Here is a 224513-nt window from a genome sequence, read left to right as displayed (position 1 = left end):
GACCCTCGACCGGGTCCTCGACGCCGTCGACCGCTCGCTCGCGCACTGACAGGAGTCCCCGTGGCCGTCAAGAAGTTCAACCTGCCCGACCCCGGCGAGGGCCTCACCGAGGCCGAGGTGACGACCTGGAAGGTCAAGGTCGGCGACACCGTCGCCGTCAACGACATCGTCATCGAGGTCGAGACCGCCAAGTCGCTCGTCGAGCTGCCCATCCCCTTCGCCGGCACCGTCGTCGAGCTGCTCGTCGCCGAGGGCGACACCGTCGACGTCGGCGCCCCGATCATCACCGTGGAGGTCGCCGGCTCCGACCCGGAGCCGGCGGCTCCCGAGGCCGGTGAGGCGGAGGAGGCCTCCGGCCCCAACCTCGTCGGCTACGGCGCCAAGGCCGGCAGCACCCGACGTCGTGCCCGCAAGGGCGGCGCCGACGCGGCACCCGCCGCGCCTGCTCCCGCTCCGGCCGCGACCCCGCCCGCCCCCGCGGCTGCGCTCACGGGCGCGCAGACCCGCGCCCTGGCCAAGCCGCCGGTGCGCAAGCTCGCCAAGGACCTCGGCGTCGACCTGCAGTCGGTGGCCCCCACGGGCGAAGGCGGCATCGTCACCCGCGCGGACGTCGAGGGTGCGTCGACGGCGTCGGCCGCCCCGGTCGCCGAGGCCCACGTCCAGCGGCCGCAGCATCTCGCGGGGACGCCCGTCGACGAGGTGCGCATCCCGATCAAGGGCGTGCGCAAGGCGACGGCGGAGGCGATGGTCGCCTCGGCCTTCACCGCCCCGCACGTCACCGAGTTCGTCGCCGTCGACGTCACCGCGATGATGGAGATGGTCGACCGACTCAAGCGCGACCGGGCATTCGCCGACGTCAAGGTCACGCCGCTGATGCTCGTCGCCAAGGCCTTCTGCCTGGCGCTGCGGCGGCACGGCGAGGCCAATGCGAGCTGGGACCAGTCCGCCCAGGAGATCGTCCTGCACCCGCAGGTCAACCTCGGCATCGCCGCGGCGACCCCGCGCGGGCTGCTCGTGCCCAACATCAAGGGGGCCGACGGACTCTCGCTGCACGACCTGGCCGCCGCGCTCGGCGACCTTGTCGCGACGGCCCGAGAGGGCCGCACGCAGCCAGCCGACCTGTCCGGCGGCACCGCGACGATCACCAATGTCGGCGTCTTCGGCGTCGACACCGGCACCCCGATCCTCAACCCCGGCGAGGCCGCGATCCTCGCCTTCGGGGCCGTGCGGCGCATGCCGTGGGTCGTCACCGCCGCCGACGGCAGCGAATCGATCGAGCCGCGCTGGGTCACCCAGCTCGCGCTCTCCTTCGACCACCGGCTGATCGACGGCGAGCTCGGCTCCAAGCTGCTCGCCGACGTCGGTGCCCTGCTCCACGACCCGGGCACGGCCTTCCTCTGGGCCTGACCTGCGTGGACTCTGCATTGCCCTACGGCAATGCAATCTCTCGACGTCAAGACTCTGCATTGCCGTAGGGCAGTGCAGTCCTGCTCGGGCGAAGGGAGGGCCCAGCCGGCGACAACCGGCGGGGCCCTCCCTTCGTCATGGGCGGTGCCAAGACAGGCAGGCGGACTCGAGGTGGCCCGAGAGCCCGCCCCGCAGGCTCCTCACCCGTGGACTCTGCATTGCCCTACGGCAATGCAATCTCTCGACGTCAAGACTCTGCATTGCCGTAGGGCAATGCAGTCGCGGGGCGGGTCACCAGACGTACGTCAGGCTGCCCAGCCCCTCGCTGATGTTGCGGTAGCTCGTGCCCTGGCCGCCGCCCTTGGTGCCGTAGTGCATCCGGCCGCGCCCGGAGGGCCACACCGCGACGATGTCGTCCTGCTTCGACGAGGAGACGTTGATGTCGCCGGGGGAGAGGACCGTGCGGTAGGCGCTCCAGCCGGTGCTCGTCGCGCTCGCCTGCTTCCACGCGGAGCCCGTGGAGGTCCAGGTGCGCATGCGGCCGCCGGCGGCGACGCCACGCAGGTCGTCGCGGCCGTCGCCGTTGACGTCGGCCACGAGCATGATGTTCTGGTAGTAGACGGCGGGCTTGCCCATCGTGCGGATCCGCTTGAGGCTGCCGGAGTCGGACATCTCGTAGTGGTCGACGGCGCCGCCGACCTTGCGGTTGAGGACGTCGAGCTTGCCGTTGCGGTCGACGTCGCCACCCGCGGCGATGTCGGTGTAGGAGCCCCAGCCGGTCGCGATCGTCTTGGGGGTGCCCAGGGCGCCGCTGCTCGTCGTGAGCATCAGCTGCAGCCGGCCGTCGCCACGGCGCACGAGGACGTCGGAGCGCTTGTCCTTGTTGACGTCGCCGGCGGTGCCCAGCCAGGTGGCGTCCGAGAAGCCGGACTTGACGACCTTCTTCGCGCCGAAGTCGGTACCCGACCCCTTCATCCGGTAGATCCGGCCGGTCGCCGACATGCCCATGAGGTCGGCCTTGCCGTCGGCGTCGACGTCACCGCGCTTGCCGCGGGTCGTCGGCGTGGGGGTGGTCGACCCGCCGAGCTTCGCGCGGTTCTTCCACACGATGCGCGAGACGCCCTCGATGGTCGCGACCTCGGTGCTCATCGCGCCGGGGTTGTCGTGGGTGAGCACGGCGATCGTGTAGTCGGGGTAGCCGGCGTTGACCCAGCCGATGGAGTTGACGTGCCAGCCGTCGGTGCGCGGCAGCCAGCCGTTCTTCAGCGCCACCTTGCCGGCGGGCGGGCCGGCCGTGACGCCCCAGTCCTGGCTGGAGTTGATCTGGCGCATCAGGCTCAGGCCGTACATGCGGTTGGTCGCGCTGAGCACGCTGGACGGGCGGGCGTAGTGCTCCATGAGCCGGGCCTGGTCGGCCGCGGTCGTGCTCGTCAGGCCCCAGTGGTTGTAGGGGTCGGCGACGGTACTCGTCATGCCGAGCCGGTCGGCGGTGCTGTCGATCGCGCGCCGGCCGCCGATGTGGTTGAAGAGTGCCGTCGTCGCGTCGTTGTCGCTGTTGCGGATCATCGGGGAGATCTTCGACTTCTCCCAGGAGGACAGGGCGCGCCCCTCGCTCTGGGCCTTCATCATCACGGCCGACATGATCTGGACCTTGACGATGCTCGCGGTGACGTTGCGGGAGGAGACCTTGGTGTAGGTCCAGGACTTGCCGGTGCCGGGTCGGCGGACGGCGACCCCGACGGCACCCGGGCGGGAGTTGAGATAGCTGCGCAGCTCCGACTCGAAGGGGAGTGCGGCGGCGGTCGACATCGTGTCGCCCTGGGCGGCGGCCTGCGGCGCCACCGCGGCGCTGGTGTCGACCTCGACGGTGAAGGTCAGCTGCCCGGTCACCGTGCCGGAGGAGGGGGCCTTGGCGGCCTGGGTGGCCGGCAGCACCTTGGCGATCGCGCTGGCCGTCGTCTCCTCGTCGGCGGTGCACAGGGCGCCGTCGCCGGTCGGCGCGACGTCGACCTGGTGGCCGGAGGCGTCCTCGCCGGTGAAGCCGGGGCGGCCGACGACGGTCAACGGGCCCCGCTCGATCTCGGCGGTGCCGCCGCGTGCGAGGTCGCCGGTGACGGTCACGGTGTCGGCGCCGATGCCCTCGCAGTTGACGTCGATGCCGGTGCTCGTCGGTGCGGCGGGGGCGGCACCGGCGGACGAGCCGATGAGCGCGCTCGACGTCGCGAGGACGAGTGCGGTGAGTGCAGCACTGCGGTAACGCATGGTGGGTTCCCCCGGTCTGTGGCAGATGACGTCGTCATCTTGGCAGACGCCCGGCCCGCCTGCCGGGTTGCCCCGGTGTCAGCAGCGGTGTCAGGGGCGGTGGCGCTGGTCCGTGGAGACGGCGTCGCAGAAGCGGTCGACGTAGCCGATGAAGGCCGCGATGTCGTTCTCGCTCCAGTCGTCGAGCAGCTCGGCGAACCAGGCCTCGCGGCGCTCCACGAGCTCGTCGAGCAGAGCAGCGCCCTCGTCGGTCAGCGCGACGAGCTGGGCGCGGCCGTCCTGCGGGTCGGGCACCTTGTGCAGCAGTCCGAGGGAGGTCAGGTGGCTCACCTGGCGGCTGACCGTCGACGCGTCGGAGAGGTTGCGCGCGGCGATGTCGCCGACCCGGCTCGGGGCGTCACGGACGGCGACGAGCACCGAGTGGTGGCTCGCCTCGACGGCGGGGTGCACGCGAGGGGCGCGCACGCGCGTGGCCTGGAGCATGCGCAGCATCCGGATGACGCTGGTGCTCAGCTCTGCGGACGACGACGTGGTCACGGGCACTCCCTTCGATCGGTCCATGACAGCACACGATGCGGTGGTCCCCGGACTCGTTGCCTAGATTAGAGGGCATGTCAGCCAGCCCGGGCGCCCCCCGCACCACCTCCGTCCCGCTCGGGATCCTCGGCCTCGTCAGCGTCCTCGCGGTCGTCGCGGCCACGGCCTTCGGCGGCGGTGCGGCGCCGCTCGAGCTCGGCGACCCCGGCGGCTTCGTCCGCTGGTCGCTGCCCGTGCTCCGCGTGGTCCACGACGCCGCGGCCGCCGTGACCGTCGGCGCCCTCGTCCTCGGCGCCTTCCTCGTGCCCGAGACCACCCGCACGGCCCGACGCGAGAGCCTGGCCCAGCTGGCGGGCGGTGCGGCGATCGTCTGGTTCCTCGCCGGCATCGGCCGGATGCTCACCGACTTCGCCTCCCTCGCGGGTCTGCGCCTCACCGACTCCACCTACTTCTCCCAGCTCGTCGCCTTCGTCTGGGAGCTGGACAGCACCCGTACGGCGGTCATCTCCTCGGCGATCGTCGGCGTCATCGCGATCGCCGCTCCGCTGGCCCGGACGAAGGGAGCGCTGGCCTGGGCCGCCGCCGGCTCGGTCCTCGCGCTGCTCCCGCTCGCCCTGTCCGGACACTCCGCCGCCAGCCTCGACCACATGAGCGGGGTCAACGCCCTCGCCTTCCACCTCGTCTCGGCGACGGTGTGGATCGGTGGGCTCGTTGCCCTCCTCGTCGTGCGGCCCTCGCTCGGCACCCACCTGGCCGTGACCGTGCGGCGCTACTCGAGCATCGCCGCGTGGTGCTTCGCGTTCCTCGTCCTCTCCGGCCTGCTCGCGACGTGGATCAACATCGGTGGCCTCGACGGTCTCGACTCGCGCTACGGGGTCTTGCTCATCCTCAAGGCCGTCGCGGCGATCGTCCTCGGGGTCATCGGCTGGTGGCACCGCAGCCGGATCATCGCAGGGCTGGAGGCAGGCGCCCAGGGGGCGACCCCCCTTCGAGGCTCGGGCCTGAAGGCCCTCGCACCGCAGGACAGCGCCTTCGTCCGGCTGGCGCTCGGCGAGGTCGCCGTCATGGCCACCGCCATGGGGCTCGGCGTGGCCGTCGGTCGCACGCCGACCCCCGAGACCGCGCAGACCGCGCCGGAGAACGCCGTCGTCTACGACCTCTCCGGCTACCCCGACCCCGGGCCGCCGAGCGCGACGAGCTGGATCAGCGACTGGCAGATCGACTGGCTGTGGCTGACCGTCGCGGTCGTCGCGGTCGTCGTCTACGTCCGGTGGGCCCTGCGGCTGCGGGCCCGCGGCGACCACTGGCCGCTGCTGCGCACGCTCAGCTGGGTCCTCGGCTGGGTCGTCTTCGTCTACTTCACCTCGGGCGGCCCGGCCGTCTACGGCAAGATCCTCTTCTCCTGGCACATGGTCGAGCACATGGGCGTGGCGATGATCGCCCCGCTGCTGCTCGTGCCGGGCGCCCCGGTCACCCTGGCGCTGCGGGCCCTGCCGGCGCGCAAGGACAAGACCCTCGGGCCCCGCGAGCTCATCCTCGCGACGGTCCACTCGAGCTACCTGCGGGTGCTGGCCAACCCCGCGGTCGCGGCGTCGCTCTTCTTCTTCAGCCTGGCGATCTTCTACTACAGCCCGCTCTTCGAGCTGGCGATGCGCACGCACACCGGCCACGTGCTGATGATGGTGCACTTCCTGCTCACCGGGTACATGTTCACGTGGGTGCTCATCGGCATCGACCCGGGCCCCAAGCGGTGGTCGCCGCTCGCCCTGCTCGTCGTGCTCTTCGCGACGATCAGCTTCCACGCCTTCTTCGGCGTCATCCTCACCCAGTCGACGCAGCTGCTCGCCGAGGACTTCTTCGGTCGGCTCGACCTGTCGTGGATGCGCGACCCGATCGCCGACCAGCAGCGCGGCGGCGCGATCGCCTGGGGTGTCGGCGAGGCGCCGACCCTCGTGCTGGCCATCGCCGTGGCCTGGCAGTGGATGCGCTCGGACGACCGCGAGACCGCACGCCGCGACCGGGCGGCCGACCGCAACGGTGACGCCGAGCTCGAGGCCTACAACAGGCACCTGGCCGGCCTCTCCCGCGAGGACTGACGCACGGCGCGAGCCCGGCCTTCAAGCGCGGGCCGGACGACCACGGAGCCGGGCCCCGTCGGGGCCCGGCTCCGGGTGTGTGCGGGCGGCGGTCAGCCGCAGTTGCTCCACTCGGCGGTCGTGCTCTTGGCGGCCCAGCCGTTGGAGTTGCCCTTGTAGATCGCGCGGTAGCGGTAGCAGGCGCTCGGCTTGACCGAGGTGTTCCACCCGAAGTAGCCGTGACCGTTGGTCTTCGTCGAGCCGGCGTCGAACCAGTAGGTGCCGTAGGCCTGACGGGCCTGGATGTGGACGTTGACATAGCGCAGCGGGCGGGTCGGGCTCGCGACCAGCTGGGTGATCCGGCCGGTGACCTTGGTGCCGCCGTTGCTCGTCGCGACCGGCTTGGCGGTCGTGCGCACCCACTTGCCCGGCTTGGCCGTCTGGCGCTCCCAGTTGCTGTGCCGGCCGGTGTACCAGGCATTGCCCGAGTAGACCGCACGGTAGGTCTTCGAGCGGTCGGCCGTCAGCGAGACGGAGAAGGCGCCGTTGGAGTTGGTCTCCGGGCGGGCGACCGTGCGCCACGTCGTGGAGCCGACATTGCGTGCCTGCAGCGAGATCGAGCGACCGGTCAGCGGGCGGTAGGTCTTCGAGTCGTAGAGCTCGCCGATGACGGTCAGCCGCTCGTTGACCCCGCTCCACAGCGGCTCGACCGTGAGGTTGAAGCCGGGGCTGCTCTTGGCGGTGGTCGCTGCCGGGGCGGCCGGCGCGGCGGGTGCCGCGCTGGTGCTGGCGGCGGGGACGAGGGAGGCGGCGAGGGCGGTCGTGGCGGTGAGGACCATCGCGCGGCGGGTGCTCGGGCGCATCTGAGGCTCCAGGGACGAGAGAGGCAGGGGTGTGGCGGGTGTGACTCATGTGACTGGCGTGGTCACAATCGCAGTGTGCCCCGTCCGCGGGTCTAGGGTGGGGCGAAACGCCGAAGAGAGGGGTACTCCATGGGCGGCGAAGCCCTGTTCTGGATCTTCATCGTTGTCTTCAGCTTGCTGATGATCGCCGGATTCTTCCTCCTCGATCGGCCGCGCCGTTCGCGCGAGGTGCCCACGCGGCTGTCCGTCCACACCGACCCCAAGGACCCCCGCGGTCGGCACCAGCCGGCCGAGCGGGTCGACCCCACCGAGACCACCAACCGGCTCTGAGCCGGAGTCAGGAGCACGACATGTACATCGGCGCCGGGATCTTCCTGCTGCTCGTCGGACTCGTCATCGTCTTCGCCTACAACGGCGACATGTCGATCGCCGGCCTCGACCTCGCGGCCCTGGGGTGGATCGCCATCGGTCTGGGCGTCCTCGCGATCGTCCTGAGCTTCCTGCTCACGAGCCGCCGTCGCGAGACCGTGGTCCGCGACGACCGTCGCTACTGACGCTCCCGAGCACGACGAAGGGGAGGTCCCGCCGGCTGGCAGGACCTCCCCTTCGTCATGTCGTGCGGGTCAGAAGGCCGACTCGGGCACGTCCATGAGGGTGTTGTCCGTGGCCTCGGCGATGGCGCGCTCGCCGGCCAGGAGCGGGAGGACGTTCTTGGCGAAGAAGCTCGCCGCGGCGATCTTGCCCGTGTAGAAGTCCTTGTCCTTGCCCTCCGCGCCGGCCTCGAGGGCCTCGGTGGCGACGGCGGCCTGGCGCAGCAGCAGCCAGCCGACGACGAGGTCACCGGCGCCGAGCAGCAGACGCGAGGTGTTCTGGCCCACCTTGTAGATGTTGGTGATGTCCGAGCCCTCCTGCTTTGGGTCGGAGGCCATGAGCGCCTGGAACATCGCGCCGAGGATGCCCTGGACGTTTTCCAGGCCCTGGCCGAGCAGCTCGCGCTCGTGCTTGAGCGCACCGCCCTGCGCCTCGACGTCCTGGGCGAACTCCTGGATCTGCATCGCGATGTGACCCAGCGCCTGGCCGTTGTCACGCACGATCTTGCGGAAGAAGAAGTCCTGACCCTGGATGGCCGTGGTGCCCTCGTAGAGGGTGTCGATCTTCGCGTCGCGGACGTACTGCTCGATCGGGTACTCCTGCAGGAAGCCGGAGCCACCGAAGGTCTGCAGCGACTCGGTGCCGAGGAGGGTCCAGGCCCGCTCGGAGCCCAGGCCCTTGACGATCGGCAGCAGCAGGTCGTTGACCCGGTTGGCCATCGCGGCGGGGGAGTCGTCGGCGATCTCCTCGACGCCCGTCGCGAGCTGCTCGACGTCGACGGTGTCCTGCTGGCTCGAGGTGAGCGTGACGAGCGCCCGCAGGCCCTCGGCGTAGGCCTTCTGCAGCATGAGGCTGCGGCGCACGTCCGGGTGGTGGGTGATCGTCACACGCGGCGCGTCCTTGGCGGGCGTCGTCAGGTCGGCGCCCTGGACGCGCTCCTTGGCGTACTCGAGCGCGTTGAGGTAGCCGGTGGAGAGGGTGGCGATGGCCTTGGTGCCGACCATCATCCGGGCGTTCTCGATGACGCGGAACATCTGGGCGATGCCGTCGTGGACGTCGCCGAAGAGGGTGCCGACGGCGGCGTGCTTCTCGCCGAAGGTCACCTCGCAGGTCGTCGAGACCTTCAGGCCCATCTTCTTCTCGACGTTGGTGACGTAGACGCCGTTGCGCTCGCCCAGCTCGCCGGTCTCGAGGTCGACGGCGTACTTGGTGAGGATGAAGAGGCTCAGGCCCTTGGTGCCCGGGCCGGCGCCCTCGGGGCGGGCGAGGACGAAGTGGACGATGTTGTCGGTCATGTCCGACTCGGCCGAGGTGATGAAGCGCTTGACGCCCTCGATGTTCCACGTGCCGTCGCCGTTGTCGGTGGCCTTGGTGCGGCCGGCGCCGACGTCCGAGCCGGCGTCGGGCTCGGTGAGCACCATGGTGCAGTGCCAGCCCTTCTCGGCGATCCACTTGGCGAGCTTCTTCTGCTCGTCGGTGCCGAGCAGGTAGAGCAGCTTGGCGAAGGAGTAGCTCGCGCCGAACATGCCGATGGCCGGGTTGGCGCCGAGGACGAGCTCGTTCATCGCCCAGCGCAGCGACGGGGGAGCGACGGTGCCGTCGAGCTCCTCGGGTAGGTCGAGCGACCAGAAGCCGGCGTCCTGGAAGGCCTTGTACGACTTCTTGAAGGACTCGGGCATCGCCACGGACGAGGTTTCGGGGTCGAAGACCGGGGGGTTGCGGTCGGCGTCGGCGAAGGACTCGGCGAGCTCGTTCTCGGCCAGACGCGCGTACTCCTTGAGCATCTCGCGCGCGGTGTCGGCGTCGACGGCCTCGTAGGGGCCCTGGCCCAGGATCTCGTCGCGACCGAAGACCTCGAAGAGGTTGAACTCGATGTCGCGCAGGTTGCTCTTGTAGTGACCCATGCAGGCGTCTCCTGGTCGTGTCGTGCGCCGGGCCTGCCCGACGCTGGGGACAAGACAGTAAGCAAGCGCTTACTGTCCATTCGATTCATCTTCACCCCGCCGCGCTTGCCGGGGCAAGCGAATGTCAGGTGACCTGAGGCACAACGCAACTCGTCCCCCTTCGCCATGGACGAAGGGGGACGAGGTCACCTGCTCGAGTGGGCGGCTCAGCGCACCTCGTCGTGCCAGACCAGGGCTGCGTCGAGCTGGTCGCGCATCTGCGCCGGCCGGGGCGGGGAGTGGCCGTCGGCGAAGTCGTCGAAGACGAGCGAGAAGCGGGGGTGTCCCTCGAGGTGGTCGGGGTCGACGCCGGCGGCGGTGAGGAAGGGGCGGACGTGGTCCTCGAGGTGACCGGGGTCGCCGCTGTTGTGGACGAGGCGCACGCAGGCATCGGGCTGGTCGGGGCCGGCCGCCCAGCGGTGGGTCAGGTCGACGCGGTCGCGGTGGGCCGCCTCGACGGAGTCCATGCCGGGGTGCTCGGGGAAGAGGCGGGTGCGGAAGATCTTCACCGGCATGCGCTCGTAGCGCGAGACGCGCGTCTGCGGGGAGAAGGGCACGGCGAGCGAGCCGGGTGTGTGCGCCGCGAGGGCGATCGACGCGTAGCCGCCACCGCTGCTGCCGGTGAAGACCGTGCGCTGCGCGCCGAGGCGGCCGGCCAGGGTCGTCACCTCGTCGGCGAGGCGGGCGGTGACGTCGTGCTCCTGCGGACCGATGTACCACGCGAGCGGGATCGCCTCGTCGACCTGCAGCGACGGGTCCGAGACGAAGAGCAGGCTCTCGGGGCGCTCGCGCAGGGTCCGCAGCCACTCGAAGCGCGGCAGCGTCACGTCCTTGCGCACCAGCGCGCCGTGGAGCACGACGACGAGGTCGGGATGGTCACGACGCAGCAGGAGGGTGTCGATCGTCAGCCGCGGGTCGTCCGGGTGGGTCAGGCGAGTCAGCTGGCGGGTGCCGACCTCTGGCAGTGCCGCCTGCGCAAATCCTGTGGCCTCCACGACCGGCGCTTCGGTGCGCTCGTCCCATGTGCTGCTCGGCATTGGGCAACGGTACGACGGGCGCCGGTGTCGTTGGTAGCGTGCCCCCAGCAGCGTCGGCCACGAGGGCCGGGGAGGGGGCGCGATGGACAGCTGGCTCGTCCTCGGCCCCACCGCGCTCGCCGGCGCCGGCCTCCTCGTCCTCGCGGGAGTCCCCAAGGTCGCCGACCCCGGCGATCTGGTGCGAGCCCTGCGCGCGACCGGTCTGCGGATCCATCCCCTGCTCGTCCGTGGCTTCGCGCTCGTCGAGGTCGTCGCTGGCGTCGCGGCCGTCGCGCTCCCTTCGCGCCCGTCGCTGGCCGTCGTGGCCCTGCTCCACGCCGGGTTCACCGGCTTCGTCATCCTCGCCCTGCGGCGCGGTGGTGTCGTCGCCTCGTGCGGGTGCCTCGGGCGGGCGGACACCCCGCCGACGCGGGCGCACGCGGCTACCACCGGGCTGCTGGCGCTCGCCGCCGGGGGGCTGGCCGTCCCGGCGCCGGTCGACCCGTGGTGGTCGGCCGGGACCGCCTCGGTGGTCGTCACGGTGCTGCTCGCCGGGTTCATCGGCTTCCTCGCGTGGCAGGTCATCGCCGTCCTGCCGTCCACGACCCCCCCCGCCGTCCGCTCCACAGGAAGGGCCTGACGTGACCGCACTGCTCACGACTCTCGTCGTCGCCGAGCTCGTCGTCCTCGTGCTCCTGTCGTTCCTCGTCCTCGGCCTGCTGCGCAGCCATGCGCTGATCCTCAAGTCCCTGCACGACCTCGGCGCCGGCCTCGAGCTCGACCGTCAGGTCGAGCAGGAGCGGGCGGGCGAAGGGGGCAGCCCCGGTCCGGTCCCCGTCGAGCTCGAGCGGGGAGTCGTCACGCCCGGTCGCACCGGTGACGCGACCGCGCCGCAGATCATCGGCGCCGACCTCGACGGTGCAGAGCGGTCGGTGGACCTCGGGGGTCGCACCCTGCTCGCCTTCCTCACCACCGGCTGCAGCGTGTGCGCCGGCTTCTGGAGCGAGTTCCGCTCGGCCGTGGACGTGCCCGGTGGCGGTCGCCTGCTCGTCGTGACGAAGGGGGACGATGAGGAGTCCCTGTCGGCGCTGGCCAAGGTCGCCGGTCCAGGGCTGGACGTCGTGCGCAGCGGCCCGGCCTGGGGCGACTACGACATCCCCGGCAGCCCGTACTTCGTCTACGTCGACGCGGGGCGGGTCATCGGTGAGGGCTCGGCGACGACCTGGGCCCAGGTGAGCGACCTCATGGCCCAGGCGCTCGGCGACGACGAGCACCGTGTTGCTGTTGCCGACGGCTACGTCGACCGTGGCGACCGCGATGATCCGACGTCCGTCGACGCCGAGCTGCTCGCGGCCGGCATCGGCCCCGACCACCCGAGCCTGCGTCCGCCGCCCCGGCCTGGCGTCGACGCGCCGGGGCACGAGCACGGATGAGTACCGCACTCGTCCTCGGCCTCGTGCTGGGAGTGCCCCTCGCCGTCGTCGCGGCCGTGCGCGCCACGTGGTCGCCTTGAGGCGAGTCGATGCTCTCGAGCATCTCTCCGCTCGGTGAGCGGAGCCGCGGATCATCCTTCACCCGCACGGCCCTGGGCTACGTCGTCGGCTCGGTGCTCGCCGCCGTCCTCGTGGGTGCGGTGCTCGGCGGCCTCGGGTCCCTCGTCGGGAACGACGTGCGGGCCTCGACGCCCGTCCTCGCCGTGCTGGCACTCCTGCTCGTCATCGGACTGGTCCTCGACGTCCGGTCCGGCGGCGACGGGGTGCCCTCGTGGCAGCGCCAGGTCGACCGGGAGTGGATCGGTCGCTACCGGGGGTGGGTCACCGGGCTCGGCTTCGGCCTCCAGCTCGGGCTGGGCTTCGTCACGATCATCACGAGCACGACGACCTACGCCGTCTACCTGGCCGAGCTGCTCACCGGTCGGTGGTGGGCGGGCGCGCTCATCGGTCTCGTCTTCGGTCTGGTGCGCGCGTTGCCGCTCGTGCTCGTCTGCCGCGTCGAGACACCCCAGCGGTTGCACGAGGTCTTCGCGAGACTCGACTCCTGGGCCGTTCCGGCCGATATGGTGGCGAGGGCGAGTTTGGGGATCAGCGCCGTCGTCATCATCGTCGGGGCGCTCGGCTAGGTGAGGGGGACTTCTCCATGGCGGTGACGATCGCGGCGCAGGCGCCAGCGGGGTGGCACGTGCGGGTGAGTCGACGTCCGCAGGTGGCCGCCGGAGCGAGGCAGCCGTCGACCGGCAGGCTGCTCGACGGCGCCGGTGACGTCACCCGGCCGATCCTCCACGCAGCTTCGCGGCCACTGCCGCGCGGGCTGGCCGACTTCGGCGGTGAGCTCATCGACGTGCTCGGCCCCGACGACGCCTTCGTCGCCCTCATCGACCACGGGCCCGAGGTGGCCGGTGTCGGGCTCTTCGCACGGCAGGGGCGTCCGACGGTCGCCCCCTCCCAGTTCGCGGCCAACCGACTGGCGCGCTACGTCCCCGGTCGCAGCGCCGGCCAGTGGTTCTTCACCGAGCGCGGCCACGGCTTCTGCCTCTACGCCGTCGCCGGTGCGCACTCCCGACGGATGGCCACGGTGCCCGCCATCGCCCGGGTCGTCGCGTCGATCCGCGTGTCGGCCGGCGGCGGCATCGGAGGTGTCGGGTGACCTCGTCGGACGGCTCGTGGAGCGCTCGTCTCGTCGACGCACTGGCGCGTCGGCTCCCTTCGGTCTCGCGGCGTGACGTGCTCATCGGCTCGGCGGTCGCCGGGTCGGCCCTCGTCACCGCCCCCAGGACCTACGCGTTGCGGCCGGTCTCGGCCTACGCGACCATCTGCGGTCCGGGCAACACCGCCGCCTCGGGGTGGACCGTGTTCTGCGCGACGATCAACAAGGGCGAAAATTCCTGCCCGCCGGGCAGCTTCGCCGCGGGGTGGTGGAAGGCCGCGGGCTCATCGTGGTGCGGCGGACGCTACCGCTACATCGTCGACTGCAATGCGACCTGCTCCAAGTGCTCCACCGGGTGCACCGACGGCATCTGCGACAACAAGTGCTGGAGCTGCTCGTGCGGCACCGGCTCCTCGGGCACGTGCGACCAGCGCCGCGTCTGCTGCAATGCCTTCCGCTACGGGCAGTGCAACACGCAGGTGGCGTGCAGCGGTGGTGTGCACTGCCGCGTCGTCAGCTGCACCCCGCCCTACCGGTGGGAAAACTGCACGACGACCTCGCTGGTCGACAACCGCACCTCCGAGCACTCGAGCCCGCTGCTGCCGTCGTGGGGCGTGATCGCCTCGCGCTACTACGCGATGGGTGAGCAGACCTCGCACCTCGGCCATTCCATGGGGCCGGTGCGCTCCGTGGGCGACGGCAAGGGCACCTATGTGCGCTTCTCCTCCGGCGGTCGGATCTACACCACGAAGGGCACCTCCACCGCCTATGCCGTCCGCAGCCAGGTCGTCACCAAGCTGGTCGCGCACGGCTCGGTCAAGGGCACGCTCGGTTATCCGGCGGGGCACGAGTTCCTCGCCTCCGCAGGCGGGCTCACCCAGCGCTTCGACAAGGGAGCGGTGTCCGGCGTCTCGCTCAGTCAGCTCAAGGCGGTCTACGGCCCGGCCTGGACGATCTGGGAGCGGCTCGGCCGCAAGAGCGGCGAGCTCGGCTACCCCACGTCGGAGCGCACCACGGTGGCGACCGGGTGGATCCAGCACTTCGAGAAGGGCGCGATCAGCAAGCGCGGCTCCGCGGCGTCGGTGCACGTGTCGGGGGCCTTCGCGGCGGCGTGGCGCGCTGCCGACGCCGAGCACGGGGTGCTGGGCCTGCCGACCAAGGTCGCGTGGTCGCTCTCCCGCGGCAGTTACCAGCGGTTCGAAGGGGGCGAGCTGTGGCGCATCGGCACCCAGACCCCGCGACGCGTCACCGGCACGATCCTCACCGCGTGGAAGGCGGCAGGTGGTCACGTCGGCAGGTACGGGTACCCGATCGGCGACACCACCCAGCGCTCCGACGGGCAGTGGCAGTGCGCCTTCGAGGGCGGGACGATCGTCGCCTGATCCATGGGTTAGCATGGCCGCTGCGCCTCGCGCGCCGGTGTAGCTCAATGGTAGAGCGCCAGCTTCCCAAGCTGGACACGCGGGTTCGATTCCCGTCACCGGCTCAGCAGTTCCTCGGCCCCGTCACCGCTCGGTGACGGGGCCGAGGTCATTTCCGGGCCGAGTCGATGTATCCGGGTGCGCTGGAGGCCATGTCCTGTGAAGGGACCTATCGGACAGTGTGTGAAGACACTTGTCTGACAGTCAGGGGCGTGCTGAACCGCCCCGGTGTGTCCGGAGACCTTCTAGTTTGAGACTCCAGCGGTTGCTGGGGCCTGGTGGTGAGCGTAGTGAGCCTGCTCGGCCTGCACTGGGGTGAGGTCGTCGCAGTACTCGTGGGGTCGGCGGTGGTTGTACCAGTCGACCCACTCGGCGGTGGCGATCTCGAGGTCGTCGAAGCCCTTCCACGGCCGCTGTCGCTTGACCAGCTCGGTCTTGTAGAGCCCGATGATCGACTCGGCCAGCGCGTTGTCGTGCGACGAGCCGACGAGGCCGGTCGAGGGCTTGATTCCCGCGGTGTCGAGCCGTTCGGAGTAGGCCACGGACATGTACTGGGCGCCGTGGTCGTGGTGGGCGATCAGGCCGGTCAGGTCACCGCCACGATCTTCGCGGCCGCGGGTCCAGATGGCCTGCTCGACTGCGTCCAGGACGAGCTGGCTGGTCATCGTGGTCGACACCGACCAGCCCAGGATCCGCCGGGCGTAGGCGTCGATGACAAAGGCGGTGTAACACCAGCCCGACCACGTCGGGCAGTACGTGAAGTCGGCCACCCACAGCCGGTCCGGCGCCAACGGCTCGAAGTTGCGATCGACCAAGTCAAGCGGTTTCGGGGCCTTCGGGTCGCTGATCGTGGTGCGCTTGACCTTCCCGCGCACCGCGCCTGCCAGCCCAAGCTCGCCCATGAGCCGCTCGACGGTGCAGCGCGCGATCGGCGATGCGTCGGCTGCCCGCTGTCGGTTGAGCGTCAGCCACACTTTCCGTGCGCCGTAGACGCCGTAATTGGCCGCGTGGACCTGCTCGATCATCGGCTTCAGCTCCTCGTCGCGCACCTGCTGGGCGCTCGGCTGGCGGCCTCGGTGCTCGTAGTAGGTCGCGGGGGCGATCTTGCAGCCGAGCTCGGTGAGCGCGGCGCAGATCGACTCGACACCCCATCGCAGACCCTGCCCGTCGGCGTCCTCGTGCTGCTGACCGACGTGCTCGTCGATGTAGCGCACGATCAGCGCTGTGGCCGGTCGAGTTCGGCCGCGAAAAAAGCCGACGCGCTCTTGAGGATCGCGTTCGCGCGTTTGAGCTCGGCGTTCTCCCGCTTCAGCCGCTTCAGCTCTGCCGACTCCTCGGACGTGACCCCCGGGCGCTGGCCGGCGTCCACCTCAGCCTGACGACACCACTTGCGCACCGTTTCCGGTGTGCCCACCCCCAGCAGCTCGGCGACCCGGCTCATCGCGGCCCACTCCGACTCGTGCTCGGCCCGGACCTCGGCGACCATCCGTACCGCCCGCTCACGCAGCTCGGCCGGGTACCTCTTCGATGTACTCCCTGACATGACTCCATCCTTCCCAAGGAACGGAGCCTCCGGACACGCCGGGGCGGTTCATGCTGTGACTCGAACGTAGTGGCGTTCGCCCTTGGGTGTCTCGATCTTTGCGGGATCGAGTCTGATGTGGGCCAGGAGCCGGTTGTCGTGGAAGAGGACCGCGTGGTCCTGGTCGACGAGGTACTGCAGTTTGGCTCGAGCCCAAGCGACTCCCAGGGCCACGCGTGCTCCGGGCAGGTCGAAGTAGCCGGCCGGGCTCAGGGTGACCTCGCGGATGAACTGACGCTGCGTGAGCTCGCTGGCGTCGGCAACGGCCTTGTCGCTGCTCGCGTAGCGGCTGGCCGGGGTGACCCCACCGATGCCTTGGTGAGGGCGCTGGGTGTTGAACAGCACGTCGTAGGCGTCCAACAGCTGCTGCAACTGGGGCAAGTCAGCCGCGGTGGGCCGAGCAGCGAGCCACTGGTCCAGGGTGCGCCACTCACGTTCCTTCTTGCCGTTGGTCTGGGGATGCCCCGGGCTGGAGTTGATCATGCCGACCCCGATGCGGTGCAGCTTGGACTCGAATGTGGAGTACCCGCCACCACGGGTCAGGCGAGCGGTGAACGCGGAGCCGTTGTCGCACTGGATGAACGCCGGCTTGCCGTGACGGTCCATGGCCTGCAGCAAGCACGTCCACGTGTCCTGACCGTTTTCGCTGGGCGCGGCCAGCGAGCCCATCAGCATCCTGGAGTGGTCGTCCTGGAACCGCAGCACGACTGCCGAGCCCTCGACGAGCTCGACCCCGTGCCCGTCGAGCTGCCAGACCCCGTTGGGGTGCATCGCTTCGAACCGTCGATAGCTGGACTTGGGCCGTTTCGACGGTGTGGGCGTGGTGCGGCCGTGATCGCGCAGGATCTTGTGACAGGTGCGCGCCGAGGGCGCCTGCACGCCCTGACTCGTCAGCCAGTCGTGCACGGACTGCGCGCCGCCGTCCCAACCCTGCTCGACCAACTCGTCGTGCTTGGCCACCACCACGGCCACCACGTCAGCAGGGGTTGCCCTGGGAGAGTTGCGCGGGCGCGTGGAACGGGGAACAAGCCCTTCCACCCCTTCCTGCAGCATCCGCCGTCGATACCGGTAGTACGTATCCCGAGAGATCCCGTACTCCCGACAGATCTGCGTCACCGAAGCCCCAGAGACCTCCTCCAAGACCACCTGGGCGCCAATGGCCAACCGTGCCTCCACCGAGACCGCCTTCGTGCTCATGCAGCCGATCATCCGGCCACCGACCGAGCCCCAAGGACTGTCAGCGATGTCCCTTCACATGTCTGTCAGAAAGGTCCCTTCAAAACACATGCGCTGGAGGCCACCCACACACATCGACCGGGAAGGAGGGGGTGGGCGTGAACCCCCCCTTCGCCCTGCGGGCAAGTACAGGTGTGAGCACACTGGGGACGGACACGGGGAGGCCGCCGATGGGGCAGGTCAAGGCGCTGCGGCGGTCGCCGAGCATCGGCGGGGTACCGATCGACGAGGTCTTCGACCGGCACCACGCCGACGTCTACCGCTACCTCGCCCGGCGCGTGCCGGCCGACGTCGCGGAGGACCTCGCGAGCGAGACCTTTGTCCAGGCGGTGACCCGAGGGCACACCTTCGACCCGGAGCGGGGGGTGCTGCGGGGGTGGATCTTCGGCATCGCGAGCAACCTGCTCTCCCGCCACCGCCGCGAAGAGGTCCGTGCCTACCGGGCCTGGGCCCGCACCGGCGTCGACCCGCTGGTGACCGCGGGCGACGAGATCGATCGAGCTATCGACCGGGTCGACTCGCAGTCACGCGGGCCGGCTCTCGTCACCGCCCTTGCCGACCTCTCCGACGGCGACCGGGACGTGCTGCTGCTCGTCGCCCACGCAGGACTCACCTACGCCGAGGTCGCCCAGGCCCTCGACCTGCCGGTCGGGACCGTGCGCTCCCGGCTCAACCGCGCCCGCCGCATCGTGCGGGCCGCGCTCGACGACACCAAGGGGAGCCACGATGACCACTGACGAGATCGGCCTGCTCGACGGGCCGGAGATGGACGCGCTGCGCGAGCTGCGGGCCGACGTGCCCGGGCCGACCCAGGCGCAGCGACGGGTCGCGTGGGAGCGCGTGCAGGGGGCCCGCTCCCACGCCGAGCCGCGGAGCAGGGAAGGGCGGCCGCTCCTGGCTGCTGGCCGGCGCGGCCGCCGTGGCCGCCGCCGTCGTCGTCGTCGGGGGAGTCGTGGTCGCCACGGGCGGCCCCGAGTCGGCACCCCCGGCCACCAGCTCGGACCAGAGCACCTCGGCCGCCCCGACCAACCCCAACCCCACTCCCTTCGTCACCGGCAGCGTGTGGGAGCCCGTGGACGCGAGCGAGCGCAAGATCATCGAGAGGTACCGCAAGGACATCGCCCTCACGCCCGAGGGGGGCGTACGCATCGAGATCCCCGAGACGATGAACTGGGAGGCGATGACCAAGGCGACCAATGCCGAGGGCATCCCGGTGCGTTTCTGGGCGGTCTCCGGGACGACGAATGCCTGGGAGATCGGCGGGACCATGACCATCGACCCCGAGGACGGCGTCGACATGGCGGCGGAGCCGGGGGAGCCCTATCCGTCGGATGGCGTCACCTTCGAGCGCTCGGGGGGCAAGGACTCCCCGGTGGCCGCGGTCGTCTTCGACCACGTCCCGACCGTGCCGGTCGACATCAACTTCACCCTGTGAGGCCCCTCCCGCTCTAGGTGTACTCGGCCGTCAGGTTGTTGACAGTCGGCTGGTCGGGGCGAGGCCGCCGAGTGCGGTGTGGCGGCGTTCAGTGTTGTAGTGCTCGAGCCAGGGCGCAAGGGCGGCTGCTCGTTGCTGGTTGCTGGTGAAGACCTGCCGGTAGGCCCACTCGGTTTGCAGGGTGCGGTTGAAGCGTTCGACCTTGCCGTTCTGCCAGGGGCAGTGGGGTTTGATGAACTTGTGCTTGGCGCCCAGCTCGTCGAGGACGGCGCGCACGTCGTGGGAGTTCTTGTAGGAGAAGTGGTTGTCGGTCATCACCCGCTCGATGCGGGTGATGCCGTGGCCGGCGAAGTAGGCCGCAGCGCGGCGGATGAACCCGGCGCAGGAGGTGCCCTTCTCGTCGGGCAGGATCTCGCTGTAGGCCAGCCGTGAGTGGTCATCGACCATGGAGTGCACGTAGTCGTAGCCGATCCTGGCCTTCTTCTTCGCCGAGGTCGATCCCATCGCTCGACCGTGAGCCTTCCACCCGCCGCCATCAGGGATCTTGCCGACCTTCTTGACGTCGACGTGGACCAGCTCGCCAGCACGGCCGCGTTCGTAGCGCACCGCGGTGGTCTTCGACGCGCGGATCACTTCGCCGGTCAGCGGGTCGCACTCGCGCAGGTAGGGCACGCCGTGGCGGCGCAGGACCCGACTGACAGTGCGCGCGGGCACGCCCAGCTCGGGGCCGATCCAGTCCTGACCGCGACGCTGCTCGCGGCGGATGGCCACGATGCGTTCCTCGACCTCGACCGGGGTCTGTCGCGGGCTGTGGTGCGGACGGCTGGAACGATCGACCAGCCCATCGTCACCGTGTTCGCGGAAGCGGTTGATCCACCGGTGCGCGCACTGACGCGAGATGCCCTGGGCCTTGGCCGCGTGCGCCACCGCCCACCCTTGACCGATGACCCGCTCGACGAGCAGTTCACGACCGTGCTGGTTCAGGCGGGCATTACCGTGGGACATGAGGACCTCCGGTCGGTAGGCGACTTAGACATCACCCACCGCACCCGGGGGTCCTCCCTTACGTCAACCCCGACACGGAGTGTCACCAACCTCTTGGCTGAGTACATCTAGGGTCGGAGCATGCTGCTCTCCGACAGGGACATCCGGGCCGAGATCGACGGTGGGCGGGTCGTGCTCGACCCGTGGGACCCGACGATGGTCCAGCCGAGCAGCGTGGACGTGCGGCTGGACAAGTTCTTCCGGCTCTTCGACAACCACAAGTACCCGGTCATCGACCCGGCCCAGGACCAGCCCGAGCTGACCCGGCTCATCGAGGTCGAGCCCGAGGAGGGCTTCGTCCTCCACCCGGGTGAGTTCGTCCTCGGTTCCACCCTCGAGACGGTCACCCTGCCCGACGACCTCGCCGCCCGCGTCGAGGGCAAGTCCTCGCTCGGCCGCCTCGGGCTGCTGACCCACGCGACGGCAGGCTTCGTCGACCCGGGCTTCTCGGGGCACGTGACACTCGAGCTGAGCAATGTCGCCACCCTGCCGATCCGTCTCTGGCCGGGCATGAAGGTCGGACAGCTGTGCTTCTTCCGCCTCTCCTCACCGGCCGAGCACCCCTACGGGTCGGCGACCTACGGGTCGCACTACCAGGGTCAGCGGGGGCCGACGGCGAGCAGGTCCTTCGCGAACTTCCACCGCACGGACGTGTGATCGGGGGTCTCGAGGCTCGGCCGCGGGCGGCCTCGCACCCTGGAGTGACCCACGTGTAACATCGGGGGATGAGCACCGACACGTCCCGCCCCGCGCCCTACGACGAGGTCCGTGAGGACCACGAGTCGACGCGCGTCTCCGCCTTCGCCGACGACGCGCTCGGTGACCTCGACGCCACCGGGGTGGCCGAGGAGATCCGGGCGGGGCGGATCAGCGCGAGCGAAGCGGTCGAGGCCGCGATCGCGCGTGTCGCGGCCGTCGACCCGGCCCTCGGCGCGACGACCGTCGACGACGTCGACCGGGCGCGCCGCCGTGCCGCCCACCTGCCGAAGGGGACGGACGCCCCCTTCGCCGGTGTGCCGTCGGCGATCAAGGACAACGTGAGCGTCGCGGGGATGCCGATGACCCAGGGGTCGGACGCGCTGCCGGCCACGCCGGGGACGGCGGACGGGGCCTTCGTCCGCCAGTTCCTCTCCTCCGGGGTCATCCCGGTCGCGACGACGACCTGCCCGCCCTTCGGCTGGACCGCGACGACCGAGCGCCCCGGCGGCCGCGTCACCCGCAACCCGTGGGCGACCGGCTACTCCTCGGGCGGGTCCTCCGGGGGCTCCGCCGCCCTCGTCGCGTCGGGCGCGTTGCCCATCGCCCACGGCAACGACGGCGGCGGGTCGATCCGCATCCCCGCGGCCGCCTGCGGCCTCGTCGGGCTGAAGACGAGCCGCGGCCGCTTCCTCGGCGACCCGACCACCGACCAGCTGCCCGTCGGGATCGTCGTCAACGGAGTGCTCACCCGCACCGTCCGCGACACCGCGGCATTCCTCGCCTCGGCCGAGCGCTACCAGCCCTCGCGCAAGCTGCCCCCGGTCGGCCTCGTCGAGGGACCCGGCGCCCGTCGCCTGCGCGTCGGCATGATGGTCGACTCGCCGCTGGCGCCCGCGACCGACCCGCAGACCCGCGACGCCGTCGAAGCCGTCGGCCGGCTCCTCGACGGCCTCGGCCACGACGTCGACCCCGACACGACGGTGCCCGTCCCGGAGTTCTTCAAGACCGACTTCCAGGACTACTGGTCGCTGCTCGCCCTCGCCTCCTCGGCGCAGGGCAGCAAGCTCTACGGCGACGGCTTCGACGCCGCCCGGCTCGACAAGTTCACCCTAGGCCTGGCGGCCCGGGCCAAGCGCCGCCTCCACCGCGCGCCGCTCTACCTCGCCCGCCTCGGCCTCTCCGGCGTCGCCTCGGAGCGGCTCTTCCCCGCCGAGGCCGACGTCGTGCTCACCCCGACGCTCGTGCACACGACCCCGCGCATCGGCTACCTCTCCGGTGACCTCGACTTCGACACGCACCTCGCGCGCCTGCTCGACTACGTCGGATTCACCCCGGTGCACAACGCCAACGGCCAGCCGTCGATCTCGCTCCCGCTCGGTCGCACCGACGACGGTCGCCCGATCGGCGTCATGCTCTCCGCGCGAAGGGGGCAGGAGCGGCTGCTCCTCGAGCTCGCCTTCGAGCTGGAGGCGGCGGCCCCCCTTCGAGGCTCGGGCCCGGGGGCCCTCGCACCTCAGGACGGCGCCTTCGCCCGGCTCGGCTGATCAGGGCAGCGCGACCGTCGCGGTCAGCGCGCGGTGGTCGCTGCCGCGCTCGCGGGTGACCTCGAGCGCGGTGCACGCGGCCCCGCGGGTCGTCACGTGGTCGATCGGCACCGGCCCGTAGGCGGCTCCGCGCGTCCGCCCCCACGTGCCGGGGAACCCGGACCCGAGCTGAGCGGTGCAGTCCCGCAAGCCTGTTCGCTTCACCCACCGCCGGTAGGCGACCGCGCTGGGCGGTGCGTTGAGGTCGCCGAGGACGATGACCGGACCGTCACTCCCTTCGGCCGCCAGACGAAGGGAGTCCAGCCCCTCGCCCCAGCGGTCGGCCGCGAGGAAGGCGGGGTTCTGCAGGCGCGTGCCGACGACGGTGACTTCCGTGCCACCCCGGCGCAGCCGCAGTGCACTTCCGGGCTGCCGACCGGCGAGCGGGGTGGACGAGGCGACCGTCCACGGGCTGCGCACCCAGACGTCGACGTCGGTCCCGATGTAGTCGTCGTGGTCGCTGGCGGCGAGCCGCCACTGCGGGCCGAGGGCGCGACCCAGGCCATCGGTGCGTCCGGGGTCCCACTCCTGCAGGGCGAGCACGTCGGCGCCGTCGGCGAGGTCGACGAGCTCCGCGTCGGTTGGGCCCGCCCACGCCGTGTTGAGCGTCGCGACCGTGATCGTCGGCCCGTCCTCGGCCGCGGGCCGCGGGTCGGCGACGACGTGGTCGAGCAGCGGTGCCTGGCTGAGCAGCAGGGCGGCGACGAGGGCGAGCCGCCACCAGCGCAGGTGGCGCCACGACACGAGCGCGGCCACCAGGGCGACCCCGACGACGACGGGCAGGGCGGCGGCGATGACGACCCCGATGCTCGTGCGGCCACCGCGCAGGTACATGGCGGCGACGGCGAGCACGCACAGGACGAGGACGCCGAAGCCGGCCCACGCCAGGAGCGTCCTCCAGCGTCTCCCCGCCCGGTGCTCCGTCATCGCGAGCCCAGTGTGCCAGCCGGTCGCGGCCCGTCGAGCGGGGGCGGGAACCGATCCGCGACGTGCGGGGAAGAACAGGTGTGAGCGCGACGGAGAGCACCATGGCGACATGGGCGACGAAGGGAGCAGTGATGACCGGGCATGAGGCCGCGCAGGGGCGACCTCGCGCCCGGTCACGCTGCTCGACGTCTTCGACCAGCACTACCGGGACGTCCACGGGTACCTCGCGCGACGGGTGGACGCCCACACGGCCGAGGACCTCGCGAGCGAGACCTTCGTCCGCGCGCTGGAGCACGGCGACCGCTTCGACCCGACGAAGGGAGGTCATCGCGCCTGGCTCTTCGGCATCGCGACCAACCTCCTCGCCAAGCACCGGCGCAGCGAGGTTCGCGGCTACCGGGCCCACGCGCGACTCGGTGCGGACCCGCTCGTCGAGGGGTACACCGGCCTCGGCGACATCGACGCCCGGGTCGATGCGCAGGCCCGCGGGCGGGCCCTCGCCGGCGCGCTGGCCGACCTGCGCGACGACGAGCGTGACGTGCTGCTGCTCGTCGCCCACGCCCAGATGAGCTACGCGGAGGTGGCGGAGGCGCTCAACCTGCCCATCGGCACCGTGCGCTCACGGCTGCACCGGGCACGCGCCCGGGTCCGCGCGGCGCTCACCGACCACGACGGCACCGACCACGACACCGAGGGGGGTCACCCATGAGCAGGGATGTGCTCGAGCACGACGAGATCAACCACGACGACCACGACCTCGTGGCGGTGCAGGGCCACCGCGCCGACCTGACCGGCGTCGACGACACGCAGGTGGCCGCGGCCCGCGAGCGGCTCGCCGCGCTGGACGGTGCCGACCGACCGCTGGGGTCCGCGACCGGATCCGGCCGCGGCAGGACGGGGCGACCCCTGCGGCTGATCGCCGGACTGGCGGCGGCCGGGGTCGCGGCCTCCCTCGTCGGGGTCGCCCTGTGGGCCGCGTCCGACGGCGGGCCCAGCGGGCCCGCGACGGTGCCGGCCGCGCCTGCCTCGACGTCCACGTCGACGACAACCCGGTCGACGTCCAAGGCCACGCCGGTGGTCCCCGCGCCCGAGGGGCTCTTCGCCGAGGGGCAGCCGCTGCACTGCATGGCCCTGCACGACGAGCCGCTCGGCGAGGTCGCCCGCAAGCTCGCGACGACCGACCTCAAGGTCGTCTACACGCTCCCGGAGACCGACTCCGCGTCCGGCAAGCGGGAGCGGTGGACCCAGGCGCGGGCCGCGGCCGACACGACGATGAAGGTCTCGGAGGTCATGGAGCGGGACTCCTCCACCATCGAGGTCTACTTCTGGTCCAAGGACAACCCGGACTTCCAGCCGCAGCTGCTGAAGGACGACTTCGACCGACGCTGTTCCGCCCCGCGCTGACCTCCGAGCCGGTCCGGGCCGCTCGATCGGGTCAGGAGGGCAGCGCCTCGCCCGTGCTCGCGGAGAAGAGGTGCAGCCGGTCCTGCTGGATCCGCAGGTGGACCAGGCTGCCCTTCTCCGGGACGCTGCGCGGCGGGACCTTGGCGACGAGATGCGGCGCGTGGAGCTCGCCGCCCACGAGGTTGCCGTAGAGGAAGGCCTCGGAGCCCAGCTCCTCGGCGACGAGCACCTCGATGGCCAGCGCGCCCTCGGTGCCCTGGCTCACCACCTCGACGGCCTCGGGGCGGAAGCCGAGCACGACCTCGTCCTCGGTGAGGGCCGCGATGGTCGCGCGGGACAGCGGGACCCTGGCGCCTCCCACGACCGCCGCGCCGTCGGTGACGCGGAAGGTCCCGAGGTTCATCGCCGGGGACCCGATGAAGCCGGCGACGAAGGCATTGGTCGGACGGTCGTAGAGCTCGAGCGGCGAGGCCGCCTGCTGCAGGACGCCGTCCTTGAGCACCGCGACGCGGTCGCCCATCGTCATCGCCTCGACCTGGTCGTGCGTGACGTAGACGGTCGTGACGCCGAGGCGCTGCTGGAGCGCCGCGATCTGCGTGCGGGTCTGGACGCGAAGCTTGGCGTCGAGGTTCGACAGCGGCTCGTCCATGAGGAAGACCTGCGGCTCGCGGACGATCGCCCGGCCCATCGCGACGCGCTGGCGCTGACCGCCGGAGAGGGCGGCCGGCTTGCGGTCGAGCAGGGGCTCGAGGTCGAGCGCCTTTGCGGCCTCGGCGACGCGCGAGCGGATCTCGGACTTCGACACGCGAGCGATCTTCAGGGCGAAGCCCATGTTCTCCCCGACGGTGAGGTGCGGGTAGAGCGCATAGCTCTGGAAGACCATGGCGATGTCGCGGTCCTTCGGCGGCAGGTGCGTCACGTCCCGACCACCGACGTGGATCGAGCCGGAGGTCACGTCCTCGAGCCCGGCGAGCATGCGCAGGCTCGTGGACTTGCCGCACCCGGAGGGGCCGACGAGGACGAGGAACTCACCGGGGTCGATGTCGAGGTGGAGAGCGTCGACGGCGGGCGTGGTCGAGCCGGGGTAGACCCGGCTGGCGGAGTCGAAGAGGACGGGGGTGGACATCGGGGCTCCTATCCCTTGGTCCCACCAGCGGTGAGGCCGGCGACAAGGTGTTTCTGGGCGAAGTAGAAGACGAGCGACGCGGGGACCATGATGAGCACCGCTCCAGCGGTGAGCAGGTCCCACTGCGGGTTGTACTGCGGCACGAACTGCTGGAGCCCCGCACCGAGGGTCAGCTTCGAGTCGCTCAGCGTGAAGGCGATGGCGTAGGCCACCTCGCCCCACGCGGTGAGGAAGGTGTAGAAGGCGGTCACGGCCAGCCCCGGCCTGGCGAGCGGCAGGACGACGTGCCAGAAGGTCGCGAAGGGGCCCAGGCCGTCGAGAGCCGCTGCCTCGTCGAGGTCGCGGGGGATCGTGTCGAAGTACCCCCGGAGCATCCAGGTGCAGAAGGGGACGGCGACCGAGCAGTAGGCGATGACGAGCGACAGCTTGGTGTCGATGAGCCCGAGGTTGGCCATGATCGTGTAGATCGGCACGATGAGAATCGCGACGGGGAACATCTGCGTCACGAGGAAGAGCCACATGAGCCCGCGCTTGCCGGGGAAGTTGAAGCGGCTCAACGCGTACCCGGCGGTGGCGGACATCGCCAAGCCGAAGACCATCGTCAGCCCGGCCACGACGATCGAGTTGAGGAACCACGTCGGGAAGCTCGTCTCGAGGAGCACGCGGCGGTAGTTGTCGAGGCTCGGCTGGTCGAAGAGGGTGATCCGGCTCGACTGGATGGCGCTCCTCGGCTTGAGCGAGGACAGGAAGACCCAGACGACGGGGAAGAGCGCGATGACGGTGGCGGTGATGAGGGTGGCGTGCAGCGCGATCGATGCACCGACGCTCCGCTGCCCGCGACCGCGGGGACGACGACTCACCAGACCTCTCCCTTCTTGCTGAGGATGCGGCGGTAGATGCCGGCGTAGACGATGAGCATCGAGAGGATGAGCACGCCATAGGTCGCCGCGAGCGAGTAGTTGCGCAGGCCCTCGAAGGCCGCGCGGAAGGCCCCGGTCACGAGGATCTCGGTCTCGCCGGCGGGCTCTCCACCGGTGACGAAGAAGATGATCGGGAACATGTTGAAGGTCCAGATGGTGCCGAGCAGGACGACCGTCGAGCTGACGGGTCGCAGGCCGGGCAGGGTCACTTGGCGGAAGCGCTGCCACGGCGTGGCTCCGTCCATCTCGGCCGCCTCGTAGAGGTCGGCGGGGATGGACTGCAGCCCGCCGAGCAGGGCGACCATCATGAAGGGGACACCGAGCCAGACATTGGTGACGATGGCGGCGAACATCGCGGTCCAGCGGTGGTTGAACCAGTCCACGGGGTCGAGCCCGACGCCGCTCAGCGTGGAGTTGATGATCCCGAAGCGCGGGTTGAAGAGGAACTTCCACGCGAAGGCGCTGACGAAGGCGGGCACGGCCCACGGGACGATGAGCAGCACGCGGTAGAGCGAGCGCCCGCGGAAGTTGCGGTTGAGCAGGACGGCGAGACCGAGTCCGACGAGGTAGTGCAGGGCGACGCACGAGGCGGTCCACACGACGGTGTTGACGAAGAGCATCCAGAAGTTGCCCTGGCCGCCGGTGAGGAGCTCGACGTAGTTGTGCAGACCGACCCAGTGCGCCCCGTCAGGGTTGTCGACGCACTCCTGGCCGCCGCCGAGCGTCTTCGTGCAGACGACGTCGCGGTTGTTGGACTCGTTGAGGTTCGTGAAGGACTGGTAGATGCCTTGCAGCAGCGGGGCGATGACGAGCACCCCGAGAACGAGGACGGTGGGCAGGACCATCGCCCACGCGTACCAGTGCTTGTCGAGGAGCTGACGGACCCGGCCCCGAGGGGCGGAGCCCGACTCGAGGTCGGGCTCCGCGGTGATCGACGAGGTCACGGCAGCTCGTACTCCGGGACGACGTCGGACTTGTACGTCTTCGCCGTCGCGTCGAGCGTGCTCGAGACGTCGTCGCCCTTGACGAGGGTCTTCGTCGCCATCGCGTCGAGCGGCGTGAAGAAGAGGCCGCCCTCGGGGATCCACGGGCGGGGCTTGGAGACCTTGAGCGGCTCCTCCCATGCCGTCACCTGCGCGTTGTCCTTGACGAGCTCGTAGGCCTTCTCGCTCGTCGGCAGCAGGCCGAGCTCGTCGGCGATGTAGGCCTGCGACTCCGGCGAGCTCATGTACTCGATGAAGGCAGTGGCCGCGTCGGCCTTCTTCTCGTCCAGGCCCGAGTAGACGACGTAGTTGTGACCGCCCACGGGGGAGCCGGCCCCCTTCGAGCCAGCCGGGACCGGGGCGACGCCGAGGTTCTTCGTGCCTCCGAAGCCCGGGTCCTTGGTGATGTTCGCGACCTCCCACGGACCGTTCATGATCATCCCGACCTTGCCCTCCTTGAAGAGGGTCATCATCGTCCCGTAGGCGTCGTTGGCGTCCGGCTTCGGCGCCGCGCCGGAGTCGATGAGGTCGACGGCGGTCTTGATGCCCGCCTTGTTCTCGTCCGACCCCACGAGGATCTGCTTCTTCTCCTCGTCGACGAGGTCACCCCCTTCGCCGTACATGAAGGGGAGCACGAAGTACCCGGCGCTGTTGAGGTAGATGCCGTCGACACCGGCCTTGTCCTTGAGCTTCTTCGAGGCCTCCTCGACCTCCTGCCAGGTGGTCGGGGGCTTGTTGATGCCCGCCTCCTTGAAGAGCTTCTTGTTGTACATGAGGCCGAGCGTGTCGGTGACCTGCGGGACGCCGTAGGTCTTGCCCTTGTAGACGTTCGAGGACAGCGGCGTCTCGAGGAAGTCCTTGTCCTCGAGCAGGGAGGTGCCGTCGAGGGCGTAGAGGTGGCCGGCGGCGGCGAACTCCGGGACCCAGGCGACCTCGGCCCGCATGACGTCCGGTGCGCCCTCCCCGGCCTCGGCCGCGGTCTTGAACTTGTTCTGCGCGTCGGCGAAGGGGACGGACTGGTACTTGATCTTGACGTTCGGGTACTTCTTGTTGAAGCGCTTGATGAGGTCCTTGAAGACCGGCGCCTCGTTGGTGGGGTCTGAGGTGTCCCACCACGTCAGCTCGGCCTTGAGCGTGGCCGGGTCGACCTCGGCCTGGCTCTTCGACGACGAGTCGCTCCCGCTGGTGCCGCTCCCACCGCAGGCGGTGAGGGCGAGGGCGAGAGCGCCGGCAGCAGCGGTGATGCCGGGCAACGAACGACGCATGGCGTGCTCTTTGTAGAGGGGGCGAAGGGTGAACCCGTGAAGGGCGTATCGGAACCTAGCAATGTTTTGCATGATTTGGAAGACCTTGCGCAAGTCGTGAAAGAGATGTTCGATGCACCCATGGGCACCCTGTCGAACATCGCCGCTCAGGCCGGCGTCAGCGAGGCAACCGTCAGTCGCGTGCTCAACGACAAGTCGGGGGTGAGCGAGTCGTCGCGGCAGTCGGTGCTCACCGCGCTCGACATCCTCGGCTTCGAGCGGCCGGCCAAGCTGCGTCGCAGGAGCGGTGGCCTCGTCGGGCTCGTCGTCCCGGAGCTCGACAACCCGGTCTTCCCCGCCTTCGCCCAGGTCATCGAGGACGGCCTCGCCCGGCGCCGGTACACGCCCGTGCTCTGCACCCAGTCGCCCGGCGGCATCTCGGAGGACGAGTACGTCGAGTCGCTCCTCGACCACGGCGTCGCCGGCATCATCTTCGTCTCGGGGCGGCACGCGGACACGACGGCCGACCACGAGCGCTACCGCAGCCTCGTCGCGCGCGGTATGCCCGTCGCCTTCATCAACGGCTTCGTCGACGACATCGACGTCCCCTTCTTCTCGACCGACGACGAGGACGCGATGGCGCTCGCGGTCGCGCACCTCGCGCAGCTCGGGCACCGTCGCATCGGGCTCGCTACGGGGCCGCGGCGCTACGTGCCCTCGATCCGCAAGCTCGCCGGCTTCACCAGCGCTCTGCAGCGGCACCTCGGACTGTCCGCGGAGGAGGCCTCCGAGTGGGTCGACGAGGGACTCTTCACCGTCGAGGGCGGCGCCGCCGCCGCCCGGAGCCTCGTCGAGCGCGGCGCCACCGGGCTCGTGTGCGCCTCCGACCTCATGGCGATCGGCGCCATCCGCGAGGTGCACGACATGGGCCTCTCGGTCCCCGAGGACGTCTCGGTCGTCGGCTTCGACGACTCGACGATGGTCGGCTTCCTCGACCCTCCGCTCACGACGGTCCGGCAACCGGTCCAGGGGCTCGGCGCGGCGGCGGTCGCCGCCCTCTCCGACGCGATCGGTGGCGAGCCGATCCCGGCCAAGGAGTACATGTTCAAGCCCGAGCTCGTCGTCCGGGCGTCCACCGCGGCCGCGCCGGCCAGGAGCTGACCCGGTCGAGATCGACCGGGCGGGCCTGTGCCAAGGTTTCGCCCATGTCTGACTTCGCTCCCGGTCCCACCGGCACCGACGAGGTGCTCTTCGCCCGAGACGGTGCCCTCGGGCGGGTCCTGCTCAACCGCCCTCGCGCGATCAACTCGCTGACCCGCGACATGGTGGCGGCGCTGCGCGCCCAGCTCGACGTGTGGGCCGACGAGGCCGAGATCACCGCCGTGTCGCTCGAGGGAGCGGGTGAGCGTGGCCTGTGCGCCGGCGGCGACGTTCGCGCCGTGCGCGAGGCGCACCTGTCGGGAACCGCTGGGGGAGTGGACTTCTGGGCCGAGGAGTACGTCCTCGACGCGCAGATCGCCGAGTACCCCAAGCCCTTCGTCGCGGTCATGGACGGCATCGTCATGGGCGGCGGCCTCGGGCTGTCGATGTTCGGCGCGGCGCGGTGGACGACCGAGCGCTCGCAGATCGCCATGCCCGAGACGATCATCGGCTTCTTCCCCGACGTCGCCGCGACCTACCTGCTCTCCCGGGCGCCCGGCGAGGCCGGCACGCACGTCGCGCTCACCGGGGCGACCGTCACCGGCGCCGATGCCGTGCACCTCGGGCTCGCGGATGCGGTCGTCGAGTCGGCGCGGGTCCCCGAGCTGCTCGAGGCGATCGCCGCCGGCGGGCCCGTCGAGCCGGTACCGACGGGCGCGGCGCGGAGCGAGGGCTCCGAGCTCGCCGTGGCGCAGTCCTGGATCGACGAGTGCTACGCCGGCGACGACCCCGTCGTGATCCACGCCCGGCTGCAGGAGCACTCGGACCCGGCGGCCCGTGCGGCAGCCGAGACGATCTCCCTTCGCTCGCCGATGTCGGTGGCGGTCACCCTGGAGGCGCTGCGCCGGGCGAAGGGGGTCGGCTCCGTCCGCGAGGTCCTCGCGACCGACACGGTCGTCGGGCGTGGTCTGCTCGCCGGCTCCGACTTCAGCGAAGGGGTGCGCGCCCAGCTCGTCGACAAGGACCGCCAGCCGCGGTGGGAGCACGCGTCCCTCGCCGAGGTTCCCCGTGACCGGGTGCTCGAGGTCTTCTCGGGCTAGGTTGGTGCTGCCCTGGAGTGATCTCCTATATGAACGACAGGACTATTGGATGATTCGGCTCGACGGCGTGACCAAGCAGTACCCCGACGGCACGGTCGCCGTCGACGACCTGAGCCTCACCGCGCCGGACCGGGCGATCACCGTCCTCGTCGGCCCCTCCGGGTGCGGCAAGACCACCACCCTGCGGATGATCAACCGAATGATCGAGCCGACCGCGGGGTCGGTGACGATCGACGGCCAGGACGTCCTGGCGATGGACGCCGCGCAGCTGCGCCGGGGCATCGGCTACGTCATCCAGCACGGTGGCCTCTTCCCGCACCACACGGTCGAGCGCAACGTCGCGGCCGTCCCGCTCCTGCTCGGCACCGCGAAGAAGACCGCGATCTCCCGGGCCCGTGAGCTGCTCGAGCTCGTCGGTCTCGACCCGGCCCTCGGCCGGCGCTACCCCAGCCAGTTGTCGGGCGGCCAGCAGCAGCGCGTCGGGGTCGCCCGCGCGCTCGCCGCCGACCCGCCGGTCATGCTCATGGACGAACCCTTCAGCGCCGTCGACCCCGTGGTCCGCGAGCAGCTGCAGGACGAGTTCCTGCGGCTGCAGGGCGAGCTCGGCAAGACGATCGTCATGGTCACCCACGACATCGACGAGGCGATCAAGCTCGGCGACCACGTCGCCGTGCTGCGTGTCGGTGGGCGGATCGCCCAGCTGGCCCGACCGCACGAGCTGCTCGCCCACCCGGCCGACGGCTTCGTCGCCGACTTCCTGGGACGCGACCGCGGGTACCGCGCGCTGGGCTTCGAGCGGGCGAGCATCCCGCTGCACGACGAGCCGACCGTGGCGCTGGGCTCGGGTGTCGGCGACGCGGCCGCCCGCGCCGGCAGCGACGGGTGGGTGCTCGTCGTCGACGACCGACGCCACCCCCAGGGCTGGGCGCGACCGGCCGACCTCGGTGACGGGGTGGTCGACGAGACCTCGCTCGCCCTGGGTGGCACGCTCGCCCGGGTCGACGGGCCACTGCGCGCCGCCCTCGACGCGGCGTTGTCCTCGCCGAGCCGCCGCGGGGTCGTCGTCGACGGCGACGGTGCCCTCGCCGGCACCTGCCGGGCCACCGAGGTCCTCTCCGTCATCGAGGCCCAGGAGCGGCCCCACGACCCGGGCGGCGCGACACCATGAGCTGGATCCTCGACCACCTCGACGACGTCCTCGCGCTGACCCTGCGGCACACGTGGCTCGCCGGTCTGCCCCTGCTGCTCGGCCTGCTCGTCGCGCTGCCTCTCGGCTGGCTGGCGCACCGCAGCCCACGCCTGCGTGGTGGCGTCATCGTCGCGGCGGGGCTGCTCTACACCGTGCCGTCGTTGGCGCTCTTCGTCCTCATGCCGCTCGTGCTGGGCACCGGCATCCTCGACCCGATCAATGTCGTCGTCGCCATGACGATCTACACCGTCGCGCTGCTCGTGCGCTCGGTCGTCGACGGTCTGGGCTCGGTGCCCGAGGAGGTCGAGCGGTCGGCGACGGCGATGGGCTACACGCCGGTGCGCCGGTTCTTCGGCGTCGAGCTGCCCCTCGCCGTGCCGGTCATCGCGGCCGGCCTGCGGGTCGCCGCGGTCAGCAATGTCTCGATCGTCTCGATCGCCTCGCTCATCGGCGTCAGCCAGCTCGGTGACCTGCTCGTCGACGGCTACAACCGGGCGATCGGCGGCGAGCTGCTCGCCGGCATCGCCGGGTGCATCCTGCTCGCCCTCGTCCTCGACATCGCGATCCGGCTCCTCGAGCGTGCCCTCACCCCGTGGCGGCGGGCGCGGGAGGGGAGCGCGGCATGATCGGGTCCATCCTCGAGTGGCTGACGAGTGCCGACGCGTGGTCGGGAGCCGACGGGATCCTCGCGCGGCTGCTCGAGCACGTGGGCTACACCCTGCTCGTGCTCGTCATCGCCGCGGCCATCGCCATCCCCGTCGGCCTGTGGATCGGGCACTCCGGCCGTGGCCGGTGGCTCGTCACCGCGGCCAACGCCCTGCGCGCCGTGCCGACCCTCGGCCTGCTCTTCGCCCTCACCCTCGTCCTGCTGCCCCGACTGCCGGGCGACGCCGCCTTCCTCGTCCCGAGCGTCATCGTCCTCGTGCTCCTGGCGATCCCCGCGATCCTCTCCGGCACCTACGCCGGGGTCGAGGCCGTCGACCCCGCCGCCCGCGACGCCGCCCGCGGCATCGGCATGACCGGCAGCCAGGTGCTGTGGAAGGTCGAGCTGCCGATCGCCCTGCCCCTGCTCCTGTCCGGCCTGCGCGCCGCGGTGCTCCAGGTCGTCGCCACGGCGACCGTGGCCGCCTACGTCGGCCTGGGTGGGCTCGGCCGCTTCCTCATCGACGGGCTGGCCACGCAGGACTACGCGATGACCGCTGGTGGCGCGATCCTCGTGGCGCTTCTCGCACTGGCGCTGGACGCCCCCTTCGCGCTGCTGGCCCGCATCATCGTCTCGCCGGGACTCACCGGCCGCACCCGCTCCCTTCGTCCCCCGTCCGACCCCGTCCCCGCTGGAGGAACCCCATGAGCCCCACCATCCGCGTGCCCCGTCGTGCCCGCGTCGCCGCGCTGTCCCTGACCATGGTCGGAGCCCTCGGCCTCACCGCCTGCGGTGGGGGCGGCGACCCGCTCGCCAGCTCCTCCTCGTCGGGCGAAGGGGGTGACGCCGGCGGTTCCGTGGTCGTCGGGTCCGCGGACTTCTCCGAGTCGATCCTGCTCGCCCACATCTACGCCGGTGCGCTCAAGGCCGACGGCGTCGACGCCACGACCAAGACGGGCATCGGCTCCCGCGAGGTCTACCTCAAGGCGCTCGAGGAGGGCTCCGTCGACGTCGTGCCGGAGTACACCGGCAACCTCGCGCTCTACTACGACAAGGAGTTCGCCGAGACCGACCCGGACAAGACCTACGACGGGCTCACCGAGGTGCTGCCCGACGGGCTGGCGGTCCTCGACAAGTCCGAGGCCGAGGACAACGACTCGATCGTCGTCACCCAGGAGACCGCGGACTCGCAGGACCTGAAGACCCTCGAGGACCTCACCGACACGGCCGGGGAGATGACGCTCGGTGCGCCGTCGGAGTTCAAGACCCGCGCCCAGGGCATCCCGGGTCTGAAGAAGACCTACGACATCGAGTTCCAGAGCTTCCGCCCGCTCAAGCCGGGGCAGGCGACCAACGGCGCGCTCAAGAACGGTCAGATCGATGCGGCCAACATCTTCAGCACCGACCCGGCGATCGTCGAGAACGACTTCGTCGTCCTCGAGGACACCAAGAAGCTCTTCGGCAGCCAGAACGTCGTGCCGCTGGTGCGCGAGGACTCGCAGGAGCAGGTGGCCGAGACGCTCGACGAGGTCTCCGCGAAGCTGACGACCGAAAAGCTGCAGGAGCTGCTCAAGCGCACCGACATCGACAAGGAGGACCCGGACAAGGTGGCCGCGGACTTCCTCAAGGAGGAGGGCCTCGACTGAGCACGCCAGTCTGTTCGGCCACGGGGGCGGGCCACCGGCGCGGGTGTGGCTGACGGCGGTGATGCCACCTGGCGTCGTTGGTGTCACCTGGTTGTCCCTCTGCGGGTGACCAAGCGGCACCAACGACGCCGGGTCAGGGCGGCGCCTGGCCCGCCGACATGACGAAGGGGGCTGCGCACCGTGGTGCGCAGCCCCTTCGTCGCGTGAGCGTCCTGAGGTCACTCCCAGGAGGGGTTGGCGTTCTTCTTCGCCAGCTCCGAGAGGTCACTGTCGCCAGCCGGTGCCTCGGGGGCCTGCGCTGCGACCTCGTCGGCCTGCTCGGCCTCCTGCGCCGGCTCCTCGGCGACCGGCTCGGCCGGCGCCTCGGTCTCGGCGACCGGTGCCTCGGTCTCGGCCGGGGTCTCGGCAGCCGTCGCCTCCGCGGCGGGCTCTGCAGCGGCAGGTGCCTCGACTGCGGGGGCGGCCGCGCTGCCCGTCTCCCACGAGGGAGCGGCGTTCTTGGCCGCGAGGTCGCTGTCACCGGTCGCCGCCGGGGCGGCGGGAGCGGTGTCCTCGGCGACCGGGGTCGCCTCGGCGGCGGGTGCCTCCGACTCCTCGGCAGCAGGCGTGGCCTCGACCGCGGCGGGTGCCTCGGTGGTGGTGGTGGGTGCCGCGGCCTCGGCAGGTGCCTCGGTGGTGACCGGAGCCTCCGCCGCGGGGGTGGCAGCAGCAGCCGGGGCGGCAGCTGCGGCGCCGGTCTCCCACGAGGGAGCGGAGTTCTTGGCAGCCAGGTCGCTGTCACCGGTCGCCGCCGGAGCCGCGGCGGGAGCAGCGGCCTCGGCAGCCGGTGCGGAGTCCGCAGCGGTCTCCTGCGTGACCTCGGCGGTCTCGGCAGCCGGTGCCTCCTCGGAGGCAGACTCCGTGGCCGACTCGGCGGGCGCCGCAGCCGGGGCTGCAGCAGCGCCGGTCTCCCAGGAGGGAGCGGCGTTCTTCGCGGCGACCGAGTCGTTGGCAGCCGCAGCCGCGGGCGCCTCGGCCTTCGGCTCCTCGGCGGCCGGCGCGGAGGCACCGGTCTCCCAGGACGGGGCGGCGTTCTTGTCGGCGACCGACCCGGTCTCCCACGAGGGAGCGGCGTTCTTCTCGGCGACCGAGCCGGTCTCCCAGGACGGGGCGGCGTTCTTCTCTGCGGCAGTGGCCTCGGCTGCGGGGGCCTCGGTCTTCGCCTCCTCGGCCGGGGTCTCCGTGGCGGCAGCGGCCGAACCCGTCTCCCACGAGGGGGCAGCGTTCTTCTCCGCAGCCGAGCCGGTCTCCCACGAGGGAGCGGCGTTCTTCTCCGCGGGGGTGGCGTCGGCGGCAGGGGCCTCAGCCTTCGGCTCCTCGGCGGCCGGTGCCGCAGCACCGGTCTCCCACGACGGAGCGGCGTTCTTCTCGGCAGCCGAGCCGGTCTCCCACGAGGGAGCAGCGTTCTTGTCCGCAGCCGACGCGGCCGCAGCCGTGCCGGCCGCAGCAGCACCACCGGCCGCAGCAGCACCACCGGCAGCAGCACCGGTCTCCCAGGAGGGAGCGGCGTTCTTGTCGGCAGCGGTCGCCGGCTCGTCGGCCGGGGCCTCAGCCGGCTTGTCGGCCTGCTTCGCCTCGGCCGGCGTCGAGGTCTCCTCGGTGGCCTCCGCGGGCGCGGCGGCGGGGGCGCCCTTCGCCTCGACCGGGGCGGCCTCCTTGACCGACGCGAGCAGCATCTGCGCGACGTCGACGACCTCGATGTCCTCGGAGGCGCCCTCGGACTGCTTGGCCGTCAGGCCGTCGGTGAGCATGACGCGGCAGAAGGGGCAGCCGACGGCGATCCGGTCGGCGCCGGTCGCGATGGCCTCCTCGGTGCGGTTGAGGTTGATCCGCGAGCCGAGCTGCTCCTCCATCCACATGCGGGCACCACCGGCGCCGCAGCAGAAGGACTTCTCCTTGGACCGCTCCATCTCCTTGAGCTCGACACCCGGCAGGGCCGAGATGAGCTCACGCGGCGGGGCGTAGACGTTGTTGTGCCGACCCAGGTAGCAGGGGTCGTGGTAGGTCACCGACGGGCCGGTGGACGCGACGTCCTTGTTGCTGGACTTGCGGCTGCCCTCGGGGCGGTTGACCGGGACGATCTTCTTCTCGCGGACGAGGCGGTTGAGCAGCTGCGTGTGGTGCAGCACCTCGTACTTGCCGCCGAGCTGCGGGTACTCGTTCTTGATCGTGTTGAAGCAGTGCGCGCAGGTGACGACGATCTTGGTCGCGCCGAGCTCGTTGAGCGTCTCGACGTTCTGCTCCGCGAGCATCTGGAAGAGCACCTCGTTGCCCGCGCGGCGAGCGGAGTCACCGGTGCAGGTCTCGCCGTTGCCGAGGACCGCGAAGTCCACGCCAGCGTGGTCGAAGAGCTCGGCCACCGCGCGCGTCGTCTTCTTGGCGCGGTCCTCGTAGGCGCCGGCGCAGCCGACCCAGAAGAGGTAGTCGACGTCGTCGGCCGACTCGACGTCCTCGCCGAGGACCTTGACGGAGAAGGGGAGGTCCTTCGCCCAGTCCATGCGCGCCTTGGCGCCCATGCCCCAGGGGTTGCCCTTGGACTCCAGCTTCTTGAACAGGCCCCCGAGCTCGCTCGGGAAGGCCGACTCGATGAGGTTCTGGTAGCGACGCATGTCGACGATGTGGTCGACGTGCTCGATGTCGACGGGGCACTGCTCGACGCAGGCGCCGCAGGTGGTGCACGACCACAGGACGTCCTCGTCGATGACCGCGTCGGGGCCGTGCGGGTTGTAGGCCGACAGCGGGTGGTCGATGTCGTAGCCGGTCTGGCCGACGAGCGACATCTCACCCCAGTTGATCGCGTCCGGCTCGGCCGTCGCGACGGCGCCCTCGGCCTGGGCGGCCTCGGCGCCACCGAAGGCGACGGCACCGTCGGCGGTCTGACCCTTGGCGGCGCTCGCCGGGGTGTAGACGCCCGAGACGCCCTGTGCCGCAGCGAGGTAGGGCGCCTTGGCGTGCGCGTGGTCGCGCAGCGTCATCATGAGCAGCTTGGGGGAGAGGGGCTTCTCGGTGTTCCAGGCGGGGCACTGGCTCTGGCAGCGGCCGCACTCGGTGCAGGTGGAGAAGTCGAGCAGGCCCTTCCACGTGAAGTCCTCGACCTTGCCGACGCCGAGGGTGGAGTCCTCCTCCATCTCCTCCATGACCTCCATGGAGAAGGGCTTGCCGTCGACGAGCATCGGCTGCAGCTCACCCAGGGAGGTGCGGCCGTCGGCGTGACGCTTGAAGTAGATGTTGAAGAAGGCGAGGAAGCGGTGCCACGCGACACCCATCGTCGGGTTGATCGAGATGGTGATCATCCAGGCGTACGAGATGAGCAGCTTGATCAGCGCGACGACGACGATGCCCGCCTCGAGCGCGTCGACCGACATGCCCTCGAAGAGCGAGCCCAGCCAGCCCGTCAGCGGGAAGTGCAGGAGCGAGGCGTGGTCGGCCTCGCCGGTGTTGAGCAGGAGCGCCCGCTCCAGGCCGCGCAGCAGGGCGATGCAGATGCCCACGCCGAGGATCGTCAGCTCGACGTAGTAGGCCTGCCAGAAGGTCGAGCCGAAGAAACGAGACTTGCGGCCCTCGTCACCCGCAGCCGAGCGCGGGTGGTTCTTCTGACGGATGACCATCAGCATGACGATCGTGATGATGCCCGTCATCGCGAAGAGCTCGGTGATCCACTCGTAGAGGAAGAAGTGGCCGATGAGCGGCAGCACGAAGTGCGGGTCGAAGAGCTGGACCGTCGCCTGCACCAGCGTCAGGAAGAGGACGCCGAAGGAGACCATCGTGACCCAGTGCGCGATCGCCACGATGGGCAGCCGCGACATGCGGGTGTGTCCGAGGAACTCCCGCAGCAGCGTCGCCGTGCGGGCGCCGGGCTGGCCCGTGCGCTCCTTGGCCGGCGTCGACGCTCCGAGCTTGAAGACGGTGACGAAGTGCTTGACGGCTCGAGCGAGCAGGCCCCATCCGACGATGGTGATCCCGACCCCGAGGATGATCGCGACGATCTGGAGGGCAGACATGGGGCCGAGTCTAGGACTCGGGCCCTGTGTCGACAGCACCGCAGAGGTGCGTCACTCGTCACCTGAGGGTACCCTCACCGCCCCCGTCGCGGCCTCGGACGAAGGGGGGAGCCGCCCCCTTCGTCTCGTGGCGGTGAGACCCGCTTGCACCAATAGATAACGCGGTGTTGGAATATCCATAACATCGCGTTCGTTGTAGCGGACGTGCCCGCCGCAGTGACCGCGGCATCTCGACTCCCGAAGGGAAGGACCCGCGTTGCCCATCTACGAAGACGCCACCAAGCTCGTCGGCCGGACTCCGCTCGTGCGGATCAACCGCATCATCGACTCCGAGGCCACCGTCGCCGCGAAGCTCGAGTTCTACAACCCGGCCAGCTCGGTCAAGGACCGCATCGGTGCCGCGATCATCGACGCGGCGGAGGCCTCCGGTGACCTCAAGCCCGGCGGCACGATCGTCGAGGCGACCTCGGGCAACACGGGCATCGCCCTGGCCATGGTCGGCGCGGCCCGCGGCTACAAGGTCGTTCTCGCCATGCCGGAGACCATGTCCAAGGAGCGCCGGGCGCTCCTGCGCGCCTACGGTGCTGAGCTCGTCCTCACCGAGGGCGCCAAGGGGATGAAGGGCGCGGTCGAGAAGGCCGAGGAGATCGCCGCCGAGCGCGGCGCCGTCCAGGCGAAGCAGTTCGCCAACGCCGCCAACCCGGCCATCCACGAGAAGACCACTGGTCCGGAGATCTGGGAGGACACCGACGGTGAGGTCGACATCCTCATCTCCGGCATCGGCACCGGCGGCACCATCACCGGCGCCGGCCGCTACCTGCGCTCGCAGAAGTCGGACATCCAGATCATCGCGGTCGAGCCGGCCGAGTCCCCGATCCTCAACGGTGGCGCCCCCGGCCCGCACAAGATCCAGGGCCTGGGTGCCAACTTCGTGCCCGAGATCCTCGACACCGAGATCTACGACGAGGTCATCGACATCGACGCCCCGACGGCTATGGACTGGGCGCGTCGGTCGGCCACCGACGAGGGTCTGCTCGTCGGCATCTCCTCCGGCGCCGCCTTTGCGGCGGCGGACCAGGTGGCCCGCAGGCCGGAGAATGCCGGCAAGACGATCGTCGTCATCATCCCGAGCTTCGGCGAGCGTTACCTCTCCACCCCGCTCTTCGAGGGGCTCCTCGACTGACCGTGGCCACCCACCTGCCGATCCGCGCCACGATCCGTGAGGATCTCGCCGCGGCCATGGAGCGCGACCCCGCCGCGACCTCGCGGTGGGTCGTGCTCCTGACCTCTGCCGGGCTGCACGCCATCTGGCTGCACCGCATCGCCCACCGCTGGTGGGTGCGCCCCGGCGGGAAGTGGCCCGCGCGCCTGCTCGCCTACGTCTCGCGTTCCCTCACCGGCATCGAGATCCACCCGGGCGCCCACATCGGGCGCCGCTTCTTCATCGACCACGGGATGGGTGTCGTCATCGGCGAGACGGCGGTCGTCGGCGACGACGTCATGCTCTTCCACGGCGTCACTCTCGGCGGCACCTCGGGTCGGCGGGTCAAGCGCCACCCGACGCTCGGCGACAAGGTCATGGTCGGCGCGGGCGCCAAGATCCTCGGCGACGTCCACGTCGGCAGCAACGTCAAGGTCGGCGCCAACTCCGTCGTCGTCAAGGACGTGCCGACCGGCGCCGTCGCGACAGGCATCCCGGCGCGCTACCGCTTCCCGGCGCTCGAGGGCACCCCGGAGCTGTCGCCGCAGGAGCTGCTCTACGCGGACCCGGCGCTCTTCATCTGAGGCCGCTCGCCGGTCCCTGAGGTGCGAGCGCCAGCGAGCCTCGAAGGGCGCCGTCCTGAGGTGCGAGCGTCAGCGAGCCTCGAAGGGCGCCGTCCTGAGGTGTGAGCGCCAGCGAGCCTCGAAGGGAGGGGACCCACCGATCACCGGTGGATCCCCTCCCTTCGTCGTGTCGCGGGTCAGGCGGGGGTCGGGCCCTCGCCGAGCGGGTAGGTCGACGGGCCCTGGGGGTCCGCGGCGACGCCGCTCGGGACGTCGCGGGAGGGGTCGCCCTTGATCTTGCTGGCGCCCTCACGCATCTTGTCGCCGGCGACGGAGGCGGCGGTGCTCACCGCGTCGAGCGCCGCGGGGGCGGCCTTGGTCTTGGCGGCGTGCTTGGCGGTGGCCACCTGCTGCTGCACCGGCTGCGACTGCCAGGCCTTGGCGGCGCCGGAGCGGATCTGCTCGTAGCGCTGACGACCGGCCCGGGCGCCGAGCACGTACCCGGCGGCGGCACCGAGGAGGAAGGAGATCTTCGACATGGGAGTCCTTTCGATCTGGTGGTCGCTTCACCGCCGACACTACCCACCCGGGCATGGCCTACCGTGGACTCGCCCGCGGTGCCGTGGGCGAGGAGGGCTCGCATAGTGGCCTAGTGCGGCGGTCTTGAAAACCGCTATGGCGGCAACGTCATCGTGGGTTCGAATCCCACGCCCTCCGCCAGCTGCCTCAGCGCAGGGCACGGACCCGGCGGGAGACGACGAAGGTCAGCCCGCACGTCGCCGCCGTACCAACGGTGCCCCACGCCAGGTCGTAGAGGACGGAGCCCGAGGGGTAGCCGTCGAGGACGGCGAGGTTGGTGAGGTTCCACGTCGCGTAGGCGACCAGCCCCAGGACGGCACCGTTGAGCACGGCCGTGACCCAGGACCCCTGCGCCAGGGCCGGGGTGATCGCCAGCCACACCATGCCGAAGACGTAGATCGCGTAGAAGGCGAGGGCCGCCACCATGTTCGGCGAGTCCGCGAGCCAGTCGCCCAGGTGCTCTTCGTAGACGGGTCGGGCGATGACGCCGAGCCAGAGGTAGTCCAGGACCCCGAAGATCACCGCGGCCACGACGTACCGCCCAAACCACGCCATGGCGCCCAGCGTAGACGCGGCGACCGCTCCCGGGGTGCGGTTGTCGGGGCCGAGGAGTTCACTGGGTGGATGACCCGGTGCAGCATTGTCCCCCCGCACGTCCTCGCCGCGCTCGCCCGCTCCGACCGGCCCGGCCCGGCGCTCGTCGCCGCCCGCACGCTGGCCATCGACGCCTCGTTGCGTCACGAGCGGCTCCCGGCCGGGTCGCGCCCCACCATCGCTCCGCAGGTCCGGCACGACGTGGCCGGGCCACACCGCACCATCCACGACGCGCGTGGGGGAGAGGAACTGCCCGGTGAGGTCGTGCGCGTCGAGGGTGGCCCGGCGACCGGCGACCCGGCGGCCGACGAGGCCCACGACGGACTCGGCCTCACCTGGCAGCTGTGGGCGCAGGAGTACGGCCGCGACTCCCTCGACGGCGCGGGGATGCCCCTCGTCGCGACCGTGCACTACGCCGAGCAGTACGACAACGCCTTCTGGAACGGCGAGCAGATGGTCTTCGGCGACGGAGACGGTGAGACCTTCGGTCGCTTCACCGCCAGTCTCGACGTCATCGGGCACGAGCTCGCGCACGGAGTCACCGAGCACACGGCGGGACTGGTCTACCGCGGCCAGCCGGGGGCGCTCAACGAGCACGTCTCCGACGTCTTCGGGGTCCTCGTCAAGCAGCGCCACCTCGACCAGTCCGCCGACGAGGCCGACTGGCTCATCGGGGCGGAGCTGCTGCTGCCGGCCGTGCAGGGCAGCGCGCTGCGGTCGATGGCGGCGCCCGGCACCGCCTACGACGACCCACGCCTGGGTCGGGACCCGCAGCCGGCGCACATGGACGACTTCGTGCGCACGAGCGACGACAACGGCGGGTCCACATCAACTCGGGCATCCCAACAAGGCCTTCCACCTCGTCGCGACGACGATCGGCGGCCCGGCGTGGCAGGCGCCCGGCCTCATCTGGCGCGACGTCCTCCTCGGCGAGATCAGCGCAGACTGCGACTTCGCGACCTTCGCCGATCTCACCCTCGCGGCCGCCACGGACCGCTATGGGCGTGACTCCGCCGAGGCAGCGGCCGTCGCCGACGCCTGGCGGCAGGTGGGCGTCACCCCGGCGGGCGAAGGGGGTGCGCCTGCCCCGTCCCGGGAGCAGCCGGAGCCGGTCGACGGCGCCGCCGACGACGCCGCCCTGCGACTCACCCGCACGGGTGGGGTGGCCGGCCTGACCCGCACCCGGGAGCTGACCCTCCGGGAGCTCCCCGAGCCCGACGCGCGCGCCTTCCGCTCGCTCATCGAGGGGCCGCAGCTGCCACGTCTTGCCGACGAGGCGCCGCCACGACCGGACGCCTTCTGCTACGGCCTGAGCTGCGAGCGGCCTGAGCTCGACGTGCAGGTCGCCGAGGCGGCGCTGCCGCAGGCGACCCGGCGGCTCTTCGAGCGGACCCTGCGCCGGGAGGGGTGATCCCCCTTCGCACTAGGCTGCCGGGGTGAGCGATCGACCCGTCCTCGTGGTCCTCAACGGCCCCAACCTCAACCTGCTCGGCGAGCGCGAGCCCGACGTCTACGGGCACGAGACCCTCGCTGACGTCGAGACGTTGTGCCGCAAGCGCGCTGATGAGCTCGAGTGGGACCTCGACTTCCGCCAGACCAACCACGAGGGCGTCATGATCGACGCGATCCACGAGGTGCGCGCGAGCGCCGTCGGGGTCGTCGTCAACGCCGGGGGCTGGACCCACACGTCGGTGGCGATCCGGGACGCACTGGCCGCGGTGCAGGGGCCGGTCGTCGAGGTGCACATCTCCGACGTGCACGCCCGCGAGGAGTTCCGCCACCACTCCTACATCTCCGACCTCGCGGCCGAGGTGATCGTCGGACGCGGTGTCCGTGGCTACGTCGACGCGATCGACGCCGTCCACCGTCACACCTGACCGGGTCCACCCCTAGCGGAACGCAATCGCGCCATGCACCCCTTTTGCTGGTAGCGTCCATCACGTAGTTGCAGTACAAGACTTCTCGCATGATGCGAAGCGGGTACGGCGCACGCCGTGCCCGCAGTGTTTTCAGGGGCGTGTACCCCCTGCCGAGGGGAGCTTTGCAGCTGGCAAGGGACCGTGACCTGCGGACCCGGATTGTTCAACAGGAAAGAAGATTCACCCCATGGCACAGGGCACCGTTAAGTGGTTCAACGCTGAGAAGGGCTTTGGCTTCATCGCCCAGGACGGCGGCGGCCCCGACGTGTTCGTTCACTACTCCGCGATCGACACGACCGGCTACCGGTCGCTCGACGAGGCGCAGCGCGTCGAGTTCGAGATCACCCAGGGCCCCAAGGGCCCTCAGGCTGAGCGCGTTCGTCCCGTCTGAGACGACGCACACCTGATGCGGTGACCACACCGCTTCTGCGCGAGGCCCCCACCGGTCACCGGTGGGGGCCTCGTCGTCTCCCGCCCCTTCGTCGGCCGCGGTCGCGCCGGTCAGGGCAACCTCACCCGGAGTGCCTGTAGGGTGACCCCCCGATGAGCACCGAGGGCGATGGCCGGCACGAGACCCGCGCCGAACGACGAGAGCGCGAGCGGCGTTCCTCTCGACGCGACCCCGTGAAGCCCGAGCGCCCCCAGCCGAGCTTTTCCTCGCGGTCCGACCGTCGCACGCACGAGGCGGGTCGCGGGGAGCGCCACACGCGCGGCTCGCTGCGTCGCCAGCGCAACGAGCGCCGCGCAAGCTTCCGACGCAAGGCGACGATCGCCGGCGGAGTCGTCGTCGCGCTCACCGCGTCGATCGGTATCGGCATCGCCCTCCACCTCGACGACAACATCTCGCGCGTCGACATCGCGGCCGGGTCGACGCAGCGCCCCGACGACGTCGACGGCGCCCTCAACATCCTCGTCATCGGCTCCGACACCCGAGAGGGTCTGGGGACCAAGGAGTACGGCGTCGGCACGGCCGAGGGTGGACCTCGCTCCGACACCAACCTGCTCGTGCACATCTCGGCCGACCGCAAGTCGACCTATGTCGTGTCGATCCCGCGCGACTCGATGACCAAGGCGCCGACCGACTGCGCCGACCCGACGTCGACGGTGGCCAACGGCGAGGTCCGGCGGTGGAACGACAACTTCAACCAGGGTGGCCCTGCCTGCACGGTCAAGACCCTCGAGGGCCTCACCGGCATCTACGTCGACCACGTTGCGGTCATCGACTTCAGCGGCTTCCAGTCGATGGTCGACGGACTCGGTGGCGTCGAGGTCTGCCTGCCCGAGGCGGTCGAGGACGAGGACGCCCAGATCAGCCTCGAGGCCGGGCGTCAGCGCCTCAAGGGCAAGGAGGCGCTCGGCTACGTCCGCATGCGCAAGACGCTCGGCGACGGCTCCGACCTCCAGCGGATCAAGCGCCAGCAGGCCTTCATGGCGTCGATGGCGCAGGAGGCGACCAAGACCTCGCTGCTGCTCCGCCCCGACCGGCTGTACAAGTTCCTCGACGCGGCGACGAAGTCGATGACCGCCGACGACGACCTCAGCCTGACGAAGATGATGTCGATCGCCTCGAGCCTCAAGGGTCTGGGCACCGACGAGATCGTCTTCGTCACCGTCCCCACGGAGCCCTACGCGGCAGACGTCAACCGCGTCCAGTGGCGCGAGGAGGCGGCCGACGAGCTGTGGGCCGCGGTGCGCGACGACTCGGACCTGCCGGGGGCCGAGCCGAAGAAGGTCAAGGAGCGGGCGCTCACGGTGGCGCCCTCGGACATCACCGTGAGCGTGGTCAACGGCACCGCCGCGACCGGTCTCGGCACGCAGGAGGCCGAGGCCCTGCAGGTGCAGGGGTTCACCGCGTCGGTGGCGGACCTGGCCCCGACGTCGGACGCCAGGGGTGTCGTCGTGCGCCATGCGAAGGGGGACACCGAGTCCGCTCGCACCGTCGCCGCCGCGTACCCCGGAGCCAAGCTCGTCGTCGACAACACGCTCACGACGGGCAACGTCCAGGTCGTCCTCGGGATGGGTGCCGAGACGGCGTCCGAGGTGCCCAACCGCGAGGGTGACGAGCCGCTCCCTTCGGCCACCGTGACCGCACCGCCGGCGCCCACCGCGGTCGAGAGTCGCACGGCCGACGAGGACATCTGCGGCTGATCGGCTACCCGAGTTGGTTGCCCGCCCACCCGGCAGATACTCTGTCCGGGTTGTCTGGAGGCGTCGCCTAGTCCGGTCTATGGCGCCGCACTGCTAATGCGGTTTGGGCTAACCGCCCATCGAGGGTTCAAATCCCTCCGCCTCCGCCAGCAGACGAGACCCCGGTCGCACGATGCGGCCGGGGTCTCGTCATGTCCTCACCGGTGTCAGCCGCGGGTGGGCCGGTGCTCGTCGACGAGCGCGAGGACCGCGAGCGAGAGCAGCCCCAGCAGGGCGGTGAGCGACCACGCGAGCAGCGTGATCGGGGACGGTGGCTGCTCGAAGGCGGCGATGGCGCGCCACGAGCCCAGCCCGATGACGGCGAGGAAGGTCGGTAGGGCGAGGACGAGCCGAAGGGGGGTGAGGCGCACGAAGCCGACGACGCACGCGGCGCTCCAGGCGTGGGTCGTGACGATGATGGCCCCGACGGTGAGCAGCGCGACGGGATCGGAGGTCATCTTCAGCAGGGTGGAGGCGGTCGGTGCCCGGCCGTCCATGAGCAGCGACCACACACCGATCGTCACCAGGTCGATGGCGCCCACGACGAGGACGGCGAGGGCGAGGAGGGCAGCCAGACCGCGCACGCGGAAGCCCTGGTCCGGGCGTGACGTGGACACGAGCAGGACGGGCCACATGACCCCGAGCGTGACGGCGAGGATGGCCACGAGGGTCGGGTCGGCCTCGATGGGGTGGTCCGAGGATGGCCGGTGACGCAGCCACCCCGCACGAGCGAGCAGGAAGAGCCCGGTGAAGAGGAGGGCCGCGCCGGCCCCGGCACCGACCGCGCGGCGCTGGTCGGCCCACCACGGTGGGCCGACCAGCTCGGCGCGACGGAGGTCCTCGGCGGTGCGGGGCGCGATCCGCCCGTGCGGGTCGTGGGCCATGCCTCCATCATGGCCACGGGCACCGATGGCTCAGCGGGCGGCCTCCAGCTCCCGGCCCGCGGACTCGTCCTCGGCCGTGGGGTGCTCGGCAGGCGAGGGTCCGGTGAGCTCGCCCCGGTCGGCGAAGATCCACGAGCGCATCGCGACGAACTTGACCACCGTCGCGACGACATTGGCCACGCCGATGACGACGGTCTCGACCACGACCGGTGTCGCCGGCCATGCCGCGTGCAGCGCTCCGAGCGCGCCCGAGGTCATCGCCCAGGTCCCGCCGAAGACGAGGAGGGCCTGCGCGTGGTGACGCAGACTCCCTTCGCCGCCGCGGATGCCGAAGGTCCACCGCCGGTTGGCCCAGGTGTTGGCGATCGTCGCGAGGAGCAGCGCGGTGACATTGGCCGTCTGCGAGCCGACGCCGACGACCGAGGCGAGTGCCGCGAAGAGCCCGAGGTGGAGCAGGGTCGACCCCACGCCCACGACGCCGAAGCGCACCACGTGGGCTCCGACTCCGGACGTCGGAGGGATCCGCCCCATCTCCTGACGGATCTGCTCGGTCGGCAGCCGCCCGGTGGCCAGGGCCCGGTGCATCCGCCAGACGCCGCGCAGGTCGTCGGTCGCCGTCCCGACGACGTCGACCCGGCTGTCGGGGTCGTCGTACCAGTCGACGGGCACCTCGTGGATGCGCAGACCGCAGCGTTCGGCGAGGACGAGCAGCTCGGTGTCGAAGAACCACGTCGGGTCCTCCACGAGGGGCAGGAGCACCTGCGCGACGTCCCCGCGGACCGCCTTGAAGCCGCACTGCGCGTCGGAGAATCCGGCACCGAGGGCCGCGTGCAGCACGAGGTTGTAGGCCCGGGAGATCAGCTCGCGCTTCGCGCCGCGCACGACCCTGCTGTCCGGGTGCAGGCGGGTGGCGATCGCCAGGTCCGAGTGTCCGGACATCAGGGGCGCGACGAGCGGCCACAGGGCGTCGAGGTCGGTCGACAGGTCGACGTCCATGTAGGCGAGCACCGGTGCGCGGGAGGCGAGCCAGACCTGCTTGAGGGCGCGACCTCGCCCCTTGGCCTCCATCCGGACCACCGCAACCTCGGGCATCTCCTGCGTCAGCGCCGCGGCGACGAGCGGGGTGGTGTCGGTGCTCGCGTTGTCGGCCACCGTGATCCGGAAAGGGTAGGGGAAGGTCGTCACCAGGTGCTCGTGCAACCGACGGACGCATGGCCCGAGGGTGTGCTCCTCGTTGTAGACCGGCACGACGACGTCGAGGACGGGGGTCGGGGTCGCCTCAGACATCGGTGCCCGACCCGGTGGTGGTCGAGCCGGACGAGGAGGTCGCCGGCTGGGTGAGGTCGTAGAAGGTGCTGCCACCGATCGTCACCTCGGTGAAGTTCTCCTGCACCCAGGTCGAGATCTGCGAGGCGCTGCCCGAGCCACCCATGCCGCCACCCATGCCCCCGCCGGCGGCGAAGTAGTGGATGCGGCCCTGCGCGACGTACTCCTGGAACTGCTCCAGGGTGGGGGAGGGGTCGGAGCCGTTGAACCCGCCGATCGCCATGACCGGCAGCTCGTTGCCGAGCTGCAGGCCCGCGGCGTTCTGCGAGCCGATTGCGGCGGCGACCCAGGTGTAGGAGTCGGCGTCGGCGGACAGCGCGGCGACGACCTCGGTGCTCGGGGTGCTCGCGTCGAGCAGACCGCCCATGCCGCCGCCGCCCCGTGGGGTGCCTCCAGTGCCAGTGCCAGTGCCGGTGCCAGTGCCGGTGCCAGTGCCAGTGCCGGTGCCGGTGCCGCCCGCGGCCTGCGGCCTGCCACCGTCCGGGGCGCCCCCGCCGCCACCGGGGCCCCCACCGCGAGCGCCCCCACCACCGGGGCCGCCGGTCGACGGTCCGGCGGTGACGATCGAGCCGGAGTGCCCCTCGGCGAGGGTCGTGGCCGAGTAGGCTGCCGGACCGGCGAGGCCCGCGGCGATCGCCGCAGCCGCGATGATCGGCACTGCCCTGACATGGACGCGGGCGATGACGAGCAGGAGGAAGGCCGCGGCGAGTCCGACGGCGAGGACGGCGACGCGCAGCCAGCCGTACTCGGTGGTGCGGCTGAGGAGGACGAAGCCCCACACGCCCGCGGCGGCCGTCGCCACGGCGAGGGGCACGGAGCCGACGGACTCCTCCCTTCGCTCCCAGGCCTCGGCCGCACCGGCGCCGGCGAGGACGGCGACGGCCGGCGCCAGGGCCACGGTGTAGTAGTCGTGGAAGATGCCGGCCATGAAGGAGAAGACGAGCATCGTCACCACGAGCCAGCCGCCCCACACGAGGTAGGCGGCACGGCGCACGTCGGTCCGCGGCGAGCGCCCCCGCAGCCACAGCCCCGCGGCCAGCAGGACCAGCGCGCTCGGGATGAGCCACGAGATCTGGCCGCCGGAGCCGGACTCGAACATCCGGAACAGGCCCGTCTGGCCCCAGCCGTTGCCGCCGCCGACGGAGCCGGTCTCCTCACCGTTGATCCGGCCCAGGCCGTTGTAGCCGAAGGTCAGCTCGAGGAAGGAGTTGGTCTGGCTGCCGCCGATGTAGGGCCGCATGCTCTCGGGGACGAGCTCGACGATCGCGACCCACCACCCGGCGGCGAGCAGCATCGTGCCGACGCCGGCCAGCGAGCCGATGACGCGTCGACGCAGCGTGGTGTCCGCCGCCACGAGGAAGGCGATGCCGAGGAAGGGCACGACGAGCAGCACCTGGAGGGTCTTGGTGAGGAAGCCCAGACCGATGAGCGCCCCCACGAGGGCGAACCAGCGGATCGAGCCGCGCTCGATGGCGTGCACCGTCGCCCAGGCGGCGGCCGTCATGAGCAGCACGAGCAGCGCGTCGGGGTTGTTGAAGCGGAACATCAGGACGGCGACGGGCGTGAGGGCGAGGACCGTACCGGCGAGCAGCCCGGCCCCGGCGCCCCAGTGCCGCTTGACGCTGGCATGGACGAGGGCGACGCTCGCGACGCCCATGAGCACCTGCGGGACGAGGATCGACCACGAGCTCAGCCCGAAGATCCGCACCGACAGCGCCATGACCCACAGGGACGCCGGCGGCTTGTCGACGGTGATCGACCCGGCAGCGTCCGAGGCGCCGTAGAAGAGGGCGCTCCAGCTCTGCGAACCGGCCTGCACCGCAGCGGAGTAGAAGGAGTTGGCCCACCCGCTGGCGCTGAGATTCCACAGGTAGGCCGCGGCGGTGAGCGCGAGGAGACCGAGCAGCGCCGGCCGGGCCCATCGGGGGTCGGCCTCGGGGCCGCGCCACAGCCGGGTGAGGCGCGAAGGGGGTGACGGGGCGCGGCGTGGCGTCGCCGCCGCAGGGGGCGGGGTGAGGGGCATCGTGTCCATGACCACCACGCTCCGGCCGCGCCCTGTGGCCCCGCTGTGGCCCGTCGGTGGTCGAGGTGTGAGCCCCGCCCCGCTGGTCGAGGTGTGAGCCCCGCCCCGCTGGTCGAGGTGCGAGGAGCTCTGCGACGAGCCTCGAGACCTCCGGCGTCCCTCACCCCACCGGCAGCGTCACGGTGAAGACCGTCCGTCCGGGTGCCGAGTTCACGCCGACCTCGCCACCGTGGGCACGGGCGACGGCGGTGACGATCGACAGCCCGAGACCGGTGCTGCCGGAGGCGCGCTGGCGCGACCCGTCGCCCCGGGTGAAGCGCTCGAAGACGTGGGGCCGCAGGTCGTCGGGGATGCCGGGCCCGTCGTCGGCCACCTCGAGGACGGCTCGTCGGCCCCCTTCGTCGAGGCGAAGGGAGGTCCGCACCGTCGTCCCGGCAGGGGTGTGGGTGCGGGCATTGGCGAGGAGGTTGGCGAGGACCTGGTGCAGGCGCGCGCGGTCGCCGACGACCTCGATCGGCTCCGGGGGAAGGTCGAGCTCCCACCGGTGGTCGGGGGAGATCGTGCGGGCGTCGCCGGAGACGTCGATGGCGAGCATCGTCAGGTCGACCGCTTCGCGCTCGAGCGGGCGCCCGGTGTCGAGCCGGGCGAGCAGGAGCAGGTCCTCGACGAGGTCCTGCATGCGCAGCGCCTCGGACTCGACCCGGGACAGCGCGTGGGTGACGCCGGCGGGGACCGGCTCGGTCTCGCGTCGGGTCAGCTCGGCGTAGCCGCGGATGGACGCGAGCGGCGTGCGCAGCTCGTGGCTGGCGTCGGCGACGAACTGCCGCACGCGCGTCTCCGACTCCTGTCGCGCACGCAGGGCGCCATCGACGTTGTCGAGCATGCTGTTGAGCGCCAGTCCCACCTGCCCGACCTCGGTGCCGGGGTCGACGTCGGGGACGCGTTCGGCGAGCGCCACGTCGCCGGAGTCGAGCTCGAGCTCGGAGACGCGGCGGGCGGTCCCGGCGACGCGGTCGAGCGGCTGGAGGTTGCGACGCACGAGATAGGTGCCGCCGACCCAGACGCCGACGAGCCCGACGACGCTCGATCCGACGATGATCATGACGATGGCGCTGACGGTGCGCCCGATCGGGTCGACGGGGACGCCGGTGATCGCGGTCCACCCGTCGGCGGTGCGCACCGACACGAGCCGGTAGGTGCCGATGTCGTCGCCGAGGTCGACGGTGCGCGGGCGGCTGCCCAGGCCCGACTCGTCGAGCTGGGCGACCTGGTCGGCGTCGAGGCTGTCGTTGTGCCCGGAGGTGTTGACGGCGTAGTTGACCTCGTTGCCGCGGTCGTCGACGGCGACCTCGCCGTCGCGCAGGACGAGGTGGAGCACGGCATTGCCGCTGCCAGCGGGTGGCCCGCCGCGCGGTCCGCTGACGATCGGGGGCTGGGTGCCGTCGAGAGCGCCGACGAAGCGGTCGGACGCGCTCATCAGATCGTCGTCGACCTGCTGGGTGAGGTACTCACGCGCGGCCAGGCTCGTCAGGGTTCCCGTGACCGCGGTGAGGGCGAGGAAGAGCAGCAGGACCGAGGCGACGAGCTTGGCCCGCAGCGTCCACGTCGACGGGTGGCGAAGGGAGGTCATCTCGCCGGCTTGAGGACGTAGCCGGCGCCGCGCATCGTGTGGATCATCGGCTCGCGCCCGGCGTCGACCTTCTTGCGCAGGTAGGAGATGTACAGCTCGACGACATTGGCCTGGCCGCCGAAGTCGTAGTTCCACACCCGGTCGAGGATCTGCGCCTTGGACAGCACCCGGCGGGGGTTGCGCATGAGATAGCGCAGCAGCTCGAACTCCGTTGCGGTCAAGCTGATCTCGTCGCCGCCGCGGGTGACCTCGTGGCTGTCCTCGTCGAGGGTGAGGTCACCGACGACGATGAGCGAGGAGGACTCCTCGGCGACGACGGCCGTGCGGCGCAGCAGTGCGCGAACCCGGGCGACGACCTCCTCGAGGCTGAAGGGCTTGGTGACGTAGTCGTCGCCGCCGGCGGTGAGCCCCGCTACGCGGTCCTCGACGGCGTCGCGGGCGGTGAGGAAGAGGACGGGCACGTCGGGGGCGTCGGCGCGCATCCGGCGCAGCACCTCCATCCCGTCGATGTCGGGCAGCATCATGTCGAGCACGACGGCGTCGGGCGAGATCTCGCGGGCGGCACGCACCGCGTCGGTCCCGGTGCCCGCAGTGCGCACCTCCCAGCCCTCGTAGCGCAGCGCCATGGAGACCAGCTCGGTGAGGTTGGGCTCGTCGTCGACGACGAGCACGCGCACGGGCGAGCCGTCGGGGCGGGTGAGTGCGGGGGGTGCGGAGCGCTGGGCCATGGTGACAGTCAACTCCCTTCGCCCTGCTCCTGACCACGTGTCGGCTGTGCGTCACCTGTGAAGCCCTCCGTAGGTGCGTGACGGGTCCACCACAGGTGCGCCACAGGCAGCGGCTCGAGCGTTGCGGACATGACGACACCTCCGCAGGACCCCACGACCCAGCCCACCCCGCAGTACGCGACGCAGACCTTCGCCGCGCAGCCGACACCGCCGAAGACCGCCCCGGCCATCAACCCGCCGCGCTGGCGTGGCCGCAAGACGGCCGTCGCCGCCGCCCTGGCCATCGGGCTCAGCTCGGCCGGTGCGGTCGCCGCTGCGGCCACGGTCGAGCAGGGCAGCACCGGAGGCGAAGGGGGTGGCCCCGGCGGGCAGGGCATGCCGGGCGGAGCCGGCCAGGGGCAGGGGCAGCCCGGTCAGCAGGGGCAGCAGGTGCCCGGCCAAGGACAGCAGCCGGGACAGCAGCAGACGCCCCAGCAGGGTCAGCAGGGGACGCCTCCCGGCGACCCGAGCGGGGGTGGATCCGGCGGTTCGACGGGCTCGTCGACGCACTGACCGGGCTCGATTTCGCCGCGCAGCCACAAGCAGGTACTCTCTTCACTTGTCGCCGAGCAGCGCTGGGCGGCGAGCGCCCGTAGCTCAACGGATAGAGCATCTGACTACGGATCAGAAGGTTTGGGGTTCGAATCCCTACGGGCGCGCTCTGTGTTGAGACAGACGGACAAGGCCCTGCCAGCGGCAACGCGGCAGGGCCTGACTCGTTCCACAGGGTCCTGCGGAGCACGACGGCCACGGCCACTGACAGCAGCCGTGACAGCAACCCGGGCATCCAAACCAGCCGGACCATCACCCGAACACCCCGTCGAGAGCATCTGCAGCCGACCGCAGTGACGACGGCATGACGTGACCGTAGAGGTCGGTGGTCATGCTCATCTGGGAGTGACCGAGAACCTCCATTACCACGCGAGGCGAGACGCCCTGCGCCAGCAGCAGGGACGCGCACGTGTGCCGCAGATCGTGGAAGCGGATCCGCCTCAGCCCGGCTCGCTCGATGGCCTCGTCGAGGAAGCGGTTGAGGTTGCGTGGCTCGATCATCGTCCCCTTCGACGTCGTGAAGACCAGACCGGAGTCGTGCCACGACGATGCCTCCTGACGCTCCAGCTCCTGGGATGCCCGGTGCTCGCGAAGGGTGTCGATCAGCACCTGGGGCAGGGGCAGGGTGCGTCGACTTCGGGACGTCTTGGGTGATCCCGTCACCAGCCCCACGCCCTTGCCGAGGCGCTGGACCGTCGCCCGCACGCGCAGCACACCCACGTCGAGGTCGACGTCCTGCCATCTCAGGGCGAGCAGCTCGCCCTTGCGAAGGCCGAGGGCCACTCCCACGGCGAACAGCGGGCGCAGTCGGTGCCCCTCCAGCGAGTCGAGGAACGTGCCCGCCTCGTCCGCGGTCCATGGAACGACCTCCTCCCTCTCGACGCGCGGTCCCTTGACCAGCGCCGCGACGTTGCGGTGGATCAGTTGATCGCGCTCGGCATCCGCGAGCATTGAGCGCAGCACGGCTCGGCTCAGCTGCACCGTGCGGGGCGAGACACCCGACTCCGAAACGGCGAGCAGCAGGCTGCGCACGTGCTGAGGAGACAGCGCGACCAGCCGCTGTCGCCCGATGTGCGGCAGGACATGCCGATCGAGGACCCAGCGATAGTTACTGACCGTTGCGGGCTTGAGTCCCGACGCCCCGAGCCGCTCGAGCCAGGACTGCGCGTACTGCTGCACGGTCACCTCCACCGGAGCGGCCGGGATGTGCTTCCGGTTCAGGCTGAGCAGGTCAGCCACCTTGCCGGCAACCTCGGCGCGGGTCTTGCCGTAGACCTGCCGCCGCTGCCGACCGCCGTCTCGGTTCAGCACGTAGACGGCGCCGGTCCAGCGCCCGTCCTTGCGCTGGTAGATGGACCCCTCGCCGTTGGCCCGGCGACTCATGCTGGCGACCATTCATCGCTGACCGCAGCCACGTACTCGCGCACAGCGGAGACCGGGATGCGACGCAGTCGACCGATCTTCACGCTGGGCAGGCGGTTCATCCGGATGAGGTCGTAGACCGCGGACTTCCCGACGTTCAACGCCTCAGCAGCCTCGGCCACCGTCATCAGCAACTTCTCTGCCATCGTCATGTCCTTCTCTCTAGTCCACTTCGGGTGGTGCGTCGTTGGGCTTTCCACAGGTCGTATTCGCGGGAGCGGGCGGCGGTGGCCAGAGCGAGGGCTTCTTCGGTGTCGTCGCGCCAGCCGGTGCCGGCGTAGGTCCAGGACCCGATGACTTGGGTGGTGGTGTCGGCGTCGTCGGCCAGGAGCCGGGCTTCGAGGTCGCGGGTGTCGATGGGGGTACCGGTGCGTCGGGACTGGGTGGCGAGTTCTTGCCAGCGTGATCGGGCGCGGCGTAGTGCTCCGAGGGTGATGGAGTAGCGGCGGGACTTGGTGCCGAAGTGTCCGCGGAAGCCGAGGCAGCGCACCCATTTGTGCATGCGGCGGTAGTCGTGCTCGGGGGCGTGGAAGGCTGCGGCGCGCTGGGCCATCTGACGGCACTGGTGTTGCAGCGCGATGATGTGGGGCCGGCTTTGTCCGTGGCCGTGCAGGCTGCCGGAGTCCTTGGTGGAGTACTTGGCGAGGTATCCGGCGACTTGGTCGGGAGTCAGTGGGCCGGTGGGGTCGTCGGTGCGGGTCCCGGCGCGCACGGTGCGCACGTCGACCTGGGCCCCGAACGCGAGGACGCGCGGGGTGTCGTCGTGGTCGACGGGTTCGGCCAGGACGGTCACGGTCGGCACGACGTCGCGGACGAGGTCGGCGAGGTCGTGGCCGGTGAGCGCGGCCGGGGCGGGGGAGCCGGTGCCGGCGGCGGCGGGTCCGTCGAGCCGGATGAGGGCGTGGAAGTGGATCAGTCCGCGGGTCTGGTACTCGGCGACCTTGGCGTACTGCACGGATGCGTGCTCGCTCAGGCGGACCTCGGGGACGTGCAGGTGGTGGGCGATGCTGCGGCGTAGCGCGATGGTGAAGCGTCGCCACAGCTCGGGGGCGTGCCATTGCCACATCACGGCGGAGGCGGTGTCGTGGCAGTCGGAGCACAGCGGGGACCCGTTGGCGGGGTCGTCTTCGTCGTGGATCTGGCCGCACCAGGTGGGCCGGCCGTGGGGGCAGCGTGTTTGGTCGTCGCGGCGGCGTGGGCGGCAGGCGCGACCGTGGCGGTGTCCGTGGACGGGCCCGAAGGATGGGGCGGTGAGGGTGACGAAGAGCAGGGGGTTGTCCCGCACGTGTGCGGGGACGGTCTTGCCGCCGTTGATGCCGGCGTGGATCAGGGCGTAGGTGTCTCTGGCGTAGACGCGGGAGCAGGCGGGGCAGGCCGAGGCGCGGCGGTTGCCGCAGGGGCGGTGCAGGACGCCGAAGGGCAGGTCGCGGGTGTCGAAGGTGGAGAGGATCTGCCCGGTGGTGGTCTCGACCGTGGTCGTGGAGCCGGCCAGGCGGATGGGGTGGGCGCAGTTGCCGGTGCTGGCCAGGGCGTCGAAGAAGGCGTCCATGGTGCCGTCGGCGATGCGGGAGGAGAGCAGCTCGGGGGTGCCGGTGCGGATGAGGGCTGGCACGTGGAGCGGGGCGTCTTCGCTGAAGCCGGGGAAGTGGTCCGGGCCGGCAGGGACGGGTGTGGTGTCGGTGTGCACGGTCCCTCCCAACCAGAAGGGTGTGCCGCGTGAACGGTGTTGCTGGCCTTGGGTTCACGCGGCACCCCCGGACTGTGGGGAGTGCGGCAAGGGAAGAAGTCGAATCTTCCGGCGCCGCAAGGCCGCTCAACGCCGGACGCACCGGCCGCATGGGGGCGGGTGCACGCGCGGATCGGTCGAGTGTGTGTAGCGGCCATCTGTCATGCGAGCGCACTGGGCCCGAGGTTGGGGAGCCGACCCCCAAGGGGAAATATCCCGTTCGTGTGTGAATGTCGATCCGCGCTATCAACGTTGCCGCCCGCAAATGGCTGACGCATCTTTCGCGGCAATCCTTGACCGAACCCTGACTCTTCGGTGACGATCTGGCCATCCACGTGACCCGCGCAGCCGTCTCTGTGCTGCCCTGAGTTCGCCACGTGCCGAACGCTTGTGTTGAGGAGGGGACCGTGCCGTCAGTCAATGATCGCGCCCTAGCTGCGGGGGACCCGAGTGCCAGCATGGATGCGCTGGTCGACGCAGCCCATGACCGATCTCCGAAGGTGCGGACCGCGGCGGCGGAGAACCCTTCAACGCCGCCGGACGTCCTAGCGCGGCTCGTCGAAGATGACCGATGGCAAGTCCGGTTTGCGGTGGCGGAGAACCCGAGCCTAGAAGCGTGCCGAATTGCCTTGTCGTGCACGGACCCCGATGTTCGAGGTCTCGCGGCACAACGTGACGGCGTGAGCACGGCACAGGTTGAGCAGATCCTGGAGGACCCCGTCCACTCGGTCAGAGAGCGGCTAGCGGAGGCGGCTACCGATGAAGGAGTTCTCCGGCGTCTGGCGAATGACCCCCATCCCCTGGTCAGGGCCAGCGTCGCGCTGAACGATGCGGTGCCCGTTGACGTCCTTCAGGCCCTCGCGCAGGACGGGCGTGCCCGCGTCAGGTCCGCCGCTGCTGCCTCCCGTCGCCTGCCGTACGAGGCACTGACGCCGATGGCGAATGACCGCTCTGTTGAGGTTCAGTGGCGTGTCTTGGTCAGCAGCCCTGAGCGGCTCGACCTCGCGGCCGAGATCGCCGAACACCCGGACACCATGAACGCCGACCAGGCGCGAACCCAGCTTCAACACCCTGAAGACTTCGTCTGGCCCCAAGTTGACCATCGAGGGATCGACCGGGGCTCGCGCGACCACTAGGAGATTGCCCGTGGCTATCGCAAGGTGAGTGACTTCAACGCACTGATCCTGATGTGCGCGTGGTTGGCGAACTGGAGAGGCGCTGTAGGCGACGCACGCTGGGGACGAGCAGGGTTGCCAGGGCGGTGGTGGCGTAGACGATGGCGGAGATGATGAGCACTGTCGCCACGTCGGCCCGGGTGGCGAGCCAGCCGTAGAGCAGGGTGCCGGCCGGGATGGCGATGAATGACCCGAGCATGTCGAAGCTCGCGACGCGTGACAGGGCATCCGGGGGGACCTGTTCCATCAGAGCGGTCCGCCAACCGGTCCCGAAGATCTCTATGCCTGCTCCCCCGAGCACTGCTGCGGTCGCGAGGAACCACGCCTCGGGCCTGAAGCCGAGCAGGCCAAGCGGGATCGCCATGACAGATACGCCCACCATGCCCTGCCGGAGTGGCCGGTTCAGAGGTAGCCGCATCAGGAGCAGCGTCATCCCAATGGCACCGACGGCTTGGGCGCTGACGGCCAGTCCCCAGCCGCGTGCCCCCAGGTGTGGGCTGGCGTTGGCGATCACTGGCCCGAGAACACCCCACGCGCCGGCTTGGATCGCGTTGATGACACCGAAGGCCGCGATGACCGCCCACAACCAGGTCCGGCTGTGCACGTGGGTCCAGCCCTCACGCAACTGTCCGAAGAACGAGACCGACTCACTCGAGCCCGTCGCGACCGTGCGAGGCGGCAGGTTGACGCGGGCCAACGCGAGGGTCGCGAGCAGAAAGGTGGCGGCGTCGGCGATGATCGCCCAGCCTGGCCCTGCCGTTGCGACCAGCAAGCCGGCGATCGCCGGCCCAAGGACCATCGAGCCGCGGCGTCCGAAGGCCATGATCGCGTTGGCCTGTTGCAGGTGCTCTCGGGTAACGAGCTGGGGGACGACCCCCTCAGTGGCGGGCATGCCGAATGCCGATGCGGCGCCACCAATGGCCACGAGGACCACGAGCGCCGTGATGGTGGCCCGGTCGGTGATCACCAGTGCCCCGACGGTGCCCTGGGCCAGGCAACTGACCACGTTAGAACCTTGAAGGACCAGGGTGCGCGGGAACCTGTCAGCGGCGAGACCACCGACGAGCACGAATGCCACCTGCGCACCGATGTAGGCCGCGAGCACCTGACTCAGCGCTTGGGCGGAGCCGGCGACATGCAACACGGCGAATGCCAACGCGACCGGTGCCATGCTGGTGCCCAAAAGATCCACTGCGTCTGACGTGCAGAACCAGCGGAAGTTGCGATCTCGTAGGACGGTTAGGGGATGGCCTGCCCGACTCACGCGTCCTCCAGCCCGTCGCGCATCTCGAACAGCGTCGAGGTGAACGAGGTCCGCAGCGCGCCTGGGGAGTGTGTCGGCAGTGCGCTGGTGTGGGCCAGCAGCGATGCTTGGTGCACCAGTTCCACGACCTGTTCCCACACCTGCGGCTCGAGCCACAGCTCGGCGTCCGTGCCGGTCACGTTGCCACCCGGCTGCCGCAGGGCAAATCGACGCCGCAGCTCGGTGGCGTACGCCTCCACCACAAGTGCCTGGTCGTCCGTAGGTGGTGAGCTCGAGCTCCCGCCCGCCCCCGTCGGCTCGTCCCGGCCCGGCAGGTAGCGGTACTTCTTCGCGCGGCCTCCCCGCACCTTTTCCACGCCCGTCTCGACGACCTGACCCGCCCTCGCCAAGACGCGCACGTGGTAGCTCGCGTTCGCCTGCGTGATGTCCAGAGCGCGGGCGATGTCCGCAGCACTCATGTCCTCACCCGTCAGCAGCGACAGAATCTGCAGCCGAACCGGGTGGGCCACCGCACGAAGACGCTGAACCCCTTCATCCTCCAAAGACATGTTGGGCAGTTTGCCGACATCCCGTTCCACCGTCAAACAGATCTTTGGTGGTCCGATGGTCACTGCTGGCAACATTGGCAGCGGACCTGCAGTCAGAACGCATATCGTGAGGACTTTCTCTACTGACTCAAGGCGGGCCTTCGGCCCGCGCCCGGCCGGCCGACTTCGGCCGCTCCGGTGGGGACCCCCGCGCTTCGGGCTCGTGCCTCGCCCTGCGCGCACCCCCACCTGCGCGCCCTTCGCCGCCGGCCGAACACGAGCAAGGGCACCCGGTTCTCCCCACACCGAGTGCCCTCACCTTGTGAACCGCCGACCCGCCGCTACACCCTCCGACCTCCACGGCCACGGCTCAAGCGGCCCGCGCTCACCGCAACAGGGACGCGCTCCGCGCCTGCGCACCACACGTGATCGAGCCTCCTGGCCGCTTGCCCCGCACCCGCTCCGGTCGGCTCTGCTCCGCTATCGGGTCGCCGGCTCCCTCCGCCCGACCTGACAGCAGCGATGACAGCAACCGGGGCGCCCGCCATCGCATCAGGTCGTGACAATCGGTGCTGCCACGCCGGAGTTCTCGGTGCCTGGCGTGCGCTGACCCACCCGTGAACGAGCCTACGGATCAGAAGGTTTGGGGTTCGAATCCCTACGGGCGCGCTCTGTGTTGAGACAGACGGACAGGCCCCGATCGCCACTGGCGACCGGGGCCTGACTCGTGCTCGGGGGCACGTAGCTCGGCGCCCAGCTACTTTCTTCGGGGAAGTTTGACTGGGGGTGCAGCCCACGACCCCGGAGGCTTCGCATGCCGCTTCGATCCGACTGGTCCGACGACCTGTGCCCTGTCCGGCGTTCGCTCGACGTCCTCGGTGACGGCTGGGTCCTGCTCATCATCCGCGACGTCCTCCACGGGCGAGGGCGCTTCGACACGCTGCGCGACAACCTCGGCATCTCCGACGCCGTCCTCAGCCGACGGCTGCGCTCGATGGTCGAGGCCGGCCTGCTCGAGCGCGTCGACTACTCCGACGGTGGCCGGACCCGGCAGGGATACGCGGCCTCGGTGGCGGGCGCCGAGCTGCTCCCGGTGCTGCAGCAGCTGGCGATCTGGGGCGAGCGGCACACGGTGACTCCCCCCCGACGGCGGGCACATGGCGCTCATCCACGAGGCCTGCGGGTCGGAGACGACGCGCGGCGAGATCTGCAGCGCCTGCGGCGAGCCGCTCGTCCCTGAGGAGATGTCGTGGGACAAGCCCTGGCGCGGCCGCCGCGACCGGCTCGTCGCTGCCGGTGAGCTGCATTCCCCGCGGTGACCTCCCTTCGTCCTTGCGGACGGCGTGCACAGGTGGGCGTGCTGGTGCACCAGGTGGGCGGAGAACGCCACGAGATGCACCAGCACGACCTTCTGTGCACGGTCAGCGGCGCATCACCTGGAACTCGGTCGTCGCGATGACGCTGCTGCCCGAGTAGGCGCTCGCGCAGTCGGTCGCGTTGGCCGGGTCGTCGTCCTGCTCGCCGGCGAACTGCTCGCCGCCCTGGCACTGGTTGGCGACGACCTCGAGCCGCACGTGCGTCGCTGCCGTCTGCGGGATGTCGAAGGACCGCATCTTCAGCTCCGGGGCGACCGGCCGCGGCACGTCCCCGGGGAAGGCGTCCTGCGGCGAGGTGTAGGTGACCCGGTAGTCGGCGTCGTCGGCGCAGGTCACCTTGCCCTTGGCGTTGCAGGTGAGGACCTTGAACTGGCGCAGGTTCTGGAAGCGGTTGCGGGCGAGCCCGCCGCTCGGGGCGCCGAGCGCGCTCACCTGGATCCGACGGATGGTCTGACGGCCACCGGCGAGGTCCACGGTGTACTGCTTCTGCGCCGCGCTCGGGTTGGCGGGCGTGGCGCCGGTCGTGCCCTCGTCGCCGTCGACGATGTTGCCGATGCCATCACCGTCGCCGTCGATCGTCGCGCCCGCAGCGGTGCTGGCGAGGTTGTCGCGCATCCTCACCCGCAGGTCGCGCGTCTGGTTGTTCTTCGCCGTCAGGGTGACGACCGTCTGCGCCTTGCCCGGGGCCGTGACGGTGTAGGTGCGCTCGCCAGGCACCACCTCGAAGCTGTCAGCGAGGTCGGTCGTTGCGTCGGTGTCGGCGACGGCTCGCGAGCGGGCGGTGTACTCACCGACGTAGACCTTGGCGCCCGAGATCGGGCGACCGTCCTCGTCGGTGGGGGAGAACCGCAGGGTCGCGTTCTTGGCGTAGGCCGAGGCGAAGGAGGGGGTCGGAGTCGTCGTCGACGAGCTGGCCGAGGCCGCGTCACGACCCAGGCCCCGATCGGCGAACCCGTTCCACAGGAGGTCCTGGTTGGCGCCGCCGAAGCGCAGCAGGTCGGCGGCGAGCATGGCATTGCGGGCGTCGACCATGCTCACGGTGCCCTGGGGCATGAGCAGCCAGGCGTCGAAGACGAGCTGTATCCACCGGCGGTTGCCGGGGCAGCTCGCCACCGCTGTCGTGCCCTGCGCGCAGGCGCGCTGGGCGGCGGCGTCGCCCGCGCCGTAGCGGTCGATGAAGGCCGACCGGATGTCGCCCTGGGTGGCCGACCAGATCTCGCCGTCCGCGTGCACCTGCGGGCCGGTGAGGTCGTAGCCGACGTTGGAGTAGTTGAGCGGGCTCTTGCTGAAGTTGTAGTTGCGGATGCCGCGCTCAGGGTTGCCAGTGACGTAGGAGCCCATCGGGGTCGCGGTCCCGCTCACCGGTGCGTAGCCCCACTCCTGCAGGTACTCGGTCGCCATCAGGTCCGACCAGGACTCGCCCATCGCTCCGGCCTGCAGGCCGGAGAGGCCGGCGTCGGGGCCACCGGCCATGCGGTTGCTGATCGCGTGGCCGTACTCGTGGCCGATGACCGACATGTCGTAGTCGCCGTCGACGCAGGGCGCGTAGAAGCTGCCCGCCAGCGGCTGCCACAGGTACATGTTGCTGTAGCCGCTCACCCCGTCGGGGGGAGTGCCCTGGTTGGCGTTGTTGCGCGACCCGGACTGCGCGCCCGACTGGGCGTAGCCGAGCTCGGGGTCGCCGCCCTTGCCGCCCCGGGTGCCGTTGTCCCGCTGCATGTTCCACGCCGTCTCGGTGAAGCCGAGCTGGTAGGACCAGTCGTGCATCCGGTTGTGCATCGCGAAGAGGTTGGTCGTCGCGGCATCGATGTCGTTGCGCTGGGGGCTGGCGTAGTTCGCCGGGTTGCAGCGCTCCTTGGTCCACTGGGCGGTGAAGGGGAAGACGTAGTTGCGATCGGGCTTCGAGGTCGCCGGCGTCACCGGACCTCCCGAGCGCCAGCGCTCACCCGTGTAGGCGTTGTTGCCGTTCGTCGTGCCGGTCGCGAGCTTCGTCGTCGGGTCGACGTCCCAGGCGAAGGGGGACGCGGCGCTCTTCACCGTCTCGGAGCAGCCGCTCGCTGCCGTGAGGCACCAGATCGAGCGGGTGTCGTTGGTCTCGGTGTCGGGCGTGCCGGTGAAGACCGACCACGTGGGGTTGTCGTCGTCGAAGTCGACGAGGCTCTCCCTGGCGAGGATCGACCCGTCCGCGGCGTCGACGTAGACCGAGTAGCCCTCTGCGGCACCGGCCCTCGTGACGACGTGATAGGCGGTGCGAGAGGTGCCCCCGGGGACGGGCACGGCGACCCGCTTGACCTGCTGCTGGCCCTGCAGGCCGGTGGCGGTGAGCGAGGTCCACGACGACGCGGCCTTCGCCGAGCGGGCGGAGACCCGGCTGATCCCGGTCGCCGGGTGGCCGATGTCCTTCGCGGCGCGCTCCAGGGCCTTCTCGGGGGTGATGCCCGCACTCGCCGGGGCCCGCTTCGCCGTGGTCGACGAGGGAGCGAGCGAGGAGCTCACGTACCGGGCGCTGCCCTTGTCGACCGCGACGACGACGAGCCCGTCGAGGCCGGCGGCCAGCCCGTCGATCTTCTGCCGGAGCATGACGACGTCGGCCGACCCGACCTTGTTGGTGGCCACGTGCTCCATGTCCGCGATGTCGGCGCTCGTCAGGCCGAAGGTGGTGCGCTCCCGGTCGAGGAAGGCGCGGGCGGCGGCCTCCGGGTCCGAGCCGAGGCCCGTGGCCAGGTCCCCCTTCGTCGTCGGGGTCATCGTCGCGACCGACCCGAAGCGGTTCCAGCTGATGCTCCCGGTGCCGGTGGCACCGCGTGCGGTGGTGGAGCGGTTGTCGGAGGCGGCCGCGCTGCGCTGCGCTTTCGACGGGGCGGCACTGCCCGAGCTGCGGTTGTCCACGTCGGGCAGGTGGTCGTGCGGGTCGCCCGCGGCGGGGGAGGCCTGGTCGGCTGCGGAGTCGCTGGACCCCGGGGCCGCGCTGGCGGTCACTGCGCTCTGCCCGACGAGGGCGATGGTCAGGCTGGCCGCAGCTGCGGCGGCAAGGGTGGTGGAGTGGCGTGGACGTGATCTGGACATGCGAGGTCCTTTCGAAGACGCACCCGGGTGAGGGGGTTCCGCGACGTGACGATCGTCACAGGGGGTGGCGGTGCCCGGACCATAGCGGCGCTAGCGGACCCTCGCATGTCGACAACGACGAAGGGCGTCACCCCCGTTGGGGGGCAACGCCCTTCGTCGTTCTTCCGGTCGGCCCGGCGCGTCAGCGCCGAGTCAAGGAAGGGTCAGGCTCGGGCCTGCTTGTCGAGGTCGGCGGCTACGCGGCGGTGGGCCTCCCAGATCTCCTCGGGCAGCCGGTCGAAGGCCTTGAGGTGCTCCTCGCGGAAGCCCATCTCCTGCTGCCAGCGGGCCACGTCGATGTCGAGGATGCGGTCGAGGTCCTCCTGCGGCAGGTCGAGCCCGGTGAGCTCGAGCTCCTCCTGCGTCGGGATGATGCCGACCGGGGTCTGGCGACCGGTGACCTCGCCCGCCTTGAGCTGCATGAGCCACAGCAGGGGGCGGAGGTTCTCGCGGTAGCCGGGCCACAGGTAGTGACCGTCCTCCGGGTCCTTCTGGAACCAGTTGACGTGCGCGAAGAGCGGCTTGTCCTTGGCGGCCCCGACGATGTCGAGGTAGTGGCGCGCGTAGTCGCCCTCGCCGTAGGCCATGAAGGGGCGGTTGGACATCGGGTCGTAGCGCAGCTGGCCCTCGACACCCTCGGCCGCGGCGGTCGCCTCGGCGCCCAGGGTCAGACCGTCGTAGACGCCCTCGGGCAGGTCGGTGATCGCGCGGATCAGCGGCTCGCGGTCACGCGTGCGGCCACCGAAGATGATCGCGTCGATCTCGACACCCGCGGCATCGTCGAAGTCGGGGGCGGCGTTGGGCACGTTGGCCAGCGTCGTCGTGAAGCGGCTGTTGGGATGCGCCCACGGCGAGGTGTCGCCGGGCTCGCGGTCGGCGATCGCGTCACCCTTCCAGTCGAGCCACCCGTCGACGTCGGCCGGCGGCTCGGGCGTGCGGCCCTCCCACCAGACCTCCTCGGTCTTGGGGTTGTAGGCGATGTTGGTGAAGATGACCTTGGTGCCCGGGTCGACCGAGTGCAGGGCCGTCGGGTTGGTCGATTCGTTGGTGTCCTTGGCGACACCGAAGACGCCGTACTCGGGGTTCATGCCCATGAGCTTGCCGGTGGACTCGTCGACCCACAGCCACGCGATGTCGTCGCCGTAGAAGTCGACCTGGTAGCGGTCGCCGAGCGCGTCCGGCGGCAGCATCATCGCGAGGTTGGTCTTGCCCGAGGCGCTCGGGAAGCCACCGGTGATGTGGTAGCGCTTGCCGGTCTCCTTGTCGGTGATGCCGATGAGCATGTACTGCTCGGCGAGGAACTTCTTCGTCGCCCAGCCGTCGTAGGCGCCCTGGCGCAGGCCGTGGGCGATCTTGCCGAGCAGCGCGTTGCCGCCGTAGGACGAGCCGAAGTGCAGGATGGTCCGCTCGTCGGCGACGGTCACGAAGTAGCGCTTGTCGTCGGGCGTGCCCTGACCGAGGTTCTCGAGGTCACCGGTGACGTGGACGGCGCGGACGAAGTCGTCCTGGACCGGCAGGTCGTTGACGTGCTCGACGCCGACGCGCGACATGCGGATCATGTGCAGCACGACGGGGCGGGAGTCGGTCAGCTCGACGCCGGTGGCCCACTGGGCGAGCTCGTTGCCCTTGGGGGACATGAGGTACGGCAGGACGTACATCGTCTTGCCCTTGGACTGACCGCGCATGAGCTCGGTCAGCTTCTCCTTCATCTCCGCGGCGGGGCGCCAGTTGTTGTAGACGCCCTTGTCCTTCTCGTCGTTGGTCGCGACGATCGTGCGCTCCTCGGAGCGCGCGGTGTCCTTGGAGTAGGAGCGGGAGTAGTAGCGGCCCTCGCCCGCGGGCAGCAGCTCACCGGCCTCCAGTGCCTCTGCGATGAGACGGTCGTCGTCCTGAGCGCCCACCACCTCGATCCGATCGGGCTGGGTGATCTCGGCCCAGTGCTTCACGTACTCGCGGACGGCCTCGTTGGTGAGACCTGACGCGTCAAGTGCGGCGTCGACGTCGACCATGCTGTGTTTCCCTCTCACGTGCTGGGTGTGCGGGCGGTCCCTCGCGGGTTCTCCCGGTTGCGGGCAGGCTACCGTCCGGCGGCTGGTCACGGCGGGGAGGTCCGGCGCGGCGAGGCGTGATGTGACCCACCTGCGGGGCGAAGGGGGGGCGTGAGCCTCTCCCTTCGACCGTCCCGTCCAGGGGGCTGCCGAAACTCGTAGTGACTCGCCGGTTTACCGATACGAGGTGTAGCAGGTACTGTCGGTATCGCACACTTTCCGTTCCACTCAGCACTGTCGCGAAGGGTTCTCCCACATGGCTTCCACCGAAACGATGTCCTTGGCCGACAAGGGCCAGCGACTCGGTCTGCGGCTCATCGCCAAGGCCGGCGGGCTGCCCGGCCTGAAGGACAAGGAGGTGCGCGCCAAGGTCGAGCGGTACCTCTACAAGGGCGCCGTCACCGGCTTCAAGGCGCAGACCGCTGCTGGGCGCGCCTTCACCAAGAAGCAGGGCTCCGGCGACCCGGCCCGCGCAGCGACGGCGAAGCCGAAGCCGCTCTTCGACCTCACGCCCACCGAGGACCAGCAGATGATCCAGGGCGTGGCGCGTGAGCTCGCCGACGAGATCATCCGCCCCGCCGCCGCGACCGCCGACGCCGAGCGCGCCGTGCCGGCCGAGGTCCGCACCGCCGCGGCCGAGGTCGGGCTCCACCTCGTCGGGGTCCCGGCCGAGCTCGACGGCATCGCCGAGGAGCGCTCCGCCGTCACCGGCGCGATCGTGCTCGAGGAGCTGGCCCGTGGCGACATGGGGATCGCCACGGCGATCATGGCGCCGGCTGCCGTCGCCACCGCCATCGCCGCCTACGGCGACGCCGACCAGCAGGCGACCTACCTGCCGGAGTTCACCGGCGAGACGCCGCCGACGGCGACCCTCGCCCTGCACGAGCCCCAGCCGCTGTTCGACCCCTTCGCCCTGCGCACCACGGGCCGGGTCGAGGGGGACGAGATCGTCCTCGACGGCGTCAAGGCCATCGTCCCGGGCGCCGAGGCGGCCGACCTCTTCATCGTCTCGGCCGCGATCGACGGCGCATCGCGACTGGTCATCGTCAAGCCCGGCACCGAGGGCGTGAAGACCGAGGACGACCCGGCCATGGGTGTCCGTGCCGCCAAGACCGCCCGACTCCACCTGGAGGGTGCCCGCGTCGCCAAGAGCGACCTGCTCGGCACCGCCGAGGACCACGCCGACGCCGTGCGCCGTGCTCGTCTGGCCTGGGCGGCTGCCGCCGTGGGCACCTCGCAGGCGGTGCTCGACCACGTGAGCGAGTACGTCAAGGAGCGCAAGGCCTTCGGCGAGCCGATCGGCTACCGCCAGGCCGTCGCCTTCACCGTCTCCGACATCGCCATCGAGCTGGCCGGACTGCGCCTCGTCGTGTGGAAGGCCGCCGCCCGCCTCGACCGGGGCGAGGACGCCAGCGCCGAGATCGCCCAGGTCCGCAGCCTCGTCAGCCGCCACGCGACGTGGATCGGCTCGAGCGGCGTGCAGCTGCTGGGTGGCCACGGCTTCGTCAAGGAGTTCGACAACGAGCGCTGGTACCGCGACCTGCGGGGCGCCGGAGTCCTCGAGGGCACGCTGCTCGTCTGAGCGCGGCCCCTTCACCCCACAGACCTGACACGAAGGACACGATCATGATCGACCTCGAGGTTCCCAAGAAGTTCCGACCCCTCGTCGCCCAGGCGCGCGGCATGGCCGAGGAGGTCTTCTGGCCCATCTCGCGCAAGTACGACCGCGCCGAGCACGAGTACCCCGCCGAGCTCGACCTCGTCTCGGCCGTCATCGACGGCATGTCCGACGGTGGCGCCGGCCAGGGCGCGGGTGCCTCCTCCTCGACCCGCGCCAAGGACGACGGCGCGGAGGAGGGCGACGTCGCGGCCGTCGGCTCCGGCCGCAGCTCGAAGAAGGGCCCCAAGGACAACAAGAACGGCTCCAACCTCTCCTCGGTCCTCTCCATCCTCGAAACCTGCCGCGGCGACGTGGGGCTGACCCTGTCCATCCCGCGCCAGGGCCTGGGCAATGCGGCGATCGCCGCCGTCGCCAACGACGAGCAGAAGGCGCGCTACGCCGGCAAGTGGGCCGCCATGGCCATCACCGAGCCCGACGTCGGCTCGGACTCCGGCGCCATCCGCACGACCGCGGTCAAGGACGGCGACGAGTACGTCCTCAACGGCGAGAAGATCTTCGTCACCTCCGGTGAGCGCGCTGAGCTCGTCGTCGTCTGGGCGACCCTCGACCGCAGCCTGGGCAAGACGGCGATCAAGTCCTTCGTCGTCCGGCGCGACAACCCCGGCCTGCAGCTGGTTCGTCTGGAGCACAAGCTCGGCATCCGCGCGTCCGACACCGCGGCCTTCGTCCTCGACGACTGCCGCGTGCCGGCGGAGGACCTCCTGGGTGACCCGGAGATCAAGATCGAGGGCGGCTTCGGCGGCGCCATGCAGACCTTCGACAACACGCGTCCGCTCGTCGCGTCGATGGCGCTGGGGCTGACCCGTGCGTCGCTCGACAAGACCACGGAGCTGCTCCAGGAGGCCGGCATCGAGGTCGACTGGGACCGGCCGGCCAATGTGCAGTCCGCCGCTGCCGCCAAGCTCATCGAGCTCGAGGCCGACTACCAGAGCGCCTACCTGCTCACCCTGCGCGCGGCGTGGATGGCCGACAACGGCAAGCCCAACTCGATGGAGGCCTCGATGGCCAAGGCGAAGGCCGGGCGCACCTGCGTCAACGTCTCCCTCGCCTGCGTGGAGCTGGCCGGCGCCACCGGTTACGCCGAGACGCACCTGCTCGAGAAGTGGGCCCGCGACTCCAAGATCCTCGACATCTTCGAGGGCACGCAGCAGATCCAGCTGCTCGTCGTGGCCCGCCGGATCCTCGGCTACTCCAGCAAGGAGCTCAAGTAGTCACATTGCCGTAGGGCAATGCGGTCTCGGGTGTGCATTGCCGTAGGGCAATGCGGCCTCGGGGGCTCACGACCTTCAGGAGACTGCGGCCGCCGCGGCGCCCCTTCGTCCCACCCCGGACGAAGGGGGCGCCGCGCCTTATCATCGGGGCGTGATCGTCCTCGCGGTGTGCAGCCTCAAGGGTGGTGTGGGCAAGACGTCCGTCACCCTCGGGCTCGTCGCGGCCGCGCGGGCCGCCGGGCTGCGCACGCTCGTCGTCGACCTCGACCCGCAGGGCGACTCGACCGCCGGTCTCGACGTCGACGGGGAGGTCAGCGCCTCGAGCGCCCTCGTCATCGACGAGCCGCGCCGCCGTCACCTGCGCGCCGCGACCCTGCGCAGCCACTGGAGCGACGGTGACCACCCGCCCGTCGACGTCGTCGTCGGCGGCGATGACCTGGCCGCGATGGACCGCACCGACCTCTCCTCCCGGCGGCTGACCTCCCTTCGCACCGTGCTCGACAAGGTGTCCGGCGACCACGACCTCGTGCTCGTCGACTGCCCGCCCTCGCTCGGGGGCCTCACCCGCATCGGTCTGGCCGCGGCCGACCGGGCGATCATCGTCACCGAGCCGGGGGTCTTCGCCATCGCCGCGGCCGACCGGGCGCTGCGGGCGGTGCACGACGTGCGCACCCAGCTCAACCCCCGCCTCCAGCCGCTCGGCATCGTCATCAACCGCGTGCGCCCCAACATCGGCGAGCACCGCTACCGCGTCGAGGAGCTCACCTCGCTCTTCGGGCCGCTCGTGCTGACCCAGCAGATCCCGGAGCGCACCGCCGTCCAGCGGGCACAGGGTGCCTACGTCCCGATCCACGCCCTGCGCAACCCGGGCGCCCGCGAGGTCGCGGCGCTCTTCGACGGGATCCTCGCGCACGCCCTGCGGGTGGCTCGACGGCAGCGTTCCTGACCATTTCCCGACTCGTCGATCGCCCCGGATGCGTGACCTGAGTCATACAGTTCCCGATGGCGGCGTACCGCCGCCGATCACCATCGGGAGGAACCACATGCGACACCAGCGCATGGCCGCGGTCCTGGGCGCCCTCGCGCTCGGGGCGACCGGGCTGACCGCCACTGCAACCGCCACCGCAGCACCCACCGCCGAGACCGGCTCGACCGTCTCCGCCACCGGGGCCGAGACGAGCTACGTCGTGCTCGCCGACCGTGGCGGCAGCGCCACCGCCCTCGCCAAGCGCCTCGAGGCGAAGGGGGCGAAGGTCGTCTCGGTCAACGACAAGGTCGGGATGGTCGCCGTCACGTCCACCGACACCGCCTTCGCCGCGAAGACGCGGGCGATGAAGGGCGTCTTCGGCGCCGCCGAGGAGGGCATCGTCGGTCGCTCCCCGCAGGAGCGCGCCAAGAAGCAGCAGCTCGAGCGTCCGCGCGCCCAGGCCAAGGGCAAGGCCGCCGCCGCGGGCCAGGGCCAAGGCAAGGGCAAGGGCAAGAGCAAGGGGGCCGACCCCCTCGACGACAAGCTCTGGGGCCTGGACATGATCAACGCGTCTGCCGCGCACCAGGTCGAGTCCGGCGACAAGCGGGTCAAGGTCGGTGTCATCGACACCGGCGTCGACGCGAGCCACCCGGACATCGCGCCCAACTTCGACCACAAGCTCTCGCGCAACTTCACCACCGACATCCCCGACATCGACGGGCCCTGCGAGGTCGAGTCCTGCGTCGACCCGGCCGACGTCGACAACGGCGGGCACGGCACCCACGTGGCGGGCACGATCGCCGCGGCCAGGAACGGCATCGGTGTCTCCGGTGTCGCGCCGGACGTCTCGATCGTCAACGTGCGCGCTGGTCAGGACGCGGGCTACTTCTTCGTCGGCCCCACCGTCAACGCCCTGACCTACTCCGCCGACGCCGGCCTCGACGTGGTCAACATGAGCTTCTACGTCGACCCGTGGGCCTACTACTGCGAGGGCGGTGCGCCCGAGGACAGCCCGGAGGAGGCCGCCGAGCAGGACATGATCATCGAGTCGATGTCGCGTGCGCTCAACTACGCGCACTCCAAGGACGTCACCATGGTCGGTGCGCTCGGCAACGCCGCGACGGACCTGGCCAACCCCGGGACCGACTCGGAGAGCCCCAACTACCCCGAGGGCAATGCCCACGACCGCACCATCGACAACTCGAGCTGCAAGGACCTGCCGGTCGAGGGACCGCACGTCATCGGGGTCTCGGCCGTCGGCCCGACAGAGCGCAAGTCCTACTTCTCCAACTACACGACCGACCTGACCTCCGACGAGATCGAGATCAGCGCCCCCGGTGGTGACTCCCGCGACAACTACGGCACCCCCGACTACCGCAGCCCGAGCAACCTGATCCTGTCGTCCGTCCCGGAAAACGTCGTCAAGGCCGAGGGCTCGGTCGACGAGGACGGCAACATCACCGAGGCCGGTGAGGGCTACGTCTTCAAGGACTGCGGCAGGGTCAAGGGCAAGGAGCAGTGCGGCTACTACGAGTACTACCAGGGGACCTCGATGGCCTCGCCGCACGCGGCGGGTGTCGCCTCCCTGATCGTCTCGCGCTACGGCAAGACCGCGGGCAAGGCCGGCTTCGGCCTCGCCGCGGACACCACCCGCGAGGTGCTGCTCGGCACGGCCCGCAACAAGGCCTGCCCCGAGCCGCGCACCGTCGTCTACCCGGAGCTCCCGGCGGCCTACACCGCCACCTGCGTCGGTGACGAGGACTTCAACGGCTTCTACGGCGAGGGCATCATCGACGCCCAGGCCGCGGTGGCGAAGAAGAAGCTCTGACGCACCACCACGAAGCGTCGTCCTGTGGTGCGACGCACGAGCCTCGAAGGGGGCCGGTCACCGCGAGGTGACCGGCCCCCTTCGTCACGTCGCGAGCGTCTCGTGGGCCTCGACCATCGCCGGGCCGTACCAGGTGAGCAGGCGGCCGCTCACGAGCCGGGTCGGCGCGTGGGTGAAGGCCTCCGGTCCGTCCTCGGCCGTGAAGACATAGGGCTCGTCGGGCAGGAGGACTTGGTCGACGCCGGGATGGTCGAGATCGGCCAGGTCGACGTGCGGGTAGCGGTCGCCCGGGTCGGCGTCGGGGCCGGCGAGGGCATTGGTCCAGCCGAGCCGCGTCAGCAGGTCGGTCGTGTAGGTGCGGGGGCCGACGGCCATCCACGGGTCGCGCCAGATGGGGACGGCGACGGTCCCTCGGGTGGCGGGCGCCGCTGTGCCCCAGAGCTGCTCGGCCTGCACCAACCACTCGGGCACCGGCTGGCGCAGCGCCTCGACCCACAGCCGGCGCATCGAGGTCAGCGCCGACGGCACGTCCTCGATGTCGGTGACCCAGACGGTGACACCTCGTTCACGCAGGCGGCGCACGTCGAGCTCGCGATTTTCTTCCTTGTTGGCGACGACGAGGTCGGGGGAGAGGTCGGCGATCGCGCGCAGGTCGGGGTTCTTGGTGCCGCGGACCCGGGCCACGTCGAGGTCGGCAGGGTGGGTGCACCAGTCGGTCGCGCCGACGAGGGTCTTGGGGCAGCTCGTGGCGATCGCCTCGGTGAGGCTGGGCACGAGCGAGACGACCCGCCGCGGGGGAGCGGTCAGGTCGACGGGCGCACCCAGGTCGTCGCGCAGCATCAGTGCACCGCCAGGGTGAGCAGCTCGGTCGCCGCCATGCCGGCGATGGCCACGGCGAGGACGAAGGGGGCCCGGCCGTCCCGTCGCCGGGTGGACTCGGGCTCGGCCGCATAGCGGCGGCGGCCCATGGCGAAGGCGGCACCGGCCAGACCGAGGGTGGCGACCATGATGAGCAAGGCCGGCGGTCCGATCTCGCCGGTCGTGTGCCGGGCGATGATCGCGGCTCCGGCAGCGGTCGTCAGCGAGGTGCGCTGCCACGACAGGGCGGTGCGCTCCGGCTGGGCGCCCCGCGGCGCCGACCTCGCGAGCTCGGTCATCGTCAGCCGCCCGCCACGACGACGGCGAGGGCGGCCGCGGCGACGAGCACGACACCGGTGATCACCGCAGCGGACACCCCGAGCGAAGGGAGTGGCTCCTCCCTTCGCATCGCCCGCTCGGCCATCGCCCACCGGAGGAAGGCGAGGAGCGGGCACAGCGCTCCGAGGGCGAGCAGCATCGCGGCCAGCCCGGTGGTCATCGCGGCGGGGGCACCGATGTCGATGACGTCCACGGCGACACCGGCGGCGAGCAGCGCGAGGGTCGTGCGCAGCCAGGCGAGGAAGGTGCGCTCGTTGGCGAGGGAGAAGCGGTAGTCCGGTTCTTCTCCCTCGCCGTAGACGTACCCGGGCCAGCGGTCTGAGGTCACGGTCGCAGGCTACCGAGGTCCGCATTGCCCTACGGCAATGCGGCCGGGAGTGCGCATTGCCGTAGGGCAATGCGCGAGAGGGGCGTCAGACATTGCGGCGATACTGGCCGCCCACCTCGAAGAAGGCGTCGGTCACCTGCTGCAGGCTGCACACCCGGGCCGCGTCCATGAGCACGGCGAAGACGTTGGCGTCGGTCGTCGCCGCCTCCTTGAGGCGCGCGATCGCCTCCTCGGCGTGTTCGCGGTGCGTCTCCTGGTAGGTCTGCACCCGCTCGAGCTGGGAGCGCTTCTCCGACTCGGTGGCGCGGGCGAGCTCGATCTCGTCGGGCTCTCCCTTCGCGCCGTCCTCACGCAGGAAGGTGTTGACGCCGATGATCGGCAGGGACCCGTCGTGCTTGCGGTGCTCGTAGAGCAGCGACTCGTCCTGGATGCGGCCACGCTGGTAGCCGGTCTCCATGGCGCCGAGGACACCGCCGCGGTCGTTGATCCGGTCGAACTCGGTGAGCACGGCCTCCTCGACGAGGTCGGTGAGCTCGTCGATGATGAAGGACCCCTGGAGCGGGTTCTCGTTCATCGACAGGCCCCACTCGCGGCTGATGATCAGCTGGATCGCCAGGGCTCGGCGCACCGACTCGGTGGACGGCGTCGTCACGGCCTCGTCGTAGGCGTTGGTGTGCAGGCTGTTGGCGTTGTCGTAGAGCGCGTTGAGCGCCTGCAGCGTCGTGCGGATGTCGTTGAAGTCCATCTCCTGCGCGTGCAGCGACCGGCCGCTCGTCTGGATGTGGTACTTCAGCTTCTGGCTGCGGTCGTTGGCGCCGTACTTCTCCTTCATGGCGACCGCCCAGATGCGGCGGGCGACGCGGCCGAGGACCGAGTACTCGGGGTCCATGCCGGAGGAGAAGAAGAAGGACAGGTTGGGCGCGAAGTCGTTGATGTCCATGCCCCGCGCGAGGTAGGCCTCGACGTAGGTGAAGCCGTTGGCCAGGGTGAAGGCCAACTGGCTGATGGGGTTGGCCCCGGCCTCGGCGATGTGGTAGCCGGAGATGCTCACCGAGTAGAAGTTGCGCACCCCCTGCTCGATGAACCACTCCTGGATGTCGGCCATCAGCCGCAGGCTGAACTCCGTGGAGAACAGGCAGGTGTTCTGCCCCTGGTCCTCCTTGAGGATGTCGGCCTGCACCGTGCCGCGGACGTTCTGCAGGGCGTGGGCGCGCAGCTCCTCGGCCTCGGCACCGGAGGGCTCGCGGCCCTCGCGCTCGCGGAAGGCGTCGACCTGCTGGTCGATCGCCGTGTTGAGGAAGAAGGCGAGGACTGTCGGCGCGGGGCCGTTGATCGTCATCGACACGCTTGTCGTGGGGGAGACGAGGTCGAAGCCCGAGTAGAGGGCCTTCATGTCGTCGAGGGTGGCGACGGAGACGCCCGAGGTGCCGACCTTGCCGTAGATGTCGGGGCGCTCACCCGGGTCGCGCCCGTAGAGGGTCACCGAGTCGAAGGCCGTCGACAGACGGGTCGCCGGCTGGCCCTGCGAGAGCAGCTTGAAGCGGCGGTTGGTGCGGAAGGGATCGCCCTCGCCGGCGAACATGCGCGCCGGGTCCTCGTTGTCGCGCTTGAAGGGGAAGACTCCGGCGGTGTACGGGAAGAAGCCCGGCAGGTTCTCCGACCGCCAGAAGGTGACGAGGTCGCCGTGGTCGGTGTGCTTGGGCAGGGCGACGCGCGGGATCTTGTTGCCCGACAGCGACTCCTTGGTCAGCGTGGTGTGCAGCTCCTTGCCGCGGATCGTCACGACCTGCTCGTCCCCGGAGTAGGACTCGACGACCGAGGGCCAGCGCTCGATCTGGTCGGCGACCTCGGTGGGCAGCGCCTTGCGGGCCGCGTCGAGCAGCTCGTCGACGCCGTGGCCGTCCTTGCCCGCGGCGGTCAGCTCGTCGTCGACGGCCGCGAGCCGCTGCACGCGGCGGGCGCTGTCGGCGAGCTCGGTCGTGCGTGCGTGGTAGCCGCGGACGGCCTCGCTGATCTCGGCGAGGTAGCGCACCCGGGTGGCCGGGACGACCTGGCCGAAGCGGGTGGAGTGCTTGGTGTCGACGGGTGCCAGCTGGCTCTCCTCGACCGGCAGCCCCTTGGCCGCCAGCAGGTCGCGCAGGTGCTGGTAGAGGCCGGTGACGCCGTCGTCGTTGAAGGTTGCGGCCGAGGTGCCGAAGACCGGCATGTCCTCGGGGCGTTGGCCGAAGGCCTCACGGTTGCGGACGAGCTGGCGGCCGACGTCGCGCAGGGCGTCGGCGGCGCCGCGGCGCTCGAACTTGTTGATCGCCACGACCTCGGCGAAGTCGAGCATGTCGATCTTCTCCAGCTGGCTGGCCGCGCCGAACTCCGGCGTCATGACGTACATCGGCACGTCGACGAAGGGGACGATCGCGGCGTCGCCCTGACCGATGCCGGGCGTCTCGACGACGACGAGGTCGAAGCCCGCGGCCTTGGTGATGTCGATGACCGTCGACAGGGCCTCGGGCACCTCACGGTCGCCACGGGTAGCGAGGGATCGGAAGAAGACGGGGGAGGCCCCGGAGGTGCTCTCGCCGAGGGAGTTCATCCGGATGCGGTCGCCGAGCAGGGCGCCACCGCCCTTGCGCCTCGTCGGGTCGACGGCGATGACGGCGATGCGCAGCTTGTCCTGCTGGTCGACGCGGAAGCGGCGCACGAGCTCGTCGGTGAGCGAGGACTTGCCTGAGCCGCCCGTGCCGGTCAGGCCGAGGACGGGGGCGTGGGACTTCTTCGCCGCCTCGGCGATGCCGCCGAGGAAGGTCTCGTCGAGGTGGCCGAGCTCGGCGCCCGAGATGGCACGCGCCAGGGCGGCGCGCTCGCCGGCGAGCACCGCCTCGAGGGCGGCCGGGCCGTCCTCCCAGACGTCGGTGTCGCAGTCGGTGATCAGCTGGTTGATCATGCCGGGCAGGCCGAGTCGCTGGCCGTCCTCGGGGGAGAAGATCGTCACGCCGGCCTCGCGCAGCCGGGCGATCTCCTCGGGGACGATGACCCCTCCGCCGCCGCCGAAGACCTTGACGTGGCCGGCGCCCTGCTCGCGCAGCAGCTGGGTGAGGTACTCGAAGTACTCGACGTGCCCGCCCTGGTAGGACGAGACGGCGACTCCCTGCACGTCCTCGTCGATGGCCGCGTCGACGACCTCCTGGACGGAGCGGTTGTGCCCGAGGTGGATCACCTCCGCGCCCTGGCTCTGCATGATGCGGCGCATGATGTTGATCGACGCGTCGTGGCCGTCGAAGAGCGCGGAGGCCGTGACGAACCGGACCGGGTGGGTCGGGGAGTGCAGCTCGGGCTTGGACATGTCCTACCTCGTCGTCGAAGTGCGGGTTCACCCAAATGCTAGGACATCCAAGTAATTTTGGGAAACGGTGCCGCCCCCGCCGAGGAGCGGTCTCCCGGTGGTCGAGGTGCGAGGAGTTCTGCGACGAGCCTCGAGACCCGGTGTCGAGGCTCCTTCGTCGCACCTCCACCAGCGGGGCGGGAGGGGGTCAGCCCACCGTGTCGCCGTGCGCCGCGCGAAGGGAGGACAGCAGCGCCGTCGCCTGCCGCACCTCCGCCTCCGCCAGGCCGGGGGAGGAGAAGACCTGGGCGTTGAGGTCTCGCGTCGCGGACTCGACGACGTCGGCCCCCTTCGTCGTGAGGGAGGCGAGGACGACGCGACCGTCGTCGGGGCTCTGCCGTCGCTCGACGAGGCCCTGCTTCTCGAGCCGGGCGACCGCGCTCGTCACGCTCGTCGCGTGCACCTGTAGCAGGGAGCCGAGTCGACTCATCGGCATCTCGCGGCGCCGGCTGAAGGCGAGCAGCCGCAGGATCTCGAAGCGCGCGAAGGTCAGGTCGTGCGGCCGCAGGACCGACTCGACCCGCTCGTGGACCAGCTGCTGCGCGCGGACCACCGAGGTCATCAGTGCCATGCCGTCCGCGGCGTCGGTCCACCCGTGAGCCACCCACTGGTCATGGGCGGCGGCGATGGGGTCGCGGTCGGTCATGGGCTCCGATCCTAGGGGTGAGGGTGCCCTTTCGTGGACTCGTTCCAGACGACATGGAAGGGTAGGCAGGGCAAGCACATCCGTACGCATCGGAGGCCTCATGTACACCCTTCCCGATCTTCCCTACGACTACGGTGCCCTCGAGCCCGCCATGAGCGGCGAGATCCTCGAGCTGCACCACGACAAGCACCACGCGACCTACGTCAAGGGCGCCAACGACACCACCGAGAAGATCGCGGAGGCCCGCGACAAGGGTGACCTGTCCGGCATCGTCGGCCTCGAGAAGACGCTGGCCTTCAACGTCTCCGGTCACGTCCTGCACTCGATCTTCTGGGAGAACCTCTCCCCGGACGGTGGCGACAAGCCCGACGGCGCGCTCGGCACCGCGATCGACGAGCACTTCGGCTCCTTCGACAAGTTCCGCGCGCAGCTGACCGCCGCGACGCAGACGACGCAGGGTTCCGGCTGGGGTGTCCTCGCGTGGGAGCCGGTCGGCAAGCGGCTGCTCGTCACGCAGGTCTACGACCACCACGGCAACGTCGCTGCGGGCATGACGCCGCTCCTGGCCTTCGACGCCTGGGAGCACGCCTACTACCTGCAGTACAAGAACGTGAAGCCGGACTACATCGAGAAGCTCTGGGACATCGTCAACTGGAACGACGTCTCCGCGCGCCTCGAGGCCGCCACCAAGGCCTGACCTGTTCGCTGGCTGAGGTGCGAGGCCGTCCGCGGCCTGGGTCCCACGCTCCGCGTGGGCGCCTCGAAGCCCCGGCACGTGCCCGGGTCCCCCAGGGGCCCGGGCACAGCCATGTCCAGCCGCATTTCCTCAAGGTCGTGCGCGGGGAGTCCGCATCCCCCTACGGCAATGCGCAGGGAGTCCGCATCCCCCTACGGCAATGCGCAGGGAGTCCGCATCCCCCTACGGCAATGCAGGCGAAGGGGAGGCCCCTCACCTCACGCGGTGACGGCCCAGCCGAGCGAGACGAGCGCGAGGCCGAGGGCGAGGTTGAGCGCGAGATCGGCCAAGGCATGGCGGGTCCGGCCGGTCCGCAGGGCGCTCGCCACCTCGACCGCGTGGGTGGCGAAGGTCGTGTAGGCGCCGCAGAAGCCGATGCCGACGAGCGGCAGCAGCCACCCCGGGGCGGCACCCGATGCGTGCCCGGCGGCCAGGCCCAGGACGAGCGACCCGGTGGCGTTGACGACGAGGACCGCCCCGGCGGTCGTGGCGCCCGCGCCGCGCAGCCGCTCGACGACGAGGTGCCGGCACAGGGCGCCCAGAGCGGCCCCGACGGCGACGAGCAACGCGGTCACAGCTCCTCCTCGGCGACGGCCTCGTCGGCGAGAGCGTCACTGCCCCAGATACGGTCGCCGACGACCAGCCCCGCGACGGCAGCGCCGACGCCGAGCCCGATCGTCAGGACGAGGTAGCCGAGCAGCCCCCCGAGAGCGTCGCCGGCCAGGGCATGCGTGTCGAGCGCGAAGCTCGAGTAGGTCGTCCACCCGCCGAGCAGCCCGACCGAGAGGAAGGGTCGCGCCAGCGGGTGGGCGGTGCCGCGCGCCAGCCACGCGACGAGCACCCCCATCGCGAAGGCGCCGGTGACGTTGACCAGGAGCGTCGCCCAGTGCGACCCGCCGACCGCGAGGCCCACGCCCCACCGGCCGAGCGAGCCGATGGCGCCGCCAGCGGCGACGGCGGCGAGGGGGCCTCCCTTCGAGGCTCCTGCGTCGTGCCCCGGGACGACGCCCTGGCTCATGCCCGGATCGACTCGAGGTACTCCGCGATCCGGCCGATCGCCTCGGTGAGCACGTCCTCGTCGGGCAGCGTCACGAGCCGGAAGTGGTCGGTGTCGGGCCAGTTGAAGCCGGTGCCGTGGGTGACGAGGATCTTCTTGGCGCGCAGCAGATCGATGACGAAGGCCTCGTCGTCCTCGATCGGGTAGACCTCGGGGTCGAGCCGGGGGAAGCAGTAGAGGGCGCCGCGTGGCTCGACGCAGCTGACGCCGGGGATCTCGTTGAGCAGGCGCGAGGCGAGCTTGATCTGGTCGTGGTAGCGGCCGCCGGGGACGATGAGCTCGTTGATCGACTGGTATCCGCCGAGTGCGGTCTGGATCGCGTGCTGCGCGGGGACGTTGGCGCACATGCGCATGTTGGACAGGAGCGTCAGGCCCTCGAGGAAGTCGGCCGCCTCGTGCTTGGGTCCGGAGATCATCACCCAGCCGGCGCGGTAGCCGCAGACGCGGTAGGCCTTGGACAGGCCGGAGAAGGTCAGGCAGAGCACGTCGTCGCCCGCGTACTCGGCCGCGTGGTGGTGGACCGCGTCGTCGAAGACGATCTTTTCGTAGATCTCGTCGGCCATAACGACGAGGTCGTGGCGACGGGCGATGTCGACGAGGCCGCGGACGATCTCGGGCGAGTAGACCGCGCCGGTTGGGTTGTTGGGGTTGATGATGACGAGCGCCTGGGTGTGCTCGGTGATCTTCGACTCGATGTCCGCGAGGTCGGGGTTCCACCCGTTGTCCTCGTCGCACCGGTAGTGCACGGGTGTGCCGCCGGCGAGCGAGACCGCTCCGGTCCACAGCGGGTAGTCGGGGGCGGGCACGAGGATCTCGTTGCCGTCGTCGACGAAGGCCTGCAGCACCATCGAGATCAGCTCGGAGACGCCGTTGCCGATGTAGACGTCCTCGACGGTCGTCTCCTTGAGCCCGCGGGACTGGTAGTACTGCGCGACCGCGGTGCGCGCCGAGTAGATGCCCTTGCTGTCGACGTAGCCCTGCGCGTCGGGCAGGTGGCGGGTCATGTCGGCGACGATCGCCTCGGGTGCCTCGAAGCCGAAGGGGGCGGTGTTGCCGATGTTGAGCTTGAGGATCTTGTGGCCCTCGGCCTCGAGGCGCTGGGCCTCGACGAGGATCGGTCCCCGCACGTCGTAGCGGACGTCCTTCAGCTTGCGGCTCTGGCGGATCTGGCGCATGAGGCGCAGTCTTTCAGCAACCTCGACTTGCTGTTGACGAGGTCCATGCTTGGCTCTACCTTCAACCCCACCATCATCAGCCCGGGGAAGGGGAGGACATGTTCAAGAGATTCTCAAAAGGGGGGGCGCTGGCTTTGGGCCTTGCCCTGATGCCGACGGCAGCCTTTTCAGTGGGTACGTCGTCGGATGACGGCGCTGGTTGGCAGACGCGCAAACAGGCGTACTCCAACGGAGCGTCGACCAACGGTGTCATCAGGAGCACACGAGGCGACATGGTGTACCACTCGGGTCAGGTGGCCAGGAACAACTGCGAGGACGTGGGGACCGGTCGCTACACGAGCAATGTCACGTCACTGACGAACGTCGGGAACAACGGGCGCATCATCACCACGTGGATGAACTGGCCGTGTCATGAGTTCCAGGGTGTCCGGGCCAAGATCTGCCGAGTCCGAAACAACGTGCCTGACGCCTGCGGAGCTTGGAGCTCCAGGTTTTGACGACACGTTCGCCCGACCTCCATGTCTCGTTGAGGGACGTGGAGGTCGCGTATCGGGGCAAGCAGGTCGTCCAACCGACGACGCTGTCGCTCCCTTTGGGGATCACGGCCTTCATGGGCAACAACGGTGAGGGCAAGAGCAGCCTGATCCGAGTGCTCGCGGGGGTCCAGCCTCCGTCCCGTGGGTTCCTCCTGCGCGGAGGTCAGGACGCTCACGCATCTGGGGCAGCCCGAAGGCAGCACCACCGAGTCACCGGATGGCTTCCCCAGGAAGCCGGATTGCCGCGCAACGTCACGGTGCGCGAGTTGGTCGACTACGCGGCCTGGCACAAGCAGGTGGCGCGAAGGGAGCGTCGCACCGCGTCGAGCGTGGCCATCGAGCAGGTGGACCTCGTGGAGCAAAATGACTCTCGGGTCGGCGCGCTCAGCGGCGGTCAGCGCCGACGAGTCGCGCTCGCAGCAGCGATCGTGGGTGCCCCGGACCTGCTCCTCCTCGACGAACCAACCACGGGGCTCGATCCCACCCAGCGCGATCAGCTGCACGGAGTGCTCAGATCGCTCCCTGCGAGCAGAGTCGTCGTCGCGACCCATCTCGTCGAGGACGTCCTCGCCGTCGCCGACCACGTCCTCTTCATCCGGGGTGGAGTCGTGCAGGCGCCGATCCCCATGTCTGAGCTCGTGCCCGCGGGAACAGACCTGGAGACGGCGAGCAGGGCACTCAGGCTCGGGCTGGCGGGATGACCATCGCACGTGCCGCACTGCTCGATCCGTGCCCGCCGTTGGTCCGTCGCCCGGCCCGCACGTGGGCAGCGCTGACCGCCTTCGTAGTTGTCGTGGACCTCGCGCTCGCCCTCACCACGCGTGAGCAGTGGTTGGGTTGGATGCCCTCAACGACCAATGCTTGGGCGGCCATGACCGTGACGCTGCCGCCTTCGCTCCTCGCTGGTGCCGCAGCGTGGCTCGTGGGCGCACCCCGGAGGAGCGGTGCGCAGGAGTGGTTGATCGCCTCGCCACGGCAGCTGAACTCGGCCGCGGTGTGGTCGGTCCTCTGGGTGGCCCTGGCAGGGGCGGTGGGGCACGTGATCACCTTCGCGGCCATGCTGATCTTGAGTTCGCGAGCAGCCCCCGTCGACTGGGCGGGGAGCCTGCCCGCGACTGCGTTCACCCTCGTGCTGATCATCGCGTTCTCTGTTCTCGCGGCGTCCTTCGGTGGGTGGGTGGGTTCGATCCTCCCGACGGCGGCTGCACTGCCTCTCGGCGCGGCTCTGCCGTACGGACTGGCCGTGTGCAGCGCCTTCATCAGCAGGGAGTCGCCGCTGGCGGCACTCTTTGTCCACAACGCCGTTCCCATCGCGGCTCGCTCGACGACATGGGTGCTGCTCGCGCAGTCGGTGACCTACGCCGCCGTCGCCGTCTGGCTGCTGTTCCTGATGACGCGGCATGCCAAGAGTTCGTGGATGGCGTGGGTGGTCAGCGCGTCGGTTGCCGTAACGATGTTCGGAGGGCTGCCTCTGGTCTTCCCGCCCGGCGCCGAGGAGCCGGTCTGCCGAAGCGCGGCCTCGACGGTGTGTGTGCCCAGATCGCAGCTGGCTGCACTCGACGACCTGACCACGTTCACGGACGATGCGCTCGCGGACATGCCCGAGTCGATGCGGCCGGACTACGTGATCGGCAGCATGCCGCCTCCCGGGCGCGGCGCGATGGTCTCTGTCGGCAGTGACAAGGTCGTGGACCGTCAGCAAGTGATCGCCATGCTGGGTGCTGACTCCTTCGAGCCGCCGTGCGCGACGTCGACGGGAGACCCGTCAGCCACTCTTGCCCTGCTGACCTGGTGGTGGCGGGCGCACGACCTGCCGGAGGATGAGCAGGTCTATCCCGGTGGGCCGGTGCTGGCAGGCGAGGGCGCCATCGTCCCCACGGACAGCAGCAGAGTGGACCGTGTGGCCGTTGCAGAGCGGTTGTCGGCGATGTCGAGGGCCGAGCGAAACCGATGGTTCTCGGTCAGGGCAGACAAGATCCGGAGCTGCTCCCTCACAGCCGCGGACGTCAGGTGACTGCGCGCAAGACGGCGGCGCGGGTGCAGGGCATCAGCTCAGCTTGGCTCGTGCTGCTTCCCGTGGTCTGGGGGTTGGTGCCGACGTTGTCGTGGGCCACTCTGCCGCAGATCGCGCCGGGTGACCTCGGGATGACCAGGCCCTTGGAGATGTTCGGTACGGCTGTGCTCGCGGTGAGCGTCGCGCACATGGCCTGGCCGCTGGGGGATGAGGCGCCGTGGCTCTCGTCTGTGTCGGCACGAGGGGCTGCCCGACAACGCGTCGGGCGGTTCATGGCGCTCAGCGGACTGTGCGCTGTCGCGGCCGCTGTTACCGGACTGGTGCTCGTGCGGGCAGGGGTGGACCTGGCGCATTTCGTCGGGGTAGGGCTCTTGCTCTGGGCGCTCGCAGCTGCTGGCGCTGTGACGCTCGGACGCCGCGCCGCGGCGGTACTGCCCGTGGGGCTCATGCTCATTTCCAGCCGGGCCCACCTGATCCCCTGGGACAAGAACGTCGTCTTCAACGAGATGGCGACGGGCCCGCTGTGGGCGTTGGCAGTGGCCTGTCTGGCAGGTGCGGGGGTCGCCTTCGCGTACTGGGGGGAGGGCATCGCGCGCCGGGAGGTTCGCTCTGCGTGACCGACCGCCCAGAGGCGACCCGTGAGTAGCCTTCCGTCATGGTGCAGGACACGGCGGTGCTGCCGGGGCGCGTGCGGCGCGGCTGCGGCCTCGGGTCGGTGGCGACGGGCGCCTTCGGCACGGTCCCCGGCCTGCTCCTGCTGCCCTACCTCACCGACCGGCTCGGCGTGGCCGCCGGCCTCGCCGGACTCATCGTCCTGCTGCCCAAGGCCTGGGATGTCCTGCTCAACCCGATCGCCGGCCGGGTCTCCGACCGCAGCACGCACCCCGATGGTCGGCGCCGCCCCTTCCTCGTCCGGGCCGGCCTGACGCTCGCCGTCCTCTTCGCGCTGCTCTTCGCCGGGCCGACCTCCCCTTCGACCCTGGCAGCCGCGTGGGTCGCCGTGCTCTTCCTCGCGTGCGCCAGTGCCTACGCCTTCTTCCAGGTCCCCTACGTCTCCATGCCGGCCGAGCTGACCCGTGACTACGGCGAACGCACCCGCCTGATGACGTGGCGGGTCGCGGTCCTCGCGCTGACGATCCTCGTCGCGGGCGGCCTGTCCCCAGCCCTGCGCGACGCCCTCGGCCCCGAGTGGGGCTACCGGGCCGTCGGCGTCTTCGTCGCTCTCCTCATCGTCGTCGGCGCACTCGGAGCCTGGTGGGGGACGAAGGGGGTTCCACCCGTCGAGCACGTCGCCGCCGGCGGCTCCCTGGCCCACCAGCTACGGGTCGTGGCGGGCGCCCCGGACTTCCGCGCCCTGCTGCTCACCTTCGCCGTCCAGGCGCTCGCGACCGGCGTCATGCTCGCCGGTGTCGACTACATGGCGCGGTGGGTGCTCGGCGACCCAGGCGCCGCCACGATCCTCTTCGTCGCCTTCGTGGGCCCCGCGCTCGTCGTCACCCCGCTGTGGGAGCGGGTGGGGCGTCGCACCGGCAAGCGGCCCGCCTTCGTCGTCGCCTCGCTCTGCCTCGCGGCGGGAGCACTCCTCGTGTGGGTCACCCACGACCTCGGTCTCGTCACCGTCGCCCTCGCCCTGGCCCTCGTCGGGGTCGGCTACGCCGGTGCGCAGATGTTCCCCATGGCGATGCTGCCCGATGTCGCTGCGGTCGACGCCGACCGCAGCGGCGAGAGCCGGGTGGGCGTCTACACCGGAGTGTGGACTGCTGCCGAGACGCTCGGCCTCGCCCTCGGCCCGGGTGTCTACGGTCTCGTCCTCATGCTCGGCGGATATGTTTCGTCGACGGACGGGACTGCGGCACAACCGGCCTCGGCGCTGACGGCGATGACCCTCGGCTTCACCGTCCTGCCCGCGCTGCTCGTGCTCGGCTCCATGCTCCTCCTGCGGGGCTATCGCATCGACGAGGCAGCCGTTGTCGCTGCCGGAGAGGTCGCCCGATGATGCTCGACCCGACCCACCCCACACCGGCCGACGACATCCGGGCGGCGCTGGACTCCCTTCGCGCACAGGACCTGCCGACCCACGGCGGCCGCACGCTCAGCTATGTCTACGACTCCGGCCTCGCGGAGGCCGATGCCATCGGGCGCCAGGCACTCGCGGCCTTCGCCTCGACCAACGGGCTCGACCCGACGGCCTTTCCGTCGCTGGCCCGGCTGGAGTCCGAGCTCGTCGCGCTCGCGGCCGGGCTCCTCCACGGGCCGCCCTCCACGGTCGGCGTCGCGACCTCGGGCGGTACGGAGTCGCTCGTCCTCGCGGTGCTCGCCGCGCGCAATGGCTCGCCCCACGTCGAGCGACCGCGGGTCGTCGCGCCGAGCACCGTCCACGCGGCGGTGCACAAGGCCGGGCACCTCCTCGGCGTCGACGTCGTGAGCGTGCCGGTCGACCCGGTGACCTTCCGCGCCGACCCGGCGGCGATGGCGGCCGCCGTCACCGACGACACGGTGCTGCTCGTCGCGTCGGCGCCCTCCTACGCCCACGGCGTCGTCGACCCCGTCGCCGAGATCGCCGCGATCGCCCGGGAGCGGGGCGTCCGCTGCCACGTCGACGCATGCATCGGCGGGTGGGTGTTGCCCTTCCTCGACGACGTGCCGCCGTGGACCTTCGCCGTCGAGGGCGTCAGGAGCATCTCCGTCGACCTGCACAAGTACGCCTACACGCCCAAGGGGGTCTCGCTCCTGCTGCACCGCGACCCCGGTCTGCGGCGCGGGCACATCTACGCCTCAGCCGCGTGGCCGGGCTACACGATGCTCAACACGACCCTCCAGTCGACGAAGTCCGGCGGCCCGCTCGCGGCGGCCTGGGCGGTCGTGCACGCCATCGGGCTCGACCGCTACCGCGAGCTCGCGGCGGTGGCCCGGCAGGCGACCCTCGACGTCGCGGCGGCGGTGGAGGCGATCGAGGGGGTGCAGGTCGTCGTCGCCCCCGACTCGACCCTGCTCGCCCTCGAGGCCACCGCGGGCTGCGACGTCTTCACGATCGCCGACGAGATGAGCTCCCGCGGGTGGCTCGTGCAGCCCCAGATGGCCTTCGCCGACCACGCCGCGACACTGCACCTCACCCTCTGCGCGGCGACCGCTGCCCACACCGACGAGCTCGTCGCCGCCCTGACCGAGGCCGTCTCTGCGGCAAGGGAGTCCGGCCCGGTCGAGGTCAACCCCGACCTCGTCGCGGCCGCCCGGCAGATCGACCCCGCAGGTCTCGACGAGGCGACCCTCGACGGTCTGCTCGCCATCGCGGGCCTCGGGGGCGGTGGCGGCACGCTGCAGGTGCCCGACCGCATGGCCGAGGTCAACGCGCTGCTCGACGCCGTGCCGCGGGCGCTGCGCGAGGCACTGCTCGCGGCCGTGCTGGACCGGCTCACCCGCTGAGTGGACCTCCCCTTCGGCTCACATACCGGTGGTCGACCGCGGATAGGGGATCTGCGGGTCGGTGACGACGTTGACGAGGTAGGGGACGCCGGAGGCGCAGGCCCGGTCGAGGGCCGGCCCGATCTGCCGGGGGTCGGTGACCATCTCGCCGGCGCCGCCGAGGGCCCGCACCACCTCGTCGTAGCGGGTCTGCGGGGCCAGGTCGGCGGCGACGTCGTAGCCGTAGAGCATCTGCATCGGCTGCTTCTCCAGGCCCCACGCGCCGTTGTTGCCCATGACCATGACGACCGGCAGGTCGTGGCGCACGAGGGTGTCGACGTCCATGAGCGACATGCCGGAGGCGCCGTCGCCGAGGAGCAGCACGACCTGCGACGAAGGGCGGGCGATCCGGGCCGCGATCGCCGCACCGAGGCCCGCGCCCAGGCAGCCGAAGGGCCCCGGGTCGAGCCACGAGCCCGGCCGCGCCGGCTCGACGAAGCGCCCGGCCCACGAGACGAAGTCACCGCCGTCGCCGATGACGACGGCGTCGTCGGCCAATCGCGGGAGCAGCTCGCCGTAGATGCGCGCCGGGTGCGCGGGGGAGACGGCGCTGGTGAGCAGCTCGTGGTCGGCGGCGGCCCGGGCCGCCGACTCCTCGGCGAGGCGGCCGCTCCACGCCGACCAGTCGGCGTGACCGTGCTGCTCGACCACCGTCTGGACGAGGTCGAAGAAGGCGGTGAGGTCGCCGACTGCGCTCGTCGCAGGGTCGGCATGGGCGCTGATCTGCCCGGGGGAGTCCGCGACGTGCACGACCCGGGCGTCGGGGGCGCCGCCGTGACCGCCGAAGGCCCCGTAGCCCAGCCGGAAGTCGAGGGGGGCGCCGACGACGAGCGCGAGGTCGCACTCGCCGACGGCCGTGCGGCGGGCTCGGGCGACGAGCAGCTCGTGCCCGCCGGGGACGATGCCCCGTCCCAGGCCGTTGGTGATCGTCGGCAGCCCGAGGTCGGTGACGAAGCGCAGCGCCGCGGTCTCGGCCCGGTCGCTCCACACGTCGGTGCCGAGGACGACGAGAGGTCGCTCGGCGGCCGCGAGCAGTCGGGCGATCGTGTCGACGTCCCCGGCGTCGGGAGGCGAAGGGAGGGTCTCGCCCGCGGTGACCGGCCTGCCCTCGGCGTCGCCGTAGAGCTCGTCCATCGGGACGTCGAGCAGGACCGGGCCGCGGTGCGGTGCGGCCGCGAGACGGAAGGCGTCGTCGACCTCGTCGGCGATCTTGTCGACGGAGCCGATCGTCGCGGCCCGCTTGGTCACCGGGCCGAGGAGGCTCGGGTGGTCGAGCTCCTGCAGCGCCCCCCGGCCCCACGAGTAGGTCGCTGCGCGCCCCCCGAGCACGACGAGCGGCGACCCGGAGAAGTGCGCCTGGGTGATCGCGCTGATGCCGTTGGTGACGCCGGGGCCGGCGGTGAGCACCGCGAGGCCCGGGGTGCGGGTGAGCTTGCCGGTGGCCTCCGCGGCGAAGACCGCGGTCTGCTCGTGGCGCACGTCGAGCAGACGCATCGGCGGGTTGGCCGAGACCGCGCCGTCGTAGAGGGGGAAGACGTGCGCTCCCGACAGGGTGAACATCGTCTCCACCCCGTGTGCCGCCGCTGCCGCGACCGCTCGGGCTCCGCCACTCACCTCGTCGTGATCCACGCGTTCTATGTTACTCATGGGTATGGTCGCTAGGCTCGGCCCATGACCGAGCCATCGCACACGGTGTGGGAGGACGAGGAGGCCGCTCGCGAGGCGGCGCTCGCCGAGGAGGGCCTCGACCTCGAGCCCGAAGCCACTGGCGGCGACGAGACCGACCCGTCAGGGAGCGACGAGCCCGCCTGAGCGGAGGCGAGCCGAAGGCTCGTCGGGCACTACTCCCTTCGCCCGCGGTCGCGGCGCTGCGTCTCACCCAGTGGCGGTGTGACCATCGTCCCCGTCACAAAGTCTGCGGGTGCGCTCTCCGGTGCCCTAGGTTGCCCAGCGACCACATCCACCACACCCCTCATCACAGGAGTGACGATGCGACTTGGCGTGCCCAAGGAGTCGAAGCGCGGCGAAACCCGCGTCGCGGCGACCCCGAAGACCGTGGAGCAGCTGATCAAGCTCGGATACGACGTCGTCGTCGAGGCCGGGGCCGGTGAGGCGTCCGCCTACCCGGACCAGGCCTACGTCGACGCCGGAGCGAGCCTCGAGAGTGCGGAGCAGGTGTGGGCCAGCGACATCGTCGCCAAGGTCAACGCCCCCACCGACGAGGAGGTTCCGCGGCTGCGCTCCGGGGCGATCCTCGCCTCGCTGCTGGCTCCGGCGCTCAACCCCGACAAGGTCGAGGCGCTGCGCGCGCAGGGCGTGACCGCCCTGGCGATGGACGCGGTGCCGCGTATCTCGCGGGCCCAGTCGCTCGATGTCCTGTCGTCGATGGCCAACATCGCCGGCTACCGCGCGGTCGTCGAGTCGGCGCACGAGTTCGGCGGTCTCTTCACCGGTCAGGTGACGGCCGCGGGCAAGGTGCCGCCGGCCAAGGTGCTCGTCTGCGGCGCCGGCGTGGCCGGTCTGGCCGCGATCGGCGCGGCCGGCTCGCTCGGCGCGATCGTGCGCGCCTTCGACGTGCGGCCCGAGGTGGCCGAGCAGGTCGAGTCGATGGGCGCGGAGTTCCTCCAGATCGATGTCGAGCAGGAGGTGTCGAGCGACGGCTATGCAAAGGAGACCGGTGAGGACTTCAACCGCAAGGCCGCCGAGCTCTACGCCGAGCAGGCCAAGGACGTCGACATCATCATCACCACGGCCCTCATCCCGGGGCGCCCGGCGCCGCGGCTGATCACCGAGGAGATGGTCGCCTCGATGAAGCCGGGGTCGGTCATCGTCGACATGGCCGCCGGCTCCGGCGGCAACGTCGCCGGGTCGGTCGCCGACGAGCGGGTCGTCACCGACAACGGCGTGCGGATCATCGGCTACACCGACCTGGCCGGTCGTCTGCCCACGCAGGCCAGCCAGCTCTACGGCACCAACATCGTCAACCTGCTCAAGCTCGTCACGCCGGACAAGGACGGCCAGCCGGTCCTCGACATGGAGGACACGGTCGTGCGCGGGATGACGGTCACCCAGGGTGAGGAGACCCTGTGGCCGCCGCCGCCCGTGCAGGTCTCCGCGGCGCAGTCCACGCCGGCTGCATCGAAGGTCGCCGAGGCTGAGGCTGACAAGAAGCCGGAGAAGCCGCACGACCCCAACCGCAAGTTCTGGTACATCGGTGGCGCCGCGCTCCTCTTCCTCGTCGCGGCCGCCTTCATGCCCGCGGCCTTCCTGTCGCACTTCATCGTCTTCGCGCTGGCGGTCGTCATCGGCTTCTACGTCATCGGCAGCGTCCACCACGCGCTGCACACGCCGCTGATGTCGGTGACCAATGCGATCTCCGGGATCATCGTCGTCGGCGCCCTGCTGCAGGTGACTTCGCCCGACATCGCGATCCAGGTCATCGCCGCAGCTGCCATCTTCTTCGCCAGCATCAACGTCTTCGGTGGGTTCACCGTGACCAACCGGATGCTCAACATGTTCCGGAAGGGCTGAGTCGTGCTGTCCACCGTCGTCACCGCCGCCTACATCGTCGCGGCGCTCCTGTTCATCCTCTCCCTCGCCGGCCTGAGCAAGCACGAGTCGGCCAAGCACGGCAACTGGTTCGGCATGGCCGGCATGACCATCGCCCTGCTCGCCACGATCGCCCTCGTCATCGACGGGGTCTACGGCGAGGGCGAGGCCACCGATGCCGGCAAGTGGGGCCTGGGCGTCCTCGTCGTCACCATGGCCCTGGGTGGCCTCATCGGTGTGCGCATCGCCCGCCGCGTCGAGATGACCGGCATGCCCGAGCTCATCGCGATGATGCACTCCTTCGTCGGTCTGGCCGCCGTGCTCGTCGGCTACAACACCTTCCTCGCCTCGCACGGTGACAGCCCCGAGGCCGTCGCCGAGCACCAGCGCCTCGAGTCCATCGACATGGTCGGGATCCACAACGGCGAGGTCTTCATCGGTGTCTTCATCGGTGCCGTGACCTTCACCGGCTCGATCGTCGCCTACCTCAAGCTCAGCGCGAAGATGAAGTCCTCGCCGCTCGTGCTGCCGGCGCGTCACTGGCTCAACCTGCTCGCCGTGCTCGTCTCGATCGGGCTGTGCGTCTGGTTCGTGGTCTCCCCGTCGATCGTGCCGCTGGGCATCATGACGGTCATCGCGCTGCTCTTCGGCTGGCACCTCGTCGCCTCGATCGGCGGCGGTGACATGCCGGTCGTCGTCTCGATGCTCAACAGCTACTCGGGCTGGGCGGCGGCCGCGGCGGGCTTCATGCTCTCCAACGACCTGCTCATCGTCACCGGTGCGCTCGTCGGCTCCTCGGGTGCCTTCCTGTCCTACATCATGTGCAAGGCGATGAACCGCTCCTTCATCTCCGTCATCGCCGGCGGCTTCGGCTCCGACGGTCAGGTGACGGGCGAGGACAAGGACTACGGCGAGCACCGTGAGATCCAGGCCGAGCAGGTCGCCGAGCTGCTCTCCGAGGCCTCCTCGGTGGTCATCGCCCCGGGCTACGGCATGGCCGTGGCGCAGGCGCAGTACCCCGTCGCCGATCTCACGGCCCAGCTGCGGGCGAAGGGAGTGGACGTCCGCTTCGGCATCCACCCCGTCGCCGGTCGCCTGCCCGGTCACATGAACGTGCTGCTGGCCGAGGCCAAGGTGCCCTACGACGTCGTGCTCGAGATGGACGAGATCAACGACGACTTCCCCGAGACCGACGTCGTCCTGGTCATCGGCGCCAACGACACGGTCAACCCGGCCGCGGCGGAGGACCCGAGCAGCCCGATCGCGGGCATGCCCGTCCTCGAGGTGTGGAACGCCAAGGACGTCATCGTCTTCAAGCGCTCCATGGCCACCGGCTACGCCGGCGTGCAGAACCCGCTGTTCTTCCGGGACAACACGCAGATGCTCTTCGGTGACGCCAAGGACAAGGTCGGCGAGATCCTCAAGGCCCTCTGAGGCAACCTGACCGCAGCGAAGGGCGGCGCTCACCCGATGGGGTGGGCGCCGCCCTTCGTCGTCTGCGAGATGTGTCGTGGACTATAGTGTGTGACACACACTATAGTGTCACGCATGGACGAAGAGCTGCTCGCGGGGCACCTGCAGGAGCTGAGGCGGGGGACCGTCGTGCTCGCCGCCCTCGCCACGCTCGAGGAACCGCGCTACGGCTATGCGCTGCTCGAGACGCTCGACGCCGCGGGCTTCGCGGTGGACGGCAACACGCTCTACCCGCTCCTGCGGCGCCTGGAGAAGCAGGGCCTGCTGACGAGCGAGTGGAACACCGACGAGGCCAGGCCGCGGAAGTTCTACCGCACGAGCCCGGCCGGCGCCGACCTGCGCGCCCACCTGATGACCGAATGGCGATCCCTCGACACCGCGATCGCCGCACTGGACGGAGACCAGTCATGAGTGGCACCAGCCTGACCGATCGTTATGTGTGGACCGTGACCCGCCAGCTCCCGCCGGAGACCGGGCCCGACATCGCCCGTGAGCTGCGCGGCACGATCGAGGAGACGGTCGAAGGGAGGATCGCCGCCGGTGAGGAGCCGGCCACCGCCGAGCGCGAGACCATCGTCGGCCTCGGCGATCCCGACGTCCTCGCCCGTGAGTACGGTGGACGGCCCAACCACCTCATCGGTCCGGCGTTCTTCCCCGCGTGGGTGCGGTTGGTCCGGCTGCTGCTGGCCATCCTCGTGCCGCTCGCCGTCGTCGGCACCGTCATCGCGCATGCCATGGGCACCGATGCCGGCTTCGGCACGATCGTGGGGGAGGGGGCTCTGCTCGCCTTCCAGGTGGCGGTGCACGTCGTCTTCTGGACCACGCTCGTCTTCGCGGTCGCCGAACGCTACGGCAGCCCGGGCGAGCAGCGGGGCCTCGTCGGCGAGTGGAGCCCGGACGAGCTCGCCGACCCGGCCGACCGTGCCCGACGGGCCAGCCTGGCGGAGATGCTCTTCGAGGTCGTCACGACGATCGTCGTCATCGGCCTGTGCGTGTGGCAGTGGGGAGGAGTCGGGGCACACGCGGTGCAGGTCCTCGACCCGACGCTCGGCATGGGCTGGCAGGCGCTTGTCGTCGGCTTCCTCGCCGTGGACGTGCTCGTCACCGTCGCGGCGTGGGCGCGCGGCGGTTGGTCCGTCCCGCTGGCGGTCGTCAGCCTGGTGAGCGCCGTCGTCTCGGGTGTGGTGCTCGTCTGGCTGCTGCTCACCGGCCGGCTGCTGACCGACCTGCCGGCGCAGTTCCACGAGACCTTCGGGTGGAGCCGGGACTGGAGCCTGTCGATGCCCGCCGTCGCCGTCGGCATCGCCGTCATCTGCGGCTGGGAGGCCGTCACCGCCCTGCGCCGCCTGCGCGACTCCGACCCCGCCTGACCCTGCATTGCCCTACGGCAATGCGCGCTCCTGCCTGCATTGCCCTACGGCAATGCGCCCTCCTGACTGCATTGCCCTACGGCAATGCGAAGGGGGGAGGGGCGTCAGTAGTCGTCGGGGTCGTAGGGCGGCAGCTCGCCGGTGTCGGCGTCGCGGTCGCGGCGCAGCAGGTCGCGGCTGCGGTAGATCGACGCGCCGTGCGAGACGACCGGCGGGTCCTCGTAGCCGTCGGTCGGTGGGCCGCCGACGTAGAGGCCGTCGACGACGCCGAGGCGGGTGGTGAAGTCCTCGGACGTCTCCCAGGTCGGCTCGTCGTCCGCGAACCCCTCTTCGTCATCGTCGTCGAGGGGGCCCATGCCGAAGACCACCGAGCAGATCGCCCGGTAGTTGTCGTCGGGGTCGGGGACGAACTCGATGCTCGACAGAGCCTGGTCCTGGCCGGCGCTCTCGAGGACGAAGGTGCCGTAGCCGAGCAGGCGCCCGAGCAGCGAGCGCTCGTAGCCCATGTCGGTGACCTTCTTCAGCGGCATCATCGAGACCTTGTGGTTGATCCACCCCTCGAAGAGCACGATCCGCTTGTCGGTGGCGACGACGCGGGTGTGGCGCCACTCGATCCACTTCCACGCGGCCCAGCCGACGACGGCGAACCAGGCCCACCAGACGTAGCCGAGGATGCCGGCATTGGCGTCGCTCACCGACAGGTCCAGCCAGACGACGAGCGCGAGCACGCCGACGATGATCGCGAAGGGCTTGAGGAGCACGATCCGGTGGTGCCGGATCTCCGCCACCGGGGTCTCGCCCGGGAGGAGGTACTTGCGCAGCCCCCGGTGGGCCACGCGGGCGACCTCCGCTGCCATCGCTACCTCGCGATGAGCGAGTCGAAGAAGCGGCCGATGTTGGTCACGCCGTTGGCGATGACGTCCCAGGCGGAGCCGACGATGTTGGCGGCCTCGGTCGGCGACGTGAGGATGGCGTAGAGCAGGAAGATCGTGAGCAGCCAGAGGACGATCTTCTTGATCGGCGGCGTGTTCATGACTCGTTCTCTTCCGTCGTCAGGCAGGCAGATGGACGCCCGGGCGGGCGCGAATCCTGCCCAGTGTTGCAGATGTGACGGGTGTGACGGGTCAGACCACGCCGTAGAGCCGGTCGCCGGCGTCACCAAGACCGGGGACGATGTAGCCCTGCTCGTTGAGACGCTCGTCGATCGCCCCGGTCACGAGCGTCACCGGCACGTCGAGGTCGGCCAGCTCGCGCTCAACCGCTTCGATGCCCTCGGGAGCGGCGAGCAGGGTGACGGCGGTGATGTCGTCGGCGCCGCGGTCGACGAGGTAGCGCACCGACATCGCCAGCGTGCCGCCGGTGGCGAGCATCGGGTCGATGACGTAGCACTGCCGGCCGGACAGGTCGTCGGGCAGGCGGTTGGCGTAGGTGACCGCCTCGAGGGTCTCCTCGTTGCGCAGCATGCCGAGGAAGCCCACCTCGGCGGTCGGCAGCAGCCGGACCATGCCCTCGAGCATGCCCAGGCCGGCGCGCAGGATCGGCACGACGAGCGGCTTGGGCGTCGACAGCTTGATGCCCGTCGTCGCGCTCACCGGGGTCTCGATGTCGAAGGGCTCGGTGCGCACCTCACGCGTCGCCTCGTAGGCGAGCAGCGTGACGAGCTCGTCGGCGAGCCGACGGAAGGTCGGGCTGTCGGTGCCCTTGTGCCGCAGGTAGGTCAGCTTGTGGGCGATGAGCGGGTGGTCCGCGACGATGACGCGCATGGTGCCGAAACTACCGTGCGGGAGACTGTCCCCGTGAGTCCCGAGCCCACCCGTCCGCAGCGCCCCGTCGAGGAGGCGTGGATGGACCGGGCCCTCGAGCTGGCCCGTGAGGCCGCCGCGGACGGCGACATCCCCGTGGGTGCGCTCGTCGTGGACGCGGACGGCGTGATCATCGGGGCGGGGCGCAACACCCGTGAGCGCGATGGCGACCCGACCGGTCACGCGGAGGTCGTCGCGATGCGCGCCGCGGCGGAGGCGAAGGGGGAGTGGCGCCTCACGGGGTGCACGCTCGTCGTCACCCTCGAGCCGTGCCCGATGTGCGCCGGTGCCGTCGTCGCCAGCCGCGTCCCACGCGTGGTCCTCGGGGCGTGGGACCCCAAGATGGGCGCCTGCGGGTCGGTGTGGGACGTCGTGCGCGATCGCCGGTCGATCCACCGGGCCGAGGTCGTCGGCGGGGTGCGCGAAGGGGAGGCCGCGCGCCTGCTCCTGGGCTTCTTCGAAGGCCGCCGCGACGGCTCGCCACGATAGGTGGCGGCACTCTCCCTTCGCCCGATTGGGGACCGGCCGCCTCGACCTTGTATTGTGCTCCGCGGTGGCGTGTCCGAGCGGCCTAAGGAGAACGCCTCGAAAGCGTTTGTCGGTTGACGCCGACCGTGGGTTCAAATCCCACCGCCACCGCCAGCTGATCGCAGGCCCCACCCCATTCCGGGTGGGGCCTGCGGCCGTCTGCGGCACGTCTGGTTGTCTGGGACCCGTGCTCCGTCCCCACCGTGCCCTCGTCGCCACTGCCGCTCTCGCCGCTCTCGCCCTGCCGCTCGGCGCCTGTGACCGCTGGAGCTCCAAGTGCGACACCGCCAACACCTGCACGATCAAGATCCAGGGCGATGAGTTCTACGACTTCCCGCGGCCCTACGACACGGACGACGGACTGAGGTCCCGCGACCGCATCCGCCTCGTCTCGGCGACGCAGGGCGGCGAGGCCCTCATCCAGGCCGGTGGGGTCGAGAACACGTGCACGCAGGGCAGCAGCTTCCAGGTCGTCGACACGACGATCACCTGCGACGTCGTCGGTGACGACAAGGTCGAGCTGACGACGACCCGCCCCTGACCGGTCAGCAGGCGGCGACGCGGCTCTCGTCGACGAGCTGGCGGAACTGCGGTCCGACGACGACGTCGACGGTGCGTCGCTGGCGGGTGTCCTTGATCCGCTGGAAGTCGCCGGTGTGCCGCAGCACGAGTTGGGCGTCGGCCATGCTGTTGCTGCCGTAGCGCAGCTCGCCGCGGCCGGTGATCGTGCGCTTCTTCGGGTCGTTGGCGATCGTCTTGACGGTGAAGCCGCGGGCCTTGAGCTGGGTGGCGACCCGGGCGGCCAGACCGTCGCGGTCGGTCGCGTTGTAGACGTTGACCTCGACGTGCTGGGGCGAGGTCGTGCATGCCGGGCGGTTGTCCGTCGTGGTGCCCGAGGCGCTGCCGGACTCGTCGGCACGGATGTAGGACATCGCGTACCAGAAGGAGAAGAAGAGCAGCAGGAGCACGACGACGACGGTGATGATCGCCCGCTGCCGGCGGGCTCTGGCCCCGCTGCCGGCCCCGTAGTACTCCTCGTCGCTCACGGTCGGTCCTCAGTCGTCGAGCTCGAGCACCCGGGCGTGCAGGGTGGAGCGCTGCTGGAGCGCGGCGCGCAGGGCGCGGTGCAGGCCGTCCTCGAGGTAGTGGCGTCCGCGCCAGAGGACGACGTGGGGGAAGAGGTCGCCGTAGAAGGTGGAGTCGTCGGCGAGCAGGTCGTGCAGGTTGAGCGCGCTCTTGGTCGTCGTCAGCTGCTCGAGGCGCACCGCGCGGGGCGGGACGTCGGCCCAGTCGCGGGGAGCCGCGCGCCCGTGGGCCGGGTAGGGGCGGGTGTCACCGACGGACTGGAAGATCACCCGGACACGATAAGAGGGGCCGCCGACGGTGACCGCACTAGGCTCCGGCTTGTGACCGACTCTTCACTCCTGGACTCCATCCGCGCCGGCTACGCCTTCGAGGCGCCGGCTGTCGAGCTCGGCGCCACCGTCGTCGACGGCCAGCCCCATGCCGATGCCCCCGTGCGGGTGCCGCTGGCGAGCCTGACCAAGCACGGCCTGGTCGCCGGTGCCACCGGCACCGGCAAGACCAAGAGCTTGCAGGTCATGGCCGAGCAGCTCTCCGCTGCAGGCGTGCCGGTCTTCCTCGCAGACATCAAGGGCGACCTCTCGGGCATCGCCTCCCCGGGCGAAGGGGGCGAAAAGCTCACCTCGCGCAGTGCCTCCGTCGGTCAGGACTGGCAGGCCACGGGCTACCCGACCGAGTTCCTCACCCTCGGAGGTCAGGGCACGGGGGTCCCGATCCGCACGACGATCACGAGCTTCGGTCCGACCCTGCTGAGCAAGGTCCTGGGCCTCAACGCGACCCAGGAGTCGAGTCTGGGGCTGATCTTCCACTTCGCCGACAAGCAGGGTCTGGCGCTGCTCGACCTCAAGGACCTGCGCGCGGTGATCCAGCACCTGGTCTCCGACGAGGGCAAGGCCGAGCTCAAGGCCCTCGGTGGCCTCTCGAGCGCGACGGCCGGCGTGATCCTGCGTCAGCTCATCGCCTTCGAGGACCAGGGCGCCGACGTCTTCTTCGGCGAGCCGGAGTTCGACACGGCTGACCTGCTGCGGGTCGCCGACGACGGCCGGGGAGTCGTGAGCTGCCTGGAGCTGCCCGCCGTGCAGCAGCGTCCCCAGCTCTTCTCGACCTTCCTCATGTGGCTGCTCGCCGACCTCTTCCAGGACCTGCCCGAGGTCGGTGACGTCGACAAGCCCAAGCTCGTCTTCTTCTTCGACGAGGCGCACCTGCTCTTCGACGAGGCGAGCAAGCCCTTCCAGGACGCCATCGAGCAGACGGTCCGGCTCATCCGCTCGAAGGGAGTTGGCGTCTTCTTCGTGACGCAGAGCCCCAAGGACGTGCCGGCCGACGTGCTCGCCCAGCTCGGCAACCGGGTGCAGCACCAGCTGCGGGCCTTCACACCCGAGGACGCCAAGGCGATCAGGGCGGCGGTCACGACCTACCCGCACACCGACTACGACCTCGAGGAGCTGCTCACCCAGCTCGGCACCGGCGAGGCCGTCGTGACCGTCCTCGGTGACAAGGGCACACCGACCCCCGTTGCGCACACGATGATGCGCGCGCCCCAGTCGCTCATGGCGCCCTCGGCGCCGGAGCTGCTCGAGCAGACCACCACTGCCTCGCCCCTCGCCCCGAAGTACTCCGAGGCGCTCGACCGCGAGTCCGCCTACGAAAAGCTCTCGGCCAAGCTCCAGGCCGCTCCTGCGGAGGACGAGCCGAAGGGGGAGCGGGCTGCCCCGCAGCAGCCCAAGGTGCCGAAGGCTCCCAAGGCGCCCAAGGAGGAGCCGGGCATGGTCGAGCAGGTCGTCGGCAGCTCGGCCTTCAAGTCGGCGCTGCGCTCCGCGGGTACGGTCATCGGCCGCGAGATCACGCGCTCGCTCTTCGGCACCAGCCGGCGTCGCCGCTGAGGCGTCACGGCGCGTCGCGCGGCAGTTCGCCTCACCGACGAGTAACCAACGATCTGCCGGGGTCGTGATCCCCAACTGCAGCCCGACGCGCCGCGTCAGCCGACCGGCGGGCCGACCGCCAGCGCGATCGCGGTGAGGACCGCGACGGCCACGACGAGGCCGAGCGCGGCGGGGCCGGGGCGGCGCAGCGCGCCGGAGACCAGGCCCTCGACGGGGCCGGAGGCGGCCCCCTTCGTCCGCAGTCGCCAGGAGTCGCCGAGCTGGCCCTCGCGCTGGAGCCACCGCTCGGTCCACAGCGTGACGAGCGGCGGGATGGCGCTCGCGAGCGCGACGAGGCCGTGCTTGGTGCTCCACCGCTGGTCGACCCAGACGATAACGGTCACGAGCACGTAGGCGATGAAGACGATGCCGTGGAGCATGCCGCCGATGCGCACGCCGAGCTCCGTGGTCTCGGTGACGTACTTGAGGAACATGCCGATGAGCAGGAGGGTCCAGGTCACGGCCTCAGCGGTCGCGACGGTCGTGTACAGGCGGCGGGGGGAGGGCAACGACATGCCCACCATCGTCGCCGACGGGTGTCGAAGGGGTGAAATCCGCCCGATTTCGAGGTAGCCGATCGCTCGGGTAATCTCTCCCGCGGAGGATTCGCATAGTGGCCTAGTGCGCGCGCTTGGAAAGCGCGTTGAGTGAAAGCTCTCAGGGGTTCGAATCCCCTATCCTCCGCCAGAGCGAAGCCCCGGTCGTCACGACCGGGGCTTCTGCGCTGTCACGGCGCCACCCCGACTTTGGTCCGGGGACCGGGCCACGTAGACTTGGCGATCGGCACCCCGCGTGGTGGTACCTCACCGAACTCCCCCAGGGCAGGAATGCAGCAAGGGTAGGCGAGCTCTTCCAGGTGCGCGGGGTGTCCTTTTTTGTGCGCTCACGACCCCGGAATGCCGCGGAAGATCGCAGATGTGCGATCGCTCCCGAGTGGCGTGGGTCGTATATCCCCCTAGGTTGGGTGCAGCGGTCGCGGCTGCGATCGCCCCCCACTCAAGGAGGCGGATCATGGACACCTGGATCTGGATCATCGTCGGGATCCTGCTGGTGCTGCTCGTCATCGGGCTCATCGCAGCACTGGCCAGGGGCTCGAAGGCCAAGCGCGTCGAGCGCGAGCGAGCCGAGGCCGAGCAGCTGCGGCAGGAGGCCGCCGAGCGTGAGCGGCAGACCCGCGAGAGCCAGGCCGCGGCGCAGGCCAGCGACGCCGACGCCCGTGCGGCCAAGGCCGAGGCCGACCGCCAGGCCGCGGAGGCCGACCGCCAGGCCGCGGAGGCCGAGAAGCGCCGCATCGAGGCCGAGCAGAAGCAGGAGGCCGCCGCCGGTCAGGCGGAGGTCGCCCAGCAGGACCAGCAGGCCTACGACGCCAAGCTGCGTGAGGCCGATGCCAAGGACCCCGACGTCCTGACCGACGAGCACGGCAACCGCATCGATGACACCGACCGCGACCTCGATCGCGACCGCCGTGGCCCCGGGGCCGTGGCCGGGGGCGCGGCCGTCGGTGCCGATGGTGCCACCGCGGCTGCCGCAGGTGCTCGCGATGACCGTGCTGATGACGTGCGAGCCGACGACGTGCGGTCCGACGAGGTGCGCGCTGACGACCGTGGCGGCCGGGACCAGGCCTTCGTCGACGACAACCGCGATGGCTACCGCGACGGCGTCATCGAGGCCGAGGACCCCTACGCGGAGGGCGATCCCGTCACGGGTGACCCGCGCCCGGTGGGGGATGCCCGAGCCCAGGCTGCCCCCGAGCCGGGGGTCGACCCGACCGGTGGTCGTCACGCGGGTGTCGACGAGCCCCTGCCGCCCGCTGGCACCCGGCCCGTCGACGAGCCCGCGGGTCGCCACGCCGGCGCCGAGCCGGTGGTCCACGACCAGGGTGCTCGTCCGGGTCAGGTCGACGAGCCGGTCGCGCACGACCAGGGCGCTCGCCCGGACACCAGGCCGAACCCGACTGCCCCTCCGGCCCCGGAGACGACGGGAGGGGATCTCCCTTCGCCCGCGTCCGATCAGGCGCCGCTCGCCGACGTGCCCCCCGCGGACCCGGCCGCACCGCCGGCCGAGACCGGCCACGAGCGCGGCCACCTGGCGCGGGAGGAGCGCCCGCAGCCCGAGCAGGGCAAGGGCTTCTTCGACAAGGTGCGCGATAAGGTCGACGAGGTGCGCGACGAGCGCCGCCGCAGCTGACCTGACGGTGGGCCCGTCATCCTCCGGGATGGCGGGCCTTCGCCGTGCCGATGACCCAAGGAGTCACATGAAGATCGCCATCATCCTCGGAAGCACCCGCCCGGGCCGCTTCGGCGCACAGGTTGCCGACTGGGTCATGGACCAGGTCGCCGGCCGCGACGACGCCGAGTACGAGCTCGTCGACCTCGCCGACTACGACCTCGACCTGCTCAACGAGCCGACCGTCCCGGGCGCGGCGAAGCGGCAGTACGACAACCCCAAGACCCGCCGCTGGAGCGAGACGATCGACGGGTTCGACGGCTTCGTCTTCGTCACCCCGGAGTACAACCACGGCGTGCCGGCGGCCCTGAAGAATGCCTTCGACGTCCTCTACCCCGAGTGGGGCCACAAGGGCATCGCGCTGGTCTCCTACGGCGCCGACTGCGGGGTCCGGGCCGTCGAGCACTGGCGCACGATCGTCGCCAACGCCCAGATGCACGTCGTCCGTGGCCAGGTCTCCTTCTCGACGATGCTCGAGGTCGAGCAGGGCGAGGACGGCGACGTCTTCGCGCCGGCCGAGCGCCGGGCCAAGGAGCTCGGCAACGTCCTGCGCCAGCTGACCAAGCTCACCGAGGCGACCGCCTCCCTTCGCGCCTGATCCCGCGCATCCACAGCGGCCTCCCCTCGGGGGAGGCCGCTGTCGTGCTCCGCACGTAGGCTCGTGCCGTGAGCACCGCCCTGTACCGCCGATACCGCCCCGAGTCCTTCGCCGACGTCATCGGGCAGGAGCACGTCACCGAGCCGCTCATGCAGGCGCTGCGCTCGGGGCGGGTCAACCACGCCTACCTCTTCTCCGGGCCGCGCGGCTGTGGCAAGACGACGAGCGCGCGCATCCTCGCCCGCTGCCTCAACTGCGAGCAGGGCCCCACCCCGACCCCGTGCGGCGAATGCGACTCGTGCACCGCCCTGGCCCGTGGTGGCCCGGGCACCGTCGACGTCATCGAGATCGACGCGGCGAGCCACGGCGGTGTCGACGACGCCCGCGACCTGCGCGAGCGGGCCTCCTTCGGTCCGGCGCAGAGCCGCTACAAGATCTACATCATCGACGAGGCGCACATGGTGACGCCGCAGGGCTTCAACGCCCTGCTCAAGATCGTCGAGGAGCCGCCCGAGCACGTGAAGTTCGTCTTCGCCACGACCGAGCCCGAAAAGGTCATCGGGACCATCCGCTCGCGGACCCACCACTACCCCTTCCGCCTCGTGCCGCCGGCTCGGCTGCAGGACTACATGCAGCAGCTGTGCGACGCCGAGGGTGTGCAGGTCGAGCCGGGCGTGCTCTCCTTCGTCGTGCGGGCCGGCGGTGGGTCGGTGCGCGACTCGCTCTCGGTCCTCGACCAGCTCATCGCCGGCAGCGACGAGCAGGGCCTGACCTACGAGCGGGCGGCCGCGCTCCTCGGGTTCACCGACGGCGAGCTGCTCGACAACGCCGTCACCTCCTTCGGCGCCGGTGACGCGGCCGGCGTCTTCCGGGTCATCGACTCGGTCATCGAGACCGGGCTCGACCCGCGGCGCTTCGTCGAGGACCTCCTCGAGCGCTTCCGCGACCTCATCGTCGTCTCCGCGGCGCCCGACGGGGCGGCGGCGATCCTGCGCGGGCTGCCGGGTGACCAGATCGACCGGATGCGTCAGCAGGCGGCCGCCTTCGGGCCGGCCTCCCTGTCGCGGGCGGCCGACATCATCAACGCCGGCCTGACCGAGATGACCGGTGCGACCTCGCCCCGGGTCCAGCTCGAGATCATCGCCGCGCGGGTGCTGCTGCCCGCTGCCGGTGGCGAGTCGGGCTACGGCGCCCGCCTGGACCGCATCGAGCGTCGCCTCGAGGTCGGCGGCGTCCCCACGAGCGAAGGGGGGAGCGCCCCCGTCCCGCAGGCCCCCACCGGGCAGACCCCCGCGGCGCACCACGCGCCGTCGGCGGACCAGCCCCCGGCTGCTGCGCCGGAGCCCGCGCCGGTCGAGCGAGACCGGTCGACGCCGCCGGTGGCCCCGTCGGGGACGGCCGAGCCCGACGCGAGCCCGTCAACGCCCCCGGGCGCGCCTGCCGCAGGCTCTGCCGCGCCTGAGGCGACCCCGCCCGCGGCGACCTCACCCGCGGCGAGCGTGCCCGACCAGGCCGACGACGTGGCTGCGACCACGGCACCGGCGGCGTCGCCCCCTTCGTCCGGGGGGATCGACGTCGAGGCCCTGCGCCGCAGCTGGCCCGACGTCCTCGGGCGGATCTACCAGATGCGCCGGGCGACGTGGACCTTCCTGTCCGAGCACGCCCAGGTGCTCACCTACGACGGGCAGCGGCTCGTGCTGGGCATCGCGACGGTGGGTCTGGCCAATGCCTTCCGCAACGGCTCGCACGCCGAGGTCGTGCGGCAGGCACTCATCGACACCCTGGGCGTCGACGCCCGCGTCGAGGGCGTGCCGCACGACTCCGGCGCGGCGCCGCAGCGCAGCGGCAGTGCCCAGGCGACGATGCCGGCCCCGACGGGGCCTGCGGGTGGCGCAGGGTCCGGGCCGGTCGGTGGGGGAGGCCCCGCCATGGACGCCTCCGCACCCGCACCCGAGGCGCCCGCCGCGCCACCAGCCGACGTCGGGGTCCCCGCACCGAGCGGTGGGCCCGCCGGGGCCGAGTGGGGCAGCCCGGCGGCCTCGGCCGCCGCGGCTCCGGCCTGGGCGCCCGCGCCCGAGCCGGTCGCGCCGACACTCGAGCCGCGTGAGCCCGACGACTCGTCGGTCAGTGACGACGACGAGGACATCGTCGAGGCGGGCAATGCCGGCCCGGCCGTCATCGAGCGGATCCTCGGCGGGACCGTCATCCGCGAGGAGTAGCCCACGGCGCACCGACCGCGGTGTCCCTCGTCGTCCCCCGTGGGGCGTAGGGTCGAGGGGTGTACGAAGGCGTGGTCCAGGACCTGATCGACGAGCTCGGGCGACTCCCCGGGGTCGGCCCCAAGAGTGCCCAGCGGATCGCCTTCCACCTGCTGCAGGCCGACCCGCAGGACGTCCAGCGACTGGTCCAGACCCTCAGCGAGGTCAAGGACAAGGTCGCCTTCTGCGAGACCTGTGGCAATGTCGCCGAGGGCACCCAGTGCCGCATCTGCGCCGACCCTCGCCGAGACGCCAGCGCCATCTGCGTCGTCGAGGAGCCAAAGGACGTCGTGGCGATCGAGCGCACGCGCGAGTTCCGTGGCCGCTACCACGTCCTCGGCGGGGCGATCAGCCCGATGGACGGTGTCGGTCCCGACGACCTGCGCTTCACCGAGCTGATGTCGCGGCTGTCCGATGGCACGGTGAGCGAGGTCATCATCGCGACCGACCCCAACCTCGAGGGGGAGGCCACCGCCTCGTACACGGCGCGGTTGCTCACCCCCTTCGACATCAAGGTCACCCGACTCGCCTCCGGCCTGCCGGTCGGCGGCGACCTCGAGTACGCCGACGAGGTCACGCTGGGGCGTGCCTTCGAAGGGAGGAAGCTGCTCAATGCCTGACGAGACCACGCTCCTGGCCGACGAGTGTGCCGCCGAGGCCCGCGCCTGGCTGGGCACCGTCGCCGACATCGCCTCCGGGGCCGCCCCCGAGAGCGCCATCCCGCTGCTGCTCCTCACGACCAGCCAGGTCCAGCTCGTCGGCGCCCGACTCGGGGCGATCGCCGACATCGTGCTCGAGGAGCGCTTCGAGCGCGACCCCGGCCCCGACACCGAGATGGACCCGCTGCGCGCCGGGCTGGTCCAGCTCCTCGAGGGCGTCGACGACTACGCCGACGTCGTCGACCCGGTCACCTCGACCGAGACGGCGAGCGGCTCCCTGAGCAACGACCTGGCCGTCGTCGCCGCGGCGCTCGCGCACGGCCTGGCGCACCACGACGCGGGGCGGCCGACCGAGGCCCTGTGGTGGTGGCAGTACAGCTACCTCGCCGACTGGGGCGACCGGGCGGCCATGGCCGTGCGGGTCCTGCAGACCCTGCTCGCGCACATCCGACTCGACGCCGATGCCGACGTCGTCGGCGAGGCGGAGTTCGACGCCCTGCACTCCTGACGGGCTCGACCGGGTGAGCGGAGCCCCCTTCGCCCGACGGGGTGGTCGCCGACGTCAGGCGACCCGGGTGCCGCTCGGCAGGCGCCGGATCGGGGTGCGCACCCGGCGGATCGCGACGGCCGTGGCGCCCGCCCCCGCGAGCAGGTGGACACCCAGGCCCATGGGCCATGCGGGGAACTCCTCGCGCACCCGCGTGCTCGAGTCCGAGGTGTCCTCGCTGTCGGACCAGCACTCGTCGTGCACCTCCGGGGGGCCGGCCTTGGCCAGGCGGGTGCCGTAGGCGATCCAGCGCAGCGGGGTGAACCCGGCACTGGTCGTGTCGGCCGGGCCGTCGGGCCCGTGCGGTGCCGCGTCCGCGACGATGACGAAGGGGTTGACGCCGAGGAGCCACCAGTTGCGGTCGGTGCGCACGACCCGGCGGGTGTCGGTGTAGGTCGTGCACGCCTGCGAGGTCGTGTAGTCCTCGACGCCGTGGACCCGGACCTGCTCGTCCCGGGCCACGAGCGGCGTCGTCATCGCGAAGAGGATGAGGGTGAGGAAGGACAGCCCGGCGACGGTGAGGTAGGTCAGGACGGCCGACCCGACGGGGCGGGCGACGAGCGTGGAGAACATCAGCCCGATCGCGCAGACGGTCAGCAGGATGATCCCCAGGACGACGAGCACCCGGGCCACGCCGAGCAGTCCCACCCCACCCTGGAAGAGCGCCAGGACGAGGAAGGGGGCGGCGAGGGCCAGGAAGGTCGTGGCCATGACGAGCGAGGCGAGCAGCTTGCCGATGATGATGTCGGTCGCGGTGAGCAGCGTCGTCTGCAGCGTGGCGAGCACCCCGGCATCGCGGTCGCCGTTGACCGAGGTCGCGGTGAGGGCCGGCATGACGAGCAGGCTGAGGCCCAGGACGAAGAAGAGCACCACGTCGAAGGTCGTCGGCCCCCGGACCATGTCGCTGTCGCGCATCGCGAGCCAGGTCAGCCCGGCGATGCCGGCGATGCAGGTGAACCACAGCAGGAAGGCGATGTACCAGCGCGCGCCACGGAAGCGCTGCATCAGCTCCAGGCGGGCGACGGTGAGGACTCCGGAGACACTCACAGGCGGTCCTCCGTGACGGCGAGGTAGGCGGCTTCGAGCGAACCCTGGGCGGGGGCGAAGGCGGTGACGGGCACGTCGGCCGTGACCAGGGCGCGCAGCAGGTCGGTCGCCGCGATCTCGTCGGGCACCACGACCTCAAGGGCGCGGTTGGCGCGGGTGGGGCGGTGGCCGAGGTCGTGCAGAGCCCGCTCGAGGACCGCGAGGTTGCCGGCGGTGATCCGGTAGGTGAGCGCGCCGGCGGGTGTCGCGATGCCCTGGCTCTGGATGCTGCGGCCCCGGGCGACGATGACGGCGTTGTCGGCGATCTCCTGCAGCTCGGTGAGGATGTGGCTGCTCACCAGGACGGTGCGGCCCTGCGCCGCGAGACCCCGCAGGATGTCGCGCAGCTCGATCCGGGAGCGGGGGTCGAGGCCGGAGGCGGGCTCGTCCAGCACGAGGACGCTCGGGTCGTGGACGAGGGCGCGGGCCAACCCGAGGCGTTGCTTCTGGCCCCGGCTGAGCACCCGCGCCGGTCGCTCCGCGAGGTCGTCGAGGTGCACGGTCCGCAGCAGCGTGTCGATGCGCTCGCGTGCCGTGGCCGAGGGGATCTTGTAGGCGGCGGCGACGATCTCGAGGACCTCGCGCACCCGCAGCGCGTCCCACGTGCCGAACCCGTCGGGCATCCACCCGAGTCGCGAGCGCACCTGCGTCGGATGGGTCACCGGGTCGAAGCCGTCGATGCGGATGGCGCCGTGGTGGGGGACCAGCAGGCTGGCGAGCATGAGCATCAGGGTCGTCTTGCCCGAGCCGTTGGGGCCGATGAGGGCGGTCACCTCGCCCGGCCGCGCGACGAGAGACATGTCGTCGACGGCCAGCACGGGACCGAAGGCGCGCCGCACGTGCTCGACGACGATCCCCTGTGTGGTCATGACCACAAGGTAGCCGTCGCCGGGCCTGGGAGATGGACTCGACTCGGGCGCGCCGGTCGCGGTCGTTATCCTCAAGGGGTCGTGCCGGTCCGACCCGGGCCGGACCCGCGAGATCCCAACGGAGTTCTCCTGTGAGCCTGGTTGTCCAGAAGTACGGCGGTTCGTCGCTCGCCGATGCCGAGAGCATCAAGCGCGTCGCGCACCGCATCGTCGAGACCAAGAAGGCGGGCAACGACGTCTGCGTCGTCGTCTCCGCCATGGGTGACACGACCGACGAGCTGCTCGACCTCGCCGAAAAGGTCAGCCCCGTCCCCCCGCCGCGCGAGATGGACATGCTCCTCACCGCGGGCGAGCGCATGTCGATGGCCCTTGTCGCCATGGCCATCGCCGACCTGGGGCACAGCGTGCGGTCCTTCACCGGTAGCCAGGCGGGGGTCATCACCGACGCCGCCCACGGCAAGGCGAAGATCATCGACGTCACCCCGGGGCGGATCACCGAGGCCCTCGGCAAGAAGCACATCGTCATCGTCGCCGGGTTCCAGGGCGTCAGCCAGGGGACCAAGGAGATCACCACGCTCGGGCGCGGTGGGTCCGACACCACGGCGGTCGCGCTCGCCGCGGCCCTCGAGGCCGACGTCTGCGAGATCTACACCGACGTCGACGGCATCTTCACCGCCGACCCGCGCATCGCGCCCAAGGCGCACAAGATCGACCGCATCTCCCACGACGAGATGCTCGAGCTCGCCGCGAGCGGCGCCAAGGTCCTGCACCTGCGGTGCGTCGAGTACGCCCGCCGATTCAACATCCCCATCCACGTGCGTTCGTCCTTCTCCTCGAAGGAGGGCACGTGGGTCCTGCCCCCCGACCCTGAAGGAGCCGAGGACATGGAAGACCCGATCATCGCGGGCGTCGCCCACGACAGCAGCGAGGCCAAGATCACCGTCGTCGGCGTGCCCGACCAGCCCGGCCGCGCCGGGCAGATCTTCACCACGGTTGCCGAGGCCCAGGTCAACATCGACATGATCGTGCAAAACGTGTCCGAGGCCGACACCGGCCGCACCGACATCTCCTTCACCCTCCCGATGGCCGACGGCCAGATGGCGGTCGAGGCGCTCATGCGCACCAAGGACGAGGTCGGCTTCGAGTCGATCCAGTACGACGACCAGATCGGCAAGCTCTCGCTCGTCGGCGCCGGCATGCGCACCAACCCGGGCGTCTCGGCGACCCTCTTCCGGGCGCTCGCCGAGGCGGGCATCAACATCGAGATGATCTCGACGTCGGAGATCCGCGTCTCCGTGGTCACCCGCGCCGACCAGCTGGCCGAGGCCCTGGAGGCCGTGCACACCGCCTTCGGTCTCGACTCCGAGGACGGCGAGGCCATCGTCTACGCCGGCACCGGCAGGTGAGCCTCAACCCGTCGCCGTCCACCGGGCCGACCCTGGCCCTGGTGGGGGCGACGGGACGCTTCGCGGAGGCGATCGCCTCCGCGCTCGCCCTGCGCGCGGACACGTGGGGCGAGATCCGGCTCCTCGCGCCGGGGGTGAGCACCCGCACCCTGAGCATCCGCGGGCAGGAGCAGACGATCGACTCGCTGCGCGAGGACTCCTTCGCGAGGGTCGACGTGGCGCTCTTCAATCTCGCTCCGGAGATCACCCCCGAGTGGGCGGCCCGTGCCGTGGCCGCGGGCGCTGTCGTCGTCGATGCCAGCGCTGCCTTCCGCAGCGACCCCGACGTCCCGCTCGTCGTCCCGGGCATCAACTCCCACCTCGTCGCCGAGCGCCCCAAGGGGATCGTGGCCCTGCCCGGTCCCGTGACGTGGGGCCTCATCGACGCCGCGCACGTCCTGCACCAGGGCTGGGAGCTGCAGCACCTCGTCGTCACCGGCCTGATCGCGGCCGTCTCGAAGTCCGACCGCGGCGTCGCGCGCCTGCGCGAGGAGCTGCACACCGTGGCCGGCGACCCGAGCATCGGCCAGCACCCCGGCGACGTGCGGGCCGCGGTCTCCGACCTGCCCGTCGGATCGCCCTTCCCGGCACCTCTGGCGCTCAACGTCATCCCCTGGGTGGGGCAGCCCGGCGAGGGCGGCTTCACCTCGGCCGAGCTGTCCGTCGGCGACGAGGTGCGCAAGGTCCTCGGCCTGGCCGAGAGCGTCCCCGTGGTCGCGACCCTCGTGCAGGTGCCGGTCGTCCTCGCTCACTCCATGGCCCTGCACGCCCGCTGCGCCCGCCCGGTCGCCATCGACAAGGTCCGCGCCGCCTGCGTCGCGGCGCCTTCGCTCGTCCACCTCGACGAGGAGACCGGCGAGGTCCCGACCCCGGTCGACAGCGTCGGCATCGACCCGCGCTTCGTCGGCCGCATCCGCCAGCCGAAGGGGGCCGGCCACCACGTCGACATGTTCGTCAGTGCCGACACCACCCGGCGCGGGGCCAGCGCGATGCTCCTCGTCGCGGAGCTGGTCGGCGCGCAGCTGCGCTGACGTCGCCGGAGTCACCGATTGGTGACCGGCACGCAACCCACTCGTCACCCCGGGCGTCGACCATGGTGAGGGGCCATTGGCGCCACCTCGGTGCCCAGGGTCCACTGCCCTCGGTCTCGGTCCGGGAACGATCCGCGGATGTGACTTGTGTGACTGGAGTGGTCAGAGTGAATCTTGGCACCACCTATACTGGACTCTCGGGGAGCGGTACATGACGAAGGAAGGGAAGGGCGTGGAACCGCAGGATCAGGGGCCGGTCTCGTACCGGGTTGTTGGCTTCGACGAGCTGGATGGCTCGGCCGCGGAGCACTATCGGCGACAGCGCCGACGACGCCTCCTGCTCTTCGTCACCCTTCCCGGCCTCCTGCTCGGCACGGCCACCGTGGCCACCGCCTACGGCACCGGCCTGGTGGGCAGCGACGACCAGACCGAGTGCGCTCCGATCACGCGGCCCGCGCCCGAGCGCGACTCCTTCGACATCAAGTTGCTCAACAGCAACGACACCAACGGCCTCGGCAGCGACGTGGCGCGCGAGCTGACGCTGCGCGACTTCAACGTCGTGTCCGTGGGCAACGCCGACAGCTCCGTCTACGTCAAGGGCGCGGCCACGATCTACTACGGGCCCGACGGTCGCGACAACGCGCTGCTGCTGCAAAAGCAGATCCCCGGCTCCAAGACGTGGAACGACGCGCGCCCCGGCGACAGCGTCCAGCTCGTCCTCGGCTACGGCTACGACCGCATGGTCAAGGAGCCCGAGCCGCCGCTGCCGGCGCCCTCGGAGATCACCCTCAACGTCTACAACACGACGTGGAAGGAAGGCCTGGCCACCGAGGTGGCCGGCGACCTCAAGGACCGCGGCTTCAAGATCAAGTCCACGGGCAACGACCCGCAGATGACCTTCCTCGAGGACGAGGTGGCGGTCATCCGCTTCGGGCCCGAGGGGCAGCGCGCGGCCAAGCGTCTGGCCCAGCAGATCGATGGTGCCCAGCTGCAGAAGGACGACCGCACGAGCACCAAGGTCGACCTCGTCCTCGGCAACACGTGGTCTCGGGTCAAGCCGGCCTCGGAGGTCCCGCAGGTCAAGCCCTACGTCCGCCCGGCCGAGACGATCCAGCTGCCCTGCGAGCGCAAGTGAGCCCCGGCACGGTCGCGATCCTCACCGCTGGAGGGATCGCGCCGTGCCTCTCCTCCGCGGTCGGTGGGCTCATCGAGCGCTACACGCGGGTGGCACCTGGGGTGCGCCTCATCGGCTACCTCGACGGCTACGCCGGGTTGCTCACCGGGCACAGCACCGAGATCACCGACGAGGTGCGGCGCCGGGCCCACCTCTTGCACGACTTCGGCGGCTCCCCGCTCGGCAACTCCCGGGTCAAGCTGACCAATGCCGACGACCTCGTGCGGCGGGGTCTCGTCGAGGCGGGGCAGGACCCCCTTCGCGTCGCCGCGGCGCAGCTGGCCGCCGACGGGGTCGACGTCCTGCACACCATCGGCGGCGACGACACCAACACGACCGCCGCCGACCTCGCCGCCCACCTGGCCGAGGAGGGGCACGACATGCGGGTCATCGGCCTACCCAAGACGATCGACAACGACATCGTGCCGATCCGGCAGAGCCTCGGTGCGTGGACAGCTGCCGAGCAGGGGGCGCTCTTCGCCCGCAACATCATCGGCGAGCACACGTCCAACCCCCGCATGCTCATCGTCCACGAGGTCATGGGCCGGCACAGCGGGTGGCTCACCGCCGCGACGGCGCATGCCTACCGGGCCGACCTCGCCGGTCGCGACTTCGTCCCCGGCATCGGCAACGACCGCCGGCGGTGGGACCTCCACGCGGTCTACGTCCCGGAGCTCGACCTCGACCTCGAGGCCGAAGGGAGGCGACTGCGGGCGGTCATGGACGAGCTCGGTTGCGTCAACGTCTTCGCTGCGGAGGGCGCCGGAGTCGACGAGATCGTCGCGGCGCTCGAGGCCGATGGGGCGCAGGTGCCGCGTGATGCCTTCGGTCACGTCCAGCTCGACGAGGTCAACCCCGGCGAGCGCCTCGCCTCGACCCTTGCCCAGCGGGTCAGTGCCGACAAGTCCAAGGTGTGGAAGTCCGGCTACTTCGCCCGCTCGGCTGCGGCCAACCCCCGCGACCTCGAACTCATCGCCGCCTGCACCTCGCTCGCCGTCGAGGCGGCCCTCGACGGCCGGTCCGGCGTCGTCGGCCACGACGTCGAGCGCGGTGACGAGCTGCGCGTCATCGAGCACGAGCGCATTGCCGGCGGCGGGGCCTTCGACCCCACCACCCCGTGGTTCGCCGACCTGCTCCACGACATCGGCCAGCCCTGAGGCTGCGGTGCCCGTAGCGGCGCACCAGCCGTGGTGTGGCTGCGCGGGCACAGGGCTGGGGGTGGCCCTAAGAAGAAGTCCGGCCGCTGGGCAGGGCGCGTCACGTCGCGGAGGTAGCCGGACTTCTTCATGAGTCGGGCCGACCCCCACCCTGTGCCCGCTCCGCCGGAGCCGTGGTTGCGTCAGCCGTGCTTGCGCCGCAGCGACCACATCTGGGGCGAACGCTCGAGCTCGACAGCGACCTCCCAGGGCAAGCCGCCGGGGGCGGTCTCGCGGCGAAAGCTGCGCACCAGACGTCGGGCGAGCTCGGGGTCGGCCGCGACCCGGGCGGCGACGTCGCGGGCGGCCTGCTCGACCTGCTCGTCCTCGTGGACGGCCCAAGCGAGCCCGAGCTCGACGGCGCGGGCGCCGCGCACCTCCTCGCCGAACAGGCCCATGGCGGCGGCGGTCTCGCGCCCGGCCGTGCGGTGCAGCAGCGACAGGTGCCCGCCGCCGGGGTGAAGGCCGATCTGGGCGAAGCCGGGCAGCAGGCGCGCGGTCCTCGACACGATCCGCAGGTCGGTCGACAGGGCGAGGTTGAGCCCGGCTCCGACGGCCGCGCCGCGCACGGCGGCGATGGTCGGCAGGTCGATGGTGCCGATGGTCGTGAAGGCCGCGTAGACCGTCTCGAGGTTGCGGTAGGCGGTGTCCTCGACGGGATCGCGCCCCGCGTCGGCGAGGACCTCGCGGACGGCGCCGGCGCAGAAGTGCGCTCCGCCGGTGACGACGACGGCCCCGACCTCGGGGTCGGCCTCGGCGGTCCGGGCGGCGTCGATGAGCTCCCTCGACATCTCCACCGACAGGGCATTGCGCCGGTCGGGGGCGTCGAGGGTGATGGTCGCGATGCCGTCGGCGACGGCGTAGCTGACCTCGGTCACGGGATCTCCTTGGTGTAGAACCACCGGCCACCTCGTCGGGTGAACTCGCTGCGTTCGGCGAGCTCACCCCCTTCGTGCCTCGCGACGAAGTCGACGATGCCGGTCCTGTCGTCGGGGCCGCCCGCAACCGTCTCGCGGACCTCCAGCCCCAGCCAGCGGGTGTCGTCGAGGTGCACCTGCTCGGGCCGGGTGCGGCCGTCCCAGGTGCGCCAGAGGTGCTCGGCATTGCCGTAGACGTGGGCGGTGTAGCGGCTGCGCATGAGCTCCTCGGCGGTCGCGGCCTGCCGCTCCATGGCGAGCAGCGGTCCGCAGCACGTGGCGAAGGGGGAGCCGGTGCCGCAGGGGCAGGGGTCGGCGCTCATGCCTGCAGGGTAGGTCAGGTGCGCGGGGCGGTGCTGACGATGTGCCTGCCGAGGGCCTCGGCCAGGGCCTCGCCGTCGCCCTCCTCGAGCAGGTCGAGCAACGCGTCGTGCTCGCGCACCAGAGCCATCATGTGCCGCTGCGGGGTCGGCTGCCCTAGACGGGCCAGGCGGACGAAGGCGCCGAGCTGGTCGAGGAGGCGGTCGAGCGTCGGCATCGCGGCGACGCCGGCCAGAGTGCGGTGGAACTCCTCGTCGGCCGCCATGAAGGCGGAACTGTCGCCGACGCGGGCGTAGCGGCGCTGCCGCAGCACGAGCGTGCGCAGCCCGTCGACGTCGCTCGAGGTGCGGGTGGTCACCGCCACGCGGGCCGCAGCGGTCTCGAGGGCGGTGCGGACGGTGGCGATCTCCTGCCGGTGCTCGGCCGAGATGTCGACGACGTGCAGCTGGCGGCGGGCGCCGGGGACGAGCAGGCCCTCGCTGCGCAGCGCCCGCAGCGCCTCGCGCACCGGGGTGCGCGAGACGCCGTGGGCCTGTGCCATGCCGATCTCGTCGACCGGCGACCCGGCGGCGAGCTCACCGCTGAGGATGGCGTCGCGCAGGGCGGTGTGCAGCCGTCCGGCCTTGGTCTCGGTCGCAGGGGAGAGGGTCACGGCGGGCGACCCTACTTGGCGAAGATCTGCGACTCGTCCGCGAAGGCCTTGAACTCCATGGCATTGCCGGCCGGGTCGAGGAAGAACATCGTCCACTGCTCGCCGGCCTGGCCCTCGAAGCGCAGGTAGGGCTCGATGACGAAGGTCGCACCGGCGGCCTTCATCTTGCCGGCGAGGTCGTGGAAGTCGTCGTAGGAGAGCACGGCGCCGAAGTGGGGGACCGGCACCTGGTGGTCGTCGACGGGGTTGTGCCCGGCCGGGCCGGGGGACCCGGCGGCGGTCTGGTGGGTGACGACCTGGTGGCCGTAGAAGTTCCAGTCGACCCAGAGGGTGTCGGAGCGACCCTCCTCGAGGCCGAGGACGCCGCCGTAGAACTCTCGGGCCTTGGTGATGTCGTCGACGGGGATGGCGAGGTGGAAGCAGGGGCGTGCGGTCATGGGAAGGGTCCTCCTCGGGGCGTCGGTGCGCTCAATGTATACAAGGGGGGACTTGTATGCAATCCCGAGGAGGGCCCGGATCGTGGGCCGGTCGGCGACCGGCCGGCCGTCACCCGGCCAGGGCGGCGGGGGCGGGGTGGCCGGTGCGCACCTCCCGACGCAGGATCTTGCCCGTCGGCCCCTTGGGCAGCTCGTCCATGAGCCAGACGACGCGGGGGTACTTGTAGGGCGCGACGCGCTCGCGGACGAACTGGCGCACGTCGTCCTCGGTCGCGCTCGAGCCGGCGCGCAGCGTGACGGCCGCGGCGACCTCCTCGCCGAGCTCGGGGTGGGGGATGCCGACGACGGCCGCCTCGGAGTACATGAGGAAGGCAAAGATCGAGCCGTCGATCGCCATGTCGAGGTCGGCGTCGTCGAGGATGATGTTGGGTCCCGTGCCGCCGAGCTCGAGGGTGACCTTCTTGAGGTTGTCGGCGGCGGCGCGCTGCACGGACCCGCCGACCTCGGTCGAGCCGGTGAAGCCGATCTTGCGCACGTCGGGGTGCGCCGCGAGGCGCGGCCGACGGTCTCCGGGACCCGGTCACAGAGATCGCGCACGCTCCTGTGGGGTGGCCACAGCGCGCAGGGTCTTGGCCTTGCCTGACGTCGTTGGTGCCGCCTGGTGCCGTTGGTGTCACCTGGGTGCCCGGAGAAGGGGGACCAGGTGACCACAACGACGCCGGGCGGGCGAAAAAAGCAAGAGCCGGACCTACGAAAACGTAGGTCCGGCTCTGCCGATGTCCTGAGACATCACACGGGTCGGGGTGACAGGATTTGAACCTGCGGCCTCGTCGTCCCGAACGACGCGCGCTACCAAGCTGCGCCACACCCCGTGGTGCCTGCACCCCTCGTCTCCGAGCGGCGCCAAGGAAGGATAACCCAGTCGCCGCCCGGATCGACAATCGGGCTCAGGGCATCTGGTCCGTCTGCGTGGACGGGTCGTAGGGCAGTGTGTCGGTGACCTCATCGGTCGGGGTCGTCTCGGTGACCCCGGGGTCGACAGGGGCGGTCTCGCTGGCCGGCGGGGTCCACGGAGTCGTCTCGGCGGGCGGCGGGGTCCACGGGGTCGTCTCGACCGGAGGAGTCCAGGTCTCCGTGGGCGGGGGAGCCGTCGTCGTCGGCTCCGGCACGACCTCCTCGGTCGTCGTCGGCGCGGGCACCGGCTCCTCGGTGGTCGTCGAGGTCGTCGAGGTCGTCGACGAGGTGCTTGACGAGGTGCTCGAACTCGACGTCCGTGTCCGAGAGGTCGGCGAGGAGGACGAGCTGCTCGACGTGCTCGTCGACAGCGTCGGAGCCGGGGGCAGGTCCACCGCCGGGGCGGCGCTCGCGATCGCCCAGGTCGAGGTGCCGCCGGCGAAGACGGCGGCCGCGACGAGGGAGGCGGCTTCACGCAGGTTCATCGGGCAGGCCCTTCGGGGACGAGGGTGAGCAGGGTGGCCTCGGGTCGGCACGCGAAGCGCACCGGAGCGAAGCGGGAGGCACCGAGGCCGGCCGACACGTGCAACCAGGCGGCGTCGGCGGGAGCTGCGCCGCCGGCGCCGGCACCCGGCCACCAGCGCGAGACCCCCTTCGCTCGGCGACGGTCCAGGTCGCAGTTGGTGACGAGCGCACCCACGCCCGGCACGCAGAGCTGGCCGCCGTGCGTGTGCCCGGCGATGACCAGCCGCGCGCCGTCGCCGGTCATGGCGTCGAGGACCCGCTGGTAGGGCGCATGGGTGATGCCCAGGGTCGTGGCGGCCGGGTCGGCCGGAGCGCTCACCGCGGCGTAGTCGTCCCGGTGGATGTGCGGGTCGTCGACGCCGACGAGGTCGAGGCGGGAGCCGGCCACGGTCAGGCTCGTGCGGGCATTGTCGAGGTCGACCCAGCCCCCCGAGGTCATGCCCTCGCGCAGCTCCTCGGTCGGCAGCCCCACGGGTGCGCCGACGACCTTGGCGTGATCCCTGGTCAGGTAGCGGGCCGGGTTCTTCAGCACGGGGGCGTGGTAGTCGTTGGACCCCATGACGAAGACGCCGGGCCGCTCGAGCAGCGGCGCGAGGGCATCGAGGGCCGCCGGGACCGCCTCGAGGTGGCTGAGGTTGTCGCCGGTGTTGACCACGAGGTCCGGCTCGAGCGCGGCCAGCCCGCGGATCCACTCCGTCTTGGCCCGCTGCCCCGGCACCATGTGGATGTCGCTCACCTGCAGGACCCGCACCGGCAGGGCGTCGGCGGGCAGCACCGGCACGGTGAAGCGTCGCAGGGTGAACAGGCGCGGCTCGACGAGCGCGCCCCAGGCGAGCGCGGCGGCGCCGGCCGCGGCCGTCCCGGCCACGACGCGCGTCACGGAAGTGGTGGTCACGGGGCACATCTTGGCAAAGCGATCGAGCAGATGTGCCCGTGCTGCGACAATCGAGTCATGACCGACACCCTCAAGGCCACTCTCCAGCACGACCTCCACTCCGCGATGCGGGCCCGCGAGCAGGTGCGCGTCGCCACCCTGCGCATGGTGCTCACCGGGATCAGCAATGCCGAGGTGTCGGGCGAGTCGGCGCGCGAGCTCAGCGACGACGAGACGCTCAAGGTCGTGGCCAAGGAGGCCAAGAAGCGCAAGGAGTCGGCCACCGCCTACCGTGACGCCGGCCGCCCCGAGCTGGCCGAGCGCGAGGAGGCCGAGCTCGCGGTCCTCGAGACCTACCTGCCGGCCCAGCTCGGCGACGACGAGCTCACCGCGATCGTCGACCGCGCCATCGAGCAGGTCGGCGCGACGTCGATGGCCCAGATGGGGCAGGTGATGAAGGCCGCGCAGGCCGAGGCCGCCGGCCGTGCCGACGGCGGGGCCATCGCCGCCAAGGTCAAGGCGCGTCTGGCGGGCTGACCCGGCCGGCACATGACGAAGGGGGGAGGTCACCGTCGCTTCGGTTCACATGGTCCTCGCAACACCTCGATCTGAGGAGTTGCGAGGACCATGGTCATTTCGAGCGAAAAGCGGCGTCGTGTTGAGGTCTCTGCGGAGGTAGTTGCTGTGATGGTGGCTGCCTTCGAACGGGAAGGATCGATTGGTGCCGCAGCCAGGGCGGCTGGATGTGCTCACTCCACAGCTCGTCGGCATCTGGTTCGGGCGGGGTTGGTGCAGGCCGAGCCGATGCCGTTGGGCAAGCCGCGTCAGCGGGCCGAGTTTGACGAGCTGATCGCGTCCGGGGTCCACAACGCCGTGGCCGCTCGTCGGGTTGGGGTCACGCTCGACACGGGCCGGTATTGGATGCGGGGCGTGCGTAAGAGTCATGGCCGCACGATCTACCCGGATGGGCGCGTCACGGGCCCGCCGGCCAAGCGAGCGGCTAGGAACAGGCCCATGATCGAGGTCGTGGGTACGGGCAGGTTGCTGTCATTGCAGGATCGTCTGGTGATCGCCGACGGGCTGATCAACCGGGAGTCGATGCGTTCGATCGCTGCCCGGCTGGGCCGGCCGACCTCGACGGTCACACGTGAGGTCGCCGCGCACCGCGATGAGCAGGGCCGGTACGCGCCCCACCGGGCGCATCGTGACGCCGCGGATACCCGGGCCCGGCCGAAGGCATCAAAGCTGGCGCGGCCGGGAGCGCTACGCGAGTACGTCGTGGACGGGTTGTCACGGAAGTTGTCACCGGAGCAGATCAGCAACAGGCTCAAGGTCGACCACCCCGACGACGAGAGCATGCGCGTGAGCCACGAAACGATCTACCAGGCCCTGTACTTCCAGGCCCGCGGCGGCCTCAAACGCGAGGTCCAGACCGCTCTGCGCACCGGCCGCACCCGCCGCAAACCCCAAGCCCACGGGGTGCGGCGGCCGCGGTTCGTCGACGAGATGATCATGATCAGCGACCGGCCCGCCGCGGTCGAGGACCGCGCCGTCCCGGGCCACTGGGAAGGCGATCTGATCACCGGCAAGAACAACGGCTCAGCGATCGGGACGCTCGTGGAACGCTCGACCCGGTACGTGATGCTGCTGCACCTGCCCGATACCCACGACGCGATCACCGTGCGTGACCAGCTCGTCGCCGCGATGCATCGCCTGCCGCAGCACCTGCGCGGGTCGCTGACCTGGGACCAAGGATCCGAGATGGCTGCCCACGCCTCGTTCACCACCGCGACCGACATGCCGGTCTACTTCTGCGACCCGGCATCGCCCTGGCAGCGCGGCACGAACGAGAACACCAACGGGCTGCTGCGCCAGTACTTCCCCAAAGGCACCGACCTGAGCGTCCACGGCCACGAAGAGCTGGAGTACGTCGCCCAAGAACTCAACGCCAGACCACGAAAGACGCTCGACTGGGCAACCCCAGCCGAGCGTCTTCGTGATCTACTCCAAGAGGCCTAACCACCCAGGCCGAAATCCACACGGTGTTGCGAACACCCCATGAATCCGCCGTCGACGGTGACCTCCCCCCTTCGGTCATTGGTCAGTCGTTGGTGTTGCCGCCGTTGCCGTTGCCGTTCGGCCGCGTCCCCGTCTGGCGGGGTGTCGGCGTCGAGCGGGTGGCGCTGGGGCGCGACGTCGTCGTGCTCCGCGTTGTCGACGAGGACGGCCTGGAGGTCGAGCTCGACGAGCGGGTCGTCGACGGGGCGGGTGCCTGCGTCGTCGTGGGGGCTGGCGCCTGGGTCGTCGTCGGGGCCGGAGGCGGGGTGTAGGGCGGGACGCCGTTGGAGATGTACATCGTCACGGTCGTGCCCTTGAGGGCCTGCCCGGTCGGCTGGGTGTAGGCGACGGCGCCAGCTTGGGCGTTGCTGTTGACCTGGCTGCCCTCGGTGGCCTTGAAGCCGGCCTTCTCGAGCTTTTCCTTGGCCTGGGTCGGGCCCATGCCGGTCACGTCCGGGATGGAGCGCATGTCGCCGTTGATGACTTCCTTGCTCGGCTTCGTGAAGCGCTTCTTGGCCATGCCCTCCGACGCGTCGTCCATGACCTCCTTCCAGATCGGCCCGGCGATGGTGCCGCCGTAGACCTTCGGGTAGAACTGCCCGCCGATGTTGACGCCGGTCATCTCGTACTCGCGGATGGGCGAGCCGACCCAGACGGCCGTGGACAGCTGCTTGGTGAAGCCGGCGAACCAGGACTGCTTGTTGTTGTCGGTGGTACCCGTCTTGGCGGCGGCCTGGCGGCCGTTGTCGAGGACCATGGCGTTGGCGGTGCCGCCGGGGGTCATCGTCTCGGTCAGCAGGTCGGTGACACCACGGGCGATGTCCTTGTCCATGACCTGCTTGCACGCCGGCGGCTTGATCTTCATCTTGGTGCCGTTGGCCGTGGTGATGGACTCGATGGGGTTGGGCGGGCAGTACTTGCCGTCGGCCGCGAGGGTCGCGTAGCTCGAGGCGAGCTGCAGCGGGGTCGAGGAGTCGGAGCCGAGGACGAGGTTGGAGACCGCGTATTCGTCCTTGGTCTTGACGCCACCGTTGTAGTTGAGGCCGTAGGGCAGGCCGTAGCCGTCGGTCAGACCCATCTTCGCCATGACCTTGGGGATCCGGCAGGAGCCGATGTCGGAGGCGAGCTGGGCGAAGGAGGTGTTGACCGACATCTTCGTCGCCTGGCGCATCGTCATCGGGCCGCCCACGGCCTTCTCCGCGTTGGCGACGACCCACGGGGAGTTGGTCGTGCACTTGCTGTTGAACTGCTTGGGCATGAAGGTCGCCTGCGTGCCGGCCGGCGTGTTGATCGTCGACTCCATCGGCTTGCCCTTCTCCAGAGCGGCGACGAGGGCGAACATCTTGGCGGTCGAGCCGATCGCGAAGCCGTTGGTGCCGCCGTACTGGGCGGGCACGCTCCACGCCTGCTCCGAGTAGCGGGTCGAGGCCTTCTTCAGACCGACCTTGTAGGTGGAGGTCTGGGCGATGGCGCGCACCTTGCCGGTGCCGGGCTCGATCATGGCGGCCGCGGAGCCGAAGCGCTCGGTGCCCGCGGGCACCCGCTCGGTGAGCTCCTGCTTGAGGTTCTTCTGCCAGGAGCGGCGCAGGGTGGTCTTGATCGTGAAGCCGCCGGTGTTGATGGCCTGCATGCGCGCGTCCGGGTCGGGGCCGAGCTCGGGCATCTGGCGCAGGTACTGGATGACGTAGTTGCAGAAGTACGGGTCGACGGCCTTGGAGCAGGTACCGCCCTCGTTCTCCTTGATCTTCAGCGTGCTCTTGACGCTCTTGGCCTTGGCCGCGTCGGCCTGGGCCGGGGTCACCATGCCGAGCGACTGCATGCGGTTGATGACGAGGTCGCGACGCTCCTGGACCTCCTCGGGGTTGGTCCGGGGGTTGAGGCGGCTCGGCGACTGGACGACGCCGGCCAGCGTGGCCGACTCGCTGAGGTTGAGCTCGGAGGCGTGCTTGCTGAAGAAGTGCTTGGCGGCCGCCTCGACGCCGTAGGCCTGGTCGCCGTACAGGGCGAGGTTGAGGTAGCCGGAAAGGATCTGGTCCTTGGTGTGCGTCTTCTCGACGTTGAGCGCGTACTTGAGCTCCTGCAGCTTGCGGCTGTAGGTCTGCTCGACGGCGGCCTGCGCGGCCTCCTGGTCGTCCTCGCGGACCGCCTTCTCCTGGAGCATCAGCTTGACGTACTGCTGGGTGATCGACGAGCCACCCTGGGTCTGACCGGAGCTGACGTTGGAGACGAGGGCGCGGGTCGTGCCACGCACGTCGATGCCACCGTGCTCGTAGAAGCGGCTGTCCTCGATGGCGATCTGCGCCTGCTGCATCGTCTTGGAGATCTTGCTCAGCGGCACGACGATCCGGTTGGCGTCGTAGGGCGTCGCCAGGAGCTTGCCGTCGGAGGAGTAGATCTTCGACTGCTGGGCGAGTGCGGTCGCGGTGAACTCGTCGTCGAGATTGTTGAACCCCTCCGCCGTGGACTGGGCCGCGCCGCCGGTCGCCCCCGCGAGCGGGATGACCAGGCCGGCGCCGACGAGACCGATGCCGACTGCGACGGCGACGAAGGCGCCGAGCAGGCGGAAGAGATGCGGCATCCCGGAGTCAGACATGCGGCACAGGGTAACCGGGCAACCTGTGCGTCCGGGGGAGCCCGCGCGGGGTTGGCGACGGCCGACGAAGGGGGTCAGCGCCCGCCGAGTGCGCTGCCGATGGCCCGCAGCCCGTCGAGGTCGTGGATGTCGAGGGGCTGGGCCGGTACCGCAGCGGTCGGGACGCCCGGGTGCGAGGTGCGGAAGCGGGTGATCATCGCCCGGTGCCGTGCGGCGGTCTCGGCGACCTCGACGTGCACCCGCAGGAGCGAGGCGGCCAGCTCGTGGCCGCCGAGCTCGTCGAGGGCCGCGGCGGCGTCCTCGGCGCGGCCGGCGCTCAGCTGCTTGGCGGCCGTGGTGTGCACGCGGTTGACGAGGACGCCGGCCAGCGGCATCCGGTCGCTCGCCAGGCGCTCGATGAAGAATCCCGCCTCGCGCATCGCATCGCGCTCGGGGGCGGCGACGACGACGAAGGCGGTCTCGGGCCGCGAGAGGAGGGCATAGGTCTGGTCGGCGCGCTGGCGGAAGCCGCCGAACATCGTGTCCATCGCCGCGACGAAGGTCTGCACGTCGCGGAGGAACTCGCCGCCGAGCAGCTTGGTCATGATCCCGCTCGCCAGCGAGACCCCCGCGCTGAAGACCTTGAGCGAGGCCCGTCCGCCGACCTTGGCCGGGGCGGACAGCAGGCGGATGAAGCGGCCGTCGAGGAAGGACCCGAGGCGCTGGGGTGCGTCGAGGAAGTCCAGGGCCGACCGCGACGGCGGGGTGTCGACGACGACGAGGTCCCAGTCCTGCGTGCCCTCGGCCATCTGCCCCCTCAGCTGCCCGAGCTTTTCCATGGCCATGTACTCCTGCGTCCCGGCGAAGGAGCTCGACACGGCGATGTAGAAGGGGTTGGCGAGGATCTGGGCGGCCTTGTCCGGGGCCGCGTGCGCCTCGACGACCTCGTCGAAGGTGCGCTTCATGTCGAGCATCATCGCGTCGAGCGAACCGCCGGCGGAGGTGTCGATGTCGGTGACCGGGCGCGGGGTGTTGTCGAGCTCGTCGAGCCCGAGCGACTGGGCCAGCCGACGAGCGGGGTCGATGGTCAGCACGACGACCCGGCGGCCCTGCTCCGCGGCGCGGACCGCGAGTGCGGCGGCGGTCGTCGTCTTGCCGACCCCGCCGGACCCGCAGCAGACGATGATCCTCCGCTCGGGGTCCCCGATGACGGCGTCCAGGTCGAGGCCGGTGTCCTTCGCCATCAGATGGCTCCCTGCTCGTCGAGGTGGTCGGCGAGGAGGCGCAGCCCACCGGACTCGACGCCGTCGGGCAGGTGGGGCAGCACCCTGACCGGGACGTCGAGCTCGCCCAGGACGTCGTGCTGCTCGGCCTGCAGCCGGGCGCGGTCCACGTGGTCGGCACCCTCCGCGAGGAGCCCCGCGACGATGGCCGGGCGCGCCGTGACCTCGACGGCGGCGAGGGCCTCCTCCAGCGCGGTGCGCACCGTGGGGTCCTGGTCGGCGACGGCCTCGGCGTCCTCGTCGGCGACGAGGGGTTGGCGCACGCCGTTGGCGACGACCGACCCGACGCGAAGGGAGAGCCCGCCCAGCTCGTCGATGGCGTCCTTGGTCTCCTGCACCGGCATCTCCTCGAGGAGGGTCACGAGGTGGACCGCGGTGAGCGGGCTCTGCAGCAGCCGGGTGATCGAATCGGCCTGGTTGCGCACGGGGCCGACCCTGGCCACCTCTGACACCTCGGAGTTGACATTGAGGAAGCGGCCGATCCGACCGGTCGGCGGGGCGTCGAGGACGACGGCGTCGTACGCAGGGCGCTTCTTCGCCCCCTTCGTCACGCGGCCGACCGCCTCGTAGACGCGCCCGATGAGCAGCACGTCGCGCACACCCGGGGCGATCGTCGTCGCGAAGTCCACCGCCCCGACCTTCTCCAGCACCGAGCCGGCGCGGCCGAGCTTGTAGAACTTCTGCAGGTACTCCAGCAGCGCGGTCTTGGCATCGACCGACAGCCCGACGACCTCGCCGCCGGAGGGGTCGGTGACCACCGTGCGCTCCTCGGTGCCGAGCGGTGCGACGTCGAGGACCTGCGAGATCCCCTGTCGGCCCTCGACCTCCGCGAGCAGCACGCGCTGCCCGCGGGCGGCGAGAGCCAGCGCCATCGCCGTGGCGACGGTCGTCTTGCCGGTGCCGCCCTTGCCGCTCACGACGTGGAGCCGGACGGGGGACGTGGAGGGGCCGCTCACCCGATCAGCCTACGAGTAGGGTGCCGACATGACCCAGTGGGAGTACGTGACCGTGCCGCTCATCGTCCACGCGACCAAGCAGATCCTCGACCAGTGGGGCGAGGACGGCTGGGAGCTCGTCCAGGTGCTGCAGGGCGACGGGGGCAACCTCGTGGCCTACCTCAAGCGCCCCAAGGCCGCCTGATGGGCCGCATCGACGACCGGCTCGCCGAGCTGTCCATCACGCTGACCGACCCGCCCGCGCCGGCCGGCGCCTACGTCCCGGCCATCGTCGACGGTCACCACGTGCTGACCTCGGGGCAGCTGCCCCTCGTCGACGGCGCGCTCCCCGTCACCGGCCACGTCGGTGCCGAGGTCGACCCCGAGCAGGCCAAGGAGATGGCCCGCCTGTGCGCGATCAACGCGCTGGCCGCCATCCGCGGCGCCATCGGTGACCTCGACCGCGTCGAGCAGGTGGTCAAGGTTGTCGGCTTCGTCTCCAGCGCACCGGACTTCACCGGTCAGCCCGGCGTGATCAACGGCGCCAGCGAGCTCCTCGGCGAGGTCTTCGGCGCGGCCGGAGAGCACGCCCGCTCGGCCGTCGGCGTTGCGGCGCTGCCCCTCGGGACGCCCGTCGAGGTCGAGGTGACGGTCCGGATCCGCGACTGATGGTCCAGCGCGACTTCGTGCTGGGCTCGCTGCGCGAGTCTCTGCTGGGGATCGACGGCGGGGAGCCTCCGGCCGTCACCGAGCCGGCCCAGCCCAAGCTCGCGTCGACCGTCATGCTCGTGCGTGACGACGAGGGGCCGCTCGAGGTCTTCATGCTCCGGCGGGCTTCGTCGATGGCCTTCGCCCCGTCGATGCACGTCTTCCCCGGTGGTGGCGTGGACCGGGGCGACGCCGAGGACGAGCTGCCGTGGGCCGGCCCAGCGGTCGAGGAGTGGGCCGAGGTCTTCGGCACCGACGAGGCGAGCGCCCGGATGCTCGTCGCAGCGGCGATCCGGGAGATCTTCGAGGAGACCGGCGTGCTCCTCGCCTCCCCGGCCTCGGGCGAAGAGGAGAACCCTCACCTCGACCCCGCGGTCGCCGCCGACCTGCGCGCCCGCCGCGTGCGCCACGAGATCGGCTTCGGACAGGTGCTCGTCGAGCACCACCTCGTGCTGCGCAGCGACCTGCTGCGCTACCGCGGGCACTGGATCACGCCCGAGGTCGAGCCGCGTCGCTACGACACCCGGTTCTTCGTCGCGGCCGTCCCCCCGGGCCAGGAGCCCGACGGCGAGACGAGCGAGGCCGACCTGTCGGAGTGGGTGCACCCCCGCGACGTGCTCGGCGCCTTCGGCGACGGCGACGTCATGCTCATGCCGCCGACCCTCGTCTGCCTCGAGCAGCTGGCCGAGGTCAGCACGGTGAGCGCCGCGCTGGGGCAGGACCTGCCGATCGCTCCGGTCATGCCCCGTCTCGTCGAGACCGAGGCCGGCCCCGCCATGCGGGCGGAACTGCCGTGAGCGTCGCTGCTCCCGAGCCGTCCGCTCCCTTCGGTCACTGGGCCGGAGGCCAGATCACCGAGCACGCGCACTGCCTGCTCCAGGGCAACCCCGGTCCGATGACGCTCGACGGCACCAACACCTGGGTGCTCATGAGCCCCGGCGGCAGCGACGCCATCGTCATCGACCCCGGTGAGGACGAGCCCGCCCACCAGCAGCGCGTCGTCGACCACGTCGCCGGGCTCGGCGCGCGGGTCACCCGCATCGTCCTCACCCACGGGCACGCCGACCACAGCGAGGGTGCGCCCCGGCTCGCTCGGCTCACCGGCGCCCCCGTCCAGGCCGTCGGCCGAGGACACGACGACCTCTCCGACGGCGACGTCCTGCGCGCCGGAGACCTCGAGGTGCGGGTCGTGGCCACCCCCGGGCACACCGCCGACTCGGTCTCCTTCGCGCTCGCGGCCGACCACGCGCTCCTCACGGGTGACACCGTCCTCGGTCGGGGCACGACCGTCGTCGCGCACCCCGACGGCGAGCTCGCGGCCTACCTCGACTCGCTCGAACGCATCAAGGCGCTCACCGGTGACGGGGCAGTCGCCACGATCTTGCCCGGTCACGGTCCGACGGTTCCCGACGCCGCGGCGATGGTCGACTTCTATCGGGTGCACCGCCGTGAGCGGCTCGACCAGGTGCGGGCCGCCATGGCCGAGGGGGCGCGTGATGCCGACGCCGTCGTCGCGACGGTCTACGCAGACGTCGACCGCTCGGTCTGGCCGGCCGCGAAGATGTCGGTGCTCGCGCAGATGCGGTTCCTCGAGGGCGCCTGAGTCTCCTCGTCTCGCCGCCGCCGCGTCTCGATGCCCTCCCGCAGTCTCCCTCTGGGCTCCCGAAGGGGTGGGGGTGGCCCTAAGAAGAAGTCCGGCTGCTTCCCTGAACGCTCACTCCGTGTGTCGGCCGGACTTCTTCATGCGCCGCCCTGAGGAGGCGCGCCAGCGCCGTCTCGAAGGGAGTCGGGCCACCCCCACCCTTCGTCCGCATCCGCTTCTCGATCGCGGTCGAGCCACCCCCACCCTTCGTCCGCTGGCGCCTCTCGACCGCGGTTGGCCGCCCCCACCCTTCGTCCGCTGGCGCCTCTCGACCGCGGTTGGCCGCCCCGCTCTTCGTCCGCCCGTGCGTGGGCCCCCGCCGCTTTGGGTGGAGGTAAACACGCCGATGAACCTGCCGCGCGTATACCTCCACCCGATCTGGTGGGCCCCGCCCTTCGCGGCCGCAGACGCGCGAAGGGCCCGGCGCCAGAGGCGGCCGGGCCCTTCGAGGGGTGCGGGGGTCAGCGTGCGCGGCGCTGGAGGCGCTCGACGTCGGTGAGGAGGACGGCGCGGGCCTCGAGGCGCAGCCAGCCGCGCGAGGCGAAGTCCGCCAAGGCCTTGTTGACCGTCTCGCGGGAGGCGCCGACGAGCTGGGCCAGCTCCTCCTGGGTGAGGTCGTGGGCGACCATCACGCCGTCCTCGACGGGGCGGCCGAAGCGCTGGCTGAGCTCGAGCAGCGCCTTGGCCACGCGACCGGGGACGTCGGTGAAGACGAGGTCGGCGAGGTTTTCGTTGGTGCGGCGCAGACGACGGGCCAGCGCGGCGAGCAGCGTGCCGGCGATGCGCGGGTGCGCGCCGAGCACCTGGGTGAGCTGCTCGTTGCCCAGACCGATGAGCTGGGTCTCGGCGACGGCGGTCGCGGTCGCCGTGCGCGGGCCCGGGTCGAAGAGGCTCAGCTCGCCGAGCATCTCCGACGGGCCGAGGATCGCGAGCAGATTTTCGCGGCCGTCGGTGGAGGTGCGACCGAGCTTGATCTTGCCCTCGGTGATCACGTAGAGCCGGTCACCCTGATCCCCTTCGTTGAAGAGGACGTCGCCGCGCTCCATCCGCACGGGAGTCATGGACGACATCACCTGTGCGGCGTCGGCATCGTCGAGGGTCGCGAAGAGCGGGGCGCGGCGTACGACATCGAGGTTCACAGTGGGCAGTGTGCCACGTCGCTCCGCGGCAGGGGGCCTAGGCTGCGGGGGTGTCTGCCGAACGCGTCGAGTCCCCGCTCGCCCTGACCCGCCGAGCGCGGCGCATGTACCGGATGCTCCACGAGCGGTACCCCTACGCGCACTGCGAGCTCGACTTCGACACCCCGCTGCAGCTGCTCGTGGCCACGGTCCTGTCGGCGCAGACGACCGACGTGACGGTCAACAAGGTGACACCCACGCTCTTCGCGCGGTGGCCCACGGCACCCGACCTCGCCGCCGCTGACCGCACCGAGATGGAGGAGGTGCTGCGGCCGACCGGCTTCTACCGGGCCAAGACCAACTCCGTGCTCAAGCTCGCCTCCGCGATCGTCGAGGAGCACGACGGCGAGGTGCCGCCGCGCCTGGCGGACCTCGTCAAGCTGCCCGGAGTCGGCCGCAAGACGGCCAATGTCGTCCTGGGCAATGCCTTCGGGATCCCCGCATCACCGTCGACACCCACTTCGGTCGGCTGGCCCGCCGCATGGGGTGGACCGACGAGGAGGACCCGGTCAAGGTCGAGCACGCGGTCGGCGCGCTCATCCCGCGCAAGGAGTGGACGATGCTCAGCCACGTGGTGATCTTCCACGGGCGCCGCACCTGTCACGCCCGCCGGCCGGCCTGCGGTGCCTGCCCGGTCGCGCGCATCTGCCCGGCCTACGGCGCCGGCGAGACCGACCCGGACAAGGCGGCGAAGCTGCTCAAGTACGAGCTGGCACCCGGAGCCGCGCAGTGACCGCGCAGCCGATCGCCCCCGACTGGTTGCTCCGGGCCGAGTCCGCGTTGCGCGCCGACCTGCCCGAGTGGTTCACGCAGTTCGCGCCGCCGCAGGACCCGCCGCGGCGCTCGGCGGTCCTCATGCTCGTCACGCCGGGGACGTCGGGCCACGAGATCGTCCTCACCGAGCGGTCGCGCCATCTGCGCAGCCATGCCAGTCAGGTCTCCTTCCCGGGCGGCAAGCTCGACCCGGGTGAGACCCCGGTCGAGGCCGCGTTGCGCGAGACGTGGGAGGAGGTAGGTGCCGACCCCGAGGGCATCGAGGTCGTCGGGTCCTTCCCCGACCTGTGGCTGGGCCCGAGCAGCAATGCGGTGACCCCGGTCCTCGGCTGGTGGCCGCAGCCGGGCCCCCTTCGCGTCGTCGACCCCGGCGAGGTGGCCCGGGTCGAGAGCATCCCCGTGGACGACCTCGTCGACCCGGCCAACCGGTTCACGGTCAAGGGCCCGAGTGGATACGTCGGCCCCGGCTTCGAGGTGGCGGACCTCTTCGTCTGGGGCTTCACGGCCCAGCTGCTGAGCGTCCTCCTCGATGCGGCGGGTCTGACCCGCCCCTGGGACGAAGGGAGACGACGTCGCCTCCCGTGGCGGGTCGTGCGCCCCTACCTCACGCAGGGAGCGCGGCGGCCAACCACGAGATGAGGGCCGACCCGACCTCGTCGGGCGCCTCCTCGGCAAGGAACTGGCCGACTCCCGGCACGGCCGAGCGGGCCAGCGGGCCCCGGACGAAGCGGTCGCTCTCCTGACCCATGACCAGCAACGACGTCGGGTCGGCCTCGCCGTGCAGGTGGAGCACCGGCACCTCGATCGGCTCCTGCACGCGGTGCAGGTAACGCAGCCCCGTCGGGGTCAGTCGGCACCGGTAGAACCACCGGTGGTACTCGGCGGCGGCCTGCCCGGCGAAGGGGACGGACATCGCCTCCGTGTAGCGTTCGCCGACCTCGTCGGTGATCCACGACGTGTCCGGCCCGGACCAGGAGCGCAGACGGCGCTCGACGGTCAGTGGCTGACGCTCGGAGGCGAAGGGGGCCTGCATGGCCCGCAGGTACTGGTTGGCCCGCCACTGCAGGGGATGCCGCCACATGGCGCGGTGGAAGACCGCCGGGTGCGGCATGGCGAGCGGAGCGATCGCCGTCGTGACCGAGGGGTGGTGCGTGGGCATGCTCCACGCGATCCACGCGCCGAGCCCCTGACCGACGACGGCGGCGCGGCCGGCGCCGAGACTGCGCGTGATCGCGGCGAGGTCGTCGCAGGCCGTCGGGGCGTCGTAGCCGCTCGGCGGCTTGTCACTGGCCCCGAAGCCGCGCAGGTCGACGGCGGCGACGCGGTAGCCGGCGTGTGCGAGGGCCGGGATCTGGTGACGCCAGGTCCACCAGAACTGCGGGTACCCGTGGACGAGGACCACGAGCGGGCCGCTCCCGGCAAGGGCCACGTGGAAGCGGGCGCCGTTCGCCGAGACGAAGCGGTGCTCCCACGGGCCCTCGACGAGGGCGGCCGCAGCGTCGGGCGGGTTCAGCTGCCCGGCTTGATCGCGGCGACGGTCTCCTGTGCGTTGCGGATCGCGCGCTGCGGGACGGTGTTGTCCTTCGCCTTCATCAGGGCCTTGTAGCCCAGCAGACCGAGGGCCGCGGCGAGGAGGAGCAGGACGACCGTGATGATCAGGTAGCCCGCCCACACCGGCAGCCAGATCGCGATGACCCGGGCCAGGGTGTGGAAGAGGAAGATCAGGCCGAGCAGCCCGAGGAATGCGGCGCCGCCGAGCAGGCCGGCGCCCTTGCCGCCGAAGCCCAGGCCCTTGGTGACCTCGGCCTTGGCCAGCTGGATCTCGTTCTGCACGAGTGCGGAGATGTCGTGCGAGGCGTCGGCGACGAGCTGGCCGACGGTGCGCTCGGTCTCCCCGGGGGCGGGCTGACCGACGGGACGTCGCGTCACGGGGTCGGTGCTGCCGGTGCGGGCGTGATCGTTGCTCATGCTGCTCCTGCTCGTGTGGACGTGGACCTGCCACCACGGGTGGCCTTGTTCGTTCGCCAGCCTACCCACGAGTTCCCCGCGGGCGACGTCACCGGGCCGCGGCGACGGCACGGCAACGGCACGTGGAAGTCCCGGTGAACCCTCGGCCCCACCGGCCCGTTGTGGACACATCCGGTGGCGAAGGGGGTCCACCATCGAGTCATGAGCTACGGCGAGGAGACCGAGCCCCTGGCGATCGCCCACCGCGGTGGGGCGGCTCTGGGACCCGAGAACACCCTGGCGGCCTTCGCCATGTCGACGGCGCTCGGCCTGCGCTACCTCGAGTCGGATGTCCGGCTCACGGCCGACGGGCACCTCGTGTGCTTCCACGACGAGACCCTCGACCGGATCACGACCGGAAGGGGGCGGATCGGCGCCCGGACCCTCGGCGACCTCGACCGACACGTCCGGGTCGGCGGCAGCGAGCGGATCCCCACCCTCGAGGAGGCGCTCCTGACCTTCCCCGAGGCGCGCTTCACGGTCGACCTGAAGGACCGTGCGGCCATCGCGCCGATGGCCCGCCTCCTCCAGCGTCGCGACTTCGCCGAGCGGGTGTGCGTGGCCGGCGCGTGGGACGGCTGGCTCCAGTTGCTCGCATCGCAGGCACCGCACCTTCGCACCGCACTGGGATGGCGCTCGCTCGTTGCGCTCATCTCTGCGGCGAAGGCCGGCGTCCAGCCGCCGGCCGCCGCGGTGCGGGGCCGCTTCGCCCACGTCCCGGTCCAGCTGGGCCGGTTGCCGATCCACTCGGCGTCCCTGGTGCGACGCGCTCACCGACTCGGGGTGCGTGTCGTTGTGTGGACCGTCGACGACCCGGAGCAGATGCACGAGCTGCTCGACATGGGGGTCGACGGGATCATCACCGACCGTCCGGACCTGCTGCGCGCAGTGATGATCCAGCGGGGCACCTGGGCGCCGATGCGCGGTCGGATGCCCGCCGGCGGAGGCGATTTGGCGTCCGCGGCATCGGTGATCTAGTGTTCTCGACGTCAGCCCGAGAGGGAGGAACGGACACCAAGCGGTGACTCGCAAGAGTCACACCAGGCAGGCCGGTCCCGCAAGCTGACAGCCCCCATCCGAGTTACTCGGATCCGGCCGATCAGGTCGGAACCGCGGATTTGGAACCGAGCAGCTCCGCTGCTACGGTGGGTCACCGCTGAAGATCCAAGCGTGATCAACGACGGCCGCTCCAAGAGCGGATCACGAAGTTGGCGCCCAAGCATGGACAGTGGTAAGTTATAGAAGTTGCCCCTTGAAGTACTGGCCGGTTGGTTGGTGGTGATGGGTGTGCGTGTGAATCTTGAGAACTCAACAGCGTGTCAAAAATCGATGCCAATACCTCGTCTTGGCTGATTGTGCCCTTGCCTTTGTGGGTGTGGGTGTGGTTGGTCGGATGATTTTTTTCCTTTGGTTGACAATGAATTAACACAGCGATTGCGCTGGTTGTTCTTGCTCAGTCATGGTTCAGCCCTTTGTTGGGTTATTGATTGGCCCTGGTGCTTGCTGCTTTTGGTGGTGGGTGTTGGGGTGTTGATCATCAACGGAGAGTTTGATCCTGGCTCAGGACGAACGCTGGCGGCGTGCTTAACACATGCAAGTCGAACGGTGAAGCTCCAGCTTGCTGGAGTGGATCAGTGGCGAACGGGTGAGTAACACGTGAGCAACCTGCCCCTGACTCTGGAATAAGCGCTGGAAACGGCGTCTAATACTGGATACGAGAAGGGTCCGCATGGGCACTTTCTGGAAAGTTTTTCGGTTGGGGATGGGCTCGCGGCCTATCAGCTTGTTGGTGAGGTAATGGCTCACCAAGGCGACGACGGGTAGCCGGCCTGAGAGGGCGACCGGCCACACTGGGACTGAGACACGGCCCAGACTCCTACGGGAGGCAGCAGTGGGGAATATTGCACAATGGGCGAAAGCCTGATGCAGCGACGCCGCGTGAGGGATGACGGCCTTCGGGTTGTAAACCTCTTTCAGCAGGGAAGAAGCGAAAGTGACGGTACCTGCAGAAGAAGCACCGGCTAACTACGTGCCAGCAGCCGCGGTAATACGTAGGGTGCGAGCGTTGTCCGGAATTATTGGGCGTAAAGAGCTTGTAGGCGGTTTGTCGCGTCTGCTGTGAAAATCCGGGGCTCAACCCCGGACTTGCAGTGGGTACGGGCAGACTAGAGTGTGGTAGGGGAGACTGGAATTCCTGGTGTAGCGGTGAAATGCGCAGATATCAGGAGGAACACCGATGGCGAAGGCAGGTCTCTGGGCCACTACTGACGCTGAGAAGCGAAAGCATGGGGAGCGAACAGGATTAGATACCCTGGTAGTCCATGCCGTAAACGTTGGGCGCTAGGTGTGGGACTCATTCCACGAGTTCCGTGCCGCAGCTAACGCATTAAGCGCCCCGCCTGGGGAGTACGGCCGCAAGGCTAAAACTCAAAGGAATTGACGGGGGCCCGCACAAGCGGCGGAGCATGCGGATTAATTCGATGCAACGCGAAGAACCTTACCAAGGCTTGACATATACCGGAAACTTCCAGAGATGGTTGCCCCCTTTGGGTCGGTATACAGGTGGTGCATGGTTGTCGTCAGCTCGTGTCGTGAGATGTTGGGTTAAGTCCCGCAACGAGCGCAACCCTCGTTCTATGTTGCCAGCACGTTATGGTGGGGACTCATGGAAGACTGCCGGGGTCAACTCGGAGGAAGGTGGGGATGACGTCAAATCATCATGCCCCTTATGTCTTGGGCTTCACGCATGCTACAATGGCCGGTACAAAGGGCTGCGATGCCGTAAGGTGGAGCGAATCCCAAAAAACCGGTCTCAGTTCGGATTGGGGTCTGCAACTCGACCCCATGAAGTCGGAGTCGCTAGTAATCGCAGATCAGCAACGCTGCGGTGAATACGTTCCCGGGCCTTGTACACACCGCCCGTCAAGTCACGAAAGTCGGTAACACCCGAAGCCGGTGGCCCAACCCTTGTGGGGGGAGCCGTCGAAGGTGGGACTGGCGATTGGGACTAAGTCGTAACAAGGTAGCCGTACCGGAAGGTGCGGCTGGATCACCTCCTTTCTAAGGAGCTCTGGCCACCGTTGGGTGGTCCAGGACCTATTTCGCCGGCGAGTGTTCGGCGGTAGGTGCTCATGGGTGGAACATCGATTATTTGGCATTGTGCTTCTGAGTGGGTCGAGTACCTGCCGGGTATCTGCTGGTTTTTTGCTGGTGGGTGTGTGGTGGTGGAAAGTGGCTGGCTTGGGGGTGGGGTGTCTGACACGTTGTTGGGTCCTGAGGGTTCACGCGAGTGAAGCTTCATGGACCACGACCTCGACGATTTCGGTTGTTGGGGTTGGGTTGTGGGCCTTGCCTGGTCTGCATACTGCTCCCCTGTGGGGGTGGGTGTGGCTGGTTGGTGGGGTTGCCGCCCGTATGTTGAGAACTACACAGTGGACGCGAGCATCTTTATCTTTGTGGCTCAAGTTTTTAAGGGCGCACGGTGGATGCCTTGGCACCAGGAACCGAAGAAGGACGTAGGAATCTGCGATAAGCCTCGGGGAGTCGATAACCAGACTTTGATCCGAGGATTTCCGAATGGGGAAACCCGGCTGGAGGCAAGTCCAGTCACTCCTGTCTGAATATATAGGGCAGGTAGAGGGAACGCGGGGAAGTGAAACATCTCAGTACCCGCAGGAAGAGAAAACAATAGTGATTCCGTGAGTAGTGGCGAGCGAAAGCGGATGAGGCCAAACCGGGTCTGTGTGATAGCTGTCAGGCGTTGCAGGTTCGGGGTTGTGGGGCTTTCTGTTCCAGGACTGACATTCTGGGCTGGAGTAAGAAATTCATGTCATAGTCGAAGAGTCTTGAATGGCTCGGCATAGAGGGTGCGACCCCCGTAGACGAAATGGTGTGGACTCCAGATGATTGTTCCCAAGTAGCACGGGGCCCGTGAAATCTCGTGTGAATCTGGCGGGACCACCCGCTAAGCCTAAATATTCCCTGGTGACCGATAGCGGACAAGTACCGTGAGGGAAAGGTGAAAAGTACCCCGGGAGGGGAGTGAAATAGATCCTGAAACCGTGCGCTTACAATCCGTCGGAGCCTCCTTGTGGGGTGACGGCGTGCCTTTTGAAGAATGAGCCTGCGAGTTAGTGCTCAGTGGCGAGGTTAACCCGTGTGGGGAAGCCGTAGCGAAAGCGAGTCCGAATAGGGCGAATGAGTCGCTGGGTCTAGACCCGAAGCGGAGTGATCTACCCATGGCCAGGTTGAAGCGACGGTAAGACGTCGTGGAGGACCGAACCCACTTAGGTTGAAAACTGAGGGGATGAGCTGTGGGTAGGGGTGAAAGGCCAATCAAACTCCGTGATAGCTGGTTCTCCCCGAAATGCATTTAGGTGCAGCGTCACGTGTTTCTTACCGGAGGTAGAGCTACTGGATAGCCGATGGGCCTCACCAGGTTACTGACGTTAGCCAAACTCCGAATGCCGGTAAGTGAGAGCGTGGCAGTGAGACTGCGGGGGATAAGCTCCGTAGTCGAGAGGGAAACAGCCCAGATCACCAGCTAAGGTCCCTAAGCGTGTGCTAAGTGGAAAAGGATGTGGAGTTGCCGTGACAACCAGGAGGTTGGCTTAGAAGCAGCCACCCTTTAAAGAGTGCGTAATAGCTCACTGGTCAAGTGATTCCGCGCCGACAATGTAGCGGGGCTCAAGCACACCACCGAAGCTGTGGCATTGACACACTGCTCGGCACCCTTGTGGTGTCCAGGCGTGTTGATGGGTAGGGGAGCGTCGTGTGGCGAGTGAAGCGGCGGAGTGATCCAGTCGTGGATGCCACACGAGTGAGAATGCAGGCATGAGTAGCGAATGACGGGTGAGAAACCCGTCCGCCGAATAACCAAGGGTTCCAGGGTCAAGCTAATCTGCCCTGGGTAAGTCGGGACCTAAGGCGAGGCCGACAGGCGTAGTCGATGGACATCCGGTTGATATTCCGGAACCGGCGAAGAACCGCCCATGATGAATCCAGTGATGCTAAGCGCCTGAAGCTCACCGTTAGATGCCCTTCGGGGTGTCGCTGGTGGGTGGAACGCGTGACCCGAGCTGGTAGTAGTCAAGTGATGGGGAGACGCAGGAAGGTAGCCTCCGCGTGGCGATGGTTGTCCACGTCCAAGGGTGTAGGGAGTCAGGTAGGCAAATCCGCCTGGCACGTATCCTGAGACCTGATGGTGACCGCTTTAGCGGGAAGCAGGGTGATCCTATGCTGCCGAGAAAATCCTCTAGCGAGGTTCGAGCCGCCCGTACCCCAAACCGACTCAGGTGGTTAGGTAGAGAATACCAAGGCGATCGAGTGAATCGTGGTTAAGGAATTCGGCAAAATGCCCCCGTAACTTCGGGAGAAGGGGGGCCTGGACCCTGAAGCTCTTTACGGGCTAGGGGAAAGGGCCGCAGAGACCAGGGAGAAGCGACTGTTTACTAAAAACACAGGTCCGTGCGAAGTCGCAAGACGATGTATACGGACTGACGCCTGCCCGGTGCTGGAAGGTTAAGAGGACCGGTTAGCCCTTTGGGCGAAGCTGAGAATTTAAGCCCCAGTAAACGGCGGTGGTAACTATAACCATCCTAAGGTAGCGAAATTCCTTGTCGGGTAAGTTCCGACCTGCACGAATGGCGTAACGACTTCTCCACTGTCTCAACCGCGAACTCGGCGAAATTGCACTACGAGTAAAGATGCTCGTTACGCGCAGCAGGACGGAAAGACCCCGGGACCTTCACTATAGCTTGGTATTGGTGATCGGGACGGCTTGTGTAGGATAGGTGGGAGACTGTGAAGCATGCACGCCAGTGTGTGTGGAGTCATCGTTGAAATACCACTCTGGTCGTTCTGGTTATCTAACCTCGGTCCGTGATCCGGATCAGGGACATTGCCTGGTGGGTAGTTTAACTGGGGCGGTTGCCTCCTAAAATGTAACGGAGGCGCTCAAAGGTTCCCTCAGCCTGGTTGGCAATCAGGTGGCGAGTGCAAGTGTACAAGGGAGCTTGACTGCGAGACAGACATGTCGAGCAGGGACGAAAGTCGGAACTAGTGACCCGACGGTGGCTTGTGGAAGCGCCGTCGCTCAACGGATAAAAGGTACCCCGGGGATAACAGGCTGATCTTCCCCAAGAGTCCATATCGACGGGATGGTTTGGCACCTCGATGTCGGCTCGTCGCATCCTGGGGGTGGAGTAGCTCCCAAGGGTTGGGCTGTTCGCCCATTAAAGCGGCACGCGAGCTGGGTTTAGAACGTCGTGAGACAGTTCGGTCCCTATCCGCTGTGCGCGTAGGAAACTTGAGAGAGGCTGACCTTAGTACGAGAGGACCGGGTTGGACGAACCTCTGGTGTGTGAGTTGTTCTGCCAAGGGCACCGCTCATTAGCTACGTTCGGGAGTGATAACCGCTGAAAGCATCTAAGCGGGAAGCATGTCTCAAGATGAGGTTTCCATGAACTACGGTTCGAGAGGCTCCCAGTAGACTACTGGGTTGATAGGCCAGATGTGGAAGTGCAGCAATGCATGGAGCTGACTGGTACTAATAAGCCGATAACTTGATACACAACACAACCTTGTTGCGTTAAAGAAGAACGAAGATTGTTCGCGTCCACTGTGCAGTTCCCGAGATACGGTCGGGACACGATGATTGTCCACGCATTTCCATAGAGTTACGGCTGTTATAGCGAAGGGGAAACGCCCGGTCCCATTCCGAACCCGGAAGCTAAGCCCTTCAGCGCCGATGGTACTGCACTGGTGACGGTGTGGGAGAGTAGGACGCAGCCGGACAAACATTCACGAAAGCCCCCCAGCCACCACGCTGGGGGGCTTTCGCCATTCCAGGCACACGTGGGTGATGGCTCGGAGCCATTGCCGGCTCTTCACCGATGAGTGTGGGGTCGTAGGTTGAGGCCGCCGCCGATGAGGAGCATGCGGAGGCGGTAGTTGTCGCGGTTGCGAAAGCCGCGGGCTACGCGGCGGTGGAGCTCAATGAGGCCGTTGATGGCTTCGGTGCCGCCGTTGTTGGCGCCGTTGGTGTCGAAGTAGCCGAGGAACTCGCGGCGCCAGGTGTTCAGGGTCTTGCCCAGGCGGGCGACCTCGGGGATCGGGCATGAGGCGAAGGTGTCGAGGATCTTCTCGGCGACCGCTCGCCCGGCAGCATGAGTGGCCTGGTGGTAGGCGGAGCGGACCTGCTGGGCGCACACCCAGGCGACCTCGACCTCGAGGTGGCGTTCGTCGGCAGCCCACGCCGCCTCGAGCCGGGCGCGTTGTCGCTCGGTGAGGTTCTCGGCGCCGGCGCGCAGGATGTTGCGGATCCGGTACAGCGGGTCGTTCTTGCGGCCTCGGTGGCCGTGGATCTGCTGCTGGACACGTCGGCGGACGTCGTCGACGACGGCGGTGGCGAGCTTGACGACGTGGAAGGCGTCCAGGACCGAGCGGGCGTCCTCGAGCTGGTCGTCGATCGCGTTCTTGTACCCGTGGAACGGGTCCAGCGTGGCCACCTCGACCCGGGCTCGGAAGGCCTGGCCGCGCTGGTCGAGCCAGTCCTTGTACACGGCGCCGGAGCGACCCGGGACGAGGTCGAGCAGCCGGGCCCTGGTGCGCCCGCCCGCATCACGGGTCAGGTCGACCATCCCGGTCAGCTCCTTCGGGCCGCGTCCGCCGTCCTCGATCGGCTTGGTCGAGACGTGATGCCACACATGTTCATCGACCCCGAGGATCGCGACCCCCTCGAAGCGCGACACGTCGTCGGCTGCGGCCTGCAGCAGCGGCCGGATCGACTCCCACACGGTCCGCCACCCTGTCCCGAGCTGGCGCCGTACCCCGTTGACGCTGGCGTGCTCGCGGCGGATCTGCTCGATCGCCCACCGGCACGCCCGGGCCGTCAACAACCCGCGAGGCGTCGCGACAGCGTCGTCCTGCTCCACGAACGAGCCGACCCCGCACGCGGGCTCCAGGCACAGCCAGCGGCGCTTGCGCCAGATGATCCGCACCGGCCGGCCAAACGCCGGCGCGTCGACCAGGCGCACCTCCACCCGTCCGTGGCCGCGGGCGATGACCCCGCAGGAGCGGCATCCCATCGGCTCCGGAGCCGACTCCACCGTCACGACTAACCGGTCGTCACCGTGCTGCTCGACAGCGATCACATGCAGCCCGGGTAGTCCGACGAGCACGTCGCAACGGTCGCAGTAGCCGCCGCGCACACGGCAGCACAACGTAGGCTCGGGCATCGTCGAGGTCCTTGCGATCAGGAGAGGTAAGAGTCCTCTGATCTTCGAGGGCCTCGACCCTTTCCACCCTTACCCCACGCCCCGGCGCGTCGCGCTCACCCCACACTCATCGGTGAAGAGCCCCATTGCCCAGCTCGAGGCACACGAAGAGGGCCCCACCAACTCGGTGGGGCCCTCTTCGTCGCTCTGCGCCTCGGTCAGTCGCCTGAGGGCTTGGCCATGCCGTCCTTGATGAGGTTCATGACGGATGAGTCCGCCAGGGTCGTCACATCACCGACCTCACGGTTCTCGGCGACGTCCTTGAGCAGCCGGCGCATGATCTTGCCCGAGCGGGTCTTGGGCAGCTCGTCGACGATCATGATCTGCCGTGGCTTGGCGATCGGGCCGATCTGCTGGCCGACGTGGTTGCGCAGCTCCTGGACGAGCTCGTCACCCTCGGCTCCTCCGGTCTCTCCGTCCTGGCGCAGGATGGCAAAGGCCACGACCGCCTGACCGGTGGTCTCGTCACTGGCACCGACGACGGCCGCCTCCGCGACCCGGGGGTGCGAGACGAGCGCCGACTCGATCTCGGCCGTCGAGAGCCGGTGGCCGGAGACGTTCATGACGTCGTCGACCCGCCCGAGGATCCAGATGTTGCCGTCGGCGTCGTACTTGGCGCCGTCGCCCGCGAAGTAGTACTCCGGGCCGAAGCGGCTCCAGTAGGTGTCCTTGTAGCGCTCCGGGTCGCCCCAGATGCCGCGGAGCATCGAGGGCCAGGGCTTGGTGAGGACGAGGTAGCCGACCTGCTCGGGCTCGGTGAGCGGCTGCCCCTCGTCATCGAGGATCTCGGCGCTGATGCCGGGGATCGGTCGCTGGGAGCTGCCCGGCTCGAGGGTGGTGACCCCGGGGAGGGGGGAGTTCATGATGGCGCCCGTCTCCGTCTGCCACCACGTGTCGACGATCGGGGCGCTGCCGCCGCCGATGTGCTCGCGGTACCAGCGCCAGGCCTCGGGGTTGATCGGCTCCCCGACGGACCCGAGGACGCGGATCGACGACAGGTCGTACTTGGCGGGGATGTCCGCGCCCCACTTCATGAAGGTGCGGATCGCCGTGGGAGCCGTGTAGAGGATGCTCACCTTGTACTTCTCGACGATCTCCCAGAAGACGCCCTGGTGCGGGCTGTCGGGGGTGCCCTCGAAGAGCACCTGGGTCGCGCCGTTGGCGAGGGGGCCGTAGACGATGTAGCTGTGGCCGGTCACCCACCCGATGTCGGCAGTGCACCAGTAGACGTCAGTCTCCGGGTGGACGTCGTGGACGACGGCATTGGTGTAGGCGCACTGGGTGAGGTAGCCGCCCGTCGTGTGCAGGATCCCCTTGGGCTTCCCGGTCGTGCCGGAGGTGTAGAGGATGAAGAGCGGGTGCTCGCTGTCGTGCGCCGGAGCCTCGTGCTGGTCGGAGGCGCTGTCGACGACGTCGTGCCACCACACGTCGCGCTCGTCGTGCCACTCGACGTCTATGCCGGTGCGCTTGACGACGAGCACCTTGCCGGCGGTCGTGCCGGGCACGGCCCGGTCGACGGCCTCCTTGAGCGGCATCGCCTTGCCCTTGCGGAACTGGCCGTCGGAGGTGATGACGAGCTTGGCCTCGCCGTCCTCGATGCGTGCCTTGAGCGCGTCGGAGGAGAAGCCTCCGAAGACCACCGAGTGCGGGGCACCGATGCGGGCGCAAGCGAGCATGGCGATGACGGCCTCGGGGATCATCGGCATGTAGATGGCGACGCGGTCCCCCTTCGTCACGCCGAGGGACTCGAGGGCATTGGCTGCCTTGCTCACCTCACGCAGGAGGTCGGCGTAGGTGATGGTGCGGTCGTCGCCGTTGGCGCCGACGACGTGCAGGGCCACCCGGTCGCCGTTGCCGGCCTCGACATGGCGGTCGACGCAGTTGTAGCTGGCGTTGAGCTCACCGCCGACGAACCACTTGGCGAAGGGGGCGTCACTCCAGTCGAGGGTGGTGCCGAAGTCCTGGCTCCACGTGACGTACTCCCTGGCCCTGGCGGCCCAGAAGGCCTCGTGGTCGGCAGCCTCGTCGTAGAGCGAGGCCTGACCCACGGCCTGCTCGGTGAACTCGGGGGTGGGGGCGTAGTCCGTCACATGTCCTCCTCGTCGAGTGGCCGCGCTCCGTCGCGCGGACCTGTGTCCACCACCTAGCCTCTCCTGCGCCCGTCAGGAGCACAACGGCGGGGTCCCACGACGTCGCCGGACGCGGCCCGTCGCACGACGAGCGGTCCTGAAGAAGGGGGTGGGCACAGTGCGCAGCGGTGAGCGGACCTCCCTTCGCCTCGGGTGTGCACAATGCCCAGCGTGTCGCGGAACCGTGGTGCACTCAGCGGCCATCTGCGACCGTGGGGTGATCACAAGGAGGTGGTTGACGTGTTCACCGAGGGACAGCTGTACTCGCCCGTCACCGAGCACGAGGACGGGACCGTCGAGGTCCATCTTGCGGACACGCACCCGGGGCGCGACGACGCGCACTACCTGCGCCGACGCGGCGAGATCGCCGGCGCCGCGCTCGGCTGGGACCGCGGGCACGAGCCGGTGCCGACCATCGACTACACCGACGCCGAGCACGACATCTGGCGCCGGGTGAGTGCCGAGCTCGCTCCGCTGCACGAGCGCCACGCCCACCGTGAGTACCTCGAGGCCAAGGTACGGCTGGACCTGCCGACGGATCACGTGCCCCAGCTGGCCGAGGTGAGCGAGCGGCTCGTGCCCATCACCGACTGGTCCTACGTCTGTGCGCCCGGTCTGGTCCCGTTGCGCGACTTCTATGCCGACCTGGGGGCCCGCACCTTCAACTCCACGCAGTACCTCAGGCATGGCAGCGAGCCGCTCTACACGCCCGAGCCGGACATCATCCACGAGGTCATCGGGCACGCCAACCAGCTCGCCAGCCCCCGTCTGGCCGCGATCACCGAGGCCGCGGGCCGGGCCTCGTTGCGTCTGCAGACCGACGAGGCCATGAAGCTCGTGGCCGACGTCTTCTGGTTCTCGATCGAGTTCGGGGTCATGCACGAGGGGAGCGACCTCAAGGCCTACGGAGCCGGGATCCTCTCGAGCTATGGCGAGATCCAGGAGTTCGGGCAGATGGAGATCCGCGAGCTCGACCTCGCCGACATGGGCACCCTCAACTACGACATCACCGCCTACCAGCCGGTGCTCTTCGCCGCCCGGTCGATCGACCACCTCGAGGACGTCGTCGGCGACTTCTTCGCGACCGTCGACGACGAGGCGGCCGCAGCGCTGCGCCACGAGGCCGTGCGCAGGGGACTGCTCCCCGTGTCAGCCGCGACGGGCTGACCGCTAGCGTCCTCGTCAGGGAGGGGGCAGTACCCCTCGACGAGAAGGGAATTCCGTCATGACGAGCCGACGCATGCGAGCCGCAGGGCTCCTGGCAGCCGCCGCCCTGGGCTTGACCGCCTGTGGCTCCGACGAGGCCACGGACGCGACGCCGAGCAGCTCGGCGACGAGCGACAGCGCGTCCCCGAGCGAGGAGACCTCGGCCGAGGAGACTCCCGCGCAGGAGACCACGAGCGAGGACACGACGTCGCCCGAGTCCGAGGAGGACAGCGACGACGCTCCAGCGGCGGAGCTCACCAAGCCCGGGACCGAGCTCAAGCTCGGCGAGACCGCGGTGATCCCGCAGGGCGACGACGGCGCGACCCTCGAGCTGACGGTCACCGAGGTCACCAAGGGGTCGAGTGCCGACCTGTCGCAGCTCAAGGACGCCGACAAGTACAAGGGCTACACGCCGGTCTACGTGCAGTACACGATGACCGGGACCGACTCCTCCGCGGACCTCGGCGGCGACGTCCTCGATGATGTCGACCCGATCACCAGCGATGGCCGCAAGGCGTCCACCCTCGTCATCATCGGCACCTCGCCCTTCGCCAAGTGCGACCGCAACTCGGTGCCTGACGACTTCGGCCCCGGCGACACCGAGACCACCTGCGACGTCGCGATGGTCCAGGGCGGCCAGGAGGTCAGCGGGGCGCAGTACTCGCCCTACGACGGTGACTACGCCGACGATGGCGCGATCGTCTGGACGAAGTGACGCACCGACACGCCTGACGTGCGAAGGGGGAGGCCGCGGCCTCCCCCTTCGCACGTCATGGTAGGAGCGCCTCGATGCCCGAGACGAGGATGCGCAGACCGGTGCCGAAGTCGCTCGGCTCGCGCTCGGCGGTGAGGATCCCCGAGCGCGCGGCCACGTCGTGCGACTGCTCGTCGTAGGCGTGCCCGTAGACGAAGTGCAGCAGCGTGCGTGCGGCGGTCGGCGCTACGGCCGGGGAGATGCCGGCCTCGCGCAGCAGGAGGGACAGCTCGTCGAAGGGGGTCTGCCCGCCCATCCCGAAGGCCCACATGCTCATCACGAGGTCCGCCCCGTCGGGGTAGGCGGTGACTGCTGCGTGCAGCTGCGTGCAGCGCTCCTGCACCCGCGCCTGCCAGGGGGCGTCGTCGGGTGTCGACGGGCGCGGGGCGCGCGCGAGGATCTCGTCGGCCACGGCTCCGAGCATCGCCTGCTTGTTGGCGAAGTGGTGGTACAGCGCGCTCTGCTGCACCCCGAGCTCGGTGCCGATGGCGCGCATCGTCAGGTCGGGCAGGCCGACCCGGGAGAGCAGGCCGAGGGCGGTGGCGACGATCCGCTCGTGGGAGAGCGGCTGCTGGCGGGTCCGTCGCGTCGGCGGCACGGGCGCTCCCTTCGAGCGGGTCGAGATCGGGGGTCCAGTTGACCACACGTGATCGAGGGCCCTAATCTGAACGCCGTTCACTTGGGTGAACGGCGTTCATTCACATGAGGGGAATCGGCAGCATGACCACAGCACCGGCCGCCCGGGCCGCCACGGCGAGCACCGACCTGGCCCTCGTCTCCTCCCTCGCCGCACTGATCGCGGTCTGCTCGGTCCTGCCCGCGGTCAACCTCTCGGTCTTCGCGCCGATCACGCTGCAGACCTTCGGAGTCCTCCTCGCCGGCGCGGTCCTCGGGGCTCGACGCGGCGCGCTCGCGGTCCTCCTGTGGATACTCGTCGGGGCGGTCGGGCTGCCCGTCTTCGCCAACGGCAAGGCCGGGCTGCCGGTCCTCGTCGGCCCGACCGGGGGATACATCCTCGGGTTCGTCGTCGGGGCGGCGATCATCGGGGCCGTCGCCACCGTCGCGGTCCGGCGCGCCGGTCGCGGCACCGTGTGGGTGCTCACCGCAGGAGGGCTGCTCGCGCTCCTGGTCGTCCACGCCGCCGGCATCGTCGGCCTGCACCTGCGGGCGGGGCTCGGGTGGCAGGCGGCCGCCACCGTCGACGGCGCCTTCTGGATCGGTGACCTGGTCAAGCTCGCGGCCACCGTGCTCGTCGCGGGCGCGGTGCACCGCGCCTTCCCCGACCTGCTGCGTCGCCGCGCCTGATGGCCCGCATCGAGCTCGACCGGGTCACCGTCCGCCGGCCCACGGCGACCGGCGACCTGCTCGTGCTCGACGAGACGAGCCTGCTCGTCAGCGAGTCCCGCGTGGCGCTCATCGGCCCCAACGGCGCCGGCAAGTCGACTCTGGCCCGTCTCGTCAACGGGCTCGTCACCGCCTCGACGGGGGCCGTGCACGTCGACGGCGTCGACGTGGCACGTCGCGGCCGCGAGGTGCGGCGCCGGGTGGCCTTCACCTTCACCGACCCGCACGCACAGCTCGTCATGCCGACGGTCGCCGAGGACGTGGCCCTGTCGCTGCGGGCCACGCGACCCGACCGACGTGACCGCGACGCTGCCGTGGCCGAGGTGCTCGAGCAGCACGGACTGGCGGGTCTGGCCGACCGCAGTGTCCACGCCCTCTCCGGTGGGCAGGCCCAGCTGCTCGCCCTGGCGAGCGTCCTGGCCACCGGCCCGGACGTCCTCGTCGCCGACGAGCCGACGACGCTGCTCGACCTGGCGGCCTCCCGGCGCGTCGGGGACCTGCTCATGGGGCTGCCGCAGCAGGTCCTGCTCGTCACCCACGACCTCGAGCTCGCCGGTCGGTGCGACCGGGCACTCCTCGTCGACGGCGGCCGGGTCGTGGCCGACGGACCCGCGGCCGACGTCGTCCACCACTATCGCGCCCGGGTGGCCGCATGCTCCTGATGGTGCACCGTCCCGGGAGCTCGCTCGTCCACCGGGTCCCGGCGGGTGCCAAGCTCACCCTGCTCGCCGCCGTGGGGGTCGGGCTGGCCATCACTGGCGGCTGGCTGTGGGCAGCACTCGCGCTGGGTGCTGCGCTCACCCTCCTCGTCGTTGCTGGCACCCCCGTGAGGGTGCTTGCGACCACCCTGCGCGGACTCGTCCTCGTGATGCTCGCCCTCGGTGCCTGGCTCACCTGGCAGGCGGGCTGGCCCCGCGCCGCCGAGACCGTCGGTGACCTCGTGGCACTCGTCCTGCTCGCACACCTCGTCACGGCGACGACCCGGGTCGACGACATGCTCGACACCGTCGAGCGGGCCCTGCGCCCGCTCCGCCGATTCGGCGTGCGCCCCGACCGCGTCGCCCTGGCGATCTCGCTCGTGCTGCGGGCCGTGCCGGCCACCGCCGAGGCGGCCGGGCAGACGCGGGACGCGGCGCGGGCACGCGGGCTGGAGCGCGACCCCAGGGCGACCTTGACCCCCTTCGTCGTGCGGGTCGTGCGTGACGCGCGGCTGCGGGGGGAGGCGCTCCACGCCCGAGGTGTGGGCGATGACCAGACCGGAAGACACGGATGAAGGGAAGACCATGACCACCTACGACGAGATCGTCGCGCGGGTACTCGCCGGCGCCGAGGCGACGCCGCAGGAGGCACTGACGGTGCTGCGCGCTCCGGACGAGGACGTGCTCGACGCGGTCGCCGCAGTGGCCCGGCTGCGGCGGGCCCACTACGGGATGACCGTCAAGGTCAACTACCTCGTCAACCTCAAGTCCGGGCTGTGCCCCGAGGACTGCGGCTACTGCTCCCAGGCGCTCGGGTCGACCAGCGAGATCCTGCGCTACACCTGGCTCAAGGAGGACCAGGCGCTCGACCAGGCCCGGGCCGGGGTGCGGGGAGGCGCGTCGCGTGTGTGCATGGTCGCCAGCGGTCGCGGCCCCACCGACCGTGACGTGGAGCGGGTCGTGGGGATGGTCGGCGCGATCAAGGAGGAGCACCCCGAGGTCGAGGTCTGTGCCTGCCTCGGGCTGTTGCGCGACGGTCAGGCCGAGCGCCTGCGCGAGGCGGGTGTCGACGCCTACAACCACAACATCAACACCGCGCAGTCGCACCACGACTCCATCGTCACGACGCACACCTACGAGGACCGGGTGCGTACCGTCGCCATGGCCCAGGGAGCCGGGCTGTCGGCGTGCAGCGGCCTCATCGCCGGCCTCGGGGAGAGCGACGAACAGCTCGTCGAGGCACTGGTCGCCCTGCGGGAGATGGGGTCCGACTCCATCCCGGTCAACTTCCTCATCCCCTTCGACGGGACGCCCAAGCAGCAGACGTGGGAGCTGACCCCGCTGCGCTGCCTGCGCATCCTCTCCGCCGCGCGACTGCTCGCGCCGGCCGCCGAGCTGCGGATCGCGGCGGGCCGCGAGATGCACCTGCGCGGCGTGCAGGGGCTGGCCCTGCAGGTGGCCAACTCGATCTTCCTCGGCGACTACCTCACCGCCGAGGGACAGGCAGCGGAGGAGGACCTCGCGCTCATCGCGGACCACGGGTTCACGGTCCTGGGGGCCGACGAGCCGACCGGCGACGGGGCGACCGGGACCGTGCCGGCCATCCGGCGCCGCGGGGCCGGCACGAACGTCCCGGCCAACGCCTGAGGACATGACGAAGGGGGGAGAGCCGCGGCTCTCCCCCCTTTCGCCCGTGGGGTGGTGCTGGTGATCGGTCAGTGGTCGATGACCTCGGCGACGCCGTGACCGGTGAGGCTGCGCACCTCCATCTCCGCGTACTTCGCGCGGTTGAACTCCTGGCTCGTCACCGAGCCCAGCCAGCCGAGGAAGAAGCCCAGCGGGATGGAGATCAGGCCGGGGTTGGCCAGCGGGAAGATGTCGAAGTCGGCGTTCTTGAGCATCGCGGTCTCGGACCCGGAGACGACGGGGGAGAAGGCGATGAGGATGAGCGCCGACGCGAGGCCGCCGTACATCGACCACAGCGCACCCCGGGTGTTGAAGCGCTTCCAGAAGAGGCTGTAGAGGATGGTCGGCAGGTTGGCGCTCGCCGCGACGGCGAAGGCCAGCGCCACGAGGAAGGCGATGTTCTGGTCCTTGGCCAGCATGCCGCCGAGGATGGCGACGACACCGGTGCCGACCGCGGCGTAGCGCGAGACCTTGACCTCTTCCTCCTGGGTGGCCTTGCCGTGCTTGAAGACCTGGTTGTACAGGTCGTGCGCGAAGCTCGCGCTCGCCGTGATCGTCAGGCCGGCGACGACCGCGAGGATCGTCGCGAAGGCGATGCCGGAGACGATGCCGAGCAGCCAGGAACCACCGAGCTCGTAGGCGAGCAGCGGCGCAGCGGCGTTGGCCTTGCCCGGCGCGGCGTTGATGACCTCCGGGCCGACGAGGGCGCCGGCGCCGTAGCCGATGACGAGGGTCAGCAGGTAGAAGCCGCCGATGAGCCAGATCGCCCACTCGACGGACTTGCGCGCCTGCCTGCTCGTCGGGACCGTGTAGAAGCGCTGGAGCACGTGGGGCAGGCCGGCGGTGCCGAGCACGAGGGCCAGCGACAGCGAGATGAAGTCGATCTTGGTCGTGAGGTTGACGCCGTACTTCAGGCCCGGCTCGAGGAGCTTCTCGCCGGCGGCGGGGTTCTTGTCGACGGCCTCCTGCATGAGCGAGGAGAAGTTCATGCCGAACATCCCGAGCACCCACACGGTCATGATCGCGGTCGCGGCGATGAGCAGCACGGCCTTGATCATCTGGACCCAGGTCGTGCCCTTCATGCCGCCGATCATCACGTAGGCGACCATGACGATGCCGACGACCGCGATGACGGCATTCTGCGCGAAGGCTCCGTCGACGCCGAGGAGCAGCGAGACGAGGCCGCCGGCGCCGGCCATCTGGGCGAGCAGGTAGAAGAAGGAGACCGCGAGCACGGACGTGGCCGTCGCGATGCGCATCGGCCGCTGCTGCAGGCGGTAGGACAGGACGTCGGCGAGCGTGAAGCGGCCGGTGTTGCGGAAGAGCTCGGCGACGAGGAGCAGCGCGACGAGCCACGCCACGAGGAAGCCGATCGAGTAGAGGAAGCCGTCGTAGCCCTGCAAGGCGATGGCGCCGGCGATGCCGAGGAAGCTTGCCGCGGAGAGGTAGTCGCCGGCGATGGCCAGGCCGTTCTGGCGGCCGGAGAAGGACGCGCCGCCGGTGTACATCTGGCTCGCGGTCTTGTGGCCGGCCGCGACCTTGACGACGATCGCCAGGGTCACGACGACGAAGACGACGAAGATCGTGATGTTGAGCGTGGCGGACCCGGTCTGGGTCGCCGCGGGGACGAGGGTGCTCATCCGTCCACCTCCGGGGTCTCGTGCGAACCGACCTGCTCGGCCAGGGCTTCCGCGGCGGGGTCGAAGACCCGCCCGGCCCAGCGGATGTACAGGATGGTGATGGCGAAGGTCGTGACGAACTGCCCGAGCCCGAGGATCAGGCCGATGTTGATGTTGCCGAGCACCTTGGTGCCCATGAATCCGGGGGCGAACATCGACAGCAGGACGTAGAGGAAGTACCACGCGAGGAAGAACGCGGTCACGGGGAAGACGAAGTTGCGGAAGGTCCGGCGCAGCTGGCCGAACTCCTGCGACTCCTGCACGGCGATGTATCGCTCGCCGAGCGGCTGAGCGTCGTTGCTCATGGGCTCACCTCCGGGTCGTGGGTGGGTTCGGACATCGGTGGCCGAACGCGCCCACAGTGGCGCAGCCCACACCTCGGGTGGGGGAGGTGCGTCGGGTGCCGCGGTCGGCGGGGCCTGACGTCGCCGTGCGGGCAGGCGTCGTGCGGTGAACGGTGGCGTGGGGACGACGAGCGGTCAGGCGCCGGCGAGGACGTCCTCGGGGGCGTGCAGTCGGGTCATCGTCCGCGCCCACCGCCGCGGCCGTGGTGTCACGAGGGAGACCGCCACGGTCACGGCGAAGGCGAGCGGTGTCGCCCAGGCCGTCGGCGCGGCGACGAGGGCGCCGCCCCACCCGTCGGGCGCGCTGTCGGTGACCGAGACGAGCGCGGCGAGGGTGGTGCTCACGCCGCCGACGGTGATGCCCGCGGCGGCTCCCTTCGCCGTCAGTCGTGGCCACCAGACGCCGAGGATCAGCAGCGGTGCGAAGGTCGCGGCGGCGATGGCGAAGGCGTGGCCGACCGCCGACGAGATGCCGACCGGGGCGGCGGTGACGGCCGCGACGAAGGGGGCCAGGACCCCTGACGCCGCGGCGATGCGGAAGGAGGCGGCCGGGCCGGCGTCGCCGTGGGTGAGGCGGGCGGTGAGCGGGCGGAGCACGTCCTGGTCGATGGCACCGGCGACCGACATCGTCACGCCCGACGCGGTGGCGAGGAAGGCGGCGAAAGCGCCCCCGGCGGCCATGGCGGTGAGGAGCTGACCGTCGAGACCGTCGAGCATCGCTGCCGGCAGGGCGAGGACGACGGTGCGGCTGGGGTCGTCGGAGATCTCCGAGGGGGCCAGGTAGGCGCGACCGAGCACGCCGTAGACCGGCGGGAAGAGGTAGAAGAGCGACAGCAGCGCCAGGACGGAGACCGTCGTGCGGCGTGCGGCCACACCGTCGGGGTTGGTGTAGAAGCGCACGGCGATGTGCGGAAGACCCATCGTGCCCAGGCAGAGCGCTGCGAGGGTGCTGTAGGTCGTGAAGAGGGTCCGCGAGGTCTGGTCTGCCGACGTGAGCGGCTCCCACCAGGAGCTGTCCGCTTGCGGCGTGGGTGCGCCGCCGCGCTGCCAGACCGCCAGCAGGACGAAGGCGGGGACCGCGATCGCGGACAGCTTGACCCAGTACTGGACCGACTGGACGAGGGTCACCGAGCGCATGCCCCCTGCGACGACGTTGAGCGTGACGATGACCGTGAGGACCGTGGCGCCGACCCAGGTCGGTGCACCACTGACGTGGCGCAGCGCGAGCCCGGCGCCCTGCATCTGTGGCAGCAGGTAGAGCCAGCCGATGCCGACGACGAGGAGGGCGCAGCCGCGGCGCAGTGCCGCGGACTCCAGTCGGCTCTCGGCGAAGTCGGGCAGGGTGTAGGCACCGGAGCGACGAAGGGGGGCGGCGACGAGGATGAGCAGCACGAGGTAGCCCACCGTGTAGCCCACGGGCATCCACAGCATGTCGACCCCGCGTTCGTAGACCAGCCCGGCGACGCCGAGATAGCTTGCGGCAGAGAGGTACTCGCCGCCGATGGCGCTGGCATTGCGCCAGGGCGTGACGGTGCGGCCCGCGACGTAGAAGTCGCTCGTCCCCTTCGCCAGGCGCAGGCCGAGGGCACCGAGCGTCAGCGTCACCAGGCAGACGAGGGCGATGGCGACGACGCTGAGCGGTTGGTTCATCGGCGACTCACGAGGTCGCTGAACTCCGCCTCGAGCCGCTCGGTCGCCCGCACGTACCAGCGGGCGACGAGGACGACGCCCGGGTAGACGAGGACCCCGAGGAGGAGCCAGGCGACGGGCAGGCCGAGCACGGAGACCCGGCGGGCGGCCGGGGCGAGGGCGAAGATCACCGGAAGCGCCCCCAGAGTGGCGACCCCGAGAGCGAGGGTGCCGAGCGAGAGCTGCAGCTGGGCGCGGCGCAGGGAGTTGACGTAGGTCGACCCGAGACGTGACTCGTCGACGATCTCCTCGCGGACGGTGCGGCGTCGGGGCGTGCGCGAAGGGCGTCGGGTCCGAATGACGCGCACACGCTGGGGTGGGCTGGTCACCCTTCGTCCGTCGTGGCGCGGGGGCGCAGCAGGGTGCCGCGCAGGTGGCGGGTGTGCCGGCGGCTCACCTGCAGCTCGGTGCCGTCGACGAGGACCGTGCAGCGACCGCCGTCGTTGTGGATCTCGCTGATGTGCCGCGTCGAGACCAGGGTCGAACGGTGGATGCGCACGAAGCCGGCTTCGGCCCACCGCTCCTCGAGGGTCGCGAGGGGGATGCGCACGAGGTGCGAGCCGGTGGGGGTGTGCAGCCGGGCGTAGTCGCCCTGGGCCTGCACCCACCGGATCTCGCTGCGGCGCACGAAGCGGGTGACACCCCCGAGCTCGACGGGGATCGTCTCGTCGTCCTCGGGTGTGGCCTCGGGCTCGTCGTCGCGATCGGTGGCCGCCAGGCACCGGCGCACCGCCTCGCCGATGCGCTCGGGGCGGACCGGCTTCATCAGGTAGTCGACGGCGTCGAGGTCGAAGGCGTCGACGGCATGGGTGTCGTGGGCGGTGACGAAGACGACCTGGGGCCGCTCGCTGAAGCGGCGGATGACCCGGGCCAGCTGCATGCCGTCGAGCCCGGGCATCGAGATGTCGCTGAAGACGACGTCGACGTGCTCGCGCTCGAGGGCCGCCAGCGCGGAGGTACCGCTCGAGGCGGTGAGCACGCGGCCGACGCGCTCGTCCTGGTCGAGCAGCCACGCCACCTCGTTGCGCGCCGGGGCCTCGTCGTCGACGACGAGGACGGTCAGCGCGGCGGTGCGTGGCGGGCGCGGCATGGCCACCAGACTAGGCCGGATCCTCGAGAGCAGGGGAGTACTTGGGTACCCGGAAGGAGACCCGCATCCCGGCGCCGGGCGCCGTGTCGACGACGAGCCCGAACTCCTCGCCGTATACCTGACGCAGCCGGGCGTCGACATTGCCCAGACCGACCGAGTCGGCGCGTGACTGGCCGTCGAGCACCTTGCGGATCGCCTCGGGGTGGGCGCCGACACCGTCGTCGTCGATGCTGAACTCGGCCTCGGAGCCGTGGTCGGAGGCGGTCAGCGTCACGTGGCCCGGGCCCTCCTTGGGCGCCAGCCCATGGCGAACCGCATTTTCGACCAAGGGCTGGATCGCGAGGTAGGGGACTCGCACGGGCAGGACCTCAGGGGCGATCTTGAGGGTGATGCCCAGGCGTTCACCGAAGCGCGCCTGCTCGAGGACGAGATAGCGCTCGACATTGCGCAGTTCCTCGCTCACCGTGGTGAAGGCGCCGTCGCGTCGGAGGGCGTAGCGGGTGAAGTCGGCGAACTCCAGGAGCAGCTCGCGCGCCCGGGCCGGATCGGTCCGCACGAACGAGGCGATCGCCGCAAGGGAGTTGTAGATGAAGTGCGGGGAGATCTGCGCCCGCAGGGCCCGCAGCTCGGCCTCCATCGCCCGGGTGCGCTCGAAGGACAGGTCTGCCAGCTCGACCTGCGTCGCCACCCAGGAGGCCACCTCGTCGGCGGCGCGCGCCAGACCCGCCGACACGGTCGGGCCGTACCCGGCGATCGCCCCGATGACCCGGTCGTCGACCGTCACCGGGGCGATGACCGCCGCCCGGATCGGGCACTCGACGGAGGTGCAGGTCACGACGTCGGGCCCGAGGACGACCGACTGGCCCGAGGTGAGGACCGGTGCCGCGTGGTCCATGACGGCCGGCAGGTGGTGTCCCCCTTCGCCCTCCCACACGATGACCGACGAGGTGTCGCAGACGGCCAGCCCCGGGGTGGCGAGCATCGCCCGCAGGTAGGGCGCGGCGCGCTCGCAGCCGTCGTCGGTGAAGCCGTCGGCGAGGTGACGCCCGGCCACGGAGGCGGTGTGGAGCGTGTCGTAGGTGGCGTGGTCGGTCACCGAGATGAAGCCCGGGCGGGCCCGACGCCACCGCACCAGGACGACGGCCAGGCCCAGCGCGAGGAAGGCGCCCGTGACGACTGCCACAGTGGGCACGTGCAGGCCGGCGTCCATGGCGGCACCCTAGTGCGGCCTAGGCTGGACGGGTGCCCGTCTCCAGCCCTCTCGTCACCGCCCTGACCCAGCTCGCCGACCTGCCCGAGGTGGCCGCCGCCTCGGATCGTGCCCGGGAGGTGTGCACCAACCTGCGGTGGCACGAGGCCCTGCGTCGGCGGATCCCCGAGGCCTCCGCGGAGTCGCGGGTGCGCGGGGCGTGGGCCAGCGCGGAGCTCGACGGCGCCCGCTCGACCGCGACGATCGTGCGCGACCTCATGCGGGGCGCCCGCGAGCGCAACCCCGACCCGGACCCGGCCGAGCGGGTCATCCACGGTGCCATCGCCGCGACGGCCGAGACCGAGCACCTGCGCGACCTCGTGACCCGGTCGCCGGGTCAGGCGCTCGCCAGGCTGCACACCGCTGCGGCGGCCCAGCTCGTCACCGACCGCGACCAGCTCGGTCGACCGCGCGTCGAGGGGGAGGGGTGCGAGGAGTTCGCCGACCTCGGTCCGGCCCCGACGGGCGCGCAGCTGCGGGCCCGCCTCGACGGGATCATCGAGCTCATGCGCCACGCGAGCGAGGCGCCGGCCCTGGTCGTCGCCTCCATCGTCCACGCCGAGATCGCGGCGGCGCGTCCCTTCGTCGTGGGCAACGGACTCGTCGCCCGCGCCGTCGAGCGAGCCCTGATCGCCGCGACCGGGCTGGACCCCACCGGTGTCGCGGTGCCCGAGGCCGGCCACGGGCACGAAGGGGGACCGGCGTACCTGGGTTCGCTCAACGGCTACGTCCACGGCGGCCAGCCGGGGGTGACCCTGTGGCTGACGCACTGCGGCGACTCCCTCGTGGCGGGCGCGGAGGAGGGCTGGCGGGTGGCCGACTCGGTGCGCGCAGGACGCCTCGGTCAGTGAGTCACCACCCGTCCTGATCGCTGAGTAGGCGTGGACCCCGACTCGGGGTTACAGTTGTACCAGCTGCTCCCTTCGGGTTGAGCGGCCAACGCACGGCTCCCTCCCCCCGAGCTCGCGCGTTGACGGCCCCGGCGCTCCCCCGCCGGGGCCGTCCCCTTTTCCGGGGGAGATGACACAGGGGCTTCGTCCCCAGACCTCCACTCCGCACGGGCGGTCTCCACAGGCGCCGCGATCGCCCACGCGGGCCGCTGGTCCGGCGGCAGGGTCGAGGCATGCACCCGATCGTCATCCTCACCGGAGCATCCGGCGGGCTGGGCGTCTCCACCCTGGCCGCCGTCACCGCCACAGTCCTCGCCCGCGACGCCTCACCGGTGCTCGTCGACGGTGCCTTCGGTGCCGGCGGGCTCGATGCGACGGTCGCGGTCGAGCACCTCGACGGGCTGAGGTGGTCCGACCTGGCCGAGCACGAGGGCGAGGTCGACGTGGGCCGGCTGCGCGGTGCCCTGCCGCTTGGGCCGGTCCCGGTGCTCGCTGCCCGGGGCCCACGTCCCTCGCCGGCCGTCGTCACCGAGGTCGTGCGCGGGCTGTCCGCCGCAGGGCCGGTCGTCGTCGACCTCCCGTGCTCGGGGCGGGTCCCGCCCGTGTGGCGCGAGCTGGCCGACGTCGTCGTGGTGGTCGTCGGGCTGCGGCCTCGCTGGCTGCGTGACGGCGAGGCCCTCGTCGAGGTGATGGGCGGCGCGTGCGACCACGCACTGCTCGTCACGCGTGGGCCGCGACGCTCCGAGCGGGTCGCCAACCGTGCCGCCGAGCACCTGGGACTGCCGCTGCTCGACCACCTGGCGGACGACCCGGGGGTGCTGCGGGAGGAGGCCCGCGGGCGGGCCCCGCGCCCTCGCGGTCCCGTCGGCGAGGTGGCGAGGTCGCTGGCCGATGCGCTGCCGAGCCAGAGCTCAGGGCTGGCCGAGCGCGTCCTCGGGTTGGCGTCATGAGGTGGTCCAGCGCGATCGACGCGCAGGTCGAGGCGGGCCGCGCACCCGACCCGGGCGTCATCGACGAGGTCGCCCGCAGCGAGGCGGCCCGACTCGGCCGGGGCGGAGCTGCTCGGCGGTCCGGTGAGCTGCGAGCCGATCTCATGGGGCTGGGTGTGCTCGACCCGCTCGTCGAGGACGAGCGCGTCACCGACGTCCTCGTCAACGGCGACGGTTCGGTGTGGGTCGACCGCGGGGAGGGCGTCACCCGGGTCGACCTCGACGTGGGTGATGCCGATGCCGTCCGGCGTCTGGCGACCCGACTCTCGGCGACGGCAGGGCGGCGGCTCGACGACGCCCAGCCCTGGGTCGACGGCCTGCTGCCACGCGGCATCCGCCTGCACGCCGTCCTCCCGCCCCTCGTCGCCGGGGGAGCGCACCTCAGCCTGCGCATCCCGCGGCACCGGGGCGGTGGTCTCGACGCCCTCGTCCGGCTCGGCATGACGACGAGCGCACAGGCCGACGCGCTGCGCGAGATCGTCGCCGAGCGGCGGGCCTACGTCGTCACGGGCGGCACCGGCACCGGCAAGACGACCCTGCTCGCGGCGCTCCTCGCCGAGGTGCCCGACGCCGAGCGTCTCGTCGTCGTGGAGGACGTCGGGGAGATCCAGGTCGGTCACCCCCATGTGGTGCGTCTGCAGGCCAGATCGGCCAACACCGAGGGCGCGGGTGAGGTGACGATGGTCGACCTCGTGCGTCAGGCGCTACGCATGCGTCCCGACCGACTCGTCGTCGGAGAGGTGCGCGGTGCCGAGGTCCGCGACCTGCTGCTCGCCCTCAACACCGGGCACGAGGGTGGCTGCGGCACCCTGCACGCCAACCGCGCCGAGGACGTCCCGAGCCGGCTCGAGGCGCTCGGGGCACTCGCCGGCATGGCGCGCGACGCGGTGCGTGCCCAGGTGGCCAGCGCCCTCGAGGTGGTGGTCCACCTGCGGCGGGTGGGTGGCCGGCGGGTCGTCGACTCGATCGGCCCCTTGCCCGGGGTGCGCTCATGAGCCTCGCCGTCGTGGGCCTCGTCCTGGCAGCCGCGCTGGTGTGGCCGGGGCGCGCGAGTCGGGTGGGTCTGCGGGGCACAGACGCAGTCCCCGCCCGGGGGCCAGCAGCCCTCGGCTGGTGGCGGCGGGTCCGGGCCGGCAGGGCGCCGATCGAGGACCTCGAGTCGCTCGCCACGGTCGCCGACCTGCTCGCCATGGCGCTGCGCTCCGGCGCGACCCCGGTCTCGGCGGTGGACGTCGTCGCACGTGAGGCACCCCGGCCGTGGCGAGAGGTCCTGGAGGAGGTCGGGGTACAGCTGGCCCGAGGGGGAGCCGCGGGCGCGGTCTGGCAGCTGCATGCCCGTGACCACCCGCACCTGGCGCCGGTGGCGGGTGCCTGGTCGCTCAGCGAGGACCTCGGTGTCGCGCTCGCCCCGTCGATGGCCACGAGCGCCAAAGTGCTGCGAGCCCGGGTGCAGGCCCGGCGTCGGCTCGACGCCTCGACCGCGGGTGCCCGGGCGACGATGCACCTGCTGACCCTGCTGCCCCTGGCCGGGCTGCTCGCCGGCTTCGCCTTCGGGCTGACCCCGTGGGAGGTATACGGCCACAGCCCGCTCACGATGGTCAGCGTCGTCGTCGGTCTCGCGCTGACGGCAGCGGGGTGGTTGGTCTGCCGCTGGGTCCTCGGGCGGGCCGTCGCCCCACGGGAGGAGACATGAGTGCGGCGGTGGTGCTCCTCGTCGTGCTCGGCGTCGGCCTGTGGCCGGGGAGGGCGGCGCCCTTCGGCCCGTGGAGCCGTGGCGTCGAGCCGGTGCCCGACGGCGCGCCCTCACCTCCGCTGACCGTCGACGACGTGGCCGACGCGACCGTGCTGCTCGCACTGGCCCTCCAGTCCGGCCGGGGTCTGGTGCAGGCGCTCGACGAGGTCGCCGAGGTCGCCGCGGCCGGCGCCGCGGCCGACCTGCGCAAGGTGGCGGCTGCGCTGCGTTGGGGGCGCTCGATGGACCGGGCCTGGGGCTACGCGCGGTCGTCGTGGGGACCGACCGCGACGGCCTTCGTCATCGCCAACACCGTCGGGGCGCCCTCGGCGGCCGTGCTGCTCGAGGCCGCTGCGACCCTGCGGGACACCGAGTCCCGACGGCTCGAGGAGGCGGGCGGCCGTGCCGCCGTGCTTCTCGTGCTGCCCCTCGGGCTGTGCTTCCTCCCGGCCTTCATCGCCACGGCCGTGGTGCCGATCGTCGTCGTCCTCGTCGGCACGCAGCTCGGGTGACGGCGGCTCAGCACCTCTCGGCCACCCGCAGCCCTTGCGCTCGCTCGAGGGTGCCGGGACGGCCGCGGGAGGTGTAGTCGATCTCGAGCGCGTCGCTCGTGCCCGCTCTCGTCGGGTCGGGGCGCGAGACGTGCAGCATCACCCCGATCCAACCGGCGAGGGGGCCCTGCTGGCGACCTGCCTCGTCCCACCACCACTGACCGTCGCTGCTGAGCGGCCAGTGCGCGGCGCCGAAGGGGGTCCGTTCCTGCCTCTCCTCCGGGACCGCGACCGCCCTCGCCTCGACGAGCTCGAGGTTGTTCGCGCCGATCAGCCTGACCTCGACGAGCTCGAAGTCCGCGTCGTCCTCGGTGGGGATGAAGTCGCTGAAGGCTGCGCCCGCCCCCGGCGGTGCGGTGCAGGTGCTGGTGCTGCCCCCTTCGCTCGACACCACGCCGGGCGTGCTGTCCCGGACGACCGACAGCCCAAAGGTGACGAGGACGGCGAGCAACACAGCGCCCCCGACGACCCACAGGTCCCGTCGCGCCCCACGGCGGTCCACCGTGCCCCTATTCGTCGCCATCGCACCCCCCCATGTCGTGCTCGTGGCCAGAGGCTAGCCGTCCGCGGACGACGGCGCCCGCATCTGGCGGCCCGGCCCGTGCTGGGCCGGAGGTCATCCCCACCGCTGTCGGAGGAGAGGCGGCTGTCCACAGTTTCGGGCGGCACCTGCCACCCGGCTCCCGGCGAGCGAAGTGTGGACCTCACCGCGGCACATCGGGTGCCGCCGACAGGCAGGAGAGTCCCATGAAGAGGTCCATCGTCCGGTGGCGCCACCGGGCCCGGCTGGCGTGCGAGGCCGGCATGACGACGGCGGAGTACGCGGTCGGCACGCTCGCCGCGTGCACCTTTGCCATCGTCCTGCTCGCGGTCGTGAAGTCCGGGGGCATCAAGTCCGGGTTGTCGGATGTCATCCTCGAGGCGCTCGGCATCCGCTAGGGCGACCGACGACGCGGGGATGGTGACGGCGGAGCTCGCCCTCACCCTCCCCGCGGTCGTGCTCGTCCTGGTCATCTGCCTGTCCGCGCTCTCGTGGGGCGTCGACCGGGTCCGCTGCGTCGATGCGGCGAGGGTGGCGGTCCGCGAGCTCGCGCGCGGCGAGGCGCCGGCCCGGGCACTGGAGCTCGCCGGACGGACCGCGCCCGAGGGAGCGCACGTCGAGGTCGCTCGCTCCGGCGGGGACGTCACCGTGACGGTGACCAGCCCGACGCCGGTCGGGGTCTCCTTCGTCGCGCCCGAGAGCAGCTGCTCGTCGACCGCGCGGGTGGAGTCGGTCGATGTCGGGCCCTGAGCTGCGAGGAGAGGCCGGGTCGTCGAGCGTGCTGGCCGTCGGGCTGATCGCCGTCCTGCTGACGGCGACGGTCGCCACGCTCGCGGTGCTGTCGGCCGTGCGGGCCGCGCACGTCGCGCGCTCGGCCGCCGACGTCGCGGCGCTCGCCGGGGCCATCGATTACCAGCAGGTCTCGGACCCTGCGGGCGCGTGCACCGAGGCCACCCGTGTCGCCCGTCGGCACGACGTCGAGGTCCTCTCCTGCGTGGTCGCGGGCGGTGGCGACGTGACCGTCACGGTCGCGGCGGAGATCCCCCTTCGCCTGGCGGGGGTGGGGCCTGAGCAGGCCGAGGGCCGGGCGCGCGCCGGGCCGGGCGCGCAGGAGTGAGTCGTCACCGCCGGCTGGCGGTGACCCAGCGCACGTCGGTGCGGGCGGGATCAGACGAGCAGCCCCACGACCAGGGCGGCAACCGCGAGCGCCGGCAGGGTCCCCTGCTTGACGGCGGCGGCTGCTTTGTCGGGGCTAGACAGCAGCAGCACGAGGCTGGCGGCGAGCATCGACCCGGCCCCGACGAGCACGAGCGTCGCACCCACGGTGTCGGAGCCCAGCGCGAAGGCGGCGATGCCGACGAAGACCGCGATCGCGAGGAAGAGGTTGTAGAAGCCCTGGTTGAAGGCGAGCTCGCGCGTTGCCTCGGCCTCCTCGGCACTCGTACCGAACACCCCGCGGGCGCGGGTCGTCCACGCGAAGGACTCGAGGTAGAAGATGAAGACGTGCAGGGCGGCCGCAAGGGCCGCGAGCACCAGGCCGGCGAGGATCATCGCCGGCTCTCAGGGGCGTGGGTCACGGCGGATGGGGCGGGTGGCGTCGTCGACCGGTCCACCGTCGCGCGCGATCGGGCGGGTGGCGTCGTCCGCGGGAGCGCCGCGAGCGGCGTCACGGGTGCTGATCCGCTCGGTCGGCGCGTCGATCGTCGGGTCGTGGCGCTCGGCGACCTCGGCCCGCTCGCGGGCGATCTCGGTGGAGACGCGCTGGTCCTCGATGGCCCGCTCACGCTCGCGCAGCTCCTGCTGGTGCGCCGCCTCCTGCTCCGCGAGCCGGCGCTTGGACTCGGCCTCCTGCTCCTTGCGCAGGCGGCGCTGCTTGGCCTTGCGGGTCAGTGCCGCCTTGATCATGACCAGGCCCAGCCAGAGCAGGAGCATCGTCAGCATGCCGGCGATGACGAGGGTCAGCGGGTTGAGGTTGATCGTCACGGCGTCGAAGAGACGGATGTCGACCTCCTGACCCGAGACCTCCGGGGCCTGGGTGCCGAGCAGCAGGGCCGCGCCGATGGCGACGGCGATGAGGACGAGGATGAGGCCAAGGATGACCATGGTGGTCCTTTCGTCTGCGTCAGCCAGGGGGCGCCGACATGCGGTCCTCCACCTTATGACCCAGAGCGTCCAGGAGCAGGTCAAGCAGGGCGAGCGCGCCTCTCGCGTCGAGGGGTTCGTTGCCGTTGCCGCACTTGGGCGAGACGACGCAGGCCGGGCAGCCGCGCTGGCCGCACCCGCACCCGGCGATGGTCTCGCGGGTCATCGCGAGCCACTGCCCGATGCGCTCGTGCGCCGTCGCCGCGAAGCCCGCGCCGCCCGGGTGCCCGTCGTAGACCATGATCGTCGGCAGCCCGGTGTCGGGGTGCAGGTCCGTGGAGACCCCGCCGATGTCCCACCGGTCGCAGGTGGCCAGCAGCGGCAGCATGCCGATCGCCGCGTGCTCGGCAGCGTGGGCGGCACCCGGCACGTCCGCCTCGTCGATGCCCGCAGCCGCCAGGGACTGCGGCGTCATCGTCCACCAGACGGCGTGGGTCGACAGGGTGCGCTCGGGCAGGTCGAGGTCGTGCCGACCGATGACCTCGCCGCTCGGCAGCCGGCGCAGGAAGCCGGTCACCCGGTGGCGCACGTCGACCCGCCCGAAGCTGATGCGCACCGGACCGTGGTCGACACCCGACTCCTCCGAGACGACGTCGAAGGAGGAGACGGACTGGGCGTGGGTCGACCACCCGGGGTCACCCACGGCGACGGTGGCCGTGGCCTGCTCGAGGTCGAGCTCGGTGACGACATGGGTGCGGCCCTGGTGCACGTGGACCGCGCCGGTGTGCACCTGGCTGTGGGCCGACTCCGCGTCGATGGTCCCGATGACCCGACCGGACCTGCCCTCGACGATGCTCACCACCTCGCCGATGCCGCGAAGGGAGACGTGCTCACCCGGTCGGTCGGGCCGGGTCCAGAACCACCCGCCGGGCCGCTTGCGCAGCAGCCCGCGGGCGACGAGCACCTCGAGGACCCCCGCGAGGCCGTCGCCGAACCACTGCTCGTCGGCGAGCGTCACCGGGATCTCCGCGGCGGCGCACGCCACGTGCGGGACGAGGACGCGCAGGTTGGTCGGGTCGAGGACGCTCGACTCGACCGGCGCGTCGAAGATCGCCTCGGGGTGCTCGACGACCCACGTGTCGAGCGGGTCGTCGGCGGCCAGCAGCACGGCGAGGGCGTCCTGCCCGTCGCGGCCGGCGCGTCCGGCCTGCTGCCATACCGAGGCCAGGCGGCCGGGCCACCCGGCCATGAGCACGACGTCGAGCCCGGCGACGTCGATGCCCAGCTCGAGCGCGTTGGTCGCGGCCAGCCCGAGCAGGTCGCGCTCGCGCAGGCGTCGCTCGATGACCCGTCGCTCCTCGGGCAGGTACCCACCCCGGTAGGCGGCGATCCTCCCTTCGTCGGTGATGCTCACCTGACGCGCCGCGGACGACGCGAGCGCCTCGACCCCCGCTCGTGACCGGGCGAAGGCCAGGGTCTGCACATCGCGTCCCACGAGGTGGGCCATGAGGTCGGCGGCCTCGGTCGTCGGCGAGCGCCGGTTGCCCTCCTCGTCCTCGGGTGGCTGCCACAGGGCGAAGGTCAGGGCGCCGCGGGGCGAGCCGTCCTCGGTCACCTCGAGCACGTCGTCGCCGATGAGGCGGGCGGCGTGGGTGCCAGGGTCGCCCACCGTCGCCGAGGCGAGGACGAAGACCGGGTCGGCGCCGTAGCGCCGCGCGACGCGCCGCAGACGTCGCAGCAGCAGCGCCACGTGGGAGCCGAAGACCCCGCGGTAGACGTGGCATTCGTCGACGACGACGTAGCGCAGCCGCCGCAGCACGTGCGCCCAGTGCTCGTGCCCCGGCAGCAGGGAGTGGTGGACGAGGTCGGGGTTGGTGAGGATCACGTCGGCGTGGTCGCGGATCCAGCGACGCTCGTCGGTCGGGGTGTCGCCGTCATAGGTCGCCGCCCGGATCCCCGGCACCGCCCACGACTGGATGCGGGCCAGCTGGTCGGCGGCCAGCGCCTTGGTGGGGGAGAGGTAGAGGGCGGTCGCGCCCCGCCCGTTGGCCGCCGAGCGGCCCTCGAGCACCGCCGTGAGCGAAGGGAGGAGATAGCCCAGTGACTTGCCCGAGGCCGTGCCGGTCGCCAGCACGACGTGCCTCCCGTCACGCGCCGCCTCGGCCGCGCGGGCCTGGTGGGACCACAGCCGGTCGATGCCGGCCCCGGCGAGGGCGCCGCGCAGGGGAGGGGCGACCCAGTCGGGCAGGTCGACCTCGTCGGCCGCCCGCGCGGGGATCCGCTCGATGTGCCGCAGGCGCTCCTCGCGACCCGCCGCGAGCCCCGCGAGCAGCTCGGGAGCGTCTGGGATCTGCCGTGACATGTCGTCTACGGTAGGCCGGTGCCCACCACCGTCACGACCAGCGAGTCCGGCCCGGTCCACGTCGTCCACGTGGCCGGGGAGATCGACGTGACCTCTGCCGCGATCCTGCGCGACGCGCTCGAGGCCCTCATCGCCGACGGGCGCAGGCGGCTGACGCTCGACCTCACCGAGGTCACCTTCATGGACTCCACCGGCCTGGGCATCGTCGTCGGTCGGCTCAAGCGGCTGGCGCGCCACGGCGGGACGATGACCGTCGCCGCTGCGCACGAGCGGGTCGTGCGGGTCTTCACCATCACCGGTCTCGACCAGCTCCTCGAGATCCACCCCGACCTCGAGAGCGCCGTCGCCGCTGCCGCGGCGGCCAGCCCGAGGTCGTCCGCCGCGGGCGGCCAGCCCTAGGTCGTCCGCCCGGCCGCCACGCCGCGCGGCCTGCGGTCCCGGACGCGCCAGTCTCCGGGTGGGAGGGTGGTCCCCACATCACGTCTCGACGGTGAGGAGCCCCCGTGGGTGAGCACGTCGTGGTGCTGAGCCACGCAGGAGCCGAGCCGCTGAGCCCGGCGCAGTCGGCGTGCATCACCGAGCACGCGCGCCTCGAGGTGGTCGTGAGGCACGCGACCCCCGATGCCTCCGAGGCCGCGCACCTGCTGCGTCACGCCACCGTCGTGGCGACCACGCCGTCCGTGGCACCCAGACTCGACGACGAGCTGCTCGGGCGACTGCCCCGCCTGCACTCGCTCGTCCTCCACGCCGGCGACGCCGAGCATCTCGCCCTCGGTGCATCAGCCCGACGTCGCCTGACGCTCACCACCCTGCCCGACCCCGCGTCCGGTGCCGTCGCCGAGCACGCCCTCGGCCTGCTGCTGTCGCTCGCGACCCGTTCGCACCTGGCCAACGACCGCTCCCGCGGACGGGTCGACGCGTCGACCTCGCTGCAGGGGGTCGAGCTGTGCGGGAGCACGCTCGGGGTCCTCGGCGTCGGCCGGGTCGGACTGCACCTGGCCCGCATCGCCACCGGCATCGGGATGCGGGTCGTCGGCGCCGACCCCCACCCGACGGCGCGACGCACGGCCGAGCACGTCGGCATCGAGATGACGTCGACCGACGAGGTGCTCCACCGGGCCCGTGCGCTCGCGATCTGCGCATCGGCCGCTTCGCCATCGACCCCGATCCTCGACCTGGCCGGACTCGGGGCGCTCCAGCCCGGCGCGCTGCTCGTCAACGTCGGCCGGCCGGACCTCGTCGACACCGACGCCGTCGTCGCGGCCCTGCGACTGCGCCACCTGCGCGGTTACGCGGTGGACGGGACCCCCTTCGACCGCCTCGAGCACGCCGACCTGATGGCCGAGGGACGCATCGTGCAGACGGGGCACAGCGCGTCCTGGCGTGACGAGGTCCTCGCACGGGGCGCCGAGCAGCTCGCCCGGGCGATCGTCGCCGCCGTGCGGCAGGACCCGGCGGCCCGCGCCGAGGCCGACGGCGAGGAGCAGGTGGCGTGAACCCTCCCGGCGACGTCGAGGGGAGCGCACAGGCGACACCCGAGACCGACCCGGCAGTAGTGTGGGCCAACGGCTGAGCCCGCCTCGACGGCGGACCGACCGTGACCCGCGCTCATCAAGGAGGATGGCATGGCAGTCACGCTCGCGACCCTGTCCACCGCGTCGTCGATCGACCTCGACAGCACCAACCTGGCCCTCGTGGGTGGCGTCGCCGCCATCGGGGTCGTGGCCCTCGCGCTCGGCGTCGTCCTGCGGCAGCAGGTCATCGCCGCCGGCGCCGGGACCGATCGCATGCAGGAGATCGCCGGGGCGGTCGAGGAGGGCGCGCACGCCTACCTCCGACGCCAGTTCCGCACCCTCGTGATCTTCGTGGCGCTCGTCTTCGTGCTGCTGCTCCTCCTCCCGGCCGACTCGGCAGGCGTGCGATGGGGCCGATCGGGCTTCTTCGTCCTCGGCGCCGCCTTCTCGGCGGCCATCGGCTATCTCGGCATGTCGCTCGCGGTCAAGGCCAATGTCCGCGTCGCCGAGGCGGCGCGCTCCGCCGGGCGCGACGACGGCATGCGCATCGCCTTCCGCACCGGCGGCACCGTCGGCATGTTCACCGTCGGGCTCGGCCTCATCGGTGCGGCGATCGTCGTCCTGGCCTACCGCGGTGACGCCCCCAAGGTGCTCGAGGGATTCGGCTTCGGCGCCGCGCTGCTCGCGATGTTCATGCGGGTTGGCGGAGGCATCTTCACCAAGGCCGCCGACGTCGGCGCCGACCTCGTCGGCAAGGTCGAGGCCGGCATCCCCGAGGACGACCCGCGCAATGCCGCGACGATCGCCGACAACGTCGGGGACAACGTCGGTGACTGCGCCGGCATGGCGGCCGACCTCTTCGAGTCCTACGCCGTCATGCTCGTGGCCGCCCTGATCCTCGGGTCCGCGGCCTTCGGCTCCTACGGTCTGGTCTTCCCCCTGCTCATCCCGGCGATCGGCGCCGTCACCGCGATGATCGGCATCTTCATCACCCGGGCGAAGGGGGGAGAGTCCGCCCTCGACGCCATCAACCGCGGCTTCTACATCTCCGCGGTCATCTCGGCGGTGCTGTGCGCAGGGGCGGCCTACCTCTACCTGCCCGACTCCTACGGCGACCTGTCCTCGCCCAACGAGACCGTCGCCCAGCTCGTCGGCGACCCGCGCCGGGCCGCGCTCCTCGCCGTCGTCCTGGGCATCGTGCTTGCCGCGGTCATCCTGCGGATGACCGGTTACTACACCGGCACCGACTCGCGCCCGACCAAGGACGTCGCGCGCACCACCGAGACCGGTGCGGCGACGGTGATCCTCTCCGGCATCTCGCTCGGCCTGGAGTCTGCGGTCTACAAGGTGGTGACGATCGCCGTCGTCATCTACCTCGCCTTCCTCCTCGGCGGATCATCGGTCGTCCTCGGCCTCTTCTTCATCGCCCTGGCTGGGTGCGGTCTGCTGACGACGGTCGGGGTGATCGTCGCCATGGACACCTTCGGCCCCGTCTCCGACAACGCCCAGGGCATCGCCGAGATGTCCGGTGACGTCGATGGCGAGGCCGCCCAGGTGCTCACCGAGCTCGACGCGGTCGGCAACACGACCAAGGCGATCACCAAGGGCATCGCCATCGCGACGGCGGTGCTCGCCGCGACGGCGCTCTTCGGCAGCTACACCGACGCGTGGACCTCGACCGTGCGGGGCATCGACGAGGGGTCGGTCAGCGCCGACCGGGTCGCCGACTTCGAGCAGATGGTCAACACCCAGATCGTCTCGCCGAGCGTCCTCGTCGGTGTGCTCATCGGCGCCGCGGTCGTCTTCCTCTTCTCCGGGCTCGCGATCAACGCCGTGACCGTCGCGGCCGGCTCGATCGTCCACGAGGTGCGGCGGCAGTTCCGCGAGCACCCCGGGATCATGGAGGGCACCGAGAAGCCCGAGTACGCCCGGGTCGTCGACATCTGCACCCGCGACTCCCTCGCGAAGCTCGCCACGCCCGGCCTCCTCGCGGCGCTCACGCCGATCATCGTCGGCTTCGGACTGGGCATCGGTGCCCTCGCCGGGTTCCTCGCCGGCGCCATCGCCTGCGGTGCGCTCATGGCCGTCTTCCTCGCCAACTCCGGTGGTGCGTGGGACAACGCGAAGAAGATCGTCGAGGACGGCCACCACGGCGGCAAGGGCTCGCCCGGGCACGAGGCAGCCGTCATCGGCGACACCGTCGGCGACCCCTTCAAGGACACCGCCGGGCCGGCGATCAACCCCCTCATCAAGGTGATGAACCTCGTCGCCGTCCTCATCGCACCCGCTGTCGTGACGCTCTACCTCGGCAGCGACGGCGACCAGATGATCCGCTGGGGCATCGCCGCCGTGGCGCTGCTCGTCGTCGTCGTCGCGCTCGTCATCACCAAGCGGGACGACGTCGCGATGGCCGACAGCGACAGCGAGCCGGCCGTCCAGCGCGCGTGACGGCCCGCCCGGGCCCCCTTCGTCGGCGCCGCCCCAGGTGGTGCCGGCGAAGGGGGCGGGCTGGCTAGGCTCGGCAGGTGACCTCCAGCACCACGCCCCGCGCCGACCCCGAGCTGCTCGACGACCTGCGCGCGGATCTCACGGACGCCGCCTTCGGCGTCGACGAGGTCCACGAACGCCTCGGTGCCCTGGCCGCTGCGGCCCTGGGCCGCGAGCAGGTGCTGCCCGCCCGGCGCGCGGTCGCCGGAGCCACCGACCCCCTCGGGGTCCTCATCGGGTGCTTCGGCCTCGGGCTGCCCACTGCCGCCGACGACCTCGCCCGGGCCCTGCCGCGCACGGGGGTCACCGGGGCCGTGCGGCTCGGGGTCGTCGAGCCCCACGGCGCGCACGTCGTCGCCACCTGCGACCTGCGCCCCTACGGCGACGACGTCGGGCACGCCTGGTGGGTCGCCTCCGACCCGACGGAGCACGCGCGCAGCGAGCCGCTGCCCGTCGACCACGTCCTGGGCATCGGCGGCGCCTCGACGACCCTCGCGTCGTGGACCCCGCGCACCCGTGTCGCCCGCGCGCTCGACGTCGGCACCGGGTGCGGCGTCCAGGCCCTGCACCTGTCGGGTCACGCCGACTCCGTCGTCGCCACCGACCTGTCCCGGCGAGCCCTGGGCTACGCCCGCTTCAACGCCGCCCTCAACCACGTCGACTGGGACCTGCGGGAGGGTTCCTTCCTCGATCCGGTGGTCGGCGAGGCCTTCGACCTCGTCGTGAGCAATCCCCCCTTCGTCATCACGCCGCGCAGCGGTGACGTGCCGCTCTACGAGTACCGCGACGGCGGGGCCGCCGGCGACCACGTCGTCGCCGCGCTCACCCAGGGCATCGGCGCGCACCTGGCGCCCGGTGGCGTCGCCCAGCTGCTCGGCAACTGGGAGACCGCCGCCGGCCAGGACTGGCGCGAGCGCGTCGGCGCGTGGGTCGAGGCCAGTGGCCTGGATGCGTGGGTCGTCCAGCGCGATGTCCAGGACCCGGCGGAGTACGCCGAGCTGTGGACCCGCGACGGCGGGCACCTGCCGGGCACCAGCGAGCACGACGCGCTCGTCGGCGCGTGGCTCGACGACTTCGCCTCGCGCGATGTCAGGCAGATCGGCTTCGGCATCATCACCCTGCACCGGCCGACGGGGGAGCGGGCTCCCTTCGTCGACCTCGTCGAGGCGACCGGACCGGTGGCGACCCCGATGGGGCCGACGGTCGCCGCGGGACTCGTCGCCCGCGACCGGCTCGCCGGGCTCGACGACGACGCCCTGCTCGACACCGCGTGGCGCTGCGCACCCGACGTGACCACCGAGACGCACGCGACGCCGGGCGCCAGCGACCCCAATGTCATCATCCTGCGGCAGGGTGGCGGTCTGGCGCGCTCGGTCCGGCTCGACACCCTCGACGCAGCCCTCGTGTCCGTCTGCGACGGCGACCTCACCGCGCGTCAGTCGCTCACCGCGATCAGCGCCCTGCTCGACGTGCCCACGGGCGAGGCCCTCGGCGCCGGCGCGACCCTCGTGCGGCGGCTGGCCGCCGACGGGCTGCTCCTGCCGGAGTAGGCCGTCCCCGCCTGGTCCGTCGTAGCGCGCCGGTTCGGTTGCGGTGCTCCCGTCGAGAAGACCCGGCGCGCTGCCGAAGTCCTTCGTCCTCGTGTGGTCCCGTCGTCGTTCTCGACTTCGGCTTGACGCCACGCCGGATCCTCTCGACGTGCGCGTCCCTTCGAGACGGTCGCGGGCGACCGCCCACGCGGAACGTGGGACCCACTCAGGGAGCGGTGCCCTCGACCGGGCGTGGGAGCGGGGACGACGAAGGGCGGCCCGGTGACCGGGCCGCCCTTCGTGTCGTGCTGGGTGATCAGCTCATGCCGTCGAAGGTGATCTTCCACTCGTCGTCGACCTTCTTGAGCTTGATCTCCTCCTCGTCGCCGTCCTGGTTCTTGACCTTGACGGTCGCGGTCTTCTCGTCCTCGGCGATCTCGGAGCTCTGGATGTCGACGTCCGCGTTGTCGGGGATCTGCAGCTCCTTCTCGTTCTCCTTGAAGATCGTCTCGCAGTCCTTGCCCGGGTCGGCCTCCTCGAGCGTCTTGACGATCTCGGGGTCGAAGGACTCGCACAGCGCGGCGTAGTCCTTGTCCTTGGCCGCGGCGGCGAAGTCCTCGACGGCCTGCTCCGCGTCGTTGCCGCTGCCGCAGGCCGTCAGGCCGAGCGTGAAGGTGCCGGCGATGGCCAGCGTGACGAGCTTCTTCATGGTGGTCTCCCTGTCCGTGGTGCGGGCGGTGTGGTCGCCCCTCTCGCAGGACACTAACGACACCACCTCACACGTGCGATGGGGAGGACTGCCCGTGGACGCTCAGCTGAACTGCCAGGAGCGCTTCGACAGGCCGAACCAGAAGCCGTCGACCGCGACATCGCGCTGCGTCGCGCCGGATGCCTCGGCCGCACCCATCGCGATGTAGAGCGGGGCCCAGTGCTCGGTGCGCGGGTGCGCCTCGTGGCCGGCGGGGGCGAGCTCGAGCATCCGCTCGAGGGAGTCGACGTCGCCGGCGGCGACGGTCTCGGCGGCCCAGTGGTCGAACTCGCTCGACGCGGTCGGCGGCGTGGAGTCGGCACCGGCGCGGGGGTTGAACCAGCGCAGGTTGTGCGTCGTGAAGCCGGACCCGACGATGAGGGTGCCTTGGTCGCGCAGCGGCGCCAGCGCCCGGCCGAGCTCGACGAGCTGGTGCGGGTCGAGGGTCGGCATCGACATCTGCAGCACCGGCACGTCCGCGTCGGGGTACATCTCCACGAGGGGCACGTAGGCGCCGTGGTCGAGGCCGCGGGTCTCGTCCCGCTGGACGTCGACCCCCTTCGCCTTGAGCAGGCCGGAGACCTCCGAGGCGAGCTCGGGTGCGAGAGGTGCGTCGTACTGCACCTCGTAGTAGTGCTGGGGGAAGCCCCAGAAGTCGTAGGTGAGCGGCACCTTGCGCTGGGTCGGGCTCACCGTGACCGGCGCGTCCTCCCAGTGGGCCGAGACCATGAGGATGTTCTTCGGTGTGTCGAAGTCGGCCGACCAGCGGGCCAGCTCGGCGGTCCACCGGGCGTCGTCAGCCAGCGGCGGGGCGCCGTGCGAGAGGAAGAGGACGGGAGGAGTGGTCATGCCGACCACAATACTTGTATCTTCAATAAAACGCCAGTCCCCATCCCGGGGCGAAGGGGGTCGGCCCGCACGGCGTAGTACGGTCGCCCCGAGATGACCCCACGTCGAGGCAGCGACGAATCCGCTGCACGTGAGGTCGAGAGATGAGGCGCACATGGCCAGCAAGCTCGTCATCGTCGAGTCACCCGCCAAGGCCAAGACCATCGCGGGGTACCTCGGTCCGGACTACGCCGTCGAGGCGTCGGTGGGGCACATCCGGGACATCCCGACCCCGTCCGAGATGCCGGCGGACATGAAGAAGGGTCCCTTCGGTCGCTTCGGGATCAACATCGAAGAGGGCTTCGAGCCCTTCTACGTCGTCGACCCGGACAAGAAGAAGAAGGTCACCGAGCTCAAGCGTCTGCTCAAGGACGCCGACACCCTCTACCTCGCCACCGATGAGGACCGCGAGGGCGAGGCCATCGCGTGGCACCTGCTCGAGACGCTCAAGCCCAAGGTCCCCGTCAAGCGGATGGTCTTCCACGAGATCACCAAGGAGGCCATCCAGCGGGCCGTCGAGGACACCCGCGAGCTCGACCTCGACCTCGTCAACGCGCAGGAGTCGCGCCGCATCCTCGACCGTCTCTACGGCTACGAGGTCTCGCCGGTCCTGTGGCGCAAGGTCAAGGCGGGGCTGTCCGCCGGTCGTGTGCAGTCGGTCGCCACCCGCATCGTCGTCGAGCGCGAGCGCGAGCGGATGGCCTTCAAGGTCGCCTCCTACTGGAGTGTCGAGGGCAAGTTCAGCACCGGTGCGGCCCCCTTCGCCGCGCGCCTGGCCAGCCTCGACGGACGCAAGGTCGCCACCGGCTCCGACTTCGACGACACCGGCGCGGTCAAGAAGGACGCCCGCGCGCTCGACGAGCGTGCCGCCACCCAGGTCGCCGAGGCGACGATCGCGGCGGCGGTGACCGTCAGCTCGGTCTCCGAGAAGCCCTACACGCGCCGGCCGTACGCCCCCTTCACCACGTCGACGCTGCAGCAGGAGGCCGGCCGCAAGCTCGGCCTCGGCTCCAAGGCGGCGATGGGCGTGGCGCAGAAGCTGTACGAGAACGGCTACATCACCTACATGCGTACCGACAGCACCAACCTGTCGAGCTCGGCGCTCGACGCCGCCCGCGGCCAGGCCCGCGACATGTACGGCGCCGACTTCGTGCCCGAGTCGCCGCGCGTCTACGGCAAGAAGTCCAAGAACGCGCAGGAGGCGCACGAGGCGATCCGCCCCGCCGGCGACCGCTTCCGCACCCCGGCGCAGGTGGCCGGTGAGCTGCGGGGCGACGAGTTCCGGCTCTACGAGCTGATCTGGAAGCGCACGGTCGCCTCGCAGATGGCCGACGCCAAGGGCTCGACCGCGACGATCCGCATGCGCGCCGACCTCGCCGGCTGCGAGGCCGGCGAGCTCGCCGAGTACACCGCCTCCGGCACGGTCATCACCTTCCGCGGCTTCCTCGCCGCCTACGAGGAGGGCACCGACGAGCCGGCGCAGCCGGACAAGGACGGCGAGGCACGCCTGCCCAAGGTCGAGGAGGGCGCGAGCCTCGACGTTGTCGACGCGACCGCGTCGGGTCACGAGACCTCACCGCCGGCGCGCTACACCGAGGCCTCGCTGGTCAAGAAGATGGAGGAGCTCGGCATCGGCCGCCCCTCCACCTATGCCTCGACGATCAGCACGATCCAGGACCGCGGCTACGTCCGCAAGAAGGGCACCGCGCTCGTCCCGACGTGGTTGGCTTTCGCGGTGACCCGCCTGATGGAGGTGCACTTCAGCCGGCTCGTCGACTACGACTTCACCGCGTCGATGGAGGTCGACCTCGACGAGATCGCCGCCGGCGACGCCGACCGCGTCGCCTGGCTGCAGCGCTTCTACTACGGCGACGAGGGCAGCGGCCCCGGCCTGTCCGAGCTGGTATCCGACCTCGGCGACATCGACGCCCGGGCGATCTCGACGATCGAGATCGGCGACGGCATCGTCGTGCGGGTCGGTCGTTACGGCCCCTACGTCGAGGAGGTCGTGCCGAAGGGGGTCGACCCGGCCACCGGTGAGGTCACCGACGAGACGAAGACGACGCCGGCGCCCAAGCGGGCGACGATCACCGACGACGTGGCGCCCGACGAGCTCACGCCGGCGATGGCGCGCGAGTTCCTCGCCGCGGCCGCCGACGACGGTCGGGTCCTGGGCCAGGACCCCGAGACCGGCCGCGACGTCGTCGTCAAGAACGGTCGTTACGGCCCCTACGTCACCGAGGTGCTCGAGGAGTCGGCCGACGACAAGCCCAAGCGTGGCAAGGCCAAGGTCAAGCCGCGCACGGCCTCGCTCTTCAAGAGCATGGACCCCTCGACGGTCGACCTCGAGCAGGCGCTGAAGCTCCTCTCGCTGCCGCGCACGATCGGCACGGTCACCGAGACCACGACCGGTGAGGACGGCGCGGAGAAGTCCGTCGAGGTGCCGATCACCGCGCAGAACGGTCGCTATGGGCCCTACCTGAAGAAGGGCACCGACTCGCGCTCCATCGAGTCCGAGGAGCAGCTTTTCACGATGACCCTCGAGGAGGCCCTCGCGATCTACGCCCAGCCCAAGCAGCGTGGCCGCGCCGCGGCCAAGCCGCCGCTGGCGGAGTTTGGCGAGGACCCGGTGAGCGGCAAGAAGGTCGTCGTCAAGGACGGGCGCTTCGGCCCCTACGTCACCGACGGTGAGACCAATGCCACCCTCCGTCGCGGTGACGAGCCCGAGACGCTCACCGCGGAGCGGGCCTACGAGCTCATCGCGGAGAAGCGCGCCAAGGGGCCGACGACTCGCAAGAAGTCGGCGAAGAAGACGGCCAAGAAGACCGCGAAGAAGGCCACGAAGTCGACGGCGAAGAAGGCCACGAAGAAGGCGGCTGCCAAGAAGGCGTGAGCGGAACCACCCCGGCGCACGCGTTGCCGGGGTGGTTACCCGTGGGTATGGTCGCAGCAACCCGCGCACGAAGGAGCTGCACCGCATGGAGTTGGACCCGTCGACCTTCGACTCGATGACGCCCGAGGAGTTCGCCCGGACCGTCAAGCAGATGTCCGACAAGGAGATCTCGGAGACGATGCGTGGTGAGCACCGTGGTGCCGTCCTCGACGCCGTCTTCGGCCGGTTCCCCGAGCTCTTCCGGCCCGACAAGGCGAAGGGGGTCGCCGGCACCGTCCAGTTCCGCATCACCGGAGGCCCGGACGAGCAGCCCCACGACACCTACGAGATCGTCATCGACGAGGGCACGTGCGCCGTCTCGCCCGAGGCGGGCGAGTCCTACGACGCCTCGCTGATGATGGCGCCGCCGGAGTTCGTCAAGATGGCGACGGGCCGGGGCAACCCGACCATGCTCGCCATGCGCGGCAAGATCAAGGTCAAGGGCGACATCGCCCTGGCCGCGAAGTTCCCCTCCCTCTTCGACATCCCGAAGGCCTGATGCCGACATGAACCCTCTGACCATCGCCAAGACCATGGCCAAGCGGGGGATGCTGGCCCCGGGGCCGCCCGCCGCCCAGGTCAAGCAGCTGACTGCTCTCAAGAAGTGGGGCTTCGGCCTCGCGGGTGAGCTGCGCCAGGCGGCCAACCGCTCGCCCAAGGCGGTCGCGGTCATCGACGAGAGCCGGGGTGCGACGACCTACGCCGAGCTGCTCGCCAACTCCGAGAAGATCGCCGTCATCCTGCGTGAGATGGGCTTCGGCCCGGGCGACCGCCTCGGTCTGCTCGCCCGCAACCACGTCCAGGCCATCGAGGTCATGACGGCCACCTCCGCGGTGGGCATCGACCTCGTCCTGGGCAACACCGGTCTCGCCGGGCCGCAGTTCGCGGTCGTCGCCGAGCAGCAGGGGATCAAGGGCCTCATCCACGACGACGAGTTCGCCGAGGTCGTCTCGCACCTGCCGGCGGAGCTGCCCCGGGTCACCGAGACCGAGCTGGCCCAGCGGGTCGAGGCGACGGCCCGACCCGAGTCGCTGCCCGTGCCCGCCAAGGGCGGCCGCACGATCATCCTCACCTCCGGCACCACCGGCACGCCCAAGGGCGCCGCGCGCAAGACGCCCGGCGGCTTCGGCCCGCTCATCTCGATCATCGACCGGATCCCGCTCAAGGCCCACGACCGGATCCTCATCTCCGCGCCGATCTTCCACACCTGGGGCTACGCGGCGATGCAGCTGTCGATGGCGCTGCGCGCGACGATCATCCTGCAGCGGCGCTTCAAGCCCGAGGCGGCCCGGGCGGCGCTCGAGGAGCTGCAGCCTGACGCGATGTTCGCCATCCCCGTGATGCTCCAGCGGATGATGGAGCTGCCGAGTGACCCGGCCGCACGCAGCCGCCGCAAGCTGCGGGTGGTCGCCACCTCTGGATCTGCCTACCCCTCGGGCTTCACGACGAAGTTCATGGACGAGTACGGCGACGTGCTCTACAACCTCTACGGCTCGACCGAGGCCTCCTGGGTGTGCATCGCCACGCCCGCCGACATGCGCCGCCACCCCAACACCGCCGGCACCCCGCCGCTCGGCACGGTCGTCAAGATCCTCGACGAGGACGGCAAGGAGCTGCCGAAGGGGGAGACCGGCCGGATCTTCTGCGGCAACGAGCTCGTCTTCGACGGCTACACCAACGGCAAGACCAAGGACTTCGTCGACGGCCTCGTCTCCACGGGCGACATGGGCCATGTCGAGGGTGACCTCTACTTCGTCGACGGTCGCGACGACGACATGATCGTCAGCGGCGGCGAAAACGTGTACCCCATCGAGGTCGAGGGGCTGCTTGCCGAGCACCCCGCGGTCCGTGAGGTGTCGGTCATCGGCGTGCCCGACCCCGACTTCGGTCAGCGCCTCGCGGCCTTCGTCGCGCTCACCGAGGGCCACGAGCTGAGCGCCGACGAGGTCAAGGAGCACGTGCGCGCCCACCGCGCCCGCCACTGCATCCCGCGCGAGGTCGTCTTCATGGACGAGCTGCCGCGCAATGCCACCGGCAAGATCCTCAACCGGGAGCTGCGCAAGCACTTCGCGTGACCCCCGCTGGCTGAGGAGGTCGCGCAGCGACCGTCCCCCCTCCCTTCGCCCGCTCGGTGGGCCCAGGACCCTGCATTGCCCTACGGCAATGCAGGGTCACCGGGCCCCGACTCTGCATTGCCGTAGGGCAATGCAGGGTCGGGGCGGTCAGAGCCACTGGCCGAAGGCCAGGGGCTCGCGGGTGAAGCGGTAGGTGGCCCAGTTGAGGTGGGTGACGGTGCCGGAGGCATCGCGGGTGACCCGCAGCAGCTCGCCGCGCTCGCGGCCCGACACCGTGCGGTAGCGGTTGGTGGCCTCGGCCTCGAAGACCGAGGGCGGCATCTCCTTGGGCTGCCCGGCCACCCGCGCTTCGAGCCGCCCCTCGCGCACCGACAGCACGAAGTGCGTCCCCTCGGAGTACCAGTGCCCGAGCAGCGGGACGAGCTCGTCGGGCAGCTCGGTCCCGGGCTGCCAGGGCTCGGGCTGCACCGGCTCGCGCTCGATCGCGATCGTCCCGAGCTCGATGGCGGCGGCCGCAGGAGGGACGGGTGCGGAGTTGTTCATCAGGATCAGTCCCGTTGTGGCAGTGGAACGCTCGGTGTAGACGCCGGTGATCGAGCCGGGCCAGCCGCCGGTGTGCCCCACCCAGGTGCGGCCCTCGTGCCGAACCAGCTGGAAGCCCAGCCCCCACGCGGAGGTCCACCCCGTCATGTCGGCCATGACCTGCGGCTGGCACATCTCCTCGAGCGTGTCCGGGGAGAGGACCTCCTCGACCGGGTCGGCCACGAAGCCGCCCCAGCGCGCCATGTCGGTGGCGGTCGACCGCAGCCCACCGGCAGGGTCGAGGGCCGCCGCGTCGAAGACCGGCTCCTCCACGGGGACGTCGGCGAAGGGAGGCACGTAGTACCCCTTCGCCCGGCGGCCGGAGGGCACGGTGCCGGTGCGGGTCATCTCGAGCGGGTCGAGGATGCGGCGCCGGATCGACTCCTCCCAGGTGCACCCGTCGAGGCGGGCGATGATCTCGCCGAGGACGGAGTAGGCGAGGTTGGAGTAGTGCCAGCGGTCGTGCGGGCGGCCGACCCGCTCGGCCTGCGACCAGCCGGCGAGCAGGTCCTCCCGGGAGGGCATGACCATCGTGTCGAAGACGTCACCGACCGGCTCCCGCTGCATGCCGGAGGTGTGCGAGAGCAGCTGCCGGATCGTCACGCGGGCATGGGCGGAGTCCGCGAGGTGCTGCTCGACCGTGTCGTCGAGGTCGAGCCGGCCCTCGTCCCGCAGTGCCATGACGGCGACCGCGGTGAAGGTCTTGGAGTTGCTCGCCACCGGGTACTGGGTGTCGGCATCGGGTGCCTCTTCGGGTGTCGCGAGGTCGATCGTCCCGATGCCCGTGGACCACTCGAGCCGGCCCGCCCGGGCGACGCCGGCGACGAGGCCGGGGACCCTCCCTTCGGTCTGCGCGGTGAGGGCGCGGGAGGTGAGGGCACGGGCGGTCTCGTCGGTGAAGGTCATGGCACGACCTTAAGGAGATGCGACGGGCGAGGGGCGGTCAGGCCTTGATGAAGCCGGCCTCCCGCAGCCACGCGATCGCGACGTCCGCCGGGTCCTCGCCGTCGACGTCGACCCGGGCATTGAGGTCGATGAGCACGTCGTCGGTGAGCTTTTCGACGACCGGCGCGAAGAGCTCCTTGACCGCAGGGTGCTCCTCGACAACCGCCTGGGTGAGCACGGGCGCGACGTTGTACTTCGGGAAGAAGGCCTTGTCGTCCTCAAGCACGGTCAGGTCGAGCGCCTTGATCCGTCCGTCGGTCGTGAAGACCTCGCCGAAGGTGCACGTGCCCTCGTCGGTGGCCTGGTAGATCGCCCCGGTGTCGAGCACCTTGACGTTCTTCGCGGGGAAGTCGCTGCCGCGCTTCAGCCCGTACTTCTTCAGCATCGGGTCGAAGCCGTCGTTGCGGTTGTTGAACTCGGACTCGACGCAGAAGGTCAGCTCGGCCTCGGGCACCTTCGCCAGCTCGGAGAGCTTGGTGATGCCGAGCTTCTTGATCGTCTCGGTCGGCCCGGCGAAGCCGTAGGTGTTGTTCATCGGCGCCGGGTCGAGCCAGACGAGCTGGTGCTCCTCGAGATCGCGGTCGCGGACGGCTTCGTACTGCTTGCGCTCGTCGGGGATCGGGGTGGTCTCGCCGAGGTAGGCGATCCACGCGGTGCCCGTGTACTCCCACTGCATCTGGACCTGGTCCTCGATCATCGCCTGACGGGCGCTGGACGAGCCGGGGATGTTGGTCAGGTCGGCCGCGTCGGCGCCGGCCGCGCGCAGCAGGATGACGGCCATCTTGCCCAGGATGAGCTGCTCGGTGAAGTTCTTCGACCCCACCCCGATCGAGGCGCCCGACAGGTCGACGTCGGCGATCGGTCCGGCAGCCTCCCCGGAGGGCACGAAGCCGCCGCTCGTGCCCAGACCGCACCCGGCGAGGGCGAGGCCGAGCGTGCCGGCTCCGCCCAGGAGCAGGGTGCGTCGGGTCAGCTCGGCCGAAGGGAGGGCACGTCGCGTCGTCATGAGGTCCCCTTGGGAGTGAGGACGAGCTCGAGCACCCGGCCCGCCCAGTCGATGAGCAGCGCGACGACCGCGATGATCACGGCGCCGCTGACGAGGATGGGGTAGCGGAAGAGGGTGATGCCGGTGACGATGAGCGCGCCCAGCCCACCGGCGTTGACGAAGGTCGCGAAGCTCGCGGCACCGACGACGAGCACGAGCGCGGTGCGCACACCGGCCATGATCACCGGCATGGCGAGGGGCAGCTCGACCCGGCGCAGGACGTCGACGGGGGACATGCCCATGCCGCGAGCGGCCTCGACGAGGGTCTGGTCGACCTGCTGCAGGCCGACGATCGTGTTGCGCAGCACCGGCAGGAAGCCGTAGATCGCCAGCGAGATGACGGCGGTGCGCACGCCGAAGCCGAGCCACATCGCCAGGAGCACGATGAGGCCGATGACCGGCGCGGCCTGACCGGCGTTGGCGACCGCCGTGATCGGCCCGGAGAAGCGGCGGGCCGGACCGCGCGTGAGCAGGATGCCGATGGGGATCGCGGTGACGAGCACGACGGCGGTCGTGATGAGGGTGAGCGTGACGTGCTCGCGGGTCAGCGTGAGGATCGTGCCCCACGCGAGCTGACGGGCCTCGATGTCGTCGAGGTCGGCGGTCTGCCGCCAGATCGCCCAGCCGCCGAGGATCGCCGCGCAGAGCAGCGGCAGGCCGACGAGCAGCCCGATCGTCGTGCGGCGGTCCTCGACACCGGTGTCGGCGGTCGAAGGGGAGGTCCTCACGTCGGTCATGACGTGGCCTCCTGCGCATCCGGGTCGGACGCGGCGCGGATGTGGTCGGTGACCGCCTCGAAGGTCACGACGCCGAGGAACTCGTCGCGGCGGCCGGTGACGAGGACGCCGCCGTGGGTGCTCGCGAGCATCGAGTCGAGGGCGTCGTTGATCGTCGAGCGCCGGTCGATCACCGAGATGTCCTCCTCGGTGTGGTCGGGCAGACGAGGCATCCGGGCGGCCTCCTTGAGGCTGTACCACCCGACCGGGCGACGTCGGGAGTCGAGCACGATGACGTCGTTCTGGCCGCCGGCGCGGGCGGCCTCGGCGGCGGCCTTGCCGTCGTCACCGACCGTGGCGAGGACCGGGCTCTGCAGCTCGAGCTCGTCGACGCGCGAGAGGCTCAGTTGCTTGAGCGACGACCCAGCCCCGATGAAGTCCTCGACGAACTCGTCGGCGGGGTTGGCCAGGAGGGTGGTCGGGGTGTCGTACTGGGCGATCTGGGCGCCCTCGCGCAGCAGGAGGATCCGGTCGCCGAGCTTGACCGCCTCGTCGATGTCGTGGGTGACGCAGACGATCGTCTTCTGCAGCTCCTCCTGGATGCTCATCAGCTCGTCCTGGAGCCGCTGCCGGGTGATCGGGTCGACCGCGCCGAAGGGCTCGTCCATGAGCAGCACCGGCGGGTCGGCCGCGAGGCCGCGGGCGACGCCGACGCGCTGTTGCTGCCCGCCGGAGAGTTCCTTGGGGTAGCGGTCGCGGTAGCGCTTGGGGTCGAGGCCGACGAGCTCGAGCAGGTCGTCGACACGCTCGCTGATGCGGCGCTTGTCCCACTTGAGCAGGCCAGGGACGAGGGCGATGTTGTCGCCGACCGTCATGTGGGGGAAGAGCGAGCCGCCTTGGATGACGTAGCCGATGGTGCGGCGCAGCTCGGTCGCATTCTTGCTGCGGATGTCCTCGCCGCCGATGGTGATCGTCCCCGAGGTCGGCTCGTGGAGGCGGTTGATCATCTTCAGCGTCGTCGTCTTGCCGCAGCCCGAGGGGCCGATGAACATGACGATCTCGCCGGCCGGCACGGTGAGGGACAGCCCGTCGACGGCCGGCACCTTTTGCCCGGAGTAGGTCTTGGTGACGTTGTCGAAGACGATCTCGGCGCCGCTCACCTCCCGGTTGGCTGCGGGGTGCTCGGGTGCGGGCTGCTGGTCTGCGGTGGTGGACATCAGGCGCGGATCCCCTTCGAGGTGGTGAGTCGGCTGACGAGCAGCAGGGCGGCGTCGAGGAGCAGGGCGAGGACGACCACCCCGAGGGTCCCGACGAGGGCGTAGTTGAGGGCATTGGCCCCGCCCAGTTGGGCCAGGCCGGTGAAGATGTAGCCGCCGAGACCGGGGCCGAGGGTGTACGCCGCGATCGCGGCCACACCCATGGACATCTGCGCGGACACCCGCAGGCCGGCCATGATCACCGGCCACGCCATCGGCAGCTGCACCCGCAGGAAGCGGGTGGTCGCACCCATGCCCATCCCCTTCGCCGACTCGAGCAGGGTGGGGCTGACGCCGGCAAGGCCCACGACGGCATTGCGCAGGATCGGCAGGGTCGCATAGAAGGTGACGGCGACGAATGGCGACACCGGCCCGATGCCGAAGAGGGGTAGGAGCAGGCCGAGGAGGGCGAAGGAGGGGATCGTCAGGCCGATGGCGCTGAGCATGTTGGCCGCGGGCTTCAGCCGCGGCACCCGGGTGACGAGCACCGCGAGCGCGATGGCGATGATCGTCGCGAGGAGGACCGACTGCACCACCAGCGCGAGGTGCTGGAAGGAGCGGAAGAGGATGTCCTGCCACTTGTCTGCGACGAAATCACCCACGGGCATCCTCTCCTCGACCCCGGCTCTCGGGACACTCGTCCACTCAACCCCGCGGGGGAGCCGGATCCGCCGCTCAGCCGTCCATCGCGACCGACTTGTGACCTTTGCACAGCACCTGCTCGGCACCCGGACTCGCGTGTCGGCACGGTGCCTTAGGGTCGACGACGTGACGGATCGCGGATACTTCATCGCCTTCGAGGGGGGCGACGGCGCCGGCAAGTCGACGCAGGTCAGGCACCTCGTCGAGGCCCTCGAGGCGGCGGGCCGCGAGGTCGTCGTGACCCGCCAGCCGGGGGGCACCGCCCTCGGTGCCGCGCTGCGCGACCTCGTCCTCCACGGCGAGGCGATCACGCCCCGGGCGGAGGCTCTGGTCTTCGCCGCCGACAAGGCCCAGCACGTCGAGGAGGTCATCCTCCCTTCGCTCGCCCGCGGAGCGGTCGTCGTCACCGACCGCTACACCGACTCCTCCGTCGCCTACCAGGGCGCCGGCCGCTCCCTCGGGGCGCAGGAGGTCGCCGACCTGCAGTCCTGGGCCGTCGGTGGACTCACCCCCGACCTCACCGTCCTCGTCGACGTCGACCCGGCCACCGGGCGCCGCCGCCGCGGCGGCACCCACGACCGGATGGAGTCCGAGGCCGACGCCTTCCACACGGCGGTGCGTGAGCACTTCCTCGCGATGGCCGAGGCCGCGCCCGAGCGCTACCTCGTCGTCGACGGGGCCGCCCACGCGCTGGCCGTCGCCGACCGCGTCCGCTCCCGCCTGCAGCGCGAGGGCGTCCTGTGACCGCCGTGGCGGGTGAGGGGCCGGCCCCGATCTGGCGCGACGTCGTCGGCCAGGCCGAGACGGTGACGACGCTGACCCGGGCGGTCGCCGACCCGGCCGCCATGACCCACGCCTGGCTCTTCACCGGGCCGCCGGGGTCCGGGCGGTCGACGGCAGCGCGGGCCTTCGCCGGGGCGCTGCTGTGCCCGAGCGGTGGCTGCGGCGAGTGCCGTGAGTGCCGCACCGCGCTCGACGGGACGCACGCCGACGTCGACGTCCTCGCGACCGAGGCCCTGTCCATCGGCGTCGCCGCGACCCGCGACCTCGTCCAGCTCGCCGGCCGCTCGCCGAGCGTCGGGCGCTACCGGATCATCCTCGTCGAGGACGCCGACCGGCTGACCGAGCAGTCGGGCAATGCCCTGCTCAAGGCACTCGAGGAGCCTACGCCGCGCACCGTCTGGCTGCTCTGCGCGCCGAGCCTCGAGGACGTGCTCATCACGGTCCGCTCGCGCTCGCGGCACGTGCGGCTGCGCACCCCGCCCGTGCCCGAGGTCGCCCAGCTGCTCCACCGCCGCGACGGCATCGACATCGGCATGGCGACCTACGCCGCTCGGGCCGCGCAGAGCCACATCGGGCTGGCCAAGCGGCTGGCGACCGACGAGGGCGCCCGCATCCGCCGCCGCGACACCATCGCGATGGCCGGCCGCATCCGGGGCGTCTCCGACGCGGTCGGCGCGGCCGCCGACCTGCTGCAGATCGCCGAGCAGGAGCGCGACCGCACGCTCGAGGCCCGTGCCGCGGCGGAGAAGGAACGTCTCCTCGAGACCCTCGGTGCCGACCCGAGCGCGCGGACCCAGCCACCGCACGTCCGGGCCCAGGTGACCGCCCTCGAGCGTGAGCACAAGACACGCGCCACCCGCTTCACCCGCGACATGGTCGACCGGGCGCTCGTCGACCTGCTCTCGGTCTACCGCGACGCGCTCGTGCTGCACGCGGGCTCGCCCGTCGCCCTGGTCAACGAGGACGCCCGACCGGTCGTCGAGGAGGTCGCGCGGGCCTTCGGCGGCGAGGGGCTGCTCGGCGCGATGGAGGCGATCGCGACCGCCCGCGAGCGGATCGCCGCCAACGTCGCGCCGTTGCTGGCGCTCGAGGCGATGGCGGTCTCGCTGCAGTTGCCGTCGCGCTGATCGCCCTGCCACGACGGCAGGTAGCGTCTGGGCATGAGTTCTCGCCGGTCACGCACTCCTCGCGTCGTCGCCGCCGTGTCAGCGCTACTGCTGCCGGTGGCCGGCTGCTCCCTCCTCGAGCCGGGTACCACGCCGACCGGGCTGACCACGGGTGACACCACGCCGCCGGCGGGCACCACCGGGCTCGAGCGCTTCTACTCGCAGGAGCTCGACTGGGGCGGCTGCCGGGGCAGCGACGGGGAGTGCGCCACGCTCGAGGTGCCCATGGACTACGAGGACCCCGACGGTCAGACCATCGAGATCGCCGTCCTGCGGGTCGAGGCGAAGGGGGAGGCCGCGGGCTCGCTCGTCGTCAACCCCGGTGGCCCGGGCGGCTCCGGCGTCGACTACGCGGCGGCCGCGGATTTCATCGTCAGCGACCAGATCCGGCGCCACTTCGACGTCGTGGGTTTCGACCCGCGGGGCGTGGGGCGTTCGCACCCGGTCGACTGCCTGAGCGATGCCGACATGGACGACTACCTGGCCAAGGACCCGACGCCCGACACCCCGGAGGAAAAGTCGGCGGGGGAGCGCGCGCAGAAGGAGTTCGCCGACGGGTGCAAGGACAAGACGGGCGAGTTGCTCGGTCACGTCTCCACCGCCGACGCCGCGCGCGACATGGACGTGCTGCGTGCCGCCCTCGGCGACGGCAAGCTCACCTATCTCGGCAAGTCCTACGGCACCTACCTCGGCGCGACCTACGCCGACCTCTTCCCGGACCGCGCCGGGCGCATGGTGCTCGACGGTGTGCTGCCGCCCGACGCAACCTCCGAGGAGGTCGCGATCGGTCAGGCCAAGGGCTTCGACACCGCGACCCGGGCGTGGGCGCAGGACTGCGTCGACGACGACTGCCCGCTCGGCTCGAGCGTCGATGAGGTCGTCGAGCACGTGCAGAGCCAGCTCGAGGAGCTCGACGAGCAGCCGCTGCCCGCCAGCGCCGGCATCGAGCTCACCGAGGGCTGGGCGACGTGGGGCATCGCGCAGGCGATGTACGACCAGGGCATGTGGTCGCAGCTGACCGACGCACTCGTCGCCGCGGACGACGGCGATGGCGGCCCGCTGAGCGAGCTCGGCCGTGCCTACGCCGGGCGCGACTCCAGCGGGGCCTACCAGAACAACATGCTCGAGGCGCTGCCGGCCGTCTCCTGCCTCGACACCCCGGACGGCCCCGGCGGTCCCGACGACCTCGTCGCCCGCGCCGAGGAGGAGGCCCCGATCTGGGGCCGCGCGCTCGCCTCGGAGTCACCCTGTGCCCAGTGGCCGATCGACCCCACCAACACGCCGCACGAGGTCGACGCCGAGGGGGCCGACCCGATCCTCGTCGTCGGCACGACCCGCGACCCCGCGACGCCCTACGAGTGGGCGCAGCGCCTGCACGAGCAGCTCGCCGACTCCGCCCTGATCACCCACGAGGGCGACGGGCACACCGCCTACATGCGCCAGAACTCCTGCGTCGACGAGGCGGTCGACGAGTTCTGGCTCACCGGCACGACGCCCGACGGTGGCGAGCTGACCTGCGAGGAGTGAGCGTCAGGACGTGACGGTGACCGTGTCGCGCCAGCTGGGGATCCATGCGCCGGAGCTGGTGTCCTTGCCGCTCAGCAGGACCTCGTACTCACCCGGCGGGGCCCAGCTGCCGTCGGCGAGACGGCCCTTCCACGTCACCGTGAGGTCGGTGTCGCCGGTCCGGGTGCTCGACCGGTCGGAGATGACGCCGTGCTCCTTGCTGGAGATGCGCACGCGCCAGGTGATGTCGCCGGTCGTGCGCACCTGGAGTGCCGACCCGCCCGTGCCGTAGGCGACCCGACGCGGGCTCGTGCTCGGCGTGTAGAAGGCGGTGCCCTGCCGGGCCTGGGCGTCGGTGCGGATCTCGGGCAGCCGAGCCGCGAGGTACTGGCCGGGGCAGGTCGTCTGGCCGACGGAGCGGTGGCCGACGACGGTGGGGAGCCACTCGCCGCCGATCGTCGCCTTGGCTGTCGGGTCGACGTGGTGGCGGGCGAGCTTCCACGCCATGAGCCGCTCGATGCTTGTCGTCATGGCGTCGGGCGCCGCGGTCTGGTCGTAGTCGCCCATCGCGGAGATGCCGAAGGTCTGGCTGTTGACGCCCTGCGCGTGGGCGCCGATGACGGCCTTGTCGACGCCGCCGGCGCGGCCCTCCCACAGTCGCCCGAACCGGTCGACGAGGACGTTGTAGCCGATGTCGTTCCACCCGCGGCCGTTGACGTGGAACTCGTAGATTCCGCGCATGATCGCCGGCGCCTCCTCGCGGGAGTAGCCGTTGACCCCCGCGGTGTGGTGCAGGACCGCGCCGCGCACCTCGCCGTAGTCGGGGTCGCCCTTGCGGATCGACTCGTCGGCACCCCACTCGGCCCGGCTGTGGATCGTCGGCCGCTTCTGGGGGTTGGTCTCGTCCGCCGTGGAGAGGGAGGTGGTGTCGCTGCCGGCGGTGGCGTCGGCGGTCGAGGTGCCCGGGTCGATGACGTCGACCTCGAGGCCCTGAGGGCGGGCGCCGGCCGACTCCACGCGGACCTGGATGCCGTCGGAGGGCGCGGTGATGAGCGGCTGGGTGCCGCCCTGGGCGGCGGCCGCCTCGGCGGTGCCGGCGTCGGGTCCCCCCCTCGGCCTCGAGCAGGCTCCAGCCAGACCACCGGCCGGTCTGCGCGTCGCGGGTGCGGACGAAGGCCTCGACGTCGATTCGCGAGCCGTCCCACGTCAGGCCGGCGACGCGGAAGTCCTGCGTGGCGATGGTGTCGGTCATGCCGACGACCCGGTCGCCGGAGCGGCCGGCCGAGGGCACCTTCGGGGCCTTCGACAGCGCGGCCTGGTCGACGCCGGGGATCGGGATCGAGTCGCGTTGTGCCGCAACCGGACTGGGCGCGGCGCTGCCGCCTGAAGCCGGGATGACGGTGACCAGGGACGTGGCCAGGGCGGTGATGGTCAGGCGGGAGAGAGCACGACGAAGGGAGCTCACGTGGACACCTCGCAGGGGGTTTGGGTCCGATGGGCCCGGCCCACGCTAGCTGCGGGTGGACGGCCCTGCAGGACGAGTCGCATCCCTTGCGGCACAGGGGGTGTGCCCCCTTCGTCCGTGCCGCAGTACGTCGAGGTCAGGCGAAGGGGGGAGCCTGGGTACGACTACTCCGTGAGGGTGGGTGGGGCCGGGGCCACAATGCGGAGGTGACCACTCCACGACAGCACCTGAAGAACGCCGCCGGCTTCGTGCTGGTCTGGGCCGTGGCCAAGCTGGCGCACCGGGTGCGCTTCCGCACCGCCGGTGCCGTCCCTCGACGAGGGCCGGTGATCCTCGTGGCCAACCACCTGACGATGTCCGACCCGCTGGCCGTGGCGCGGGTGACGATCGGCCACCGGCGCTTCCCGCACTTCCTCGCGATGAAGGAGGTCTTCGGGTGGCCGGTCGTCGGTGCGCTCGCCCGGGCCACCGGCCAGATTCCGGTCGCGCGGGGCTCGGCCGCGGCGGCCGATGCCCTCGACGCGGCGTCGGAGCGGCTCGAGCAGGGGCAGCTCGTCGCGCTCTACCCGGAGGGGCGCCTCACGACCGAGCCCGACAAGATGCCCGGGCCCGCCCGTACGGGAGCCGCGCGGCTCGCCCTTCGTCATCCCGAGGCGCCGGTCATCCCAGTCGGGACGTGGGGCCCGCAGCAGGGCCACCGCCACCTGTGGCACCGCCACACGGCCTGCCTGTCGGTCGGCGACCCGGTGGACCTGTCGGCGTGGGCCGGGCGGACCGACGATGCCGCCGCCCGCGAGGTCACCGACGCGATCATGGCCGCGATCCGCGAGGAGATCGGGCACGCCCGGCAGATGTGGGATTCGCGCTGACCCTGCGCGGCATGTCGGCGCCCGGGCGCCGCCTGACGGCGTTGACGTCACCTGGCTGCCCGGAGAAGGGGGACCAGGTGACACCAACGACACCAGGCACCCAGTCGTGACCGATGTGGTCCCAGACATGACGAAAACCCTCGATTTCTCGAGGGTTTCGTGTGGAGCCGCCTGTCGGAATCGAACCGACGACCTTCTCATTACGAGTGAGACGCTCTAGCCGACTGAGCTAAGGCGGCATGCGCCCGTGGACGCGAGGCACGAGTATACGGATGAGTGCCCGTGGCGCGTAATCGGGTCGGTGCCACCGATCGCCTCCTCAGAGGTCGAAGTGCGCGTCGAGGTCGTCGGTCGTCGTGTTGGCCCCTTCGGGGGGCGCGACGACCTCGGTGGTGAGCACCCGAGTGGCCGAGTCATCGGCCGGATGGGCCTCCACCCGCACGAAGGCCGTAGGCACGTTCGCCTGGTCGCGATAGGTGCGGGCCACCGTCTCGAGCACGCGCTCGAGAGAGGCGGCGACGGCCCCGCGGTCGGAGCCCCGGAGGGTCAGCACCCCGCTGATCGTGGTGCCTGCCGAGGTCGAGTCCTGGTACTGCACCAGTCCTGCGACGTGCTCGGGCAGCGCCTCGACCGCGGAACGCAGCGCGGCCTGCACCGCGGGCACGTCGCTCCGGCGGCCGCACGCCCCGACCGACAGGGCGAGCCCGCCCAGCAGGACCGCCCGACGAGGGGTGCGCATCAGCCCGCGAGGGCCTCGCCGCGCCGGGCACCGATCCGCTCGAGGACCACGTCGGCGACGACCTCCGGGTGGGTCTCCATGAGCCAGTGGCCGGTCTCGAGCGGCCGGATGATCGCCAGCTCGGGCTGGTCGCCGGCGCGGCGGCGCAGCTGCTCGACGGTGTGCTGGGTCGCGACCTCGCCGAAGGCGGGGTCCTTCGTCCCCCAGACGTAGGCGGTGGGGATGACCCGACGGTGCACGCTGCGGCGGGGACCCCCCTTCGACCGGCGCTTGCGCCACATGAGGGTGGGGGAGAGGGCGGCCCGGTACCAGGCGAAGGTCCCCTCGGCGGCGCCCGGGGTCTTCAGCCGGCGGGCGTCGTGGGCGGCGCGCTCGCGGGGCATGCCGATCCGCTCGAGGACCTGCTGGGCGAAGAGCCGGAAGAAGAGGACCGGCAGCACCGGCAGGGCGAAGAGGGCCATGTACCAGGAGTGCTTGAGCTGGTCACCGGATCGCATGCCGGCGGCCATCCCGGCGGGGCTCGGCGTGGACAGCACGGTGAGGGTCTCGACGCGGTCGGGCTCGCGGGCGGCGATCGCCCAGGCCAGCGCCCCGCCCCAGTCGTGGCCGACGACGTGCGCCCGCTCCGCGCCGACCTCGTCGAGGAGCGCGGTCACGTCGCCGACGATCTCGGTGATGACGTAGTCGAGGTGGTTGCCCGGGCGGGCGCCGGGGGAGTAGCCGCGCAGGTCGGGCGCGAGGACCCGCAGACCGGCCTCGGCCAGCCGCGGCGCCACCGAGTGCCACGACGTGCGGTCCTGCGGCCAGCCGTGCAGCAGGACGACGACGTCACCCTCCTGCGGGCCGAGGTCGTCGAGGTCGAAGGTCAGTCCGTCGCGGGAGTAGTAGCGCACGGGGCCAACGTAGTTGACGTGCCGGCGGGGTGGTCTCGGGGCTCGCTGGCGCTCGCACCTCGACCAACGGAGGGGAGCAGGATGGGCAGGTGCCCGGGCCGCGCTTCGTCTTCCACCACGAGTGGGTGCTCGACGCTCCGCGGGACGCGGTCGTCGCGGCGCTCGCCGACATCGAGGGCTACCCGCGGTGGTGGCCGCAGATCCGCTCGCTCGAGCGGATCGACGAGACGTCCGGCCGCGGGCAGATCCGCAGCGCCCTGCCCCTGACCCTGCACCTGGTCCTCACCCGCGAGATCGAGGACCGCGAAGGGGGTCACCTGAGGGTGCGCCTCGACGGTGACCTCGAGGGGTGGGCCGAGTGGACGATCGGCCGCGACCTGCAGGGAGCGTGCAGGGCCACCTTCGACCAAGACGTGAGGGTCGCCGCCCGGTGGTCCCGGGCGGCGACCCTCTCGCCTGCGGTGCTGCGGGCCAACCACGCGTGGATGATGCGGCAGGGCCGCCGCGGGTTGGCGCGCTCGCTCAGTCGTCGCTGAGCGGCTTCTCCTTCGTCGCCAGCTCCTCGCGAGCGCGGGCGGCGGCGGCCTTGATGTCCTCTTCCGAGTGGGTCACGTCCTCCTGAGGGGTGTGGCCGGAGTTGGGCATGTTCCATCGGGCGGTGGTCATGCCCTTGGCCTTGGCGCGCTCGATGGCCTCGAGGATCGTCTGGATCGCCTCCTCGCGACCGACCCAGTGGGCGCCCTCGACGGACTTGCCCGGCTCGAGGTCCTTGTAGGTCTCGAAGAAGTGCTGGATCTCCAGGCGCCAGAACTCGCTGATGTCCTCGAGCTCCTTGATGCCCTCCTTGCGCGGGTCGCCCGCGGGCACGCACAGGACCTTGTCGTCGCCGCCGGCCTCGTCGCGCATGTGGAACATGCCGATCGGCCGCGCGCGCACGAGGCAGCCGGGCCAGGTCGGCTCGTCGAGGAGCACCAGCGCGTCGAGCGGGTCGCCGTCCTCGCCGAGGCTGTCCTCGACGTACCCGTAGTCGCTCGGGTAGGCCATGGAGGTGAAGAGCATGCGGTCGAGGCGGATGCGACCGGTCTCGTGGTCGACCTCGTACTTGTTCTTCTGGCCCTTCGGGATCTCGATGGTGACGTCGAACTCCACAGGTATACCTCTGTCCGTGAATGGGTGAACTATTCTCGGGCCCAGTGTTCCACCACCACCGCCAATTCACCGCAGGGGGCCGCGCGTGCGCCGCACTCTCATCGCCGTGACCTCCGTCGCAGCCCTCGCCGTGGCCTACGGCGTCGCCGACGCCCAGGACCGCGTCCCGGGTGTCCTCACCATCGACGAGGCGGTCGCCGAGCAGACCCCCGAGTACCAGCCGGCCGAGTCCGTCCTGCCCGCCGCCTCCAAGGATGCCCCGGTCCCGACCGAGCAGGGACTGGCCCGCGCGCTGCGTGGTGACATCGGTGCCTCCGCCCTCGGGCCCCGCGTCGGCGTCGTCGTGCGCGACGCGCTCACCGGCGACACCCTGTGGTCCCAGGACGAGGACCGCGCGCAGACGCCCGCCTCGACGGCCAAGCTCCTCACGGCGGCTGCGGTCGCCGAGCGCACCGACCTGACGACGACGATGAAGACCACGGTCGTGCAGGGCGAGGACGACGAGCTGGTCCTCGTCGCCTCCGGCGACACGATGCTCGCCAAGGGAGCCGGTGACCCCACCGCGGTCGAGGGTCGGGCGGGTCTGGCCGACCTCGCCGAGGAGGTGGCCGCCTCGCTGCAGGCGAAGGGAGGGACGCGCTACTCCCTTCGCCTCGACGCCACGTATGCGGCCGGGGAGCGCTATGCCCCGGGCTGGTCCATGGCCGACGTCGCCGCCGGCTACACGCAGGGGGTGTCGATGATCGGGCTCGCCGGCGACCGGCCTGAGCCCTTCAAGCCCTCGCCCAAGGTGCCCGAGCGCACCGTCCTCAAGGCCTTCGCCGCGCAGCTGAAGAAGGCCGGCGTCTCCGTCAGCGTCGACGACTCCTCCCGCACGTGGCGTACCCCGGCCCCCCGGGGCGCCGAGGAACTCGGCTCGGTCGAGTCCGCACCGCTCGGCGACGTCCTCGCGCTCGCCCTCGATGACTCCGACAACGCCCTCACCGAAAACGTCGCGCGCCAGGCCGCGGTCGCCGACGGTGCCGGGGCGAGTTTCGCCGAGGTGACCCGCTGGGTCCGCACGACGCTGCAGGACGCCGGGGTCGACCTGACCGGGGTCAAGCTCAAGGACAACTGCGGTCTGAGCTCGGGCCAGGCCGTGCCCGCGCGGGTGATCTCCGACGTCATGCAGCTGGGCATCACCGGCAGCGCCACGAGCATGACCCGGGTGCTGTCCGACCTGCCGATCGCGGGCCTGACCGGCACCCTGCACGACCGCTTCCTCGTCGAGGAGTCCCGCGGGGCCGCCGGCATCGCCCGCGCCAAGACCGGCACCCTCACCGGCACCTCCGCCCTCGCGGGGACGACGACGACGGCCGACGGCCGGCTGCTCACCTACGTCCTCGTCGCCGACCGGGTGCCCTCGACGACCGGTACCCTCGGCGCTCGCGCGGCCCTCGACGAGGTCGTCGCCGACCTCACCGACTGCGGCTGCCGCTGACTCGACGTGGACCGGCTCCGTAGGGTGGCACCGTGACCAACTACGTGGACTGGAAGTTCGCCACCTCCGCGGGCACGCGGCTCGTGCCGCCCGGCCCCGACGTCAGCCCGGAGGAGGCGGTCGAGGCCGTCGAGGAGATCCGGGCGCTGGCCGGGCAGGCCGTCGAGCCGGTCGCCGCGACCTCACGCCTGCGCGCTCCCGGCGACGCGCCCGCCCCGCTCGTCATCGACCGCCGCACCTGGATCGAGGTCAACGCCACGTCGATGGCGGGCATGCTCGACCCGGCCTTCGAGGCCGCCTCGCGTCGCAAGACCAAGGAGCCGTCCGCGGCCGCCCAGGCCGTCGGCTCCAAGATCACCGGGGCCGAGGCCGGCGGCATGCTCGCCTTCCTCTCGACCAAGGTCCTGGGCCAGTACGACCTGGCGCCCGACGGCGACCCGGCGCTGCTGCTCGTCGCGCCCAACATCGTCGCCACCGAGCGCGACATCGACGCCGTGCCCCGCGACTTCCGGCTGTGGGTCTGCCTCCACGAGGAGACCCACCGGGTGCAGTTCACCGCGGTGCCGTGGCTGCGTGAGCACCTCGTCACCAGCGCGCGCGGCCTCGCCGGCGACCTCATGCCCGACTCCGAGGCCCTGCGCACCCGCCTCGAGCAGGTGACCACCCAGCTGCCGCGGGTCTTCTCCGGGGACAGCCAGGGCCTCGCCGAGCTCGTCATCACGCCCGAGCAGCGCGAGCGGATGGCCCAGGTCACCGCCGTGATGTCGCTCCTCGAGGGGCACGCCGACGTCGTCATGGACGACGTGGGTCCCGAGCACGTCCCGACGGTGGCGACGATCCGGGCCCGCTTCACCAAGCGCCGCAAGGGCGCCGGCGCCGTCGACCGCCTGCTGCGCCGCCTCCTCGGGCTCGAGGCCAAGATGCGTCAGTACCGCGACGGCGCGACCTTCGTCCGCACGGTCCAGGACGCCGTCGGCGTCGACGGGTTCAACGCCGTGTGGACCTCGCCCGAGACGCTGCCCACCGCGCGCGAGATCACCGAGCCCGCCGCCTGGGTGCGGCGGGTCCACGGCTGACGTGGGCGCCGGCCACCCCTCCCAGGCCGAGTGCCGAAGGGGGGTCCGCGCGGCCCTCGCGGGCCTGCCCGCCGGCTCGCTGGCGCTCGCGGCGGTGAGTGGGGGAGCCGACTCCCTCGCGCTCGCGGCCGCCCTCGCGGCCGAGGCGCCGGCGCACGACGTCACCGCGGGCGCGATCATCGTCGACCACCAGCTGCAGGAGGAGTCGGCCGACGTCGCGCTCCTCGCGGCCCAGCACTGCGCCGACCTCGGGCTCGGGCCCGTCGCCGTCGTCCCGACCCTCGTCACCGCGAGCGGCGAGGGCCTCGAGGCGGCGGCCCGCGAGGCGCGCTACGCGGCCCTCGCCGAGACCGCCGCGGCCATGGGCGAGGAGCACCCTGCCCACCTCGTGCTCCTCGGGCACACCCGCGACGACCAGGCCGAGCAGGTGCTGCTCGGCCTCGCCCGCGGCTCCGGTGCGCGGTCCCTGGCCGGCATGGCCGTGCTCGTGGTCCGGGAGGGGACTCCCTTCGCCCGGCCGCTGCTGCACCTGCCGCGCGCCATGACGCGACAGGCCTGCCAGGAGTGGGGCCTCACGCCGTGGGAGGACCCGATGAACTCCGACCGGGCCTACGCCCGCGTCCGCGCGCGGCAGGCGCTGGCCGACCTCGAGGGCGACCTCGGTCCCGGCATCGCCGAGGCGCTCGTCCGCAGCGCCGACCTGCTGCGCGACGACGCCGACCTGCTCGACGACCTCGCCGAGCAGGCCACGCCCGACGACGACCCGGCCGGGGTGCCGGTGGGGGAGCTCGCGGACCTGGCCACCGCCCTTCGCTCCCGGGTCTGGCGGCGGCTGCTGCTGCGCGCCGGGGCGCCGGCAGGAGGCCTCACGGCCGGCCACGTCGCCGCCTGCGACCGGCTCGTCACCGACTGGCACGGCCAGGGACCACTCCACCTGCCCGGCGACCTGCGGGTGCGCCGGGACCGCGACCGGGTGCACATCGCACGTGCGCCTGGTGGACAATGAGATCGGCCCGACCCGAGCAAGGAGAGCTGTGGACTCCAAGGACATCCAGGACGACCTCGTCGAGGTGCTCCTCACCGAAGAGCAGATCCAGACCCGACTCGGCGAGCTCGCCGCCGAGGTGTGGGAGTACTACCAGGACAAGGACGTGCTCCTCGTCGGCGTGCTCAAGGGCGCGGTCATGGTCATGGCCGACTTCATGCGCCACCTGCCCGGCTCCGCCCCGATGGACTGGATGGCGGTCAGCTCCTACGGCTCCGGCACCAAGTCCTCCGGCGTCGTGCGCATCCTCAAGGACCTCGACGCCGACATCAGCGACAAGCACGTCCTCATCGTCGAGGACATCATCGACTCCGGCCTGACGCTGTCGTGGATCCGCGCCAACCTCGAGTCCCGCTCGCCGGCCTCCGTCGAGATCCTCACCCTGCTGCGCAAGCCCGAGGCCGCCAAGGTCGAGATCGACACCCGCTGGGTCGGCTTCGACATCGCCAACGAGTTCGTCGTCGGCTACGGCCTCGACTTCGCCGAGGGCTACCGCAACCTGCGCGACGTCGCGACGCTCGCCCCGCACGTCTACTCCTGACCGGCTCCCTTCGAGACGCTCGTTCCTCGCTCCTCAGGGAGCGGGGTGGTGTGCGGGAACACCGGGGAACGGGTGGTCGTTGGCCAGATAGCCGCTGGTGGGCGGCGGTCAGGTAGTTTCGTCCTGATTGCCCCGGCCCCGCCGGTGGCCGCCACGTCGTCGAGTCAGGAAGTCCGGGAAGCCCCCGTACCCGTATGAACGCCAAGAAGATCTTCCGTGCCCCCGCCTTCTGGGCGCTGCTGCTCATCGCAGTCTTCGTCCTGATGTTCACCACTCGTGGTGGCGGGGACTACGCGCGGGTGGACACCTCCGCCGCCGAAAAGCTCGTCACCGACGGCAAGGTTGAGAAGGCCCACTTCACGACCGACAACCTCCTGCAGCTCGACCTCAAGGACGGCGAGACCTACTCCGACGGCGAGGCGGTCAAGGACGCGGACAAGGTCGAGACGGAGTTCATCGACGCCCGCGCCTCGCACATGCTCGACATCGTCGAGGACAACGTCGACGGCGTGCAGAACGACACCGTCGAGACCCCGAGCGTGTGGTCGAGCCTGCTGCTCTCGCTCCTGCCGCTCCTGCTGCTCGTCGGCCTCTTCTGGTTCATCATCAGCCAGGCCCAGGGCGGCGGCTCCAAGGTCATGCAGTTCGGCAAGTCCAAGGCCAAGCTCGCGACCAAGGACACCCCCAAGGTGACCTTCGCCGACGTCGCCGGTGCCGACGAGGCGGTCGAGGAGCTGCACGAGATCGTCGAGTTCCTGCGCGACTCCGGCAAGTTCCTCGCCGTCGGCGCCAAGATCCCCAAGGGCGTGCTGCTCTACGGCCAGCCCGGTACCGGCAAGACGCTGCTCGCGCGCGCCGTCGCCGGCGAGGCGGGCGTGCCCTTCTACTCGATCTCCGGCTCGGACTTCGTCGAGATGTTCGTCGGTGTCGGTGCCAGCCGCGTGCGTGACCTCTTCGAGCAGGCCAAGGCCAACCAGCCGGCGATCATCTTCGTCGACGAGATCGACGCGGTCGGTCGTCACCGTGGTGCAGGCCTCGGCGGTGGCCACGACGAGCGCGAGCAGACGCTCAACCAGCTGCTCGTCGAGATGGACGGCTTCGACGTCAAGACCAACGTCATCCTCATCGCGGCGACCAACCGCCCCGACATCCTCGACCCGGCGCTGCTGCGCCCGGGCCGCTTCGACCGCCAGATCGCCGTCGAGAACCCCGACATGCTCGGCCGGCACCGCATCCTCGAGGTGCACGCCGCCGGCAAGCCGATGGCCCCCGGCGTCGACCTGCTGGCCGTCGCCCGCCGCACCCCCGGCATGACCGGTGCCGACCTGGCCAACGTGCTCAACGAGGCGGCGCTGCTCACCGCGCGATCGGACAAGCAGTTCATCGACGACGCGATCCTCGACGAGGCCATCGACCGGGTCATCGCCGGTCCGCAGAAGCGCACCCGGATCATGAGCGCGCAGGAGCGCAAGATCACCGCCTACCACGAGGGCGGGCACGCGCTCGTCGCCGCGGCGATGAACCACACCGACCCGGTCACCAAGATCACGATCCTGCCGCGTGGACGTGCCCTCGGCTACACGATGGTGCTGCCCGTCGACGACAAGTACTCGACGACCCGCAACGAGATCCTCGACCAGCTCGCCTACGCGCTCGGTGGCCGCGTCGCGGAGGAGATCATCTTCCACGACCCGTCGACCGGCGCGTCCAACGACATCGAGAAGGCCACGTCGATGGCCCGCAAGATGGTCACCGAGTTCGGCATGAGCGAGCGGATCGGTGCGGTCAAGCTCGGCCAGTCGCAGGGCGAGGTCTTCCTCGGCCGCGACATGGGCCACCAGCGCGACTACTCCGAGAACATCGCCGGCATCGTCGACGAGGAGGTGCGTCGCTTCATCGAGGACGCCCACGACGAGGCCTGGCACGCGCTCAACGACAACCGTGACGTCCTCGACCGTCTCGTCCTCGAGCTGCTCGAGCACGAGACGCTCAACGCCAAGGAGCTCGCCGAGATCTTCGCCGACGTGCGCAAGCGCCCGGTCCGCCCGACGTGGCTGAGCAGCGAGCACCGCACGATCTCGACGATCCCGCCGGTCCTCACCCCTGCGGAGCAGGAGGCCATGCGCAAGCGCGAGGCCGAGCAGGGCGCCCCGGTCACGGTCCCCTCGAGCGTCGAGCCCCAGGCCGCGCACGGCGAGGCCGCCGAGGGCGACAGCCGGGTGACCGACGCGATCGACCGGGCGGCCGAGGAGGGCGCGAGCCCCTACGCCGAGGACCCGACCACCGAGATCCGTCAGGCGCCGCCCGCCGATCGTGCGGACGGCGACGGGCCCGCCTGAGTTATGACCGACGTCGACCTGCCGCGCATCGAGGCAGCCGTCCGCGAGATCCTGCTCGCGGTGGGGGAGGACCCCGACCGTGACGGGCTCGTCGACACCCCGGCCCGGGTGGCGCGGGCCTACGCCGAGGTCTTCTCCGGGCTGCGCGCGGACCCCGCCGAGCTGCTGGCGACGACCTTCGACATCGACCACGGCGAGCTCGTCATCGTCCGGGACATCCCGCTGTACTCGACCTGCGAGCACCACCTCGTGCCCTTCCACGGCGTCGCCCACGTGGGCTACCTGCCCGGCGGCAGCGGCAAGGTGACCGGGCTGTCGAAGATCGCGCGGCTCGTCGACCTCTTCGCCAAGCGCCCCCAGGTGCAGGAGCGCCTCACCACGCAGGTCGCCGACGCCCTCGTCGAGCACCTCGACGTCGGCGGTGTCATCGTCGTCGTCGAGGCCGAGCACCTGTGCATGGCGATGCGTGGGGTGCGCAAGCCCGGCGCGACGACCATCACCTCCGCCGTGCGCGGCCAGCTGCGCGATGCCACGACGCGCGCCGAGGCGATGGCCCTGCTCACCGGGGCCGCCCGGTGACCCACCCGGTCCTCGCGCACCTCGCGGCGGCCGCCGACCGGCCGGGCCCGGTCGTCATGGGCGTCGTCAACGTCACGCCAGACTCCTTCAGCGACGGCGGCCGGTGGATCGAGACCGACGCTGCCCTGGCCCATGCTCGTGAGCTCGTCGCCGACGGCGCCCTCGTCGTCGACGTCGGCGGGGAGTCCACCCGCCCCGGTGCCACCCGACCCTCCCTCGACGAGGAGCTGCGCCGCGTGGTGCCGGTCGTCGAGGCCCTGGCCGCCGAGGGTGTCGTCGTCTCCGTCGACACGATGCGCGCCGAGGTGGCGCGGGCGGCGCTCGCCGCCGGCGTCGCGATCATCAACGACGTGAGCGGCGGACTCGCCGACCCGCAGATGCCTGCCCTCGTCGCCGAGAGCGGGGCCCCCTTCGTCGTGATGCACTGGCGCGGTCACGCCCATGACATGCAGACGCGGGCGCACTACGACGACGTCGTCGCCGAGGTGTGCGCCGAGCTCCTCGAGCGGGTCGACGTGCTGCTCGCCGCCGGCGCGCAGCGCGAGCAGCTCGTCCTCGACCCGGGCATCGGCTTCGCCAAGACGGCCGAGCACAACTGGGCCCTCCTCGCCGGTCTCGAGCAGGTCGTCGACCTCGGGCTGCCGGTGCTGCTCGGCACCTCGCGCAAGGGATTCCTCGGCAAGGTCGGGCGGGCCGAGGGCGACGAACGCCCCCTCGACGCCCGCGCCGTCGTCACTGCTGCCACGAGCGCCCGCGCCGCCCGCGCCGGCGTGTGGTGCGTGCGGGTGCACGACGTCACCGCGACGGTCGACGCGATCGATGTCGCTGCCGCACTGGGGGAGATCCCTTCGAGGCTCGGCCGCGGGCGGCCTCGCACCTCAGGGAGCGACCAGTGACGGACCGGATCAGCCTGCTCGGCGTGCGCGCCCGAGGCTTCCACGGCGTCCTGGCCGACGAGAAGCGTGACGGGCAGGACTTCGTCGTCGACGTCGTGCTGCACCTCGACCTCGCGCCGGCCGGCGCGAGCGACGACCTCGAGCGCACGGTCAGCTATGCCGAGGTCGGCGCCGACGTCGTCGCCCGGATCGAGGGCCCCTCGCTCGACCTCATCGAGTCGCTCGCCGAGCAGATCGCCGGTGACGCGCTCGCCCGCCCGCTCGTGCGGGCCGTCGACGTCACCGTCCACAAGCCCTCAGCGCCGGTCGGGGTCCCCTTCGGCGACGTCAGCGTGAGCGTGCACCGCCGCCGTGAGGTGCCGGTCGTCATCGCCCTGGGCGCCAACCTCGGCGACGCCGCCCGCACGCTGCAGGCCGCCGTCGACGACCTCGGCGACGCCCTGCACGGGGTGCGGCGGGCTCCCTTCGTCACGACGGAGCCGGTCGGTGGCCCGGACCAGCCGCGCTACACCAACTCCGTGGTCGTCGCCACGACCTCGCTGTCGCCTCGTGAGCTGCTCGAGCGGCTGCACGCCGTCGAGGCCCGCCACGGGCGGGTCCGCGAGGTCCGGTGGGGGGCGCGCACGCTCGACCTCGACCTCGTGCAGTACGGCGACCCCCGCGACGGCAGCGATGTCGTGAGCGATGCGCCCGAGCTGACCCTGCCGCACCCGCGGGCGCACGCGCGGGGCTTCGTCCTGCATCCGTGGTCGCGCGTCGACCCGGAGGCGGTCCTGCGCGTCGGGGGAGCGACCCGTCGGGTCGTCGACCTGCTCGCCGAGGTCGACACCGACGACATCGAGGACCTGTGATGCTCGACCGCGGACTGCGGCTGCCGACCGTCCTGGGAGTGCTCGCCCTCGCCGGCGTCCTCAGCTGGGGCTTCGGCCGCTGGTGGATCTCCGGGGGGCACGCACCGCTGCGCGTCGGGTGGTTCACCGGCGTGCTGCTGCTCGGCATGGCGGCCGTCGTCGTCGTCACCGGGCGTCGCATGTGGCGGATGCGCCACGGTCGCGCCCACGTCGGCCCGATCGTCGCCGAGCGGATCCTGCGACTGGCCCAGGCCAGCGCGATGACGGGCGCCGTCGTCGCCGGCCTCTACCTCGGTCAGGCCCTCGCGCTGGCGCCGGACATCGGTTATGCGGGGCGCGGTGAGCTCGCGCTGGCGTGGTCGGTGGCCGGGCTCGGGGCGATCGCCCTCATCGGCGCGGGCATGCTCGTGCAGCGGTGGTGCCGCGTCGACGACGATGACGACGAGGAGTCGGAGAGCTCGACGCTCAGCTGACCATCTGGTCGGCCCACACGACCCAGTTGCCCTCGTAGTGGCCCTGGTTGATCGGGGTCTCCGGGTCACAGGTGATCAGGCGCAGCACAGGGTTGGGGTTGTCCCAGTCCCAGATCGAGTCGTCCTGCGGCACGCCCTTCTTCGAGGCGGGCTCCGACTTGGTGATCTTGAACTTCACGGTCCGACCCGACCCGTAGGTGACGGTGACGACGTCGCCGATCTTGACTCGGGGCAGGTTCCAGAAGACGTCGGGGTTGCTGCCGTGGTTGATGTGGCCGACGAGGATGCTCGCGCCCTGATAGCCCGGTTTGGGCCAGCCCGGCTCGGCGTACCAGCCCGCGGTGCCGAAGGGGGGAGCCAGCACCTTTTCGGAGTCGAGCAGCGTCGCCTCGAGGCTGGCGTCGACGATGTCGCGACCGCCGGAGCGAACCTGCACGCGTGTGGGGCTGCCGGCCGGCGCCTCCACAGAGCCCTGCTCGCTCGAGGGTGAGGCGTCGCTGCGCTGTGCTGCGGAGGAGGGGCTCGACGAGGAGGACGAGGAGCTCGAGCGCTGGCTCGTCGAGGACGAGCTCTCCGGCTGGCGTGAGGGCTCGGTGATCTCGCTCGGCGGGACATAGGTGCCGACCGGCAGCGCGGACGGATCGTCGTCGCGTTGCGTCCACCAGGCACCAGCGGCTGCGCCACCCCCGATGAAGAGCGCCACGGCGGCGGCGATGAGCCACGTCGTGCGCCGGTACTGCTTGCGCTCGCGCCACTTCTGTCGTCGCGTCGGCGGAGTCGTCACACGGTCCTCCCATGTCATGTGTCGGCTGTCGAGGTCAACGTCCGGGGGGCACACGGAGTTCCCCCTGGGGACAACGGTACGGGCCGCCGGGTGGGAAGTGGATCCCGACCCGACGGCCCGTGCCGTCTGTCACTGACTCAGGTCAGTGATGGTGCCTCAGTGCTGGGCGCTCTGGCGGCGACGCGCCAGGACGAGCGTGCCGGCGCCGGCGCCGGCGAGGAGAGCCCCACCGAGCAGGAGCGCGGCGGAGTTGGTGCCGGCCGGCTCCTCGACGCGGGTGAAGCCGTCGGTCTGGACGACGCCCGGGGTCTCGGGGCCGGCGGAGCCGGAGCCCTCACCGTCGTCGTCACCGGCGTTGTCGTCATCGTCGGAGTCGGGGTTGACCCACGGGGCGTAGTACTCGACGTTGCAGCCGCCGGCGGTCGAGCCGTCGTTGCCGTTGGCGTCGACGCAGTCCTCGGAGACCAGGCGCACGTAGTCGGTGCCCTCGGCGAAGGGGAAGTCGCGGGTGTTGGAGCCCTCGGTGACGTTCCACGTGATGGTGCGCAGGACCTTCTTGTCACCGTCGAGCAGGACGACGCTGACGACGCCGGCCTGGTCAGCGGTGCCCTCGACCGTGAAGCTCTTGCCGTCCTCGGTGATCGGGAGGCTGTCGGGCTCGATGAACCAGTCGTTGACCTCGGGGGCCGCCGTCGTGGAGGACGAGGTGGACGAGGGCGCCGACGTCGTGGAGGTGGCGGACGGCTCGGACGTGGTCGTCGAGGTCGGCTCGGACGTGGTCGTCGAGGTCGGCTCGGACGTCGTGGTGGAGGTCGAGGTCGGCTCGGACGTCGTGGTCGGCTCGGACGTCGTGGTGGAGGTCGAGGTCGGCTCGGACGTGGTCGTCGAGGTCGGCTCCGTCGTGGTCGTCGACGTGGGGGCGTCGGCCACGGTCACGGTGTCGATGACCTTGCTGCCGGAGACGTAGGTGCACGTCGAGGCGATCGGGCTCATGGTGCCCGGCTCACCCGCGGCGTTGAAGCCGTTGAAGGTGACGTCGAAGGTGTCGGGAGCCGAGATCGTGTAGGTGCCGGCAACCTCCGGGGTCACGGCGATCGGCTCACCGGTGACCGGAAGGATGGGCTCGGCGCCCGTCGGCTGGGTCCAGCCGCCACCGTCGGCGTCGAAGATCTGGGTGCGCGGGATGCTCAGGTCAGAGGTGAAGGGCGCCGAGTCGGTGCCATTGCTCAGCGTGGCCTCGACATCGGGGATGGAGGCGCTGACCTCTTCCCACTGCAGGGCGCCGGCCATGGCATTGGAGATGTTGGGGTTGAGCGTCACCGAGCCGCTGGCCGTGACCTCGGTGGGGGTGCCCACGTCGATGGACTCGGGGGCGTCGGTGTCGAGCGCGATGGCGAGTTCCTGCGGGCCGAGCGGCGTGCTGCAGGAGTAGGTCATCGTCGTCGCAGCCTGGGCCGGGATCGAGGCGGCGATGCCCACCATTCCCAGTCCCGTGACGAGTGCGGCACCTGCGGACAGGCGGGTGGTCAGGCGCTTGGCCATGGATTATCTCCCCTAGATCTGGACGCGCCCGTAGGCGCCTTCTCGGGGCAACTTACCGGTCCCTGTGAGGGCTCACAACCCGTTCACAGACTTTTATTACCTGCCGGTCACGTGATCCGGGCCTCACTCCGGCCAGCGGTGTCCGGCGACGCACGGGGGAGAGACGCCGAGGCGCCCCGGGGTCCCGGGGCGCCTCGGTGGTGGGGCTGGTCGAGCCGGTCAGCTCTGCGTGCGGCGGCGGGCGACGACGACCGTCGCCGCGCCGGCCCCGGCGAGGAGCAGCCCGCCGAGAGCGATCGAGGTCGGGCTCGTCGCTGATTGCGCGAGGCCGTCGGTCTGCACGATGCCGGGGATCTCCGGAGCGCCGGTCTCCGCCGGGACCTCACCTGCACCGCTGCCGTCGTCGGCTCCGGTGTCGCCGCCGGAACCAGCGCCGTCATCACTCCCGGTGTCGTCACCAGGCTCCGCGGCCGGTGCCTCGGGCTCCGCGGCCGGTGCCTCGGGCTCCTCAGCGGGCGGCTCGGGCTCCTCGGCGGGCGGCTCGGCGTCGCCGACGGCCACCGTGCCGACCGTCGAGTCGGCCGGTGCGGTGCACTCGATCTGGAAGATGAACCCGTCCTGGTTCGCCAGCTGCGCGGTGAAGTCGCCGGCCGTGATCGGCACGTTGACGTCCTCGGCGGGAGCGGTCTCCTCGGTGCTCTGGCCGGAGGCCTCGACGGAGACCGTGCCGCTCGCCGGCACATCCGTCTTCGGGACGGTCAGGGCCACGTCACGGGCCTGACCCACTTCGCCGAACGTGTAGGTCGTCTCGGCGGTGCCCTCGAGCGTCGTCACGCCGAGGCCCTGCATGGTCTGGGTGGCGTCGGCGCCGGGGGTCACCGTGGCGGTGATGGCGCCGGCCGGGATCGTCTCGCCCTGCTCGACGGCCTCCGGCACGTCGAGGGTCAGGTCGACGGTCCACGGGTCGGTGAACTGGATGTTCTGCCCGACCTCCTCGCAGGTGTACTCGAGGCTGCCGGTGACCTCCGCCGAGGCGGGCGCCGCGGTGGCGACCCCCATCAGGCCGAGCCCGGTGACGAGGGCGGCGCCCGCGGAGGCGCGGGTGGTGAAGTTGGTCATGGAGTTCCCCATCTTCGGTGGTCACGCCCCCGAGACCGGGGGCGCGGTCGTCCCGGCAACCTACCCGCGGGTAGCAATGGGTGCCACCGGAGTGGGGAGGGGTGTGGGTGGGGTCACGTTCCGGGCGCGGACGGCGCCGCATCGCCCGCGGCGGGGCTACTTGTCGACGTCGCCGACGACGAAGAACATCGAGCCGAGCACCGAGACCATGTCGGCGACGAGGCAGCCCGGGAGCAGCTCGGCGAGCACCTGGACGTTGTTGAAGGAGGCCGAGCGCAGCTTGAGCCGCCACGGGGTCTTCTCCCCGCGGGAGACGAGGTGGTAGCCGTTGAGCCCCAGCGGATTTTCGGTGGCGGTGTAGCGCTCGCCCTCGGGCACCTTGAGCACCTTGGGCAGGCGCTGGTTGATGGGTCCGCGGGGCAGCGACCGGAGCCGCTCGACGCAGGCGTCGGCGAGGTCGAGGCTGACGTGGGTCTGCTCGAGCAGGACCTCGAGGCGGGCGAGCGAGTCGCCGGCGGTCCGCGTGACGACCCGACCGGGCCCGCCGTCGCCGAAGAGCTCGCCGTAGGCGAGGTAGGGAGCATCGCGTCGCAGGTCGATGTCGACGCCGCTGGCCCGGGCGATCGGCCCGGAGACGCCGTAGGCCTCGGCGAGCGAAGGGGGGAGCACCCCGATACCGCGGGTGCGGGCCTCGAGGATCTCGTTGCCGACGAGCATCGCCTCGAGCTGCGGCATGCGGGCGCGCACGGCCGCGACGGCGGCGGCGACGCGGTCGAGCCACCCGGCGGGCAGGTCTTCCTTGAGACCGCCGACGCGGTTGAACATGAAGTGCATCCGGCCGCCGGAGATCTCCTCCATGACCGCCTGGATCTCCTCGCGCTCGCGGAAGGAGTAGAAGATCGGCGTCATCGCCCCGAGCTCGAGCGGGTAGGAGCCGAGGAACATCAGGTGGTTGAGCACGCGGTTGAGCTCGGCGAGGAGGGTCCGGGTCCACGTCGCGCGCTCGGGGACCTCCATGCCGAGCATCGCCTCGACGCCGAGGACGACGCCGAGCTCGTTGCCGAAGGCGGAGAGCCAGTCGTGCCGGTTGGCCAGGACGGTGATCTGGCGGTAGTCGCGCACCTCGAAGAGCTTTTCGGCGCCGCGGTGCATGTAGCCGACGACCGGGTCGGCGGAGATGATGCGCTCGCCGTCGAGGGCGACCCGCAGCCGCAGCACCCCGTGGGTGGCCGGGTGCTGGGGGCCGATGTTGAGCACCATGTCGGCACTGGCGAGCGACCCGTCGCCGACCCCGACGTCGAGGGTCCGGGTGCCGGAGGTGCCCGGGGTGCTCGTCATGCCCGCCAGTATGCGTCAGGTGCGGTGATGCCGTGCGGTTTTGGCACCATGGGCGGGTGCCGATGTCCCGACGAGCGCGACGCCTGGGCGCGGGGCTGACCGTCCTCGCGCTCGCTGCGGCGACCCTCGGCGCCTGCACCGACGAGGCGCCCTACCGCGCCGAGGGGACGGCCGCGGTCGAGGGCACGGCGGTGCTCGACCCGTGGTTCGAGGCGGTCAAGGGAGACGGTGACGACGCGGCCGACATCGTGGTCCTCGGCGACTCCGTGAGCGAGGGCGCTGGCATGAGCACCGATCTCGAGCGTCGCTGGGTCGATCGGCTCCAGGCGAAGCTGCGCCAGCGCTCGGGCACCGCGGACTGCCCGACCGGCCCGGGCGGCTGGCACGGGACCACCTCGCTCGTGCCCGCGACCTATCGCGCCGGCACGCTGCCCGACCCCGTGGTGCGGGGCCGCGCGACCCTGACCCCGACGCTGGGCCCCGGCGGCCGGGGCGTCGGGCTCGAGCCGGGCGCGAGCGTCTCGTGGCGGGTCGAGGCGGAGTCGGTGGACATCGGCTACCGCACCCGCTTCAGCGGTGGGCCCTTCCAGGTGCGCATCGACGGCGAGATCCCGCTCGAGGGTCTCGCCGTGCCGACCGACGCCGACGGGGGAGCCGAGCGACGTACCTGGTCCTCGGGCGACCTCGGTCCGGGCACGCACACGGTCACCGTCGTCAATGACCAGCCGCGCCGCACGGGGCGTCGGGCCGTCATCACCGACCTCATGCCCTATCGCGGCGACCGCGACCGGTGCGTGCACGTGCTCGACTCGTCGCGGGCCGGCGTGCGGGCCTCGACGATCGCGCAGACCCCGGCCTACCTGCGCGACGCGCTGTCGCTGGACCCCGACCTGCTCCTCGTGCCGCTCGGGTTCAACGACCAGCGGGCCGGGCACTCCGCGCGGCAGTTCGGCGAGAGCCTCGACGGGATCATCCGGCAGAGCCGCGCGATGGGCTACGAGGGCCCGATCCTCGTCGTCGGGTGGTTCCCGCCGGACCCGGTGGCCGGTCAGGCCGACTGGGACGACTACCTGTCGGTGATGCGGGGGCGCACCCGGCACGAGGGCGTGAGCTTCATCGACCTCTCGCCCGTCCTGCCCGCGGCGGACCCGGAGTCGAGCTACTTCCTCGACGGGCTGCACCCCTCGGCGCGGGCCCAGCCGCTCATGGCCGAGGTCCTCGCCGACGTGCTCACCCCGCCACCGGACGGCACGCCGAAGTCCTCGTCGTCCACGTCCACGGACGGCGCGTCACCCGACCCGTCGCAGCGCCCACAGGAACCCTCCGGGACCCCCTGACGTCAGCGCGCTCGCCTGCGACGCGCGGGCGAGGCGGGGGCTGGCGCTGGGGTGTGCCGGGTGCCCTACGCCGTTGCTCCGTACCGTGGGCCGGCCCGGGGCGGGGACTGGGGCGGGGAGTGCTGCGGTGCGCTATGCCGTTGCTCCGTACCGTGAGCCGCGGCCCCCGCCCCGGAGTACGGAGCAGTGGCGTAGTGCCTAGGCCAGGGCCTGGTCTTCGCGGCCCGTGGTCGTGCCCGGGGTACGGAGCAGTGGCGTAGTGCCTGATGCAGGAGTTGGTCCTCGCGGTACCCGGCACGAGGGCGTGAGCTTCATCGACCTCTCGCCCGTCCTGCCCGCGGCGGACCCGGAGTCGAGCTACTTCCTCGACGGGCTGCACCCCTCGGCGCGGGCCCAGCCGCTCATGGCCGAGGTCCTCGCCGACGTGCTCACCCCGCCACCGGACGGCACGCCGAAGTCCTCGTCGTCCACGTCCACGGACGGCGCGTCACCCGACCCGTCGCAGCGCCCACAGGAACCCTCCGGGACCCCCTGACGTCAGCGCGCTCGCCTGCGACGCGCGGGCGAGGGCCGCCAGGTAGCCGGCCGGGTCGCTGCGGGCCAGGTCGAGCGGTGGTCGCGCGCCGTCGAGACCCAGCTCGCGCAGTGCCTCCCGCTGGGTGACCAGCCGGTCGGGGCGAAGGGAGTCCATCGCCACGTGGGCGGTCAGGTCGCACTGACGGTCCGGCACGGGCGCGCAGACCGCGCCGTCGACGTAGCCGACGAGCGAGCCGGCGGGTGGTCGGGCGTCGCGGGTGTGCCCGTAGTCGACAGCGACGACGAGGCCGGAGTGCACAAGCTCGACGAGTCCGGCGAAGGCGGAGTCGCGCGTGCGGCCCACCTCGACGCGGTCGCCGGGCTCGCGGGGCGCGGGCCACCACGTGTCGGCCCACTCGAGGTCGGCGCCCCCGAGCGGCGGACCGAGACGCTCGGCGCCGCTCGGCCCGACGTGCACCTCGCGCAGCGTGCCGTCGTCGTCGACCTCGGCCACCGGGCAGGGCACGACGTCGAGCCACTCGTGGGCGAGGACGAGGGCACCCGTGGGGCTGCCGAGGTCCGGCAGGTGGCGGCCGCCGGGGGAGCGGACCCACTCGACCCGCTGGGCGAGGTCTGCCGGCCGGTCCACGACGTCGGTGCCCACGAGGCGGATCGACGGATCGGCCTGTTCGGCAAGGGCTTCGAGCAGCTCGCCGCGGCCGCAGGCGACGTCGACGATCGTGGTGAGCGACTCCCTTCGGGCCAGCTCGAGCAGGGCACCGGCGAGCAGCTCGGCGGCTCCGCCCTGCGCGGACGTCGCGAAGTGGCCGGCCGGTCCCTCCGGCCGCCGGTAGAACCCCCCTTCGCCGTACAGGGCCTCGTGCCATGCCTGCTCCCACGTCCGCTCCACCCGCACGACACTAGGCAAGGGCGAAGGGGGGATGCGTCCGCGGGTAGCGTCGTGGCCGTGAGCGAGCCAGACCCGAGCGGCGGACGACCGCCAGCCCCTGCCCGGCCGACCCTGCGGGTCGGCGTCGTCGGAGCCGGTCGCGTCGGCGCCGTGCTCGGGGCTGCGCTGCGCGCCGCCGGCCACGAGGTCGTCGCGATCTCGGCGGTCTCCGACGACTCCCGGGAGCGGGCCGAGGCCCTGCTGCCGGGCGTGCCCGTGCGGCCGGTCCCCGAGGTGGTGCAGTCCGCGCAGCTCGTGCTGCTCGCCGTCCCCGACGACGCCCTGACCGACCTCGTCGCCGGCCTGCACTCGACCGGGACCTGGGTGCCGGGGCAGCTCGTGGCCCACACCTCGGGCCGGCACGGTCTGGCTCCCTTCGCGCCGGTCGCCGACGCGCTGCTGCCGATGGCGATCCATCCCGCGATGACCTTCACCGGGACCAGCCTCGACCTGGCCCGGCTGGCCGAGTGCTGCTTCGGCATCACGACGCCGGAGGCGCTGCGACCGGTCGCCGAGGCGCTCGTCGTCGAGATGGGCGGCGAGCCGGTGTGGGTGCCCGAGGAGGCCCGCGGCCGCTACCACGCCGCTCTCGCGCACGGCAGCAACCACCTCGTCACCCTCGTCGCCCAGGCCATGGAGGTGCTGCGCTCGGCCGGGATCGACCCCGCGGACCGCGTCTTGCGCCCGCTCCTGCAGGCAAGCCTCGACAATGCGCTGTCGTCGGGTGACGCCGCCCTCACCGGACCGGTCGCCCGCGGTGATGCCGGTACCGTGGCCGCGCACCTCGCGGAGCTCGCCGACCTGCCGGAGGACGTCGCCACCGCCTACCGCGCGCAGGCCCGGGCCACCGCCCTTCGTGCGCAGCGCAGCGGCCGACTCCGCGGGGACGACGCCGCCACGATCCTGACCACCCTCGACGAGGAGACCCGATGACCACCGCCCCCGTCGTCGCCCGCACCCGCGATGAGCTCGCACCGGCCCGGGCCGCCCTCACCGACGGCGACGTCGCCGTCGTCATGACCATGGGCGCCCTCCACGAGGGGCACGCGCGACTCATCCGCACCGCCCGCGAGCGGGCGCGGCACGTCGTCGTCACGATCTTCCTCAACCCGCTGCAGTTCGGGCCCAAGGAGGACCTCTCGCGCTACCCGCGCACCTTCGACTCCGACCTGGCGATCTGCACCCGCGAGGGCGTCGACCTCGTCTTCGCGCCGACGCCCGACGTCATCTACCCCGACGGGGACCCGGGCGTGCGCATCTCGGCGGGACCGCTCGGCGACGTCCTCGAGGGGCAGTCCCGCCCGGGGCACTTCGACGGCATGCTGACCGTCGTCGCCAAGCTCATGCACCTCACCCGCGGTGACCTCTTCTACTACGGCCAGAAGGACGCCCAGCAGCTGCTGCTCATCAAGCGGATGGTCCGCGACATCGACTTCCCCGGCAGCGTCGTCGCCGTGCCGACCGTCCGCGAGGAGGACGGCCTGGCGATGAGCAGCCGCAACACCTATCTCTCGCCGAGCGACCGGGAGACCGCGCTCGCGCTCTCCCGCGCGCTGCGTGCCGGCGCCGCTCGCGCCGTCGAGGGCCCCTCGGCGATCCGGCGGGCCGCCCGCGAGGTGCTCATCGAGGAGCCGCTCGCCCTCGTCGACTACCTCGTCCTCGTCCACCCGACGACGCTCGAGGACGTGCCCGAGTGGTACCAGGGCGAGGCCCTGCTCGCCGTCGCGGCCAGGGTCGGCACGACCCGGCTCATCGACAACATCCCGGTGCTCCTGGGGCCCGGGGGAGGTGCGCGCGAGACCTTCGCCGAGTGAGCCTGCGCGCACCGCGCCATGGGCACGAGGCGGATTCTGCGAGACTGGGGGACGCTCACCTCGCCTCATGACATAAGGACACTCGCGTGCAGCGCTTCATGCTCCACAGCAAGATCCACCGCGCCACGGTCACCCAGGCCGACCTGCACTACGTCGGGTCGCTGACCATCGACATGGACCTCATGGACGCCGCCGGCATGTTGCCGGGCCAGCAGGTCGACGTCGTCGACATCGACAACGGCAACCGCCTGACGACCTATGCGATCGAGGGCGAGCGCGGCAGCGGCATCGTGTGCATCAACGGCGCGGCCGCCCGGCTCGTCTCGCCCGGCGACCTCGTCATCATCATCGCCTACGCCGCGATGGACGACGAGGAGGCGCGCACCTTCGAGCCCAACGTCGTCTTCGTCGACGGCGACAACAAGATCGTCGAGCAGTACCACGACGCCGGTGACGTGCCCGAGGGCTTCGGCCTGAAGACCTCCGCGGTGACCCACCGCGGCCCGGACGGCGCCCTCGGTGCCTGACCCGACTCTGCATTCCCCCGGGGCAATGCAGGCACCTGGGCCCGAGCCGGCGGCTGTCGTCGTGCCGCGCTACCTCGGCTCGCCCGCGCCGGGGTGGACGAGCGAGGCGGACGTCCTCGTCGTCGGCTCCGGCATCGCCGGCCTCACCTGTGCCCTGCGCCTGCGCGAGCAGGTCGACCGCGTCCTGCTCGTCACCAAGACCCGGCTGTCGGAGGGGTCGACCGCGTGGGCCCAGGGCGGGATCGCCGCCGCCCTGGCGCCGGAGGACTCCCCGGCCGAGCACCTCGACGACACCCTCGTCGCCGGGGTCGGTCTGTGTGACGCGGACGCCGTCGAGGTGCTCGTCACCGAGGGCCCGGCCCGGGTGCACGAGCTCATCGGTCTCGGGGCGCAGTTCGACCGCGACGCCAGCGGCGAGATCACCCTGACCCGCGAAGGGGGGCACCACCGCGACCGGATCGCCCACGCCGGCGGTGACGCCACCGGCGCCGAGATCTCCCGGGCGCTCATCGCCCAGCTCGAGGCCGTGCGGGCCGACCCAGGCATCGAGGTCATCGAGCACGCGCTCGTCGTCGACCTGCTCACCTCGGCGGACGGCAGCGTGTGCGGCGCCACCGTGCACGTGATCGGCGAGGGCGAGATCGACGGCGTCGGTGCGGCCCGTGCCCGGGCGGTCGTCCTGGCGACCGGCGGCCTCGGCCAGATCTACTCCGCGACGACCAACCCGTCGGTCGCCACCGGTGACGGCATGGCCGCGGCCCTGCGTGCCGGGGCGGCCCTCGCCGACCTCGAGTTCGTGCAGTTCCACCCGACGGTCATGCACCTCGGCGACGGAGCGACCGGCCAGCAGCCGCTCGTCTCGGAGGCCGTCCGCGGCGAGGGTGCCCGACTCGTCGACGCGGCGGGCGAGGCCTTCATGGCCGGCCTGCACCCGATGGCCGACCTCGCCCCGCGAGACGTCGTCGCCCGGGCGATCCTCGAGCGCATGGAGGCCACCGGCACCGACCACGTCTTCCTCGACGCGCGGCACCTCGGTGGCGACTTCCTCGAGCAGCGCTTCCCGACGATCGTCGCCCATTGCCGCGAGCTGGGCATCGACCCGGCGACCGAGCCGATCCCGGTGGCCCCCGCCCAGCACTACGCCTCCGGCGGGGTGCGCACCGACCTGCGCGGCCGCACCAACCTGCCCGGTCTCTATGCGTGCGGCGAGACCTCGTGCACCGGGGTCCACGGCGCCAACCGGCTCGCGAGCAACTCGCTGCTCGAGGGTCTGGTCTTCGCCCACCGCATCGCCGAGGACCTCACCGCCCGGCTGGCGGCCGGCGAGCTGCCGCTCCAGGAGCCGACGACCGAAGGGGGGACCGCCCTCCTCGACGCCGCGCACCGCCGCGAGGTGCAGCAGGTGATGACACGGGGGGTCGGCCCGCTGCGCTCGGCCGACTCGACCGCCGGATCGCTGGCCGAGCTCGCGGAGCTGGCCGCCCGCCCGGCGACCGAGGCCGAGCCCGGGCCGCAGACCTGGGAGACGACCAACCTGCTCCACCTGGGGCAGGCGCTGGCGACCGCCGCCCACCTGCGCGAGGAGACCCGCGGTGGGCACGTGCGCCGCGACCACCCGCACCACGACGACCAGACCTGGGCCGCGCACCTGCTCCACGTGCGCGACCCCGGTGACGGCGAGCTCGCCGTCATCAAGCTCGACGTCGACCTGGCGTGGCCTGCCGACGACGAGGACGAGACCGACGAGCCGCAGGAGGGCGAGCAGTGAGCACCGAGCACTTCCCCGAGCCGGACGCGCGACGCGTCGTCGCCACCGCCCTTGACGAGGACCTCGGGCCGCAGTCGCTCGACGTGACGAGCACCGCGACGATCCCGGCCGACCAGGTGGGCGTCGGTCAGGTCGTCGCCCGCGCCCCCGGGGTCCTCGCCGGTGGGCCGGTCATCGCCCTCGTCCTCGACGAGGTGGCTGCGCGGACGGGAGGGGTCCCCCCTTCGCTCGACGTGCGGATCGCCGACGGGACGGCGCTGGAGCGTGGCGACGTCGTGGCCGAGCTGCGGGGGCCGCTGCGGCAGGTGCTCATGGCCGAGCGGACCGTGCTCAACATCCTCTCGCGCCTGTCGGGGGTGGCGACCCACACGCAGCGGTGGTCCGATGCGCTCGCGGGCACCGGGTGCACCGTGCTCGACACCCGCAAGACGACGCCGGGTCTGCGCGCGCTGGAGAAGTACGCGGTGCGCTGCGGCGGAGGGACCAACAAGCGCATGGGGCTCTTCGACGTCGCGATGGTCAAGGACAACCACAAGATCGCGGCCGGCGGAGTGGGGGCGGCCTATGCCGCGATCCGGGAGCGATTCCCCGACGTGACCGTCGAGGTCGAGGTGACCACGACGGCCGAGGCGATCGAGGCTCTCGAGGCCGGGTCGCGCTTCCTCATGTGCGACAACATGTCCCTCGACCTGCTCCGCGAGACGGTGGCCGCCGCGCGGGCCTGGGGCGCGGAGCGCGGCGAGAGCATCGAGATCGAGGCGACCGGGGGGCTGACGCTCGAGGTCGCGGCCGACTACGGCGCCACCGGCATCGACTGGATGAGCGTCGGCGGGCTGACTCACTCCTCGCCGATCGTCGACCTCGCGCTGGACCTCGTCTGACGTGCTGAGCGTCCGGGGACTGACCAAGGCCTACGGCGGCCGCGTCGTCGTCGAGGACCTCGACCTCGACGTCGCCGCCGGTGAGGTCGTCTCCCTCGTCGGGCCCAACGGCGTCGGCAAGTCGACGGTGCTGCGGTGCCTGGTCGGCCTCGAGACGCCCGACGCGGGCGAGGTGCACCTCGGCGAGGCGCGGCTGGACACGCGGGTGCCGCAGACCCGACGGGCGCTGTGCACGGTCCTCGGGGACCTCGGCCTGCTGCCCGACCTCACCGTCGCCGAGCACCTCGACCTGCTGGCCCGCGCCCACGGGGTCGAGGGCGTGGCCGAGGTCGTCGCCGGCGCCCTCGACGAGGCGCGCATCGAGCACGTCGCCGACCAGCTGCCGACGACCCTCTCCTCCGGGCAGGCGCAGCGCTTCGCGCTGGCCTCGGCGATGGTGCGGCCCTGGGCGCTGCTCGTCGCCGACGAGCCCGAGCAACGGCTCGACGACGCCGGGCGCGCGTGGCTGGGGGACTGGCTCGCCGCCCACGCGGCGACCGGCCGAGCGGTCCTCGTGGCCTCGCACGACCCTGACGTCGTGGCGCGCAGCGGAGCCCGGGTCGTGCAGATCGAGGGCGATGCCTGAGCGGGCGGCCGCTGACCAGTGGGCGGCGAAGGGCGCGGCGCCGGCGGAGGACCGCGCCGGCGCCCGGGAGGCGCTGCGCGCGGCACGCGGAGGCATGCATGCCGCGGGCTGGGGGCAGGTCCTGCAGGACTGGTACGTCGGGCTCTTCGTCACGGCGACCCTGCTCGTCATGCTCTTCGCCGCCACCGGACCGTCGATCCTGCGTCCCGACTGCGCCACCGCGACCTGCCTGACCGACGCGCACCACCTGTGGCTCGCGGGCGGGATGGCCCTGCTGGGCAGCATCGCCGCGATGCTCGGTCTGCGGGCGGCCGGACCCGCCTGGGCCGATCGGGGGCAGGCGACGTGGCTGCTGTCGACGCCCGCCGACCGGGGCGTGCTGCTGCGCGGAGGGATCCTTCGGGTGGGCTTCGTCGCCGTCGTCGCGACCGCGGCCTGGGGAGTGCTCGCCGGGTTTGCCCTCGTCGTCGGGCTGGGGCGGGAGTCCGCCCCGGTGGCGCCGATCGCCGCGTGCGCGCTCGCGGGTGCCGTGGTGGCCGTGCTCCTCACCGCGCTGGCGCTCTGGCGCCAAGGCGGCGCGGTGCTGCCGGGGCGAGCCGCTCGGGCCGTGCCGGACGCCGAGCTGCTACGGGCGGGCGAGGTCACCGGTGCGGTCGGTGCCTCGACGCTCATGCTCGACCCCACCGCCCTCGAGGTGCTCTCCTCCCGACGCCGGGTGGGGCGTCGCGGGCGCCACCCCAGCAGGCCGGGCACCGGGGGAGCGGTCACCGGCTGGCTCGTCGTCGAGGTCCGCGCGCTGCAGCGTCGCTGGTCGCGGGTCCTCGGCGCCCTCCTCGGGTGCGGCGTCGCCCTCGTCGTCGGCCTGCTCCTCGGTCATCTCGCGGGGATGCTCGTCACCTCGGTCGTCGGGCTCGTCCTTGCCCGGGTCGGCGGCGGGGGCCTGATGGCCTGGGTGTCGACCCCGGGGCTGCGCCGGGCCGTCCCGGCCCACCCCGCGGCCGTGGCTACAGCACTGGCGGTGCCCCCCTTCGTCGTGGCGGGGGTGGGTGCCGCCGTGGCCCTGCTGCCGCTCGGGCTCCCGTGGTGGGCGCCGCTCGCGGTGGGACTCGGGGCGACCGCCGCCGCGGTCCGCGCCGCCGAGCCGCCGCCGGCCGAGCTCGGGCTGGTGCTCGCCACCCCGGCGGGGCCGCTGTCCACCGGGCTCGTGCGCTCGATCGTCCACGGCACGGATCTGGCGCTGGCCGTCGGGCTGCTCGTCCTCGCCGCGCACGCCCAGGGGGTCGGGCCGCTCGCCCTCGCCGCGGCAGCGGGCCTGCTCGCCTGGCAGTTGCTGCGGTCGAGGGACTGACGGGCGGGATTCGGGGAGGGGAGGGGGGCGCGGATATCGTGGTGCCCCGTGAGCGACGCCCCCATCGAGACCCCTGCCGACGACGAGCTGCCGGAGCAGATGCGCATCCGGCGCGACAAGCGCGACCGCATCCTCGCCGACGGCAAGCAGGCCTACCCCGCCGGCGTCGCCCGCACCCACACCCTGGCCGCGGTCAACGAGACCTGGCAGCACCTCGAGACCGGCGAGGAGACGCAGGACGTCGTCACCGTCGCCGGCCGGGTGATGTTCGTTCGCAACACCGGCAAGCTCGCCTTCGCCGCGCTCCAGGAGGGCATCGGCACCCGGCTGCAGGTCATGCTCTCGCTCGCCGAGGTCGGCGAGGAGTCGCTCGCGGCCTGGAAGTCCGACGTCGACCTCGGTGACCACGTCACCGTCACGGGCCGGGTCATCCGTTCCCGCCGCGGCGAGCTGTCGGTCATGGCGACGAGCTGGGAGCTGGCGTCCAAGGCGCTGCGGCCCCTGCCCGTCCTGCACAAGGAGCTCTCCGAGGAGAGCCGGGTGCGTCAGCGCTATGCCGACCTCGTCGTGCGCCAGGAGGCGCGCGACATGGTGCGGACCAAGGCCGCCGCGCTGCGTGCGGTGCGCTCCACGCTCGACGGCGAGGGCTTCATCGAGGTCGAGACCCCGGTGCTGCAGCTGGTCCACGGCGGTGCCGCGGCACGCCCCTTCGGCACCCACATGAATGCCTTTTCGCAGGACATGTCACTGCGGATCGCCCTCGAGCTCAATCTCAAGAAGGCGGTCGTCGGTGGCATCGACAAGGTCTACGAGATGGGCCGCATCTTCCGTAACGAGGGCGTCGACTCCACGCACAGTCCCGAGTTCACGATGCTCGAGGCCTATGAGGCCTATGGCGACCAGCGCACCATGGCCGAGCTGACCCGCCGCATCTACCTCGCGGTCGCCGATGCCATCGGCTCGCGCACCGTCGAGACCCCGCAGGGCACGGTCGACCTCGACGGCGAGTGGCGGTGGCTGTCGGTCTACCCGGGGCTGTCCGAGGCCCTCGGTCGGGAGATCACGCCGGACACCCCGGTCGAGGAGCTGCTCGCGCTCGCGGCCGAGCGCGACCTCGAGATCGACCCCGCTCTGCCCCAGGGCAAGGTCGTCATGGAGCTCTTCGAGGAGCTCGTCGAGCCGACGATCCTCCAGCCCACCTTCGTGTGCGACTACCCGGCCGAGGCCCAGCCGCTGGCCCGGCGCAAGGACGAGGACCCGCGCCTCATCGACGCCTGGGACCTGATCATCGCCGGCGTCGAGCGGGCGACCGGCTTCACCGAGCTCGTCGACCCGGTTGTCCAGCGCGAGGTGCTCACCCAGCAGTCGCTCGCCGCGGCGGCCGGCGACCCCGAGGCCATGCAGCTCGACGAGGACTTCCTGCGGGCGCTCGAGTACGGCGCCCCGCCGATGGGCGGTATCGGCATCGGTATCGACCGGATGGTCATGTTCTTCACCGGTGTCGGCATCCGCGAGACCATTCTCTTCCCGCACCTCAAGCCCGAGGCCTGACATGGAATTCATCACCGAGTACTGGCCCTATGCGGCCGCATTGTTGCCCACCGTCGGCGTCGCATTCCTCTTCTACTGGATCATTCGCTACATGATGGAAGCAGATCGGCGTGAACGAAAGGCGCTCGCCGACTGGAAGGCGGAGCACCAGAAGAATGACGGAGAATCGACGAATTCCTCCTCCGAAATGGATTCTTCGCCCCATGGATGACTATCGTGGGAAATGACAGTTATTTCTCACGAATGGAGGCATCCATGGCACAGCGCGTACAGGTCATCCTCGAAGATGACATCGACGGCGGTGACGCCACCGAGACGGTCACCTTCGGTCTCGACGGCGTGACCTACGAGATCGACCTCAACGACTCCAACGCCCAGGCCCTGCGTGACGCCCTCGCCGGCTATGTCGGAGCCGGCCGTCGCGTCGCCGGTCGTCGCTCGACCTCGTCGGCCTCCTCCTCGCGCTCCAGCAGCAACGAGCTGGCCAAGATCCGCGAGTGGGCCCGGGCCAACGGCCACGACGTCTCCGACCGCGGGCGCATCAGCCAGAAGGTGCGCGACGCCTACGCCAAGGCCAACGGCTGAGCGGGCTGACGACCGACGAGCTGCGGGCCCTGGCCGCGCAGCTCTCCCGGCATCTCGCCGTCCTCGAGGTCCGGGTCGCCGACACCGGTGACCCGGACCTCGGTGTTCCCCTGGCCGATGCGCTGCGGATCGCGCCGGGCTGGATCGACACCTACCGCGACCTGACGATCGCCCAGTCCGGGACCGCCCCACCGGGGATGCCGGGGGCCTTCGTCCTGCAGTACCTGCTCGATCCGATCGCGTCGACGATCGCCACGGCCGCCGCCGTCAGCCACGTCGCGCTCGACGCGGACGCCGGTCGGTGGTCGATCGAACTTCACCCGACCTATCTCTACCCGGTCGCCGTCCAGCTGCGTGCTGCGGACGACCGGCTCCTCGTCGACCAGGAGGAGCGGCTCGAGGTCGCTCGGGCCGGCTACCTCGCGACGGCCACCGACATCGCCACGCGGCTGCCGACCCCGACCCGGATGAGCAGCCGGCAGCGGCTCGGCATGGCAGAGGACCTCTGGCAGATGGCCCTCGCCCGGGTCGCAGGCGAGTCTCCGCCGCAGCGGCGCTCGTGCTGCTTGATCTACGCGCTGCCCGGATGCGTTCCGTGCGCGGGGTGCCCGCGACTGCGCTCACCCGCAGACAGAGGCGGGGCGTAGCGGGCGGCGGCCTCGCCGCGGCGGCTGCGCATCGTCGCCTCGCTCGCGCGCACCTCGGCGACGCAGGGGTAGCGCCGGGCAGAGGTAGACCGGCAGGGGCCCGCGCCGACCGGCTCAGTCGTCGAGCACCGGCGCAAGCAGGTCGCCGTGCTCTTCGAGACGGTCGAGCACCTGCTCGATGTCGAGCTGCTCGAGGGCGTCGGGGTCCTCGGCGCCGGCCTCGACCTCGTCCCAAGTGCGCGGCGCAGCGACCCACGGGTCGTCCCGTCCGCGCATCGAGTAGGGGCACACGGTCGTCTTGGCCGCGACATTTTGGCTCCAGTCGAGGAAGACCTTGCCCGGGCGCAGCGTCTTGGTCATCTTCCACAGCACGAGGTCGGGGTGCTTGCGCGTCATCTCCTGCGCCAGCTGCTGGGCCAGGTCGCGCACCTGGTCGCTCGTGAGGTCGCCGCCGAGCCGCGCGTAGAGCTGCATCCCCTTGCTGCCGGAGGTCACGGGGTGCATCTCGAGGCCGAGCCCGCCGAGCCGCTCGCGCAGCAGGAGCGCGACCCGGGAGCACTCGTGCAGCCCGGCGGGCTTGCCCGGGTCGAGGTCGATGACGAGGCGGTCGGGGTTGAGCGGCGTGCCCTCGTCGTCGACGCGCCACTGGGGCACGTGCAGCTCGATGCTGTTGAGGTTGACGAGGTAGGTCAGCTGCGCGAGGTCCTCGACGAGCGGGTAGGTGACGTCGTGGACGCGCACCCGCGGCAGCCAGCTCGGGGCGCCGGAGGGCAGGTTCTTCTCGAAGAAGCTCTCCCCACCCGTCCCGTGCGGCCACCGCACGCGCGTGACGGGGCGGCCCGCGAGGTGTGCGAGGACGGTCTCCCCGGCGCGGGCGTAGTAGCTGAGGATCTCCCCCTTCGTCGTCTCCGTCGCGGGGTACATGACCTTGTCGAGCGAGGTGAGGCGTACGGTGCGGCCGCCGACCTCGACACGGGTGACGGTGCCCTTGGGGTCAGCCATCGGTGGTCTCCTGCAGGTCGGTGGCCGTGAGGTCGGCGCGCACCCGCTGGAAGGACGGCTGCCGCAGCCGCCCCCCGCTACTTCGGCCCAGGCTGGCGACGTCGACGACGATTTGTGGGGCCACCCAGGTGGTTCCGGCAGCGTCCTCGCGCGGCACCTGCGTGGCGAAGGGGGAGTCCGTCACCTGGAGCGGACGCAGTCGCGCCAGCAGGGCGGCGCCGGCCCGGCCGGCGAGGCCTGAGCCGACCCGCCCGACGAAGTCCCACCCCTCGGCACCCGGCAGCCCGACGAGTACGGCACCCAGGCGGGTGCCGTCGGTCTCGGGGCGCCAGCCGCCGACGACGACCGAGATGTTGTCGCGGTGGGGCAGCTTGAGCCAGTCGGGGGAGCGCCGGCCGGGGGAGTAGGCCGAGGTGCGGCGCTTGGAGACGATGCCCTCGAGACCCTGATCGGCGGTCGCGGCGAGCAGGGTCTCGCCGTCGTCGTGGACGGGCGGGACGTGCACGCGCGGGCCGTCGAGCTCGAGCTGCTCGAGGAGGGTGCGACGCGTCGACCACGGCTGACGGGTGAGGTCCTGACCGAGCAGGCGCACGACGTCGAAGACGACGAAGGTCACCGGGTGCGCGACCGCGGCGCGGGCCGCTCTGCGGGCGTCGCCGACGTGCATGCGCTCCGCCAGGGCCCCGAAGCTGGGCCGCCCGTCGACGAGGGAGACGACCTCACCGTCAAGGAGCATGTCGTCGTAGAGGTCGGCGAGCGGGACGAGCTCGGGGAAGGAGACCGTCACGTCGCGACCGGACCGGCTGGTCAGGGTGAGTCCGCCGCCGCGGACGTCGGCGAGGACGCGCATGCCGTCCCACTTGACCTCGTGCGCCCACTCGGGGCCGCGCGGCACCCCGTCGGCAAGGGTGGCGAGCATCGGACGCATGGGTCCATCCTGCCCGGTCCGTGGCGCCGAGCCGCGTGGGATGCTGTCGCGCATGGGCTCCTCACTGCGGGTGGCCGTCGTCGGCGGCGGGATCATCGGCACCGCCGTTGCCCGGCACCTGGCCACCGAGCACGACGCCGAGGTGACCCTGCTCGACAAGGAGGAGCACCTCGCCGCCCACCAGACCGGGCACAACAGCGGGGTCGTCCACGCGGGTCTGTACTACGAGCCGGGCAGCCTCAAGGCGACGCTGTGCCGGCGCGGGGTGGGTCTGCTGCAGGACTTCGTGCAGCGGCACGACATCGCCTACGACGAGTGCGGCAAGGTGGTCGTCGCCCTCGACGCGGTGCAGGCGGCCCGGCTCGACGACCTGCACGCCCGCGCCGTGGCCAACGGCGTGCCCGGCGCGCGCCTCGTCGACGCCGACGGGCTGCGCGAGATCGAGCCGGCCGCCACCGGTGTGCGCGCGCTGCACTCGCCGCAGACGGCGATCGTCGACTACCCGGCCGTCACCCGGGCGCTCGCGGCCGAGCTCACTGCCGCCGGTGGCCGGCTGCGCCTGGGCCACGAGGTCGTCGGGCTCACCGACACCGGCACCGGCGTGCGGGTGACGACGACGGCGAAGGGGGCGCGAGACGGCAACGAGTACGACCTGGTCGTCGTGTGCGGCGGCCTGCAGAGCGACCGCCTGGCGGGTCTGCTCGGTGAGGACCGCACCCCGCGGATCGTGCCCTTCTACGGGGACTACTTCGTCCTGCCGCGCGAGCAGCGTGACGTCGTGCGCGGCATGGTCTACCCCGTGCCGGACCCGCGCTACCCCTTCCTCGGGGTGCACGTCACGCCGCGCGTCGACGGGGTGCTGACGCTGGGGCCCAATGCCTTCCTGTCGCTGGGGCGGGAGTCCTACCGGCGCACCCTCCCGGTGCCCGCCGACGTGCTCGACGTCGTGGGCTTCAGCGGCTTCTGGCGCTTCGCCGCGGGCAACCTCGCGGCCGCGGTGCGGGAGTCGCGCACCGCGCTCAGCTCGCGGCAGTTCGTCGCCGAGGCCCGCAGGTACGTACCGGCGCTCGACACCTCCGGCGCGGTGCGGGGCACCCGTGGGGTGCGCGCCCAGGCGATGGGTGCGGACGGTCGGCTCGTCGACGACTTCGTCATCACCGGCACCGACCGGGTCGTGCTCGTGCGCAACGCACCCTCGCCCGGGGCGACCTCGGCGCTGGCGATCGCCGAGCACGTGGTGGCGGAGGCGCTCGCCCGACGCGCGTCATAGGGCCGCACACGCACGCCGCCCCCGCGCCGGGTGGCGCGAGGGCGGCGATCAGGTGCGGTCGGTCACTGGCCGAAGGCCGGCAGCGTCAGGCCGCCCTTGCCCGTCCAACCGCCCTTGATGTCCGCACCGGAGCTGTCGGTGCTGGTGGCGTCGTAGTAGACGCGCATCGTGTCGTTGTCGGTGATGGTGCCGATGGAGCGGCCCTTGGAGCCGCAGGGCGCGGTCGTCAGGGCCCGGACGTTGGCGAAGCCCGACGACTTGAGCACCTTGGTCGTCCACCTCGTCGGGGCGGTGCGCTCGAAGCGGTACTCGAGCAGACGCCCTGAGCGGTCGGTGGCCAGGAAGACGTCGATCGTCTTGCCGTTGCTGACGCCGCTGCGGTCGAAGACGAGCGTGCGCACTCCACCGAAGCCGGTGCCGACCCGGATCGCGCCGGAGACCGTGGCCTTGGGGAAGGTCGGTCCGCTCACGGTGTAGCGGGTGAGGGTCGAACCGTGCAAACGGTACAGACGCGGTCCGTTGGCCAAGGCGCGCGTGCCTGTCCAGCCGCTGCTCTTGAGCGTCTGGGCCTGCTGCGACACCGACCACTTCCCGTTGACGAGCTTGCCGTCGCGACGGATCTGCATGAGCTTGCCGCCCTTGCTCGTGGCGAGCTCCGCGCTGAAGAAGCCGGTGTCGTCGCCAGCTGCTCCGAGCTGCTGGTGCGCCGTCGGCTGCCAGCCGAGGGTGTTGCTGCTGACCCGGGTGGAGGTGGCGCGACCGTTGCGGTACTCGTACCAGTAGAGCGACCCCGGGGCGCTGTAGGCCTGGAAGCTCGCGGAGCAGGAGATGGGGACGCCGGGCACGGCGGAGGTCGCGGCGGCGCCGCTCGGCGCGGCCGAGGCGGTTGAGGCGGTCGAGGTGAGCACTGCGGCGCCGAGTGCGGCGACCGAGAGCGAGGCGATGGTGGTGGTGACGCGACGAGGCATGGTCGGACCTTCGTTCGGTGGCGAGGTGCCCCCCTGGGCACGAGCCTGATCCTATGGGGGTAACCCGCGTAGGCTGGCGGCATGCGCGCGATCTGGAAGGGTGCCGTCTCCTTCGGCCTGGTCAACGTCCCGGTCCGGCTGTACTCCGCGACCGAAAACCACGACGTGCAGTTCCGGCAGGTGCACCGCACCGACGGTGGCCGCATCCGCTACAAGCGCTTCTGCAGCATCGACGGCGACGAGGTCGCCTACGACGACATCGCCAAGGGCTACGAGACCGAGGACGGTCAGATGATCATCCTCACCGACGAGGACATGGCCGACCTGCCCACGCGCAGCAACAAGGAGATCAGCGTCGAGAAGTTCGTGCCCGAGGACCAGATCGACCCGATGCTCCTCGACAAGAGCTACTACCTCGAGCCGGACAAGACCGCGACCAAGCCCTACGTCCTGCTCCGTGAGGCGCTCGAGGCGCAGGGGCGCATGGCGGTCGTCACCGTGTCGATCCGCAGCCGGATGACGATGGCCGTGCTGCGCGTGCGCGACGGCGTCATCGTCATGCAGACGATGCTGTGGCCCGACGAGATCCGCTCGGCCGACTTCGCGAGCGTCGAGGACCAGGAGCTGTCGGACAAGGAGATGTCGATGGCGCGCATGCTCATCGACGAGCTGGCCGGTGACTACGACCCCGACGAGTTCGAGGACGACTACGCGCTCGCCGTCGAGGCCCTCGTCAAGGCCAAGGTCGACGGGGGAGAGGTCCAGCAGGTCGCGGCCGACGAGGAGGAGTCCGGCGAGGTCGTCGACCTGCTCGCTGCCCTCGCCCGCTCGGTCGAGAAGGCCAAGACCGCCCGGGGCGAGAGCTCCTCGACGTCGGCGAGGGCGGCCACGAAGAAGACGACGGCGAAGAAGTCGGCCGCCACGAAGGCCCCCGCGAGGAAGGCGGCGACGAAGAAGACCGCCGCAAAGAAGTCCACGGCCAAGAAGTCCACGGCCAAGAAGACTGCTGCGAAGAAGACGGCTGCGAAGAAGAAGGCGAGCTGACCCCCCTTCGTCATGCCCGAAGGCCACACCCTCCACCGCATCGCCCGCGACCTGCATGCCACCTTTGCCGGCCAGGTCGTCGAGGTGTCGTCCCCGCAGGGCCGCTTCGCCTCCGGCGCCGCGCTGCTCACCGACCACGAGCTGGTCGAGGCGCGGGCCCACGGCAAGCACCTCTTCGTCGAGTTCGCCGGCGACCGCGTCCTGCACGTCCACCTCGGGCTCATCGGGACCTTCACCATCGACGATGCCGCCTACGTCGGTGAGCGGCCGGTCATCGGTCAGGTCCGGTGCCGCATCGCCACGGACACGCATGTCGCGGACCTGCGCGGCCCGATGACCTGTGCCGTCATCACCCCCGAGCAGGAGGAGGCGGTCCACGCCAAGCTCGGCCCGGATCCCTTGCGGGACACCGATGGTGGGCCTGCCTGGGAGCGGATCCGCCGCTCCCGCAAGTCCATCGCGGCGCTGCTCATGGAGCAGGACGTGCTCGCCGGCGTGGGCAACGTCTACCGCTGCGAGGTCCTCTACCGGCACCGGATCAACCCCGTGACGCCGGGGGAGCGCCTCAAGCGGGCCTCGTGGGACCTCATCTGGGCGGACCTGCGCCGGCTGCTGCCGCTCGGCGTCGCGACCAGCCGGATCGTCACCGTCGACGAGCAGGTCGAGCAGGTCGAGGCCGCCCTGGCGAAGGGGGAGGACGTGCACCTCACGGAGCGGACCAGCTACGTCTACAAGCGCACCGACGAGGCCTGCGTGGTCTGCGGCTCGAAGGTGAGGGCCAAGGATGTCGCCGGCCGCACGCTCTACTGGTGCGGCAACTGCCAGCGCCGCAGCTGACTCACGCCCGCCGCGGCCGCTCCAGCCGGAAGACCTCGGGGGAGTGCCCCCACTCGTCGCGGCCCAGCCTCGAGACCGGCCGCAGCGCGTCCATCGTCGGTCGTCCGTCGACGAGGGCATCGGTGCGCACGGTGATGGCGACGACCTCGCCGATGACGAGGTGGCTGTCGCCGAGCTCGGTGCTTGAGTGCAGTCGGCACTCGATCGAGGTCGCCGAGTCGGCGACGCGGGGGACGGGCACGACATCGCTCGGCTCGAGCCGGACGCCGACGGCCTGTGCCTCGTCCACCTCCGGGTCGAAGGGAGCGCTGCTCGCGTTGGCGAACTCGGCCAGGTCCTCCGAGACGAGGTTGACGACGAAGTGCTCCGTCGCGAGGACATTGCGCAGCGTGTCCTTGCGGCCGACGGAGGTGAAGCTGACCATCGGCGGTCGCGCGCAGGCGACGTTGAAGAAGGAGTGCGGGGCGAGGTTGCCGACACCGTCGGCGCCGACGGTCGTGATCCAGGCGATCGGCCGCGGCACGACGATGCTCGTCAGCAGGTCGTAGGCGTTGGTGCCCGGGTCGGTGGGGTCGAAGACCGTGCGCATGGGGTCGAGCGTAGGGCGGTGGGCCGGGGAGGCCATGGAGCGCTTGCGCACCTCGTGGTGGCTCGGGGCCTAGGTTGGATGCATGAGTGCTCTGGGGGAGACAGCAGCAGGGGTCGGTGAGGTGTCGGTCGCGCAGGTGCCACGGGCGCCGAGCCGAGTGGGCGCGGTCGTGCTCGCCACGTCCCTCGTCGTCACGGCGATCACGGTGGCCGCGGCAGGTGTCGTCACCCTCGGCCTCGACGACCTCGAGCTCGTGGTCGACGACCCGCACCACCTGCCACCTGCCCTCGACGCGGTCAACTCGCTGGCCAGGGCGGGCCTGCTCGCCGTCCTCGCCGCCTGGGTCGCCACGGCGTGGTGGCTCGTCGACCTGCGTCGGGTCGCCGACTGGGCGGCGCCCGGCTACCGCCACCGTCGTTCGGACTGGTGGGCGCTGGCCGCGTGGGTCGTGCCGATCGTCAGCCTCTGGTTCCCCTACCAGCTCGTCGCCGACAGCAGCCGTGCCCTGGGCTCGCGGGTGGGGACCTTCTGGCCCTGGTGGATCGCCTGGCTGCTCATCAGCACCGGCACCGGCTTCGTCTCCTCGCCGCGCAGCGAGGAGTGGACGAGCGCCCACGACGTCGAGGTGTGGGTGACCGGCATGCAGCTCAACGCGGCCCTCACGGTCGTCGGTCTCGTGCTGTGGTGGCGCATCGTCCGGGCGGCCACCCGCGCCGCCAAGGTCGCCGTCGCCGGCGACTGACCCCCTTCGCCGGAGTTGTCCACAGGCGCGCCGCGCTCGCCGCGCCAAGGCCTCTGGGCCGACCTAGCGTCATCGTCATGCCACGGATCCACGTCACCAGCCCCTTCGCCGAAGAAGTCACCACGCCGGTCGGCCCGCCGCCCCCGGCTCCGACGGTCGCCGGTCACGCGGCCCTCGCGACCGCCCTGACGCTCACCGCGTCCTGGGTCGCCGCGGCCGCTGTCGTGACCGTGCGGCGCGACGAGCTGCATGCCTGGGTGGAGGGGCCCGCAGCCACCACCCCGGCGATGCTGCTCGCCGGGCTCTTCATCGGTCTGGGCGGTCTGGCGCTCCTGGCCAGCCTCGTGACGACCGGCTGGTGGCTGCTCGGCCTCCGGGGCGTCGTGGAGTGGGCCGGCGCCGGCCATCTGCAGCGACGCGCCCGCTGGTGGGCTGTCGCCGGCTGGGTGGTGCCGATCGTCAACCTCTGGTTCCCCTACCAGGTCGTGGCCGACGCCAGTCGCGCCCTCGGGTCGCGGGTGAGCAGCTTCTGGCCCTGGTGGATCGCCTGGCTGCTCATGGGTCTCGGGTCGGTCCGCGACACCTCCGGGGGCGTGCTGGCCGATGCCGGTGACGTCGACGGCTGGGTCATGTCCCTGCAGATCAACGCCGTCATCGCGGTGGTGGCCCTCGTGCTGTGGTGGCGCATCGTCCGGGCGGCGACCGTGGCGGCGCAGCAGGCGGTTAGGGTCACCTCATGAGCATCGTCAAGATCAACGCCATCAGCGTCCCCGCCCACGCGGGGGAGGAGCTCGAGCGTCGCTTCGCCGAGCGCAAGGGCACCGTCGACGACGCCCCGGGCTTCGAGGGCTTCCAGCTGCTGCGCCCGACCGAGGGCGGCGACCGCTACTTCGTCGTCACCCGCTGGGCCGACGAGGAGTCCTTCGCGGCCTGGCGCGACGGCGATGCCCGGGCCGCGCACGCGGGGGAGGGCAAGAAGCCCGTGGCCACCGGCGCCGAGCTGCTCGGCTTCGACGTCGTCATCGACGTCCCGGCCCCCTGATCTCGAGGCTTCGGCCGCGGGCGGCCTCGCGCCTCGATCACCGGGGTAGGCATTCCGTCCGCTGAGAGCGAACACCGCGCCCCTCCCTTCGCCTCGTGGAACAGGCTGGGAGGACGCCGCGTTGTGACCCCGTGAGAGGCTCGCCCCCCGGCTCAGGGAGCGGGCACGGTTAGCATCGAGGTCAGAGCACCACGTGAAGGGGTAGATCCCATGTTCGAACGGTTCACCGACCGGGCCCGCCGGGTCGTCGTCCTCGCCCAGGAGGAGGCACGCCTCCTCAACCACAACTACATCGGCACCGAGCACATCCTCCTCGGCCTCATCCACGAGGGCGAGGGCGTCGCCAGCAAGGCGCTGGAGTCGCTCGGCGTCTCCCTCGACGCCGTCCGCGAGCAGGTCCAGGACATCATCGGTCCCGGCCAGCAGGCGCCGTCGGGCCACATCCCCTTCACCCCGCGCGCCAAGAAGGTCCTGGAGCTGTCGCTGCGCGAGGCGCTCCAGCTCGGCCACAACTACATCGGGACCGAGCACATCCTCCTCGGCCTGATCCGCGAGGGCGAGGGCGTCGCCGCCCAGGTCCTCGTCAAGCTCGGTGCCGACCTCGGCCGCGTGCGCCAGACCGTCATCCAGCTCATCTCGGGCTACCAGGGCGGCAAGGAGGGCCAGGCCGCGGGTGTCGGCGCCGGCGCCGGTCCCGCCGAGGGTCAGCCGGCCGGCTCCCTCGTCCTCGACCAGTTCGGCCGCAACCTCACCCAGGCCGCCCGCGAGGGCCAGCTCGACCCGGTGATCGGTCGCGAGCAGGAGATCGAGCGGGTCATGCAGGTGCTCTCCCGCCGCACCAAGAACAACCCCGTCCTCATCGGTGAGCCCGGCGTCGGCAAGTCCGCCGTCGTCGAGGGCCTCGCCCAGGACATCGTCGACGAAAACGTGCCGGAGCCGCTCAAGGACAAGCAGCTCTACACGCTCGACCTCGGCTCCCTCGTCGCCGGCAGCCGCTACCGCGGTGACTTCGAGGAGCGCCTGAAGAAGGTGCTCAAGGAGATCAAGACGCGCGGCGACATCATCCTCTTCATCGACGAGATCCACACCCTCGTGGGTGCGGGTGCCGCCGAGGGCGCGATCGACGCCGCGAGCATCCTCAAGCCGATGCTCGCCCGCGGTGAGCTGCAGACGATCGGCGCGACGACGCTCGAGGAGTACCGCAAGCACATCGAGAAGGACTCGGCGCTGGAGCGTCGCTTCCAGCCGATCCAGGTGGCCGAGCCCTCGCTGGCCCACGCCATCGAGATGCTCAAGGGCCTGCGTGACCGCTACGAGGCGCACCACAAGGTGACGATCACCGACCCGGCGATCGTGGCCGCCGTGACGATGGCCGACCGCTACGTCAACGACCGCTTCCTCCCCGACAAGGCGATCGACCTCATCGACGAGGCGGGCGCGCGACTGCGCATCCGTCGGATGACGGCCCCCGCCGACCTCAAGGAGTTCGACGACAAGATCGCCAAGGTCCGCCTCGAGAAGGAGTCGGCCATCGACGGCCAGGACTTCGAGAAGGCCGCCAGCCTGCGCGACGACGAGAAGAATCTGCTCGCCGACAAGGCCCGCCGCGAGGAGGAGTGGAAGGCCGGCGACATGGACGTCGTCGCCGAGGTCGACGAGGAGCTCATCGCCGAGGTGCTCGCCGCCTCGACCGGCATCCCCGTCTTCAAGCTCTCCGAGGAGGAGTCGACCCGACTGCTCAACATGGAGGCCGAGCTGCACAAGCGGGTCGTCGGCAACGACGACGCGATCAAGGCGCTCTCGCAGGCGATCCGGCGCACCCGCGCCGGCCTGAAGGACCCGCGCCGCCCCGGCGGTTCGTTCATCTTCGCCGGCCCCACCGGTGTCGGCAAGACCGAGCTCGCCAAGGCGCTGGCGGAGTTCCTCTTCGGCGACGAGGACAGCCTGATCACCCTCGACATGTCGGAGTACTCCGAGAAGCACACGGTCAGCCGCCTCTTCGGCTCGCCCCCCGGCTACGTCGGTTACGACGAGGGCGGTCAGCTCACCGAAAAGGTGCGCCGCAAGCCCTTCTCCGTCGTGCTCTTCGACGAGGTCGAGAAGGCGCACCCGGAGATCTTCAACTCGCTGCTGCAGGTGCTCGAGGACGGCCGCCTCACCGACTCGCAGGGTCGGATGGTCGACTTCAAGAACACCGTCATCATCATGACGACCAACCTCGGCACGCGGGACATCTCCAAGGGCGCCATGGGCTTCACCTCCGGCACCGACCAGCGCACCGACTACGAGCGGATGAAGGCCAAGGTCACCGACGAGCTGAAGAACCACTTCCGCCCCGAGTTCCTCAACCGCGTCGACGACACGATCGTCTTCCCGCAGCTGAGCCAGGACGAGCTCGTCGAGATCGTCGACCTCGAGGTCGCCAAGCTCGACAAGCGCCTCAAGGACAAGGACATGGGCATCGAGCTCACGCCCGCGGCCAAGGCCCTGCTCGCCAAGCGCGGCTACGACCCGGTCCTCGGCGCCCGCCCGCTCAAGCGGACGATCCAGCGCGAGATCGAGGACGTGCTCTCCGAGAAGATCCTCTACGGCGAGCTCGTCTCCGGCGAGATCGTCGCGGTCGACGCGACCGGCGAGGGCAAGGACGCGGAGTTCACCTTCAAGGGTGCGCCCAAGGTCGGCGAGCTGGACGTCCCGCTCGTTGAGGCGGGCGACGGCTCCGCCGACTGACGGCCCGCATGACCGCTCCCCGAGGAGGCGCGCCAGCGCCGTCTCGAGGGGCGCGAAGGGGAGGTGGCCAGATCACTGGCCACCTCCCCTTCGTCGTGCCTGGGGCGCCACGCGCTCGGCGGCGGCCTTCGTCATGCCCCCCATCTCCGCAAAACCCTAGGGTCTTGCGGAGATCGAGGGCGGTCCGGGCTCAGCCCGCCGGCGGAGACCAGCGCGGGTCCCGCCCGATGAAGGCGAAGAAGCGCTCCTGGACGCTCGCGTCGTCGGGCTCCGTCTGCTGCTCGCCGAACTGCCCGGACGCCCGGATCATCTCGGCCTGGGCCTGCATCCCCGCCAGTGCCTCGGCGAGGTAGTCCTGGTCGAGCCGGTCGTCCTGGCCGGTGGCGCGGGCGAGGTCCCAGGTGTGGAAGACGACGTCGCTGGTGAAGAACTGGTCGAGCATCTGCGGCAGCTGCATCCGGCCGATGTGCTCGTGCTCGAAGACGACCTGCTCGGTCGCCGGGTCGTCGAGCAGCGATCGAAGCTGCGCGTCAAGACCGGCCCACGCGCCGACCGGGTCCACGTCGGCGGACGGCACGGGGGAAAGGCGCACCTCGCAGCCGGACGCCAGGAGCGCCGGCAGCCAGGTCGTCAGGTGACCGACGACGTCACGGGCCCGCCACTGCGCGACCGGCGTCGGGGCGTCCCAGTCGGTCGTGCCGGCCACCCGTCGCGCGAAGGCGTCCGCCGCCGACCGGTAGCGGTCGGCGACGGACAGCGACGACAACGAGGTCACGCGACCTCCCCGGCGTCGAGCATCGCGTCGAGTGCCGCATAGCCCTCGTTGATGCCGATCTCCATGCCGGAGGCGAGCATCATCTCGCGCGCCTCGAAGGTCGGCAGGAGCGAGTGGCCGTGGACGCGCGTCCAGCCGTCGCCGAGGTCCTCGAAGGTCATCGTGTCGAGCGAGACCCCGTCGGGGAAGCCCTCGTAGGTGAAGGTCTGGACGATCCGGTCGGGGCGCACCTCGTGGAAGCTGCCGAAGAAGTGGAACTCCTCGGTGTCGCCCTGCACACGCCGCTCGCTGCCCTCCTTCGCGACATTGGTGAAGCGGTAG

The 224513-nt window shown here is 71.0% G+C and carries 212 protein-coding genes, 8 tRNA genes, 3 rRNA genes, 1 other RNA gene and 7 pseudogenes (2 of these 231 only partly in view); 136 read left to right on the top strand and 95 right to left on the bottom strand.

The window, feature by feature from the left end:
• Together NYE39_RS08910 and NYE39_RS08905 are read left to right on the top strand one after the other, a co-directional pair.
• A protein-coding gene (locus NYE39_RS08910) for an alpha-ketoacid dehydrogenase subunit beta (RefSeq protein ID WP_341012441.1) crosses the window boundary here: on the top strand, positions 1-49 show its final stretch. The gene continues 941 nt to the left of window position 1, outside the view; only the last 49 of its 990 coding nucleotides appear in the window; its start codon lies beyond the left edge, outside the window; it ends in the stop codon at positions 47-49.
• Positions 50-60: 11 nt separating this feature from the next.
• Positions 61-1407, top strand: coding sequence for a dihydrolipoamide acetyltransferase family protein (locus NYE39_RS08905; protein ID WP_341012440.1), 1347 nt, complete (start codon positions 61-63; stop codon positions 1405-1407).
• A gap of 291 nt (positions 1408-1698) precedes the next feature.
• Here the strand turns inward: NYE39_RS08905 and NYE39_RS08900 are convergent, their stop codons facing one another.
• Positions 1699-3669: an FG-GAP-like repeat-containing protein gene (locus NYE39_RS08900; RefSeq protein ID WP_341012439.1), complete on the bottom strand. Its 1971-nt coding sequence runs from the start codon at positions 3667-3669 to the stop codon at positions 1699-1701.
• A gap of 90 nt (positions 3670-3759) precedes the next feature.
• Positions 3760-4206: a MarR family winged helix-turn-helix transcriptional regulator gene (locus tag NYE39_RS08895; RefSeq protein WP_341012438.1), complete on the bottom strand. Its 447-nt coding sequence runs from the start codon at positions 4204-4206 to the stop codon at positions 3760-3762.
• 74 nt (positions 4207-4280) lie between these two features.
• On the opposite strand from NYE39_RS08895, the gene NYE39_RS08890 reads away from it, so the two are divergent.
• Positions 4281-6302 carry a cytochrome c oxidase assembly protein gene (locus NYE39_RS08890; RefSeq protein ID WP_341012437.1) on the top strand — a complete coding sequence of 674 codons (2022 nt, stop codon included), beginning with the start codon at positions 4281-4283 and terminating at the stop codon, positions 6300-6302.
• Between the two features lie 92 nt (positions 6303-6394).
• Here NYE39_RS08890 and NYE39_RS08885 read toward each other — a convergent pair whose 3' ends face one another.
• Positions 6395-7144, bottom strand: coding sequence for a hypothetical protein (locus NYE39_RS08885; RefSeq protein ID WP_072625649.1), 750 nt, complete (start codon positions 7142-7144; stop codon positions 6395-6397).
• A 129-nt stretch (positions 7145-7273) separates the two neighbouring features.
• On the opposite strand from NYE39_RS08885, the gene NYE39_RS08880 reads away from it, so the two are divergent.
• Together NYE39_RS08880 and NYE39_RS08875 are read left to right on the top strand one after the other, a co-directional pair.
• A complete protein-coding gene (locus NYE39_RS08880; protein WP_072625648.1) occupies positions 7274-7474 on the top strand; it encodes a hypothetical protein in 201 nt (66 codons plus the stop codon).
• 20 nt (positions 7475-7494) lie between these two features.
• Entirely contained in the window at positions 7495-7698 is a 204-nt protein-coding gene (locus NYE39_RS08875) for a DUF6458 family protein (RefSeq protein WP_072625647.1), read from the top strand.
• 69 nt (positions 7699-7767) lie between these two features.
• Here the strand turns inward: NYE39_RS08875 and NYE39_RS08870 are convergent, their stop codons facing one another.
• Both NYE39_RS08870 and NYE39_RS08865 read right to left on the bottom strand, forming a co-directional pair.
• Positions 7768-9639, bottom strand: a complete 1872-nt coding sequence (locus NYE39_RS08870; RefSeq protein WP_341012436.1) for an acyl-CoA dehydrogenase — start codon at positions 9637-9639, stop codon at positions 7768-7770.
• A gap of 206 nt (positions 9640-9845) precedes the next feature.
• On the bottom strand, positions 9846-10715 hold the full coding sequence (locus tag NYE39_RS08865; RefSeq protein ID WP_341012435.1) for a hypothetical protein: 870 nt from the start codon (positions 10713-10715) through the stop codon (positions 9846-9848).
• An 82-nt stretch (positions 10716-10797) separates the two neighbouring features.
• Here NYE39_RS08865 and NYE39_RS08860 point away from each other — a divergent pair, with 82 nt between their 5' ends.
• The 6 genes from NYE39_RS08860 to NYE39_RS08835 all read left to right on the top strand — a co-directional run bounded on the left by NYE39_RS08860 (position 10798) and on the right by NYE39_RS08835 (position 14823).
• Entirely contained in the window at positions 10798-11334 is a 537-nt protein-coding gene (locus NYE39_RS08860; RefSeq protein ID WP_341012434.1) for a MauE/DoxX family redox-associated membrane protein, read from the top strand.
• A gap of 1 nt (position 11335) precedes the next feature.
• Positions 11336-12127 (top strand): hypothetical protein, encoded by a 792-nt coding sequence (locus NYE39_RS08855; RefSeq protein WP_341012433.1) that lies wholly within the window; start codon positions 11336-11338, stop codon positions 12125-12127.
• Between the two features lie 89 nt (positions 12128-12216).
• Entirely contained in the window at positions 12217-12813 is a 597-nt protein-coding gene (locus NYE39_RS08850) for an urease accessory protein UreH domain-containing protein (protein WP_185220932.1), read from the top strand.
• Between the two features lie 17 nt (positions 12814-12830).
• Positions 12831-13337, top strand: coding sequence for a hypothetical protein (locus NYE39_RS08845; RefSeq protein ID WP_185220931.1), 507 nt, complete (start codon positions 12831-12833; stop codon positions 13335-13337).
• Positions 13334-14719, top strand: a complete 1386-nt coding sequence (locus NYE39_RS08840; protein WP_341012432.1) for an LGFP repeat-containing protein — start codon at positions 13334-13336, stop codon at positions 14717-14719. The genes NYE39_RS08845 and NYE39_RS08840 overlap by 4 nt, the downstream gene beginning before the upstream one ends.
• A 33-nt stretch (positions 14720-14752) precedes the next feature.
• Positions 14753-14823 (top strand) — tRNA-Gly (locus NYE39_RS08835).
• Between the two features lie 180 nt (positions 14824-15003).
• Here the strand turns inward: NYE39_RS08835 and NYE39_RS08830 are convergent.
• Positions 15004-16301, bottom strand: a protein-coding gene (locus tag NYE39_RS08830; RefSeq protein ID WP_192910836.1) for an IS3 family transposase whose coding sequence is annotated in 2 segments (ribosomal slippage) — positions 15004-16007 and positions 16007-16301 — 1299 coding nt in all. Because the reading frame shifts where the segments join, the coding sequence is not laid out codon by codon here.
• A gap of 48 nt (positions 16302-16349) precedes the next feature.
• Positions 16350-17537, bottom strand: a complete 1188-nt coding sequence (locus NYE39_RS08825) for an integrase core domain-containing protein (protein WP_341012431.1) — start codon at positions 17535-17537, stop codon at positions 16350-16352.
• 209 nt (positions 17538-17746) lie between these two features.
• Here NYE39_RS08825 and NYE39_RS08820 point away from each other — a divergent pair, with 209 nt between their 5' ends.
• The gene (locus NYE39_RS08820) at positions 17747-18313 is read left to right on the top strand and encodes an RNA polymerase sigma factor (RefSeq protein WP_341012430.1); all 567 of its coding nucleotides are present in this window, start codon (positions 17747-17749) and stop codon (positions 18311-18313) included.
• Between the two features lie 182 nt (positions 18314-18495).
• Positions 18496-19011 carry a hypothetical protein gene (locus NYE39_RS08815; protein ID WP_341012429.1) on the top strand — a complete coding sequence of 172 codons (516 nt, stop codon included), beginning with the start codon at positions 18496-18498 and terminating at the stop codon, positions 19009-19011.
• A gap of 30 nt (positions 19012-19041) precedes the next feature.
• Here NYE39_RS08815 and NYE39_RS08810 read toward each other — a convergent pair whose 3' ends face one another.
• Positions 19042-20016, bottom strand: a complete 975-nt coding sequence (locus NYE39_RS08810; RefSeq protein ID WP_341012428.1) for an IS481 family transposase — start codon at positions 20014-20016, stop codon at positions 19042-19044.
• A gap of 120 nt (positions 20017-20136) precedes the next feature.
• On the opposite strand from NYE39_RS08810, the gene dcd reads away from it, so the two are divergent.
• Entirely contained in the window at positions 20137-20712 is a 576-nt protein-coding gene (gene dcd, locus NYE39_RS08805; protein ID WP_341012427.1) for a dCTP deaminase, read from the top strand.
• A gap of 68 nt (positions 20713-20780) precedes the next feature.
• Positions 20781-22298, top strand: coding sequence for an amidase (locus tag NYE39_RS08800; protein ID WP_341012426.1), 1518 nt, complete (start codon positions 20781-20783; stop codon positions 22296-22298).
• Here NYE39_RS08800 and NYE39_RS08795 read toward each other — a convergent pair whose 3' ends face one another.
• The gene (locus NYE39_RS08795; protein ID WP_068318980.1) at positions 22299-23264 is read right to left on the bottom strand and encodes an endonuclease/exonuclease/phosphatase family protein; all 966 of its coding nucleotides are present in this window, start codon (positions 23262-23264) and stop codon (positions 22299-22301) included.
• Positions 23265-23442: 178 nt separating this feature from the next.
• Here NYE39_RS08795 and NYE39_RS08790 point away from each other — a divergent pair, with 178 nt between their 5' ends.
• Together NYE39_RS08790 and NYE39_RS08785 are read left to right on the top strand one after the other, a co-directional pair.
• Positions 23443-23973 (top strand): RNA polymerase sigma factor, encoded by a 531-nt coding sequence (locus NYE39_RS08790; RefSeq protein ID WP_341013389.1) that lies wholly within the window; start codon positions 23443-23445, stop codon positions 23971-23973.
• On the top strand, positions 23970-24668 hold the full coding sequence (locus tag NYE39_RS08785; protein WP_341012425.1) for a hypothetical protein: 699 nt from the start codon (positions 23970-23972) through the stop codon (positions 24666-24668). The genes NYE39_RS08790 and NYE39_RS08785 overlap by 4 nt, the downstream gene beginning before the upstream one ends.
• A 31-nt stretch (positions 24669-24699) precedes the next feature.
• On the opposite strand, the gene NYE39_RS08780 is transcribed toward NYE39_RS08785, so the two are convergent.
• The 4 genes from NYE39_RS08780 to NYE39_RS08765 are packed head-to-tail and all read right to left on the bottom strand — an operon-like array spanning position 24700 to position 28962.
• The gene (locus NYE39_RS08780) at positions 24700-25794 is read right to left on the bottom strand and encodes an ABC transporter ATP-binding protein (RefSeq protein ID WP_341012424.1); all 1095 of its coding nucleotides are present in this window, start codon (positions 25792-25794) and stop codon (positions 24700-24702) included.
• A gap of 8 nt (positions 25795-25802) precedes the next feature.
• Positions 25803-26654, bottom strand: coding sequence for a sugar ABC transporter permease (locus tag NYE39_RS08775; protein ID WP_234993714.1), 852 nt, complete (start codon positions 26652-26654; stop codon positions 25803-25805).
• On the bottom strand, positions 26651-27658 hold the full coding sequence (locus NYE39_RS08770) for a carbohydrate ABC transporter permease (RefSeq protein WP_341012423.1): 1008 nt from the start codon (positions 27656-27658) through the stop codon (positions 26651-26653). Before NYE39_RS08770 ends, NYE39_RS08775 begins: the two co-directional genes overlap by 4 nt.
• A complete protein-coding gene (locus NYE39_RS08765) occupies positions 27655-28962 on the bottom strand; it encodes an extracellular solute-binding protein (RefSeq protein ID WP_341012422.1) in 1308 nt (435 codons plus the stop codon). Before NYE39_RS08765 ends, NYE39_RS08770 begins: the two co-directional genes overlap by 4 nt.
• A 120-nt stretch (positions 28963-29082) precedes the next feature.
• Here NYE39_RS08765 and NYE39_RS08760 point away from each other — a divergent pair, with 120 nt between their 5' ends.
• The 6 genes from NYE39_RS08760 to NYE39_RS08735 are packed head-to-tail and all read left to right on the top strand — an operon-like array spanning position 29083 to position 34659.
• Positions 29083-30102, top strand: coding sequence for a LacI family DNA-binding transcriptional regulator (locus NYE39_RS08760; protein WP_341012421.1), 1020 nt, complete (start codon positions 29083-29085; stop codon positions 30100-30102).
• 44 nt (positions 30103-30146) lie between these two features.
• The gene (locus NYE39_RS08755) at positions 30147-31181 is read left to right on the top strand and encodes an enoyl-CoA hydratase/isomerase family protein (RefSeq protein ID WP_341012420.1); all 1035 of its coding nucleotides are present in this window, start codon (positions 30147-30149) and stop codon (positions 31179-31181) included.
• A gap of 49 nt (positions 31182-31230) precedes the next feature.
• Positions 31231-32349, top strand: a complete 1119-nt coding sequence (locus NYE39_RS08750; RefSeq protein ID WP_255184457.1) for an ABC transporter ATP-binding protein — start codon at positions 31231-31233, stop codon at positions 32347-32349.
• On the top strand, positions 32346-32996 hold the full coding sequence (locus tag NYE39_RS08745) for an ABC transporter permease (RefSeq protein ID WP_084449863.1): 651 nt from the start codon (positions 32346-32348) through the stop codon (positions 32994-32996). Before NYE39_RS08750 ends, NYE39_RS08745 begins: the two co-directional genes overlap by 4 nt.
• Entirely contained in the window at positions 32993-33721 is a 729-nt protein-coding gene (locus NYE39_RS08740; RefSeq protein ID WP_341012419.1) for an ABC transporter permease, read from the top strand. Before NYE39_RS08745 ends, NYE39_RS08740 begins: the two co-directional genes overlap by 4 nt.
• Positions 33718-34659, top strand: coding sequence for an ABC transporter substrate-binding protein (locus NYE39_RS08735; protein ID WP_341012418.1), 942 nt, complete (start codon positions 33718-33720; stop codon positions 34657-34659). The genes NYE39_RS08740 and NYE39_RS08735 overlap by 4 nt, the downstream gene beginning before the upstream one ends.
• 1673 nt (positions 34660-36332) lie before the next feature.
• Here the strand turns inward: NYE39_RS08735 and NYE39_RS17295 are convergent.
• A pseudogene (locus NYE39_RS17295) lies at positions 36333-38699 on the bottom strand ((Fe-S)-binding protein); the annotation flags it as partial.
• Between the two features lie 256 nt (positions 38700-38955).
• On the opposite strand from NYE39_RS17295, the gene cysK reads away from it, so the two are divergent.
• Positions 38956-39882, top strand: a complete 927-nt coding sequence (cysK, locus tag NYE39_RS08725) for a cysteine synthase A (protein ID WP_084449866.1) — start codon at positions 38956-38958, stop codon at positions 39880-39882.
• 2 nt (positions 39883-39884) lie between these two features.
• Positions 39885-40484, top strand: coding sequence for a serine O-acetyltransferase (gene cysE / locus NYE39_RS08720; protein WP_084449867.1), 600 nt, complete (start codon positions 39885-39887; stop codon positions 40482-40484).
• Between the two features lie 176 nt (positions 40485-40660).
• On the opposite strand, the gene NYE39_RS08715 is transcribed toward cysE, so the two are convergent.
• Entirely contained in the window at positions 40661-41002 is a 342-nt protein-coding gene (locus tag NYE39_RS08715; RefSeq protein ID WP_341012416.1) for a protoporphyrinogen oxidase, read from the bottom strand.
• 91 nt (positions 41003-41093) lie between these two features.
• Here NYE39_RS08715 and NYE39_RS08710 point away from each other — a divergent pair.
• A tRNA-Ser gene (locus NYE39_RS08710) sits at positions 41094-41183 on the top strand.
• A 6-nt stretch (positions 41184-41189) separates the two neighbouring features.
• On the opposite strand, the gene NYE39_RS08705 is transcribed toward NYE39_RS08710, so the two are convergent.
• A complete protein-coding gene (locus NYE39_RS08705) occupies positions 41190-41597 on the bottom strand; it encodes a DUF2177 family protein (RefSeq protein WP_255184450.1) in 408 nt (135 codons plus the stop codon).
• Positions 41598-41666: 69 nt separating this feature from the next.
• Here NYE39_RS08705 and NYE39_RS08700 point away from each other — a divergent pair.
• The 7 genes and pseudogenes from NYE39_RS08700 to NYE39_RS08670 form a co-directional block, all read left to right on the top strand.
• A pseudogene (locus NYE39_RS08700) lies at positions 41667-42398 on the top strand (M4 family metallopeptidase); the annotation flags it as partial.
• 112 nt (positions 42399-42510) lie between these two features.
• Positions 42511-42633: pseudogene (locus tag NYE39_RS08695) on the top strand (M4 family metallopeptidase); the annotation flags it as partial.
• 51 nt (positions 42634-42684) lie between these two features.
• The gene (locus NYE39_RS08690) at positions 42685-43047 is read left to right on the top strand and encodes a protealysin inhibitor emfourin (RefSeq protein WP_341013388.1); all 363 of its coding nucleotides are present in this window, start codon (positions 42685-42687) and stop codon (positions 43045-43047) included.
• Between the two features lie 25 nt (positions 43048-43072).
• The gene (gene aroQ / locus NYE39_RS08685) at positions 43073-43513 is read left to right on the top strand and encodes a type II 3-dehydroquinate dehydratase (protein ID WP_341012415.1); all 441 of its coding nucleotides are present in this window, start codon (positions 43073-43075) and stop codon (positions 43511-43513) included.
• Positions 43514-43742: 229 nt separating this feature from the next.
• The gene (locus NYE39_RS08680) at positions 43743-43946 is read left to right on the top strand and encodes a cold-shock protein (protein ID WP_007927749.1); all 204 of its coding nucleotides are present in this window, start codon (positions 43743-43745) and stop codon (positions 43944-43946) included.
• Positions 43947-44098: 152 nt separating this feature from the next.
• The gene (locus tag NYE39_RS08675) at positions 44099-45703 is read left to right on the top strand and encodes an LCP family protein (RefSeq protein WP_341012414.1); all 1605 of its coding nucleotides are present in this window, start codon (positions 44099-44101) and stop codon (positions 45701-45703) included.
• 56 nt (positions 45704-45759) lie between these two features.
• A tRNA-Ser gene (locus NYE39_RS08670) sits at positions 45760-45852 on the top strand.
• 57 nt (positions 45853-45909) lie between these two features.
• On the opposite strand, the gene NYE39_RS08665 is transcribed toward NYE39_RS08670, so the two are convergent.
• From NYE39_RS08665 to NYE39_RS08645, 5 genes are all read right to left on the bottom strand, one after another.
• Positions 45910-46626 carry a hypothetical protein gene (locus NYE39_RS08665; RefSeq protein ID WP_341012413.1) on the bottom strand — a complete coding sequence of 239 codons (717 nt, stop codon included), beginning with the start codon at positions 46624-46626 and terminating at the stop codon, positions 45910-45912.
• A gap of 30 nt (positions 46627-46656) precedes the next feature.
• On the bottom strand, positions 46657-47913 hold the full coding sequence (locus tag NYE39_RS08660) for a bifunctional glycosyltransferase family 2/GtrA family protein (protein ID WP_341012412.1): 1257 nt from the start codon (positions 47911-47913) through the stop codon (positions 46657-46659).
• The gene (locus NYE39_RS08655) at positions 47906-49984 is read right to left on the bottom strand and encodes an ArnT family glycosyltransferase (RefSeq protein ID WP_341012411.1); all 2079 of its coding nucleotides are present in this window, start codon (positions 49982-49984) and stop codon (positions 47906-47908) included. The genes NYE39_RS08660 and NYE39_RS08655 overlap by 8 nt, the downstream gene beginning before the upstream one ends.
• Before the next feature lie 151 nt (positions 49985-50135).
• Complete coding sequence (locus tag NYE39_RS08650; protein ID WP_341012410.1) at positions 50136-51605, bottom strand: sensor histidine kinase; 1470 nt, start codon at positions 51603-51605, stop codon at positions 50136-50138.
• Positions 51602-52333 (bottom strand): response regulator transcription factor, encoded by a 732-nt coding sequence (locus NYE39_RS08645; protein WP_072625613.1) that lies wholly within the window; start codon positions 52331-52333, stop codon positions 51602-51604. Before NYE39_RS08645 ends, NYE39_RS08650 begins: the two co-directional genes overlap by 4 nt.
• 129 nt (positions 52334-52462) lie before the next feature.
• On the opposite strand from NYE39_RS08645, the gene NYE39_RS08640 reads away from it, so the two are divergent.
• Complete coding sequence (locus NYE39_RS08640) at positions 52463-52885, top strand: hypothetical protein (RefSeq protein ID WP_341012409.1); 423 nt, start codon at positions 52463-52465, stop codon at positions 52883-52885.
• A gap of 73 nt (positions 52886-52958) precedes the next feature.
• Positions 52959-53031 (top strand) — tRNA-Arg (locus NYE39_RS08635).
• Between the two features lie 145 nt (positions 53032-53176).
• Here NYE39_RS08635 and NYE39_RS08630 read toward each other — a convergent pair.
• From NYE39_RS08630 to NYE39_RS08620, 3 genes are read right to left on the bottom strand one after another with little or no spacing between them, the layout of a single operon-like run.
• Positions 53177-54307: a tyrosine-type recombinase/integrase gene (locus NYE39_RS08630; protein ID WP_192910949.1), complete on the bottom strand. Its 1131-nt coding sequence runs from the start codon at positions 54305-54307 to the stop codon at positions 53177-53179.
• The gene (locus NYE39_RS08625; RefSeq protein WP_192910948.1) at positions 54304-54498 is read right to left on the bottom strand and encodes a helix-turn-helix domain-containing protein; all 195 of its coding nucleotides are present in this window, start codon (positions 54496-54498) and stop codon (positions 54304-54306) included. The genes NYE39_RS08630 and NYE39_RS08625 overlap by 4 nt, the downstream gene beginning before the upstream one ends.
• Positions 54495-56033: a replication initiator gene (locus NYE39_RS08620; RefSeq protein ID WP_192910947.1), complete on the bottom strand. Its 1539-nt coding sequence runs from the start codon at positions 56031-56033 to the stop codon at positions 54495-54497. The genes NYE39_RS08625 and NYE39_RS08620 overlap by 4 nt, the downstream gene beginning before the upstream one ends.
• A 497-nt stretch (positions 56034-56530) precedes the next feature.
• On the opposite strand from NYE39_RS08620, the pseudogene NYE39_RS17290 reads away from it, so the two are divergent.
• Both NYE39_RS17290 and NYE39_RS08615 read left to right on the top strand, forming a co-directional pair.
• A pseudogene (locus NYE39_RS17290) lies at positions 56531-56632 on the top strand (hypothetical protein); the annotation flags it as partial.
• Positions 56633-56752: 120 nt separating this feature from the next.
• Positions 56753-57208 carry a hypothetical protein gene (locus NYE39_RS08615; RefSeq protein WP_226283372.1) on the top strand — a complete coding sequence of 152 codons (456 nt, stop codon included), beginning with the start codon at positions 56753-56755 and terminating at the stop codon, positions 57206-57208.
• Between the two features lie 34 nt (positions 57209-57242).
• Here NYE39_RS08615 and NYE39_RS08610 read toward each other — a convergent pair whose 3' ends face one another.
• Together NYE39_RS08610 and NYE39_RS08605 are read right to left on the bottom strand one after the other, a co-directional pair.
• Positions 57243-58511: an MFS transporter gene (locus NYE39_RS08610; protein WP_192910945.1), complete on the bottom strand. Its 1269-nt coding sequence runs from the start codon at positions 58509-58511 to the stop codon at positions 57243-57245.
• Positions 58508-59122, bottom strand: coding sequence for an ArsR/SmtB family transcription factor (locus NYE39_RS08605; RefSeq protein WP_226282712.1), 615 nt, complete (start codon positions 59120-59122; stop codon positions 58508-58510). Before NYE39_RS08605 ends, NYE39_RS08610 begins: the two co-directional genes overlap by 4 nt.
• Before the next feature lie 730 nt (positions 59123-59852).
• Between NYE39_RS08605 and NYE39_RS08600 the strand changes: the two genes are divergently transcribed.
• Complete coding sequence (locus tag NYE39_RS08600; RefSeq protein ID WP_226282709.1) at positions 59853-60278, top strand: winged helix-turn-helix transcriptional regulator; 426 nt, start codon at positions 59853-59855, stop codon at positions 60276-60278.
• Between the two features lie 181 nt (positions 60279-60459).
• On the opposite strand, the gene NYE39_RS08595 is transcribed toward NYE39_RS08600, so the two are convergent.
• Together NYE39_RS08595 and NYE39_RS08590 are read right to left on the bottom strand one after the other, a co-directional pair.
• Positions 60460-63480, bottom strand: coding sequence for a M36 family metallopeptidase (locus NYE39_RS08595; RefSeq protein WP_341012408.1), 3021 nt, complete (start codon positions 63478-63480; stop codon positions 60460-60462).
• A 203-nt stretch (positions 63481-63683) separates the two neighbouring features.
• Positions 63684-65528, bottom strand: a complete 1845-nt coding sequence (locus tag NYE39_RS08590; RefSeq protein WP_341012407.1) for a phosphoenolpyruvate carboxykinase (GTP) — start codon at positions 65526-65528, stop codon at positions 63684-63686.
• 295 nt (positions 65529-65823) lie between these two features.
• Between NYE39_RS08590 and NYE39_RS08585 the strand changes: the two genes are divergently transcribed.
• From NYE39_RS08585 to NYE39_RS08570, 4 genes are all read left to right on the top strand, one after another.
• The gene (locus tag NYE39_RS08585) at positions 65824-67149 is read left to right on the top strand and encodes an acyl-CoA dehydrogenase family protein (RefSeq protein ID WP_341012406.1); all 1326 of its coding nucleotides are present in this window, start codon (positions 65824-65826) and stop codon (positions 67147-67149) included.
• A gap of 44 nt (positions 67150-67193) precedes the next feature.
• Complete coding sequence (locus NYE39_RS08580) at positions 67194-68459, top strand: acyl-CoA dehydrogenase family protein (RefSeq protein ID WP_072625608.1); 1266 nt, start codon at positions 67194-67196, stop codon at positions 68457-68459.
• 151 nt (positions 68460-68610) lie between these two features.
• Complete coding sequence (locus tag NYE39_RS08575) at positions 68611-69405, top strand: ParA family protein (protein ID WP_341012405.1); 795 nt, start codon at positions 68611-68613, stop codon at positions 69403-69405.
• 97 nt (positions 69406-69502) lie between these two features.
• Positions 69503-71254: a S8 family serine peptidase gene (locus NYE39_RS08570; RefSeq protein ID WP_192910942.1), complete on the top strand. Its 1752-nt coding sequence runs from the start codon at positions 69503-69505 to the stop codon at positions 71252-71254.
• A gap of 84 nt (positions 71255-71338) precedes the next feature.
• On the opposite strand, the gene NYE39_RS08565 is transcribed toward NYE39_RS08570, so the two are convergent.
• From NYE39_RS08565 to NYE39_RS08545, 5 genes are all read right to left on the bottom strand, one after another.
• Positions 71339-72094 (bottom strand): helical backbone metal receptor, encoded by a 756-nt coding sequence (locus NYE39_RS08565; protein ID WP_192910939.1) that lies wholly within the window; start codon positions 72092-72094, stop codon positions 71339-71341.
• Positions 72094-72411: a DUF202 domain-containing protein gene (locus tag NYE39_RS08560; protein ID WP_072625604.1), complete on the bottom strand. Its 318-nt coding sequence runs from the start codon at positions 72409-72411 to the stop codon at positions 72094-72096. Before NYE39_RS08560 ends, NYE39_RS08565 begins: the two co-directional genes overlap by 1 nt.
• 2 nt (positions 72412-72413) lie before the next feature.
• On the bottom strand, positions 72414-72779 hold the full coding sequence (locus tag NYE39_RS08555) for a YidH family protein (protein ID WP_072625603.1): 366 nt from the start codon (positions 72777-72779) through the stop codon (positions 72414-72416).
• An 85-nt stretch (positions 72780-72864) separates the two neighbouring features.
• The gene (gene icmF, locus NYE39_RS08550; RefSeq protein WP_341012404.1) at positions 72865-76116 is read right to left on the bottom strand and encodes a fused isobutyryl-CoA mutase/GTPase IcmF; all 3252 of its coding nucleotides are present in this window, start codon (positions 76114-76116) and stop codon (positions 72865-72867) included.
• Between the two features lie 187 nt (positions 76117-76303).
• On the bottom strand, positions 76304-76801 hold the full coding sequence (locus tag NYE39_RS08545) for a MarR family winged helix-turn-helix transcriptional regulator (protein ID WP_341012403.1): 498 nt from the start codon (positions 76799-76801) through the stop codon (positions 76304-76306).
• A 100-nt stretch (positions 76802-76901) separates the two neighbouring features.
• Here NYE39_RS08545 and NYE39_RS08540 point away from each other — a divergent pair, with 100 nt between their 5' ends.
• Positions 76902-77498, top strand: coding sequence for a superoxide dismutase (locus NYE39_RS08540; RefSeq protein WP_083546196.1), 597 nt, complete (start codon positions 76902-76904; stop codon positions 77496-77498).
• 257 nt (positions 77499-77755) lie between these two features.
• On the opposite strand, the gene NYE39_RS08535 is transcribed toward NYE39_RS08540, so the two are convergent.
• From NYE39_RS08535 to NYE39_RS08525, 3 genes are read right to left on the bottom strand one after another with little or no spacing between them, the layout of a single operon-like run.
• Positions 77756-78112 carry a fluoride efflux transporter FluC gene (locus NYE39_RS08535; RefSeq protein ID WP_084453003.1) on the bottom strand — a complete coding sequence of 119 codons (357 nt, stop codon included), beginning with the start codon at positions 78110-78112 and terminating at the stop codon, positions 77756-77758.
• Entirely contained in the window at positions 78109-78555 is a 447-nt protein-coding gene (locus NYE39_RS08530) for a fluoride efflux transporter FluC (RefSeq protein ID WP_341012402.1), read from the bottom strand. Before NYE39_RS08530 ends, NYE39_RS08535 begins: the two co-directional genes overlap by 4 nt.
• Positions 78552-79769, bottom strand: a complete 1218-nt coding sequence (locus NYE39_RS08525; RefSeq protein ID WP_084452999.1) for a pyridoxal phosphate-dependent aminotransferase — start codon at positions 79767-79769, stop codon at positions 78552-78554. The genes NYE39_RS08530 and NYE39_RS08525 overlap by 4 nt, the downstream gene beginning before the upstream one ends.
• 610 nt (positions 79770-80379) lie before the next feature.
• Here NYE39_RS08525 and NYE39_RS08520 point away from each other — a divergent pair.
• Genes NYE39_RS08520 through NYE39_RS08500 form a run of 5 tightly spaced genes read left to right on the top strand, consistent with a single transcriptional unit; the run spans position 80380 to position 85742 of the window.
• Positions 80380-81006: an ATP-binding cassette domain-containing protein gene (locus NYE39_RS08520; RefSeq protein WP_223277920.1), complete on the top strand. Its 627-nt coding sequence runs from the start codon at positions 80380-80382 to the stop codon at positions 81004-81006.
• Positions 81003-82319 (top strand): hypothetical protein, encoded by a 1317-nt coding sequence (locus NYE39_RS08515; protein ID WP_185220896.1) that lies wholly within the window; start codon positions 81003-81005, stop codon positions 82317-82319. Before NYE39_RS08520 ends, NYE39_RS08515 begins: the two co-directional genes overlap by 4 nt.
• Entirely contained in the window at positions 82316-82936 is a 621-nt protein-coding gene (locus NYE39_RS08510; RefSeq protein WP_084452995.1) for a hypothetical protein, read from the top strand. Before NYE39_RS08515 ends, NYE39_RS08510 begins: the two co-directional genes overlap by 4 nt.
• Before the next feature lie 38 nt (positions 82937-82974).
• The gene (locus NYE39_RS08505) at positions 82975-84315 is read left to right on the top strand and encodes an MFS transporter (RefSeq protein ID WP_341012401.1); all 1341 of its coding nucleotides are present in this window, start codon (positions 82975-82977) and stop codon (positions 84313-84315) included.
• Positions 84312-85742 carry a pyridoxal phosphate-dependent decarboxylase family protein gene (locus tag NYE39_RS08500; protein ID WP_341012400.1) on the top strand — a complete coding sequence of 477 codons (1431 nt, stop codon included), beginning with the start codon at positions 84312-84314 and terminating at the stop codon, positions 85740-85742. The genes NYE39_RS08505 and NYE39_RS08500 overlap by 4 nt, the downstream gene beginning before the upstream one ends.
• Before the next feature lie 18 nt (positions 85743-85760).
• Here the strand turns inward: NYE39_RS08500 and NYE39_RS08495 are convergent, their stop codons facing one another.
• Complete coding sequence (locus tag NYE39_RS08495) at positions 85761-87410, bottom strand: acetolactate synthase (RefSeq protein ID WP_341012399.1); 1650 nt, start codon at positions 87408-87410, stop codon at positions 85761-85763.
• A gap of 42 nt (positions 87411-87452) precedes the next feature.
• Between NYE39_RS08495 and NYE39_RS08490 the strand changes: the two genes are divergently transcribed.
• From NYE39_RS08490 to NYE39_RS08470, 5 genes are all read left to right on the top strand, one after another.
• Entirely contained in the window at positions 87453-87593 is a 141-nt protein-coding gene (locus NYE39_RS08490; RefSeq protein ID WP_159451240.1) for a hypothetical protein, read from the top strand.
• Between the two features lie 177 nt (positions 87594-87770).
• Positions 87771-89312, top strand: a complete 1542-nt coding sequence (locus NYE39_RS08485) for a Re/Si-specific NAD(P)(+) transhydrogenase subunit alpha (RefSeq protein ID WP_143445629.1) — start codon at positions 87771-87773, stop codon at positions 89310-89312.
• A gap of 3 nt (positions 89313-89315) precedes the next feature.
• On the top strand, positions 89316-90764 hold the full coding sequence (gene pntB / locus NYE39_RS08480) for a Re/Si-specific NAD(P)(+) transhydrogenase subunit beta (RefSeq protein ID WP_185220893.1): 1449 nt from the start codon (positions 89316-89318) through the stop codon (positions 90762-90764).
• Positions 90765-90878: 114 nt separating this feature from the next.
• Complete coding sequence (locus tag NYE39_RS08475) at positions 90879-91214, top strand: PadR family transcriptional regulator (protein WP_341012398.1); 336 nt, start codon at positions 90879-90881, stop codon at positions 91212-91214.
• Positions 91211-92173: a permease prefix domain 1-containing protein gene (locus NYE39_RS08470; protein WP_341012397.1), complete on the top strand. Its 963-nt coding sequence runs from the start codon at positions 91211-91213 to the stop codon at positions 92171-92173. The genes NYE39_RS08475 and NYE39_RS08470 overlap by 4 nt, the downstream gene beginning before the upstream one ends.
• A 104-nt stretch (positions 92174-92277) precedes the next feature.
• Here the strand turns inward: NYE39_RS08470 and NYE39_RS08465 are convergent, their stop codons facing one another.
• The 3 genes from NYE39_RS08465 to upp form a co-directional block, all read right to left on the bottom strand.
• Positions 92278-93030, bottom strand: coding sequence for a PH domain-containing protein (locus NYE39_RS08465; protein WP_341012396.1), 753 nt, complete (start codon positions 93028-93030; stop codon positions 92278-92280).
• 2 nt (positions 93031-93032) lie between these two features.
• Complete coding sequence (locus NYE39_RS08460) at positions 93033-93206, bottom strand: hypothetical protein (protein WP_164513600.1); 174 nt, start codon at positions 93204-93206, stop codon at positions 93033-93035.
• A gap of 91 nt (positions 93207-93297) precedes the next feature.
• On the bottom strand, positions 93298-93936 hold the full coding sequence (gene upp / locus NYE39_RS08455) for a uracil phosphoribosyltransferase (protein WP_072625542.1): 639 nt from the start codon (positions 93934-93936) through the stop codon (positions 93298-93300).
• A gap of 81 nt (positions 93937-94017) precedes the next feature.
• On the opposite strand from upp, the gene NYE39_RS08450 reads away from it, so the two are divergent.
• From NYE39_RS08450 to NYE39_RS08440, 3 genes are all read left to right on the top strand, one after another.
• Positions 94018-94464 carry a nucleoside deaminase gene (locus NYE39_RS08450; RefSeq protein ID WP_341013384.1) on the top strand — a complete coding sequence of 149 codons (447 nt, stop codon included), beginning with the start codon at positions 94018-94020 and terminating at the stop codon, positions 94462-94464.
• Between the two features lie 63 nt (positions 94465-94527).
• Positions 94528-94617: transfer RNA gene (locus tag NYE39_RS08445), tRNA-Ser, on the top strand.
• A gap of 73 nt (positions 94618-94690) precedes the next feature.
• Entirely contained in the window at positions 94691-95044 is a 354-nt protein-coding gene (locus NYE39_RS08440) for a hypothetical protein (RefSeq protein WP_192910929.1), read from the top strand.
• A 4-nt stretch (positions 95045-95048) separates the two neighbouring features.
• Here the strand turns inward: NYE39_RS08440 and NYE39_RS08435 are convergent, their stop codons facing one another.
• Positions 95049-95549 (bottom strand): LytR C-terminal domain-containing protein, encoded by a 501-nt coding sequence (locus tag NYE39_RS08435; RefSeq protein WP_341012395.1) that lies wholly within the window; start codon positions 95547-95549, stop codon positions 95049-95051.
• Positions 95550-95558: 9 nt separating this feature from the next.
• A complete protein-coding gene (locus tag NYE39_RS08430) occupies positions 95559-95858 on the bottom strand; it encodes a type II toxin-antitoxin system VapB family antitoxin (protein ID WP_192910927.1) in 300 nt (99 codons plus the stop codon).
• A 51-nt stretch (positions 95859-95909) separates the two neighbouring features.
• Here NYE39_RS08430 and NYE39_RS08425 point away from each other — a divergent pair, with 51 nt between their 5' ends.
• The gene (locus NYE39_RS08425) at positions 95910-97469 is read left to right on the top strand and encodes a helicase HerA-like domain-containing protein (protein ID WP_341012394.1); all 1560 of its coding nucleotides are present in this window, start codon (positions 95910-95912) and stop codon (positions 97467-97469) included.
• Between the two features lie 95 nt (positions 97470-97564).
• Here NYE39_RS08425 and NYE39_RS08420 read toward each other — a convergent pair whose 3' ends face one another.
• Positions 97565-98023 (bottom strand): DUF3817 domain-containing protein, encoded by a 459-nt coding sequence (locus tag NYE39_RS08420; RefSeq protein ID WP_192910925.1) that lies wholly within the window; start codon positions 98021-98023, stop codon positions 97565-97567.
• A gap of 84 nt (positions 98024-98107) precedes the next feature.
• On the opposite strand from NYE39_RS08420, the gene NYE39_RS08415 reads away from it, so the two are divergent.
• The 7 genes from NYE39_RS08415 (at position 98108) to NYE39_RS08385 (ending at position 103757) form a co-directional block, all read left to right on the top strand.
• Positions 98108-98195: transfer RNA gene (locus NYE39_RS08415), tRNA-Ser, on the top strand.
• 92 nt (positions 98196-98287) lie between these two features.
• An RNA gene (ffs, locus tag NYE39_RS08410) (signal recognition particle sRNA small type) lies at positions 98288-98384 on the top strand.
• A 135-nt stretch (positions 98385-98519) separates the two neighbouring features.
• Entirely contained in the window at positions 98520-99695 is a 1176-nt protein-coding gene (locus NYE39_RS08405) for a hypothetical protein (protein WP_341012393.1), read from the top strand.
• Positions 99696-99762: 67 nt separating this feature from the next.
• Complete coding sequence (locus tag NYE39_RS08400; protein WP_341012392.1) at positions 99763-100332, top strand: NADPH-dependent FMN reductase; 570 nt, start codon at positions 99763-99765, stop codon at positions 100330-100332.
• A gap of 68 nt (positions 100333-100400) precedes the next feature.
• Positions 100401-102551, top strand: a complete 2151-nt coding sequence (locus NYE39_RS08395; RefSeq protein ID WP_341012391.1) for a DNA polymerase III subunit gamma and tau — start codon at positions 100401-100403, stop codon at positions 102549-102551.
• 59 nt (positions 102552-102610) lie between these two features.
• Positions 102611-103210: a recombination mediator RecR gene (gene recR, locus NYE39_RS08390; RefSeq protein ID WP_072625533.1), complete on the top strand. Its 600-nt coding sequence runs from the start codon at positions 102611-102613 to the stop codon at positions 103208-103210.
• On the top strand, positions 103203-103757 hold the full coding sequence (locus tag NYE39_RS08385; RefSeq protein WP_341012390.1) for a DUF5063 domain-containing protein: 555 nt from the start codon (positions 103203-103205) through the stop codon (positions 103755-103757). The genes recR and NYE39_RS08385 overlap by 8 nt, the downstream gene beginning before the upstream one ends.
• 54 nt (positions 103758-103811) lie before the next feature.
• On the opposite strand, the gene NYE39_RS08380 is transcribed toward NYE39_RS08385, so the two are convergent.
• Together NYE39_RS08380 and NYE39_RS08375 are read right to left on the bottom strand one after the other, a co-directional pair.
• On the bottom strand, positions 103812-104843 hold the full coding sequence (locus NYE39_RS08380; protein WP_192910920.1) for an ABC transporter permease: 1032 nt from the start codon (positions 104841-104843) through the stop codon (positions 103812-103814).
• Positions 104840-105751, bottom strand: coding sequence for an ABC transporter ATP-binding protein (locus NYE39_RS08375; protein WP_192910919.1), 912 nt, complete (start codon positions 105749-105751; stop codon positions 104840-104842). Before NYE39_RS08375 ends, NYE39_RS08380 begins: the two co-directional genes overlap by 4 nt.
• A 131-nt stretch (positions 105752-105882) precedes the next feature.
• Between NYE39_RS08375 and NYE39_RS08370 the strand changes: the two genes are divergently transcribed.
• The 4 genes from NYE39_RS08370 (at position 105883) to NYE39_RS08355 (ending at position 110558) form a co-directional block, all read left to right on the top strand.
• Positions 105883-107157: an aspartate kinase gene (locus NYE39_RS08370; protein ID WP_072625530.1), complete on the top strand. Its 1275-nt coding sequence runs from the start codon at positions 105883-105885 to the stop codon at positions 107155-107157.
• Positions 107158-107198: 41 nt separating this feature from the next.
• Positions 107199-108227, top strand: coding sequence for an aspartate-semialdehyde dehydrogenase (locus NYE39_RS08365; protein ID WP_192910918.1), 1029 nt, complete (start codon positions 107199-107201; stop codon positions 108225-108227).
• 232 nt (positions 108228-108459) lie between these two features.
• Positions 108460-109362, top strand: a complete 903-nt coding sequence (locus NYE39_RS08360; protein ID WP_072625528.1) for a LytR C-terminal domain-containing protein — start codon at positions 108460-108462, stop codon at positions 109360-109362.
• Positions 109359-110558 carry a pyrophosphate--fructose-6-phosphate 1-phosphotransferase gene (locus NYE39_RS08355; protein WP_072625527.1) on the top strand — a complete coding sequence of 400 codons (1200 nt, stop codon included), beginning with the start codon at positions 109359-109361 and terminating at the stop codon, positions 110556-110558. Before NYE39_RS08360 ends, NYE39_RS08355 begins: the two co-directional genes overlap by 4 nt.
• A 182-nt stretch (positions 110559-110740) precedes the next feature.
• On the opposite strand, the gene NYE39_RS08350 is transcribed toward NYE39_RS08355, so the two are convergent.
• The 7 genes and pseudogenes from NYE39_RS08350 to NYE39_RS08320 all read right to left on the bottom strand — a co-directional run bounded on the left by NYE39_RS08350 (position 110741) and on the right by NYE39_RS08320 (position 113796).
• On the bottom strand, positions 110741-111475 hold the full coding sequence (locus NYE39_RS08350; protein ID WP_341012389.1) for an enoyl-CoA hydratase-related protein: 735 nt from the start codon (positions 111473-111475) through the stop codon (positions 110741-110743).
• Positions 111472-111837 carry a YchJ family protein gene (locus NYE39_RS08345; RefSeq protein WP_341012388.1) on the bottom strand — a complete coding sequence of 122 codons (366 nt, stop codon included), beginning with the start codon at positions 111835-111837 and terminating at the stop codon, positions 111472-111474. The genes NYE39_RS08350 and NYE39_RS08345 overlap by 4 nt, the downstream gene beginning before the upstream one ends.
• A gap of 14 nt (positions 111838-111851) precedes the next feature.
• The gene (locus NYE39_RS08340; RefSeq protein WP_192910917.1) at positions 111852-112487 is read right to left on the bottom strand and encodes a GntR family transcriptional regulator; all 636 of its coding nucleotides are present in this window, start codon (positions 112485-112487) and stop codon (positions 111852-111854) included.
• A gap of 11 nt (positions 112488-112498) precedes the next feature.
• The gene (locus tag NYE39_RS08335) at positions 112499-112924 is read right to left on the bottom strand and encodes a VOC family protein (RefSeq protein ID WP_072625523.1); all 426 of its coding nucleotides are present in this window, start codon (positions 112922-112924) and stop codon (positions 112499-112501) included.
• A gap of 109 nt (positions 112925-113033) precedes the next feature.
• Positions 113034-113282, bottom strand: a pseudogene (locus NYE39_RS08330) (AMP-binding enzyme); the annotation flags it as partial.
• Positions 113283-113291: 9 nt separating this feature from the next.
• Positions 113292-113468 (bottom strand): annotated as a pseudogene (locus NYE39_RS08325) (aldehyde dehydrogenase family protein); the annotation flags it as partial.
• Between the two features lie 254 nt (positions 113469-113722).
• Positions 113723-113796: transfer RNA gene (locus tag NYE39_RS08320), tRNA-Pro, on the bottom strand.
• Positions 113797-113920: 124 nt separating this feature from the next.
• Between NYE39_RS08320 and NYE39_RS08315 the strand changes: the two genes are divergently transcribed.
• Positions 113921-114391 (top strand): hypothetical protein, encoded by a 471-nt coding sequence (locus tag NYE39_RS08315; protein WP_341012387.1) that lies wholly within the window; start codon positions 113921-113923, stop codon positions 114389-114391.
• On the opposite strand, the gene NYE39_RS08310 is transcribed toward NYE39_RS08315, so the two are convergent.
• Complete coding sequence (locus tag NYE39_RS08310; RefSeq protein ID WP_226282680.1) at positions 114360-115298, bottom strand: metallophosphoesterase; 939 nt, start codon at positions 115296-115298, stop codon at positions 114360-114362. The two genes, NYE39_RS08315 and NYE39_RS08310, sit on opposite strands and share 32 nt — an antisense overlap.
• A 57-nt stretch (positions 115299-115355) precedes the next feature.
• Here NYE39_RS08310 and NYE39_RS08305 point away from each other — a divergent pair, with 57 nt between their 5' ends.
• A complete protein-coding gene (locus NYE39_RS08305) occupies positions 115356-115814 on the top strand; it encodes a GatB/YqeY domain-containing protein (protein ID WP_341012386.1) in 459 nt (152 codons plus the stop codon).
• 384 nt (positions 115815-116198) lie between these two features.
• Positions 116199-117296 (top strand): IS30 family transposase, encoded by a 1098-nt coding sequence (locus tag NYE39_RS08300; protein WP_445667088.1) that lies wholly within the window; start codon positions 116199-116201, stop codon positions 117294-117296.
• A gap of 82 nt (positions 117297-117378) precedes the next feature.
• Here the strand turns inward: NYE39_RS08300 and NYE39_RS08295 are convergent, their stop codons facing one another.
• The 3 genes from NYE39_RS08295 to NYE39_RS08285 form a co-directional block, all read right to left on the bottom strand.
• Entirely contained in the window at positions 117379-119928 is a 2550-nt protein-coding gene (locus tag NYE39_RS08295; RefSeq protein ID WP_094078848.1) for a penicillin-binding protein, read from the bottom strand.
• A 74-nt stretch (positions 119929-120002) separates the two neighbouring features.
• On the bottom strand, positions 120003-121151 hold the full coding sequence (locus NYE39_RS08290; protein WP_072625514.1) for an ArsA family ATPase: 1149 nt from the start codon (positions 121149-121151) through the stop codon (positions 120003-120005).
• Complete coding sequence (locus NYE39_RS08285) at positions 121151-122146, bottom strand: ArsA-related P-loop ATPase (RefSeq protein WP_341012384.1); 996 nt, start codon at positions 122144-122146, stop codon at positions 121151-121153. The genes NYE39_RS08290 and NYE39_RS08285 overlap by 1 nt, the downstream gene beginning before the upstream one ends.
• Positions 122147-122174: 28 nt before the next feature.
• On the opposite strand from NYE39_RS08285, the gene NYE39_RS08280 reads away from it, so the two are divergent.
• The 4 genes from NYE39_RS08280 (at position 122175) to NYE39_RS08265 (ending at position 124436) form a co-directional block, all read left to right on the top strand.
• Positions 122175-122330 (top strand): DUF4177 domain-containing protein, encoded by a 156-nt coding sequence (locus NYE39_RS08280; RefSeq protein ID WP_007926759.1) that lies wholly within the window; start codon positions 122175-122177, stop codon positions 122328-122330.
• A complete protein-coding gene (locus NYE39_RS08275; RefSeq protein WP_341012383.1) occupies positions 122330-122794 on the top strand; it encodes a RidA family protein in 465 nt (154 codons plus the stop codon). Before NYE39_RS08280 ends, NYE39_RS08275 begins: the two co-directional genes overlap by 1 nt.
• Positions 122794-123630 carry an NUDIX hydrolase gene (locus tag NYE39_RS08270; protein WP_341012382.1) on the top strand — a complete coding sequence of 279 codons (837 nt, stop codon included), beginning with the start codon at positions 122794-122796 and terminating at the stop codon, positions 123628-123630. The genes NYE39_RS08275 and NYE39_RS08270 overlap by 1 nt, the downstream gene beginning before the upstream one ends.
• 98 nt (positions 123631-123728) lie before the next feature.
• The gene (locus NYE39_RS08265; protein WP_185222407.1) at positions 123729-124436 is read left to right on the top strand and encodes an MBL fold metallo-hydrolase; all 708 of its coding nucleotides are present in this window, start codon (positions 123729-123731) and stop codon (positions 124434-124436) included.
• A 500-nt stretch (positions 124437-124936) separates the two neighbouring features.
• Here NYE39_RS08265 and NYE39_RS08260 read toward each other — a convergent pair whose 3' ends face one another.
• The gene (locus NYE39_RS08260) at positions 124937-125614 is read right to left on the bottom strand and encodes a Crp/Fnr family transcriptional regulator (RefSeq protein WP_341012381.1); all 678 of its coding nucleotides are present in this window, start codon (positions 125612-125614) and stop codon (positions 124937-124939) included.
• Between the two features lie 104 nt (positions 125615-125718).
• On the opposite strand from NYE39_RS08260, the pseudogene nth reads away from it, so the two are divergent.
• Together nth and NYE39_RS08250 are read left to right on the top strand one after the other, a co-directional pair.
• Positions 125719-126386, top strand: a pseudogene (nth, locus tag NYE39_RS08255) (endonuclease III).
• Positions 126383-127066 carry an NUDIX hydrolase gene (locus tag NYE39_RS08250; RefSeq protein ID WP_341012380.1) on the top strand — a complete coding sequence of 228 codons (684 nt, stop codon included), beginning with the start codon at positions 126383-126385 and terminating at the stop codon, positions 127064-127066. The pseudogene nth and the gene NYE39_RS08250 overlap by 4 nt, the downstream one beginning before the upstream one ends.
• On the opposite strand, the gene NYE39_RS08245 is transcribed toward NYE39_RS08250, so the two are convergent.
• Complete coding sequence (locus tag NYE39_RS08245; RefSeq protein WP_341012379.1) at positions 127032-127856, bottom strand: alpha/beta fold hydrolase; 825 nt, start codon at positions 127854-127856, stop codon at positions 127032-127034. The two genes, NYE39_RS08250 and NYE39_RS08245, sit on opposite strands and share 35 nt — an antisense overlap.
• 80 nt (positions 127857-127936) lie before the next feature.
• Positions 127937-128395, bottom strand: a complete 459-nt coding sequence (locus NYE39_RS08240) for a phage holin family protein (protein ID WP_192910824.1) — start codon at positions 128393-128395, stop codon at positions 127937-127939.
• 201 nt (positions 128396-128596) lie between these two features.
• Here NYE39_RS08240 and NYE39_RS08235 point away from each other — a divergent pair, with 201 nt between their 5' ends.
• The 4 genes from NYE39_RS08235 to rrf all read left to right on the top strand — a co-directional run bounded on the left by NYE39_RS08235 (position 128597) and on the right by rrf (position 135229).
• Positions 128597-129412, top strand: a complete 816-nt coding sequence (locus NYE39_RS08235; RefSeq protein WP_341012378.1) for a glycerophosphodiester phosphodiesterase family protein — start codon at positions 128597-128599, stop codon at positions 129410-129412.
• Between the two features lie 559 nt (positions 129413-129971).
• Positions 129972-131494, top strand: a 16S ribosomal RNA gene (locus NYE39_RS08230).
• Positions 131495-131892: 398 nt separating this feature from the next.
• Positions 131893-135005: ribosomal RNA gene (locus NYE39_RS08225) — 23S ribosomal RNA — on the top strand.
• 107 nt (positions 135006-135112) lie between these two features.
• A 5S ribosomal RNA gene (gene rrf / locus NYE39_RS08220) occupies positions 135113-135229 on the top strand.
• The 16S, 23S and 5S rRNA genes sit together here, the layout of an rRNA operon.
• 92 nt (positions 135230-135321) lie before the next feature.
• Here rrf and NYE39_RS08215 read toward each other — a convergent pair.
• Positions 135322-136671 carry an ISL3 family transposase gene (locus tag NYE39_RS08215; RefSeq protein WP_234993782.1) on the bottom strand — a complete coding sequence of 450 codons (1350 nt, stop codon included), beginning with the start codon at positions 136669-136671 and terminating at the stop codon, positions 135322-135324.
• Between the two features lie 197 nt (positions 136672-136868).
• Complete coding sequence (gene acs / locus NYE39_RS08210; protein WP_341012377.1) at positions 136869-138800, bottom strand: acetate--CoA ligase; 1932 nt, start codon at positions 138798-138800, stop codon at positions 136869-136871.
• 279 nt (positions 138801-139079) lie between these two features.
• Here acs and NYE39_RS08205 point away from each other — a divergent pair, with 279 nt between their 5' ends.
• Together NYE39_RS08205 and NYE39_RS08200 are read left to right on the top strand one after the other, a co-directional pair.
• A complete protein-coding gene (locus NYE39_RS08205; RefSeq protein WP_341012376.1) occupies positions 139080-140006 on the top strand; it encodes a phenylalanine 4-monooxygenase in 927 nt (308 codons plus the stop codon).
• 58 nt (positions 140007-140064) lie between these two features.
• Positions 140065-140760: a hypothetical protein gene (locus NYE39_RS08200; RefSeq protein ID WP_072625503.1), complete on the top strand. Its 696-nt coding sequence runs from the start codon at positions 140065-140067 to the stop codon at positions 140758-140760.
• A gap of 55 nt (positions 140761-140815) precedes the next feature.
• Here NYE39_RS08200 and NYE39_RS08195 read toward each other — a convergent pair whose 3' ends face one another.
• Positions 140816-141397 carry a TetR family transcriptional regulator gene (locus NYE39_RS08195; RefSeq protein WP_185220856.1) on the bottom strand — a complete coding sequence of 194 codons (582 nt, stop codon included), beginning with the start codon at positions 141395-141397 and terminating at the stop codon, positions 140816-140818.
• A gap of 122 nt (positions 141398-141519) precedes the next feature.
• On the opposite strand from NYE39_RS08195, the gene NYE39_RS08190 reads away from it, so the two are divergent.
• From NYE39_RS08190 to bioB, 4 genes are read left to right on the top strand one after another with little or no spacing between them, the layout of a single operon-like run.
• Positions 141520-142104 carry a biotin transporter BioY gene (locus NYE39_RS08190; RefSeq protein ID WP_185220855.1) on the top strand — a complete coding sequence of 195 codons (585 nt, stop codon included), beginning with the start codon at positions 141520-141522 and terminating at the stop codon, positions 142102-142104.
• A complete protein-coding gene (locus tag NYE39_RS08185; RefSeq protein ID WP_341012375.1) occupies positions 142104-142805 on the top strand; it encodes an energy-coupling factor ABC transporter ATP-binding protein in 702 nt (233 codons plus the stop codon). Before NYE39_RS08190 ends, NYE39_RS08185 begins: the two co-directional genes overlap by 1 nt.
• On the top strand, positions 142796-143416 hold the full coding sequence (locus NYE39_RS08180; protein WP_341012374.1) for an energy-coupling factor transporter transmembrane component T: 621 nt from the start codon (positions 142796-142798) through the stop codon (positions 143414-143416). The genes NYE39_RS08185 and NYE39_RS08180 overlap by 10 nt, the downstream gene beginning before the upstream one ends.
• 10 nt (positions 143417-143426) lie before the next feature.
• Complete coding sequence (gene bioB / locus NYE39_RS08175) at positions 143427-144488, top strand: biotin synthase BioB (RefSeq protein ID WP_341012373.1); 1062 nt, start codon at positions 143427-143429, stop codon at positions 144486-144488.
• 68 nt (positions 144489-144556) lie between these two features.
• Here the strand turns inward: bioB and NYE39_RS08170 are convergent, their stop codons facing one another.
• From NYE39_RS08170 to NYE39_RS08145, 6 genes are all read right to left on the bottom strand, one after another.
• Positions 144557-146167, bottom strand: a complete 1611-nt coding sequence (locus NYE39_RS08170; RefSeq protein WP_072625498.1) for a solute symporter family protein — start codon at positions 146165-146167, stop codon at positions 144557-144559.
• Entirely contained in the window at positions 146164-146511 is a 348-nt protein-coding gene (locus NYE39_RS08165) for a DUF485 domain-containing protein (RefSeq protein ID WP_185220853.1), read from the bottom strand. The genes NYE39_RS08170 and NYE39_RS08165 overlap by 4 nt, the downstream gene beginning before the upstream one ends.
• A gap of 174 nt (positions 146512-146685) precedes the next feature.
• Positions 146686-148200 (bottom strand): sodium/solute symporter, encoded by a 1515-nt coding sequence (locus NYE39_RS08160; RefSeq protein WP_185220852.1) that lies wholly within the window; start codon positions 148198-148200, stop codon positions 146686-146688.
• On the bottom strand, positions 148197-148568 hold the full coding sequence (locus NYE39_RS08155; RefSeq protein WP_072625495.1) for a hypothetical protein: 372 nt from the start codon (positions 148566-148568) through the stop codon (positions 148197-148199). The genes NYE39_RS08160 and NYE39_RS08155 overlap by 4 nt, the downstream gene beginning before the upstream one ends.
• Entirely contained in the window at positions 148565-149329 is a 765-nt protein-coding gene (locus tag NYE39_RS08150; RefSeq protein ID WP_072626333.1) for a LytR/AlgR family response regulator transcription factor, read from the bottom strand. The genes NYE39_RS08155 and NYE39_RS08150 overlap by 4 nt, the downstream gene beginning before the upstream one ends.
• A 10-nt stretch (positions 149330-149339) precedes the next feature.
• Complete coding sequence (locus NYE39_RS08145; protein ID WP_341012371.1) at positions 149340-150539, bottom strand: sensor histidine kinase; 1200 nt, start codon at positions 150537-150539, stop codon at positions 149340-149342.
• A gap of 32 nt (positions 150540-150571) precedes the next feature.
• Here NYE39_RS08145 and NYE39_RS08140 point away from each other — a divergent pair, with 32 nt between their 5' ends.
• The 5 genes from NYE39_RS08140 to NYE39_RS08120 all read left to right on the top strand — a co-directional run bounded on the left by NYE39_RS08140 (position 150572) and on the right by NYE39_RS08120 (position 154701).
• Complete coding sequence (locus tag NYE39_RS08140; protein ID WP_072625494.1) at positions 150572-151429, top strand: Fic family protein; 858 nt, start codon at positions 150572-150574, stop codon at positions 151427-151429.
• 272 nt (positions 151430-151701) lie between these two features.
• Positions 151702-152418 (top strand): hypothetical protein, encoded by a 717-nt coding sequence (locus tag NYE39_RS08135; RefSeq protein ID WP_072625493.1) that lies wholly within the window; start codon positions 151702-151704, stop codon positions 152416-152418.
• Complete coding sequence (locus NYE39_RS08130) at positions 152415-153452, top strand: TadA family conjugal transfer-associated ATPase (RefSeq protein ID WP_072625492.1); 1038 nt, start codon at positions 152415-152417, stop codon at positions 153450-153452. Before NYE39_RS08135 ends, NYE39_RS08130 begins: the two co-directional genes overlap by 4 nt.
• Positions 153449-154150: a type II secretion system F family protein gene (locus NYE39_RS08125; RefSeq protein ID WP_072625491.1), complete on the top strand. Its 702-nt coding sequence runs from the start codon at positions 153449-153451 to the stop codon at positions 154148-154150. Before NYE39_RS08130 ends, NYE39_RS08125 begins: the two co-directional genes overlap by 4 nt.
• Positions 154147-154701: a type II secretion system F family protein gene (locus NYE39_RS08120; RefSeq protein WP_083546176.1), complete on the top strand. Its 555-nt coding sequence runs from the start codon at positions 154147-154149 to the stop codon at positions 154699-154701. Before NYE39_RS08125 ends, NYE39_RS08120 begins: the two co-directional genes overlap by 4 nt.
• Before the next feature lie 7 nt (positions 154702-154708).
• Here NYE39_RS08120 and NYE39_RS08115 read toward each other — a convergent pair whose 3' ends face one another.
• The gene (locus tag NYE39_RS08115; RefSeq protein WP_341012369.1) at positions 154709-155263 is read right to left on the bottom strand and encodes a hypothetical protein; all 555 of its coding nucleotides are present in this window, start codon (positions 155261-155263) and stop codon (positions 154709-154711) included.
• Positions 155264-155487: 224 nt separating this feature from the next.
• Here NYE39_RS08115 and NYE39_RS08110 point away from each other — a divergent pair, with 224 nt between their 5' ends.
• Genes NYE39_RS08110 through NYE39_RS08100 form a run of 3 tightly spaced genes read left to right on the top strand, consistent with a single transcriptional unit; the run spans position 155488 to position 156398 of the window.
• Entirely contained in the window at positions 155488-155679 is a 192-nt protein-coding gene (locus NYE39_RS08110) for a DUF4244 domain-containing protein (RefSeq protein WP_072625488.1), read from the top strand.
• Between the two features lie 19 nt (positions 155680-155698).
• Positions 155699-156031, top strand: coding sequence for a TadE family type IV pilus minor pilin (locus tag NYE39_RS08105; RefSeq protein ID WP_072625487.1), 333 nt, complete (start codon positions 155699-155701; stop codon positions 156029-156031).
• Positions 156018-156398: an Rv3654c family TadE-like protein gene (locus NYE39_RS08100; protein ID WP_072625486.1), complete on the top strand. Its 381-nt coding sequence runs from the start codon at positions 156018-156020 to the stop codon at positions 156396-156398. The genes NYE39_RS08105 and NYE39_RS08100 overlap by 14 nt, the downstream gene beginning before the upstream one ends.
• A 50-nt stretch (positions 156399-156448) precedes the next feature.
• On the opposite strand, the gene NYE39_RS08095 is transcribed toward NYE39_RS08100, so the two are convergent.
• The 3 genes from NYE39_RS08095 to NYE39_RS08085 are packed head-to-tail and all read right to left on the bottom strand — an operon-like array spanning position 156449 to position 159725.
• Positions 156449-156832, bottom strand: a complete 384-nt coding sequence (locus tag NYE39_RS08095; RefSeq protein ID WP_072625485.1) for a DUF1304 domain-containing protein — start codon at positions 156830-156832, stop codon at positions 156449-156451.
• A gap of 9 nt (positions 156833-156841) precedes the next feature.
• Entirely contained in the window at positions 156842-157384 is a 543-nt protein-coding gene (locus NYE39_RS08090; RefSeq protein ID WP_072625484.1) for a hypothetical protein, read from the bottom strand.
• Positions 157385-157403: 19 nt separating this feature from the next.
• Positions 157404-159725 (bottom strand): DEAD/DEAH box helicase, encoded by a 2322-nt coding sequence (locus NYE39_RS08085; RefSeq protein ID WP_072625483.1) that lies wholly within the window; start codon positions 159723-159725, stop codon positions 157404-157406.
• 18 nt (positions 159726-159743) lie between these two features.
• Between NYE39_RS08085 and NYE39_RS08080 the strand changes: the two genes are divergently transcribed.
• The 4 genes from NYE39_RS08080 (at position 159744) to NYE39_RS08065 (ending at position 165276) form a co-directional block, all read left to right on the top strand.
• Entirely contained in the window at positions 159744-160124 is a 381-nt protein-coding gene (locus NYE39_RS08080) for an STAS domain-containing protein (RefSeq protein WP_072625482.1), read from the top strand.
• A gap of 104 nt (positions 160125-160228) precedes the next feature.
• On the top strand, positions 160229-161221 hold the full coding sequence (locus tag NYE39_RS08075) for a 2-hydroxyacid dehydrogenase (protein ID WP_072625481.1): 993 nt from the start codon (positions 160229-160231) through the stop codon (positions 161219-161221).
• Positions 161222-161350: 129 nt separating this feature from the next.
• Positions 161351-163687 (top strand): sodium-translocating pyrophosphatase, encoded by a 2337-nt coding sequence (locus NYE39_RS08070; protein ID WP_341012368.1) that lies wholly within the window; start codon positions 161351-161353, stop codon positions 163685-163687.
• Between the two features lie 77 nt (positions 163688-163764).
• A complete protein-coding gene (locus NYE39_RS08065; RefSeq protein ID WP_341012367.1) occupies positions 163765-165276 on the top strand; it encodes a DUF7059 domain-containing protein in 1512 nt (503 codons plus the stop codon).
• Between the two features lie 295 nt (positions 165277-165571).
• Here the strand turns inward: NYE39_RS08065 and NYE39_RS08060 are convergent, their stop codons facing one another.
• Both NYE39_RS08060 and NYE39_RS08055 read right to left on the bottom strand, forming a co-directional pair.
• Complete coding sequence (locus NYE39_RS08060; RefSeq protein ID WP_072625478.1) at positions 165572-165964, bottom strand: DUF4878 domain-containing protein; 393 nt, start codon at positions 165962-165964, stop codon at positions 165572-165574.
• Between the two features lie 102 nt (positions 165965-166066).
• On the bottom strand, positions 166067-166852 hold the full coding sequence (locus NYE39_RS08055) for a dioxygenase family protein (RefSeq protein ID WP_072625477.1): 786 nt from the start codon (positions 166850-166852) through the stop codon (positions 166067-166069).
• Positions 166853-167006: 154 nt separating this feature from the next.
• Between NYE39_RS08055 and topA the strand changes: the two genes are divergently transcribed.
• From topA to NYE39_RS08040, 3 genes are all read left to right on the top strand, one after another.
• Positions 167007-169784, top strand: coding sequence for a type I DNA topoisomerase (gene topA / locus NYE39_RS08050; RefSeq protein WP_341012366.1), 2778 nt, complete (start codon positions 167007-167009; stop codon positions 169782-169784).
• An 85-nt stretch (positions 169785-169869) separates the two neighbouring features.
• Positions 169870-170322, top strand: coding sequence for an SCP2 sterol-binding domain-containing protein (locus NYE39_RS08045; RefSeq protein ID WP_072625475.1), 453 nt, complete (start codon positions 169870-169872; stop codon positions 170320-170322).
• Between the two features lie 7 nt (positions 170323-170329).
• Positions 170330-171898, top strand: coding sequence for an AMP-binding protein (locus NYE39_RS08040; protein ID WP_072625474.1), 1569 nt, complete (start codon positions 170330-170332; stop codon positions 171896-171898).
• Between the two features lie 147 nt (positions 171899-172045).
• On the opposite strand, the gene NYE39_RS08035 is transcribed toward NYE39_RS08040, so the two are convergent.
• Genes NYE39_RS08035 through NYE39_RS08015 form a run of 5 tightly spaced genes read right to left on the bottom strand, consistent with a single transcriptional unit; the run spans position 172046 to position 177044 of the window.
• Positions 172046-173386, bottom strand: coding sequence for a serine hydrolase domain-containing protein (locus tag NYE39_RS08035; protein ID WP_341012365.1), 1341 nt, complete (start codon positions 173384-173386; stop codon positions 172046-172048).
• Between the two features lie 37 nt (positions 173387-173423).
• A complete protein-coding gene (locus NYE39_RS08030) occupies positions 173424-174431 on the bottom strand; it encodes a glycine betaine ABC transporter substrate-binding protein (protein WP_083546175.1) in 1008 nt (335 codons plus the stop codon).
• Positions 174428-175207 carry an ABC transporter permease gene (locus NYE39_RS08025; RefSeq protein WP_341012364.1) on the bottom strand — a complete coding sequence of 260 codons (780 nt, stop codon included), beginning with the start codon at positions 175205-175207 and terminating at the stop codon, positions 174428-174430. Before NYE39_RS08025 ends, NYE39_RS08030 begins: the two co-directional genes overlap by 4 nt.
• On the bottom strand, positions 175204-176403 hold the full coding sequence (locus tag NYE39_RS08020; protein WP_341012363.1) for an ABC transporter ATP-binding protein: 1200 nt from the start codon (positions 176401-176403) through the stop codon (positions 175204-175206). The genes NYE39_RS08025 and NYE39_RS08020 overlap by 4 nt, the downstream gene beginning before the upstream one ends.
• Positions 176403-177044 (bottom strand): ABC transporter permease, encoded by a 642-nt coding sequence (locus NYE39_RS08015; RefSeq protein ID WP_341012362.1) that lies wholly within the window; start codon positions 177042-177044, stop codon positions 176403-176405. The genes NYE39_RS08020 and NYE39_RS08015 overlap by 1 nt, the downstream gene beginning before the upstream one ends.
• 166 nt (positions 177045-177210) lie before the next feature.
• Here NYE39_RS08015 and tmk point away from each other — a divergent pair, with 166 nt between their 5' ends.
• The 3 genes from tmk to NYE39_RS08000 are packed head-to-tail and all read left to right on the top strand — an operon-like array spanning position 177211 to position 180560.
• Entirely contained in the window at positions 177211-177828 is a 618-nt protein-coding gene (gene tmk, locus NYE39_RS08010; RefSeq protein WP_072625471.1) for a dTMP kinase, read from the top strand.
• Complete coding sequence (locus NYE39_RS08005) at positions 177825-178994, top strand: DNA polymerase III subunit delta' (protein ID WP_083546173.1); 1170 nt, start codon at positions 177825-177827, stop codon at positions 178992-178994. The genes tmk and NYE39_RS08005 overlap by 4 nt, the downstream gene beginning before the upstream one ends.
• A gap of 33 nt (positions 178995-179027) precedes the next feature.
• The gene (locus tag NYE39_RS08000) at positions 179028-180560 is read left to right on the top strand and encodes an alpha/beta hydrolase (protein WP_192910802.1); all 1533 of its coding nucleotides are present in this window, start codon (positions 179028-179030) and stop codon (positions 180558-180560) included.
• 3 nt (positions 180561-180563) lie between these two features.
• Here NYE39_RS08000 and NYE39_RS07995 read toward each other — a convergent pair whose 3' ends face one another.
• Positions 180564-181556 (bottom strand): peptidoglycan recognition protein family protein, encoded by a 993-nt coding sequence (locus tag NYE39_RS07995; RefSeq protein ID WP_072625469.1) that lies wholly within the window; start codon positions 181554-181556, stop codon positions 180564-180566.
• A gap of 654 nt (positions 181557-182210) precedes the next feature.
• Here NYE39_RS07995 and NYE39_RS07990 point away from each other — a divergent pair.
• A complete protein-coding gene (locus tag NYE39_RS07990) occupies positions 182211-182873 on the top strand; it encodes a lysophospholipid acyltransferase family protein (RefSeq protein ID WP_341012361.1) in 663 nt (220 codons plus the stop codon).
• Between the two features lie 162 nt (positions 182874-183035).
• Here NYE39_RS07990 and NYE39_RS07985 read toward each other — a convergent pair.
• From NYE39_RS07985 to NYE39_RS07975, 3 genes are all read right to left on the bottom strand, one after another.
• Positions 183036-183112, bottom strand: a tRNA-Thr gene (locus NYE39_RS07985).
• 80 nt (positions 183113-183192) lie between these two features.
• Positions 183193-183612 (bottom strand): hypothetical protein, encoded by a 420-nt coding sequence (locus NYE39_RS07980; RefSeq protein WP_341012360.1) that lies wholly within the window; start codon positions 183610-183612, stop codon positions 183193-183195.
• Complete coding sequence (locus NYE39_RS07975; protein WP_341012359.1) at positions 183612-184505, bottom strand: alpha/beta fold hydrolase; 894 nt, start codon at positions 184503-184505, stop codon at positions 183612-183614. The genes NYE39_RS07980 and NYE39_RS07975 overlap by 1 nt, the downstream gene beginning before the upstream one ends.
• 89 nt (positions 184506-184594) lie before the next feature.
• Between NYE39_RS07975 and NYE39_RS07970 the strand changes: the two genes are divergently transcribed.
• The gene (locus NYE39_RS07970; protein ID WP_072626327.1) at positions 184595-185041 is read left to right on the top strand and encodes an SRPBCC family protein; all 447 of its coding nucleotides are present in this window, start codon (positions 184595-184597) and stop codon (positions 185039-185041) included.
• Here NYE39_RS07970 and NYE39_RS07965 read toward each other — a convergent pair.
• On the bottom strand, positions 185028-185654 hold the full coding sequence (locus NYE39_RS07965; RefSeq protein ID WP_341012358.1) for an inorganic diphosphatase: 627 nt from the start codon (positions 185652-185654) through the stop codon (positions 185028-185030). The genes NYE39_RS07970 and NYE39_RS07965 overlap by 14 nt on opposite strands.
• Positions 185655-185739: 85 nt before the next feature.
• Here NYE39_RS07965 and dacB point away from each other — a divergent pair, with 85 nt between their 5' ends.
• From dacB to NYE39_RS07920, 9 genes are all read left to right on the top strand, one after another.
• Entirely contained in the window at positions 185740-187134 is a 1395-nt protein-coding gene (gene dacB / locus NYE39_RS07960) for a D-alanyl-D-alanine carboxypeptidase/D-alanyl-D-alanine endopeptidase (protein WP_341012357.1), read from the top strand.
• A 32-nt stretch (positions 187135-187166) separates the two neighbouring features.
• Entirely contained in the window at positions 187167-188210 is a 1044-nt protein-coding gene (locus NYE39_RS07955; protein ID WP_341012356.1) for a zinc-dependent metalloprotease, read from the top strand.
• A gap of 1 nt (position 188211) precedes the next feature.
• Positions 188212-189216 (top strand): tRNA lysidine(34) synthetase TilS, encoded by a 1005-nt coding sequence (gene tilS, locus NYE39_RS07950; protein ID WP_341012355.1) that lies wholly within the window; start codon positions 188212-188214, stop codon positions 189214-189216.
• Positions 189217-189244: 28 nt separating this feature from the next.
• A complete protein-coding gene (gene hpt / locus NYE39_RS07945; RefSeq protein WP_341012354.1) occupies positions 189245-189796 on the top strand; it encodes a hypoxanthine phosphoribosyltransferase in 552 nt (183 codons plus the stop codon).
• Between the two features lie 194 nt (positions 189797-189990).
• Positions 189991-192135, top strand: a complete 2145-nt coding sequence (ftsH, locus tag NYE39_RS07940) for an ATP-dependent zinc metalloprotease FtsH (RefSeq protein WP_341012353.1) — start codon at positions 189991-189993, stop codon at positions 192133-192135.
• 3 nt (positions 192136-192138) lie between these two features.
• Positions 192139-192714 (top strand): GTP cyclohydrolase I FolE, encoded by a 576-nt coding sequence (folE, locus tag NYE39_RS07935; RefSeq protein ID WP_341012352.1) that lies wholly within the window; start codon positions 192139-192141, stop codon positions 192712-192714.
• The gene (folP, locus tag NYE39_RS07930; protein ID WP_341012351.1) at positions 192711-193610 is read left to right on the top strand and encodes a dihydropteroate synthase; all 900 of its coding nucleotides are present in this window, start codon (positions 192711-192713) and stop codon (positions 193608-193610) included. The genes folE and folP overlap by 4 nt, the downstream gene beginning before the upstream one ends.
• Entirely contained in the window at positions 193607-194461 is an 855-nt protein-coding gene (gene folK, locus NYE39_RS07925) for a 2-amino-4-hydroxy-6-hydroxymethyldihydropteridine diphosphokinase (RefSeq protein ID WP_341012350.1), read from the top strand. Before folP ends, folK begins: the two co-directional genes overlap by 4 nt.
• Positions 194461-194934, top strand: coding sequence for a DUF3180 domain-containing protein (locus tag NYE39_RS07920; protein ID WP_341012349.1), 474 nt, complete (start codon positions 194461-194463; stop codon positions 194932-194934). Before folK ends, NYE39_RS07920 begins: the two co-directional genes overlap by 1 nt.
• Here NYE39_RS07920 and NYE39_RS07915 read toward each other — a convergent pair.
• From NYE39_RS07915 to NYE39_RS07900, 4 genes are all read right to left on the bottom strand, one after another.
• Positions 194927-195718, bottom strand: coding sequence for a class F sortase (locus NYE39_RS07915; protein WP_341012348.1), 792 nt, complete (start codon positions 195716-195718; stop codon positions 194927-194929). The genes NYE39_RS07920 and NYE39_RS07915 overlap by 8 nt on opposite strands.
• Positions 195719-195874: 156 nt before the next feature.
• The gene (locus NYE39_RS07910; protein ID WP_341012347.1) at positions 195875-197260 is read right to left on the bottom strand and encodes a DUF6801 domain-containing protein; all 1386 of its coding nucleotides are present in this window, start codon (positions 197258-197260) and stop codon (positions 195875-195877) included.
• A gap of 219 nt (positions 197261-197479) precedes the next feature.
• A complete protein-coding gene (locus NYE39_RS07905) occupies positions 197480-198379 on the bottom strand; it encodes a DUF6801 domain-containing protein (RefSeq protein WP_341012346.1) in 900 nt (299 codons plus the stop codon).
• 156 nt (positions 198380-198535) lie between these two features.
• Positions 198536-199717 (bottom strand): NADH-quinone oxidoreductase subunit D, encoded by a 1182-nt coding sequence (locus NYE39_RS07900; RefSeq protein ID WP_341012345.1) that lies wholly within the window; start codon positions 199715-199717, stop codon positions 198536-198538.
• 62 nt (positions 199718-199779) lie between these two features.
• Between NYE39_RS07900 and NYE39_RS07895 the strand changes: the two genes are divergently transcribed.
• Both NYE39_RS07895 and NYE39_RS07890 read left to right on the top strand, forming a co-directional pair.
• Entirely contained in the window at positions 199780-201054 is a 1275-nt protein-coding gene (locus NYE39_RS07895) for an SGNH/GDSL hydrolase family protein (protein WP_341012344.1), read from the top strand.
• A 304-nt stretch (positions 201055-201358) separates the two neighbouring features.
• A complete protein-coding gene (locus NYE39_RS07890; protein ID WP_341012343.1) occupies positions 201359-201589 on the top strand; it encodes a hypothetical protein in 231 nt (76 codons plus the stop codon).
• Here NYE39_RS07890 and NYE39_RS07885 read toward each other — a convergent pair.
• Positions 201542-202480 carry an SAM-dependent methyltransferase gene (locus NYE39_RS07885; RefSeq protein ID WP_341012342.1) on the bottom strand — a complete coding sequence of 313 codons (939 nt, stop codon included), beginning with the start codon at positions 202478-202480 and terminating at the stop codon, positions 201542-201544. The genes NYE39_RS07890 and NYE39_RS07885 overlap by 48 nt on opposite strands.
• Positions 202481-202537: 57 nt before the next feature.
• Here NYE39_RS07885 and NYE39_RS07880 point away from each other — a divergent pair, with 57 nt between their 5' ends.
• From NYE39_RS07880 to NYE39_RS07830, 11 genes are all read left to right on the top strand, one after another.
• Positions 202538-203452, top strand: coding sequence for a Rossmann-like and DUF2520 domain-containing protein (locus tag NYE39_RS07880; RefSeq protein WP_084452532.1), 915 nt, complete (start codon positions 202538-202540; stop codon positions 203450-203452).
• Positions 203449-204333: a pantoate--beta-alanine ligase gene (panC, locus tag NYE39_RS07875; protein WP_072625448.1), complete on the top strand. Its 885-nt coding sequence runs from the start codon at positions 203449-203451 to the stop codon at positions 204331-204333. The genes NYE39_RS07880 and panC overlap by 4 nt, the downstream gene beginning before the upstream one ends.
• A gap of 86 nt (positions 204334-204419) precedes the next feature.
• The gene (panD, locus tag NYE39_RS07870) at positions 204420-204860 is read left to right on the top strand and encodes an aspartate 1-decarboxylase (protein WP_072625447.1); all 441 of its coding nucleotides are present in this window, start codon (positions 204420-204422) and stop codon (positions 204858-204860) included.
• A gap of 25 nt (positions 204861-204885) precedes the next feature.
• Positions 204886-206628, top strand: coding sequence for an L-aspartate oxidase (locus NYE39_RS07865; RefSeq protein ID WP_341012341.1), 1743 nt, complete (start codon positions 204886-204888; stop codon positions 206626-206628).
• Positions 206625-207509 carry a carboxylating nicotinate-nucleotide diphosphorylase gene (nadC, locus tag NYE39_RS07860; protein ID WP_341012340.1) on the top strand — a complete coding sequence of 295 codons (885 nt, stop codon included), beginning with the start codon at positions 206625-206627 and terminating at the stop codon, positions 207507-207509. Before NYE39_RS07865 ends, nadC begins: the two co-directional genes overlap by 4 nt.
• 1 nt (position 207510) lies before the next feature.
• Positions 207511-208134: an ABC transporter ATP-binding protein gene (locus NYE39_RS07855; RefSeq protein ID WP_072625444.1), complete on the top strand. Its 624-nt coding sequence runs from the start codon at positions 207511-207513 to the stop codon at positions 208132-208134.
• Positions 208127-209482, top strand: a complete 1356-nt coding sequence (locus NYE39_RS07850) for a hypothetical protein (RefSeq protein WP_341012339.1) — start codon at positions 208127-208129, stop codon at positions 209480-209482. Before NYE39_RS07855 ends, NYE39_RS07850 begins: the two co-directional genes overlap by 8 nt.
• Positions 209483-209581: 99 nt before the next feature.
• A complete protein-coding gene (gene lysS, locus NYE39_RS07845; RefSeq protein ID WP_143445612.1) occupies positions 209582-211033 on the top strand; it encodes a lysine--tRNA ligase in 1452 nt (483 codons plus the stop codon).
• 1 nt (position 211034) lies between these two features.
• Entirely contained in the window at positions 211035-211244 is a 210-nt protein-coding gene (locus NYE39_RS07840) for a lysyl-tRNA synthetase (RefSeq protein ID WP_341012338.1), read from the top strand.
• Between the two features lie 44 nt (positions 211245-211288).
• Positions 211289-211618: a histone-like nucleoid-structuring protein Lsr2 gene (locus tag NYE39_RS07835; RefSeq protein WP_072626324.1), complete on the top strand. Its 330-nt coding sequence runs from the start codon at positions 211289-211291 to the stop codon at positions 211616-211618.
• A complete protein-coding gene (locus NYE39_RS07830; protein WP_341012337.1) occupies positions 211531-212265 on the top strand; it encodes a (2Fe-2S)-binding protein in 735 nt (244 codons plus the stop codon). The genes NYE39_RS07835 and NYE39_RS07830 overlap by 88 nt, the downstream gene beginning before the upstream one ends.
• 114 nt (positions 212266-212379) lie before the next feature.
• Here the strand turns inward: NYE39_RS07830 and ligD (NYE39_RS07825) are convergent, their stop codons facing one another.
• Both ligD (NYE39_RS07825) and ligD (NYE39_RS07820) read right to left on the bottom strand, forming a co-directional pair.
• Complete coding sequence (ligD, locus tag NYE39_RS07825; RefSeq protein ID WP_341012336.1) at positions 212380-213267, bottom strand: non-homologous end-joining DNA ligase; 888 nt, start codon at positions 213265-213267, stop codon at positions 212380-212382.
• Complete coding sequence (ligD, locus tag NYE39_RS07820; protein ID WP_341012335.1) at positions 213260-214195, bottom strand: non-homologous end-joining DNA ligase; 936 nt, start codon at positions 214193-214195, stop codon at positions 213260-213262. The genes ligD (NYE39_RS07825) and ligD (NYE39_RS07820) overlap by 8 nt, the downstream gene beginning before the upstream one ends.
• 52 nt (positions 214196-214247) lie before the next feature.
• Between ligD (NYE39_RS07820) and lhgO the strand changes: the two genes are divergently transcribed.
• Positions 214248-215465, top strand: a complete 1218-nt coding sequence (gene lhgO / locus NYE39_RS07815; RefSeq protein ID WP_341012334.1) for an L-2-hydroxyglutarate oxidase — start codon at positions 214248-214250, stop codon at positions 215463-215465.
• A 62-nt stretch (positions 215466-215527) separates the two neighbouring features.
• Here lhgO and NYE39_RS07810 read toward each other — a convergent pair whose 3' ends face one another.
• Positions 215528-216433 carry a hypothetical protein gene (locus tag NYE39_RS07810; protein ID WP_341012333.1) on the bottom strand — a complete coding sequence of 302 codons (906 nt, stop codon included), beginning with the start codon at positions 216431-216433 and terminating at the stop codon, positions 215528-215530.
• An 81-nt stretch (positions 216434-216514) separates the two neighbouring features.
• Here NYE39_RS07810 and ku point away from each other — a divergent pair, with 81 nt between their 5' ends.
• Positions 216515-217477, top strand: a complete 963-nt coding sequence (ku, locus tag NYE39_RS07805; RefSeq protein ID WP_341012332.1) for a non-homologous end joining protein Ku — start codon at positions 216515-216517, stop codon at positions 217475-217477.
• 12 nt (positions 217478-217489) lie between these two features.
• On the top strand, positions 217490-218314 hold the full coding sequence (locus NYE39_RS07800; protein WP_341012331.1) for an Fpg/Nei family DNA glycosylase: 825 nt from the start codon (positions 217490-217492) through the stop codon (positions 218312-218314).
• Between the two features lies 1 nt (position 218315).
• Here NYE39_RS07800 and NYE39_RS07795 read toward each other — a convergent pair whose 3' ends face one another.
• Positions 218316-218903, bottom strand: a complete 588-nt coding sequence (locus NYE39_RS07795; RefSeq protein ID WP_341012330.1) for a flavin reductase family protein — start codon at positions 218901-218903, stop codon at positions 218316-218318.
• A gap of 82 nt (positions 218904-218985) precedes the next feature.
• Here NYE39_RS07795 and NYE39_RS07790 point away from each other — a divergent pair, with 82 nt between their 5' ends.
• From NYE39_RS07790 to NYE39_RS07775, 4 genes are all read left to right on the top strand, one after another.
• Positions 218986-219645 carry a DUF4328 domain-containing protein gene (locus NYE39_RS07790; protein ID WP_341012329.1) on the top strand — a complete coding sequence of 220 codons (660 nt, stop codon included), beginning with the start codon at positions 218986-218988 and terminating at the stop codon, positions 219643-219645.
• Positions 219646-219722: 77 nt separating this feature from the next.
• Complete coding sequence (locus NYE39_RS07785) at positions 219723-220385, top strand: DUF4328 domain-containing protein (protein ID WP_341012328.1); 663 nt, start codon at positions 219723-219725, stop codon at positions 220383-220385.
• The gene (locus NYE39_RS07780; protein ID WP_341012327.1) at positions 220382-220687 is read left to right on the top strand and encodes an antibiotic biosynthesis monooxygenase family protein; all 306 of its coding nucleotides are present in this window, start codon (positions 220382-220384) and stop codon (positions 220685-220687) included. Before NYE39_RS07785 ends, NYE39_RS07780 begins: the two co-directional genes overlap by 4 nt.
• Before the next feature lie 210 nt (positions 220688-220897).
• Positions 220898-223417, top strand: a complete 2520-nt coding sequence (locus NYE39_RS07775) for an ATP-dependent Clp protease ATP-binding subunit (RefSeq protein ID WP_341012326.1) — start codon at positions 220898-220900, stop codon at positions 223415-223417.
• A 190-nt stretch (positions 223418-223607) separates the two neighbouring features.
• On the opposite strand, the gene NYE39_RS07770 is transcribed toward NYE39_RS07775, so the two are convergent.
• Complete coding sequence (locus tag NYE39_RS07770) at positions 223608-224192, bottom strand: TIGR03086 family metal-binding protein (protein WP_341012325.1); 585 nt, start codon at positions 224190-224192, stop codon at positions 223608-223610.
• On the bottom strand, positions 224189-224513 hold the 3' portion of the coding sequence (locus tag NYE39_RS07765; protein ID WP_341012324.1) for an SRPBCC family protein. The gene runs 209 nt beyond the window's last position; 325 of the gene's 534 nt are visible here — the last part of the coding sequence; its start codon lies off the right edge, out of view; its stop codon occupies positions 224189-224191. Before NYE39_RS07765 ends, NYE39_RS07770 begins: the two co-directional genes overlap by 4 nt.

Source organism: Janibacter sp. FSL W8-0316, assembly GCF_038004165.1.
GTDB classification, from domain to species: domain Bacteria; phylum Actinomycetota; class Actinomycetes; order Actinomycetales; family Dermatophilaceae; genus Janibacter; species Janibacter indicus.
Note: the sequence above shows the minus strand (reverse complement) of the source record. Positions and strands in the feature narration are given on the sequence as shown.

Excerpts from the sequence above, each read along its gene's own strand:
- NYE39_RS08660 (WP_341012412.1), bottom strand. The coding sequence starts at position 47,913 with ATGTCTGAGGCGACCCCGACCCCCGTCCTCGACGTCGTCGTGCCGGTC.
- NYE39_RS07850 (WP_341012339.1), top strand. The coding sequence starts at position 208,127 with ATGCCTGAGCGGGCGGCCGCTGACCAGTGGGCGGCGAAGGGCGCGGCG.
- NYE39_RS08185 (WP_341012375.1), top strand. The coding sequence starts at position 142,104 with ATGGCCCGCATCGAGCTCGACCGGGTCACCGTCCGCCGGCCCACGGCG.
- NYE39_RS08680 (WP_007927749.1), top strand. The coding sequence starts at position 43,743 with ATGGCACAGGGCACCGTTAAGTGGTTCAACGCTGAGAAGGGCTTTGGC.
- NYE39_RS08505 (WP_341012401.1), top strand. The coding sequence starts at position 82,975 with ATGGTGCAGGACACGGCGGTGCTGCCGGGGCGCGTGCGGCGCGGCTGC.
- NYE39_RS07835 (WP_072626324.1), top strand. The coding sequence starts at position 211,289 with ATGGCACAGCGCGTACAGGTCATCCTCGAAGATGACATCGACGGCGGT.
- bioB (WP_341012373.1), top strand. The coding sequence starts at position 143,427 with ATGACCACCTACGACGAGATCGTCGCGCGGGTACTCGCCGGCGCCGAG.
- NYE39_RS08170 (WP_072625498.1), bottom strand. The coding sequence starts at position 146,167 with ATGAGCACCCTCGTCCCCGCGGCGACCCAGACCGGGTCCGCCACGCTC.
- NYE39_RS08270 (WP_341012382.1), top strand. The coding sequence starts at position 122,794 with ATGGTCCAGCGCGACTTCGTGCTGGGCTCGCTGCGCGAGTCTCTGCTG.
- NYE39_RS08765 (WP_341012422.1), bottom strand. The coding sequence starts at position 28,962 with ATGCGTCGTTCGTTGCCCGGCATCACCGCTGCTGCCGGCGCTCTCGCC.
- NYE39_RS08820 (WP_341012430.1), top strand. The coding sequence starts at position 17,747 with ATGGGGCAGGTCAAGGCGCTGCGGCGGTCGCCGAGCATCGGCGGGGTA.
- NYE39_RS08115 (WP_341012369.1), bottom strand. The coding sequence starts at position 155,263 with ATGGCGACGAATAGGGGCACGGTGGACCGCCGTGGGGCGCGACGGGAC.
- ku (WP_341012332.1), top strand. The coding sequence starts at position 216,515 with ATGCGCGCGATCTGGAAGGGTGCCGTCTCCTTCGGCCTGGTCAACGTC.
- NYE39_RS07780 (WP_341012327.1), top strand. The coding sequence starts at position 220,382 with ATGAGCATCGTCAAGATCAACGCCATCAGCGTCCCCGCCCACGCGGGG.
- NYE39_RS08475 (WP_341012398.1), top strand. The coding sequence starts at position 90,879 with ATGGACGAAGAGCTGCTCGCGGGGCACCTGCAGGAGCTGAGGCGGGGG.
- NYE39_RS08875 (WP_072625647.1), top strand. The coding sequence starts at position 7,495 with ATGTACATCGGCGCCGGGATCTTCCTGCTGCTCGTCGGACTCGTCATC.
- NYE39_RS08105 (WP_072625487.1), top strand. The coding sequence starts at position 155,699 with ATGGTGACGGCGGAGCTCGCCCTCACCCTCCCCGCGGTCGTGCTCGTC.
- NYE39_RS08265 (WP_185222407.1), top strand. The coding sequence starts at position 123,729 with ATGACGCTCGACGGCACCAACACCTGGGTGCTCATGAGCCCCGGCGGC.
- NYE39_RS08165 (WP_185220853.1), bottom strand. The coding sequence starts at position 146,511 with ATGAGCAACGACGCTCAGCCGCTCGGCGAGCGATACATCGCCGTGCAG.
- NYE39_RS08800 (WP_341012426.1), top strand. The coding sequence starts at position 20,781 with ATGAGCACCGACACGTCCCGCCCCGCGCCCTACGACGAGGTCCGTGAG.
- NYE39_RS07790 (WP_341012329.1), top strand. The coding sequence starts at position 218,986 with ATGAGTGCTCTGGGGGAGACAGCAGCAGGGGTCGGTGAGGTGTCGGTC.
- NYE39_RS08485 (WP_143445629.1), top strand. The coding sequence starts at position 87,771 with ATGCGACTTGGCGTGCCCAAGGAGTCGAAGCGCGGCGAAACCCGCGTC.
- NYE39_RS08595 (WP_341012408.1), bottom strand. The coding sequence starts at position 63,480 with ATGTCCAGATCACGTCCACGCCACTCCACCACCCTTGCCGCCGCAGCT.
- NYE39_RS08825 (WP_341012431.1), bottom strand. The coding sequence starts at position 17,537 with ATGAGCACGAAGGCGGTCTCGGTGGAGGCACGGTTGGCCATTGGCGCC.
- NYE39_RS08470 (WP_341012397.1), top strand. The coding sequence starts at position 91,211 with ATGAGTGGCACCAGCCTGACCGATCGTTATGTGTGGACCGTGACCCGC.
- NYE39_RS08215 (WP_234993782.1), bottom strand. The coding sequence starts at position 136,671 with ATGCCCGAGCCTACGTTGTGCTGCCGTGTGCGCGGCGGCTACTGCGAC.
- NYE39_RS08235 (WP_341012378.1), top strand. The coding sequence starts at position 128,597 with ATGAGCTACGGCGAGGAGACCGAGCCCCTGGCGATCGCCCACCGCGGT.
- NYE39_RS08760 (WP_341012421.1), top strand. The coding sequence starts at position 29,083 with ATGGGCACCCTGTCGAACATCGCCGCTCAGGCCGGCGTCAGCGAGGCA.
- NYE39_RS07865 (WP_341012341.1), top strand. The coding sequence starts at position 204,886 with ATGCAGGCACCTGGGCCCGAGCCGGCGGCTGTCGTCGTGCCGCGCTAC.
- lysS (WP_143445612.1), top strand. The coding sequence starts at position 209,582 with ATGCGCATCCGGCGCGACAAGCGCGACCGCATCCTCGCCGACGGCAAG.
- NYE39_RS08745 (WP_084449863.1), top strand. The coding sequence starts at position 32,346 with ATGAGCTGGATCCTCGACCACCTCGACGACGTCCTCGCGCTGACCCTG.
- NYE39_RS08520 (WP_223277920.1), top strand. The coding sequence starts at position 80,380 with ATGGGCAACAACGGTGAGGGCAAGAGCAGCCTGATCCGAGTGCTCGCG.
- NYE39_RS08740 (WP_341012419.1), top strand. The coding sequence starts at position 32,993 with ATGATCGGGTCCATCCTCGAGTGGCTGACGAGTGCCGACGCGTGGTCG.
- NYE39_RS08190 (WP_185220855.1), top strand. The coding sequence starts at position 141,520 with ATGACCACAGCACCGGCCGCCCGGGCCGCCACGGCGAGCACCGACCTG.
- upp (WP_072625542.1), bottom strand. The coding sequence starts at position 93,936 with ATGCGCGTCATCGTCGCGGACCACCCGCTCATCGCCCACAAGCTGACC.
- NYE39_RS07800 (WP_341012331.1), top strand. The coding sequence starts at position 217,490 with ATGCCCGAAGGCCACACCCTCCACCGCATCGCCCGCGACCTGCATGCC.
- NYE39_RS07905 (WP_341012346.1), bottom strand. The coding sequence starts at position 198,379 with ATGACCAACTTCACCACCCGCGCCTCCGCGGGCGCCGCCCTCGTCACC.
- NYE39_RS08345 (WP_341012388.1), bottom strand. The coding sequence starts at position 111,837 with ATGAGCGCCGACCCCTGCCCCTGCGGCACCGGCTCCCCCTTCGCCACG.
- NYE39_RS08125 (WP_072625491.1), top strand. The coding sequence starts at position 153,449 with ATGAGCCTCGCCGTCGTGGGCCTCGTCCTGGCAGCCGCGCTGGTGTGG.
- panC (WP_072625448.1), top strand. The coding sequence starts at position 203,449 with ATGACCACCGCCCCCGTCGTCGCCCGCACCCGCGATGAGCTCGCACCG.
- NYE39_RS07980 (WP_341012360.1), bottom strand. The coding sequence starts at position 183,612 with ATGCGCACCCCTCGTCGGGCGGTCCTGCTGGGCGGGCTCGCCCTGTCG.
- NYE39_RS08625 (WP_192910948.1), bottom strand. The coding sequence starts at position 54,498 with ATGACGATGGCAGAGAAGTTGCTGATGACGGTGGCCGAGGCTGCTGAG.
- NYE39_RS08580 (WP_072625608.1), top strand. The coding sequence starts at position 67,194 with ATGATCGACCTCGAGGTTCCCAAGAAGTTCCGACCCCTCGTCGCCCAG.
- NYE39_RS08120 (WP_083546176.1), top strand. The coding sequence starts at position 154,147 with ATGAGTGCGGCGGTGGTGCTCCTCGTCGTGCTCGGCGTCGGCCTGTGG.
- NYE39_RS08280 (WP_007926759.1), top strand. The coding sequence starts at position 122,175 with ATGACCCAGTGGGAGTACGTGACCGTGCCGCTCATCGTCCACGCGACC.
- ftsH (WP_341012353.1), top strand. The coding sequence starts at position 189,991 with ATGAACGCCAAGAAGATCTTCCGTGCCCCCGCCTTCTGGGCGCTGCTG.
- ligD (WP_341012335.1), bottom strand. The coding sequence starts at position 214,195 with ATGCGTCCGATGCTCGCCACCCTTGCCGACGGGGTGCCGCGCGGCCCC.
- NYE39_RS08870 (WP_341012436.1), bottom strand. The coding sequence starts at position 9,639 with ATGGGTCACTACAAGAGCAACCTGCGCGACATCGAGTTCAACCTCTTC.
- NYE39_RS08810 (WP_341012428.1), bottom strand. The coding sequence starts at position 20,016 with ATGTCCCACGGTAATGCCCGCCTGAACCAGCACGGTCGTGAACTGCTC.
- NYE39_RS08460 (WP_164513600.1), bottom strand. The coding sequence starts at position 93,206 with ATGAACACGCCGCCGATCAAGAAGATCGTCCTCTGGCTGCTCACGATC.
- NYE39_RS08295 (WP_094078848.1), bottom strand. The coding sequence starts at position 119,928 with ATGTCTGACTCCGGGATGCCGCATCTCTTCCGCCTGCTCGGCGCCTTC.
- dcd (WP_341012427.1), top strand. The coding sequence starts at position 20,137 with ATGCTGCTCTCCGACAGGGACATCCGGGCCGAGATCGACGGTGGGCGG.
- NYE39_RS08525 (WP_084452999.1), bottom strand. The coding sequence starts at position 79,769 with ATGCGCCAGATCCGCCAGAGCCGCAAGCTGAAGGACGTCCGCTACGAC.
- NYE39_RS08375 (WP_192910919.1), bottom strand. The coding sequence starts at position 105,751 with ATGACCACACAGGGGATCGTCGTCGAGCACGTGCGGCGCGCCTTCGGT.
- NYE39_RS08845 (WP_185220931.1), top strand. The coding sequence starts at position 12,831 with ATGGCGGTGACGATCGCGGCGCAGGCGCCAGCGGGGTGGCACGTGCGG.
- NYE39_RS08040 (WP_072625474.1), top strand. The coding sequence starts at position 170,330 with ATGAACCCTCTGACCATCGCCAAGACCATGGCCAAGCGGGGGATGCTG.
- NYE39_RS08630 (WP_192910949.1), bottom strand. The coding sequence starts at position 54,307 with ATGAGTCGCCGGGCCAACGGCGAGGGGTCCATCTACCAGCGCAAGGAC.
- NYE39_RS08335 (WP_072625523.1), bottom strand. The coding sequence starts at position 112,924 with ATGACCGCACGCCCCTGCTTCCACCTCGCCATCCCCGTCGACGACATC.
- NYE39_RS08600 (WP_226282709.1), top strand. The coding sequence starts at position 59,853 with ATGCCGCTTCGATCCGACTGGTCCGACGACCTGTGCCCTGTCCGGCGT.
- NYE39_RS08675 (WP_341012414.1), top strand. The coding sequence starts at position 44,099 with ATGAGCACCGAGGGCGATGGCCGGCACGAGACCCGCGCCGAACGACGA.
- NYE39_RS08655 (WP_341012411.1), bottom strand. The coding sequence starts at position 49,984 with ATGGACACGATGCCCCTCACCCCGCCCCCTGCGGCGGCGACGCCACGC.
- lhgO (WP_341012334.1), top strand. The coding sequence starts at position 214,248 with ATGGGCTCCTCACTGCGGGTGGCCGTCGTCGGCGGCGGGATCATCGGC.
- NYE39_RS08020 (WP_341012363.1), bottom strand. The coding sequence starts at position 176,403 with ATGTCCACCACCGCAGACCAGCAGCCCGCACCCGAGCACCCCGCAGCC.
- NYE39_RS08645 (WP_072625613.1), bottom strand. The coding sequence starts at position 52,333 with ATGGCCCAGCGCTCCGCACCCCCCGCACTCACCCGCCCCGACGGCTCG.
- topA (WP_341012366.1), top strand. The coding sequence starts at position 167,007 with ATGGCCAGCAAGCTCGTCATCGTCGAGTCACCCGCCAAGGCCAAGACC.
- NYE39_RS08560 (WP_072625604.1), bottom strand. The coding sequence starts at position 72,411 with ATGACCGAGCTCGCGAGGTCGGCGCCGCGGGGCGCCCAGCCGGAGCGC.
- NYE39_RS07810 (WP_341012333.1), bottom strand. The coding sequence starts at position 216,433 with ATGCCTCGTCGCGTCACCACCACCATCGCCTCGCTCTCGGTCGCCGCA.
- NYE39_RS08405 (WP_341012393.1), top strand. The coding sequence starts at position 98,520 with ATGGACACCTGGATCTGGATCATCGTCGGGATCCTGCTGGTGCTGCTC.
- NYE39_RS07840 (WP_341012338.1), top strand. The coding sequence starts at position 211,035 with ATGGAATTCATCACCGAGTACTGGCCCTATGCGGCCGCATTGTTGCCC.
- NYE39_RS08420 (WP_192910925.1), bottom strand. The coding sequence starts at position 98,023 with ATGTCGTTGCCCTCCCCCCGCCGCCTGTACACGACCGTCGCGACCGCT.
- NYE39_RS08885 (WP_072625649.1), bottom strand. The coding sequence starts at position 7,144 with ATGCGCCCGAGCACCCGCCGCGCGATGGTCCTCACCGCCACGACCGCC.
- NYE39_RS07920 (WP_341012349.1), top strand. The coding sequence starts at position 194,461 with ATGCTCGACCGCGGACTGCGGCTGCCGACCGTCCTGGGAGTGCTCGCC.
- NYE39_RS08865 (WP_341012435.1), bottom strand. The coding sequence starts at position 10,715 with ATGCCGAGCAGCACATGGGACGAGCGCACCGAAGCGCCGGTCGTGGAG.
- ligD (WP_341012336.1), bottom strand. The coding sequence starts at position 213,267 with ATGGCTGACCCCAAGGGCACCGTCACCCGTGTCGAGGTCGGCGGCCGC.
- NYE39_RS07775 (WP_341012326.1), top strand. The coding sequence starts at position 220,898 with ATGTTCGAACGGTTCACCGACCGGGCCCGCCGGGTCGTCGTCCTCGCC.
- NYE39_RS08305 (WP_341012386.1), top strand. The coding sequence starts at position 115,356 with ATGACCGACACCCTCAAGGCCACTCTCCAGCACGACCTCCACTCCGCG.
- NYE39_RS08490 (WP_159451240.1), top strand. The coding sequence starts at position 87,453 with ATGACCGAGCCATCGCACACGGTGTGGGAGGACGAGGAGGCCGCTCGC.
- NYE39_RS08100 (WP_072625486.1), top strand. The coding sequence starts at position 156,018 with ATGTCGGGCCCTGAGCTGCGAGGAGAGGCCGGGTCGTCGAGCGTGCTG.
- NYE39_RS08640 (WP_341012409.1), top strand. The coding sequence starts at position 52,463 with ATGACGACACCTCCGCAGGACCCCACGACCCAGCCCACCCCGCAGTAC.
- NYE39_RS08135 (WP_072625493.1), top strand. The coding sequence starts at position 151,702 with ATGCACCCGATCGTCATCCTCACCGGAGCATCCGGCGGGCTGGGCGTC.
- NYE39_RS08060 (WP_072625478.1), bottom strand. The coding sequence starts at position 165,964 with ATGAAGAAGCTCGTCACGCTGGCCATCGCCGGCACCTTCACGCTCGGC.
- NYE39_RS08850 (WP_185220932.1), top strand. The coding sequence starts at position 12,217 with ATGCTCTCGAGCATCTCTCCGCTCGGTGAGCGGAGCCGCGGATCATCC.
- NYE39_RS08705 (WP_255184450.1), bottom strand. The coding sequence starts at position 41,597 with ATGGCGTGGTTTGGGCGGTACGTCGTGGCCGCGGTGATCTTCGGGGTC.
- NYE39_RS08110 (WP_072625488.1), top strand. The coding sequence starts at position 155,488 with ATGAAGAGGTCCATCGTCCGGTGGCGCCACCGGGCCCGGCTGGCGTGC.
- NYE39_RS08500 (WP_341012400.1), top strand. The coding sequence starts at position 84,312 with ATGATGCTCGACCCGACCCACCCCACACCGGCCGACGACATCCGGGCG.
- NYE39_RS08035 (WP_341012365.1), bottom strand. The coding sequence starts at position 173,386 with ATGACCTTCACCGACGAGACCGCCCGTGCCCTCACCTCCCGCGCCCTC.
- NYE39_RS08750 (WP_255184457.1), top strand. The coding sequence starts at position 31,231 with ATGATTCGGCTCGACGGCGTGACCAAGCAGTACCCCGACGGCACGGTC.
- folE (WP_341012352.1), top strand. The coding sequence starts at position 192,139 with ATGACCGACGTCGACCTGCCGCGCATCGAGGCAGCCGTCCGCGAGATC.
- NYE39_RS08290 (WP_072625514.1), bottom strand. The coding sequence starts at position 121,151 with ATGGCGAAGGACACCGGCCTCGACCTGGACGCCGTCATCGGGGACCCC.
- NYE39_RS08570 (WP_192910942.1), top strand. The coding sequence starts at position 69,503 with ATGCGACACCAGCGCATGGCCGCGGTCCTGGGCGCCCTCGCGCTCGGG.
- NYE39_RS08240 (WP_192910824.1), bottom strand. The coding sequence starts at position 128,395 with ATGAGCAACGATCACGCCCGCACCGGCAGCACCGACCCCGTGACGCGA.
- NYE39_RS08900 (WP_341012439.1), bottom strand. The coding sequence starts at position 3,669 with ATGCGTTACCGCAGTGCTGCACTCACCGCACTCGTCCTCGCGACGTCG.
- NYE39_RS08130 (WP_072625492.1), top strand. The coding sequence starts at position 152,415 with ATGAGGTGGTCCAGCGCGATCGACGCGCAGGTCGAGGCGGGCCGCGCA.
- NYE39_RS08090 (WP_072625484.1), bottom strand. The coding sequence starts at position 157,384 with ATGGTCATCCTTGGCCTCATCCTCGTCCTCATCGCCGTCGCCATCGGC.
- NYE39_RS08650 (WP_341012410.1), bottom strand. The coding sequence starts at position 51,605 with ATGACCTCCCTTCGCCACCCGTCGACGTGGACGCTGCGGGCCAAGCTC.
- NYE39_RS08070 (WP_341012368.1), top strand. The coding sequence starts at position 161,351 with ATGGCAGTCACGCTCGCGACCCTGTCCACCGCGTCGTCGATCGACCTC.
- NYE39_RS08465 (WP_341012396.1), bottom strand. The coding sequence starts at position 93,030 with ATGGCAGCGGAGGTCGCCCGCGTGGCCCACCGGGGGCTGCGCAAGTAC.
- NYE39_RS08200 (WP_072625503.1), top strand. The coding sequence starts at position 140,065 with ATGACGAGCCGACGCATGCGAGCCGCAGGGCTCCTGGCAGCCGCCGCC.
- NYE39_RS08055 (WP_072625477.1), bottom strand. The coding sequence starts at position 166,852 with ATGACCACTCCTCCCGTCCTCTTCCTCTCGCACGGCGCCCCGCCGCTG.
- NYE39_RS07785 (WP_341012328.1), top strand. The coding sequence starts at position 219,723 with ATGCCACGGATCCACGTCACCAGCCCCTTCGCCGAAGAAGTCACCACG.
- NYE39_RS08585 (WP_341012406.1), top strand. The coding sequence starts at position 65,824 with ATGGCTTCCACCGAAACGATGTCCTTGGCCGACAAGGGCCAGCGACTC.
- NYE39_RS08045 (WP_072625475.1), top strand. The coding sequence starts at position 169,870 with ATGGAGTTGGACCCGTCGACCTTCGACTCGATGACGCCCGAGGAGTTC.
- NYE39_RS07910 (WP_341012347.1), bottom strand. The coding sequence starts at position 197,260 with ATGGCCAAGCGCCTGACCACCCGCCTGTCCGCAGGTGCCGCACTCGTC.
- NYE39_RS08515 (WP_185220896.1), top strand. The coding sequence starts at position 81,003 with ATGACCATCGCACGTGCCGCACTGCTCGATCCGTGCCCGCCGTTGGTC.
- NYE39_RS08275 (WP_341012383.1), top strand. The coding sequence starts at position 122,330 with ATGGGCCGCATCGACGACCGGCTCGCCGAGCTGTCCATCACGCTGACC.
- NYE39_RS08150 (WP_072626333.1), bottom strand. The coding sequence starts at position 149,329 with ATGCCGCGCCCGCCACGCACCGCCGCGCTGACCGTCCTCGTCGTCGAC.
- NYE39_RS08780 (WP_341012424.1), bottom strand. The coding sequence starts at position 25,794 with ATGTCCACCCCCGTCCTCTTCGACTCCGCCAGCCGGGTCTACCCCGGC.
- NYE39_RS08300 (WP_445667088.1), top strand. The coding sequence starts at position 116,199 with ATGCGGGGCGTGCGTAAGAGTCATGGCCGCACGATCTACCCGGATGGG.
- NYE39_RS08145 (WP_341012371.1), bottom strand. The coding sequence starts at position 150,539 with ATGGACGCCGGCCTGCACGTGCCCACTGTGGCAGTCGTCACGGGCGCC.
- NYE39_RS08085 (WP_072625483.1), bottom strand. The coding sequence starts at position 159,725 with ATGTCACGGCAGATCCCAGACGCTCCCGAGCTGCTCGCGGGGCTCGCG.
- NYE39_RS08735 (WP_341012418.1), top strand. The coding sequence starts at position 33,718 with ATGAGCCCCACCATCCGCGTGCCCCGTCGTGCCCGCGTCGCCGCGCTG.
- NYE39_RS08795 (WP_068318980.1), bottom strand. The coding sequence starts at position 23,264 with ATGACGGAGCACCGGGCGGGGAGACGCTGGAGGACGCTCCTGGCGTGG.
- NYE39_RS08180 (WP_341012374.1), top strand. The coding sequence starts at position 142,796 with ATGCTCCTGATGGTGCACCGTCCCGGGAGCTCGCTCGTCCACCGGGTC.
- NYE39_RS08160 (WP_185220852.1), bottom strand. The coding sequence starts at position 148,200 with ATGAACCAACCGCTCAGCGTCGTCGCCATCGCCCTCGTCTGCCTGGTG.
- icmF (WP_341012404.1), bottom strand. The coding sequence starts at position 76,116 with ATGTCCAAGCCCGAGCTGCACTCCCCGACCCACCCGGTCCGGTTCGTC.
- NYE39_RS08000 (WP_192910802.1), top strand. The coding sequence starts at position 179,028 with ATGAGTTCTCGCCGGTCACGCACTCCTCGCGTCGTCGCCGCCGTGTCA.
- NYE39_RS07895 (WP_341012344.1), top strand. The coding sequence starts at position 199,780 with ATGTCCCGACGAGCGCGACGCCTGGGCGCGGGGCTGACCGTCCTCGCG.
- NYE39_RS08450 (WP_341013384.1), top strand. The coding sequence starts at position 94,018 with ATGGACCGGGCCCTCGAGCTGGCCCGTGAGGCCGCCGCGGACGGCGAC.
- NYE39_RS08665 (WP_341012413.1), bottom strand. The coding sequence starts at position 46,626 with ATGGCCCACGACCCGCACGGGCGGATCGCGCCCCGCACCGCCGAGGAC.
- NYE39_RS08025 (WP_341012364.1), bottom strand. The coding sequence starts at position 175,207 with ATGACCGACGTGAGGACCTCCCCTTCGACCGCCGACACCGGTGTCGAG.
- NYE39_RS08530 (WP_341012402.1), bottom strand. The coding sequence starts at position 78,555 with ATGAGCCAGGGCGTCGTCCCGGGGCACGACGCAGGAGCCTCGAAGGGA.
- NYE39_RS08400 (WP_341012392.1), top strand. The coding sequence starts at position 99,763 with ATGAAGATCGCCATCATCCTCGGAAGCACCCGCCCGGGCCGCTTCGGC.
- NYE39_RS08565 (WP_192910939.1), bottom strand. The coding sequence starts at position 72,094 with ATGCTGCGCGACGACCTGGGTGCGCCCGTCGACCTGACCGCTCCCCCG.
- NYE39_RS08785 (WP_341012425.1), top strand. The coding sequence starts at position 23,970 with ATGAGCAGGGATGTGCTCGAGCACGACGAGATCAACCACGACGACCAC.
- NYE39_RS07900 (WP_341012345.1), bottom strand. The coding sequence starts at position 199,717 with ATGACGAGCACCCCGGGCACCTCCGGCACCCGGACCCTCGACGTCGGG.
- NYE39_RS08755 (WP_341012420.1), top strand. The coding sequence starts at position 30,147 with ATGTCTGACTTCGCTCCCGGTCCCACCGGCACCGACGAGGTGCTCTTC.
- NYE39_RS08540 (WP_083546196.1), top strand. The coding sequence starts at position 76,902 with ATGTACACCCTTCCCGATCTTCCCTACGACTACGGTGCCCTCGAGCCC.
- NYE39_RS08715 (WP_341012416.1), bottom strand. The coding sequence starts at position 41,002 with ATGTCGAAGATCTCCTTCCTCCTCGGTGCCGCCGCCGGGTACGTGCTC.
- NYE39_RS08385 (WP_341012390.1), top strand. The coding sequence starts at position 103,203 with ATGCCTGACGAGACCACGCTCCTGGCCGACGAGTGTGCCGCCGAGGCC.
- NYE39_RS08880 (WP_072625648.1), top strand. The coding sequence starts at position 7,274 with ATGGGCGGCGAAGCCCTGTTCTGGATCTTCATCGTTGTCTTCAGCTTG.
- NYE39_RS08095 (WP_072625485.1), bottom strand. The coding sequence starts at position 156,832 with ATGATCCTCGCCGGCCTGGTGCTCGCGGCCCTTGCGGCCGCCCTGCAC.
- NYE39_RS08030 (WP_083546175.1), bottom strand. The coding sequence starts at position 174,431 with ATGACGACGCGACGTGCCCTCCCTTCGGCCGAGCTGACCCGACGCACC.
- NYE39_RS08545 (WP_341012403.1), bottom strand. The coding sequence starts at position 76,801 with ATGACCGACCGCGACCCCATCGCCGCCGCCCATGACCAGTGGGTGGCT.
- NYE39_RS08890 (WP_341012437.1), top strand. The coding sequence starts at position 4,281 with ATGTCAGCCAGCCCGGGCGCCCCCCGCACCACCTCCGTCCCGCTCGGG.
- NYE39_RS08860 (WP_341012434.1), top strand. The coding sequence starts at position 10,798 with ATGGACAGCTGGCTCGTCCTCGGCCCCACCGCGCTCGCCGGCGCCGGC.
- NYE39_RS08590 (WP_341012407.1), bottom strand. The coding sequence starts at position 65,528 with ATGGTCGACGTCGACGCCGCACTTGACGCGTCAGGTCTCACCAACGAG.
- NYE39_RS07795 (WP_341012330.1), bottom strand. The coding sequence starts at position 218,903 with ATGCGCACGGTCTTCGACCCCACCGACCCGGGCACCAACGCCTACGAC.